The 224105-nt window shown below is 67.9% G+C and carries 214 protein-coding genes, 1 tRNA gene, 1 other RNA gene, 1 pseudogene and 1 riboswitch (2 of these 218 only partly in view); of the genes and pseudogenes, 106 read left to right on the top strand and 111 right to left on the bottom strand.

Translation table 11 applies throughout. The annotated features are described in order from the left end of the window. Both ACZ5PO_RS20250 and ACZ5PO_RS20245 read left to right on the top strand, forming a co-directional pair. Positions 1 to 769 carry the 3' portion of an FAD-dependent monooxygenase gene (locus ACZ5PO_RS20250; protein ID WP_464183453.1) on the top strand. It extends 425 nt beyond the left edge of the window, so only the last 769 of its 1194 coding nucleotides appear in the window; the start codon falls outside the window, past its left edge; its stop codon occupies positions 767 to 769. A gap of 34 nt (positions 770 to 803) precedes the next feature. Beyond that, positions 804 to 1679: a VOC family protein gene (locus ACZ5PO_RS20245; RefSeq protein WP_464183452.1), complete on the top strand. Its 876-nt coding sequence runs from the start codon at positions 804 to 806 to the stop codon at positions 1677 to 1679. A gap of 8 nt (positions 1680 to 1687) precedes the next feature. Here ACZ5PO_RS20245 and ACZ5PO_RS20240 read toward each other — a convergent pair whose 3' ends face one another. The 7 genes from ACZ5PO_RS20240 to ACZ5PO_RS20210 form a co-directional block, all read right to left on the bottom strand. Beyond that, the gene (locus ACZ5PO_RS20240; protein WP_464183451.1) at positions 1688 to 2320 is read right to left on the bottom strand and encodes a DsbA family protein; all 633 of its coding nucleotides are present in this window, start codon (positions 2318 to 2320) and stop codon (positions 1688 to 1690) included. Between the two features lie 125 nt (positions 2321 to 2445). After that, the gene (locus ACZ5PO_RS20235; protein WP_464183450.1) at positions 2446 to 2760 is read right to left on the bottom strand and encodes a BrnA antitoxin family protein; all 315 of its coding nucleotides are present in this window, start codon (positions 2758 to 2760) and stop codon (positions 2446 to 2448) included. Further along, entirely contained in the window at positions 2741 to 3049 is a 309-nt protein-coding gene (locus ACZ5PO_RS20230; protein WP_464183449.1) for a BrnT family toxin, read from the bottom strand. Before ACZ5PO_RS20230 ends, ACZ5PO_RS20235 begins: the two co-directional genes overlap by 20 nt. A gap of 157 nt (positions 3050 to 3206) precedes the next feature. Next, on the bottom strand, positions 3207 to 5414 hold the full coding sequence (locus ACZ5PO_RS20225) for a 3-hydroxyacyl-CoA dehydrogenase NAD-binding domain-containing protein (protein WP_464183448.1): 2208 nt from the start codon (positions 5412 to 5414) through the stop codon (positions 3207 to 3209). A gap of 68 nt (positions 5415 to 5482) precedes the next feature. Further along, a complete protein-coding gene (locus tag ACZ5PO_RS20220; RefSeq protein WP_464183447.1) occupies positions 5483 to 6691 on the bottom strand; it encodes an acetyl-CoA C-acetyltransferase in 1209 nt (402 codons plus the stop codon). A gap of 106 nt (positions 6692 to 6797) precedes the next feature. Next, entirely contained in the window at positions 6798 to 8591 is a 1794-nt protein-coding gene (locus ACZ5PO_RS20215; RefSeq protein ID WP_464183446.1) for an acyl-CoA dehydrogenase C-terminal domain-containing protein, read from the bottom strand. A gap of 408 nt (positions 8592 to 8999) precedes the next feature. Continuing rightward, positions 9000 to 9458 carry a MerR family transcriptional regulator gene (locus ACZ5PO_RS20210; RefSeq protein WP_464183443.1) on the bottom strand — a complete coding sequence of 153 codons (459 nt, stop codon included), beginning with the start codon at positions 9456 to 9458 and terminating at the stop codon, positions 9000 to 9002. A gap of 304 nt (positions 9459 to 9762) precedes the next feature. On the opposite strand from ACZ5PO_RS20210, the gene ACZ5PO_RS20205 reads away from it, so the two are divergent. From ACZ5PO_RS20205 to ACZ5PO_RS20195, 3 genes are all read left to right on the top strand, one after another. After that, positions 9763 to 12336, top strand: coding sequence for a hypothetical protein (locus ACZ5PO_RS20205; RefSeq protein WP_464183442.1), 2574 nt, complete (start codon positions 9763 to 9765; stop codon positions 12334 to 12336). Between the two features lie 128 nt (positions 12337 to 12464). After that, the gene (locus ACZ5PO_RS20200) at positions 12465 to 13391 is read left to right on the top strand and encodes a sulfite exporter TauE/SafE family protein (RefSeq protein WP_464183441.1); all 927 of its coding nucleotides are present in this window, start codon (positions 12465 to 12467) and stop codon (positions 13389 to 13391) included. 53 nt (positions 13392 to 13444) lie between these two features. Beyond that, complete coding sequence (locus ACZ5PO_RS20195) at positions 13445 to 14176, top strand: TIGR02186 family protein (protein ID WP_464183439.1); 732 nt, start codon at positions 13445 to 13447, stop codon at positions 14174 to 14176. Positions 14177 to 14251: 75 nt separating this feature from the next. On the opposite strand, the gene ACZ5PO_RS20190 is transcribed toward ACZ5PO_RS20195, so the two are convergent. From ACZ5PO_RS20190 to ACZ5PO_RS20175, 4 genes are all read right to left on the bottom strand, one after another. Then, positions 14252 to 14890 (bottom strand): phospholipase D-like domain-containing protein, encoded by a 639-nt coding sequence (locus ACZ5PO_RS20190; RefSeq protein WP_464183437.1) that lies wholly within the window; start codon positions 14888 to 14890, stop codon positions 14252 to 14254. A 5-nt stretch (positions 14891 to 14895) separates the two neighbouring features. Next, positions 14896 to 15615 (bottom strand): ligase-associated DNA damage response endonuclease PdeM, encoded by a 720-nt coding sequence (gene pdeM / locus ACZ5PO_RS20185; RefSeq protein WP_464183434.1) that lies wholly within the window; start codon positions 15613 to 15615, stop codon positions 14896 to 14898. After that, on the bottom strand, positions 15612 to 18158 hold the full coding sequence (locus ACZ5PO_RS20180) for a ligase-associated DNA damage response DEXH box helicase (RefSeq protein WP_464183433.1): 2547 nt from the start codon (positions 18156 to 18158) through the stop codon (positions 15612 to 15614). The genes pdeM and ACZ5PO_RS20180 overlap by 4 nt, the downstream gene beginning before the upstream one ends. Positions 18159 to 18337: 179 nt before the next feature. After that, positions 18338 to 19291: a class I SAM-dependent DNA methyltransferase gene (locus ACZ5PO_RS20175; RefSeq protein ID WP_464183431.1), complete on the bottom strand. Its 954-nt coding sequence runs from the start codon at positions 19289 to 19291 to the stop codon at positions 18338 to 18340. A 146-nt stretch (positions 19292 to 19437) separates the two neighbouring features. Here ACZ5PO_RS20175 and ACZ5PO_RS20170 point away from each other — a divergent pair, with 146 nt between their 5' ends. The 3 genes from ACZ5PO_RS20170 to ACZ5PO_RS20160 all read left to right on the top strand — a co-directional run bounded on the left by ACZ5PO_RS20170 (position 19438) and on the right by ACZ5PO_RS20160 (position 22723). Then, positions 19438 to 19800 (top strand): hypothetical protein, encoded by a 363-nt coding sequence (locus ACZ5PO_RS20170; RefSeq protein WP_464183429.1) that lies wholly within the window; start codon positions 19438 to 19440, stop codon positions 19798 to 19800. Between the two features lie 101 nt (positions 19801 to 19901). Further along, complete coding sequence (locus ACZ5PO_RS20165) at positions 19902 to 21041, top strand: ligase-associated DNA damage response exonuclease (protein ID WP_464183428.1); 1140 nt, start codon at positions 19902 to 19904, stop codon at positions 21039 to 21041. After that, complete coding sequence (locus ACZ5PO_RS20160; RefSeq protein ID WP_464183427.1) at positions 21038 to 22723, top strand: cisplatin damage response ATP-dependent DNA ligase; 1686 nt, start codon at positions 21038 to 21040, stop codon at positions 22721 to 22723. The genes ACZ5PO_RS20165 and ACZ5PO_RS20160 overlap by 4 nt, the downstream gene beginning before the upstream one ends. Positions 22724 to 22750: 27 nt before the next feature. On the opposite strand, the gene ACZ5PO_RS20155 is transcribed toward ACZ5PO_RS20160, so the two are convergent. Next, the gene (locus ACZ5PO_RS20155; RefSeq protein ID WP_464183426.1) at positions 22751 to 24271 is read right to left on the bottom strand and encodes a hypothetical protein; all 1521 of its coding nucleotides are present in this window, start codon (positions 24269 to 24271) and stop codon (positions 22751 to 22753) included. Positions 24272 to 24392: 121 nt separating this feature from the next. On the opposite strand from ACZ5PO_RS20155, the gene ACZ5PO_RS20150 reads away from it, so the two are divergent. The 3 genes from ACZ5PO_RS20150 (at position 24393) to ACZ5PO_RS20140 (ending at position 27002) form a co-directional block, all read left to right on the top strand. Continuing rightward, a complete protein-coding gene (locus ACZ5PO_RS20150) occupies positions 24393 to 25067 on the top strand; it encodes a response regulator (protein ID WP_464183425.1) in 675 nt (224 codons plus the stop codon). Positions 25068 to 25323: 256 nt separating this feature from the next. Beyond that, a complete protein-coding gene (locus ACZ5PO_RS20145; protein ID WP_464183424.1) occupies positions 25324 to 25581 on the top strand; it encodes a DUF6460 domain-containing protein in 258 nt (85 codons plus the stop codon). A 107-nt stretch (positions 25582 to 25688) separates the two neighbouring features. Next, a complete protein-coding gene (locus tag ACZ5PO_RS20140) occupies positions 25689 to 27002 on the top strand; it encodes an MATE family efflux transporter (protein ID WP_464196948.1) in 1314 nt (437 codons plus the stop codon). Between the two features lie 56 nt (positions 27003 to 27058). Here ACZ5PO_RS20140 and ACZ5PO_RS20135 read toward each other — a convergent pair whose 3' ends face one another. Together ACZ5PO_RS20135 and ACZ5PO_RS20130 are read right to left on the bottom strand one after the other, a co-directional pair. Further along, on the bottom strand, positions 27059 to 28165 hold the full coding sequence (locus ACZ5PO_RS20135) for a quinone-dependent dihydroorotate dehydrogenase (protein ID WP_464183422.1): 1107 nt from the start codon (positions 28163 to 28165) through the stop codon (positions 27059 to 27061). Then, complete coding sequence (locus tag ACZ5PO_RS20130) at positions 28162 to 28521, bottom strand: DUF952 domain-containing protein (protein WP_464183420.1); 360 nt, start codon at positions 28519 to 28521, stop codon at positions 28162 to 28164. The genes ACZ5PO_RS20135 and ACZ5PO_RS20130 overlap by 4 nt, the downstream gene beginning before the upstream one ends. Positions 28522 to 28637: 116 nt before the next feature. Here ACZ5PO_RS20130 and ACZ5PO_RS20125 point away from each other — a divergent pair, with 116 nt between their 5' ends. Continuing rightward, the gene (locus ACZ5PO_RS20125; protein ID WP_464183419.1) at positions 28638 to 29717 is read left to right on the top strand and encodes a 2'-deoxycytidine 5'-triphosphate deaminase; all 1080 of its coding nucleotides are present in this window, start codon (positions 28638 to 28640) and stop codon (positions 29715 to 29717) included. A 154-nt stretch (positions 29718 to 29871) separates the two neighbouring features. After that, the gene (locus tag ACZ5PO_RS20120) at positions 29872 to 30090 is read left to right on the top strand and encodes a membrane lipoprotein lipid attachment site-containing protein (RefSeq protein ID WP_464183418.1); all 219 of its coding nucleotides are present in this window, start codon (positions 29872 to 29874) and stop codon (positions 30088 to 30090) included. Positions 30091 to 30147: 57 nt separating this feature from the next. Here ACZ5PO_RS20120 and ACZ5PO_RS20115 read toward each other — a convergent pair whose 3' ends face one another. From ACZ5PO_RS20115 to ACZ5PO_RS20105, 3 genes are all read right to left on the bottom strand, one after another. Further along, positions 30148 to 30987 (bottom strand): SDR family NAD(P)-dependent oxidoreductase, encoded by an 840-nt coding sequence (locus ACZ5PO_RS20115; RefSeq protein WP_464183417.1) that lies wholly within the window; start codon positions 30985 to 30987, stop codon positions 30148 to 30150. A gap of 13 nt (positions 30988 to 31000) precedes the next feature. Beyond that, positions 31001 to 32143 carry an ABC transporter substrate-binding protein gene (locus ACZ5PO_RS20110; protein WP_464183416.1) on the bottom strand — a complete coding sequence of 381 codons (1143 nt, stop codon included), beginning with the start codon at positions 32141 to 32143 and terminating at the stop codon, positions 31001 to 31003. 162 nt (positions 32144 to 32305) lie between these two features. Further along, positions 32306 to 33154 carry an SDR family NAD(P)-dependent oxidoreductase gene (locus tag ACZ5PO_RS20105; RefSeq protein ID WP_464183415.1) on the bottom strand — a complete coding sequence of 283 codons (849 nt, stop codon included), beginning with the start codon at positions 33152 to 33154 and terminating at the stop codon, positions 32306 to 32308. A 277-nt stretch (positions 33155 to 33431) separates the two neighbouring features. Here ACZ5PO_RS20105 and ACZ5PO_RS20100 point away from each other — a divergent pair, with 277 nt between their 5' ends. Next, positions 33432 to 34595 (top strand): LLM class flavin-dependent oxidoreductase, encoded by a 1164-nt coding sequence (locus ACZ5PO_RS20100; protein ID WP_464183414.1) that lies wholly within the window; start codon positions 33432 to 33434, stop codon positions 34593 to 34595. 279 nt (positions 34596 to 34874) lie between these two features. Beyond that, entirely contained in the window at positions 34875 to 35660 is a 786-nt protein-coding gene (locus ACZ5PO_RS20095; protein ID WP_464183412.1) for a transporter substrate-binding domain-containing protein, read from the top strand. A gap of 75 nt (positions 35661 to 35735) precedes the next feature. On the opposite strand, the gene ACZ5PO_RS20090 is transcribed toward ACZ5PO_RS20095, so the two are convergent. Continuing rightward, on the bottom strand, positions 35736 to 36623 hold the full coding sequence (locus ACZ5PO_RS20090; protein WP_464183410.1) for an MBL fold metallo-hydrolase: 888 nt from the start codon (positions 36621 to 36623) through the stop codon (positions 35736 to 35738). A 12-nt stretch (positions 36624 to 36635) separates the two neighbouring features. Next, entirely contained in the window at positions 36636 to 37511 is an 876-nt protein-coding gene (locus ACZ5PO_RS20085; protein ID WP_464183409.1) for a succinate--CoA ligase subunit alpha, read from the bottom strand. 438 nt (positions 37512 to 37949) lie between these two features. Here ACZ5PO_RS20085 and ACZ5PO_RS20080 point away from each other — a divergent pair, with 438 nt between their 5' ends. The 5 genes from ACZ5PO_RS20080 (at position 37950) to ACZ5PO_RS20060 (ending at position 42311) form a co-directional block, all read left to right on the top strand. After that, complete coding sequence (locus tag ACZ5PO_RS20080; protein ID WP_464183408.1) at positions 37950 to 39209, top strand: acetyl-CoA hydrolase/transferase family protein; 1260 nt, start codon at positions 37950 to 37952, stop codon at positions 39207 to 39209. A 15-nt stretch (positions 39210 to 39224) separates the two neighbouring features. After that, entirely contained in the window at positions 39225 to 40079 is an 855-nt protein-coding gene (locus ACZ5PO_RS20075; protein ID WP_464183407.1) for an HpcH/HpaI aldolase/citrate lyase family protein, read from the top strand. Between the two features lie 22 nt (positions 40080 to 40101). Further along, the gene (locus tag ACZ5PO_RS20070; protein WP_464183406.1) at positions 40102 to 41319 is read left to right on the top strand and encodes a CaiB/BaiF CoA transferase family protein; all 1218 of its coding nucleotides are present in this window, start codon (positions 40102 to 40104) and stop codon (positions 41317 to 41319) included. A gap of 34 nt (positions 41320 to 41353) precedes the next feature. Then, on the top strand, positions 41354 to 41671 hold the full coding sequence (locus ACZ5PO_RS20065; protein WP_464183405.1) for a hypothetical protein: 318 nt from the start codon (positions 41354 to 41356) through the stop codon (positions 41669 to 41671). Positions 41672 to 41972: 301 nt separating this feature from the next. Then, a complete protein-coding gene (locus ACZ5PO_RS20060; RefSeq protein ID WP_464183403.1) occupies positions 41973 to 42311 on the top strand; it encodes a hypothetical protein in 339 nt (112 codons plus the stop codon). 280 nt (positions 42312 to 42591) lie between these two features. On the opposite strand, the gene ACZ5PO_RS20055 is transcribed toward ACZ5PO_RS20060, so the two are convergent. Further along, complete coding sequence (locus tag ACZ5PO_RS20055) at positions 42592 to 43593, bottom strand: helix-turn-helix domain-containing protein (protein WP_464183401.1); 1002 nt, start codon at positions 43591 to 43593, stop codon at positions 42592 to 42594. Between the two features lie 113 nt (positions 43594 to 43706). Continuing rightward, a complete protein-coding gene (locus tag ACZ5PO_RS20050) occupies positions 43707 to 44693 on the bottom strand; it encodes a helix-turn-helix domain-containing protein (protein ID WP_464183399.1) in 987 nt (328 codons plus the stop codon). Positions 44694 to 45062: 369 nt separating this feature from the next. Here ACZ5PO_RS20050 and ACZ5PO_RS20045 point away from each other — a divergent pair, with 369 nt between their 5' ends. Beyond that, positions 45063 to 45983, top strand: a complete 921-nt coding sequence (locus tag ACZ5PO_RS20045; protein ID WP_464196946.1) for a formylglycine-generating enzyme family protein — start codon at positions 45063 to 45065, stop codon at positions 45981 to 45983. Between the two features lie 14 nt (positions 45984 to 45997). On the opposite strand, the gene ACZ5PO_RS20040 is transcribed toward ACZ5PO_RS20045, so the two are convergent. From ACZ5PO_RS20040 to ACZ5PO_RS20030, 3 genes are all read right to left on the bottom strand, one after another. Further along, entirely contained in the window at positions 45998 to 47152 is a 1155-nt protein-coding gene (locus ACZ5PO_RS20040) for an ATP-grasp domain-containing protein (RefSeq protein WP_464183398.1), read from the bottom strand. Positions 47153 to 47163: 11 nt separating this feature from the next. Further along, a complete protein-coding gene (locus ACZ5PO_RS20035; protein ID WP_464183396.1) occupies positions 47164 to 47931 on the bottom strand; it encodes an SDR family NAD(P)-dependent oxidoreductase in 768 nt (255 codons plus the stop codon). A gap of 132 nt (positions 47932 to 48063) precedes the next feature. Continuing rightward, positions 48064 to 49281: a CaiB/BaiF CoA transferase family protein gene (locus ACZ5PO_RS20030; RefSeq protein WP_464183394.1), complete on the bottom strand. Its 1218-nt coding sequence runs from the start codon at positions 49279 to 49281 to the stop codon at positions 48064 to 48066. A gap of 310 nt (positions 49282 to 49591) precedes the next feature. Between ACZ5PO_RS20030 and ACZ5PO_RS20025 the strand changes: the two genes are divergently transcribed. The 9 genes from ACZ5PO_RS20025 to ACZ5PO_RS19985 all read left to right on the top strand — a co-directional run bounded on the left by ACZ5PO_RS20025 (position 49592) and on the right by ACZ5PO_RS19985 (position 58371). Beyond that, entirely contained in the window at positions 49592 to 50782 is a 1191-nt protein-coding gene (locus ACZ5PO_RS20025) for an acyl-CoA dehydrogenase family protein (RefSeq protein ID WP_464183392.1), read from the top strand. A gap of 47 nt (positions 50783 to 50829) precedes the next feature. Continuing rightward, positions 50830 to 51972 carry an ABC transporter substrate-binding protein gene (locus ACZ5PO_RS20020; RefSeq protein WP_464183391.1) on the top strand — a complete coding sequence of 381 codons (1143 nt, stop codon included), beginning with the start codon at positions 50830 to 50832 and terminating at the stop codon, positions 51970 to 51972. A gap of 276 nt (positions 51973 to 52248) precedes the next feature. Continuing rightward, complete coding sequence (locus ACZ5PO_RS20015) at positions 52249 to 53124, top strand: branched-chain amino acid ABC transporter permease (RefSeq protein WP_464183390.1); 876 nt, start codon at positions 52249 to 52251, stop codon at positions 53122 to 53124. Then, on the top strand, positions 53121 to 54104 hold the full coding sequence (locus ACZ5PO_RS20010) for a branched-chain amino acid ABC transporter permease (RefSeq protein WP_464183388.1): 984 nt from the start codon (positions 53121 to 53123) through the stop codon (positions 54102 to 54104). The genes ACZ5PO_RS20015 and ACZ5PO_RS20010 overlap by 4 nt, the downstream gene beginning before the upstream one ends. Further along, on the top strand, positions 54101 to 54889 hold the full coding sequence (locus ACZ5PO_RS20005; RefSeq protein ID WP_464183386.1) for an ABC transporter ATP-binding protein: 789 nt from the start codon (positions 54101 to 54103) through the stop codon (positions 54887 to 54889). The genes ACZ5PO_RS20010 and ACZ5PO_RS20005 overlap by 4 nt, the downstream gene beginning before the upstream one ends. Continuing rightward, the gene (locus tag ACZ5PO_RS20000) at positions 54873 to 55613 is read left to right on the top strand and encodes an ABC transporter ATP-binding protein (protein ID WP_464183385.1); all 741 of its coding nucleotides are present in this window, start codon (positions 54873 to 54875) and stop codon (positions 55611 to 55613) included. The genes ACZ5PO_RS20005 and ACZ5PO_RS20000 overlap by 17 nt, the downstream gene beginning before the upstream one ends. Before the next feature lie 111 nt (positions 55614 to 55724). Next, positions 55725 to 56477 (top strand): GntR family transcriptional regulator, encoded by a 753-nt coding sequence (locus tag ACZ5PO_RS19995; RefSeq protein ID WP_464183384.1) that lies wholly within the window; start codon positions 55725 to 55727, stop codon positions 56475 to 56477. Between the two features lie 134 nt (positions 56478 to 56611). Next, on the top strand, positions 56612 to 57394 hold the full coding sequence (locus ACZ5PO_RS19990; protein ID WP_464183383.1) for an enoyl-CoA hydratase/isomerase family protein: 783 nt from the start codon (positions 56612 to 56614) through the stop codon (positions 57392 to 57394). A 20-nt stretch (positions 57395 to 57414) separates the two neighbouring features. Continuing rightward, the gene (locus ACZ5PO_RS19985) at positions 57415 to 58371 is read left to right on the top strand and encodes a hydroxymethylglutaryl-CoA lyase (protein WP_464183382.1); all 957 of its coding nucleotides are present in this window, start codon (positions 57415 to 57417) and stop codon (positions 58369 to 58371) included. 31 nt (positions 58372 to 58402) lie between these two features. Here the strand turns inward: ACZ5PO_RS19985 and ACZ5PO_RS19980 are convergent, their stop codons facing one another. Continuing rightward, the gene (locus tag ACZ5PO_RS19980; protein WP_464183381.1) at positions 58403 to 59578 is read right to left on the bottom strand and encodes an iron-containing alcohol dehydrogenase family protein; all 1176 of its coding nucleotides are present in this window, start codon (positions 59576 to 59578) and stop codon (positions 58403 to 58405) included. 292 nt (positions 59579 to 59870) lie between these two features. Between ACZ5PO_RS19980 and ACZ5PO_RS19975 the strand changes: the two genes are divergently transcribed. Genes ACZ5PO_RS19975 through ACZ5PO_RS19960 form a run of 4 tightly spaced genes read left to right on the top strand, consistent with a single transcriptional unit; the run spans position 59871 to position 63938 of the window. After that, complete coding sequence (locus ACZ5PO_RS19975; RefSeq protein WP_464196944.1) at positions 59871 to 61016, top strand: 8-amino-7-oxononanoate synthase; 1146 nt, start codon at positions 59871 to 59873, stop codon at positions 61014 to 61016. Further along, positions 61013 to 61666: a dethiobiotin synthase gene (gene bioD / locus ACZ5PO_RS19970; RefSeq protein WP_464183379.1), complete on the top strand. Its 654-nt coding sequence runs from the start codon at positions 61013 to 61015 to the stop codon at positions 61664 to 61666. Before ACZ5PO_RS19975 ends, bioD begins: the two co-directional genes overlap by 4 nt. After that, positions 61666 to 62943: an adenosylmethionine--8-amino-7-oxononanoate transaminase gene (locus tag ACZ5PO_RS19965; protein WP_464183378.1), complete on the top strand. Its 1278-nt coding sequence runs from the start codon at positions 61666 to 61668 to the stop codon at positions 62941 to 62943. Before bioD ends, ACZ5PO_RS19965 begins: the two co-directional genes overlap by 1 nt. Further along, on the top strand, positions 62940 to 63938 hold the full coding sequence (locus ACZ5PO_RS19960) for a beta-ketoacyl-ACP synthase III (protein WP_464183377.1): 999 nt from the start codon (positions 62940 to 62942) through the stop codon (positions 63936 to 63938). Before ACZ5PO_RS19965 ends, ACZ5PO_RS19960 begins: the two co-directional genes overlap by 4 nt. Here ACZ5PO_RS19960 and ACZ5PO_RS19955 read toward each other — a convergent pair whose 3' ends face one another. From ACZ5PO_RS19955 to ACZ5PO_RS19940, 4 genes are all read right to left on the bottom strand, one after another. After that, entirely contained in the window at positions 63939 to 65438 is a 1500-nt protein-coding gene (locus ACZ5PO_RS19955; RefSeq protein WP_464183376.1) for an acyl-CoA carboxylase subunit beta, read from the bottom strand. 83 nt (positions 65439 to 65521) lie between these two features. Continuing rightward, entirely contained in the window at positions 65522 to 67144 is a 1623-nt protein-coding gene (locus ACZ5PO_RS19950) for an AMP-binding protein (protein ID WP_464183375.1), read from the bottom strand. A gap of 37 nt (positions 67145 to 67181) precedes the next feature. Beyond that, a complete protein-coding gene (locus tag ACZ5PO_RS19945) occupies positions 67182 to 67403 on the bottom strand; it encodes an acyl-CoA carboxylase biotin carboxyl carrier protein subunit (RefSeq protein WP_464183374.1) in 222 nt (73 codons plus the stop codon). Then, complete coding sequence (locus ACZ5PO_RS19940; protein WP_464183372.1) at positions 67400 to 68101, bottom strand: TetR/AcrR family transcriptional regulator; 702 nt, start codon at positions 68099 to 68101, stop codon at positions 67400 to 67402. The genes ACZ5PO_RS19945 and ACZ5PO_RS19940 overlap by 4 nt, the downstream gene beginning before the upstream one ends. 110 nt (positions 68102 to 68211) lie before the next feature. Between ACZ5PO_RS19940 and ACZ5PO_RS19935 the strand changes: the two genes are divergently transcribed. The 7 genes from ACZ5PO_RS19935 (at position 68212) to ACZ5PO_RS19905 (ending at position 74050) form a co-directional block, all read left to right on the top strand. Then, the gene (locus ACZ5PO_RS19935; protein WP_464183370.1) at positions 68212 to 69468 is read left to right on the top strand and encodes an ABC transporter substrate-binding protein; all 1257 of its coding nucleotides are present in this window, start codon (positions 68212 to 68214) and stop codon (positions 69466 to 69468) included. A gap of 25 nt (positions 69469 to 69493) precedes the next feature. Beyond that, positions 69494 to 70372 carry a branched-chain amino acid ABC transporter permease gene (locus ACZ5PO_RS19930; RefSeq protein WP_464183368.1) on the top strand — a complete coding sequence of 293 codons (879 nt, stop codon included), beginning with the start codon at positions 69494 to 69496 and terminating at the stop codon, positions 70370 to 70372. Between the two features lies 1 nt (position 70373). Beyond that, the gene (locus ACZ5PO_RS19925) at positions 70374 to 72197 is read left to right on the top strand and encodes a branched-chain amino acid ABC transporter ATP-binding protein/permease (RefSeq protein ID WP_464183367.1); all 1824 of its coding nucleotides are present in this window, start codon (positions 70374 to 70376) and stop codon (positions 72195 to 72197) included. Then, on the top strand, positions 72194 to 72943 hold the full coding sequence (locus ACZ5PO_RS19920) for an ABC transporter ATP-binding protein (RefSeq protein ID WP_464183366.1): 750 nt from the start codon (positions 72194 to 72196) through the stop codon (positions 72941 to 72943). Before ACZ5PO_RS19925 ends, ACZ5PO_RS19920 begins: the two co-directional genes overlap by 4 nt. Before the next feature lie 237 nt (positions 72944 to 73180). Beyond that, entirely contained in the window at positions 73181 to 73417 is a 237-nt protein-coding gene (locus ACZ5PO_RS19915) for a CopG family ribbon-helix-helix protein (protein ID WP_464183365.1), read from the top strand. Continuing rightward, the gene (locus ACZ5PO_RS19910) at positions 73417 to 73704 is read left to right on the top strand and encodes a type II toxin-antitoxin system RelE/ParE family toxin (protein ID WP_464183363.1); all 288 of its coding nucleotides are present in this window, start codon (positions 73417 to 73419) and stop codon (positions 73702 to 73704) included. Before ACZ5PO_RS19915 ends, ACZ5PO_RS19910 begins: the two co-directional genes overlap by 1 nt. Positions 73705 to 73774: 70 nt before the next feature. Beyond that, complete coding sequence (locus ACZ5PO_RS19905; protein WP_464183362.1) at positions 73775 to 74050, top strand: ATP-binding cassette domain-containing protein; 276 nt, start codon at positions 73775 to 73777, stop codon at positions 74048 to 74050. A 204-nt stretch (positions 74051 to 74254) separates the two neighbouring features. Here ACZ5PO_RS19905 and ACZ5PO_RS19900 read toward each other — a convergent pair whose 3' ends face one another. The 5 genes from ACZ5PO_RS19900 to ACZ5PO_RS19880 all read right to left on the bottom strand — a co-directional run bounded on the left by ACZ5PO_RS19900 (position 74255) and on the right by ACZ5PO_RS19880 (position 78070). Beyond that, positions 74255 to 75151 carry an AraC family transcriptional regulator gene (locus ACZ5PO_RS19900; protein WP_464183360.1) on the bottom strand — a complete coding sequence of 299 codons (897 nt, stop codon included), beginning with the start codon at positions 75149 to 75151 and terminating at the stop codon, positions 74255 to 74257. A 105-nt stretch (positions 75152 to 75256) separates the two neighbouring features. Then, on the bottom strand, positions 75257 to 75658 hold the full coding sequence (locus tag ACZ5PO_RS19895; protein WP_464196594.1) for a hypothetical protein: 402 nt from the start codon (positions 75656 to 75658) through the stop codon (positions 75257 to 75259). A gap of 426 nt (positions 75659 to 76084) precedes the next feature. Next, positions 76085 to 77083, bottom strand: a complete 999-nt coding sequence (locus ACZ5PO_RS19890; protein WP_464196592.1) for a pyridoxamine 5'-phosphate oxidase family protein — start codon at positions 77081 to 77083, stop codon at positions 76085 to 76087. Between the two features lie 183 nt (positions 77084 to 77266). Then, positions 77267 to 77818 (bottom strand): acyl-CoA thioesterase, encoded by a 552-nt coding sequence (locus ACZ5PO_RS19885; protein ID WP_464196590.1) that lies wholly within the window; start codon positions 77816 to 77818, stop codon positions 77267 to 77269. A gap of 72 nt (positions 77819 to 77890) precedes the next feature. Beyond that, positions 77891 to 78070, bottom strand: coding sequence for a hypothetical protein (locus tag ACZ5PO_RS19880; protein ID WP_464196588.1), 180 nt, complete (start codon positions 78068 to 78070; stop codon positions 77891 to 77893). A 308-nt stretch (positions 78071 to 78378) separates the two neighbouring features. On the opposite strand from ACZ5PO_RS19880, the gene ACZ5PO_RS19875 reads away from it, so the two are divergent. From ACZ5PO_RS19875 to ACZ5PO_RS19855, 5 genes are all read left to right on the top strand, one after another. Beyond that, positions 78379 to 79227 (top strand): AraC family transcriptional regulator, encoded by an 849-nt coding sequence (locus tag ACZ5PO_RS19875; protein WP_464196586.1) that lies wholly within the window; start codon positions 78379 to 78381, stop codon positions 79225 to 79227. A gap of 826 nt (positions 79228 to 80053) precedes the next feature. Further along, on the top strand, positions 80054 to 82150 hold the full coding sequence (locus tag ACZ5PO_RS19870; protein WP_464196584.1) for a TonB-dependent receptor: 2097 nt from the start codon (positions 80054 to 80056) through the stop codon (positions 82148 to 82150). 77 nt (positions 82151 to 82227) lie between these two features. Continuing rightward, entirely contained in the window at positions 82228 to 82812 is a 585-nt protein-coding gene (locus ACZ5PO_RS19865; RefSeq protein ID WP_464196582.1) for an ECF transporter S component, read from the top strand. Then, on the top strand, positions 82799 to 84544 hold the full coding sequence (locus ACZ5PO_RS19860) for an ABC transporter ATP-binding protein (protein WP_464196580.1): 1746 nt from the start codon (positions 82799 to 82801) through the stop codon (positions 84542 to 84544). The genes ACZ5PO_RS19865 and ACZ5PO_RS19860 overlap by 14 nt, the downstream gene beginning before the upstream one ends. Next, entirely contained in the window at positions 84541 to 85365 is an 825-nt protein-coding gene (locus ACZ5PO_RS19855) for an energy-coupling factor transporter transmembrane component T family protein (RefSeq protein WP_464196578.1), read from the top strand. The genes ACZ5PO_RS19860 and ACZ5PO_RS19855 overlap by 4 nt, the downstream gene beginning before the upstream one ends. A 152-nt stretch (positions 85366 to 85517) precedes the next feature. Here the strand turns inward: ACZ5PO_RS19855 and ACZ5PO_RS19850 are convergent, their stop codons facing one another. From ACZ5PO_RS19850 to ACZ5PO_RS19825, 6 genes are all read right to left on the bottom strand, one after another. Further along, positions 85518 to 86537, bottom strand: coding sequence for a branched-chain amino acid ABC transporter permease (locus tag ACZ5PO_RS19850; RefSeq protein WP_464196576.1), 1020 nt, complete (start codon positions 86535 to 86537; stop codon positions 85518 to 85520). Beyond that, entirely contained in the window at positions 86534 to 87397 is an 864-nt protein-coding gene (locus tag ACZ5PO_RS19845) for a branched-chain amino acid ABC transporter permease (RefSeq protein ID WP_464196574.1), read from the bottom strand. Before ACZ5PO_RS19845 ends, ACZ5PO_RS19850 begins: the two co-directional genes overlap by 4 nt. Before the next feature lie 231 nt (positions 87398 to 87628). After that, complete coding sequence (locus ACZ5PO_RS19840) at positions 87629 to 88333, bottom strand: ABC transporter ATP-binding protein (protein ID WP_464196942.1); 705 nt, start codon at positions 88331 to 88333, stop codon at positions 87629 to 87631. A gap of 46 nt (positions 88334 to 88379) precedes the next feature. After that, entirely contained in the window at positions 88380 to 89117 is a 738-nt protein-coding gene (locus tag ACZ5PO_RS19835) for an ABC transporter ATP-binding protein (protein WP_464196572.1), read from the bottom strand. Between the two features lie 13 nt (positions 89118 to 89130). Further along, positions 89131 to 90360 carry an ABC transporter substrate-binding protein gene (locus ACZ5PO_RS19830; protein ID WP_464196570.1) on the bottom strand — a complete coding sequence of 410 codons (1230 nt, stop codon included), beginning with the start codon at positions 90358 to 90360 and terminating at the stop codon, positions 89131 to 89133. Between the two features lie 167 nt (positions 90361 to 90527). Then, the gene (locus ACZ5PO_RS19825; protein ID WP_464196568.1) at positions 90528 to 91754 is read right to left on the bottom strand and encodes a cytochrome P450; all 1227 of its coding nucleotides are present in this window, start codon (positions 91752 to 91754) and stop codon (positions 90528 to 90530) included. A gap of 271 nt (positions 91755 to 92025) precedes the next feature. On the opposite strand from ACZ5PO_RS19825, the gene ACZ5PO_RS19820 reads away from it, so the two are divergent. The 6 genes from ACZ5PO_RS19820 to ACZ5PO_RS19795 all read left to right on the top strand — a co-directional run bounded on the left by ACZ5PO_RS19820 (position 92026) and on the right by ACZ5PO_RS19795 (position 96743). After that, positions 92026 to 92703, top strand: a complete 678-nt coding sequence (locus ACZ5PO_RS19820) for a TetR/AcrR family transcriptional regulator (protein ID WP_464196566.1) — start codon at positions 92026 to 92028, stop codon at positions 92701 to 92703. Positions 92704 to 92851: 148 nt separating this feature from the next. Then, positions 92852 to 94984 (top strand): FUSC family protein, encoded by a 2133-nt coding sequence (locus ACZ5PO_RS19815; protein WP_464196564.1) that lies wholly within the window; start codon positions 92852 to 92854, stop codon positions 94982 to 94984. 2 nt (positions 94985 to 94986) lie between these two features. Beyond that, positions 94987 to 95217, top strand: a complete 231-nt coding sequence (locus ACZ5PO_RS19810) for a DUF1656 domain-containing protein (protein ID WP_464196562.1) — start codon at positions 94987 to 94989, stop codon at positions 95215 to 95217. Next, positions 95214 to 96008, top strand: a complete 795-nt coding sequence (locus ACZ5PO_RS19805; RefSeq protein WP_464196560.1) for an efflux RND transporter periplasmic adaptor subunit — start codon at positions 95214 to 95216, stop codon at positions 96006 to 96008. Before ACZ5PO_RS19810 ends, ACZ5PO_RS19805 begins: the two co-directional genes overlap by 4 nt. Then, a complete protein-coding gene (locus tag ACZ5PO_RS19800) occupies positions 95936 to 96097 on the top strand; it encodes a hypothetical protein (RefSeq protein ID WP_464196940.1) in 162 nt (53 codons plus the stop codon). Before ACZ5PO_RS19805 ends, ACZ5PO_RS19800 begins: the two co-directional genes overlap by 73 nt. A 7-nt stretch (positions 96098 to 96104) precedes the next feature. Further along, a complete protein-coding gene (locus ACZ5PO_RS19795; RefSeq protein ID WP_464196558.1) occupies positions 96105 to 96743 on the top strand; it encodes a VOC family protein in 639 nt (212 codons plus the stop codon). Between the two features lie 133 nt (positions 96744 to 96876). Here the strand turns inward: ACZ5PO_RS19795 and ACZ5PO_RS19790 are convergent, their stop codons facing one another. From ACZ5PO_RS19790 to ACZ5PO_RS19780, 3 genes are all read right to left on the bottom strand, one after another. Further along, a complete protein-coding gene (locus tag ACZ5PO_RS19790; RefSeq protein WP_464196556.1) occupies positions 96877 to 98097 on the bottom strand; it encodes a substrate-binding protein in 1221 nt (406 codons plus the stop codon). A gap of 287 nt (positions 98098 to 98384) precedes the next feature. Next, positions 98385 to 99923, bottom strand: coding sequence for an amidase (locus tag ACZ5PO_RS19785; RefSeq protein WP_464196554.1), 1539 nt, complete (start codon positions 99921 to 99923; stop codon positions 98385 to 98387). Positions 99924 to 100097: 174 nt separating this feature from the next. Further along, positions 100098 to 101249 (bottom strand): substrate-binding domain-containing protein, encoded by a 1152-nt coding sequence (locus tag ACZ5PO_RS19780; protein ID WP_464196552.1) that lies wholly within the window; start codon positions 101247 to 101249, stop codon positions 100098 to 100100. 317 nt (positions 101250 to 101566) lie between these two features. Between ACZ5PO_RS19780 and ACZ5PO_RS19775 the strand changes: the two genes are divergently transcribed. Beyond that, the gene (locus tag ACZ5PO_RS19775; RefSeq protein WP_464196550.1) at positions 101567 to 102043 is read left to right on the top strand and encodes a MarR family winged helix-turn-helix transcriptional regulator; all 477 of its coding nucleotides are present in this window, start codon (positions 101567 to 101569) and stop codon (positions 102041 to 102043) included. Positions 102044 to 102125: 82 nt separating this feature from the next. Here ACZ5PO_RS19775 and ACZ5PO_RS19770 read toward each other — a convergent pair whose 3' ends face one another. From ACZ5PO_RS19770 to ACZ5PO_RS19740, 7 genes are all read right to left on the bottom strand, one after another. Beyond that, the gene (locus ACZ5PO_RS19770; RefSeq protein WP_464196548.1) at positions 102126 to 102836 is read right to left on the bottom strand and encodes a branched-chain amino acid ABC transporter ATP-binding protein; all 711 of its coding nucleotides are present in this window, start codon (positions 102834 to 102836) and stop codon (positions 102126 to 102128) included. Continuing rightward, the gene (locus ACZ5PO_RS19765) at positions 102829 to 103617 is read right to left on the bottom strand and encodes an ABC transporter ATP-binding protein (protein WP_464196546.1); all 789 of its coding nucleotides are present in this window, start codon (positions 103615 to 103617) and stop codon (positions 102829 to 102831) included. Before ACZ5PO_RS19765 ends, ACZ5PO_RS19770 begins: the two co-directional genes overlap by 8 nt. Positions 103618 to 103628: 11 nt before the next feature. Next, the gene (locus ACZ5PO_RS19760) at positions 103629 to 104666 is read right to left on the bottom strand and encodes a branched-chain amino acid ABC transporter permease (RefSeq protein WP_464196544.1); all 1038 of its coding nucleotides are present in this window, start codon (positions 104664 to 104666) and stop codon (positions 103629 to 103631) included. Between the two features lie 184 nt (positions 104667 to 104850). Next, positions 104851 to 106071, bottom strand: coding sequence for a substrate-binding protein (locus ACZ5PO_RS19755; protein ID WP_464196542.1), 1221 nt, complete (start codon positions 106069 to 106071; stop codon positions 104851 to 104853). Between the two features lie 4 nt (positions 106072 to 106075). Continuing rightward, positions 106076 to 106933 (bottom strand): branched-chain amino acid ABC transporter permease, encoded by an 858-nt coding sequence (locus tag ACZ5PO_RS19750; protein WP_464196540.1) that lies wholly within the window; start codon positions 106931 to 106933, stop codon positions 106076 to 106078. A gap of 434 nt (positions 106934 to 107367) precedes the next feature. Beyond that, positions 107368 to 108882 carry an amidase gene (locus tag ACZ5PO_RS19745; protein ID WP_464196938.1) on the bottom strand — a complete coding sequence of 505 codons (1515 nt, stop codon included), beginning with the start codon at positions 108880 to 108882 and terminating at the stop codon, positions 107368 to 107370. Between the two features lie 623 nt (positions 108883 to 109505). Beyond that, entirely contained in the window at positions 109506 to 110657 is a 1152-nt protein-coding gene (locus ACZ5PO_RS19740; protein ID WP_464196538.1) for a substrate-binding domain-containing protein, read from the bottom strand. Positions 110658 to 110929: 272 nt separating this feature from the next. Between ACZ5PO_RS19740 and ACZ5PO_RS19735 the strand changes: the two genes are divergently transcribed. Then, positions 110930 to 111343, top strand: coding sequence for a MarR family winged helix-turn-helix transcriptional regulator (locus tag ACZ5PO_RS19735; protein WP_464196936.1), 414 nt, complete (start codon positions 110930 to 110932; stop codon positions 111341 to 111343). A 199-nt stretch (positions 111344 to 111542) separates the two neighbouring features. Here ACZ5PO_RS19735 and ACZ5PO_RS19730 read toward each other — a convergent pair whose 3' ends face one another. Further along, the gene (locus ACZ5PO_RS19730) at positions 111543 to 112634 is read right to left on the bottom strand and encodes a potassium channel family protein (RefSeq protein ID WP_464196536.1); all 1092 of its coding nucleotides are present in this window, start codon (positions 112632 to 112634) and stop codon (positions 111543 to 111545) included. Between the two features lie 196 nt (positions 112635 to 112830). Further along, the gene (locus ACZ5PO_RS19725; RefSeq protein ID WP_464196934.1) at positions 112831 to 113505 is read right to left on the bottom strand and encodes a TetR/AcrR family transcriptional regulator; all 675 of its coding nucleotides are present in this window, start codon (positions 113503 to 113505) and stop codon (positions 112831 to 112833) included. Positions 113506 to 113585: 80 nt separating this feature from the next. Here ACZ5PO_RS19725 and ACZ5PO_RS19720 point away from each other — a divergent pair, with 80 nt between their 5' ends. The 3 genes from ACZ5PO_RS19720 (at position 113586) to ACZ5PO_RS19710 (ending at position 117260) form a co-directional block, all read left to right on the top strand. Beyond that, a complete protein-coding gene (locus ACZ5PO_RS19720) occupies positions 113586 to 114731 on the top strand; it encodes an FAD-dependent oxidoreductase (protein ID WP_464196534.1) in 1146 nt (381 codons plus the stop codon). An 89-nt stretch (positions 114732 to 114820) separates the two neighbouring features. Further along, positions 114821 to 116368, top strand: coding sequence for an FAD-dependent monooxygenase (locus tag ACZ5PO_RS19715; RefSeq protein ID WP_464196532.1), 1548 nt, complete (start codon positions 114821 to 114823; stop codon positions 116366 to 116368). 196 nt (positions 116369 to 116564) lie between these two features. Next, entirely contained in the window at positions 116565 to 117260 is a 696-nt protein-coding gene (locus ACZ5PO_RS19710) for a transglutaminase-like cysteine peptidase (RefSeq protein ID WP_464196530.1), read from the top strand. Here the strand turns inward: ACZ5PO_RS19710 and ACZ5PO_RS19705 are convergent. Then, positions 117247 to 117567 carry a hypothetical protein gene (locus tag ACZ5PO_RS19705; RefSeq protein WP_464196528.1) on the bottom strand — a complete coding sequence of 107 codons (321 nt, stop codon included), beginning with the start codon at positions 117565 to 117567 and terminating at the stop codon, positions 117247 to 117249. The two genes, ACZ5PO_RS19710 and ACZ5PO_RS19705, sit on opposite strands and share 14 nt — an antisense overlap. 239 nt (positions 117568 to 117806) lie before the next feature. Here ACZ5PO_RS19705 and ACZ5PO_RS19700 point away from each other — a divergent pair. Continuing rightward, positions 117807 to 117881, top strand: a tRNA-Gly gene (locus ACZ5PO_RS19700). A gap of 141 nt (positions 117882 to 118022) precedes the next feature. Here the strand turns inward: ACZ5PO_RS19700 and ACZ5PO_RS19695 are convergent. Together ACZ5PO_RS19695 and ACZ5PO_RS19690 are read right to left on the bottom strand one after the other, a co-directional pair. Continuing rightward, positions 118023 to 118268 carry a hypothetical protein gene (locus ACZ5PO_RS19695; RefSeq protein WP_464196526.1) on the bottom strand — a complete coding sequence of 82 codons (246 nt, stop codon included), beginning with the start codon at positions 118266 to 118268 and terminating at the stop codon, positions 118023 to 118025. Next, complete coding sequence (locus ACZ5PO_RS19690) at positions 118265 to 118567, bottom strand: hypothetical protein (RefSeq protein WP_464196524.1); 303 nt, start codon at positions 118565 to 118567, stop codon at positions 118265 to 118267. Before ACZ5PO_RS19690 ends, ACZ5PO_RS19695 begins: the two co-directional genes overlap by 4 nt. 11 nt (positions 118568 to 118578) lie before the next feature. On the opposite strand from ACZ5PO_RS19690, the gene ACZ5PO_RS19685 reads away from it, so the two are divergent. The 6 genes from ACZ5PO_RS19685 (at position 118579) to ACZ5PO_RS19660 (ending at position 123051) form a co-directional block, all read left to right on the top strand. Then, complete coding sequence (locus ACZ5PO_RS19685; RefSeq protein ID WP_464196522.1) at positions 118579 to 118929, top strand: hypothetical protein; 351 nt, start codon at positions 118579 to 118581, stop codon at positions 118927 to 118929. Then, complete coding sequence (locus tag ACZ5PO_RS19680; protein WP_464196520.1) at positions 118926 to 120008, top strand: hypothetical protein; 1083 nt, start codon at positions 118926 to 118928, stop codon at positions 120006 to 120008. Before ACZ5PO_RS19685 ends, ACZ5PO_RS19680 begins: the two co-directional genes overlap by 4 nt. A 10-nt stretch (positions 120009 to 120018) precedes the next feature. Continuing rightward, positions 120019 to 120261, top strand: a complete 243-nt coding sequence (locus tag ACZ5PO_RS19675; RefSeq protein ID WP_464196519.1) for a hypothetical protein — start codon at positions 120019 to 120021, stop codon at positions 120259 to 120261. A 4-nt stretch (positions 120262 to 120265) separates the two neighbouring features. After that, positions 120266 to 120559 carry a hypothetical protein gene (locus ACZ5PO_RS19670; RefSeq protein WP_464196517.1) on the top strand — a complete coding sequence of 98 codons (294 nt, stop codon included), beginning with the start codon at positions 120266 to 120268 and terminating at the stop codon, positions 120557 to 120559. Beyond that, complete coding sequence (locus ACZ5PO_RS19665) at positions 120556 to 121665, top strand: hypothetical protein (protein ID WP_464196515.1); 1110 nt, start codon at positions 120556 to 120558, stop codon at positions 121663 to 121665. Before ACZ5PO_RS19670 ends, ACZ5PO_RS19665 begins: the two co-directional genes overlap by 4 nt. 225 nt (positions 121666 to 121890) lie before the next feature. Continuing rightward, positions 121891 to 123051 carry a tyrosine-type recombinase/integrase gene (locus ACZ5PO_RS19660; RefSeq protein WP_464196513.1) on the top strand — a complete coding sequence of 387 codons (1161 nt, stop codon included), beginning with the start codon at positions 121891 to 121893 and terminating at the stop codon, positions 123049 to 123051. Between the two features lie 320 nt (positions 123052 to 123371). Here ACZ5PO_RS19660 and ACZ5PO_RS19655 read toward each other — a convergent pair whose 3' ends face one another. Then, the gene (locus tag ACZ5PO_RS19655; protein ID WP_464196511.1) at positions 123372 to 124709 is read right to left on the bottom strand and encodes an acyl-CoA dehydrogenase family protein; all 1338 of its coding nucleotides are present in this window, start codon (positions 124707 to 124709) and stop codon (positions 123372 to 123374) included. Between ACZ5PO_RS19655 and ACZ5PO_RS19650 the strand changes: the two genes are divergently transcribed. Then, the gene (locus ACZ5PO_RS19650; protein WP_464196509.1) at positions 124703 to 125287 is read left to right on the top strand and encodes a type 2 periplasmic-binding domain-containing protein; all 585 of its coding nucleotides are present in this window, start codon (positions 124703 to 124705) and stop codon (positions 125285 to 125287) included. The genes ACZ5PO_RS19655 and ACZ5PO_RS19650 overlap by 7 nt on opposite strands. Here ACZ5PO_RS19650 and ACZ5PO_RS19645 read toward each other — a convergent pair. Beyond that, positions 125232 to 125429: a hypothetical protein gene (locus tag ACZ5PO_RS19645; protein WP_464196507.1), complete on the bottom strand. Its 198-nt coding sequence runs from the start codon at positions 125427 to 125429 to the stop codon at positions 125232 to 125234. The genes ACZ5PO_RS19650 and ACZ5PO_RS19645 overlap by 56 nt on opposite strands. A gap of 631 nt (positions 125430 to 126060) precedes the next feature. Between ACZ5PO_RS19645 and ACZ5PO_RS19640 the strand changes: the two genes are divergently transcribed. From ACZ5PO_RS19640 to ACZ5PO_RS19625, 4 genes are all read left to right on the top strand, one after another. Then, positions 126061 to 126786, top strand: coding sequence for a hypothetical protein (locus ACZ5PO_RS19640; RefSeq protein WP_464196505.1), 726 nt, complete (start codon positions 126061 to 126063; stop codon positions 126784 to 126786). A gap of 150 nt (positions 126787 to 126936) precedes the next feature. Then, positions 126937 to 127293, top strand: a complete 357-nt coding sequence (locus ACZ5PO_RS19635; RefSeq protein ID WP_464196503.1) for a hypothetical protein — start codon at positions 126937 to 126939, stop codon at positions 127291 to 127293. Positions 127294 to 127360: 67 nt separating this feature from the next. Further along, positions 127361 to 127648: a hypothetical protein gene (locus tag ACZ5PO_RS19630; RefSeq protein WP_464196501.1), complete on the top strand. Its 288-nt coding sequence runs from the start codon at positions 127361 to 127363 to the stop codon at positions 127646 to 127648. A 172-nt stretch (positions 127649 to 127820) separates the two neighbouring features. Continuing rightward, positions 127821 to 129542, top strand: a complete 1722-nt coding sequence (locus ACZ5PO_RS19625) for an AMP-binding protein (protein ID WP_464196499.1) — start codon at positions 127821 to 127823, stop codon at positions 129540 to 129542. An 18-nt stretch (positions 129543 to 129560) separates the two neighbouring features. On the opposite strand, the gene ACZ5PO_RS19620 is transcribed toward ACZ5PO_RS19625, so the two are convergent. The 5 genes from ACZ5PO_RS19620 to ACZ5PO_RS19600 all read right to left on the bottom strand — a co-directional run bounded on the left by ACZ5PO_RS19620 (position 129561) and on the right by ACZ5PO_RS19600 (position 135696). Next, positions 129561 to 131108, bottom strand: coding sequence for a SpoVR family protein (locus tag ACZ5PO_RS19620; RefSeq protein WP_464196497.1), 1548 nt, complete (start codon positions 131106 to 131108; stop codon positions 129561 to 129563). A 23-nt stretch (positions 131109 to 131131) separates the two neighbouring features. Beyond that, positions 131132 to 132385, bottom strand: coding sequence for a YeaH/YhbH family protein (locus ACZ5PO_RS19615; protein WP_464196495.1), 1254 nt, complete (start codon positions 132383 to 132385; stop codon positions 131132 to 131134). 16 nt (positions 132386 to 132401) lie between these two features. Further along, the gene (locus ACZ5PO_RS19610; RefSeq protein WP_464196493.1) at positions 132402 to 134345 is read right to left on the bottom strand and encodes a PrkA family serine protein kinase; all 1944 of its coding nucleotides are present in this window, start codon (positions 134343 to 134345) and stop codon (positions 132402 to 132404) included. A 574-nt stretch (positions 134346 to 134919) separates the two neighbouring features. After that, positions 134920 to 135429 carry a heme utilization cystosolic carrier protein HutX gene (gene hutX, locus ACZ5PO_RS19605; protein ID WP_464196491.1) on the bottom strand — a complete coding sequence of 170 codons (510 nt, stop codon included), beginning with the start codon at positions 135427 to 135429 and terminating at the stop codon, positions 134920 to 134922. Between the two features lie 96 nt (positions 135430 to 135525). Further along, positions 135526 to 135696 (bottom strand): hypothetical protein, encoded by a 171-nt coding sequence (locus ACZ5PO_RS19600; RefSeq protein WP_464196489.1) that lies wholly within the window; start codon positions 135694 to 135696, stop codon positions 135526 to 135528. A 270-nt stretch (positions 135697 to 135966) separates the two neighbouring features. On the opposite strand from ACZ5PO_RS19600, the gene ACZ5PO_RS19595 reads away from it, so the two are divergent. The 4 genes from ACZ5PO_RS19595 to ACZ5PO_RS19580 all read left to right on the top strand — a co-directional run bounded on the left by ACZ5PO_RS19595 (position 135967) and on the right by ACZ5PO_RS19580 (position 139906). Beyond that, a complete protein-coding gene (locus tag ACZ5PO_RS19595; protein ID WP_464196487.1) occupies positions 135967 to 136560 on the top strand; it encodes an SCO family protein in 594 nt (197 codons plus the stop codon). Between the two features lie 94 nt (positions 136561 to 136654). After that, positions 136655 to 137503, top strand: a complete 849-nt coding sequence (locus ACZ5PO_RS19590; protein WP_464196485.1) for a transporter substrate-binding domain-containing protein — start codon at positions 136655 to 136657, stop codon at positions 137501 to 137503. 127 nt (positions 137504 to 137630) lie between these two features. Next, complete coding sequence (locus ACZ5PO_RS19585; protein ID WP_464196483.1) at positions 137631 to 139487, top strand: lysine--tRNA ligase; 1857 nt, start codon at positions 137631 to 137633, stop codon at positions 139485 to 139487. Beyond that, positions 139484 to 139906 (top strand): FKBP-type peptidyl-prolyl cis-trans isomerase, encoded by a 423-nt coding sequence (locus ACZ5PO_RS19580; RefSeq protein WP_464196481.1) that lies wholly within the window; start codon positions 139484 to 139486, stop codon positions 139904 to 139906. Before ACZ5PO_RS19585 ends, ACZ5PO_RS19580 begins: the two co-directional genes overlap by 4 nt. 60 nt (positions 139907 to 139966) lie before the next feature. Here ACZ5PO_RS19580 and ACZ5PO_RS19575 read toward each other — a convergent pair whose 3' ends face one another. Then, on the bottom strand, positions 139967 to 140656 hold the full coding sequence (locus tag ACZ5PO_RS19575) for a S24 family peptidase (protein WP_464196932.1): 690 nt from the start codon (positions 140654 to 140656) through the stop codon (positions 139967 to 139969). A 207-nt stretch (positions 140657 to 140863) separates the two neighbouring features. Between ACZ5PO_RS19575 and apaG the strand changes: the two genes are divergently transcribed. Together apaG and argE are read left to right on the top strand one after the other, a co-directional pair. Next, a complete protein-coding gene (apaG, locus tag ACZ5PO_RS19570) occupies positions 140864 to 141256 on the top strand; it encodes a Co2+/Mg2+ efflux protein ApaG (protein WP_464196479.1) in 393 nt (130 codons plus the stop codon). 7 nt (positions 141257 to 141263) lie between these two features. After that, on the top strand, positions 141264 to 142430 hold the full coding sequence (argE, locus tag ACZ5PO_RS19565) for an acetylornithine deacetylase (RefSeq protein ID WP_464196477.1): 1167 nt from the start codon (positions 141264 to 141266) through the stop codon (positions 142428 to 142430). Between the two features lie 41 nt (positions 142431 to 142471). Here the strand turns inward: argE and ACZ5PO_RS19560 are convergent, their stop codons facing one another. Genes ACZ5PO_RS19560 through ACZ5PO_RS19550 form a run of 3 tightly spaced genes read right to left on the bottom strand, consistent with a single transcriptional unit; the run spans position 142472 to position 145694 of the window. After that, positions 142472 to 143524 carry an Hsp33 family molecular chaperone gene (locus tag ACZ5PO_RS19560; protein WP_464196475.1) on the bottom strand — a complete coding sequence of 351 codons (1053 nt, stop codon included), beginning with the start codon at positions 143522 to 143524 and terminating at the stop codon, positions 142472 to 142474. Continuing rightward, positions 143521 to 144468 carry an ornithine carbamoyltransferase gene (gene argF, locus ACZ5PO_RS19555; protein ID WP_464196930.1) on the bottom strand — a complete coding sequence of 316 codons (948 nt, stop codon included), beginning with the start codon at positions 144466 to 144468 and terminating at the stop codon, positions 143521 to 143523. The genes ACZ5PO_RS19560 and argF overlap by 4 nt, the downstream gene beginning before the upstream one ends. Before the next feature lie 23 nt (positions 144469 to 144491). Continuing rightward, complete coding sequence (locus ACZ5PO_RS19550; protein ID WP_464196473.1) at positions 144492 to 145694, bottom strand: acetylornithine transaminase; 1203 nt, start codon at positions 145692 to 145694, stop codon at positions 144492 to 144494. 653 nt (positions 145695 to 146347) lie between these two features. Between ACZ5PO_RS19550 and ACZ5PO_RS19545 the strand changes: the two genes are divergently transcribed. Beyond that, positions 146348 to 146875 carry a GcrA family cell cycle regulator gene (locus ACZ5PO_RS19545; RefSeq protein ID WP_464196471.1) on the top strand — a complete coding sequence of 176 codons (528 nt, stop codon included), beginning with the start codon at positions 146348 to 146350 and terminating at the stop codon, positions 146873 to 146875. Positions 146876 to 147107: 232 nt separating this feature from the next. Here ACZ5PO_RS19545 and phoB read toward each other — a convergent pair whose 3' ends face one another. From phoB to ACZ5PO_RS19505, 8 genes are all read right to left on the bottom strand, one after another. Further along, on the bottom strand, positions 147108 to 147806 hold the full coding sequence (gene phoB, locus ACZ5PO_RS19540; protein WP_464196469.1) for a phosphate regulon transcriptional regulator PhoB: 699 nt from the start codon (positions 147804 to 147806) through the stop codon (positions 147108 to 147110). A 15-nt stretch (positions 147807 to 147821) separates the two neighbouring features. Continuing rightward, positions 147822 to 148538, bottom strand: coding sequence for a phosphate signaling complex protein PhoU (gene phoU / locus ACZ5PO_RS19535; protein WP_464196467.1), 717 nt, complete (start codon positions 148536 to 148538; stop codon positions 147822 to 147824). Positions 148539 to 148776: 238 nt separating this feature from the next. After that, on the bottom strand, positions 148777 to 149598 hold the full coding sequence (gene pstB / locus ACZ5PO_RS19530) for a phosphate ABC transporter ATP-binding protein PstB (RefSeq protein ID WP_464196465.1): 822 nt from the start codon (positions 149596 to 149598) through the stop codon (positions 148777 to 148779). Then, a complete protein-coding gene (gene pstA / locus ACZ5PO_RS19525) occupies positions 149595 to 150440 on the bottom strand; it encodes a phosphate ABC transporter permease PstA (RefSeq protein WP_464196463.1) in 846 nt (281 codons plus the stop codon). Before pstA ends, pstB begins: the two co-directional genes overlap by 4 nt. A gap of 4 nt (positions 150441 to 150444) precedes the next feature. After that, complete coding sequence (pstC, locus tag ACZ5PO_RS19520; RefSeq protein WP_464196461.1) at positions 150445 to 151443, bottom strand: phosphate ABC transporter permease subunit PstC; 999 nt, start codon at positions 151441 to 151443, stop codon at positions 150445 to 150447. Between the two features lie 138 nt (positions 151444 to 151581). Continuing rightward, complete coding sequence (pstS, locus tag ACZ5PO_RS19515) at positions 151582 to 152631, bottom strand: phosphate ABC transporter substrate-binding protein PstS (RefSeq protein ID WP_464196459.1); 1050 nt, start codon at positions 152629 to 152631, stop codon at positions 151582 to 151584. A gap of 162 nt (positions 152632 to 152793) precedes the next feature. Next, complete coding sequence (locus ACZ5PO_RS19510; RefSeq protein ID WP_464196457.1) at positions 152794 to 154113, bottom strand: ATP-binding protein; 1320 nt, start codon at positions 154111 to 154113, stop codon at positions 152794 to 152796. 66 nt (positions 154114 to 154179) lie between these two features. After that, the gene (locus ACZ5PO_RS19505; RefSeq protein WP_464196455.1) at positions 154180 to 155250 is read right to left on the bottom strand and encodes a lysylphosphatidylglycerol synthase domain-containing protein; all 1071 of its coding nucleotides are present in this window, start codon (positions 155248 to 155250) and stop codon (positions 154180 to 154182) included. 179 nt (positions 155251 to 155429) lie between these two features. Here ACZ5PO_RS19505 and ACZ5PO_RS19500 point away from each other — a divergent pair, with 179 nt between their 5' ends. The 3 genes from ACZ5PO_RS19500 to ACZ5PO_RS19490 all read left to right on the top strand — a co-directional run bounded on the left by ACZ5PO_RS19500 (position 155430) and on the right by ACZ5PO_RS19490 (position 157232). Continuing rightward, a complete protein-coding gene (locus ACZ5PO_RS19500) occupies positions 155430 to 156422 on the top strand; it encodes an NAD-dependent epimerase/dehydratase family protein (RefSeq protein WP_464196453.1) in 993 nt (330 codons plus the stop codon). An 84-nt stretch (positions 156423 to 156506) separates the two neighbouring features. Next, complete coding sequence (locus ACZ5PO_RS19495) at positions 156507 to 156935, top strand: Hsp20 family protein (RefSeq protein WP_464196451.1); 429 nt, start codon at positions 156507 to 156509, stop codon at positions 156933 to 156935. Positions 156936 to 156983: 48 nt separating this feature from the next. Further along, a complete protein-coding gene (locus ACZ5PO_RS19490; RefSeq protein WP_464196449.1) occupies positions 156984 to 157232 on the top strand; it encodes a BQ00720 family protein in 249 nt (82 codons plus the stop codon). 116 nt (positions 157233 to 157348) lie between these two features. Here the strand turns inward: ACZ5PO_RS19490 and ACZ5PO_RS19485 are convergent, their stop codons facing one another. Further along, complete coding sequence (locus ACZ5PO_RS19485) at positions 157349 to 158128, bottom strand: alpha/beta hydrolase (protein WP_464196447.1); 780 nt, start codon at positions 158126 to 158128, stop codon at positions 157349 to 157351. A 130-nt stretch (positions 158129 to 158258) separates the two neighbouring features. On the opposite strand from ACZ5PO_RS19485, the gene ACZ5PO_RS19480 reads away from it, so the two are divergent. The 3 genes from ACZ5PO_RS19480 (at position 158259) to ACZ5PO_RS19470 (ending at position 160365) form a co-directional block, all read left to right on the top strand. Beyond that, a complete protein-coding gene (locus ACZ5PO_RS19480) occupies positions 158259 to 159455 on the top strand; it encodes a glycosyltransferase family 4 protein (RefSeq protein WP_464196928.1) in 1197 nt (398 codons plus the stop codon). A 170-nt stretch (positions 159456 to 159625) separates the two neighbouring features. Then, entirely contained in the window at positions 159626 to 160147 is a 522-nt protein-coding gene (infC, locus tag ACZ5PO_RS19475) for a translation initiation factor IF-3 (RefSeq protein WP_464196445.1), read from the top strand. Between the two features lie 80 nt (positions 160148 to 160227). Beyond that, positions 160228 to 160365: a hypothetical protein gene (locus ACZ5PO_RS19470; protein WP_464196443.1), complete on the top strand. Its 138-nt coding sequence runs from the start codon at positions 160228 to 160230 to the stop codon at positions 160363 to 160365. A 46-nt stretch (positions 160366 to 160411) separates the two neighbouring features. Here the strand turns inward: ACZ5PO_RS19470 and ACZ5PO_RS19465 are convergent, their stop codons facing one another. After that, positions 160412 to 161746, bottom strand: coding sequence for a TAXI family TRAP transporter solute-binding subunit (locus tag ACZ5PO_RS19465; protein WP_464196441.1), 1335 nt, complete (start codon positions 161744 to 161746; stop codon positions 160412 to 160414). Positions 161747 to 161975: 229 nt separating this feature from the next. Here ACZ5PO_RS19465 and rpmI point away from each other — a divergent pair, with 229 nt between their 5' ends. From rpmI to ACZ5PO_RS19440, 5 genes and pseudogenes are all read left to right on the top strand, one after another. Then, positions 161976 to 162176 carry a 50S ribosomal protein L35 gene (gene rpmI, locus ACZ5PO_RS19460; protein WP_464196439.1) on the top strand — a complete coding sequence of 67 codons (201 nt, stop codon included), beginning with the start codon at positions 161976 to 161978 and terminating at the stop codon, positions 162174 to 162176. Positions 162177 to 162211: 35 nt separating this feature from the next. Beyond that, positions 162212 to 162580 carry a 50S ribosomal protein L20 gene (rplT, locus tag ACZ5PO_RS19455; protein ID WP_464196437.1) on the top strand — a complete coding sequence of 123 codons (369 nt, stop codon included), beginning with the start codon at positions 162212 to 162214 and terminating at the stop codon, positions 162578 to 162580. Between the two features lie 297 nt (positions 162581 to 162877). After that, a complete protein-coding gene (gene pheS / locus ACZ5PO_RS19450) occupies positions 162878 to 163960 on the top strand; it encodes a phenylalanine--tRNA ligase subunit alpha (protein ID WP_464196435.1) in 1083 nt (360 codons plus the stop codon). 16 nt (positions 163961 to 163976) lie between these two features. Further along, positions 163977 to 166396: pseudogene (gene pheT, locus ACZ5PO_RS19445) on the top strand (phenylalanine--tRNA ligase subunit beta). Between the two features lie 86 nt (positions 166397 to 166482). Further along, positions 166483 to 166866 carry a hypothetical protein gene (locus tag ACZ5PO_RS19440; protein WP_464196433.1) on the top strand — a complete coding sequence of 128 codons (384 nt, stop codon included), beginning with the start codon at positions 166483 to 166485 and terminating at the stop codon, positions 166864 to 166866. Between the two features lie 59 nt (positions 166867 to 166925). Here ACZ5PO_RS19440 and ACZ5PO_RS19435 read toward each other — a convergent pair whose 3' ends face one another. Then, a complete protein-coding gene (locus ACZ5PO_RS19435; RefSeq protein WP_464196431.1) occupies positions 166926 to 167714 on the bottom strand; it encodes a HesA/MoeB/ThiF family protein in 789 nt (262 codons plus the stop codon). A gap of 139 nt (positions 167715 to 167853) precedes the next feature. On the opposite strand from ACZ5PO_RS19435, the gene ACZ5PO_RS19430 reads away from it, so the two are divergent. Then, the gene (locus ACZ5PO_RS19430) at positions 167854 to 168912 is read left to right on the top strand and encodes a BMP family lipoprotein (RefSeq protein WP_464196429.1); all 1059 of its coding nucleotides are present in this window, start codon (positions 167854 to 167856) and stop codon (positions 168910 to 168912) included. Between the two features lie 78 nt (positions 168913 to 168990). Here ACZ5PO_RS19430 and ACZ5PO_RS19425 read toward each other — a convergent pair whose 3' ends face one another. From ACZ5PO_RS19425 to ACZ5PO_RS19375, 11 genes are all read right to left on the bottom strand, one after another. Continuing rightward, entirely contained in the window at positions 168991 to 169851 is an 861-nt protein-coding gene (locus tag ACZ5PO_RS19425) for a C40 family peptidase (RefSeq protein WP_464196427.1), read from the bottom strand. Continuing rightward, complete coding sequence (locus ACZ5PO_RS19420) at positions 169848 to 170195, bottom strand: MarR family transcriptional regulator (RefSeq protein ID WP_464196425.1); 348 nt, start codon at positions 170193 to 170195, stop codon at positions 169848 to 169850. Before ACZ5PO_RS19420 ends, ACZ5PO_RS19425 begins: the two co-directional genes overlap by 4 nt. Before the next feature lie 287 nt (positions 170196 to 170482). Continuing rightward, positions 170483 to 171868, bottom strand: coding sequence for a leucyl aminopeptidase family protein (locus ACZ5PO_RS19415; RefSeq protein ID WP_464196423.1), 1386 nt, complete (start codon positions 171866 to 171868; stop codon positions 170483 to 170485). 168 nt (positions 171869 to 172036) lie between these two features. Next, complete coding sequence (locus ACZ5PO_RS19410; protein ID WP_464196421.1) at positions 172037 to 172228, bottom strand: Flp family type IVb pilin; 192 nt, start codon at positions 172226 to 172228, stop codon at positions 172037 to 172039. Between the two features lie 158 nt (positions 172229 to 172386). Then, positions 172387 to 173886: a phosphomannomutase/phosphoglucomutase gene (locus ACZ5PO_RS19405; protein WP_464196419.1), complete on the bottom strand. Its 1500-nt coding sequence runs from the start codon at positions 173884 to 173886 to the stop codon at positions 172387 to 172389. A gap of 6 nt (positions 173887 to 173892) precedes the next feature. Beyond that, a complete protein-coding gene (locus tag ACZ5PO_RS19400) occupies positions 173893 to 175524 on the bottom strand; it encodes an ABC transporter ATP-binding protein (protein ID WP_464196417.1) in 1632 nt (543 codons plus the stop codon). A gap of 32 nt (positions 175525 to 175556) precedes the next feature. Next, positions 175557 to 176726, bottom strand: a complete 1170-nt coding sequence (locus ACZ5PO_RS19395) for an ABC transporter permease (RefSeq protein WP_464196415.1) — start codon at positions 176724 to 176726, stop codon at positions 175557 to 175559. Position 176727: 1 nt separating this feature from the next. Further along, entirely contained in the window at positions 176728 to 177834 is a 1107-nt protein-coding gene (locus ACZ5PO_RS19390; protein ID WP_464196413.1) for a microcin C ABC transporter permease YejB, read from the bottom strand. A 16-nt stretch (positions 177835 to 177850) separates the two neighbouring features. Further along, positions 177851 to 179761 carry an extracellular solute-binding protein gene (locus ACZ5PO_RS19385; protein ID WP_464196411.1) on the bottom strand — a complete coding sequence of 637 codons (1911 nt, stop codon included), beginning with the start codon at positions 179759 to 179761 and terminating at the stop codon, positions 177851 to 177853. After that, positions 179758 to 181557, bottom strand: a complete 1800-nt coding sequence (locus tag ACZ5PO_RS19380) for an extracellular solute-binding protein (protein ID WP_464196926.1) — start codon at positions 181555 to 181557, stop codon at positions 179758 to 179760. Before ACZ5PO_RS19380 ends, ACZ5PO_RS19385 begins: the two co-directional genes overlap by 4 nt. A gap of 293 nt (positions 181558 to 181850) precedes the next feature. Next, on the bottom strand, positions 181851 to 182471 hold the full coding sequence (locus tag ACZ5PO_RS19375; protein WP_464196409.1) for a c-type cytochrome: 621 nt from the start codon (positions 182469 to 182471) through the stop codon (positions 181851 to 181853). A gap of 151 nt (positions 182472 to 182622) precedes the next feature. Here ACZ5PO_RS19375 and ACZ5PO_RS19370 point away from each other — a divergent pair, with 151 nt between their 5' ends. The 3 genes from ACZ5PO_RS19370 to ACZ5PO_RS19360 all read left to right on the top strand — a co-directional run bounded on the left by ACZ5PO_RS19370 (position 182623) and on the right by ACZ5PO_RS19360 (position 185106). Next, the gene (locus ACZ5PO_RS19370; RefSeq protein ID WP_464196407.1) at positions 182623 to 183390 is read left to right on the top strand and encodes a 3-deoxy-manno-octulosonate cytidylyltransferase; all 768 of its coding nucleotides are present in this window, start codon (positions 182623 to 182625) and stop codon (positions 183388 to 183390) included. Beyond that, entirely contained in the window at positions 183387 to 184280 is an 894-nt protein-coding gene (locus ACZ5PO_RS19365; protein WP_464196405.1) for a prephenate dehydratase, read from the top strand. Before ACZ5PO_RS19370 ends, ACZ5PO_RS19365 begins: the two co-directional genes overlap by 4 nt. A 187-nt stretch (positions 184281 to 184467) precedes the next feature. Continuing rightward, on the top strand, positions 184468 to 185106 hold the full coding sequence (locus ACZ5PO_RS19360) for an N-acetyltransferase family protein (RefSeq protein ID WP_464196403.1): 639 nt from the start codon (positions 184468 to 184470) through the stop codon (positions 185104 to 185106). Here the strand turns inward: ACZ5PO_RS19360 and nudC are convergent. Beyond that, entirely contained in the window at positions 185006 to 185956 is a 951-nt protein-coding gene (gene nudC, locus ACZ5PO_RS19355) for an NAD(+) diphosphatase (RefSeq protein WP_464196401.1), read from the bottom strand. The two genes, ACZ5PO_RS19360 and nudC, sit on opposite strands and share 101 nt — an antisense overlap. A gap of 160 nt (positions 185957 to 186116) precedes the next feature. After that, complete coding sequence (locus ACZ5PO_RS19350; protein ID WP_464196399.1) at positions 186117 to 186539, bottom strand: HIT domain-containing protein; 423 nt, start codon at positions 186537 to 186539, stop codon at positions 186117 to 186119. Between the two features lie 136 nt (positions 186540 to 186675). Between ACZ5PO_RS19350 and ffs the strand changes: the two genes are divergently transcribed. The 6 genes from ffs (at position 186676) to ACZ5PO_RS19320 (ending at position 190778) form a co-directional block, all read left to right on the top strand. Further along, positions 186676 to 186772: signal recognition particle sRNA small type (gene ffs / locus ACZ5PO_RS19345), an RNA gene on the top strand. Positions 186773 to 187101: 329 nt separating this feature from the next. Further along, positions 187102 to 188961 carry a DNA polymerase III subunit gamma/tau gene (locus tag ACZ5PO_RS19340; RefSeq protein WP_464196924.1) on the top strand — a complete coding sequence of 620 codons (1860 nt, stop codon included), beginning with the start codon at positions 187102 to 187104 and terminating at the stop codon, positions 188959 to 188961. 4 nt (positions 188962 to 188965) lie between these two features. Further along, positions 188966 to 189286 (top strand): YbaB/EbfC family nucleoid-associated protein, encoded by a 321-nt coding sequence (locus ACZ5PO_RS19335; RefSeq protein WP_464196397.1) that lies wholly within the window; start codon positions 188966 to 188968, stop codon positions 189284 to 189286. 13 nt (positions 189287 to 189299) lie between these two features. Further along, positions 189300 to 189866, top strand: a complete 567-nt coding sequence (locus tag ACZ5PO_RS19330) for a hypothetical protein (RefSeq protein WP_464196395.1) — start codon at positions 189300 to 189302, stop codon at positions 189864 to 189866. A 3-nt stretch (positions 189867 to 189869) separates the two neighbouring features. Then, positions 189870 to 190472: a recombination mediator RecR gene (gene recR / locus ACZ5PO_RS19325; RefSeq protein WP_464196393.1), complete on the top strand. Its 603-nt coding sequence runs from the start codon at positions 189870 to 189872 to the stop codon at positions 190470 to 190472. Positions 190473 to 190580: 108 nt separating this feature from the next. Next, positions 190581 to 190778, top strand: coding sequence for a hypothetical protein (locus ACZ5PO_RS19320; protein ID WP_464196391.1), 198 nt, complete (start codon positions 190581 to 190583; stop codon positions 190776 to 190778). A 129-nt stretch (positions 190779 to 190907) separates the two neighbouring features. Here the strand turns inward: ACZ5PO_RS19320 and ACZ5PO_RS19315 are convergent, their stop codons facing one another. Beyond that, a complete protein-coding gene (locus ACZ5PO_RS19315) occupies positions 190908 to 192071 on the bottom strand; it encodes a DNA recombination protein RmuC (protein WP_464196389.1) in 1164 nt (387 codons plus the stop codon). A gap of 85 nt (positions 192072 to 192156) precedes the next feature. Here ACZ5PO_RS19315 and def point away from each other — a divergent pair, with 85 nt between their 5' ends. The 3 genes from def (at position 192157) to truA (ending at position 194522) form a co-directional block, all read left to right on the top strand. Next, positions 192157 to 192681 (top strand): peptide deformylase, encoded by a 525-nt coding sequence (gene def / locus ACZ5PO_RS19310; RefSeq protein ID WP_464196387.1) that lies wholly within the window; start codon positions 192157 to 192159, stop codon positions 192679 to 192681. 4 nt (positions 192682 to 192685) lie between these two features. Continuing rightward, entirely contained in the window at positions 192686 to 193615 is a 930-nt protein-coding gene (gene fmt, locus ACZ5PO_RS19305; protein WP_464196385.1) for a methionyl-tRNA formyltransferase, read from the top strand. A 133-nt stretch (positions 193616 to 193748) separates the two neighbouring features. After that, positions 193749 to 194522, top strand: a complete 774-nt coding sequence (gene truA, locus ACZ5PO_RS19300) for a tRNA pseudouridine(38-40) synthase TruA (RefSeq protein ID WP_464196383.1) — start codon at positions 193749 to 193751, stop codon at positions 194520 to 194522. On the opposite strand, the gene dapE is transcribed toward truA, so the two are convergent. The 7 genes from dapE to ACZ5PO_RS19265 all read right to left on the bottom strand — a co-directional run bounded on the left by dapE (position 194486) and on the right by ACZ5PO_RS19265 (position 199910). Further along, positions 194486 to 195664 carry a succinyl-diaminopimelate desuccinylase gene (gene dapE / locus ACZ5PO_RS19295; protein ID WP_464196381.1) on the bottom strand — a complete coding sequence of 393 codons (1179 nt, stop codon included), beginning with the start codon at positions 195662 to 195664 and terminating at the stop codon, positions 194486 to 194488. The two genes, truA and dapE, sit on opposite strands and share 37 nt — an antisense overlap. After that, a complete protein-coding gene (locus tag ACZ5PO_RS19290) occupies positions 195642 to 196121 on the bottom strand; it encodes a DUF805 domain-containing protein (RefSeq protein WP_464196379.1) in 480 nt (159 codons plus the stop codon). The genes dapE and ACZ5PO_RS19290 overlap by 23 nt, the downstream gene beginning before the upstream one ends. Before the next feature lie 70 nt (positions 196122 to 196191). Beyond that, positions 196192 to 196617, bottom strand: coding sequence for a DUF805 domain-containing protein (locus tag ACZ5PO_RS19285; RefSeq protein ID WP_464196377.1), 426 nt, complete (start codon positions 196615 to 196617; stop codon positions 196192 to 196194). Between the two features lie 47 nt (positions 196618 to 196664). Beyond that, a complete protein-coding gene (dapD, locus tag ACZ5PO_RS19280; protein ID WP_464196375.1) occupies positions 196665 to 197510 on the bottom strand; it encodes a 2,3,4,5-tetrahydropyridine-2,6-dicarboxylate N-succinyltransferase in 846 nt (281 codons plus the stop codon). Between the two features lie 142 nt (positions 197511 to 197652). After that, positions 197653 to 198108: a VOC family protein gene (locus tag ACZ5PO_RS19275; RefSeq protein WP_464196373.1), complete on the bottom strand. Its 456-nt coding sequence runs from the start codon at positions 198106 to 198108 to the stop codon at positions 197653 to 197655. Between the two features lie 120 nt (positions 198109 to 198228). Then, positions 198229 to 199503 carry an RNA polymerase sigma factor gene (locus tag ACZ5PO_RS19270; protein ID WP_464196371.1) on the bottom strand — a complete coding sequence of 425 codons (1275 nt, stop codon included), beginning with the start codon at positions 199501 to 199503 and terminating at the stop codon, positions 198229 to 198231. A 35-nt stretch (positions 199504 to 199538) separates the two neighbouring features. Continuing rightward, the gene (locus ACZ5PO_RS19265; RefSeq protein WP_464196369.1) at positions 199539 to 199910 is read right to left on the bottom strand and encodes a YciI family protein; all 372 of its coding nucleotides are present in this window, start codon (positions 199908 to 199910) and stop codon (positions 199539 to 199541) included. A 299-nt stretch (positions 199911 to 200209) separates the two neighbouring features. Here ACZ5PO_RS19265 and ACZ5PO_RS19260 point away from each other — a divergent pair, with 299 nt between their 5' ends. Continuing rightward, positions 200210 to 200575 (top strand): MliC family protein, encoded by a 366-nt coding sequence (locus tag ACZ5PO_RS19260; RefSeq protein WP_464196367.1) that lies wholly within the window; start codon positions 200210 to 200212, stop codon positions 200573 to 200575. Between the two features lie 162 nt (positions 200576 to 200737). Further along, the gene (locus ACZ5PO_RS19255; RefSeq protein ID WP_464196365.1) at positions 200738 to 201640 is read left to right on the top strand and encodes an alpha/beta fold hydrolase; all 903 of its coding nucleotides are present in this window, start codon (positions 200738 to 200740) and stop codon (positions 201638 to 201640) included. A gap of 49 nt (positions 201641 to 201689) precedes the next feature. Here the strand turns inward: ACZ5PO_RS19255 and ACZ5PO_RS19250 are convergent, their stop codons facing one another. Genes ACZ5PO_RS19250 through thiC form a run of 3 tightly spaced genes read right to left on the bottom strand, consistent with a single transcriptional unit; the run spans position 201690 to position 204503 of the window. Further along, a complete protein-coding gene (locus tag ACZ5PO_RS19250; RefSeq protein ID WP_464196363.1) occupies positions 201690 to 202376 on the bottom strand; it encodes a YoaK family protein in 687 nt (228 codons plus the stop codon). Positions 202377 to 202417: 41 nt separating this feature from the next. After that, on the bottom strand, positions 202418 to 202585 hold the full coding sequence (locus ACZ5PO_RS19245) for a hypothetical protein (RefSeq protein WP_464196361.1): 168 nt from the start codon (positions 202583 to 202585) through the stop codon (positions 202418 to 202420). A 52-nt stretch (positions 202586 to 202637) separates the two neighbouring features. Further along, positions 202638 to 204503 carry a phosphomethylpyrimidine synthase ThiC gene (thiC, locus tag ACZ5PO_RS19240; RefSeq protein WP_464196359.1) on the bottom strand — a complete coding sequence of 622 codons (1866 nt, stop codon included), beginning with the start codon at positions 204501 to 204503 and terminating at the stop codon, positions 202638 to 202640. 187 nt (positions 204504 to 204690) lie between these two features. Then, positions 204691 to 204824, bottom strand: a riboswitch (TPP riboswitch). Positions 204825 to 204890: 66 nt separating this feature from the next. Between thiC and ACZ5PO_RS19235 the strand changes: the two genes are divergently transcribed. Further along, positions 204891 to 205655, top strand: a complete 765-nt coding sequence (locus ACZ5PO_RS19235) for an SDR family oxidoreductase (protein ID WP_464196357.1) — start codon at positions 204891 to 204893, stop codon at positions 205653 to 205655. Between the two features lie 133 nt (positions 205656 to 205788). On the opposite strand, the gene ACZ5PO_RS19230 is transcribed toward ACZ5PO_RS19235, so the two are convergent. After that, complete coding sequence (locus tag ACZ5PO_RS19230; protein WP_464196922.1) at positions 205789 to 206940, bottom strand: AAA family ATPase; 1152 nt, start codon at positions 206938 to 206940, stop codon at positions 205789 to 205791. A 208-nt stretch (positions 206941 to 207148) separates the two neighbouring features. Here ACZ5PO_RS19230 and ACZ5PO_RS19225 point away from each other — a divergent pair, with 208 nt between their 5' ends. After that, complete coding sequence (locus tag ACZ5PO_RS19225) at positions 207149 to 208633, top strand: MFS transporter (RefSeq protein WP_464196355.1); 1485 nt, start codon at positions 207149 to 207151, stop codon at positions 208631 to 208633. 80 nt (positions 208634 to 208713) lie between these two features. On the opposite strand, the gene ACZ5PO_RS19220 is transcribed toward ACZ5PO_RS19225, so the two are convergent. Continuing rightward, a complete protein-coding gene (locus ACZ5PO_RS19220) occupies positions 208714 to 209586 on the bottom strand; it encodes a class I SAM-dependent methyltransferase (RefSeq protein ID WP_464196353.1) in 873 nt (290 codons plus the stop codon). Positions 209587 to 209642: 56 nt separating this feature from the next. Continuing rightward, a complete protein-coding gene (locus ACZ5PO_RS19215) occupies positions 209643 to 210374 on the bottom strand; it encodes a pyrimidine 5'-nucleotidase (RefSeq protein WP_464196351.1) in 732 nt (243 codons plus the stop codon). 438 nt (positions 210375 to 210812) lie between these two features. On the opposite strand from ACZ5PO_RS19215, the gene ACZ5PO_RS19210 reads away from it, so the two are divergent. Then, positions 210813 to 211820, top strand: coding sequence for a methyltransferase domain-containing protein (locus tag ACZ5PO_RS19210; RefSeq protein ID WP_464196349.1), 1008 nt, complete (start codon positions 210813 to 210815; stop codon positions 211818 to 211820). 321 nt (positions 211821 to 212141) lie between these two features. On the opposite strand, the gene ACZ5PO_RS19205 is transcribed toward ACZ5PO_RS19210, so the two are convergent. After that, positions 212142 to 213038 carry a crotonase/enoyl-CoA hydratase family protein gene (locus ACZ5PO_RS19205; RefSeq protein ID WP_464196347.1) on the bottom strand — a complete coding sequence of 299 codons (897 nt, stop codon included), beginning with the start codon at positions 213036 to 213038 and terminating at the stop codon, positions 212142 to 212144. Positions 213039 to 213190: 152 nt separating this feature from the next. Here ACZ5PO_RS19205 and ACZ5PO_RS19200 point away from each other — a divergent pair, with 152 nt between their 5' ends. Further along, positions 213191 to 213976 carry an SDR family NAD(P)-dependent oxidoreductase gene (locus tag ACZ5PO_RS19200; protein WP_464196345.1) on the top strand — a complete coding sequence of 262 codons (786 nt, stop codon included), beginning with the start codon at positions 213191 to 213193 and terminating at the stop codon, positions 213974 to 213976. A gap of 78 nt (positions 213977 to 214054) precedes the next feature. On the opposite strand, the gene ACZ5PO_RS19195 is transcribed toward ACZ5PO_RS19200, so the two are convergent. The 6 genes from ACZ5PO_RS19195 to ACZ5PO_RS19170 form a co-directional block, all read right to left on the bottom strand. Further along, complete coding sequence (locus tag ACZ5PO_RS19195) at positions 214055 to 214273, bottom strand: hypothetical protein (RefSeq protein WP_464196343.1); 219 nt, start codon at positions 214271 to 214273, stop codon at positions 214055 to 214057. An 880-nt stretch (positions 214274 to 215153) separates the two neighbouring features. Beyond that, the gene (locus ACZ5PO_RS19190) at positions 215154 to 216326 is read right to left on the bottom strand and encodes an efflux RND transporter periplasmic adaptor subunit (RefSeq protein ID WP_464196341.1); all 1173 of its coding nucleotides are present in this window, start codon (positions 216324 to 216326) and stop codon (positions 215154 to 215156) included. A gap of 217 nt (positions 216327 to 216543) precedes the next feature. Continuing rightward, a complete protein-coding gene (locus tag ACZ5PO_RS19185; protein ID WP_464196339.1) occupies positions 216544 to 219732 on the bottom strand; it encodes an efflux RND transporter permease subunit in 3189 nt (1062 codons plus the stop codon). Between the two features lie 230 nt (positions 219733 to 219962). Beyond that, positions 219963 to 220853 carry an acetylglutamate kinase gene (argB, locus tag ACZ5PO_RS19180; protein ID WP_464196337.1) on the bottom strand — a complete coding sequence of 297 codons (891 nt, stop codon included), beginning with the start codon at positions 220851 to 220853 and terminating at the stop codon, positions 219963 to 219965. A gap of 72 nt (positions 220854 to 220925) precedes the next feature. Continuing rightward, the gene (locus tag ACZ5PO_RS19175; RefSeq protein ID WP_464196335.1) at positions 220926 to 221750 is read right to left on the bottom strand and encodes an alpha/beta hydrolase; all 825 of its coding nucleotides are present in this window, start codon (positions 221748 to 221750) and stop codon (positions 220926 to 220928) included. A gap of 196 nt (positions 221751 to 221946) precedes the next feature. Next, positions 221947 to 224105, bottom strand: partial view of a type I polyketide synthase gene (locus ACZ5PO_RS19170; RefSeq protein WP_464196333.1) — the final stretch only. Its footprint extends 4036 nt past the window's final position; 2159 of the gene's 6195 nt are visible here — the last part of the coding sequence; its start codon lies off the right edge, out of view; it ends in the stop codon at positions 221947 to 221949.

Here is a 224105-nt window from a genome sequence, read left to right as displayed (position 1 = left end):
GTTCGAGGACGGATCGCGGGCCGACGGCGATCTGCTCATCGGTGCCGACGGCATCCATTCGCAGGTGCGCCACATGCTGTTCGGGCCCGAGCGGCCACGCTTCTCCGGCCACGTCGCCTACCGCGGCCTGGTGCCGGCCGAGCGGCTTGCGCACCTCGCGCTCGAACGCGCGGTCACCAACTGGATGGGGCCGCACGGCCATTTCGTGCACTACTTCGTGGCGGGCGGCCGCTACCTGAACTTCGTGGCCGTGACCGAGCAGAGCGAATGGACTCGCGAGCACTGGTCGGACCGCGCCGAGCCGGATGAGGCGTCCCGCCACTACGCGGGCTGGCATCCGCAGGTGCACGCCATCCTGAACGCGGTCGACGCCAGCTTCAAATGGGCCCTGTTCGACCGCGAGCCCCTGCCCCGCTGGGCGCGTGGGCGCGTGGCGCTGCTCGGCGACGCCTGCCACCCGATGCTGCCCTACATGGCGCAAGGCGCCGCCCAGGCGATCGAGGACGGCGCCACCCTCGCCGCCTGCCTGTTCGGCCGCGGCAGCGACGGCATTGCCGACGCGCTCGCGGCTTATGAGGCCCTCAGGCAGCCTCGCGCCAGCGCCGTGCAAGCCGGCTCGCGCGCCAACGCCACCACCTATCATCTGCCGGACGGGCCGGAGCAGCAGGCCCGGGATGCGGCGCTGGCGACGAAGGGAGCCCGGGCCGGCCGGGCCGCCGAGCTCTACGGCCACGACGCCGAGACCGTCGGCCCCCGGCCGGCAGCGTGAACGAACGGGCGCGGCAGCGCCGAGGAGGATCCCCATGACGCGGGCCTTCCAGCTCGGCTACATCGAGCTCGTCACGGCCAAGATGGACGAGACGCTGGCCTACTACGACACGATCGTCGGAGCGACGACGGTCGAGCGCAGCAACGGCGGCGCCTACGTCAGCCTTGGTCTCGATCACCACAACATCGCCCTGCGGCCCGGGCCGCAATCAGCCCTCGGCGCGCTGGGGCTCCAGGTCACGGGCGATCTGGGCGAGCTGGCGAAGCGGCTCAAGGAGAACGGCCTGACGGCGGCGGAGAAAAGCGATGCGCGCCCGGGCCTCGCGCGCCTCCTCGAGGTCGAGGCGCCGGGAGGCCATGTGCTGCACCTCTACACGGAGATGGCCATGACCGCCCCCGGCTTCCGTCGCGAGGGCGTGGTGCCTAACCGGCTCGGCCACGCGGCGGTGATGTCGACGGAGAGCGAGCGGCTGGTGAAGCTGTTCACCGACGTGCTGGGCTTCAGGACGACCGACTGGTTCGAAGGCGTCGCCACCTTCCTGACCTGCAACCGCGACCACCACGTGCTCAACGTCGTCGCAGCACCTGTCTCCAAGCTCCACCACATCGCCTTCGAGCTCCGGGGGCGGACGCACCACTACGACGCCGCCGATCTGCTCGGCAGCGCCGGCATTCCGATCGTCTGGGGCCCGGCCCGGCACACCGCCGGCCACAACCTCGCCTCCTACCACTTCGACCCGAGCCGCTTCCTGATCGAGTTCTATGCCGACATGGACGTCTACATCCCGGAGCTCGACATGTTCGAGCCGCGGCCGTGGCACGACGTGCTGCCGCTGCGGCCCCGGGTCTGGGCGCCGGGCGATCTCACGACGTGGGGGACGAAGTTCGATTTCGACTTCAGGGCGGTGTGAGCCGCGGCTCACCGCCCCTTCGGTTCGGGCAGAAAGGCCTGCCGGCCGCTCGCCAGCATATGGTCGAGCAGCTCGAGGCGGTCCTGCCCCCAGAAGACCTCGCCATCGACGACGTAGGAGGGAGCGCCGAAGACGTCCTTGTCGACGGCGTTCTCGAGGTTGAGCAGGTAGATCACCTCGGTCGCATCGCCCTTGGCTGCGGCCAGGATCGGCTCCGGCTCGACGCCCACCTCATGGAGCAGTTGCGCCAGCACCGCCTCGTCCGCAAGATTGTGCTGCTTCTCCCAGATCGCCGGATGGGCGAGCGCCAGGAAGGGCGTCGGATCGCGCTTGGCGTGCAGCAGCGCGATGACGGTGCGGTCGGCCAAGGTCGGATCGAACGGCCAGTGCTTCGGCCATAGATGGAAGTCGAGGCCGCGAAGCTGGCGCCAGCGCTGCAGCTCCACCATGCGGTAGCGTTGGCGGGCGGGATGGCGCTGGGCCAGCGGCAAGCCGCCGGTCCTGTCGAACACGAAGCCCAGGCCCACCGGCTTGTAGCTCACCTCGAGCCCGTGCCGCTCGACGATGGCGCGGAACGGCTTGAAGCCGATGTAGGCCCAGGGCGAGGCCAGCGAGAAGAAGTACTCGACGGTGCGGGACATGCAGACGTTCCGTGCACGAGAGCGGCGTCGACGGTCGGCATGACCATCGGCACCCGACGGCCACACTTGTAGAGCATGTTCCGCAAAAGTGGAGGCCGGCTTTGCAGCCAACCGCGGGCGTCGTTTCAGCCCGATCCTCGCTTCAAGGATTCCAGCATCTCACGACGAAGGATCGCATTCAGGCGGGCTTGGTAGCCCTTTCCCTGTGATTTGAGCCACGCCAGCACGTCAGCATCGACACGTGCCGTGATCTGCTGCTTGACAGGCCGGTAGAAACGCCCCCGAACAGCGTTTCTCAGCTGCGCCTCAGTCAGCTCTGGAATGTCGCTTGTGTCGACCGTGTCGTCAGCCGCGTCCCGCGGCCGGGCGAGATCAGCCAGTTGCTCGTCGCTCAAGGGAGGGAGCGTAGCCAAAGTGTAGCTAACGGCTTTCTTCTTCATATCGCTGCCTCTCACGGCGCGTGGCGTGTCGCGCCGAGATGATGCGGATGACCTCAACGGGGCCGCTCTCGGCGGCTTCCTCATCCACCGTATGAGCGACAATCAGAACTGCGACGCCGCCGACAAGGCCCACTGTTTGCCATCGCAATTCGCCGTCCTCGATACGATCCTGCACCGAGAGATGCAAAGGGTCGCGAAAAACCTGAGCGGCCTGCTCGAAGCTCACCCCGTGCTTGCGTCGGTTGGTTCGGTTCTTCCTCTCGTCCCACTCTAACCGAACGACCGTCATGACAACTTTGTAATTATGATTTCGTAGTTATATGGGCGCGCGGCAGAGCTCGGTCAAGCAACATGGCTGCCTCCAGCATTCGGTGCGGCGTTGCCGCGCGCGCTGCTCCAACGGACGGCCGGGCTGGCGGCGCGGCCGTCCGTTGTATTCCACAAAGCTAAGCCGCCTCGCGCACCGGCGCCTCGGCGCCGTAATAGCTGCCGCCGTCCTTCGCCATCTTGATGAGCTGGCGGTTGGGCTTGAAGCGCTTGCCGTAGGCCTTCTCCAGCTTCTTGCTGAGCTCAACGAAGGCCTTCGCGCCCATGCCGTCGATATAGGACAGCGTGCCGCCGGTGAACGGCGCGAAGCCGAAGCCGATGATCGAGCCGACGTCCGCCTCGCGCGGGTCGGTCACGATACCCTCCTCGTAGCTGCGCGCCGCCTCCAGCGCCTGAGCGACGAGAAAGCGCTGCTTCAGCGTCTCGACGTCGATCTCGTCCGGATCGAGCGCCTTGCGCTGGAGCTCCGCCAGGCCCGGCCACAGCCGCTTGGGGCCGTTCTCCGGGTAGTCGTAGAAGCCCTTGCCGTTCTTGCGCCCGAGCCGTCCGTGCGTCTCGACCATGGCGACCAGGAGCTTTTCCTGCTCGGGATCGACCGCATCCTCGCCCAGCTCGGCCTTCGTCGCGCGGGCGATCCTGAGGCCGAGATCGATGGCCACCTCGTCGTTCAGCGACAGCGGACCGACCGGCATGCCCGCCATCTTGGCGACGGTCTCGATCATGGCGGGGGGCACGCCCTCCATCAGCATCAGGTGCCCCTCGCGGATGTAGGCGCCGACGCAGCGGTTGGCGTAGAAACCGCGCGCGTCGTTCACCACGATCGGTGTCTTCTTGATGGCGCGCACATAGTCGAGCGCCGTGGCCAGCGCCTTGTCGCCGGTCTGCTTGCCCTTGATGATCTCCACCAGCAGCATCTTCTCGACCGGCGAGAAGAAGTGGATGCCGACGAACTGGCCGGGCCGGCCCGAGGCGCGGGCGAGCCCGGTGATCGGCAGGGTCGAGGTGTTGGAGGCGAAGACCACCTCCGGCGCGATGACCGCCTCGGTCTTGGCGATCACGTCGCCCTTGACCTTGGGGTCCTCGAACACCGCTTCGATGATCAGGTCGCAAGCCTTCAGATCGGCGTAGTCGGCCGTCGTCCTGATGCGCGCCAGCAGTGCCTCCTTGGCCTCCGGCTTGGCCCGCCCCTTCTTGATCCGCCCCGTCATGAGATCGTCGGAATAGGCCTTGCCCTTCTCCGCCGCCTCCAGGTCACGGTCGAGCAGCACCACGTCCATGCCGGCCTGGGCGGTGACGTAGGCGATGCCCGCGCCCATGAAGCCGGCGCCGACGATGCCGATGGTCTTGAGCTCCGAGGCGGGCACGCCGGCCGGGCGCCGGGCGCCCTTGTTGAGCTCGCCCATGGAGACGAACAGGCTGCGGATCATCGCCGCCGCTTCCTTCGAGCGGAGGATCTTGGCGAAGTAGCGGCTCTCGACCTTGAGCGCGAGGTCCATCGGCAGCTGCAGGCCTTCGTAGACCGAGGCCAGGATCGCCTTGGCGGCGGGGTAGTTGTCGTAGGTCTCGCGCCGGTAGATGGCGTTGGCGGGCGGGAAGATCTGCATGCCGACCGGCGAGAACACCTTGCCGGAGGGCGCCTTGAAGCCCTTCACGTCCCACGGCGCCACGGCCTTGCCGCCGCCCTTGATCCAGTCCTTGGCCGCCTGCACGGCCTCCTCGCCGGGCACGACCGCGTGCACCAGCCCCATGGTCTTGGCCATGGCCGGCTTGATCTGCTCGCCCCTGAACAGGAACTGCAGCGCATCAGGCGTGGCGAGCAGGCGGGCGACGCGCTGGGTGCCGCCGCCGCCGGGGAACAGGCCGACCTTGATTTCCGGCAACCCGACCCGGGTCGACGCCTCGTTCGACAGCACGCGGTAGTGGCTGGCGAGCGCCAGCTCGAAGCCGCCGCCCAGGCAGAGGCCGCGGATGGCAGCGGCGACCGGCTTGCCGCAGGTTTCGAGCTTCCGGTAGAGCAGCGAGAGCTTGCGCGTCTCATCGAAGAAGAACGCCAGCGCGGCGTCCTGGCCCTCGGCGGTCGCGCGGCGCTGATACTCCGTCCGCACGCCCTGGAGCATGGTGAGATCGGCCCCGGCGGAGAAATCGCTCTTGCCCGAGGTGATGACGATGCCCTTGACGGCCGCATCCGCGACCACCGTGTCGATCACCGTGGCCAGGTCCGCCATCATGTCGGGCGTGATCACGTTCATCGAGCGCTCGGGCTGGTCCCAGGTGACCAGGGCGATGCCGTCGGCGTCCGTCTCGACGGTGAAGTTGGCAAGCTTCATGGGCGTGTCTCCAACGCGGCCCAAGACGTCTGATCTCGACGCCAGGCTGCTGCAACCGGAAAGGGCCTTCAGACCCGCTCGATGATGGTGGCCGTCCCCATGCCGGCGCCGATGCACAGCGTGACGAGGGCCGTCTCCTTGTCCGTCCGCTCCAGCTCGTCGAGCGCGGTGCCGAGGATCATGGCGCCGGTGGCGCCGAGCGGATGGCCCATGGCGATGGCGCCGCCGTTCACGTTCATGATCGCCGGGTCGATCTCGAACGCCTGGAGGTAGCGCAGCACCACCGAGGCGAAGGCCTCGTTGAGCTCGAACAGATCGATGTCCGAGATCTTCATGCCGGCGCGCTTGAGCAGCTTGTGGGTCACGTCGACCGGGCCGGTGAGCATCATGGCCGGCTCGGAGCCGATGTTGGCGAAGGCGCGGATGCGGCCACGCGGCTTGATACCGGCCGCCTTGCCGGCCTTCTTGCTGCCGATCAGCACCGCGGCGGCGCCGTCGACGATGCCGGAGGAATTGCCGGCGTGGTGCACGTGATTGACCCGCTCGACCTCCGGGTGGGCCTGGATCGCCACGGCGTCGAAACCGCCCATCTCACCCATCTCGGTGAACGACGCCCTGAGCTGGCCGAGCGACTGCATGTCGGTCTGCGGCCGCATGTGCTCGTCGTGGTCGAGGATGGTCAGGCCGTTGATGTCCTTGACCGGCACGACCGAGCGCTTGAAGCGGCCGTCGGCCCACGCGCGGGCGGCGCGCTTCTGGCTCTCCACCGCGTAGGCGTCCACGTCGTCGCGGTTGAAGCCGTACTTGGTGGCAATGAGGTCGGCCGAGATGCCCTGCGGCATGAAGTAGGACTTGATGGCGATCGCCGGGTCCATGGGCCAGGCGCCGCCGGCCGCGCCCATGCCGACGCGGCTCATGGATTCGACGCCGCCGCCGATGGTCATCTCGTGCTGGCCGGCCATCACCTGGGCTGCGGCGAAGTTCACCGCATCCAGGCCGGACGCGCAGAACCGGTTGATCTGGATGCCGGGCACGTGGTCGCCATAGTCGGCCGTCAGTGCCGCCGCGCGCGCGATGTCGCTGCCGGCCTCGCCGACCGGGTCGACGCAGCCGAGCACCACGTCGTCGACCAGCTTGGTGTCGAGGTCGTTGCGGTCCCGGATCTGCTCGAGCACGCTGGATGCGAGCTTCAAGGTCGAGCATTCGTGCAGCGAGCCGTCCGACTTGCCGCGGCCGCGCGGCGTGCGCACGTGGTCGTAGATATAGGCCTCAGCCATGTGAGCCTCCGCTTCGCCCGCCGACGCGGCAGGCGCGTTCGACGCGATTGATCAACGTAGATCTGGGGATGCAACGCCTCGACGACACCGGATTGCCGACGAACGCTCAGAACGCCTCCGCCGGCATCGCCATCATGGTGTCGGCGCCCGAGCTGATCCGGGCGAGGTGCGCGCCGGTCTCCGGCAGCATGCGCTCCATGAAGAACTTTCCGGTGAGCAGCTTGGCGTCCATCTGCGCCGCGGCGCCGTCACCCTGCGCCTTCTTCTCCAGCGCCACCTTGGCCATCTGCGCCCACATGTAGCCCAGCGCCACGAGCCCCAGCAGATGCATGTAGTCGTAGCTGCCGGCCCCGGCGTTGTCGGGCTTGGCCAGGCCGTTCTGCATGAACCACATGGTCGCCTGCTGCAGGTGGCCAAGCGCCGCCTGCAAGGGCTTCAGGTAGGGCGCCAGGGCGGCGTTGGCCTCGTTCTCCTTGGCGAACGCCTGCACCTCGCCGAAGAAGGCCATGATCGCACGTCCGCCGTCGCGCGGCAGCTTGCGGCCGACGAGGTCGAGGGCCTGGATGCCGTTGGCGCCCTCGTAGATCATGGCGATGCGCGCATCGCGCACGAACTGCTCCATGCCCCACTCGGCGATGTAGCCGTGACCGCCGAACACCTGCTGCGCCTTGACGGCATTGTCGAAGCCGCCGTCGGTGAGCACGCCCTTGAGCACCGGCGTCATCAGGCCGAGCAGGTCGTCGGCCGCCTGCATCGCCGCCTTGTCCTCGGTGCGATGAGCCACGTCGCTCTTGAGCGCGGTCCACAGCACGAACGCCCGGGCGCCCTCGTTGAACGCGCGGATCGACAGGAGATTGCGCCGCACGTCCGGGTGCACCAGGATCGAGTCCGCCGGCTTGTCGGGCGACTTGACGCCCGAGATCGAACGGCCCTGCAGCCGGTCCTTGGCGTAGGCGACGGCGTTCTGGTAGGCGACCTCCGACTGGGCCAGGCCCTGGATCGCCACGCCGAGCCGCGCCTCGTTCATCATCACGAACATGGCGTTGAGGCCGCGGTTGGCCGCGCCCACGAGCCAGCCGGTCGCGCCGTCATAGTTGAGCACGCAGGTGGAATTGCCGTGGATGCCCATCTTGTGCTCGATCGAGCCGCACGACACGCCGTTGCGCGCCCCGAGCGAGCCGTCGGCGTTGACCAGGACCTTGGGCACGACGAAGAGCGAGATGCCCTTCACTCCCTCCGGCGCGCCCTCGATGCGGGCCAGCACCAGATGGATGATGTTGTCGGCCATGTCGTGCTCGCCGGCCGAGATGAAGATCTTGGTCCCCGAGATCCTGTAGGAGCCGTCAGCCTGCTTGGCCGCCTTGGTCTTGATCAGGCCGAGGTCGGTGCCGCAGTGCGGCTCGGTGAGGTTCATGGTGCCGGTCCACGTGCCGGCGATCATCTGCGGCAGATAGGTCTTCTTCTGCTCGTCGCTGCCGTGCACCGCCAGCGCCGCCGCGGCGCCCATGGTCAGGCCGGGATACATGGAGAAGGCCATGTTGGCTGCCGACGAGAACTCGTTGATGGCGGCCGCCAAGGTGTAGGGCAGCCCCTGCCCGCCATGCTCCGGGCTCGCCGCCAGGCCCATCCAGCCGCCGGCCGCGAAGGCCTGGTAGGCTTCCTTGAAGCCCTTGGGGGTCGTGACCGAACCGTCCTCATGGCGCTTGCAGCCGTCGAGGTCGCCGACCCGGTTCAGCGGCTGGAGCACCTCCTCGCAGACCTTGGCGCCCTCGCCCAGGATCGCCTCGATCACGTCGGGCGACGCGTCCGAAAAGCCCGGCAGATTGCTGTAGCGCTCGATGTTGAAGACGTCCCTCAGCAGGAACAGCACGTCGTCAACGGGTGCCTTGTAGGTGGGCATCGGACCTCCCCTTGCCGGCCTTCGCCGCAATATGAGCCGTGGAAGCGACGACGAACCCCGCCGTCGCGACCTCGGCCGACCGGCCGAACCCGCGACGCACGAAACCATCGGCCGCCCGCTATAGTTCACATATAAACCATCTCGGGGCATCGCGGAAGAGGCGCACGGCAATATGGCAGCCCCCGGCTGGGGTGGCGCTCCGGCCCGCCGCATATCCGCACGTCTTGCTGGACGGCCGCTTCGCCTGGAGCGCGTCGTGATCGGGGCGGCATCGCCCCATCGCGAGAGAAGCGCTCCGAGCTCAGGCAGGTGAAGCTCGAACCCCGGAGCGGAGGCTGGCCTCGGGGAAAATCCGATGCTAAGACAAGGAGCTAGAGCGCCAGCGCCATTTCCACGGGAGCCTTGTCGCTACTCGCGATGCCCCCCCGAAGCGTCCAGCCGGCCCACCAGCCGGATCCTGGTCTGTATCAGCTCGTCGATGGCGGCTTCGATGTCGGCCTTCTGGCGCTGCAGATGACTGATCTGATCCTCGACCTGCGCCACCGACAGCTTGAGATCGGCCGCCTGCCCGGTGGTGCCGCTCTCCAGCATGACGGCGATCTCGCCCAGGGTGAAGCCGAGCTGCTTGCCCTTGAGGATCACCTGAAGGCGCTCGCGGTCGCGGGCCGTATAGACGCGCGCGACGCCTCGCCGCTGCGGCTTCATGAGCCCGCGGTCCTCGTAGAAGCGCAACGTCCGCAACGTCACGCCAAACTCCTTGGCCAGGTCTCCGATCAGGAACGTCCGCTCGTCCGCCCTAGCGCCCGAGCCGGACGCCGCAGGCCCGTCATTGCTCGCGCCAACCGCATCCTTGAGCTGACTGGTCATGGTCCCTGCACCTGACATGGGCGGCACGAGTCCCTTTGCGCACTTGCGGCTTCGCCTCTTACAGTCAAGCTCTGGATGGGCAAAGGCAAGGCCTAAGACGAACGTCCTTAACTTAGTTTTTACCCTATTGTCGAAATGTGACGGTGGGACGTTCGCTGAGGGCCGGAGAGAGACCGGACGGCCTTCTCTATTTGCCATGCCTGCGTCCGCCATCATGGCTCCTTCGGCTAAGGCCCAGCCCCGCATGCGGACATTCGACACCCCGATCTCAGCCGCACCGGACGGGCCTCCTGAACAAGGCAATTTGCGGGCCGCAAGCACCGGCCGGCCCGGCTCCGAACGGGAAGCTGCCCAGATCCCGCTGGACCGCATCGCCGCACGGCTGCTGGCGTATTCGGACAGCAGCGGCTCGGCCACCTTGCGGCGCACGTCGCCCTCTCGTCCGAAGGCACGCCAAGGCGGTGGCGGACGGCCCGACATTTTCGAGCCGCGTGCGACGGCCGCCGACGGCCAGGGAACCAGCAAGCCCAGCTCGCATCGGCCGGAGCCTGCGGCGGCGGAGCCCGTGGCCGGCAGCCCGGCGGAACCGGTCGGCCGGGACGATCTCGTGACCAAGCAGGACCTGCGCGCGCTGCACGATGCCGTCGACCGCGCGGGCCAGGCGATGGCCCGGCAAACGCGACGCGAGGCCGAGGAGGCGATGGCTGCTCCGGTTCGCGCCCTGCGCGACGAGGTGCGCGGCCTCGCCAAGACCATGGGGCGGTCGCCGGGAACCCGGGCCCTCCAGTCGCTCGACCGGCGCCTGGACGAGATCAGGACGTGCATCGACGCGCTGGTGCGCGACGGCGATGCACAGACCGCCGAGGCGCTCCGCATCGATGGACGCCTCGACCAGATCGACGCGCGCCTGAGCGGCCTGACGCATGCCGTGGACGGGCTCTCTCCCGCCGCCGGCGCCGATACGTTGGCGGCGCTGCGGGCGGAAATCGTCCGCCTGACCACGCGGCTGGAAGCCCATGAGGTCAAGGGCACCGATCTCTCGCCGGTCCTGAGCGCGGTGGAAAAGGACCTCGGCGAGATGCGCGCGCACATGGACATGGTGCGCGATCTTGCGGCCAGAGGGGGCGCAGGCACGTCGCCTGCCGGCCCTACCCCGCCGCCGGAACAGGCCGGCGACATCCGCCGCAGCCTCGCCGAGATCAGGGCCGCGCAGAGCCACGGCAGCCGCCAGAGCGAGCAGGGCTTCGAGGCCATGCGCCGGTCGCTGGCCGAGCTCACGCAGCGGCTGCGGACGATGGAGCAGCCCGGCGCCCGGCCCGGCCCGGGGAGCGAGCCGCGCGGCCCTCGCGCCGATGCCCGCGTGCTCGTCGGCGCCGGTGCCGCGCCGTCGGTGTCACCTACCCCGCGCGTCGCCCCGCCGCGCCCAGCGGCGGCCCGCAGCTCTTCGATCACGGCTCCCGCCGTACCGGTCACGCCGGCTCCTGCGGCGGCGCCCCAGCCGCTCCCGACGGTCGATGGCGCCGTGATCGAGCCGCCGGCAGCGAGCGACCCGCTCGACCGGCCGCTTCGCCCGGACGAAACGCCGCCGGCTCGCGTGCCGGCCGGGCCGGCGATGGCGGGCGGCCTCGTCGCCGCACCGGCCACGATCAAGGCCAGCTTCATCAACGCCGCCCGACGGGCGCGCGGCCTCATCGGCGAACCGGCTCCGGCCGGCGGGGTCGAGCCGGCGGCTCCCGCGGCCGCCCCGGTCGCCGCGCCGGAGCCGTCGGCCGAGCCCGAGGGACCGGCGCCCGCCGACGCGTGGCGCGTGAGTGAGGTGACGCTGGTCGAGACGGCGCCCAGCCAGGCGCCGGCGGTCGAGCCGCATCCATCGCCGTCCGCGGTTCGTCCGCCCAGCCCGGCCGATGCCGCCCTGGCCCGCAGCGCCAAGCCCGGCGTGAAACCCCGCTCGCCGATCAAGCGGGGCAAGCGCCCGTGGCTCGGCAGGCGCGGCCTGTTCTGGGCAAGCGGCCTCGCCATCGCCGCAGTCAGCGCGCCCGCGGCGGTGTCCATCGTGCAGCAGCTGCCGACGGGCCAGCCGAAGGCGCCTTCCCCCGGCCAGCCGGCCGCGCAGGCATCGAAGGCGCCGGCGCCGCTCGCGCCGGCGCCCGTGGGCGACGCATCACCGTCCAAGGCGCCCGCAGCGCCGGCGCAGGTGACGGCATCGCCCAGCGCCACGCTTTCCGAAAGCCCGAACGCGATCTACGACGTGGGCGACCGGCTGGTCGAAGGCGGCGGTGGCGCCAAGGACCTGAAGCTGGCCGCCACGATCCTGGAAAAGGCTGCCGAGCGGGGCCTGGCACCGGCGCAATACCGGCTCGGCCGCCTCTACGAAAAGGGGCTCGGCTTGGCCCGCGACCCGGCGCGCGCCCGTTTCTGGTACCAGCGCGCCGCCGTGCAGGGCAACGTCAAGGCCATGCACAACCTGGCCGTCCTGTGCGCCGACGGCGCCGAGGGCAAGCCCGACTACGCCGTCGCCGCGATGTGGTTCCGGCGGGCGGCAGAGCTGGGCCTGAGCGACAGCCAGTTCAACCTGGCCGTCCTGCTGACGCGCGGCCTCGGCGTCAGGGCCGACGCCACCGAAGCCTATACATGGTTCGCCATAGCCGCCCGCCGCGGCGACGCCGAGGCGGCCAGGCGGCGGGACGAGGTCGGCGCCGTCCTCAGCGCACTCGCGCTGGGGAACGCCCAGGCAGCCGCCGACCGCTGGCAGCCGCGACCGCTGGATCGCGCCGCCAACGAAGCGGCCCCCGGCACCGATACGCCCACCCCCGCGCCGACCCCCCCGGCGCCGCCGAGCGCCAGCAGCCCGGCGCCCGCCCGCAGCGACCGGGCGTAAGACGGCGTTGCTCTCTGCCGACTTACCCGGTCACTTGAAATCGCCGGCATTTGTGAGCTTGGTTTAGCCCAAGGCCATCTTGCAGGGCGGGCGCCGCCGGTGGCGCACGGAGCGACGGATACAGCGGGTTGGAGATCTACCTCCCCATAGCGGACATGCCGGTCAACGTCTTCCTGCTGTTGGCGATGGGCGCGGCGGTGGGCTTCATCTCGGCGATGTTCGGCATCAGCGGCGGCTTCCTGATGACGCCGCTGCTGATCTTCCTCGGCATTCCCGCAGCCATCGCCGTCGCCTCGCAGACCAGCCAGATCGCCGCTTCCTCCATGACGGGCGTGCTCGGCTATGCCCGCCGCGGCGCGCTCGACCCGAAGCTTGGGGCGGTGCTGACGCTCGGCGGCGCGGCCGGCACCGTCGCCGGCGTCGCCTTCTTCAACGCCATGCGCCGCCTGGGACAGCTGGAGCTGGTGATCGTCGTCTCCTACGTCGTTCTGTTCGGCTTCATCGGCGCGCTGATGCTCATCGAGAGCCTGCGCGCCCTGTGGTCGGCGCGGCGCGGCGTGGTCCGCCGGCGCCGGCACGGCGGCGAGCACCCCTGGTACGTCGGGCTGCCGCTGCGCATGCGCTTCTACCGATCGAAGCTCTATGCCAGCGTCATCCCGTTCCTGGCCGTGTCCTTCCTGATCGGCTTCGCGGGTGCCGTGCTCGGCGTCGGCGGCGGTTTCATCATGGTGCCGACCCTGCTCTACCTGTTCCGCATCCCGGCGACGGTGGTCGTCGGCACCTCCCTGTTCCAGATCCTCTGCACCATGCTGGGCGCGACCGTGCTCCACGCCGTCACCAACCAGTTGGTCGACGTGGTGCTGGCGTTGATCCTGGTGGTGGGCGGCGTCTTCGGGGCCCAGTTCGGCGCGCGCGCCGGCCAGCGGCTGGGCGGCGAGACGTTCCGCCTGCTGCTGGCCCTGCTCGTGCTCGCGGTCGGCGTGCGGTTCGCGGTCGAGCTCGTCATGCAGCCGCAGGAGCCGTTCTCGATCATGCGGCTGGGGCTGGAGCGATGACGGAACGCCCAAGGTCTCACAGGCGATGGACCGCGCTCCCGTGTGCGTTGTTGATGGCGGCAGCCGCCGCGCCGGCACACGGCGAGACCCTGATCACCTCGCTGTCGACGACGCAGATCGCCATCACCTCCACCTATTCCGGCGTCGACATCGCGCTCTTCGGCGTCATCGAGAAGGACCTCGGCGCGCCGGCGCGCAGCGCGCCCTATGACGTCGTCGTCACCGTGCGCGGCCCGCGCGCGACGACGCTCGTCCGCGAGAAGCGGCGCGTGGGCTTCGTCTACGTGAACACCCGGCAGCGGCGCTTCATCGACCTGCCGGTCTACCTGGCGGTCGTCTCCACGAGGCCCGTGGACGAGATCGCGTCCCGCCGCGTGCGGCTCGCCTACGGCATCGGCCTGGAGGCCGAGCTCACGCCCCGGGGCGTCGATGCGGCCCAGGACGACCCCAATGCACGCTTCCGCGAGGCGCTGCGACGGCTGAACGGCGAGACGGGCCTCTTCGTCGAGAAGAGCACGGCACGCTTCGTTTCGGCCAACGTCTTCCGCGTCACCTTCTCGCTGCCGGCCACCGCCCCCGTGGGGCGCTATGAGGTGGAGGCCACGGTGCTGTCCGGAGGGGCGTTCGTGGCACGCTCCTCGACGCGCTTCCACGTGGTCAAGACCGGCTTCGAGCAGGCGGTCGTCGACCTCGCCCACAACCAGCCCCTGGCCTACGGCCTCGCCGCGGCGGCGCTCTCGGTGCTGTTCGGCTGGGCCGCGACGGTGGTGTTCAGGCGCGACTGAGCCAGAGCGCTTCGCGATTAGGCGCGCGCGCCCAATCGCAAGAGAAGCGCTTCAATTTCAAAGAGCTGGGGCATGTCAGAAGCGCGGCGGCCGCGATTGGGCCGCGAGCTCTCGCCACGATTGGGCGAAGTCGCGGTTCCCCGGCTTGGCCCACATGGCGTCGAACGCCTTGGTCCAGCGCGCCGCCGCGGTCGGCGAGCGGATGATGACCAGATCGTTGTCCTGGTATCTGAGCCCCGCCACCGACAGGTTGGCCGAGCCGGTGCGCACCAGCGCCCCGTCCACCGCGTAGCCCTTCATGTGCATGAGATCGCCGTCCGGATCCTTCACGCGCATCTGGACGCCGCTGACCGTCGAGAGGCGCACCAGCGGGTGGGTCTCGCTGAGCCGGATGCGGCCGAGCTGCTCGGGATCGAGATAGATGCGGATCTTGACGCCGCGCAGGGCGGCCCGGTCGAGGGCCGCGATGATCGCGGGGTCGCTGAGCACGAAGGCCGCCAGATCGACGGATCCGCCCCGGCGCGCCTGCCCGATCAGCTCGACGTCGATCGTCTCCAGATTGGCCGCCGGCGCGTAATAGGTCTCCACGTCGCCGCCTTTGGCAACGAGGCCGGCCGGCTGATCCGGCTTGATCCAGGTGACGGCGCCGCCCGCGCCGACCGCGGCGCCGACGATGAAAGCGGCGGCACTCCTGCGGGCAGGAGACGAGCGCATGCGGGTCAATCCGGCAGCAGCATCGTGTCGGCGATGGTGAAGATCCGCTGAGTACCCAGGACACGGGCGACCATGCCGGCCGGGAACAGCGGCCGGAACGCCGGGTCGCGGACGTTGAGGCCGCCGGCGTAGGCGCCGAAGGCCGGCAGGATGCAGCGGCCGGGCCCGACGGCGAAGCAGCGGCGGCGCACGGACCGGCCGCGCATACGCACTTTCGCCACCGGATGCAGGTGGCCCGCCATCTCGCTCGCCTCGCCACCGCCGGGCTCGTGCCGGAAGACGATGCCGCGGTGCACCACCGACGCGACCACCGTGCCGCCGAGCGCCTGCGGGATCTTCGGATCGTGGTTGCCGGTGACCCAGATCCAGTCGCGCTGCGCCTGCAGGCTGGCGAGCAAGGCCCGGTCGGCGCCGTTCAGTCGGGCGCCGGCATGCACGTCATGAAAGCTGTCGCCGAGCGCCAGGACCGCGCGGGGGGCGTAGCGGGCCATCAGGCCGCCGAGCGCGCTCAAGGTGGCGCGCGTGTCGTAGGGCGGCAGCAGCACGCCGCGCTCGGCGTAGGAGGAGCCCTTCTCCAGGTGCAGATCGGCAACGACGAGAAGCCGCTCGCCCGGCTCGAACAGCGCACCGACCGGATCGGCGAGGAACGCCGCATCGCCCAGCTCGACCACCGCCTCGCCGGCGGGTGCGAGCGACTGAAAGGTCCGCGCGACATCCACGTTCATGCGGACGCTTCCTCCATCAGCATCGCCTCGGCCTCGGCCAGGATGGTCTCCGAAGCCTCCCCGAACACCGACTCGCGACCGATCTCCAGGATAATCGAGATCGACAGCGGCGATAGCCGCTCGAGCGCCTTGTGCACGATTCGCCCCCGGATGCGCGAGAGCAGGCCGGCAAGCCGGCGCAAATCGAGCAGGCCGGTGGCCGCGTCGGCGCGCGCCGCCCTGAGCAGCACGTGCGTCGGCTCGTGGCGCCGCAACACGTCGTAGACCAGATCGGTCGACATGGTGACCTGGCGCCCCGTCTTCTCCCGGCCCGGATGACGCCGCTCGATGAGGCCGGCGATGATGGCGCACTGGCGGAAGGTGCGCTTCATCAGGGCCGATTCGTCGAGCCATGCCTCCAGGTCGTCGCCGAGCATGTCCTCGCCGAACAGCTCGGCCAGATCGAGACGGCCCTGGACGACCGCCGTCGACAGGTCGCCGAGGCCGTACACGCCAAGCCCGTAGTCGTTGGCGGTGAAGCCCAGGGGCTGGAGCCGCGCCCGCTCCAGGCGGCGCGTCAGCAGCATGCCGAGCGTCTGGTGTGCCAGCCGGCCCTCGAACGGATAGGCCACGAGGTAGTGACGCCCGGCCCGGGCAAAGGTCTCGACCAGCAGGTCGCGGTGCCCGGGCAGCACCGATTTGAGCCGTTGGAACGACAGCCAGCCGGCCACCTCCGGCGGCAGACGGCTCCAGCTGGCGGGATCGGCGAGCATGCCGCGCACGCGGTCGGCCAGAAACGTGGAGAGCGGAAACTTGCCGCCCGCATAGGACGGCACCTTGGGGTCGGTGCCCGCCGCCCGCGTCACCAGCGCCTCGTTGGCGGCGAGCGCCTCGAAGCGCAGCACCTCGCCGGCAAAGGCAAAGGTGTCGCCCGGGCTCAGCGTCTCGATGAAGTCCTCCTCGACCTCGCCCAGGATGCGACCACCGCCCGTCGGCCGCCCCGGAGCGCCGGTGGCGCCGCGACGGAGGCGGCCCAGGCGCACCTTCACCATGGCCGCCTCGACGATGGTGCCGACGTTCAGCCGGTACTGCTGCGCCACCTGCGCGTCGCTGACGCGCCAGAGCCCGTCCCGACCGAGCTTGATCTTGGCGAAACGATCGTAGCTCTTGAGGGCGTAGCCGCCGGTGGCGACGAAGCCGACGACCTGGTCGAAGTCGTCACGTGACAGCGCCGCGTAGGGAGCGGCGGCGCGGACCTCGGCGTAGAGGTCGCCGTCCGCGAACGGCTCGGCGCAGGCCATGCCGAGCACATGCTGGGCCAGCACGTCGAGCGCGCCGACGCGCGCGCCGGCCGTATCCTGCGCCGCCTCCTCCACCAGCTCCAGCGCCGCCCGGCACTCCAGCATCTCGAAACGGTTCGACGGCACGAGATAGGCCTTCGACGGCTCGTCGAGCCGATGGTTGGCGCGGCCGATGCGCTGCATCAGCCGGCTCGCGCCCTTGGGCGCGCCCAGATTGACGACGAGGTCGACGTCGCCCCAGTCGATGCCGAGGTCGAGCGTGGACGTGCAGACGACGGCGCGGAGGCGGCCCGCGCCCATGGCGGCCTCGACCCGGCGGCGCTGGGCCACGTCGAGCGAGCCGTGGTGCAGCGCGATCGGCAGGGAATCGTCGTTGCGCTTCCACAGCTCCTGGAAGGCGAACTCGGCCTGGAGACGGGTGTTGACGAAGACCAGGGTCATCCGGTGTGCCTGGATCGCCGCGTAGACATCGGCCATGGCGTGCGCCGTCGTGTGTCCGGCGATCGGCAGCGGCAGGTGCGTGTCGAGCACCTCGATGCGCGGCTGGGCGCCCCCGGCGACCACCACGAGGTCGGCGACGCGCGCCGCTGGCGCGGCATCGGCACCGACGAGATAGCGGCACAGCGCGTCGGGCTCGCGCACCGTCGCCGACAGGCCCACCGCCGTGTGGGCCGGGGCGAGCCGGCGCAGCCGCGCCAGCCCCAGTGCCAGCAGGTCGCCGCGCTTGGAGGTGACGAGCGCATGCAGTTCGTCGAGCACGACGCGCTGCAGGCTTCCGAACAGGGTGCGCGCCTCCCGGTGCGCCAGCAGCAGGGCGAGCTGCTCGGGGGTGGTCAGCATGATGTCCGGCGGCCGCTCGACCTGCCGCGCCCGCTTGTGAGCAGGCGTATCACCGGTGCGGGTCTCGATGCGCACCGGCAGGTCCATGTCGCGCACCGGGGCCTCGAGGTTGCGGGCGATGTCGACCGCAAGCGCCTTGAGCGGCGAGATGTAGAGGGTATGCAGGCCGCTGCGCGGCGGCGCCGGCCCGCGTGCCGACAGCGCCACGAGGGTGGGCAGGAAGCCCGCCAGGGTCTTGCCGGCGCCGGTCGGCGCGACGAGCAGCACGGAGCAGCCGGCCGCAGCCTTCGCCAGCAGCTCCAGCTGGTGCGGTCGCGGCGCCCAGCCGCGCGCGGCGAACCAGGCCCGGAACGAGGCCGGCAGGAGCGCCTCGGGGGCGGCCGACGGCGCCGCGGGCCGGGCCGGCGTCAGCTCCGCCGGCATGGCCCCGCCCGCCCGGTCCGCGACACGTGGCGGGAGCCGCGGCGCACCAGGATGAACCCCGTCAGATGAACCTCCCTCGCGCAGCTCGCCGACGCAATCGCCGCCAGACAGAGACTATGATCGGGCGGGCCCGTTGCAACACCCGTCACGCCACGGCGAGGCCGCGGGACACCCTGCCGTCACCGCCGTCGCGCCACGACGGCGAGGCCCGGCGACGGCTCGCCTCGGTCGAGCCGCACGCTCGCGTCGTCGATCAGGCAGACTTCGAGCCCGGCGGCGCCCAGGAGCCGGCGCACGTAAGGCTCGCCATGGGCGTAGCGCAGGTCGGCGCCCAGCACCGGCCCGTCGGCCCCGAGCGCCGGATCGGCGGACGACGGACGCTGCACGGTGAAGGCGAACAGGCCGCCGGGCCGCACGGCACGGGCCGCAGCGCCGAACAACGGCTCGAGGTCGCCCATATAGACCAGCACGTCCGCGGCCAGCAGCAGGTCGCAGGATCGCGCCTCGCACGCCCGCAGGTGATCGACGACGTCGGCCACCGCCAGCCGGTCGTAGACGGCCTTGCCCTCCGCCTGCTTGACCATCGCGGGCGAAAGATCGCAGCCGACGAGCTCCGCCGCGTGCGGGCGGATGGCCGCCCCCATCAAGCCGGTGCCACAGCCCAGATCGACGACGCGGCCGAAGCGCATCGGTTCACCACGGTCGGCGGTGCGCGCCAGCGCGGCGAGCATGAGCTGCGGCCCGCGATAGGCCAGGGCATCGGTGAGATGGGCCTCGAAGCGCGCAGCATAAGTATCGAACAGTCCGCGCACGTAGCCAGGGCTCATGGCCCCCGCCGCCCCCTCCCCGCGCGGCCGATCCAGCAGGGTGAGGTGAAGCGCGGCACCGAGCTCGTCGGCGGGGTCGGCGCGCAGGGACTCGGCGAAGGCCCGCCGCGCTGCGGCCATATCGCCGGCGTCCTGCCGCACGCGGCCCAGCAGCAGCCAGGCCGGCGCATAGGCGGGCGCCAGCTCCAGCGCCTGCTCGGCGAGCTCCGCCGCCGCCGCGAGGTCCGCCTCCGCCAAGGCCGCCTCGGCCCATGCGAAGCGGCGGTCGGCGAGCAGGTTTCCCGATGACCGGACGATCTTTGCCACGCCGTCGCAAAAAGCCGTTTCACGGCCCCTGTCAAGCCTGTGCGGGCGAGCACACCCGGCCGCGCCCGACGCTGGCAAAGTCAAAGCATCGGAGGGGGCAAGAACAGTCTCCGGCTTCGATAGGCTTCAATCCAGAGGAGGTTCTCATGATCCGTTTCGCTGAAGGCTTCACCAAGAAGATCATGGTCGCGGCCCTGGCCGCCGCAACCGTCGGCGGCGCCGTGGTCGCCAGCGCGACGCCGGCCGCGGCCGGCCATAGCACCGGTTCCTGGAAGTACGGCTATGGGAAGTACGGCTATGGGAAGTATGGCTATGGGAAGTATGGCTACGGGTACGGCTATGGCTATCGCCCCGGCTGGGGCAACGGCGCCGCCGCCGGTGCGATCGCCCTGGGCGTGATGGCCGGTGCCGCCGCCGCCGCGTACGCCCCGACCTGCTACTACACCAGCCAGCCCGTGTACGACTCCTGGGGCAACGTCTTCTATCGCCGGGTCCGCGTCTGCGACTGACGATGGCGGCAGTCAGAGGCCACGCCCCGACGGGCCGTCCACACGATGTCGAACCGAGCCGATCTCCCGGGGAGTCCGCGGGGCATCGGCTCGGCGTTTGAATGCCCTTTGCTCACGGCGCGGACGGCTTATCTATCAAGGCCATGCGCCCGAGCGACGTCCTCAAGCTCACCCCCGCCGGCCTATGCTGCCCGCTGGGCGGCTTCCACATCGATCCGGTGCGTCCGGTCGAGCGGGCGATCATTACCCACGGCCATTCCGACCACGCCCGCGCCGGCCACGGAGCGGTGCTCGCCACGGACGAGACGCTCGCCATCATGGCGGCGCGCTACGGCGACGACTTCGCCGCGACGACGCAGCCCCTGGCCTATGGCGAAACCCTGGATCTCGGCGATGTGCGCGTCGCGCTGGCGCCGGCCGGGCACGTGCTGGGCTCGGCCCAGATCGTCATCGAAACCAAGCCGACGGCAGGCGCCGTCCTGCGCATCGTCGCGTCGGGCGACTACAAGCGTGAGGCGGATCCCACGTGTGAGCCGTTCCGGCCAGTGAGCTGCGACGTGTTCATCACCGAGGCGACGTTCGGCCTGCCGGTGTTCCGGCATCCCCCGGCCGCCGGCGAGATCGACAAGCTGCTCAAGTCGGTGGCGCTGTTTCCCGAGCGCACGCACATCGTCGGCGCCTATCCGCTCGGCAAGGCCCAGCGCCTGATGGCGCTGATCAGGGCGGCCGGCTGCGATGCCCCGATCTATCTGCACGGCGCCATGGAGCGGCTGACCGATCTTTATCAGGAGCACGGCATCGCGCTGGGCGATCTGCGGCGCGTGCCGGCCGGCGGCCGGCGCGACGCCGCCTCGCGCCTCCCCGGCGCCATCGTGCTGTGCCCGCCGAGCGCGACCCAGGACCTGTGGGCGCGCCGTTTTGCCGACCCGGTGACCTGCTTCGCCTCCGGCTGGATGCGCGTGCGGGCCCGCGCCCGGCAGAAGGGCGTGGAGCTGCCGCTGGTCGTTTCGGACCATGCCGACTGGGACGACCTCTGCCGCACCATCGCCGACACCGGCGCGGCCGAGATCTGGGTCACCCACGGCCAGGAGGATGCCCTGGTGCACTGGTGCATGCAGCAGGGCCTGAAGGCGCGCGCCCTGCACCTGCTGGGCTACGGCGACGACGGCGAGGCGGAGCCCGAGGATCGCCCGGACGCCGGAGCGGACGTCGCCGACGTCGCCACCGGACACGCCCCGTGAACCGCTTCGCCGCGTTCCTCGACCGCCTGTCCTATGAGGCCGGGCGCAACGCCAAGATCCGCCTGATGGTGGATTATTTCCGCTCCGTGCCGGATCCGGAACGCGGCTATGCGCTGGCCGCGATGACCGGAGCCTTGGGCTTCGACCACGCCAAGCCGGGCCTGATCCGCCAGCTCATCGCCGAGCGCACCGACCCCGTGCTGTTCGGGCTCTCCTACGACTATGTCGGCGATCTCTCGGAGACGGTGGCGTTGATGTGGCCGGCGCCGTCCGACCGGCCCGAAGCCGGCCCCGGCCACAACCGGCCGCCCCCCACCCTGGCCGAGGTGGTGGAGGCCCTGTCGGCGACGCTGAAGCCGGACCTGCCGCACCTGCTGGCCGGCTGGCTGGACGGCCTTGACGAGACGGGACGCTGGGCCCTGCTCAAGCTCGTCACCGGCAATCTGCGCATCGGCGTCTCGGCGCGCCTCGCCAAGACGGCCGTGGCCGGGCTCGGCAGCGTGGACGCCGATGCCGTCGAGGAGGTCTGGCACGGTCTTTCGCCGCCCTACGCCGAGCTGTTTGCCTGGGTCGAAGGCGCCGGCGGCCGCCCCGAGGCCGGAGATCCGGCGCCGTTCCGGCCGCCGATGCTGTCGCACCCCCTCGAAGAACGCGATTTCGACGTGCTCGACCCGCAGGACTTCAGCGCCGAGTGGAAGTGGGACGGGATCCGCGTCCAGGCCTGCGCCGGCAACAGGGCGGACGGACGGCCCGTGGTGCGGCTGTATTCGCGCACCGGCGAGGACGTGTCGCGCTCGTTCCCGGACCTGGCCGAGGCGATCGCCGACAATCCCCGTTTCCGCGGCGCCTTGGACGGCGAGCTGCTGGTGGTCCGCGACGGCCGGGTGCAGAGCTTCAACGTGCTGCAGCAGCGGCTCAACCGCAAGACGGTCACCCCCAGGCTGCTGCTGGAATTCCCTGCCCACATCAGGGCCTACGACCTGCTGAGCGACGGCGAGGAGGATCTGCGGCCCCTGCCGTTCGCCGTGCGGCGGGAGCGGCTGCAGGCTTTCGTCGCCCGGGTTGCCGACGCACGCATCGACCTGTCGCCGCTGGTACCGTTCGGCTCCTGGCACGAGCTGGCCGCGGCGCGCGCCGACCCGGCCACGGCCGGTGCCGGCGTGGATGCGGACGCCATCGAAGGCTGCATGTTGAAGCGGCGCGACAGCCCCTACGTGCCCGGGCGGCCGAAGGGCCTATGGTACAAATGGAAGCGCGATCCGTACCTGGTGGACGCAGTGCTCATGTACGCCCAGCGCGGGCACGGCAAGCGCTCGTCCTATTATTCCGACTACACCTTCGGGGTCTGGCGGAGCACAGACGGCGCGGCCGCCGCCCGCGAGCTCGTGCCGGTCGGCAAGGCCTATTTCGGCTTCACCGATCAGGAGCTGCTGGAGCTCGACCGCTTCGTCCGCCGCAATACGATCAACCGGTTCGGGCCGGTGCGCGAGGTGGCCCACGCGCCCGACAGCGGCCTGGTGCTGGAGGTCGCCTTCGAGGGGCTGCAGGCTTCGACGCGGCACAAATCGGGGATTGCCATGCGCTTTCCCCGGATCAGCCGCGTGCGCTGGGACAAGCCGCCGGGCGAGGCAGACGACATCTCGCTGCTGGAGCGCCTCCTGGCGGGGCAGATCAGCCCCTGAGCCGATCCGGACTGCGTCGGGCGCATCTCACGGCGCGGTCGACGTGACGGCCTTCTTCTCCGGCGCCAGGCCCGCGGCGGCGGGCGCCCGCGGCGCCATCGCGGTGCGATGCATGGCACTGATGATGGACCAGCCGGCGACCACGATGATGCCGATCAAGGCGCCCAGGGGCCCGGCTGCGGCAGCGGGATAGCGCACCAGTGGCAACGGCACGCCGCTCAGATGCAGGCTGGCGAAGGCGAGCCCGGCCGCCATCCCGGCCGCCGTCGCGCCGGGAGGCACCGGCAGGCGCACCCCGCGGAACAGCACCGCAGGAAGCCCGCCGGCGGCCGCGATCGCCCACGCCCAGAGCAAGGCCTGGGCGGCGAACAGGCCCGGGCGCTCCTGCGCGGCGGCAAAGCCGAGCCACGGCGTCGCCGCAGCCACGACAACCATGAGCAGCAGCAGCAGACGGGTGCCCACCAGCCGCCGCGAGGCAGGAGCCTCGCCGCCGCGGCGCGAGCCTGCTTCCAGCCCCGAGCGCAGGCCGATGAGCAGCCGCGCCACGGTAAAGACCAGCAGCGCCGCCACCGTCAGCGCCACCCCGGCCGCCGCGCCGGTGTAGAGCGCGCTCAAGCTGAAGAAGCCGGCGGTGGCCTGGCTCGCGGGCGGCACCAGCAGCGGCGAGAAGCTGAGCACGAGCACCAGCGCCCCGGCGCCGATGCCGCCGCGCCGGGCCTCGGACACCGTTCGCGCCGACGCGAAACGGGAGAACAGCGCCGGAAACATGATCGTGCCGCAGCAGGCGGCCAGCCACAGCCACACCTGATCGCCCCGCGGCGCCGCGGCGTCCGATGGAGCCGGCGGCGTTCCCGCCGCCCACAGGGCAGTCCCGGCGAGCGCTGCCACGGCCGCGCAGCCGGCCGCCGCGAGCTGCGCCGTGCTGACGCTGCTCAAGCCGCCCAGGACCGTGGCCGCCGCCATGACGACGGCCGAGACCCCGGCCGCAGATCGCGCCGACACGCCCAGCGCCTGGGCAACCCAGCCGTTGGCCTCGGCGCACAAGGCCATGGCCGCAGCCGCAGCCGATGCGCACAGGGTCAACGTCAACAGCGAGATCGTGAGCGCAGCGTCGGCATCACGCCCCTGCGCCCACATCATCCCGGCGATCGAGGCAGCGCCGCTGCGGCGCCATGCCGGCGCGAAGACGACGGCAGCCACGACGAGCCCGGCGGCGACGGCTGAGCCGACGAGACCGGGCTCGGGCGAGCTCCACAGCAGTGCCATCGCCACCGTCGTCAGGGCCAGGACGTTGGCGGGGATCGGCACGGCCTGGCGGGCGAGATCGAAGGCGAACACCGTCATGCTGCGGCCGGCGAAGGCGGCGACCACGACCGTGCCCAGCACCAGCGTCATCGCCGCCAGCGCAATGACCGCGGTCGGAAAGCCCAAGCGTTCCAGCAACGTACAGACCGCGATGCAGGCGGCAAGGATGGTCAGGCCCCCGGTGAGGCCGATGGCGAGGCGTTGCGTCTCCGCCGCATCCGTCGATGGAGTTCGATCCAGCATGATCCCCGGTGGTCGTTGGCGCGCCAGACGTTTATCGTGATACACGAGGGCGGGGGCGTGTGCACGCATGCAGGGGCGTCCGCCCCACGGCGTGTCCGCGACGACGGGCGGGGAGAACCGCGTGAGCGATCAGAATCCGACACGTATCGTTATTGCGGACGACCATCCCCTGTTTCGCGGCGCCATGCGCCAGGCCATCACGCAGCTGCTGCCCGGCGCCGATATCGCCGAGGCCGGCGACTTCAGTGCGACGACCGCCGCCATCGCCCAGGGGGGCGAGCCGGACCTCGTGCTCCTCGACCTGACGATGCCGGGCGCACAAGGCTTTTCGGGCCTGCTGTTCCTGCGGGCGCAGCACCCGAGCCTTCCCGTCGTCGTCGTCTCGGGGACGGACGAGCCCGCGGTCATCCGCAAATGCATGGAGTTCGGAGCGGCCGGCTTCCTGCCCAAGTCGCTGTCGGTCGAGAGCATGGGGACGGCGCTCATGACGGTGCTCGACGGGGGCACCTGGACGCCGCCGGATGTCGACCTGGCCGTTCCCGCCGACCGCGACACGGCCGAGCTGGTGCGCCGCCTGGCCAGCCTGACGCCGCAGCAGGTGCGCGTGCTGATGATGCTGTCGGAGGGCCTGCTCAACAAGCAGATCGCCTACGAGCTATCGGTCTCCGAGGCGACGATCAAGGCGCACGTCTCGGCCATTCTGCAGAAGCTGGGCGTCGAGAGCCGGACCCAGGCCGTCATCGCCGCCTCCAAGATCGCCGCCGGCCAGTGGGGGCCCAACATGGCCGCGGACTGACCGCCGCGCCTGCCCCTAGAGCGCTTGGCGATGGGGTGGACTCACCCCATCGCGAGAGAAGCGCCCCAGATTCAAAAGGTTATGAGCATGTCCCGGCCATTGGATGGTCCCATCCAATGGCGAAATGCTCTAGCCGCTCTCGAACCAACAGGAGACTTGTCATGGCAGACGGCCAGACCCCTCACTCGTCCGCGCTGCAAGCGCAAGCCCAGGCGCCACAAGGCCCGGCACCGCTCCCCCGAGCGCGGGATCGCCGTTGTCCCGCTTCATCGGCGGGTCCCCCGGCTCCGTGCTGGTCCGGCTGATCTTCCTGTCGGTCCTGGTCGGGGCCGCCATGGCGTTCCTCGATATCACCCCTCTGGCGCTCTACGACGGCATCCGCGGCTTCGTGCAGCGTCTGATCGCCAGCGGTTTCGCCATGGTGGGGGACGTGGGGCGCTGGTTCGTCTACGGCGCCATCATCGTGCTGCCGATCTGGCTGGTCCTGCGCGTGCTCGACAGCGCCCGGCGGTAAGCCGCGCGGTGTCCACAGCAGCGGAAACGGCCAGCGAGCCTGCGCGGCCCGGCGCCGCGCGCACGATCGAGGCGACGCACCGCCGGTTCGTGACCCTGGCGGTGCCGATGATGCTGTCGCACGTGACGACGCCCCTGCTCGGGCTTGTCGACGCGACGGTCATCGGCCGCCTCGGCGACGCGGCCCTGCTCGGCGGCGTCGCCCTCGGAGCGGTGGTCTTCGACTTCCTGTTCTGGGCCTTCGGCGCCTTGCGCATGGGCACCGCCGGCCTGACGGCGCAGGCCTACGGCGCCGGCGACGACCCTGAAATCGATGCCACGCTGGCGCGGGCGCTGGCGGTCGCGGCGCTGATCGGGCTGGCGCTCGTCGTCTTGCAGGGGCCGCTCGCCGCCCTGTCCCTCACCCTCATGGGCGGCAGCGAGGCCGTCGCCACGGCCGCGCACACCTACATCACCATCCGCATCTTCGCAGCGCCGTTCACGCTCGCCAACTTCGCCATCCTGGGCTCGGTGATCGGGCGGGCTCGCACCGACCTCGGCCTGCTGCTCCAGGTCGGCATCAACTGCCTCAACATCCTGCTCGCCCTCCTCTTCGTCGGCTGGCTCCACTGGGGCGTGGGCGGCGTGGCAGCGGCGACCGTGCTGGCCGAGGCGGCGGGTGCCGGGCTCGGCCTCGTGGTCCTGCGCCACCTGGGCGCACGCCCCTGGGCGGTGTCCCGCGCCACCTTGCTCGCCGCCGCTCCGCTGCGTCGCATGCTGGCGGTCAACGTCGACATCATGGTGCGCACGGTGGCGCTCGTCGGCGCCTTCGCCGTCTTCACCGCCCAGGGCGCCCGCAGCAGCGATACGCTGCTGGCGGCCAACGCCGTGCTCTACAACCTGTTTCTCATCGGCAGCTATTTTCTCGACGGCTTCGCCACCGCAGCAGAGCAATTGGGCGGCCAGGCGTTCGGCGGCCGCGATCGGACCGGCTTCCGCAAGGTGGTGAGGCTTGCCCTGATCTGGAGCGTGGGCGTGGGCTGCCTGGTCTCGCTCGCAGCCCTTGCCGGCGGCGGCGCCTTCATCGACCTGGTCTCGACCAACGAGGCGGTGCGCGCGGCCGCCCGCCACGACCTCGTCTTCGCGGCGCTGACACCGGCGCTCGGCGCCGCCGCGTTCGCCTTCGACGGCATCTATATCGGCGCCACCTGGACACGGGCCATGCGCAATCTCATGCTGGCCGCGTTCGCGCTGTTCGTCGTCGCGGTGCTGCTGCTCAAGCCGCTCGGCAACGATGGCCTGTGGCTGGCGATGCTGCTGTTCCTGGCCGGTCGCGGCGGCGGCCAGGCCGCCCTCTACCCGTCGCTGCTGCGGCGATCCTTCGCTGGAGCGGGTTCGGACCGGGCAGCCTCAGCCGATCCGAAAGCGCTCCAGGTCCAATGAGATGGAGCATGTCCAGCGCAACTGCGCCGATCTGATCGGGAGATGCCCGCCCCGGATCAGGCGAGGTCGTGCGCGATGGCCTGGGCGCTGCGGCCGACGATCGCCCGGAGCGGCTGACCGCCGCGAACGAGCCGCTCGATGAGGCCGCGCTTGACGGCGCGCACCAGCAGCGGCCCCTCGTAGACCATGGCCGAATAGAACTGCACCAGGCTGGCACCGGCCTCGATCTTGGTCCAGGCGGCGTCGGCGCCGTCGATGCCGCCGACACCGATGAGGGGGAAGGCGCCCTCGACGCGCAAGTAGACCTCCGCCAGCATGCGGGTCGACAGGCGGAACAGCGGGGCGCCCGACAGGCCGCCGGGCTCGGTCGCGCCGATCCGGTCGGCGAGGCTCTCCGGCCGGCTCACCGTCGTGTTGGAGACGATCAGCCCGTCGACGCACCGCCGCCGACACACCGCCACGATGCCGTCCAGCTCGTCGAGCCACAGGTCCGGCGCGATCTTCAGCAGCACCGGCCGCCGCGGGAAGCCCTGCGCCACCACGTCGTCCCGCGCGGCGATGACCCGGGCCAGCAGATCGTCGAGCACGGCCTGGCGCTGCAAGTCGCGCAGCCCCGGCGTGTTGGGCGAGGAAACGTTGACGGTGAAATAGCTGGCGCAGCCGCCGAACGCGTAGATCCCGGCCACGTAGTCGGCGACGCGGTCGGCGGCATCCTTGTTGGCACCGATGTTGACGCCGACGACGCCGGGCCGCCCGGCGCGCTGCTCCAGCTTGAGCAGAGCCGCCCCATGGCCCTCGTTGTTGAAGCCCAGCCGGTTGATGACGCCGCGGTCGGCGGCGAGCCGGAACAGCCGCGGCCGCGGATTGCCCGACTGCGGCTGCGGCGTGACGGTGCCCACCTCGACGAAGCCGAAGCCGAGGCCGAGCATGACATCGGGCACGTCGGCGTTCTTGTCGAAGCCGGCGGCGAGCCCCACCGGGTTGGGGAACGACAGGCCGAAGGCCTCGACCGCGAGCATGGGGTCGTCCGCGCCGAGCGCGAACCGCGGCACCCGCGCCAAGCCCTTCAAACCCTTGATGGTGAGGCGATGCGCGTCCTCGGGGTCGAGCGCCACCAGCGCCCGACGCGCCAGGTCGGCGACGAGTGCCGCGGGCCCGCTCATGGCTCGAGCTCCGGGATCACGGGCGCGCCGTCGGCGCCGAGCGACAGCGGCCGGACCCAGCGCGCAGCCTCGACGGGCAGCGGCCCGTAGAGGTGCGGGAACAGCGCCCCGCCGCGCGACGGCTCGTAGCGCAGGGCGTCGCCCAGCCCGGTGGCGTCGACCGCCACGAGGACGAGGTCGGCCTGGCCGCGGAAGTGCTTGGCCGCCGTCTCCTGCACCTGGCCGGCGGTGGAGAAATGGATGAAGCCATCGGCGAGATCGACCGGCGAGCCGAGGAAGAAGCGCGCGCGCTCCGCCTCGCGCCACGCCGCGGCGGGACAGATCTTGTAAATGACAGAAGGCTGACTACTGGACATGGCCGGGCTGTAGCGCTGCCGAGCCCACCGTGCAACGGCAGGGTCGGTTTACTGTTCCCCTTGGCGCCGTTACCAAGCCGAGACGGCCTACGGTGTTGACGATTGGAACAGAGGCGATGGGCATCCTTCCCGCTCAGGCGATCGGCGAGCTAGCGGCGACGGCGGCGTTGACCGCCGATCGGCCCCTGGCGCCCGATCAGATCCAGCCGGCGAGCCTCGACCTGCGTCTCGGCTCCAGCGTGGCGCGGGTGCGGGCGAGCTTTCTGCCGGGCGCCCGGCCCGTCGCCCGGCGGCTGGACGAGCTGGCGCTGCACCGCTTCAACCTGGAGAGCGGCGCCGTGCTGGAGACGGGCTGCGTCTACATCGCCGAGATCCAGGAGCGGCTGGCCCTGCCCGCGTCCCTGTCGGCCGCCGCCAACCCCAAGAGCTCCACCGGCCGGCTCGACGTCTTCACCCGCGTGATCACCGACCGCGGCGACGAGTTCGACACCATCGATGCCGGCTACCACGGGCCGCTCTACGCGGAGATCTCGCCGCGCACCTTCCCGATCCTGGTGCGCACGGGCTCGCGGTTGAGCCAGATCCGCTTCCGCGACGGCGAGTCCCGGCTGAGCGACGTCGAGCTGGCGGCGCTGCAGAAGGAGCTGACGCTGGTCGACGCAGCCACGGCGTCGATCCAGGGCGGCGTCGCCGTCAGCGTCGACCTGGCGGGCTTCGGCGCGCAGCGGCTGGTCGGTTACCGCGCCAAGCGCTTTACCGGGCTGGTCGACGTCGACCGGGTCGGCGCCTATGCCATCGGCGATTTCTGGGAGCCGCTCTACGCCGACGGCTCCGGCGCGCTGGTGCTCGATCCCGGCCAGTTCTACATCCTGGCCTCCAAGGAGGCGGTGAACGTGCCGCCCGACTATGCGGCCGAAATGGTGCCGTTCGATCCGCTGGTCGGCGAGTTCCGCGTTCACTATGCGGGCTTCTTCGATCCCGGCTTCGGCCACGGGGCGGGCGGCACCGGCGCGCGCGCGGTGCTCGAGGTGCGCTCCCGCGACGTCCCGTTCATCATCGAGGACGGCCAGATCGTCGGCCGCCTCGTCTACGAGCGCATGGCCGAACGTCCGGCGAGCCTCTACGGCGACGCCGGCTCGAACTACCAGGGCCAGGCGCTGAAGCTCTCCAAGCACTTCCGGGCGGAGCGCGCTTAACCACGCGACCAATTTGCGCCGCCGGGTGTGCTCGGCCGCCCCTTGCACGCGCGTCGAGGTCGTGGGAGGAGCTTCGACCGCCCGCGGTCGCTGCGTCCGCTGGGCGCGAGAGAATGTGCTGGGACGTGTCGTCGCGCCGATCCGGGGGGCAGCCGTGAAACGCATTGCTTTGGTCATTGTTGCGCTGACGCTGGTCGCGGGCTGTCAGACGCAGCAACAGAAGGCCGACCAGTTGGCGGCGATCTGCTCCGATCCGGCCAACCGCGAGCCCGATCCGGACTCGATCTATTATGCGGAATGCCTGGACGTGGTGCCGCGCGGCAACAACCAGCTGGAGCAGGACTGGTTCCAGACCGCCCCCGAGGGCAATTGAGCCAACGGCGCAGCACCAACGGAGCCCTTTGCACCGGCTCCGCCCCCCTCCCCCGACTCAGGATCGCACGTGATCCTCGCGGTCGAAGCCGGGCCGGGGGATGAGGCCGAGCCATGAGCGGCCGACCGCGCCGTCGACGAGCAGCTCCTGGCCGCTGACGTAGCCGGCCCGGTCGCTCGCCAGGAACAGCGCCGCCTGGGCGATGTCGGCCGGAGCGCCGATGCGTCGCAACGGCACCATGGCGGTGCGGCGGGCCAGAAGGTCGGCGTCCTTGTAAAAGGGCTCGCTCAGCGGCGTGCGGATCATCGCCGGGCTGACGACGTTGCTGCGCACGCCATACTCGCCGAGCTCGACCGCGAGCTGCTGCGACAGCATCATGACGCCGGCCTTGCTGACGCTGTAGGCGCCGCTGAAGGACTGCGGCAGATGCCCGGCGATCGACGCCACGTGCACCATCGCGCCGCGCCCCCGCTCCGTCATGTGACGTCCGAACTGCTGGGCGCAGAGCAGATAGCCGGTCAGGTTCACCGCCAGCAACGCGTTCCAATCGGCGAAGGAGACGCTGGCGATCGGCCCGGCGCGCAGGATCGCTGCGTTGTTGACGAGGACCTCGCAGGCGCCCGCCTGGTCCAGGCAAGCCTGCGCCGCCCGCTCGACGCTGGCCGGATCGGCAACGTCGCAGGCCAGGGCGACGGCGCCCGCCCCGGCGGGTAGGGACGCCACCGTCTCACGGCACGCGTCCACGTCGCGGTCGAGCACCACGACCCGGGCGCCGGCGGCGGCGAAGTGCGCGGCGAGGAGGCGGCCGATGCCGCCCCCCGCCCCGGTGATCACGCAGACGCGTCCGGTGAGGCCGAGCCACGCCGGATCGGCTTGAAGGTCGTCCGCCATCGTCATGTCCCGCTCCCCGCTACCGGACCTGCTGGAAGCGGCCGTCCCTGACCTGCATCAGGACGAGGGCGCTCTTGTCGAGGCCGCGGTGGTCCTGCGGCGTGATCTGCCGGCAGCCGTCGGCGCCGCACATCTTCACATTCTCGATCGCCGCCCGCAGGTTCTCGCGCGTGACCGGGCCGTCGATGGCCTTCAGCGCCTGCTCGAGGACGATCCTGGTGTCGAGCGCATGGCCGGAGGTCTGATCGGGGGGAACGCCCCAGCGCTCACGATAGGCCTTGTCGAAGGCGGCCAGCGGCGCCTTGCGCGGATCGCTGTCGGGCAGAACGTCCGGCGCCACGATCGGCAGCGCCGAGACGTACACGCCCTCAGCGGCCGCGCCGGTCTGCGCGATGAAGGAGAGCGACGCGTTGGCGTAGCTCACATAGAACGGCAGCTTCAGCCCGATGTCCTGCGCGTTGCGCAGCACGATGGTCGGTGCCGGATTGGCCGACCAGATGATCACCGCGTCCGGCTTCTTCTCGCGCAGGCGCAGGAGCTGCGGCGTCATGTTGGTGTCCTGCGGGCTGAACGTCTCGACGGCGACGAGATCGATGCCGAAGGCCGAGGCGCGCTCCTGCACGATACCGCCGCCGGACTGGCCGAAGCCGTCGGTCGAGTAGATCACCGCGGCCGTCTTCGCGCCGCCGTTGCGCAAGTGGTCGAGGATGTTCTCGACCACCAGGCGGTCCGTGGGCGACAGCGCGAAGACATTGGGCGTGACCGGCTTGGTGATCGGCTCGGCGCCGCCGTAGGTGACGTTCGGCACCTTGAGCTGGTTGGCAACCGGCACGACCGCAAGCGACTCGCCGCTCGTCGAGGGGCCGACGACGACGTGGACCTCGTCGTTGTCGACGAGGCGCCGATAGAGCTGGACCGCCTTCGTCGAGTTGCCCTCGGTGTCGTAGACCGTGAGCTTGACCTTCCGGCCGGCGAGGCCCTCCTTGGCCAGGCTGTCGAAGATCAGCTTCAGGCCCTTGTCCGCCGGACCGCCGTAGCTCGAGGCCGGCCCGCTGATGGCAAGGATGGCGCCGACGCGCAGGGTATCCTCGGCGGCCGCCGCGGTGGCGGACAGCGAGGCGGCGGCCGCGGCACAGAGCAGCAGCCGACGGGACAACGTCATGAAGATCCTCCTGGGTGTGTTCACATTTTTTTCTGCGGCGGAGCCTGCCCGCGCCGGTCGGGATCGATGGCCGCCCGAGGCCTCGCCGCATCGGACGGAAGCGCTCCGGAGAATTGAAGCGTTTCCATCCGATCAGGTGAGCGCGTCAGACCGGACGACGCTTCAGGTGCCGGGCGGGGTCGCCGGCTTCTGGTAGACGCCGCGCTCGAGCAGTGCCCTGGAGCCCAGATCGGCGCCGTTCCAATTGGTGAAGAAGCCGGCGGTGAGGCCGCCGTCGACGGGCAGGACGACGCCTGTGACATAGGCCGCCGCCTCCGACAGCAGGAACAGCCCGGGGCCCGCCTGATCCTCGGCGCGCGAGAGCCGGCCGAGCGGCACACGGCCGAACACCACGTTCTCGATATGGTCGGCCGGCATGCTGGCCCGCAGCAGGGGCGTATCGACGACGCCCGGAGCCAACGCGTTGACCCGCACGTTATGCCGACCCCACTCGATGGCCAGCGACTTCGTCAGGCCTGCGACACCGTGCTTGGAGGCGCTGTAGTGCGAGCGCGCGGCATGGCCGCCGAGTGCGTCGATGGACGCGATCAGCACCACGGCGCCGCGGCCGCGCGCCACCATGCGCCGGCCGATGGGTCTGACGGATTTGTACAGGCCGGTCAGATTGATGTCGATGACGAGGGACCATTCGTCGTCGGTCATGTCGGTCGACAGCGCCGGGCGGGAGGCGCCCGCCGAAGCGACGACGCCGTCGATGGGGCCGAGCCGGTCCTCGATGCGCGCCGTGGCGGCCTCGGCGGCGGCGCCGTCACGGACGTCGAACACCTCGGCGACGGCGCGGCCGCCGAGGCGCTCGATCTCGCCCACCACCTGGTGCGCGGCCTCGCTCGATGCGTCGATCACGGCCACTCGCGCCCCGGCCTCGGCGGCCGCCAGGCAGTGGGCGCGCCCGATGCCGGACGCCCCGCCCGTGACGACGATCACGCGGTCACGCAGTCCAAAATCGATCATGCGGCATGCCTCCGAGCTGCCTCGCCCAACCGGCCGCTCTGGCGACGGCCCGGTCATGACCGTAGTGCTATATTTAGTTTTTCACAAGCGGCCAAGATGGGCTATTTTGGCCCAATCCGGCATTCGCCGTGCCAAGTTGTATCATTGACAGAACCTTAGGTGTTCAGCTCTATGCGCGGCGACGCTGTCGGCTCGCCAGCCGACGATCGCCGGGCAGTGCGCAGGCTCGACCGTGAAGCCTGCGGAGCGACACCAGCGTTGGAGCAAGGAGGAACGTATGTCGACCATCCCGCTGAAGCATGGAGTTTTCCTGGCGCCGTACCATCCGATCGAGGAAGGCCCGACCACCTGGATGAGACGCGACCTCGAGCTGTGCCAGGTTCTGGATGATCTCGGCTTCGACGAAGTCTGGATCGGCGAGCATCATTCGGGCGGCTACGAGATGATCTCGTCGCCGGAGCTGTTCATCGCCGCCGCGGCCGAGTTGACCAGGCGCATCCATTTCGGCACGGGGGTGATCACCCTCCCCTACCACAACCCGCTGATGACGGCGAACCGGATCGCGCAGCTCGACCATCAGACGCGCGGTCGCGTGTCCTTCGGCGTCGGGCCCGGGCTGCTGATGATGGACGCGTTGATGCTCGGCCTCGATCCGAACAAGACCCGCGACATGATGCTGGAAGCCCTGGAGCTGGTGCTGCGGCTGCTGCGCGGCGAGGAGGTCACCGCCAAAGGCTCGTGGTACGAGCTGGTCAAGGCGCGCGCTCACCTGCTGCCCTACAGCCAGCCGCTGCCCGAGTTCGCCGTCGCCAGCGCCGGCACGCCCTCGGGCGGCCGGGCCGCCGGCAAGCTCGGGCTGTCGATGCTCTGCGTCGCCGCCTCGCAGATCGGCGCCTTCGACGTGCTCGACACCAATTGGAAGATCGCCTGCGAAACGGCGGAGCAGCACGGCCACGCCATGGATGCGGCGAAGCTGCGGCTGGTGGCGCCGCTCCACATCGCCGAAACCCGCGAGAAGGCGCGCGAGAATGTGCGCCATGGCCTGGAGCGCTGGGCCAAATACTACGAGATGGTGGCGCCGAACCCGTTCCCGAGCGACGGCCGCGATCTCGTCGACGTCCTGATCGATTCGGGCCGCGCGGTGATCGGCTCGCCGGACGATGCGATCGCCATGATCGAGCGCCTGCGCAAGAAGCAGGGACGCTTCGGTGTCTTCCTGGCGCAGCACGTCGACTGGGCCGACTGGGACCAGACGCGCAAGTGCTACGAGCTCTATGCGCGTTATGTCATGCCTCACTTCTCGACAGCCAACGCCAACCGTGTGGCGACCTACAACGCCATGCGCGAACGCAACACCGAGCTGCTCAAGCTGCGCGCCGACGCCTCCGAGCAGGCCTTCGTCAAGCACGAGAAGGAGCTCGGCCGCTCCGTGCGGAGCTGAGCCGGCAGGGGGCATCGTTCGCGCTCGTCACGGCCGGGCTCGATCCGGCCGTTCGTCGCTTCGAAACAACGGCGGCCCGACAGACCGGGCCGACATCTGCGTTCTGATGCATCGCCGCCGGGCGACGAAGCGCTCGAGATTCAAGAACATGGAGTATTCCCGGCACTTGGGCGATCTCACCCGAGTACCCGGAACCGCTTGAACAGCCTTTCGGAATCGCGCGATCCTCGGCCGAGCTGCCCCTTTCGGGGCGGCCCTGGTAGCTCGACGGAACGGCCCATGCTGCGCGCGCTCGTCATCTGTCTGGTTCTGCTGTTTGGGCCTCTGCCGCAGCCAGCAGCTCGCGAGGCGATGCCCGCATCCCGTCTCGATGCGATCGCGGCGTCCGGAGTGCTCAGGGTGGGCTCGACCGGCGACTACAAGCCCTTCACCTATCGGGATGCCGCGACAGGCGAATTCTCCGGGTTCGATATCGACCAGGCGAAAAACCTGGCTGCGGCCCTTGGCGTCAGGCTGGAGATCGTTCCCACATCCTGGCCCAAGCTCATGGAGGATTTCGAAGCTGGCGCCTTCGATGTCGCCATGGGCGGCATCTCCATCACCTTCGACCGGCAGAAGAAGGGCTTGTTCTCGATTCCCTACATGAAGGACGGCAAGACGCCGATCGGCCGCTGCGCGGACAAGGACAGGTTCACCTCGCTGGCCGACATCGACAGGCCGGACGTTGTCGTCATCGTCAACCCGGGCGGCACCAATGAACGATTTGCCCGCGCGAATCTAAAGCAGGCCAGGGTCGTCGTTTGGGAGAACAATCCGAGTATTTTTGACGAGCTGGCCGCCGGCAGAGCCGACGTCATGATCACGGATGCCTCGGAAGCGCGCTACCAAGAGAAGCTGCACCCGCAAATCCTGTGCGCGGCGCATCCCGAAACGCCGTTCAACTTCGTCGAGAAGGCATACTGGATCCAACGCGACCCCTATCTGGCTGCCTTCGTGGATCAATGGCTGCACCAATCGATGCAGAACGGGACCTACGGCGCCATTTACGATCGATGGTTCAGATAGAGGGGACTCGGCGCTTCTTCGAATGGGATGAAGGCGCGAGCGGGCCGCGGTCGCTTCTTGTCGAAGGCAAGTCGGTCAGCGCGCCCAGACGAGCCGCGCCGCGTCACCGTCGCGGACGAGATGGCACGCCGTAGGCGGGGGCGAATGGCCGGTGAGGATGATCGTATCGGTATCGGCGTAGGCGGCGATCAGCCGGCGCGCCGTCGCTTCGCCGAGGGTCGGGTCGGTGTCCGGCCGCGACCGCCAGGCGGTATGAGCGAACTGGATGGCGTGGTGCACCGCGTCCGCGGTGAAGAAGGCGTGGCGCCCGCCGGAGCGGATGTGCACGCCCACCTGATGGAGCGTATGCCCCGGCAGCTCCTCGAGCCGGATGTCGAGGTCGGGGCCGTGCTCGAGCACGTGATCGGGCGGCACGAGCTGCGCGCGCCCCGCCTGTACCAGCGGCTCGACGCATTCGAGGAACGATGCCTTGGCCTGCGGCGTGCCGGCATCGCGGGCGTGCACGTCGCGCCACCAACGGTATTCCGGCTCGCTGAACAGGTAGGTGGCGTTCGGGAAGGTCGGCACGAAGCCCGCTCCGTCCTGCCGCACGTTCCAGCCGACATGGTCGACGTGGAGGTGGCTGCACACGACCAGGTCGACGGCCTCCGGCGCCACCGCCGCGCACAGGCGATCGAAGTACGGCGTCTCGAGCATGTGGAAGAACGGCACGGATGGGCGCTGCCGCAGATTGCCGGTGCAGGTGTCGATCAGGATCGTCCGTGTCGGCGTGCGCACCAGATAGGACTGCACGACGAGCTTCAGCTGGCCCGTCGCCCGATCGACGAGGCTCGGTCCGAGCGCGTCGTAGTCAGCCAGGACATCCGCCGCCGCCGCGTCGTGGAGCAGCCATTCCGGCTCGAAGGCGACCTCCATCTCGATCACGTTGTCGATGCGTGCCTCGCCGATGACGAGCGTGTCCATGGGTCGTGCTCCTCAGGCCGCGCTGGGCTCAAGCTCGCGCAGCCGCTCCAGGATCGCGTAGGGCGATGTGGCGATGAGCGCACCGGCCTCGGCGAGCGCCGCCGCCTTGGCCGCCGCGGTCTCGCGCTCGGCGCCGACCAGCGCCCCCGCATGCCCCATGCGTTTGCCGGCGGGGGCGTTACGCCCGACGATCAAGGCGATGATCGGCTTGCGGCTGGCCGCCACGAGGTCGAGCATCGCGTATTCCTTGGTGCCGCCGATCTCGCCGCAATAGACGAGGATGTCGGTGTCCGGGTCGTCCAGGTAGAGCTTCGCCCATTCGTGCGGATTGCGGCCGACGAGCATGTCGCCGCCGATATGCGTCACCGTGCTCTGCCCGAACCCGTGCTCGCTCATGATGCGCGCCACCGTCATCGTCAGCGTTCCGCTGCGGCCGATGAGCCCGATGCGGCCGGGCGCCGTGAAGCCCTGAGGGATCGAGCCCAAGATCGCCTGACCCGGCGTCGCCATGCCGGCGGTGTTGGGCCCCACGACCCACGTCCCCTTCTCGCGCGCATAGGCCAGGGCGCGGAGGGAATCGTGCAGCGGCACGAATTCCGCGGCGGCCAGCGCGAGCTTGATGCCGGCATCCGCGCATTCGACGATGGCGGCGCCGCAGCCTGCCGCCGGCACGTAGATCACCGCGGTGTCGGCCGCCGTCGCGACCACGGCTTCGGCGACGGTGTCGAACAGCGGGATGCCCTCGAAGGTTCCGCCGCCGCGGCCGACCGAAACCCCTGCCACGATCTGGGTGCCGCCCTCCTGCATCGAGCCCAGTTGCGCCCGCCCGTACGGCCCGGTCGCCGCCAGCGCCACCACTCTCGCCGAAGCCCGAAGCAACACAGCCATGACATCTCCCGTCAGCCCGGCGCGCCGCCCGGACGGGCCGGCGCGGGATCGTGCGAGGCCGTATGCGGCGACCGACGATCCACGCGGCCGAACCACCCACCTGATGGGCTAGCATGCGCCGAATATGACAACAAGCCTGTAAGATCGTTATTAGGTTAAGCTATTGCAGAGCGCAGCGCACGCGGGGCGACCGGCGGCGTCATGCTGCCGCCGGCGGCGGCGTCCGAAGATCGCCAAATTATCATGGTTTTCTAGGGCTCCGGGACGAAACCTTGCGACGCGCCGGATCGACCGGCTATCCCCTCGCCTTGACCGGTCATGAAGTTCTATATATGGGAAAATAATTTATTATAAAGCCGTTCGATCGGCGCGGGCGCTTGGCGCGGGCGGGTCGGCATAGCTTCGTGACTTCGGGCGACAATGCGGAGGGCGCCGCGCATGAGCAGGACCGGGGGCAGCAAATGGCGGTCCGCCGCCGATGCCGTGGATGCCGTCACATCCGGCATGACGGTCGGCCTCGGCCATGTCGGGGCCGAGCCGACCTCGCTCACGGCGGCGTTATGGCAGCGCGGCAACGACCTGCGCGACGTGACGCTGCTGTCGGGGATGATGCTCACCGGCTATCCGTTCCTCAAGCCGGGGGCCGGCAACGGTTTCAAGCTCAAGACCTGGTTCATGCCGGGCACCCTGCTCAGCGCGGACGCGCGCGACGTTCAGGCCGAGTACCTGCCGCTGAACTGGACCCAGACGGCCCGCTTCCTGCTGTCGGCCGCGATCGACGTGTCGCTCGTCCAGGTGAGCGAGGCGGACGCCAAGGGCTATCACAGCCTCGGCATCTCGACCGGCCAGCACCGTCCGATGATCCGTGGCACGAAGCTGGTCATCGCCGAGGTCAACCCGGCCATGCCCCGCACGCACGGAGATTCGCTGATCCACGAATCGGAGCTCGACATCCTGGTGCGGGCGGACCATCCGCTGATCGCCTTTCCGCACCGCGAGGGTGACGCGATCGACAGGGCCATCGGCCTCCGGGCCGCGGAACTGATCGGCGACGGTACGACGATCCAGTTCGGCATCGGCACCATTCCCGGCGCCATGCTCGACGGCCTCGTCGCGCTCGGCCGCAAGAACCTGAGGATCCTGTCGCAGATCAGCGATCCGGCCTGGAAGCTGATCGAGGCCGGCGCCTGCGTCGCCGAAGGCCCCAAGGCGGTCGTCGGCGAAGTTCTGGGCACCCAGGCGCTGTACGACTGGGCGCGCGACAACGCCGACCTCGTCATGACCGACGCGCTGTCGACGCACACGCTCGCGAGCCTCGCCACGCGCGAGCGTTTCGTCTCGGTCAACTCGGCGCTCGAGATCGACCTCTACGGCCAGGTCAATTCGGAAACGCTCGACGGCCGCCAGGTGGGCGCCATCGGCGGCAGCATCGACTTCGCAATGGGCGCCCAGCTCGAGGGCAACCTGTCGATCATCGCCCTGCGCTCCGCCACCAAGCGCGGCGAGGCGCGCATCGTGCCAGCGCTGAAACCCGGACCGGTGACGGTGCCGCGCAGCCTCGTGCAGATCGTGGTGACGGAGCACGGCGTCGCCGACCTGCGCAACAAGACCATGAAGGAGCGCGCCCAGGCGCTCGCCGCCATCGCCCATCCCGACCATCGCGAGGACCTGGCGCGCCGCGCGGCCGAGATCCGCTGAAGCATGGAGCCACACATGGACCAGGACGACGACCTCGGCCCGGCGCTGCTGTTCTGCCCCGGCGACCGGCCCGAGCGCTTCGCCAAGGCCGCGGCTGCCGCCGATCAGGCGGTGCTCGACCTGGAGGACAGCATCCTGCCCGACGGCAAGGACGCGGCGCGGGCCGCCGTCGTCGCCTATCTCGCGCAATCTCCAGCCCCGGCAATCGTGCGCATCAATCATCCGACGACGCCGCGCGGGCGCGCCGATGCCGCCGCCGTGGTCGCCGCCGGCGGCCGGACGCTGCTGCTGCCGAAGACGCAGTCCCGGGCGGAGGTCGACGACATCCTCGCCCTCCATGCCGGGGCCGACGCCCTGCGCCTGGTGATCACCGTCGAGACAGCGCGCGGCGTGCTTGCCCTGCCGGACATCCTGGCCAAGCCCGGCGTCGCCGCGGTCAGCTGGGGCCCCTATGATCTGGCTGCAGACATGGGGCTCCGCAACGCGCGCGACACGGCCGGGCAGTTGCTGCCGCCGCTCGTTCACGCCCGCGACCAGATCCTGCTCTGCGCTGCGGCGGCACGAACGACGGTGCTCGACACCGTGACCGCCGAATTGCGCGATCCGGCCTTTCTGGCCCGCGACGTGGAGGCCGCGGCGGTCCTCGGCATGCGCGGCAAGTTCGCGATCCATCCGGCCCAGGTCGAGGTGATCCGCCGCGCCTTTCTGCCGAGCGCCGACGAGGTCGAGCGTTGCCGCCGCCTGCTCGCCGCCGTCCCGGCCCATGGTGCTTTTCTGTTCGAGGGCGATATGGTCGACGAGCCGATGCTGCGCCGCGCCAGACGCACCATCGCGCTCGCGGAGCAAGCCGGCATACCCGGCCGCGCCTGAACGAAACCTTGGAGGCTGGCCGATGAGCAGCACGCCGATGAACGGCCCCCTCGAGAGCGGCGGCATCGCCTGCCGGGGACTTCGGGTCATCGACACGTCGCGCGTTCTCGCCGGCCCCTATTGCGGCACCATCCTCGCCGACCTGGGCGCGGACGTCATCCGCGTCGAGCATCCCGTGCAGATGGACGAGGTGCGCAGCTGGTCGCCCGTCGTCGACGGCGTCGCCGCGGCGTTCATCGCTGTCAACCACAGCAAGCGCGGCATCGCCATCGACCTGGCGCGGGAGGACGGCCAGGAGATCTTCCGCCGCCTGCTCGCGACGGCCGACGTGCTGATCGACAACTACCGGCCGGGGACGCTGGAGCGCTTCGGCTTCGGCCGCGACGTCATCGAGGCGCTCAACCCGAGGCTGATCCACTGCGCCATCCGCGCCTTCCCCACGGGCACCAGCGCCGAGGCGCTGCCGGGCTACGAGGCGTCGATCCAGGCCTATAGCGGCATCATGGCCATGACCGGCGAGCCTGACGGCGAGCCGGTGCGCTGCGGCCCGAGCGTCGTCGACATGGGCACCGGCCTGGTCGCGACGATCGCCATCCTGGCGGCGCTGCGCGAGCGCGACGTCACCGGGCGAGGCGGCCGCGTCGAGCCGGCGCTGCTGCGCACCGCGACGAACCTGATGGGGTTCCAGCTCGCCTCGTACGCGCACGGCGGCGTCGCACCACAGCGCCAGGGCAGCGGCCATGCCTCGCTCGTTCCCTACGGCAGCTTCCACACGGCCGACGGCCCCGTCCTCCTGGCAGCCAGCAACGACCGGCTCTGGGCCCGGCTATGGAGCGTGCTCGCCCCTGAAGCCAAGGACGAGCTTCCTTTTCCCATGCTCGCCGACCGGGCGGCGGCACGCGGCGCGGTCAACGATCTCGTCGCGGCCAAGGTGGCCGGCTGGTCGCGCGAGGCCCTGCTCGCGGCGCTGATCGAGGCCGGCGTCCCCGCCGCCCCGGTGCAGACACTGCCCGAGTACATGGCCGACCCCACCCTGGAGAGCGCCGGGGTGCTGGAGCGCATCGCATTGTCGCCGGCCCGCGACATCCAACTCGCCGGCCGCCTGTTCGGCACCGATACGCCGCCGCGGCCGCGGCAGCCGCCGCCGGCGCTGGGCGAGCACACGATGCAGATCCTGGCCGATCTCGGCTATGCCGACGCGGAGCGCGAGCGCCTGCAGCGCGGCGGCGCGGTGCGGTGACCGCCCGTATGATCATCGACGGAGGGACGAAGCGATGATCCTCGAAGTCACCGATGCGCAGCTGGCGCTTCTGGAGCACGACAATCTGCGGGCCTTCAAGGTCTGCGCGAAGGGGCCGCGGCGGGGGCTCGACGGCATGCGGCAGGCGCTCGCGGGCCGCATCAGCTTTCCCGACGACGCAACAGCGTGGGTTGCCGAGCAGACCCTGCGGCAGTGGCCGACGCTGAAGGACAGCGCCGCATGGCAGCAGGCCCTGACGACCATGATCGAGAAAGCCCGGCCGCACGGCTGGATCGATCCCGCCACCGGCGCGATCAAAGCGCACGTCGAGTGGGCCGACGACGGGGCTTGAGCCCGCCAGGCACGGCGTGACGACCGGGGGCCGCGCCGAGTTGCGCCCCTGCGCCCGGCGGAGCATTCCGGGACAGCGGCAACCGGAATCGGATTGAGCATCGCCACACATTTGCTTGGCCGAAAGCGCATAGACGGTCTTAGTCGTGGTGAGCAAGTTGCAAGAGCGGTGCTGCGTCGGCCGACGACCGACGCCGGAATAACGTCCGGATGCAACGCCGAATATTGGCCGGATCACCGCTTCCCAGCAAACGATTGTCTCACGACGACCGAATCGTGACCAACGCGAATTGGAGGCCATCATGAAAACGGCTTACGCAATTCTCTCCGTCACCGCTGTCGCGCTTGCCCTGTCGGGCCAGACATTCGCGAATTCGCAAGATAGCACCGCCTCGTCGCGCCAGGCGACAGGCGCGCTCATGCTTGCGCAAAGCACGGGCGGTAATCAGGGCACCGACAGGCCGGGCCCCGGCGGCGGCCCGATCAGCACCGGCCGCGATGCTCAGGGCAACTACGGCTCGCAGAGCACGGGCGGCAATCAGGGCACCGACAGGCCGGGCCCCGGCGGCGGCCCGATCAGCACCGGCCGCGATGCTCAAGGCAACACCGGCTGCCAGAGCACCGGCGGCAACGCCTGCTGAGCGGGCAAGTCACCGTGCTTCGCCATGAGCGGCGCGCGAGCGACTGTCTCTGGCATCGCACCGCGTGCCACACCAGAGCATTTCGCCATGGGATGGGACCATCCACATGGCAGATGATCATGCTCTAACGCGCCCGGATCGCGGCGTCATTCGCCGCGATCGCGGGCCGTTTGCCGTGCCCGCGCCACACGATCACCCCCCGCGTGATGCGCCTCGCTCTAAGTCTTTGTCTCGAGCGTGATCTCGTCCAAAACCGTTGTCTACTTTTTGGGATCATGCTCTATCTGCCGCGGACGTCGCCGGCGACAGCCGGCGCCCGCGCATACTTGAGCGCGGAACGGAGCGTCGTCTCGGGGCTCTCGCCGAAGGCACGACGGTAGTCGTCGGCAAACCGGCCCAGCCGCTTGAAGCCGAGCGAGCGGACGATCGGGCCCACCGTGGTAGTGGCAGGGTCGGTTTCGCGCAGAAGCGCCCGCGCGGCCCGCAAGCGGATCGCCAAGTGATAGGCGCTCGGCGTCAGGCCGGCGAAGCGGCCGCAGATCGAGTGGAGCGTTCGGGCGGGCACGGCGATGTCCTGCGCCAGCTCGCCGATCGGCCGTGGCTGCTGCAACTGGAGCGCCAGGCAGTCGTCGAAGCGCGCCAGGATCGCCCCGTGTCGCACCCGGGTCGCGACGCGGCGCTTCGGCTCGTAGGAGGCGGGTGCAGTTGCCAGGCAGCCGACGAGCGCCGCGATGAGCTCCTGCTCCAACGCCCGCGCCACCTCCGGGTTGGCCAATCGCTCGGGTGCCGAGGCCGCAAGCTCGGCGATGTCGTCACGAAGCCCGGCGAGGGCGGCAAATGTGCTGCGCCGCGGCCGCACCACACCCTCCGCCTTCGGCATGGCAAGGCGCTCGCCGGTCAGGTCCGCGTAGCAGTCGAGCAGCAGCCGCGCCGGCAACATCACCCACGCCCAGCTCCCCGCGCCACGCATCAGATGGTATAGTCGTGTGCCCGGAGCTACCAGCATGAGCTCGCCCGGCCGCAGCGCCGTGCCCTGCCATGCCTGGCTCGTCGCCTGGCGGGTCGGAAAGACGATGACCGCGCTGTCGTCGTCCACGTGGGCGATGCCGAGCCGGGCACCTGACTCGTCGACCGCGAGCAGACGGAGCTGGCCGATGGCGACGCGGAGTACGCGGGCCGGAAACGGGCTGGCCGCGCTCACCACGTGGTCGAAGCGCAGGTCAACGATCGCCGCCTGAAAGCTCTCGGAATCGGGGCAGATCGTGACCGGACTGCACTGCATAGGGGGATCCCGGCCGGGACGAGCGGCGGCGCACTGGACCATGTCTGGCATGACTCCAGGCCCGCGCAGCATGTCCGGTCAGGATGCCCGAGCCGGCGAAGCTGTCTATGCAATCACGGCCAGACGCGATGGACGTGGCGAGCCGTGTACTCGGCCGGCGGGCGGCCGAGCGTGGCGCGCGGCAGTTCGCCGAAGGCACCGTGGTAGGCGCCTGAAAAGCGCCCCAGTTCCCAGAAGCCGAGCCCGGTGGCGATCTCCGTGACCGACGTCGCGCGGGGATCGCCCTCGAGCAGGCGCTGACGGGCGAGATGCAGGCGGCGCAGGAGCAGATATTGGTTGGGCGCCATGCCGAGCTGCTCCTGGCAGCAGCGGCGCAGGGTCCGCTCGGAGGCGCCGACGGCCTTGCACACCTCGGACAGGTAGAGCGAACGGTCCGCGTTCCGGTAGATCATGTCCTCCAGACGCTTCATCACGGCGGCGTGCTGACGGTAGGAATAGGCCGGCTCGATACTGACGGCCTCGGTCAGGCAGTCCACCATGGCGTGGGTGAGCGCACTTTCGAGCGCGCGCGCCACCTCGTGATGGGCGAGCCGCTCGGGCGCTTCCCTCGCCAGGCGCCGCGCATCGGCGTGCAACGCCGTCAGCCGCGCCATGGCCGCGTCGCTCGGCCGGAGCACAGCCGTCTCGCGCGGCACGACGATGTCGTGCCCCGCGATGGCTCGGGCCGCCGCCTGGAGGTCGTCGGGCGTGAGCGACATGGTCGCCCACTGGACCGCCGACTCCGTCCGCTGGAAATGCGCCGAGCCAGGGCCCCAAACGACGACCATCCCAAGCTTCAGGTCGACGCCGCCCGTCTGCAGCGTTGGCGCCTCGGGGCCAGGCAGGAAGAAGATCGGCACCCGGTCCGGTGCAAGCTGGATGTGGGCCGACCGCGGCAGGCTCTCGGAGCCGGCCTGCATCCACAACCTGTCCAGGTCGACCTGCAGAAGTTCGGCCGCAAAGTCTCCCTTTTCGGCCACGATGCCGCGCACATTTGCGGCGCGCAGCGTCTCTTCATAGTGATATGGATCAGTGAACTGATGGTTTGCGATTCTGACCATGAGTAGACCGATCAGTTGGCAATCGCTTCCGCGCAATCCACAGCATCTAACTGCGGAATGTCGCTTGACGTTCTGGCTACGACCTGACGTCACCTCAGCTATACAAGACTGTCGCGCTCCCGACAATCAAACCGGTGCGCCAGTTGTCTGCTTGGCCGAAAATACATAGCTTGCTGCCGGGCCGTTCGGATCCTAAGGACCAGGGCGCGCCGCGATGGCGCCAGAGTGCTTCGCGATCGGGCGAGCTCACCGGATCGTGAAAGAAGCGCGCCGGGTCGCGTGTCGACCCCCGTGGGGAGAAGCGTCGTGAACCGATCCAGCAACGCCCGCCATCGTCCCGGTTCCGCACCCGCGCCCGCCGAGACCGGCATGGTCTGGATCGAGGGCGGACAATTCCGCATGGGCTCCGACAAGCACTATGCCGAGGAGCGCCCCGCCCATCCGGCCGAGGTCAGCGGCTTCTTCATCGACGCGACGCCCGTCACCAACGCCCGGTTTCGGGCCTTCGTCGAGGCCACCGGCCACGTCACCATGGCCGAGACGCCGCCGGACCCGAAGGATTATCCCGGCGCATTGCCGCATATGCTCAAGGCCGGCTCGCTCGTGTTCTCCCCGCCCGACCATCCGGTGAACCTGCGCGACTGGAGCCAGTGGTGGAGCTTCCGCTTTCGCGCCAACTGGCGGCGGCCCACCGGGCCGGGCTCGTCGATCAAGGGCCTGGACGACCACCCGGTCGTGCACGTCGCGTATCGGGACGCCGAGGCCTATGCCGCCTGGGCCGGCAAGGCGCTGCCGACGGAAGCGGAATGGGAGTTCGCAGCGCGGGGCGGCTTGGCGGAGGCGGAGTTTGCCTGGGGCGACGAGCTGACCCCGGGCGGCCGCCACCTGGCCAACACCTGGCAGGGCGAGTTCCCGTTCCAGAACCTCGCCAGCGACGGCTTCGAGCGGACCTCGCCGGTGCGGGCCTTCCCGCCCAACGGCTATGGCCTCTACGACATGATCGGCAACGTCTGGGAATGGACCACGGACTTCTGGTCCACCCGCCATGCCGAGCCGGCGCCCAAGGCGTGCTGCGTGCCGCTCAATCCGCGCGGCGGTCCGGAGGCGGACAGCTACGACCCCGGCCAGCCGGCCGTCCTCATCCCGCGCAAGGTGCTCAAGGGGGGGTCGCACCTGTGCGCGCCGAACTATTGCCGGCGCTACCGCCCCGCCGCCCGCCATGCCGAGCCGGTGGACACGTCCACCAGCCACGTCGGCTTTCGCTGCGTGCTGCGCCCGACGGCCGACTGAGGCGCCCGGCAGGTTCAGGCGCCGCCGGCAATCCGCAGCCGTAGCGCCGCCACCAGCTCCGACGGCTCGGACACGCAGTCGTAGCCGAGCTCGGCGAAGGCCGCCTTCGCCTGCGCCACGCTCATCTCGCGCAGGGCCGGTCCCGTCGCGGCAAAGCCGACGACGACCGGCTTCGACGGCTGGCGCCGGCGGATCGTCTCGATCAGACTCACGACGGCCGGTTGCAGGGATGTGGCCGACAGCGTGAAAAAGGCGCCGATCGCCTTCACCTCCGGGTGCTCGGCGCGATCGAACACCAGCTCGGCCATGCGCGTGAAAGCCGCCATGCCGCTGCCGCCGATCGTGTCGCAGAAGTTGGCGGCAGCCAGTCCGCTCTCGGCGAGGAGGTCGACCAGAGCCATGCCGAGCCCCGCTCCGCCCGACATCAGCGCCACGTTGCCGGGCAGCTCGACGAAGGTCACGCCGGCGTCGTCGGCCTGTGTCTCCAGCACCGTCAGGCCAGCGTGGCGCAAGCGGTAGGAGGGCAGCGCCCGCCAGGAGGGGTGGCGGGCCGCCGCCGCGTTGTCGACCGACATCTTGCAGTCGAGCGCCACCACATCGCCGGCCGCCGTCACCACCAGCGGGTTGATCTCCAGCAGGTCGGCGTCCTCGGCCCGGAACACCCGATAACTGTCGGCGGCGAAGCGCGCGACGGCGCCGAGGGTCCGGCCCCCGACGCCGGCATCCCGCAGGAAGGCGATGAAGTCGTGGGGGAAGGCGTCCCGCAAGGGGCTCACCCGCAGCTGGCACAGGCTGCCGGCGTGGCTCTCGATCTCGATGCCGCCGTTGACGGAGAACATCAGCACCGGCTGCTGCGCCACGTCGTCGATGCGCCAGCCGAGGTAGTATTCGTGCGCAATGGCGACCCTGTCCTCCAGGAGGACGAGCGGCTCCTCGCCGCGCTCCCGCAGCGCTCGGCGGATGGCATCGACGCGGTCCGCCGCATCGTCCACCTCGATCAGTTGCACGAGGCCGGCCTTGCCGCGCCCGCCGGCCAGGATCTGCGCCTTCGCCACCGCGGGCGCCTGCACCACCACCTCGTCGTCCGGGCCGAGCAGCCGGGCGTTGGCGGGAACTGGAAGCCCGGCGCGGCGGAGCAGGTCCTTGCCGTCAGCCTCGATCATGCGCATGCCCGCCTCCCTCACTCGGCCGTATAGCCGCCGTCGACCGTGTAGGCGGCGCCCGTCACATAGGCGGCCCGGTCGGAGCAGAGCCAGACCACGAGCTCGGCGATCTCCTCGGGCGTACCGAGGCGACCGAGCGGCGTGCGCTGCTCCAGCTTGCTGCGCCGCTGATCCAGGTTCGTCTGGATCAGCGGCGTCTCGATGTAGCCCGGGCAGACGACATTGACGCGGATCGAGGCTGCGCCGTACTCGATGGCCGCCGCCTTGGTGAGTCCGACGACGCCGTGCTTGCTCGCGGTGTAGGCCGCCGCCGTCCGCAGGCCCACGAGGCCGCCGACGGAGGCCGTGTTGACGATGGCGCCGCCGGCCGCCTGCATGGCCGCGATCTCGTGCTTCATGCACAGCCAGACCCCGGTCAGGTTGACGGCGATGATCCTGTCCCAAGCGTCGCGCGGGATCTCGGCCGTGCGTTTGCCGGAGCTTCCCGTCTCGGTGCCGCCGATGCCGGCGTTGTTGAAGGCGCCGTCCAGGCGGCCGAAATGCCGGATCGCGCTCTCGACCATGGCCGCGATGTCCTCTTCGCGCGACACGTCGGCCACGGCGTGTTGCGCGTCGCCGCCGGCCGCGCGCACCGCCTGCGCGACGGCCTCGGCGCCGGCCTGGCTGCGGTCGGCCGCGAGCACGCGGGCGCCCTCCCGCGCCAGCGCGAACGCCGCGGCACGGCCGATGCCGGACGCCGCCCCGGTGACCAGCACCACCTTGTCGCGGCAGATGCCCTCGCCCATGGCCCTCGCTCCTCCAGCTCTGGAGCGCTTTGCGATTGGATGGAACCACCCAATTGCAGAAAAGCGCTCCAGATTCAAAAAGTTATGAGCATTCCTCTGCAATTGGATGAGATCATCCAATTGCGAAATGCTTTAGCTTCTGGCCGCCGCGGCGTCTTCGCCCGCCGCCTGGACCGCGCCTGAGGCGCGCAGGGCGGCGATGGCATCGGCCCCGTATCCGAGGGCCGTCAGAATCGCCGCCGTGTGCTCGCCGAGGAGCGGCGGCGGCGATCCGAAGTCGCGTGGCTGGCCGTCGAACAGGATGGGCATGCCGACCGTCTGAATGGGACCGACGACGGGGTGCTCGACAGCGCCGATGATGCCGCGTGCGATCGTATGCTCGTGCCGCAGCACGTCCTCCAGGCTGTTGACCGGAGCGCAGGGCACGCCGATGGCATCGAGCTTCGCCAGCAGGTCGTCGGCGCGCCAGGCGCGAACGATGTCCTGCACGATCCCGACGGTCTCCTCGCGATGGGCGACGCGGCTCGCGTTGGTGGCGAACCGCGGATCCTCGGCAAGGCGCTCCAGCCCGAAGGCGCGGCAGAAATTCTGCCACAGCTTGTCGTTGGCGACGCCGATAAGCACCGGCTTGTCGCTGCAGTCGAAGGCCTGATAGGGCACGATCCCGGCGTGGCGCGAGCCGATGCGGGTCGGCAGTGAGCCGTTGGCCCAATAGGCCTGCAGCAGATAGCCGACGAAGGCGACGGCGGTCTCGAAGAGGGACACCTCGATATAGGCCCCCTCGCCCGTCTGGCCGCGCCGCATCAGCGCCGCCAGGATGCCGACGACGGCATGATGGCCGGTCGTCTGATCGATCGGCGAGAAGGGGACACGGACGGGGCCGGCCCCCTCCTCCCCGGTGAGGCCCATGATGCCGCTGAAGGCCTGCAGGATCATGTCGTAGCCGCGCGCCTCGCGCAGCGGCCCGGTGCGGCCGAACCCCGAAATGGTGCAGTAGACCAACCGGGGATTGCGCGCCTTGAGCGATTCGTAGTCGATGCCGAGCCGCTCGGCGACCCCCGTCGCGCTGCTCTCGATGACCACGTCGGCGTCGTCGACTAGGCGCCGGGCGATCTCCAGGCCCTCCGGCCGCTTCAGATCGATGGCGATGCTGCGCTTGCTGCGGTTGGCGCAGAGAAACGCGGTGCTGGTGCCGTTCTGGAAGGGAGGCCAGGTCCGACTGTCATCACCGGCGCCGCACGACTCGACCTTGACGACATCGGCGCCGAGGTCCGCAAGGGTCTGTGCGCAGAGCGGACCGGCGAGAACCCGGCTGAAATCCAGTACGCGCATCCCAGCCAGGGGCTTCATGGCGCCGATCATATCTCATCCTCGTTCAAGAAACGGCGGAGCCTCCGCCGGAGCACGCCGCGGAGGGCGGCCCTTTCTGCGCTTACCAGCCCCGGCGCTCGCGCTCAAGAGTTTACTTCTATTCCTGATTTTAGGCCTAATTTCGGTCAACATCGGTGATGCTGCAGATAAATCAACGCGCCGCATGGTGACAACGGATCTGTAATTCCGTTATTAATCATAGCCGCGGGCAGCCGCCGAACCTGCATATGGAGCGGCCGCTGCGTCGGACGCAAGGCGCGCCGCGATTACCGCGCCCGGAGAGAAGCACGTGAACGATTTCAGCTGGTTGCCGTCAGGCGTGGACCTCACCCCCGAGCGTCGGCAGATCTGCGAGGCCGTCAAGGCCCTGTGCGATCGCTTCGACGACGGCTATTGGCTCGATCTGGACAACAAGCACCAGTTCCCGCACGAGTTCCATGCGGCCATGGCGCGCGACGGCTGGCTCGGCATCACCATGCCGGAGGCGTACGGCGGCGCCGGCCTCGGCGTGACCGAAGCCGCCCTGCTGATGCAGACCGTCGCCAACTCGGCAGGCGCCATCGCGGCGTGCTCGACCTTCCACATCAACCTGTTCGGGCCGCACCCGGTGCTGCTGTACGGCACGGAAGAGCAGAAGAAGCGCATCATTCCGCCGCTGGTGCGCGGCGAGGACAAGGTGGCGTTCGGCGTGACCGAGCCCGACGCCGGCCTCGACACGACCAGCATCACCACGCGCGCCGTGAAGGACGGCAACCGCTACATCGTCAATGGCCAGAAGGTGTGGACCACGACGGCGCAGCAGGCGAACAAGATCCTGCTGCTGACCCGGACCACGCCGCGCGAGAAGTGCGCCAAGCGCACCGATGGCCTGACGCTATTCTACACCGACCTCGACCGGCGCTACATCGAGGTGCGCGAGATCGACAAGCTCGGACGCGCCGCCGTCAACTCGAACGCCACCTTCTACGAGAACCTGCCGGTGCCGGAGGAGGACCGGATCGGCGCGGAAGGCGACGGCTTCCGCCTGCTGCTGGACAGCCTCAACCCCGAGCGCATCCTGGTCGCGGCCGAATGCGTCGGCGTCGGGCGCCGCGCCCTCGCCAAAGCCGCCGCCTATGCCAGCGAGCGCGTCGTCTTCGGCCGGCCGATCGGCCAGAACCAGAGCATCCAGCATCCTTTGGCGCAAAGCTGGATGGCCCTCGAAGCGGCCGATCTGATGGTCTGGAAGGCAGCCTCTCTCTACGATTCCGGGCAGCCGTGCGGGGCCCAGGCCAATGCCGCGAAATTCCTGGCGGCGGACGCTGCCTTCGACGCCTGCGACCGGGCGGTGCGCACCCATGGCGGCTTCGGCTACGCCAAGGAATACCACGTCGAGCGCTACCTTCGCGAGATCATGCTGCCGCGCATCGCCCCGGTCAGCCGCGAGATGATCATGTGCTTCATCGCCGAGCGCGTGCTCGGCCTGCCCAAGTCCTACTGAATCAATCGGAATCCGGCCCTACCGGATCACTCAGGGAGGGGATTGTCATGCAAGTCACTCGGCGTCTGAGCCTCGTCGCCGCGGCGGCGCTGCTCCTCGCGCCCTCGGCACGGGCCGAGGAGCCGATCAAGATCGGCGCCGTCCTGGCGCTGACCGGTCCGGCCGGCGTCTACGGCGCGCCGGCGGCGCAGGGCCTGCGGGTCGCGCTCGACGATCTGCCGGGCAAGCTCGTGGCCGGGCGGCCCTACAAGCTGACGATCTACGACAGCGAGGGCAACTCGACCAAGGCCGTGCAGCTGTTCCGCCGCCTCGTCGACAGCGACGGGGCCGACGTGATCGTTGGCCCGTCGACGAGCGGCGAATCCCTCGCGGTCGTCCCCGTCGCCAATCAGCTCAAGGTACCGATGCTCTCGGGCGGCGGCTCCGAGAAGATCACCAACCCGGTCACCCCCTACGCCTTCGCGCTGGCCCCCACCGACCGGCTGATGGTGGAGTTTCTCCTCGGCGTGCTCAAGCAACGGGGGCTGACCCGCGTCGCCCTGGTCTACTCGATGGACGGCTTCGGGCAGTCCGGCGGCACCATCGTGCAGGAACTCGCCGCCCAGTCGGGGATCGAGCTGGTCTCCGTCGAGACCTTCAGCCCCCAGGACACCAGCATGACGCCGCAGCTCATCCGCATCCGCGAGAAGAGCCCGGATGCCGTCATCGCCTGGGCGCCCAACCCGGGGCCGACCATCCTGCTCAAGAACGCGGTCGAGATCGGCTACAAGGTGCCGGTCTTCCTCAGCACCGCCAACGCGCTGTCGTCGTTCACCAAGCAGACGGGCCCGGCCGCCGAAGGCGTCTACGCCTCGGCCTTGCCGATCATCAATCCCGCCAGCCTGCCCGACAGCGATCCCCGCAAGGCGCCGTCGGTGAAGTTCGCCGAGGCCTACCAGGCGCGCTACGGCGTGCCGCCGGACCAGACATCGGGCCTCACCCTCGATGCCGTCCTGATCATCGAGGCCGCGGCCAAGAGCATCACGGGCCCAATCACGCCCGACAGCTTGCGCGCCGCGATCGAGACCGTGCGCATCTGCGGCGCCGACGGCTGCCGCGTCGGCACGCCGACCGATCATCGCGGCCTGACGAAGGATTCGCTGGTGCTGATGCAGGTGCAGAACGGCCAATGGGTGACGGTGCAGCCGTAAAGGTGGGCGGCGCCCCAACCAAGGCACCGCGTCATGGTGAGCATCAAAGGTTGTAGTCCGCTTTATAGATCTAACTGTCGCACATGATCGTCAGCAGAGGCCCACGTAGATGGCTATGACCGCCGCCGCAGGGCCTCCGCGTTGATTGACTTATGACTATTGATAGAACTACCTTACCGGCGCCATGACGGGCGGCTGGGATCGGAGGAGTGGAACGATGTCCCGAGATGCCGACAGAGCCGCAACGGCGCGCGGCCAGGCCGCGGAGCGGCGACCGTGACGCAGCTGTTGCAGACCCTGCTCGCCGGGCTGACCACCGGCGCCATCTATGGCCTGATCGCGCTGGGCTTCACCATCGTGTTCAACGCGACCAAGGTCACCAATTTCGCCAACGGCGATTTCGTGATGATGGGCGGCGTCGTGTGCGCCGGCCTGATCACGCTCGGCCACTGGCCGCTGCTGCTCGCCGTGCCGGCGACCATCGTGAGCGTCACGGCGCTCGGCGCGGCTCTCGACATCTTCGGCATCCAGCGCGCCCGGCGCAAGACCGTGCTCAGCCTGGCGATGATCACCATCGGCTTCAGCGTGCTCTATCGCGGGCTGATGCAGGTGGTGGTAGGCCGTGACGTGATGTTCGCGCCGGCCTTCGGCGTCATCCCCGATATCCGCACGGCGTCGCTCTACGTCGGCTCGCAGAGCCTGTGGATCCTGCTGGCGCTGGGCGTGATCAGCGGCGGGCTGTCGTATCTCTTCCTCGAAACGCGCCTGGGCAAGGCGATGCGGGCGGCGAGCCAGAGCCCGCGGGCTGCGGCCCTGTGCGGCATCGACCCGCGGCTGATGTCGATCGCGGCCTTCGCCATGGCCGCCGCGGTCGGTGCCGTCGCCGGGGCGCTGATCGCGCCGATCGGCGCGGCCTTCTACGATTACGGGCTGGTCTTCGGCCTCAAGGGCTTCGCCGCGGCCGTGCTCGGCGGCTTCGGCAGCCCGGTCGGCGCCGTCGTCGGCGGGCTCCTGCTCGGACTGATGGAAAGCATCGCCGCCGGCTATCTGGCCTCGGCCTACAAGGACGCGGTGGCGCTGGCGGTCCTGCTCGGGCTGCTGCTGGTGTGGCCGAGCGGCCTGTTCGGCCGCGTCGAGGCGAGGCGCGTATGATGGCCCGTTCTTTCCTCGCCCGGCGTTACCGGAACGACCTGATCGGCATCGCCATCCTGGCGGTGGCCATCGTCATCGGCGGCACGACGATCGCCAAGTCGTACTACCTCACGATCCTGATCTACTCCGGCATCTACGCCATCGCCGCGCTCGGCATGTTCGTGCTGTTCGGCATCGCCGGCCAGATCTCCATCGGCCAGGCGGCGTTCTTCGGCGTCGGCGCCTACACCAGCGCCCTCGTCGCGACGCGCTCGGGCCTGCCGCCGATCGTGGCGGTCGCCGGCTCGACCGCCGTCGCCGCGGTGTTCGGCTGGCTGGTGTCACGGCCGTTGCTGCGGCTGACCACCAACTACCTGGCCATGGCGACGCTCGCCTTCGGGGTGATCTGCTTCATCCTGTTCGCGCAGCTCCGCTCGCTCACCGGCGGCATCGACCCGGGCATCGTCTCGATGCCCGGCTTCACGGTGGCCGGGTTCGATCTGTCGAGCGCGCGCGCGATGTACTTCGTCGTCGGCGCCGCCCTGTGCGGCACCATCCTGCTCGTCCTCAACCTGGTGCACAGCCGCGTCGGCCGGGCGCTCCGGGCGCTCCGGGGATCGGAGGTCGCCACCGCCGGCCTCGGCGTCGACGTCGTCCGCTACAAGGTGGCGGCCTTCACCGTGGCGGCAGGGCTCGCCGGGCTCGCGGGCGCGCTCTTTGCCTATTTTCAGAGCGCCTTCAACGCCTCGGTCTTCAATGTCGGGCTGTCGATCGAGCTGCTGCTGATGGTCATCGTCGGCTCGGTGTCGAGCCCCTGGGGCGCCTTGTTCGGCGCCCTGTTCGTCACCATCCTGCCCACCTTCCTGGAAGACTTCGAACAGTATAAGCTCTTGATCTATGGAGTGATCTTGACGATCGTCATGATCTACATGCCGGATGGCTTCGGCAGCACGGTCATCCAGTTCGGCCAGCGGCTGACGCGACGGGCGGCGACGTCATGACGTTCGTCATCCAGGGTTTCGAAAAGCGCTACGGCGGCCTCGTCGCGGTCGACGGCGTCAGCCTTACGCTGGCGCCGGCGCAGGTCACCGCCATCATCGGCCCCAACGGCGCCGGCAAGACGACGCTGATCAACCTGATGAGCGGCGTGATCCTGCCGGATGCGGGCACGATGCACCTCTTCGGCGAGGACGTCACGCGGGCGACCCCGCATGTGCTGGCCGAGCACGGCCTCACCCGGACCTATCAGAGCCCGCAGCTGTTCGCCGACATGAGCGTGCTCGAAACCGTCATGGTCGGCGCCCATCTCGCCGGACGCGCCGGTTTCCTGTCGTCCATGCTGCGCCTGCGCTCGATCCGGCGCGAGGAGGAGGAACTGGAGGCACGGGCGCGCGCGGCACTGAGCCGGGTCGGCCTGCCGGACACGCTGCTCGATCGCGATACGATGGACCTCGCCTACGGGCACCAGCGACGGGTGGAGATCGCGCGGGCGCTGGCGACCGGGCCGAAGGTCATCCTTCTCGACGAGCCGGCCGCCGGCCTCAACCCGAACGAGACGCACGAGATCGCCGATCTGATCAGCGACCTGGCCCGCGAAGGCTACGCCGTGGGCCTCGTCGAGCACGACATGGACATGGTGATGGGCATCTCCAACCGAATCGTGGTGATGAACTTCGGCCGCAAGATCGCGGACGGCACGGTCGACGAGATCCAGTCGGACCCGGCCGTGATCGAGGCCTATCTCGGCGCGGCCGAGGGGGAGGCGACCCATGCTTGCGTTGCGTGACGTCACCGCCCGCTATGGCGCGATCCGCGCGCTCGAGGGCGTGTCGCTCGACGTCGCCCAGGGCGAGATCATCTGCCTGATCGGCGCCAACGGCGCCGGCAAGTCGACGACCCTGAACGTCATCTCCAACGTCGTGGCCGCGCAGAGCGGCGAGGTGACGTTCGAAGGCGAGCCGCTGCTCGGCCGCTCGGCGAGCGCCACCGTCCGCCGGGGCGTCATCCAGGTGCCCGAGGGACGCCTCGTCTTCCCCGACCTGACGGTGCTCGAGAATCTCGAGATGGGGGCCTACACGCAGGCGCAGGCCCGCTTCGGGCCGACGCTCGACGCGGTGTTCCAGCTGTTCCCACGCCTGGCCGAACGGCGCACGCAGCTCGCCGGGCTGATGTCCGGCGGCGAGCAGCAGATGCTCGCCATCGGGCGCGCCCTGATGGCGCATCCCAAGCTGCTGCTGCTCGACGAGCCTTCCATGGGGCTTGCCCCGCTCGTCATCGCCGACATCTTCCGGGCATTGCGGCGCCTGCGCAGCGAGCTGGGCTGCACCATCCTGCTGGTCGAGCAGAACGCTCGCGCGGCGCTGGCGCTTGCCGACAGGGGTTATGTTCTGGCAAACGGCCGAATCACCAAATCGGGCCCGGCGGCCGAGCTCATGCGCGACAGCGCCATCCAGGAGGCATTCTTGGGGAAACGTCGGGCCAGGCGTCCGGAACTTGCAGCCCATGGGTAGCGTCGGCGGGCTTAGTGGCGGCACGCCGCAAGAACGACGTAAACTGCACGACACGGTGCCGCGAGTCTCGCAACGGTTGCGGGCTTGGCGCCATCCCCAGAGGTTCCGGCCATGAATTATACGATGCTGCAGCCTGGTCCCGTGACGCTCTACGCGCAGGTTGCCAGCATACTGCGCGACCGCATCATCAGTGGCAGCTGGAAGAACCGTGAGGACATTCCGACCCTGGACGAACTCGCCAAGCAGTTGTCCGTTGCCCGCGTAACGGTTCGGCAGGCGGTCCAGATGCTGTCGTCGGAGGGGCTCCTCTCCAGCCAGCGCGGGCGGCGGACCTACGTGACCTACGACCTGGGCGAGGCCACCGACCAGAGCCCGTTGTTCTCGTCGGTCGGCTCGGTCGACAGCGAGGGCGTCAACTACGGCGTCGAGATCCTGTCGCGGGAGAAGGTGGCGACGCTGCCGCCCCGGCAAGTCTCGCTCGGCGTGCCCATGGGCGACTACGTCCGCATCCGCAAGATCGACAGCCAGTCCGGCGTTCCCTACGCGATATCCGAGAACTACATCGCCGCCTCGGTGGTGCGACGGTTTCCCAAGGGGGCCGAGAAGAAGGTCAAGCTGAGCCGGCTGACCCGCGACTATGCCAATCCGCCGATCGAGAAAGCCATGGAGGTCATCACTGTCGGAACGATCGGCTACGAGGAGGCGACCCGCTTGCAGGCGCCACTGTCGAGCGCCGTCGCCAAGGTGACCCGCCTGTTCTTCGGGCCCGAGCAGACGATCATCTACTACGGCACCCTAACCTACCGCGCCGAGCGCTTCCGCATCGAGCGGGACATCTCCGACCTCGTGGTCCAGCGGCCGTAACGCCGGCCGCGGCGGCCGCGAGCCGCATTGCATTCCGGCAACTAAGCCTGTAGTCCTACAAATAGAATTTATGGCCGCGACGCTCGCGGCCAGCGTGCGGATCTCGACCCGCACCGATCAGGGAGAGGACCACCATGGCTCAGGCAAACCCCGTCAGCGTCACGACCCGTGACGGCGTCGCCCGTCTCACCATCGACCGGGCCGACGCACGCAACGCGCTGAACGACTCGGTTATGGCGGCGCTCACGGCGGCGATCCGCGACGCTCAGGCCGACACGACGACGCGCGCCATCGTGGTGACCGGAGCCGGCGATCGCGCCTTCTGCGCCGGGGCTGACCTCAAGCCCGATTCCAAGACCTTCGGCTTCGACTACGCGCGGCCCAACACCGTCTATGCCGACCTGCTGCGGACGGCCAGCAATTGCACGCTGCCGCTCGTCGCCCGCGTCAACGGCGCCTGCATGGCCGGCGGCATGGGCATCTTGAGCATGTGCGACATGGCGGTGGCGAGCGAGGAGGCGCGCTTCGGCCTACCCGAGGTCAAGATCGGGCTGTTTCCGATGCAGGTGGCGGCGCTGCTGCAAATGGTGCTGCCGCGTACCAAGTTCGCCGAGATGTGCATCACCGGCGAGCCGATCACCGCGGCCGAGGCCCTGCAATACGACCTCGTCAACTACGTCGTGCCCGCCGTCGAGCTCGACGCCAAGGTCGACTGGCTGCTGGCGCGCATCGTCGACAAGTCGCCGACCGCCATCCGGCGCGGCAAGTATGCGCTGCGCGCCATGCAGGACATGACCTTCGAACAGGCGCTCGGCTACGCCGAGGTGCAGATCGGCAGCATCGTCCATACGGAGGACGCCACCGAGGGCCTCAAGGCCTTCAACGAACGGCGGCCGCCGGCCTGGACCGGCCGCTGACGGCGCGAGGACGGCCACCCATGGGCACCGATCTGCCGAGCCGCATCCGGATCTTCGAGGAAGGCCCGCGCGAGGGCTTTCAGAGCGAGCCGCCGGGAATCCCGACGGTCGCGAAGGTCCGGCTGATCGAGGCGCTCGCCGCGACCGGCCTCACGGACATCGCCTGCTGCTCCTTCGTCGACCCCAGGCGCCTGCCGCAGATGGCGGATGCGGAGGCGATCGCGGCGTCGATGCAGCGCCGGCCGGGCGTCGCCTATCGCGGCCTGTGGTTGAACGGCGCCGGCTTCGATCGCGCCCGGGCGACCTCGCTCGACCTGCGCCCGATCGTCTTCGCCAGCGCCTCGACGACCTTCGGCGAGCGCAACAACGGGCGCTCGCCGGCCGGCATGCTGGAGGAGCAGAGGCGGCTGATCGCCCGCTACCAGGCCGCGGGCCTGAAGGTCGAGGCGGCCTACGTGTTCACCGCCTTCGGCTGCAACTACGAAGGCGATATCGCCACCACCACTGTCGTCGAGCGCCTGGCCGAGCTGATGGCGGTCTGCGCCGAGGCCGACGAGCGGCCGGGCCTTGCGGTCCTATGCGACACGGTCGGTGCGGCCAATCCGCTGCTCGTCGAACGCGTCGTTGGCGCGGTGCGCGAACGTTGGCCCGACCTCGCCATCGGCCTGCACCTGCACGACACGCGCGGCCTGGGTCTCGCCAACGCCATGGCCGGCCTGCGCCTCGGCGTGGCGCATTTCGACAGCTCCTGCGCCGGCCTCGGCGGCTGCCCGTTCGCCGGCAATCGGGCCGCGGCCGGCAACATCGCGACCGAGGACCTGGCCTTCCTGTGCGGCGAGATGGGCATCGCCACCGGCCTCGATCTGGAGGCGCTGATCGAGGCGGCGAACCTGGCGGAGGAGATCGTCGGCCATCCGCTGCCGGGGCGCACCATGAAGGGCGGCTCGCTGGCGCGCTTCAGGTCGCGGCCCGTCTGAGCGACACCGGCGACGACGCGCGGCCGGCGGGTCACCAGGCGGCGCGCAGGATGTCGACGAGCTCATCGGCGGAGCCGACCGGGCGGGCGTTCTGGTGCAGGAACCAATCGTGCCCGGCGTCGGCGGCCACCTGCGGCAGGCCGGCCTCATCGACGCCGAGGTCGCGCAGACGGCGCGGGATCGGCAGCTCGGCGAGGATCGCCTCGACCGCCGCCGCGACGGGCTCGATGTCGTCGTGGGCGGCAGCGACGCCCAGGAGGTCGGCGAGGTCGGCTAACCGGCCCTGAGTTGCCGGCGCGTTGAAGCGCATCGTGTGGGGCAGCAGAACGGCGTTCGCGAGCCCGTTGTCCAGGTGAAACCGCGCCCCGAGCGCATGGCCGAGCACCGAGGCGAGCGCACCCGTCGTATAGTCGGTGCCCTGGCCGCACAGCAGGGCTGCGAGCATCAGCTCGCCCCGCGCATCGAAATCGTCCTCGCCGGTGCCGAGCTGCCGCATGCGCCGGCTGAGCAGGCGCAGCGCATGGATCAGCAGCGCGTCCGCCAGCGGCTCGCGCGTCGTCGATTCCAGGCCCTGGACGGCCATGACGAAGGCGTTCAGCGCAGCGCCGCGCACCAGATCGGCCGGCGCCCCCATAGCCAGCGCCGGATGGATGAACAGCGCCTGCGCCCGCGTCTTCGGGTCGAACAGGGTGAGGCGCAGGTTGCTGGCCGGATCGAGGACGGCGGTGCCGGCCTTGCCGTAGGCCGTCGTCGGCGTCGTCGCCACGACCAGCTGCGGCAGCTTGGGCTGCGCCAGCTTGGGGCTGACCGGCGGGCGGCCCGGACGGATCTGCGTGCACAGCTCGTGGATGTCGCGCCCTTCCGCGAGCAGGATCGCTGCGGCCCTGGCGGTGACGACGGCGGAGCCGCCTCCCAGCGCCACCACCGCATCCGCCTCCGCGCCGCGCAGCGCCTCGGCCGCGGCCTGCACCGCCGGCAGCGGACTGTGGGCGCGCACACCGTCGAAGACCCCGGCGAGCCGGTTGCCGAGCCCGGAACGCGCGAGGATGGCGACGCCGTCGCCGCGCGCGACCGAGGCCCCGCACACGACGACGGCCCGCCTACAACCGAGCCGGTCGAGCTCGGGACCGAGCTGGCCCAGGCTGTCGGCACCGTAGTGAACGCGGAAAGCCGGCGTGACGTGGCGGAACGAATGCAGCTGAGGCACGGGTGATGTCCTGCGTCTTGCCGCGAGGCGGCCGCGCCGCCGCGGGTCGCGGGCGGCCATCGATAAGTAGTACCAAAACTAGAACTTTTTGACCTCTGCGGCAAGGGATGCGGCCGTGCCGGTGGCTCGCGATGGCGCGGCATGTGGGGTCGACGTGGGCTTTGACGTCGATTCAGTTATTAATAGATTATCTATTATAAAAATAGATGACTTGACTTTTCTGTCGCCATATCTGACGAAAACGGCAGCTCGACGTGAGTTATTATCTATAAATATGATGCCATGGGGCGGGATGATGCTGGAACGGTCGGCGCGGTACGCGCGGGGGCTGGAGCACCTGCAGCGCAAAGGGCGGCGGCGCTTCCTGGTGCGGCAGAGCGGCATCGACTTCACGTCGAACGACTATCTGGCCCTGGCCGAATCGCCGCGCCTCAGGGCCAGCGTCCTCTCCGCCCTGGACCGCGGCGTGCCCGTCGGTGCCGGCGGCTCGCGCCTCCTGCGCGGCAATCACCCCGAGCACGAGGCGTTGGAAGCCGATGCCGCCGCCTTCTTCCGGTCCGAGCGCGTGCTCTATTTCGGTAGCGGTTATGCGGCCAACCTCGCGATCCTGTCGGCCCTGCCCCAGCGCGGCGACCTCGTGGTCCACGACGAGCTGGTTCACGCCAGCGTGCACGCGGGCATGGCGGCGGGACGGGCCACGGCCGTCGCCGTGCCGCACAATGACCTGGACGCCTTCGACGACGCCATCCGCGCCTGGCGTGCTGCCGGCGGTGCCGGGCATCCCTGGATCGCCGTCGAGAGCATCTACTCCATGGACGGCGATCGGGCGCCGCTGCGCCAGCTGGCGGCCCTGGCCGACCGGCACGACGGCTTCCTGGTCGTCGACGAGGCCCACGCCACCGGGGTGCACGGCGCCGACGGCCGCGGGCTGGCGGCCGAGCTGGAGGGGCGCGACAACCTCGTCGTCCTGCATACCTGCGGCAAGGCGCTCGGCGTATCCGGCGCCCTCGTCGGCGCGAGCCGCGTGCTCTGTGATCACTTGATCAATCAGGCCCGCCCGTTCATCTACGCCACGGCGCCCTCCCCGCTCGCGGCCGCGAGCGTGCGCGAAGCGCTGAAGGTCCTGGCCGACGAGCCGGAGCGCCGCGAGCGGCTGCACGACCTCATCGGTTTGGCCAATGCGCAGTTCCGCAGCTGCCTCGGCATCGCCGGCAGCGGCTCGCAGATCCTTCCGGTCGTCGTCGGCGGCAGCGCGCGCGCCGTGCGCATCGCGTCGCGGCTGCAGGACGCCGGCTTCGACGTCCGGGCAATCCGGCCGCCCACCGTCCCCGCCAACACGGCCCGCCTGCGCATCGCCATCACGCTCCACGTCGATGCCGCCACCGTGGCCCGCATGTTCGAGAAGCTGGCGCAGGTCATGGCGGAGGAGGCCCCGTGAGCTCCGGACCAGAGAGCCTGCGCGTTGTCGTGACCGGCACCGACACCGGCATCGGCAAGACGGTCTTCGCGGCTGCCCTCGCCGACGCGCTCGGCGCCAGCTACTGGAAGCCCATCCAGTCCGGCCTCGACGACGAGACCGACAGCGAGACGGTGCGACGGCTCGGCCGGCTGCCGCCGCACCGCATCCTGCCCGAGGCCTGGCGCCTCAGGACGCCGGCCTCGCCGCATCTGGCGGCGGCGATGGACGAGGTGACGCTCGCCCCCGAGGCGCTCGCGCCGCCCGAAACGGACGGGCCGCTGGTGATCGAAGGGGCCGGTGGGCTGCTCGTGCCCCTGACCCGCAGCGCCACATTCGCCGATGTCTTCGCCCGCTGGCAGTTGCCGACGATTCTGTGCGCCCGCACCGGTCTCGGCACCATCAACCACACGCTGCTGTCGCTCGAGGCCATGCGGCGCCGCCGCATTCCGGTTCTCGGCGTCGCCTTCATCGGCGACGCCCACCCGGATACGCAGGGGATCATCGCCGAGATGGGCGCCGTGCGCTGCCTCGGCCGGCTGCCGCGGCTCGAGCCGCTGACGCCCGATGCCCTGCGCCGAAGCTTCCACGAGAACTTCGGTGCTTCAATCCTCGAAGAGGTGACCACGTGATGCGCCCAGTGCCGAGATCGCCCGTCTGGCATCCCTTCACCCAGCACGGCCTGACGTCGGCGATGAAGCGGATCGTCCGCACCGACGGCGCCCATCTCGTTGACGAGGATGGCCGCGCCGTGCTCGACGCGATCTCGTCCTGGTGGGTGATCACCCATCGCCACCGGCATCCGCACATCATGGAGGCGATTCGGACCGCCTGCGACACCTTCGACCAGATCATCTTCGCCGAGTACACGCACGAGCCGGCAGAAGCCTTGGCGGAGGGGCTCATTCGGCTCGCCCCGCCCGGCCTCGCCCATGTCTTCTATTCCGACAGCGGCTCGACCGCGGTCGAGGTGGCGCTGAAGATGGCGCTGAGCACCTTCCACAACCGGGGTGCGCCGCGGTCGCGCATCGTGGTGATGGAGGGCAGCTACCACGGCGACACCATCGGCACGATGTCGGCCGGCGAGCGCGGCGTCTTCAACGCCGCCTACGGCGCCTTGCTCTTCGACGTCGCGACCATTCCCTTTCCCGAGTCCGGCCGTGAACAGGAGACACTCGACGCCTTCGAGCATCTCTGCCGCGGCGGGGACATCGCGGCGCTGCTGGTCGAGCCTCTGGTGCTGGGGGCCGGCGGCATGCGGATGTATCCACCGCACGTGCTGGCCGAGCTGCAGCGGATCGCCGCGCGGCACGGGACGCTGCTGATCGTCGATGAGGTGATGACCGGCTGGGGGCGGACGGGCACTCTCTTCGCCTGCGAGCAGGCCAGCGTCACGCCGGACATCCTGTGCGTGTCCAAGGGCATCACCGGCGGCGCCCTGCCGCTGGCAGCAACGCTGTGCACGGCCGAGATCTTCGACGCGCACCTGTCGCGCGAGCTGAGCCGCGCCTTCTTCCATTCCAGCTCCTATACCGCCAATCCGATCGCCTGCGCTGCCGCCCTCGCCAACCTCGAGGTCTGGCGGAGCGAGCCGGTCGCCCAGCGCCTCGCGGCACTTGAGCGGATGCACCGGGAGAGGCTCGAGCCGTTCCGCTCCGACCGGCGCTTCGCCAACGTGCGCCAGACCGGCACCATCGCAGCGCTCGATCTCGCCGTCTCGGCCCCAGGATATCTGGCGGATGTCGGGCCGCGGCTGCGTGCCTTCTTCCGGGAGCGGGACCTGCTCATCCGCCCGCTCGGCAACGTCGTCTATCTGATGCCGCCCTATTGCGTGACGCAGACCGATCTCGACCGCGCCTATGCGGCGATCGACGAGGCGGCGGACGTGATCGCGGAGAGCGCGCCATGACCGGTTGGCCGGCGAGCCGCGCCGTGGGCTTCGGCCACTATGCCCCTGAGCGGCGCGTGGAGAACGCTGAGATCGAGGCGAGGCTCGGCCTCGCGCCCGGATGGATCGAGCGGCGGACCGGCATCCGGGCGCGGCGGTGGGCCGCCCCCGGCGAGACGCTCACCGACATGGCGGTCAAGGCCGGCGCCGCCGCCCTCGACGCCTCCGGCCTGGCCCGCAGCGACGTCGCCCTGGTGCTGCTCGCCACCTCGACGCCGGACCACCTGCTGCCGCCCTCGGCACCGATGGTCGCCCATCGCCTCAGCCTCGCCGGGGCCGGCGCCGTCGATCTGGCGGGCGCCTGCTCGGGCTTCCTCTACGCGCTGACCCTGGCCGACGGCTTCGTGCGGGCGCAGGGCCGTGCCGCCCTTATCGTCGCCGGCAACATTCTCAGTCGGCGCATCAATTCGAGCGAGCGGGCCAGCGCCATCATCTTCGCCGACGCCGCCGGCGCCGTCGTGCTGGCGCCGTCACGCGAGCCGAGCGCGGGCATCCTCGGCGCGGATCTGGCGGCGGACGGCGACCACTACGACCTGATCAAGGTGCCTGCCGGCGGCAGCGCCCGGCCCTTCGCGCCGGGCATGGACCATCAAGAGCTGCTGATGACCATGAGCGACGGCAAGGCCGTCTTCTCCCAGGCCGTGCGCCTGATGACGCGCTGCGCGCTGCGCGCCCTGACGCAGGCCGGGGTGGCGGCGAGCCAGATCGACCGCTTCGTGCCCCACCAAGCCAACGTCCGCATCTTCGAGGCGGTCTCGGCGAACCTCGGGCTGGCGCCTGAGCGCACTGTCTCGACCATCGCGGAGTTCGGCAATTCCTCGGCGGCGACCATACCCCTGTCGCTGTCGATGGCCCACCGCGAGCGCGCGTTCCGGCCGGGCGAGTGCCTGCTGCTGACGGCGGCCGGCGCCGGCCTGACCGCCGGCGCCGTCGTTCTGGGCGTGGGCGAGCCCTGACTAAAACGGCTCGATGATGCGCTTGCGCTGCGGCCGCTGCGCCGGCACCGGCAGGGTGTCGAGCGTCTTGATCAGGATCGAGCGGGTCTCGGCCGGATCGATGACGTCGTCGTAGAGGAACTTGGCGGCGCTCTCGACGGCGGTGTTCGATTTCTTCAGCGCCGCCGTCAGCTCCGCATGCAGGGCCGCCCGCGCCTCCGGCGTCGGCGCCTCGTCCAGCTCGCGCTTGTTGATGATGTTGACCGCACCCTCGAGCCCCATGCCGCCGAACTCGGCGGTCGGCCACGCCAGCAGGATTGCAGGGTCGAGCGGGCGTGAGCCCATGATGTAATAGCCCAGGCCATAGGCCTTGCGGAGCACCACGGTCATCACCGGCACAGTGGCGTTGGCGAGGGCGGACAGCACGCGGGCGCTGTGGCGCATGAGGCCGGTCTTCTCCACGTCCGGCCCCACCATCAGGCCGGGCGTGTCGCAGAGCACCAGCAGCGGGATGTCGAAGGCATCGCAGAGCTGGATGAAGCGCGCCATCTTGATGCAGCAGGGCGTATCCATGGCCCCGGCGAGGAACATCGGCTGGTTGGCGACGACGCCGACGGTGCGCCCGCCGATGCGGGCCAGCGCCGTGACGCCGGCCTTGCCGTAGGCCGCCTTGAGCTCCATCACGCTGTCCTTGTCGGCCAGCAGCTCGATGACCTTGCGGACGTTGTAGGCGCGGCGCGGGCTGTCGGGCACGATGTCGCGCAGCGGCGTCTGGTCGTGCGCCTCGCCGGGCTCGCGCGCCAGGTCGAAATAGGCGAGATAGCGCTTGGCCGCGGCGATCGCCTGGGTGTCGTCGTCGACCAGCACGTCGATGACGCCGGAGGCCAGGTGCGCCGACGCCGGCCCGATCTCCTCGGGCGTGAAGCGGGTGCCGAGCGCCGCTTCGACCAGCGGCGGCCCCGCCATGCCCATGGCCGAATCGGGCGTCGCGATCAGGACGTCGCACAGCCCGGCGAGGTTGGCATGGCCGGCAAAGGCGCGGCCGGGGACGATGCCGACGGTCGGCACCCAGCCCGACAGGCGCGCGAAGACCACGAAGGTGGGCGTGGAAGGCCGCGCCGTCACATGCATGTCGTGCGGGCGGGCGCCACCGCCGTCGAGCCAGGAAATCACCGGCAGCCGGTGCTTCTCCGCATGCTCGTACATGCGGGTGATCTTGGCGTGGTTGAAGGCGCTCTGAGTGCCGGCGTAGACCGTGTAGTCATAGGCGACGAGATCGACCGGCCGCCCGCCCACCTTGGCGGTGCCCATCACCAGACCGTCGGCAGCCCCCTCCATGCCGGCCGTGGCCGGGCGCGTCAGCCCGCCGTACTCCACGAAGCTGTCACTGTCGGCGAGGCCGGCAATCGCCTCGCGCACCGTCAGGCGACCGCGCTTGCGCTGCTTGGCGACGGCCGCCGGCCGGGCCTCGTCGAGGCGCGCCTGCTGCGCCTCCAGGACAGTCTTCAAATCGTGACGCAAGTCCATGTCTCCGTCTGGGGACCAGTGCCGGCGCGGCCAAGCCCGCGCCGCCGGTTGCAAGGCGTGGTGAGGCGCGCGCCGCCTCAGGTGAGGGCGAGCTTGGTGTTGCCGAGCTTCTCGCGCTTGATGCGGATGCCGGCGGCCTCCCGGTCCCAGGTGCCGTCGGTCACGCCCTGCCCGCGCAACACATACTTCTCGACCTTCTGGGTCGGCGTCTTGGGCAGCTCGGGCAGCACCCGGATGTAGCGCGGCACCATGAAGTGGGCGAGCCGCGGCGTCAGATAGGTGATGAGGTCGGCCAGCTCAAGGTCGGCGCCGGGGACCAGCGCGATGACGGCCAGCACCTCGTCCTCGCCGAACTCCGAGGGCACGCCGAGCACCGCCGCCTCGCGCACCTGCGGATGGGACAACAGCTCCTGCTCGACCTCGAACGAGGAAATGTTCTCGCCGCGCCGGCGCAGCGCATCCTTCATCCGGTCGACGAAGAAGAAGTAGCCGTCCGCGTTGCGGCGGAACGCATCGCCCGTGTGGAACCAGCCGTTGCGCCAGGCGCGCGCCGTGGCCTCCGGATTGGCGTTGTAGCCGTGGTTGAGGGTCCACGGCGTATCGGCCCTGAGCATCAGCTCGCCCACCTGGCCGATCGGCACCTCGATGTCGTGCTCGTCGACGATGCGCACCTGAAAACCGTCGCGCACTCGCCCGCAGGTCTTCGGTACCGGCGGGTTCTTCTCCGAGACGATCGGGCAGGAGATCTCGGTCATGTTGAAGACGGTGTAGATGTCGACGCCGAAGCGGCGGGTGAACTCCGGCGCATCCTCGCTGTAGGGCACCATGGTCGCCTGCCTGAGCGTGTGGTCGCGGTCGCGCGGACCGGGCGGCTCCTTCAGCAGGAACGGCACCATGGCGCCGAGCAGCGTCATGGTCGTGGTACCGCTGCGCCGGATGGTGTCCCAGAATGTCGCGGTGTCAAAGGCTTCGACGACGGCGATGGAGCCGCCGAGCATCAGCATGCGGTACACCGCATTGGTGCCACCCACGTGGAACAAAGGCAGGTTGACCAGCGCCCGGTCGTCGGCGGTGACCACGTCGAGCGCCTCCGACATGGCGCCGGCATGACGATACGAGGACAGCACCCCCTTCGACGGCCCGGTCGTCCCCGACGTGTAGATGATGGTCTGGGTATCCCAGGGCGCGATCGGCCGAGCCGGCTCCGACGGGCTGCCGGTGGCGGCAGTGAGCACACTCTCCGGCAGCACGGCGAGGCCGGCGACGGCGGGCAGCGGCTCGCCGATCGAGACCAGGGTCTCGAGGGCGGCCTTGTCGACGTCGTTCAGGCGCTCGGCCAGGCGCTGGTCGGCGACCATCAGCCGGGCACCCGAATTGGCGATGACGTGGGCCAGCACGCCGCCGCGGTAGCTCACGTTCACCGGCACGTAGACGGCGCCGATGTAGTTCAGGGCGAACCACACCGTGACCGCATGCGGGCCGTTGGGCAGCCACGACAGGACGTGGTCGCCCTGGCGGACGCCGAGCGCCTCGAAGCCGGCGGCCACGCGCCGCACCATGTCGCGCAGTTGCGCGTACGACCAAGTGGTGTCGTCGGCGAAGAGGGCGAACGGGCGTTCGCCTCGCTCGCGCGCGTGCCTGTCGATCAGATTGCGGACTACATAGGCGTCGACGTCGTCAAGCTTGTCCTGCCTGCTCACCGGTTCCTCCCAGATGTATTATTGTTGTGCAGTTTCGTCAGAACTCGATGATGGCCAGCTTCTGCCCTTCCGATATCTGGTCGCCGGGGCCGACGAGGATCGTCGAGATCTTGCCGGCACGCGGAGCTCCCACCGGGATCTCCATCTTCATCGCCTCGATGACCAGGACGGTCTCGTCGGCCTCGACCGCATCGCCGACAGTCTTCTCGATCGACACGACGCTACCCGGCATTTCGGACAGAAGGTCACTGGTGCTCACGTTGATGGTCTCCGTTGTCGCGCGCGCCGATCGATCGTCCTCGCGGCGGGCGGCGCGCCGGCAAGGGCATGGGTGATGAACGACAGGACCTGCGGGCGGACCGATGCCAGGTCGGTGCGGTCGCGGTCGGTCAGCCACTGCATGAAGACGCCGCGCAGCAGGCTCACGATGAGTGCCGCGGCAAGGTCGCAATCGGTGGACGCCCGAATCTCGCCGGCGTCTCTAGCCTCGCGCAGGTGGACCGCGAAGCCCTCGCGGAAGCTGTCGTTGAGCGCCACCGCACGGCGCCTGAGCTCGGGAAACACCTGGATCGAATCGAGCGACAGCGAATAGAGCACCGCCGTCGCCACCGGGCTGCGCAGGGCACCCTCCACATGGGCGTCGGCCCGAGCCAGCACGGCGGCCAGGCCGCGGCTGTCGGCCACCGCCGTCGGCGCGTGGCGGGCGAACCAGGCCTCCATCGAATCGATGATCGCTTCCATCAGACCGAGCTTGGTGCCGAATCGTTCGGCCGGCAGCCCGCGGCTGTAGCCGGCGGCAATGCCGATCTCGGCGAGCGACGTGCCGGCCACCCCCTTTTCGGCGATCAGCTGCATGGCGGCCTTGATCATCCGGCGATCGGACGAGCGCCGCCGTTCGGCCTGAGTGCGGCCGCTCGCAGCGAGTTTGCCGGTCCGTTCGGTGCCATCGAGCGCCATTCCGCGTTTCTAGCACTTGCTGGTTGGCTAGCAAGTGTTAAGGTGCGCCGCAACGTGCTCCGAGCGCATCCAGAGGCGCCGCGAGAGAGAGCCAATTTGGGAGGACCCATATGCGTTTCACGGCCGGACTCGAACTGCGTGGCGATGGGAGCATCGACCGGCGTTCGCTGCTGCGCAGCGCGGCGCGGCTGGGGGCTGCCGCGGCCGGCGCGTCGCTTGCGGCGCCGCTGTTCGGCGGTGTGGCCCAGGCCGCCGGCGAGTCGGTCAAGATCGGTTGGGTGCGGCCGACCACCGGACGGCTGGTGACGTCGTTCGCGCCGCTCTATCTCGGCGGCAGCATCGCTGTGGACGAGATCAACCAGGCCGGCGGCATCCTCGGCAGGCCGATCTCCAAGGTCGAAGAGGATGACGAGGCGTCGCCTGCCAAGGAGCCGGCCATCGTGCGCAAGCTGCGCGAGGCGGAGGTGAGCTTCGCCGTCGGGCCGACCGGCAGCTCCCAGTCCCTGGCCTCGCTGGCGGCCACCACCCAGGCCAAGATCATCCAGTCCACCTACGCCGCGGCGGCCGAGGCGGCGGACGGCAAGCGCTACCCCTACCACTACCAGCTCATGTACAACACGGACCAGCAGGGGCAGGTCTGCGCCAACTACATGGTCAAGAACCTGGGGATCAAGAAGGTCGGCATCCTCCAGGAGAGCACCGCCTTCGGCGAGCAGGCGACCACCTCCACCAAAGCCGCGCTCAAGGCGCTGGGCATCGATCCGGTCAGCGTGCAGGTCTATCCGATCACCGCGCCGGACTTGAGCGCCTACGTGCGCAACCTGCAGAAGGACGGTGCGGAGGGCGTCATCGCCTGGATCGCCAACGTCCCCAACGCGGCGATGATCTTCAACACCATGAAGACGCTGAAGTGGTTCCCGCCGGTCACCGGGCACAGCGGCCTGTTCCTGCCGGCCCTGTTCGACCTCGTGCCCCCCGACGCGGTCAAGAACGTGTTCGCCACCTATTACCGCAACTTCACCTGGACCGATCAGCAGAAGCCCGGGGAGCGGCAGATCGCCTTGGCCAAGAAGCTGCTCGCAATCCCGGAGGCCAAGGGCTACGAGGTCAACGTCGCCTCCAGCCCCTATTACGACTTCGTCTATCTGCTGAAGGCCGGCGTCGAGCAGGCGAAGAGCTTCGACGCCGACAAGGTCAAGCAGGCGCTGGACGCAACCCGGAACTTCCCCGGCCTCATCGGCAACCTGTCGTTCACGCCCGACAACCACTGCGGCATCGACATCAAGGACGTGGTCCTCGCCTCGGTGGCCTCCGGCCAGGACCCGCAGGCCATGGGCAGCTTCCGCGAACGGGCCCCGGGCCAGTAAGTCAGCGCACCGAAAGCGCCTCGCCATGGATATCGACACGCTCGTTCGCGGCCTCGTCAACGGCAGCCTCTATGCGCTCGTCGCCGTGAGCTTCAACATCCTCTACCGGCCGACGAACGTCTTCAACTTCGCCCAAGGCGAGCTGGTGATGCTCGGCGCCATGGTCTTCGCCAGCGCCTCGACCTTGATGGGCCTGCCGTGGATCGGGGCGCTCGCCGTCGCCCTGGTCGCGGTCGGCCTCATCGGCCTCGTGGAGGAGCGCATCGCCGTGGCGCCGGTGCTGGCCAAGTCGCAGCACAACACGGGCTGGGTGATCACGACGCTCGCGGTGTCGCTGATCATCTCCAACCTGGTCGGCCGCGTCTGGGGCCCCGATCCGATCATGGTCGAGCCGCCGCCGCTGCTCTCCATGCAGACCCTCGACTGGACCGGCATCCAGATCAATTCCTACCAGATCGCGCTGGTGATCGTGACCTTCGTCATGGTGCTCGCCATCGAGCGAGTCTACCGCACCCGCCACGGCAAGGCCGTGCTGGCGACGGCGGAGGACCGGGAGGCGGCGCTGCTGCGCGGCATCGATCCGGCCAAGCTCAGCCGCTGGTCGTTCTTCCTCGGCGGCGCCTTCGCCGGGCTCACCGGCGTGCTGGCGGCGCCGATCCTCTACGCCTCCACGTCGCTCGGGCCGTCGCTGCTGCTCAAGGGCTTCGCCGCCGCGGCCGTCGGCTCGATCGGCAACAACCGCGGCGCGCTCATCGCCGGCTACCTCATCGGGCTGACGGAAGCCGTCGGCGCCTCCCTGCTGTCGCCGGGCTACCAGGAGGCGGTGATCTTCGTGCTGGTGCTGACGCTCCTGCTGCTCAAGCCGCACGGGCTGTTCGGGCGCCCCTTCACGCGGACGGTGTAAGATGGCAGCCACCGCCCCTTCCCCGGCCCGCACGCGCCTTCTGCCCGTCCTGGCCCAACTCGTCTTCGCCGCGGTGGCGCTGTCGGTGCCGCTATTCCTCAGCGGCGGCAGCTATCTGCTCTACGTCGCCACCCAGCTCGGCATCTATGTCATCGCCGCCATCGGCCTCAACCTGCTCGCCGGCTATGCCGGCCAGGTCTCCCTCGGCCATGCCGCCTTCCTCGCCATCGGCGCCTACGCCACGGCGCTGCTCACCGTCGACCACCACTGGTCGTTCTGGGCCGCGGCCGTCGTCGGCATCGTGCTCTCGGCCGGCCTGGGCGTGCTGATGGCGCTGCCGTCGTTCCGGCTGACGACGTGGTATTTCGCCTTCATCACGCTGGCCTTCGCGCTGGTGTTCGAGAAGATGATCGTGGAGTGGCGCGGCCTGACCAAGGGCTTCGCCGGCGTCATCGGCGTGCCGCCGCCGCAGCTCTTCGGCGTCGAGCTCGGCCAGAAGGCGCTCTACTGGCTGGTGGCCGGCACCGCCATCGTCTGCTTCCTCATCGTCCGCAACATGGTGAAGTCCCGCTTCGGCCGCGGCTTCGTCGCGGTGCGCGACACGCCGGCGGCGGCGCTGGCGGCAGGCGCCTCGCCGCAGCGGCTGAAGATGCTCGGCTTCATCGTGGCGGCGGCCTTCGCGGGCGTCGCCGGAGCGTTCTTCGCCGTGCAGAAGACGGTGGTCACACCCGACGACTTCACGGCCGACTTCTCCATCTTCTTCCTGCTCACGGTGGTGCTGGGCGGCCTCGGCACGCTCTGGGGCCCGGTGCTCGGCGCGCTGGTGTTCTTCCTCATCCCGGAGCTGCTGACCGGGCTGGAAAGCTGGCGCATGCTGGTCTACGGCTGCATCCTGCTGGTGCTCATGCTGTTTGCCCCCCAGGGTCTGGTCGGCGCGCTGAACGCCGGCGTGCGGCGGCTGGCGGCCCGCACGCGCGGCCAGCCGTCCGGCGCCGCCGCGCCGGCAGCAGCGGCCGCGCCGGTGACCCATCCGCCGATCGCCGGCGCCTCGCTGGCGGTGGAAGGGCTCAAGAAGCGCTTCGGCGGCGTCGCCGCCCTGGACGACGTGGCGCTGAAGGCCGAGCCCGGCACCTGCTGCGCCATCGTCGGCCCCAACGGCTCCGGCAAGACGACGCTGCTCAACGTGGTCGGCGGCTTCTACGAGCGCGACGAGGGCACCGTGCGCATCGACGGGCGCGAGACCCGCGGCATGAGCGCCCAGGCGGTCGCCGGGCTCGGGCTCGGCCGCACGTTCCAGACGCCGCGCCTGCTCAACGACCTCTCCATCGTCGACAACGTGCTGCTCGGCGCCTTCACGCGCGAGCGAGCCTGGCTGCCGGAGATCGTGCTGCGGCTGCCGCGCGCCCGGCGCGAGGCGGCGGCGCTGAGAGCCGAGGCGCTCGGCTACCTCGACTTCGTCGGCATCGCCGACCGGGCCGAGGACCTGGCGAGCGAGGTGCCGCACGGCCAGCAGCGGCTGGTGGAGATCGCCCGCGCCCTGATGGGCGGGGCGCGCCTGCTGATGCTCGACGAGCCCGCCGCCGGCCTCTCGATGGTGGAGCTCGACAAGCTCGAGCAGCTGATCAGCCGCATCCGCGATCTCGGCGCCACAGTGGTCATCGTGGAGCATCACCTCGACCTGGTGGCGAGCATCGCCAGTCACGTCATCGTGCTCGACCGCGGCCGCGTGCTGGCGTCCGGCGCTCCGAGCGAGGTGTTCGCCGATCCGGCGGTGCAGCGCGCCTACATGGGCGAGCGGGCCCTGCAGAGCACGTCCGCGTCATGAAGCCGATATCCAACCCGGGACAGTCCATGGCGGACAAGCTGCTGTCGGTCGAAGCGGTCGATGTGGGCTACGGCCACGTCGGCGTGATCGAGGACCTGAGCCTGGCGGTGCCGCGGGGCGCGGTCGTCGCCCTGGTCGGCCGCAACGGCGCCGGCAAGTCCACGCTGCTGCGCGCCATCTCCGGCCTGCTGACGCCGAGCAAGGGCCGCATCGTCTTCGACGGCCGCGACATCGGCCGCGCCAAGCCGCACGCCATCGTCGAGGCCGGCCTGCTGCACGTGGCCGAGGGCCGCCGCCTGTTCCGCAGCCAGACCGTGGACGACAACCTCGAGCTCGGCGCCTACGGCACCAGCCTCAGCAAGGCGGACTTCAAGGGCCGCGTGGAGCGGGTGCACGAGCTGTTCCCGATCCTCAAGGAGAAGCGGCAGGACCTCGCCGGCGCGCTGTCGGGAGGCCAGCAGCAGATGCTGGCCATCGCCCAGGCGATGATCCGCGACCCCAAGCTGCTGATGCTGGACGAGCCCTCGCTCGGCCTGTCGCCGCTGCTGGTGGACCAGGTGTTCGCCGCGATCCTCAGCCTGCGCGGCAGCGGCACCACGATCCTCCTGGTGGAGCAACTGGTGGAGCGGGCACTGGAGATCGCCGACGCCGCCTACGTCATGCAGAACGGCCGCGTCATCGCCAACGGCCCCGCCGCCGAGATCGCCAAGAGCGAGGCGCTCAGGACGGCGTACATGGCAGTGTAGGGCATGCTGCTCTGCTGAGCATTAGGCGCCAGCGTCCGACGCTCCGACACGCGAGGCGTCCCGGCGGGCGGACGGGACTGTCGCCCCCGCGCCGAACAGCCCGGAAGCTGCGACCGCCACCGCGCCGCCCTCAGACATGGGCGCGCTCGTGCAGCGGACCAGACTCGGCGCAGCCAGGCCTACGCCGGCGCGAGGCGAGGCCTTAAAAACTCCCGCGTTCTGTGCGACGTTTGTTCTATGGCCATCGAACTTGAAATCTCCCCCGAACTCCAAGCCCGCATCGACGCGATTGCGGCCCGTTCCAACCTGTCCGCGTCCGAGGTCGTCGCCGACGCGCTCGAAAACGGCCATTCGCTGGAATGGCAGGAGCGTTTCCTAGACAAGGTAGCGCGGGGTATCGCCGCCGCAGATCGCGGCGAATTTGCCAGCCGTGACGACGTCGAGCGGGTGCTGAACAAGTACCGCTCGTCCTGATGACCGTTTGGTGGACGCTGCCCGCGCTGAACGATCTCGAAGAGATCTCGGATTTCATCGCGCAGGACAGCCCCAAAGCCGCCTATCGGCTCGTCGGCGACATCATCAGCCGCACCGAAAAATTGCTGCCAGCAAATCCGATGATCGGGCGGCGCGGGCGCGCGCCAGGCACGCGCGAACTGGTCATGTCCAGGACACCCTCTATCGTCGTCTATCGGGTCAACACCCGCATCGAAATTCTCGCCGTCGTTCATGGCGGGCGCGAGTGGCCCGAGAGCTTTTCGTGAACCATTGTAGAGATATAGCTCTTGTAGCACAGCTTACCTGGCCGGCGCGCGCTCCGGCGGCCAGCAGCAGATGCTCGCCATCGCCCAGGCGATGATCCGCGATCCCAAGCTCCTGAACGAGCCCTCGCTCGGCCTGTCACCGCTGCTCGTGGACCAGGTTTTCGCGGCGATCCTCAGCCTGCGCGGCAGCGGCACCACGATCCTCCTGGTGGAGCAGCTGGTGGAACGGGCGCTGGAGATCGCCGACGCCGCCTACGTCATGCAGAACGGCCGCGTCATCGCCGACGGCCCCGCCGCCGAGATCGCCAAGAGCGAGGCGCTCAGGACGGCATATATGGCTGTGTAGGGGCTTTAAGCGCCGGTCGGGTTCTTGCCGCGGAGCTTCGCGAAGCCGTCCACGTCTTCATCGGTGAGTCCGGCCTCGCGGCCAATCGCCACCAGGAGTGAACCGAGCTTGACCCGGCCGTCCGGCTTCACACCGGCCCGCACAGTCAGCCCGGCGATCTCCGCCGCCTGCGTGAATTCTTCCGGGTTATCCGTGCTGAAGCGCCTACGATCTTCTTAGTGGGACAACATTCGGCGCTGTTTCGGCCGCTTCTGCGATGTCATGATCACTCTCGGCGCGGCCAAGTGTCTTTCGATCACCTCGCTCCGAGGCTCCAGCGGCTGCTTCATCGAAATAGCGCGCGGGGGTTGTTCCAAGCATTCGCCTGAACATGGAGATGAACGCGCTGACGCTCTCATAGCCAAGATCGGCGGCAATGTTCGTGACCAGTTCGCCTTGCGCGAGACGCCGCAGCGCCAAGCCGATATGCAGTTGCTGGCGCCAGCGAACGAAGGACATGCCCGTTTCGCGCTGGAACAGCCGGCTCAGCGTTCGGTTGCTTGCCCCCACGCGAGCGCCCCACTCATCGATAGTGAAGCGCAAGCCCGGATTTTCGATCATGGATTCGGTCAGCCGTCGCAGCCTGTTGTCGTTCGGCATTGGCAGATGGATCGGCTCGAGAGGCGCCGCGATCAGTTCGTCAAGCAGCACTGATATGAGCCGCGTCTCGCGCTCGCGATCCATGGTCGCCAGCGGTGATTCAGTATCGAACCGCAGAATGAGTTCGCGGAGAAAGGGCTGCACGAACAGAATGCCGCAATCCTGATCAAGCGGAGCGGCCAGAGCCGGATCAATGTACAGACTTCCGATCTTTATGTGACCAGCCACCCTGCCGGCGTGGGAAACGCCGCCAGGTATCCACAAGGCACAATGCGGCGGGACAGTCCAAATGCCACCTGCGGCCTGCATCGTCAGCACGCCGCTGATGACGTACATCAGTTGCGCCTTCTTGTGACGATGAGGCTCCGTCTCACCGACGAATGTCGCTTCGGTAATGAGAGTGAAGACGGGGCGTGGAATATTATCCACTTCGTCGAAGCCAAGTGTATTCGGAAACTCCATCACAGCATCCCGATGCAGTCCTTAGCCCAGGTCAGAAGAGTTTTGCCCTTTGTCGCAGGTATTTATCTTTAACTGTACTAAGATCATACCATTCGATATTGCGCCTTAAGCAGCGTGTTTTTCAAGCAAGACCGTGCCTTTGCCTACAGCTCCCTCCTCGTCGGCTGCAAACTGGACGGAAAAGCCAAGTGCCTTGCTTGCCGCCGCTGAGGCGATCCGTGCAGCGGCATTTGCTGGGGAGTGGCCTTCGATCACAACCAACCCGAGGCAATATTTTCTCATCCGGTCCTTGATCTTCTTGAAGAACAGTGCCTTCGCCTTGCGCTCCTCGGGCGTTTCATCATCGTGATCATGCGTAGAGTGATCGGCGATCAGGACGAACGGTGTCTCCTTGTCCAGGATCCTTTCAAGTTGCTTATTCCTTTCAAGTACCTCATGGACTGAGGAACTTTCTTCTTCGTGCGCACGCAGAAAGACGAGCGGAAAGCGGGAACCATCCAGGAGCATCGTCTATTACCTTTCGTTGACCGGGCGAGATGCCGAGAGCCGCTGAAGGCCGACATCGCTAATTCGTTCAACAGGGCGGCCCCACGGGCAGTAGCTGAAGCGCTCATTCTTATCATGGACAGCATTCCCGTCGCTCTTGCAGATCGGCCATCATATGCCGTGAACCTGCCAAAGCCGCTACGCTGCGTCGGCAGCCGACCGGACGCGATCCACCCGGCTCCCGGCACGCCTTTGGCGCTTTGCGACTCGTCAGCGCATACGTGGCAGGCGCCGCATGTCGTTGACCCACCGCATTCTCCCACGATATCGGCTACGTCGTTTTCGGTGGCCGCGCGCATGACGCTGCTGCCACTCTCCGCATGCATTCATGTCTCCATGCCGTCAAGCTGAATGAAAACAATTTCCGGCATCGGATATCCTTCAGTCTCAGTAGAGGTTGCTCTTATAGTCTTCTTGCATCTTCCGCTCGACGAGGCCGGGTGCTGCCATCGCGGCTGCGGCCTGCTGGGCTTCGACGCTCTTGTTCAGCTTTATGTGTCCGATCGCGATTTTCGCCGGCTCGATGTCCGGCGAAGCCGAGGCGGTGGCCCAGGTACCGGCGCGTACCAAAGCATTACTTTGGATGAGTTCGATCCTGAGACCGTCAATACCAGTCACCAGAGCGGGCATTTTGTCCTGCACGGCAAAACGCGCTCGGACCGCTGGATCGTCAGTTACGCGGGCCGTACCGAGGAGCCGAGCCACATGCGGCGAGCCCGGTATCATCACGATGGCTGCCACATGCGGCTGGACCACGATGTTCCGAAAGCTGTCGATCCGCTTGTTCCCGGGGCGGTCTGCGAACCAGAGCACGCCAGAGAGCAGTTGTACCATCGCGCCGGCCGGATCCCCTTTTGGGCTGATATCAGCGTGCCCGCTCCCATCGACCGTGCCCAGTGCAAGGAACCGAGCGCTGGCGAACAGCTCGTCGGGATTCGTCGGAGGCTGAGCAGTCGGGCTGCTTTGCCAGAACTCAGACCGCAACAGCGCCTTGCCGCAGTGTAAGTAGCACTCCTGCACGGCCACACAAATCACTTCGCCGTCGTTGCCGATCACCCGACCGTTCACGCGCAAAAGCTCGTTGATCGATGGGATCATGAAAAAAGAGCCGAAGCCGACGCCCGGCCGCGCGATACCTGGATCATCGATCATGGCGGTAGGAAGTTGAATCTCGCTGGAGCTGCCGGATGCCCAGCCGGGCGCACCGGATCCGAACGTTATGCCGATACACCCCGCGTCGCCGAAACTTGCCATCATCAACGGCGAAGCCGCCACCCAGCCCAGCGCCCCTTCGTCGAGATGATCGACGGTCTTGAGTTGGACCAACGCCGGCGGCTTTCCGATGTGGGCTTCGAGATCATCGATAGTTGAGAGGACGTGTTCCAAGGCAATTGATCTCCAGTGTCTTGCGAGGCGGCCCTGGACTACGGGGATCGAACTCCAATCTGTGGGACATTTCCCGCGCGGCGAGCAACCTCTGTTCTACTGGTGACGAATCTACGCGGTGGCTCTCGCCAAGCAGAGGGCATATCCGGCCACAATGTGTCATGAGCCCGCCAATCTGCTTCGCTAAGCGCGCGCCCCAATTTCATTGAAATCGGAACGCTCTTGTCCATGCTTCTCCATATCCCTCCCCGTTGCGGTAACCGACTCCAGCCGCTCCGCGAACTCGCGCCGCAGCGTGCGACGGAGTTCGGCCGCCTTGTAGCGGCGGATGTCGATGGCGTCGGCAGGCTGCAGATCCGGCACGCGCACCGGCCGGCCGGCATCGTCAATGGCAACCATGGTGAAGTAGCAGGAATTGGTGTGCCGGCGGAGGCCGGAGCGGATGTTCTCCGCTTCCACCCGGATTCCGACTTCCATAGAGGTACGCCCAATAAGGTTGATGGAGGCGCGGAAGGTGACGAGCTCGCCCACATGGATCGGCTCCTTGAACACCACTTGGTCGACTGACAGCGTCACCGTATATTGCTGCGAATAGCGCGACGCACACGAGAAGGCCACGCGATCGAGCAGATTGAGTAGCGCCCCTCCGTGGACCTTTCCCGAAAAATTGGCCATGTCAGGCGTCATCAGAACCGTCATTTCAAGGCGGCGCCGATCCTGCTCTATCGGAATCATACGGTCACACTCTCTTTTTGGCCACCATCGTCAGAACATCGTGCTGAGCGTCCGAGATAGCGAGCCTGTTGGTCAGGCGAGTTGCCGAGAGCCGCTGAAGGCCGAGACCTCCATTCGGTCCAACAGGTCGGCCATGGGCAATTGCTGGGCGTAGCTAGTTTTACGACGGATAACATCGCCGCCACTCTCCCAGATCTGCCAACAAATGCCGCGCACCCGCCACAGCATCATCTCTCTGATCGTGACTGCCATCCAAGCTGCTTCGCCGATATCGCCTCCAAAGGCTTCTGCCCCGCAGTCGACGCCTTCGCGACATGAATGGCCGATTCGAGAGATATCTTGGCGGGATCGGTCGATGCGGCATTCAACCGCTCAGCGTATCCGAGAGCGGTTCGCAGTTTAGGAGGCTACCGCCTGCGTGACGCAGTCGATGGGTGGGATGCGAGCGACAAGAAATGCTCTCTTCGTGACCATGGTCATCGCGACCATAAGCATCCGGCTCATCTCCGAGCCCGCCTCGGCGGCAATGCACCTTAGGTGGCCACTACGGAGCGGCCGGCATGGAAGGCTTCAGGACCGCGTTGCAATTTATTCAATGGGGCAACTCGGACATCGACGAGATTCCTCGGCCAATGGTGGCCGCGGGGCCCAACCAAGTGACCGGCCGCCTCGAGCGTCCGGAGCATCGGCACCGCAAATGCGAGTTGATCTACACGGTCAATGGTGTCCTCACCTGTGAAATCAGCGGCAGCCTGTGGACCGTTTCTCCGCAATGCGCAGTGTGGATTCCATCCGGCACGCCGCACAGGTGCCAAGCGTTCGGCAAGACCGAATACTATGTCCTTTTTCTTGATCCTGATGTCAGCCGGAACCTTCCGAGGACCTGCTGCACAATGTCCGTATCGCACCTGCTGCGCGAGGCGCTGATCCGCGCCGCGCAGTTTCCCGCATTGTATCCGCTGGACGGCCCGGAAGTCCGGTTGCTGCCCGTTATCCTCGACGAACTGAGCACTGCCAGGATTGAGGATCACCAACTTCGTCTGCCGTCCGATCCAAGCCTACGACGCCTCCTCGACATGATGATGTCCACTCCTGAAGACAAGTCTTCGGTAGCGCAGTGGGCGGCACGCTGCGCGTTGAGCGAGAGAACGCTAAGCCGGAAGATCCGCCAGGAGACGGGAATGAGCCTCTGGCGCTGGCGTCACCAGCTCCACGTCACGCTGGCGCTCCAGCGCATGGCGAGCGGCGACAGCGTTCAGGCGGTGGCGCTCGACCTTGGATACGAGACGGCCAGCAGCTTCATCACCATGTTCAAGAAGACGGTCGGCAAGCCACCGGGCCGCTATCTCTCAGAGCGCGGCAGTGGCGATGACACATGGGGACCGCGAAAAGATGCCTTCCCGCGATAACTCGGGCGAAACGAGAAGATCATCTATCGTTTAATGTCTGTTGGCAGCTCCGGGAGAACTTTTCAATGGAGCTCTTCAAACAATGATCGACTGTAAGCGGGCTCAGTCCGCCGCACACCTCTTTTATCTCCAACTGGCACCTACGGAGAGTGGCCCAGAAGATTCGGCACGTCGAAGAGAGCCTGAGGCGGTTTTCCTCAACGCAACTCGATATTGCATCGGGCGTAAGCCGCCACGGCCGTACGCAGATCGATAGGATCTCCGCTTTGCAAGCTTTCTTGACGGCAGGCGAAGGAGCGGCTGCAAGCGTGCTCTGCACTAAGGCAGCGGCAAGGCACAGTATGCACGCCGAACCGGAAAGCACGCGTGTGAACAAAGGCATCATCGCTCCTAGACTGAGGCTTTACTCTTAACATCGACGAGACCTGAACGCTATCGCAGGTATGCCAACAGATATCGCCATCCTGCCACCATCGCAAGCGCGGTCTTCATCATTGCCGTGGCGCAATTATTATTGAGCTATTCTAATGTGCTGCCCGCCATTTTGGCGGGATTGGAGATCCGATTGGCGCGATCCCGAAAGGCGAATGTTCCCATCCTCTTTATCAACGCTAGCTGCACACGCCTCGCGCAAAGCGAGGCGGCTTGTTGCGGTTGGGGACTGGGGATGTCGTCTTTCGGGTATAGAAATCTCGCGCTGAGCAGAGTCTCGATCATCGCACTCGTTTTGGCGATGGTTGGAGAGCCATTATCCGTTCGCGCGCAAACAGCGAGCCCGCCTAGCGGCTCAGACAGACCGTCGAACGTCAATCAGACTCTCCCACCGGTGACGGCGGCAACCGATCAGAGGAGCACGGCGGCACGCGCAAGCGTCAACACTCCCGCCGAGCCCGCCGTCAGTGAAACATACCGCAACCTCACTGTTCTCGATCCGATTATCGTCACTGCACGCAAGACCAACGAGCGGCTTCAGGATGTGCCGGAGAGCGTCACCGTCGTCACGCCGGAGAACCTCAGCACCAACCCCTTCGAGCCGGGCGCTGCGGTAGCCCGAAATTCTCCTAATGTTGAGTGGGTGAAGTCGAGCCCGGCCGCCCAGTTCTATTCCATCCGCGGTGTCAGCTCGCTCGGACTTCCGCAGAGCTTCTCCGACGGCACCGTCGGCTTCAACATCGACGGCGTTCCCAACAGCATGATGAGCGCATCGAACCCTCTTCTCGATGTTAATCGCGTCGAAGTGATGCGCGGGCCGCAAGGCACCCTTTGGGGCACTAACGCCCTCGGCGGCGCCATCAACGTCGTCACCAACCAGCCTGACGGCACCCGCGATATTCGATTCACGGGAGAGGTCGGATCGAATGGCTATCGCCTGGGCGAGGCCGTCATCGGCGGCAACATCATCCCCGGCACGCTGGACGGGCGCATGGCCGTCCGCTTCGCTCACCAAGACGGCACCGTCAATAGCCTGTTCACCGACGATCTCGGCAAGAGCGATATCGGGGCCTTCCGTGGCGGTCTGCGCTTCACCGGCCTCGACAGCACGACGGTCACGCTGACCGGGACCTATCTGAACGATCAGGGAAACGCTCCCTGGTATGTCATGCGCGACGCGCCGAGCTTCCCCATCAGCGGTGTGCTGTCCGAGCCCTATTCGAGAACGACGCAGGGCGGGGCTACGCTGAAGATCGAGCATGATTTCGACGCGTTCCGGTTTACGTCGATCAGCGCCTACCAGCGCAACGAATTGCGCATTCGCAATGACGCTACTGATAGGCTCGTCAATGACCGGGCCGGGTTGCCCGCGTTTCCTAACGTCGGCCGCACGCTCGACCAGGAGAACGTGTTCAGCCAGGAAGTTCGCCTGAACTCTCGCGATGGCGATCCGATCCGTTGGGTTGTAGGCGCCAGCGCCGTGCGAACGGAGGGAACCCGCACCTGCGAGGCCGTGCCGTGCGCGTTCCCACCAATCGTCACGAAGAACGTCATCAATAGCACGAATCTGGGCTTGTTTGGAGATGTCACGATCCCATTCGCCGATCGCTGGGAAATCTCGGCGGGCGGGCGTGTCAGCTACGACGATATTACGGACAGGTTTACAAACTCGCTGAATATACCGGCGCTGACGGCGAACAGCTCCACAAATCAGATCTACCCAACGGGACGGCTCGCGCTCACGTATAAGTGGACGGATGATGTCCGCACCTATGTTTCCGTCGCGCGCGGACACGCAAGCCGCGTCTATCCGCTATTGCCGAGGGTGACGAATGGCGTCCTGCCCGATCCATTCCCGGCCGCAACAGGATGGACTTACGAAGCAGGCATGAAAGCCAATCTCAATCGCCGTTTCGACCTCGAGGCCAGCGTTTTCTACAACGACATCAAGAATGGCATTCTTGCCTACATCGATCCGACGTCACCAATACCTTTGCTCAAGCAAACCTATCAGGACTACGAAACCAGCGGCTTCGAAGTTCAAACCCGCACCAAGATTACAGACTACCTGAGCTTCATCGGCGGCGTGGGTTACATTCATAGTTCGCTCGGCGCAAGCGGCGCGGTCGCAAACATGGTGAAGGGCAACCGAGTGCCGAACGTACCCGACTGGACCTTCACGACCGCGCTTCAATATGATGCGCCGGGAGCCATGCTTAGCGCGCCGGGCGCGTTCTCGTTCAACGTCCAGTATCAGTATTCGGGAAGTCGCGCAGTGGACGCAGAAGATACATTCGGTCTGAAGCCGTACCATATCGTCAACGCGCGGCTCGGTTGGAAGAATGACGGCGGGGATTTCGAGGTGTACGCCTTCGGGCGAAATCTCCTCGATCAGCGCTACGAAGCGTGGGGCGCTGCGCTTGGCGGCGTTCCAATCGTGAATGTTGGCCAAGCGCGCATCGTCGGTGTAGGCGCCACCAAGACTTTCTGAACGTGGTCTCAGGTCCCGTTGCCGAGCGAACGCCGACCGGGGCTCGCACGCCCGATCACCTTTGACGGGACCAGCCTGTGTCTATTTCCAACAACGAGCCTATTGCCGTTCGCCGTCGGCGTTACAGCACGCGCACGATACTCACCGCCGCGGCGCTTGGCGCAGCCGTTGGCATCGTTCTGGCCCCGGTCAATCTTGTCCTTGTCGGCATTGCGACCGCCTTTCCGCCTATCGCTTCTGCTTCGTTCGGCTTGTGGGGCATGGCAGCGTTGCTGCCTCTTGCCGTGCTGCGCCGCGCCGGCTCGGGCGTGATCGGCGCGACCGCTGCCGGAATCGTGCTGATCGTGTCTCCAGGCGCGTTGCTGATGGTCGTTCTCATGGCGATGTGGGGTGCTGTCATGGAGATGCCATTCTTCGTGACCCGATACCGTTGGTTCGGCTGGATAATGTTCACCGCCGCAGGCGTGATCCCTGGCCTCATCTCCTGCGTCATTAGCTTCCATACGTACGACCTGCCGACTCTGGACGGCGGTCTGGTCGCTCTGATCTGCGCTGTCGAGATCGTCTCCTTCGTCGCGGGAAGCCTGCTATCCCTCGTCGTCGCTCGTGCGCTCGCCCGAACTGGCATCACGGGAGGAGATCGTGGTGATGCCGCTCGATAAGACGGAATTCGTCATCTCGCTGAAGAACGTCGGCGTACGGTACGACACGAGCGAGAGATGGATCGGCGGACAGATCGATCTCGACATTCATCGCGGAGAGATGCTGTTGCTGCTCGGCCCTTCCGGGTGCGGCAAGTCCACAATCATGCTGGCCCTCGCGGGCCTCATTCCGGCGAGCTTGGAAGCGCACCTGCGCGGCCAAGTGCTATGCGATGGCATCGATACCAGGCATGTCGACGCCGGACAGCTCGCTGGAAAGGTTGGCGTTGTTTTTCAGGACCCTGATGCCCAGGTCGTCACCGGTAGCTTGTTGGATGAGGTGTGCTTCGGGTTGGAAAACCTGCTCGTTCCGGTGGACGAGATCGAGAGCCGTGCGCTCGCCGCTCTTCGCAGAGTAGGTTTAGCCAATAGCCGCGAGGATGCGCTCCGTGCTCCCACCGAGTTGTCTGGCGGTGGTCGGCAACGTCTCGCGATCGCCTGCGCGCTTGCCCTCGATCCGCCGGTGCTCGTGCTCGACGAACCGACCGCGAACCTCGACGCCGTCGCCTCGGCCGAGTTTTACGCCGCGCTCGCAACACTCAAGGACGCTTCCCATGCGATTGTCCTGGTCGAGCATGAACTCGATGACGCTCTCCCGCTGGCCGATCGTGTCGTCGTGTTCGACGCCAACGGGATTATAGTCCACGAAGGCTCCCCTGCCGAAGTGCTCGGCAAGCATGCGCGCTCTCTCTCTGAACGCGGCGTATGGCTCCCGACTGCAACTGCCGTCGCTCTCCGCCTTGGTCTCGACGCTGATCCCGAACGGGTGCTGCCGCTTGCGGTGGATGATCTAGCTCTGGTGCTTAATGAGATTGATGCGCCTGTGGTCACAGCCACGTCCGCAATCGAATCGAACAGATCGTTCGCTCCGAAGCCTTCGGGGGAGGAGGTCGCGGTCGAAGTCCACGCCGCCAGCGTCGAGCTCGCGGGCGCGACCGTGCTCCACAGCATCGACCTTCAGATAGGGTGCGGCGAGTTTTTTGCCATTGTCGGTGTCAACGGGGCTGGAAAGAGCACGCTGACTCGCGCGATCGCAGGTCTGGTTCCGCTTTCGTCCGGTTCGGTCATACTTGCTGGCACCTCAATCGTCGAGATGGATCCCCGGCAGGTCGGCGATCGGATCGGCTATGTGTTCCAGAATCCCGAGCATCAGTTCCTTGCCCTCACGGTCCACGATGAACTCGCCTACGGCCTGCGTATCCGGCGCAGCCCCAAACGCGAAATCGACGATCGTGTCGATCGCATGCTCCAACGCTTCGATCTGGCTCACTACGCCGACGTGAACCCTTTTCTTCTTTCCTATGGTGAGAAGCGGCGCCTTTCTGTCGCAACTGCCCTCATCACGGAGCCGAGCATTCTCATCCTGGACGAGCCGACCTTTGGGCAGGATCAGGCCCGCGCATACGAGATCGTAAGCATGATCTGCGAACTCAACGCTGCGGGCATCACCATCATCATGGTCACACACGATCTGCAGCTCATTGCCGATCACGCCCATCGCGTGGCGCTACTCTCACAGGGACATCTCCTCCAAGCGGGAGCTACCGGCGAAATCCTCTGCGATGCCTGGCTGATGGAATGTGCGGGCCTCCGACCGCCGCCCATCCGCCGTATCGCGCTCGCTCTCGCCCGAGAGAAACCTGAGTGGCAGACGGTCTACCGCAGCGGACAAATTCGAGAAATCACGCCATGAGCAACGGGCACGGTGTTCCAACCCGCAGGGGGTGGCTCGCGGCGATCAACCCGGTCGCCAAGCTCGTTGCTACGCTACCCCCGCTCGCCGTTCTCTTGTGCACACGCGACCTCGCAACGCCTGCTATCGTTGGAGGTGGTGCGCTCATCGCCATTCTCTCGGGCGTTCCGCTGCGGCTGCGCGCGATTATCGCCGGCGCCGCCGTGATATTGCTGGCGGGGGTCTGGACAACGCTCGTCTTCGCTTTGTTCACGCGACCCGATCTCGTCAGGAACTCTCCCGTAATCGTTGAGGGATGGATCACCCTGCGCGCGGCGGCCGTGCATACGGGCGCGGCGACCGCCGTCCGACTGACGGCGGTGATGATGATGGCGCTGCTCGGCTCCCTCGGCACCACGACCGACCAGCTCGCAAGCGCCCTAGTCCGCCAATGCCGCATTCCCTATCGCTTCGCGTATGGCGCAATCGCGGCGATGCGATTTGTCCCCCGTTACCTTCAGGACCTTCGCACAATGCGCGCGGCGCAGCGAGCACGCGGCATCATCGATTCGGCTGGCCCGGTCGGCTATCTGTGCCTCATCGCTCGATCGATCATTCCAATGCTCGCCGCCGGCGCCCGCTATGCCACGCGCCTCTCCCTCGCCATGGATGCCCGCGGCTTCGGTGCCTTCAGCTCCCGTACCGACCGTCAGCCATCTACGGTCCGCGCCAGCGACGTGATATTTGTCTTGGGGGTCTGGGCGGGAGTGGCGGCTGTCTTCGTCACAACTGGAATGCTTGGACTTCTCGCGATCAGCAGTGATTTGCGCGCCGTAGGTTGAGGCGTGATCTGCGCGACGCGCATCACCTCAACATTGGCGGCCTCGGCTTTCGCGCGACCTTCCGACGTCAGGCGCGCGAGCTGGCGGCGACCCTAGAGCTATGGAGGCGCGGCCCAACTGCCGGTTCGCCCCGGGGCGGTGTACGACGCAACTCACTGTCCTGACGCCCCACTCCCGCCCGCCTGGCGCAGCATAGGACCAGCGCCGCGCCGCCCCACAAGCCGCGCCAACGCCGGGCCGACGCCCTGCGGCAGGGCCAGCACCACGGCGACGACGCAGGCGCCGTAGATGAAGTAGTGCAGGCCCGGCAGCGTGCCGCCGAAGTGGCCGCGTAGGAATTCCCCCAGCGGCACCAGGAGCAGCGCCCCGACCAGCGGCCCAAAGGCGGTGCCGAGACCGCCGACGGTGGCGATCAGCACGATCTCGATGGTGAGCACGGGCGAGGCCAGCATATAGGGGTCGGCGAAGGTGGCGCTGCGCGCGTAGGCCGTGCCGATCAGCGAGGTGAGCGCCGCCGAGATCGCCATGGCGATGGCCTTGTTGCGGAGCAGCGGCACGCCCAGCGCCTGGGCCGCGTCCTCGTTGTCGCGGATGGCGCGCAGGCGATAGCCGAGCGGCGCGTTGACGATGGCGAGGTTGACGAGGATGCAGCCGGTGGCGAGCGCCAGCATCAGCCAAAAATAGCCCTTGAGGCCGCCGAACTGAAAGGCCGCCAGATTGCCGGTGTCGCGCGGCAAATAGAGGCCCGACGCGCCGCCCAGAAAATCCCAGCCGACGACCACCAGCTCGGCCATCTCGGCGAAGGCGAGCGTGATCAGGGCAAACGACAGGTGCCCCAGGCGGAAGCGGTAGTCGATGAAGGCGATGGCTGCGCCCATGGCGGCGGCGAGGGCCGCGGCGATGAGCGCGCCGAGCCACATGTTGACGCCGCAGTGGACGAGCAGCGCGCTCGCCAGCATGGCGCCGGTGCCGACGAACAGGCTGTGGGCGAGCGAGATCTGCCCGGTGAGGCCGCCGACCAGGTTCCACGCCGTGGCGAGCGCCGCATAGACCAGGGTGAGGGTGGCGATGTGCAGGTAGTAGCCGGGCAGCACCAGCGGCAGCAGGGCGGCGAGCGCCAGCAGGCCGAGGGCGGCGGGCGAGCGGACGATGCGCCAGAAGTCCGGCCTCATGCGGCCCTCCCCAGCAGCCCGGCCGGGCGGAACAGCAGGATGACGACGAACACCAGATACGGCAGGATCATGCCGAGGATGCCGGTGACGTAGATGGTGCCGATCGCTTCGGCGAGGCCGATGACCACGCCTCCCGCCAGGATGCCGGCGAAGTTGCTCATGCCGCCGAGCACCAGCACCAGCAGCGTGATCACCGTGTAGCGCAGCCCCAGGCCCGGCGACAGCGGCGTCCCCGGCACGATGAGAGCGCCGGCGATCGCCAGCAGGCCGACGCCGAGCGCGAACACCTGCGTGCGCACCTTGGACACGTCGATGCCCATGAGGGCGGCGGCCTTGGCATTCTGGTGGACGGCGCGGATGCTGCGGCCGAAATCGGTGCGCGCCAGCATGACGAAGAGCAGCGCGGCGAGTACGAGCGACACCAGGAAAGCGATGATCAGTGGCCAGCGCATGACGGTGGTGCCGACGATGAGGAGCTTGGTCTCCATGATCGACGGCACGCGCAGCGGCTGGCCGCCGTAGATCATCAGGAGCCCGTTCTGCAGCATCAGGCTGAGGCCCAGCGTGAGCTGGATCACCATCAGCATGTGGCCGCCGATGACCGGCCGGATCAGCAGGCGGTAGAGCAGCGCCCCGGCGAGCAACAGCACCGGCAGGGTGATGAAGACGGAGACATAAGGGTCGAGCGCGAAGGCGGCGAACAGGGACGAGCTCAGGAACAGCGCGACGGCGAGGAAGTCGCCGTGAGCGAAGTTGACGACGCCCGAGACGCTGAAGATCAGCCCCAGCCCGAGCGCCACGATGCCGTAGGTGCTGCCGACGAGCAGGCCCTGGACGAGGGCCTGCAGCAGGATGTCCATCCGCGCCTCCTTACCCCATGAGGGTGCACGCACCCCAGCGCGTCATGGCCGGGCTTGACCCGGCCATCCATCGAACCAAGTCAAAAGACCGTATTTCCAAGTTCTTGCCGAGACGAGTGAGCGACATCGGGGAAAGCAATTCTGTGAGGAAGAGGCCCCCATTTTGCCTGAGTGGATGGATGGCCGGGTCAAGCCCGGCCATGACGGTGGAGAGCCGAAGTACGGGCATCGTCATAAGCCGAGGTACGCCTTGCGGGTGGCGGGATCGTGCTTGACCGTCGCGCTGTCGCCGGAGACCACGACGCGACCGCGCTCGAGCACGTAGCAGCGCGCGGCGTGGCGAAAGGTGAGCCCCGAGTTCTGCTCCACCAGCAGGATAGTAAGGCCGTCCGCCGCGAGCTGGCGGATGATCTCGAAGATGTATTGGACGAACAGCGGCGACAGCCCGAGCGAGGGCTCGTCCAGCATCAGCAGCCGGCCGTCGGCCATCAGGCCGCGGCCGATGGCCAGCATCTGCTGCTCGCCGCCCGACAGCGTGCCGGCATCCTGGCCGAGCCGCTCCTTGAGCCGCGGAAACAGCGTCAGCACCCGTTCGAGCCGCTCGGGCCGCGCCGGCCGGGCGCGGCCGTTGATGCCGCCGAGCAGCAGGTTGTCGCGCACGCTCATCTGCGGGAATACCAGCCGGCCCTCGGGCACCTGGACGATGCCGCGGGCGACACGCTGGGCCGGCGCAAGCCGGGTGACGTCCTCGCCGGCGAAGACGATACGCCCGGCGCCCGGCACGACCAGTCCCGACAGGCACTGGATCAGCGTGCTCTTGCCGGCGTTGTTGGCGCCGAGCAGCCCGACCAGCTCGCCCTGGCGGACCTCGAGCGACACGTCGCTCAACACCGGGACAGTGCCGTAGCCGGCGGTGATGCCGTGCACCTCGAGCAGCGGCGCGCCGGTCGCCGGGGACGCCCCGGTCTGGACGGCAGCGACCTCACTCATGTGGCTCGTCCCCGAAATAGGCGTCCTTGACGCGCGGATCGGCGACGATCTCCTCGGGCGAGCCCTCGGCCACCTTCTCCCCGAAGTTCAGCACCACCATGCGGTCGGCGCAGGCCATGATGACAGGCATGACGTGCTCGACCATGACGAAGGTGAGCCCCTGCCCGCGCAGCTCGCGGATGATGGCGAGCGGCACCTGGGCCTCGCCCAGGGTGAGGCCCGCCATCACCTCGTCGAGCAGGATCAGCTCGGGCTCGGTCGCCAGGCACTTGGCCAGCTCCAGCAGCTTCTTGTCCTGCAGCGACAGCGTGTCGGGCGTCGCCGCCGCCTTGCCGGCGAGCCCGACGCGCGCCAGCACCGCCTCGGCCCTGGCCACGGCGGTGTGCATGGGATGGCGCAGCAGCGCCCCAGTGGTGACCACGTCGAGCACGCTCATGCCGGCGAAAACCTGGACGATCTGGAACGAGCGCGCCAGCCCCATGGCCACCACACGGTCAGGCCTGAGGCCGACGATCGAGCGGCCCTTGAAGCGGATGTCCCCGCTCGACGGCGCCAGGAACCCCGACATCAGGTTGAACAGCGTCGTCTTGCCGGCGCCGTTGGGCCCGATGATGCCGAGGATCTCGCCGTGGGCGACCGAGAAGCTGACGCCGTCGACCGCCTTCAGGCCGCCGAAGCGGCGGCCGACGTTGTCGACGGCGAGGATCGGCGCCGTGGAGGCCGAGGCCATGCGGTCGCCGCGCTCAGCTCTTGGGCCGTGGCTTGACCTGGGCGAACTCGGCCGGGAAGACCACCTCCTGGGCCTTCTCCGGCGTCCACTGGATCATCAGCGCCGAACTGTCGACCAGCATCCGGTCCTCACCGAAGCGCAGCCCCTTGGAGCGGGCGAGGTAGAGCGCGGGATCGCCGAACGGGATCTCGAAGGCCTTGAAGCCCTTGAGCAGTGCCTCCGGGTCGGTGGATCCTGCCTTCTCCAGGATCACCTGGATCACCCGCACGGCCTGGGCGGCCTGGATCGCCGCCTGGCCGATCGGCACCTTGAGGTTCGCCGCCTCCAGCTCCTTCACGATCGCCTGCATGGAGGGAAGCTTGGCGCCGGCAGAGAAGCCGGTCATGCCGAACAGGTTGCGGGTCAGCACCTTGGTGCCGATGTCGGGCCCCAGCTCCTTCCACAGCGAGCTGTCGGAATAGCCGCCGGTGCCGCCGACGAAGACGCTGTCGTTGTAGGCGAGGTTGAAGCGGGCCTGGTGCAGCAGGATGCCGTCGCGCGGCGTCACCAAGCCGGTGACGGCATCGGGCTTCAGGGAACGGATCAGCACCATGGCGGCGGTCTGATCCTGGGCCTTGGTGTCGAGCGGCACGTCGCCCACCACCCTGATGCCGGCGGCCGCGAGCTTCTCCTTGAGGAACTTGTTCACCTGCTGGCCGGCCTCGTAGTTCGAGTACGCCATCGCCGCAGTGTCGACCTTGAAGCCGAAGTCGGTCTTCATGGCGATGATGAACGAGGCGAGCGACTGGGCATAGCCCTGGTCGTAGGGGAACCCTAGCGAATACATGTACGGCGACTTCACGCCGCCGGCCCAGATCGACAGGGTCGGAATCTTGAGCTCGTCGACGACCGGCGTCAGCGCCAGCATCTGCGCCGACAGGATCGAGCCCGTCAGCATCACCACATTGTCCTCGGTGGCGAGGCGCCGCGCCTCGGCGGCGGTGCGGGCCGGCTGGCTGGTGTCGTCGGCCAGCACGGCTTCGATCTTGGCGCCGCCCAGGCTCTTGATGCCGCCGGCCTCGTTCACCTGGCGGATCATGTACTCGAACACCGGTTGGCCTTCGGTGGCGTAGGCGGCGAGCCCCCCGCTCATGGGCTGGATGACGCCGATGCGGACCGGCTTGGCCTGCGCCCGAACGATCGCCGGCATCGCGACCGCCACCGCTCCGAGCGCCGCGCCCGTCAAGAAATCGCGCCGATCCATGCCGCTTCTCTCCCGTACGCTGATTTTATCTTGTGCTTTGTCTCTACCGCGCCGAGCAGGGCGGAGCAACGCATTGCCGGCGATGCGCAGCCCGCGCCCGCAGCGCTTCACGATTAGATGGGGCGCGCTCCAGTTTCCATGAATTACGGCGGACGGCTACGGGCCGCCTACCAGCGGGCCGGCAGGGTCCTCAGGCCGCGCAGGACGAAGGTCGGGCGCCAGTCGGGATTGTCGAGGCCCTCGAGCTCGAGGTCGGGCACCCGCCGCAACACCGTTTCCAACGCGACCTCCGCTTCGATCCGCGCCAGCTGCGCGCCGAGGCAGAAATGGATGCCGCCGCCGAACGACAGAGGGCGCACGTTGGTGCGGGTGACATCGAGCCGGTCGGGCTCGTCGTAGGCGTCGGGATCGCGGTTGGCGGAGCCGAGCAGGCACAGGACGTTTTCGCCGGCCTTCACCTCGGTTCCGCCGACCGTCACGTCCTCCAGCGCGACCCGGCCGGTCACCTGCACCGAGGAATCGTAGCGCAGCAATTCCTCGACGGCGCCGGGGATCAGGGACGGCACGGCCTTGAGCCTGCGGAGCTGGTCGGGATTGCGATGCAGGGCCAGCAGCCCGTTGCCGATGAGGTTCACCGTCGTCTCGTGGCCGGCCCCGAACAGCAGGATGACGTTGGCGGTCAACTCCTCGCTGGAGAGCTTGCTGCCCTCCTCCTCGGCATGGACGAGGTGGGTCGTCAGGTCCTCGCCCGGATGGCGGCGGCGAAACTCGAACAACTTCTCGAAGTATTCGGCCATGATCATCATGCCGCCGTTGGCGGTGTCGAGCTCTTCGCGATTGAGCGGGACCGGATCGAGCAGCCGGCCGCTGGCGCGGGCGCCCGCGTAGAACAAGGACCGCTCATCCTCGGGAATGCCGAGCATCTCGCAGATGACGGTGATCGGCAGGCGGAAGGCAAAATCCTCGATCACGTCCATGCCGCCTTGGGGGATGACGCGGTCGAGCACGTCGTCGACGATCTGCTGGATGCGCGGGCGCATGTCCTCGACGGCGCGCGCCGTGAACGCCTTGGTCACCAGCCCGCGCAGCCGCGTGTGCACGGGCGGATCCTGCTGGAGCATCCAGTGCCCCATGATGCGGTAGGCCGGTTCGTCGAGCAGCGCATCGCCGAAGCGGCGGGAGATGCGCCCGGCGTAGTCCTTGCCGAAGCGCTTGTCGCGCAGCACGGCGGTGACGTCCGCATGGCGGCTCGACACGTAGAAGCCGAGCGGCGAGCGGTGCACCGGGTCGAGCTCGCGCAGGCGCCGATAATAAGGGTAAGGGTCGCGAATGACGTCGGGCGACAGCGGGTTGAACAGCGGCTCAGCCGCGGTCGATGGAGAATGCTCGTTCATCGCAGGCCTCGCAGAGCGGTTGGGCCGCGGTCACATCCTCGCCGGCTGGGCGTCGTCCGATGAGATCGGCCTCAGCCGATCAACGGACATGTGCCCCTGTTTGCATTTCGATAAGCCGGGCAAGCTTAGTCGACCGGGCGTCGTTCCTCCTTCGCCACCCGCATCCGCCGATGCCCGGGTCGAGATCGACGCTTGCATGCAATCGATCAGACCCTCTAAATCGAGGCGCAGGTGATTTTTGGATTTATATCCAAACTTGGAACTGGAACCAATGTCAAGAAGCGGTTTGCGGGCACGCGGCAAGGAGCGACGGCGCGCCGAGATCGTTGCCGCGGCAGCGGCGCTCTGGCGGCGGCATGGCATCGAAGCAGTGTCGCTCCAGCAAGTGGCAGAGGCCGCACAGGTGGCCCCGCAGACGATCTATAATTTGATCGGCGGAGTCGACGCGGTGGTCTTCGCCGTGATCGAGACGCTGCTGGACAAGATCAGCGAAGGGCTCGCCTCGGACAGCACCATGAGCGGGGTCGAGCGCGTGCTTTACTGTGTGCGCACCTCTGCCGACATGTTCGTCGGCGATGGGCGTCTCTACCGCCAGCTCATCGTGCGCATTCCGCAGGCGGTGTTCAGCGGCGTCCACCTCGGCCGCGACATCACCGGAGCCTATGCCGCCTCCGTGGCCGCGGCGCAGGTGGAGGGCGCCATCGACCGCGCCCTCGGCGCCGATGTGCTCGGGCGCCAGATCCACATCGCCTATCTGGGCGCCCTCTTCGCCTGGGCCAGTGGCGGGCTCGACGACGGCGGCTTCCGCCGCTCGGCCGAGACCTCGGCCCTGGCGCTCCTGGCAGCGGCCGCCACGGGCGTCGCGCGCGACCGCCTTGCCGGCGAGCTGCGGGCGTTGCTCGTGTCGTCCGCGGAAGCTCCGGCCAAAGCGCAGCCCGACCAGATGTGATCAGCCCGGCCGGTACTCGCCGCCTGGATCGGGCTCCGGGGAGCGCTCCGTTCCGTCAGCGCTGGCGGACGCCATATGGATGCGCCGCTCGCACATCGGCACGGTCTGTATCATAAGTGTCGATGGTGACTTGCGGCGATACGGGAACATGAGCGTCGAAGAGGCGGCACACAGTCCTCGTCCAAGTCTCTTTTCCGTCGATATCAGCTGGCGGAATATCATTTTCTCCGTACGGACGGCCGCAGCGGCAATCGTGGCGCTGGCGCTGTCCTACGCGCTCGAGCTGAGCGATCCGCAATGGGCGACACTGACCGTCTATCTTCTGGCGCAGCCGACGGTCGGCGGAGCCATCGGGAAGAGCGCGTGGCGGACCGTCGGCACCCTGGCCGGAGGGCTGCTCGGGCTGGGGCTCGTGGCGCTGTTCTCGCAGACGGCCGCATTGCTGGTGGCGGCCACGGCGCTCACGGTCGCCGCGTGCTTCTACGCCGGCGCCCGGCTCACCAACTATGCCGCCTATGGCGCGCTTCTCGGCGGCTACACGACGTTGCTGGTGGCCTTTGAGGGCTCGACCGATCCCATCAACGCCTGGTCGATCGCCGCCGACCGTACCACCGAGATTCTGATCGGCATCGCCTGCGTCACCGTCGCCAGCACGACGATCCTGCCGCGCTACGCCAGCGACGCTCTGCGCGAGGCGCTCGCGCATACCTTCAGCGGCTTGGCTCGCTATGTCGCGACGGCGTTGCGCCAGACGGCGCCGCCTGCCCTCTTCGCGCAGTTACGCCGCGCCATGGTGGCCGACGTGGTGTCGATCGACGCGTTGCGCTCGTATGCGGATTTCGAGTCCGCCGACAGGCGCGCCGATCAGGAGCGGCTCCAGCGCACCGTCCGCGAATTTCTCGTCGTGCTGTCCAGTGCGCGCGCCCTGTTCGTCCGCATCGGCGAATTCGACCGGGTAGAGAGCCAAGGGGTGCAGGATCGGCTGCGTCCGACGCTGGAGTCGATTGCGGCCCGCCTCGAGCGTCTCGCTCCCGACCCGGCGGCAGCGTGGAGCGATCCACACCGGCTGCGCCGCGAGCTCCTGGCCGCGCGGGTCACGCTGAGGAGCGCCGTAGCGGACCTCGAAGCAATGGCGGGTGCGGCCCCCTTCGACGCGCTCGCCGACGCGCTGTTGATCCTGAACCGGGTCGGCACCCTTCTGCATCGCCTGGCGATGGTGGTCGTCACGGAGGCGGCGAGCCTGCGCGGCAGCCGCGGGCGCCCGGCGCGCCGCCGCATGCAACGCGATCCTCAAGGTCGTCGAGAGGCGCTGCTGCTCGCGCTTCGTGCGGGCCTCGCCATTCTGCTTCTCAGCGGAGCGTGGATGGCCACTGGATGGAGCCAGGGCTTCACGGTCATCTCGGGCGGGGCGATCATGCTGTTCTTCGCGGTCAAGCAGGACAATCCGCTGGTCGCGGCACGCAACTACCTCATCTGGAGCTGTGTGGGCATCGCGGTTGCTTATCTGGCGATGGTCTTCGTGGTCCCGCACCTGCAAGGGTTCGGCGAGCTCGCCGTCGTGCTGCTGCTGTTGCTCCTGCCATGCGGATTGATGGCCGGGACTCCGAGCCGCGCCTGGGCCGGCATTGCCATGGGCGGGTTCATCATCGCGGAGATCGGCACCAACAACGTCTTCGCCCCGGACGAGGCCGCCTTCGTCAGTGGCGCGACCGCGCTGGTGCTGGGCATGGTCGGATGCCTCGCCGTCATCGCGGCCGTGCCCGTCACGTCGCTTGCGCGGCGAGGGCAGAGCTGGCAGCGCGCGATCGGATCGATCCTTCCCGGGGTGGCGCGCGGGGCGATTCTTCCCCGGCGGGGCGCCGACGACATCGTCGGCACATTGGCCGACCTGCTGCCGCGCCTTGCCCTCGACCGGCAGGCCGAGGAAGACTTCTTCCGCGGCACGCTCGGCGCGGCGTCCGCGGCGATCGAGCTCGGCCGGTTGGTCGACCTCACGTCGGACCCGGCCATGCCCCCCGGTGCAGCCCAAGCCGTCGCACGGTTCCTCGAGCGCTTCGCCGCGGCGCTGGAGACCATTGCAGCGGCCAAGTCTGCACATCAGCCAAATCTCGCCGAGGCCGAGGCCCTCGTTGCCGAGCTGCACGCCGATCTCTCGGGACGGACGCTGGAGCCTGGCGCCGCCGCGCGATCCGTCCTGCGGGCCGGCGCCTCATTGCGCTTCATCGCGGACCGCTTCTATATCGACCGCGCCTATCTCGAACGCAGCTTCACCGAGGATTGAATATGGGGCCGACGAACCTCGCTGTGTTCAAGACGGTGGAGTTCTTCGGCTTCTACCTGCCACCGCTGATGCTTTGGGCTCTGGCGGCGCTTATCCCTTATGCGATTCTTCACTGGGCGCTCGGACGGTGCGGTCTCTACCGGTTCGTCTGGCATCCTGCTCTGCTCAACATCGCGCTTTACGTCCTGCTCGTGGGTGGCGTGGCGTTCCTCGGCACGCGGGGCTGGCTGTGACGGCTGTTCTGCGCGTCCTCGTCACCGCGGCCGCCGTGGCCGCAGCCGTGCTCGTCGGATGGTGGCTGTGGACCTTCTACACGCTGTCGCCGTGGACGCGGGATGCGCGCGTGCAGGCCAACATCGTCGAACTGGCGCCGGACGTTTCCGGGCTCATCACGGCGATCAACGTCGTCGACAACCAGAAGGTCGCAAAGGGGGACGTGCTCTTCGTGATCGACCACGAGCGCTTCCTCCTGGCGGTCGAGGAGGCGCGGGCGAGTGTCGCCCAGAGCCAGTGGACGCTGAAGCTCGCGCAGGACGACGCGCGCCGGGACACGCAGCTCCTGGACCGCGATCCCGGCGCGATCGCGGCCGAGAGCGTGGAGACGTCGCGCACCAAGGCCGGGGAAGCCGCAGCGGCGTTTCAGCTCGCCCAGTCCAGGCTCGCCATTGCTCAGCTCAATCTGGAGCGCAGCACGGTGCGCTCGCCGGCGAACGGGTTCGTCACCAATCTCACGGCCGCGGTCGGCAACTACGCGACCAGCGGCACGGGCGTGCTTGCCATCGTCGACAGTGATTCCTTCTACGTCTACGCCTACTTCATGGAAACCAAGCTTCCGGCGATCAGGATCGGCAGCGAAGCGGAGGTGCGGCTGATGGCCGGCGGCGCTGTCCTGCGGGGCACGGTGCAGGGATTGAGCCGCGCCATCGCCAACCCGACGGCGGCCGGCGGGGGCTGCTCGCCTCGGTCGACCCGAACTTCGAGTGGATCCGCCTCGCACAGCGCATTCCCATCCGCATCGCCTTGAACGACGTGCCGGCAGGCGTCGAGCTGGCCGCGGGCATGTCGGCGACGGTGGTGATCCGTCCGGAAGCGGACGCTCAAGCCTCGAGATAACGCTCAAATGCCAAAGCTTGATCATTTGACCATCATCGCGCCGGCGCTGGAGCTAGGCGTTGATCACGTCCGCCAGCAGCTCGGGATCGAAATGCCCGCCGGGGGAAAGCACCCCGAAATGGGCACGCACAACCGCCTGCTCCGCCTGGGCGATGATGTGTTCCTCGAAGTGATCGCCATCGACCCGGACGCGGAACCGCTGTCGCGCCGGCGCTGGTTCGGTCTGGATTGCGCAGACGAGGTCGAGCGCGCCTGGACGCGCGGCGATCGCCTCAACGGTTGGGTGGTCCGAACGCGCGATCTGGCGGGGCTGCTGGAGCGTCACGGGCGCCTGCTCGGGCGCACCACCGGTGTCTCGCGCGGCGACCGCGCATGGCAGATCGCCGTACCGGACGACGGTTCGCTGCCCGGCGGGGGCAGTGCGCCAAGCGTCATCGACTGGGGCGACCGCGGCTCTCCCGCACCGGGGATGCCGGATCTGGGATGTCGGCTGGAGAGCTTTGCCATCGAGCATCCCCATCCCGAGGTCCTGCGCCAGCTCTACGCCGATTTGGGCATCATCGATCCGCCAGCCATCCGCGAGGCGGCTCGGCAGCGGTATCGCGCGGTGATCGCCACACCGGCGGGCCTGCGCGAGCTCTGGTAGGCCTCGGGGCGCCGCGGCGGCAGGCGACGTCGGGGGCCTCTGGGTCTCCGCCTTTCGCCAGGAGGGGACCGTCCATACATGGCGAGCCGGCGGGCGGGGTCCCACCGCGCCGCCGCCGGCGCAAGCGGCCCCATCAGCACTCCTTGGGATCGACGAGGCCGGCGCTGCGGGCGACGATCTCATAGGCGCCGCCCTTGGCCACGGCGGTGTACATGTTCATTTTGCAGTGACGCTTGCCGGGCACCATCTCCGCCGGTCCGCCCGGGCCTTCGGCGATCTTGGCATGGTCGAGCGCCGCGGCCACGCCGTCACGGTCGACCTTGCCCGCCTCCTTCACCGCCGCCTCCCACAGCTTCAGGGCGCGGTAGGCGCCGGTCGCCGCGCCACCGGCAGACAACTGGAAGGTGCCCGGGAACATCTTGTCGTACTCGGCGTGGATCTTGGCGCTCACCGGATCGCTCTTGTCCAGCGCCTTGAAGTAATCGAGGCAGCTCGCCAGTCCCTCGATCTCGTTGGGCTGGTTGATGCTCAACGCGTTCTCGTCGTAGTAGACGCAGGCCAGCCGCCCGCCGTTCTTGAGGAAGCCCGCCTCGTAGAGCTGCTTGAAGAACGGGCCGACACCGGGCGGAATGATGGTGTTGAACACCACGTCGACCTTGTTGGAGATGACGCGGCTCACCGTGGCGCTGAAGTCGATCTGGTCGAGCGGGTAATACTCCTCGAACACCACCTCGCCGCCGTTGGCTTCGATCACCTTGCGCGCATACTCGTTGAGCACGTGCGGCCAGACGAAGTTGGCGCTCGGCAGCGCGAACTTCTTGCCACCGTTCTTGATCAGCCAGGGGATCAGCTCGTCGCACTGCTGCGCCGGGGTCGGCCCGGTGCAGAACAGGTTGGCGGTGCACTCCCTGCCCTCGTAGAGCTGGGGGTAGATATAGAGGGTCTTGCCGCGGGCGACGATGACGTCCTTGATGGCGTTGCGCATCGAGCTGGTGATGCCGCCGACGACGAGGTCGACCTTGTCGCGCTGGATCAGCTTGCGGACGTTGCCGACGGCGACGGCTTCGTTCGACGCCGTGTCCTCGATGAAGAGCTGCAGCGGCCGCCCGAGGATGCCGCCGGCGTCGTTGATCTGCTTCGCCAGCATCCTGGCGACGTTGGCATTGGCATTCCCGGCGATGCCGATCGGGCCGGTGAGGTCGGTGGCGATGCCGACCTTGATCGGGCCCTCGGCGGCGTTGGCCCAGTCGGCCTTGATCACCCAACTGCCGAGCCCGGTGGCGACCGCCCCGGAGGCGAAGGCGAAGTTGCCGAGGAAGCGGCGGCGGTTCATGCGATAGTCGTGGTATGTCATAGGCTTATCCCTGTCGGTGATGCTGAGCCCCCTGCGCGATGACGATCATCGCGCCAAAGCTCAAGGCTCGAAGAACGCCGAGCGTATTCGTTTCGCGATGGCTGTGTTTCCATGCAGCGGCGCCGGCTGGCGCATCTCGATGACTAGAGCGGGATGATTTATCTTCGAATCATCATCCCGCTCTAAGGAATAGCCGCCCCGGAATTCTTCCCGCGATTCGCCAACCCAAAGACGACGCGCGCTGAAGCGCAACACCCGCAGGAGCTTATCTCGGCGGGCAGGCCCTGCTAGGAGGCCTTTACGGTCGCGGGGCGAAGATCCAACGCGAGATGCGCCTCCAGTGCGCGCGCCACGCGGTAGATTTTCGCTTCGTCGAAGTAGCGCCCGGTGATCATGAAGCCGACGGGAAGACCGTCGCTCACGCCGCACGGCAGGCTGAGGCTCGGATGCCCGGTCACATCGAACACTCCCGTATTGATCAGCGGCTCGTAGGCGCGCTGCACGACGAGGGCCGCGGGCGCGTCGGGGCCCGGGATCGGCGTCGCTTTCATCGGGGTCGTGGGCATGACCAGCACGTCATACCGCGAGAGGGTGTCGTCGTATGCCGTCACGACGCGGCGAAGTAGATTCTGTGCCTTTACGTAGAAACGGCCGTCGTAGCGAGTGTGCATGTGCTCCGCCAGCAGGAGCATCAGCTTCAAATTGATCGGCATCTCTTCGAACACCCGGCTCCGTTGCGCGACGGCCTCGAGCAGGTCGACCGGATAGAAACCTTTCGCGCCGGAGGGGCGGCCGTTCCCGCCATGGCAGAGCGTGCGTAAGGCGCCTTCGATCGTGATGGGGAGCCAAATGGCACGGCCGATGTCGTGCATGGGAATCGACACGTCCTCCACAACCGCGCCCAGGGAGGCAAGCTCGCGCGCCCCTCCTCTCACGATCGCGTCGACATCCGGCTCCGAGGAGGGCAGCCCGAATCCCTCCCGCACGACGCCGATACGCATGCCCGCCACGCCGGCATCGAGCTGAGCGAGATAGTCGCCGACGGCGGGAGCGTACTGGCGCGGGTCCAGCCCGTCGGCGCCGGCGATGACACTCAGCATGAGAGCGTTGTCGGCCACGTTTGCCGTCATCGGGCCGGCGTGGTCGAGCATGGGATCGACGGTCGCGATACCGGTATAGGGAACGAGGCCGTGCGTCGGCTTCATGCCGACGGCGCCGGAGAAGCTTGCAGGCACACGGATTGATCCGCCCTGGTCGCCCCCGATTGCAAAATCGGCCTCACCGTTTGCAACGAGGACCGCGCAGCCTGACGAAGACCCGCCAGCCATATGGCTCGGCCTATGGGGATTGCGCACTGGCCCCCACGCACTGGTATGGCTGCCGCCCGACCCGCAGAGATATTCGCAATGCGCCTTGCCGACGATGACCGCTCCGGCATCGAGAATGCGGGTAACGATCGTCGCGTCACTCTGCGGGCGAAACCCTTCCAGTGCGCGCGTGCCGTTGAGCATCTGTACACCGGCAAGGCAGATATTGTCCTTCAGCACGACGGTGCGCCCGGCGAGCGGTCCGGCAGGGGCGCCACGTATCTCCACCTTCACAGCCCATGCGTTCAGCGGATTGTCCTCGATTGCGGGTGTGTAACCCGCATCTCGCGGATAACGCGGAGCCAGCACTTCGTCCGGCATGGCATCGACTGACCGATAGACGTCAAGATTCGGCTCCAGGAGCCCCAGGCAATCAGCCAGCTCAGCATCGCTCATCTTCAGGCTGAGCGACGCCCCATACTCCCGAAGGTCGTCAAAAGTCGGCGCTCTGACGGTCATAAGAAGCCCTTCTGTGCAATTCATCTTCGCGGACGATGATCAGCGGCTGCCACGGATGGCCGCCACGGCCCTTCCGCGGCGCAGCGTCAGTCCGCTCATTTATTTGATACGGAAATATTTTCCTTTTCAAGTATTTTCTGACGGCACGACCCTGCCGCGTCGCCTTGGGAATCGTCAAAGCAGCTTGAAAGGCCGGAAATCGTGTCCGTCGGCTTCCGCGAGGTACATCGGCATCTCCGCCTCGTGCCCACGCATGTTGACCGGGCCGCGGCCTGCGGAATACGTCATCCTCTCCGCCGCAGACACCAGGGGCCATAGCTCGAGCGTTTCGGCGCGTTCGACCAGCGCCGTCAGAAAATGCAGTCCTTCGTAGCTCGACTGGGCCGGCGCTCCCGGCACAGGCGCGTGCAGGCCGAAGGCTCCGTAGTAGCGCTCGCGGAAAGCGTCGTTGGCGCCGGACCGGACACCGACAAAGTAGCCCGACGCGGCGAAGATATTCTCGGTGTTCTCGGCGCCGATACCGAGCAGGACGGTCTCGTCCATGGCATCGCCAAGCCGCAGCATGCGCCTGGCCAGCCCGCGCTCGGCGAAGGCGCGGTTGAAGACGATGCTCTCGTTGCCGATCATCGAGATCAGGACGACGTCGGGCGACGCTGCCTCGATGCGATCCAGGTAGCCGTCGTGCTCGTCTTCGCCGAGCGGAACAAAATCCTCGCCGACGACGTGCCCCCCGGCATCGGAGATGTATTGCTTGACGGCTCGGTGCGAGAGCCAGGGCCACAGGTAGTCGCTGCCGGTCAGGTACCATCGGCGCGCGCGCTTCTCCTCCACGAGCCAATTGATCGCAGGTCGCAACTGCCGTAGCGGGGTCTCGCCGATAGCCAGAACGCCCGGCGTACGTTCGCCCCCCTCGTAGATGGATGTGAAGATGTAGGGCACCTGACCGGCGATGGCATTGCGCACGGCAACGCGCACCGGGCTGAGGTGGCCGCCGATTATGGCGTCGATTCCATCGAGATCGACCGCGTCGGCCGCCAGCGCGGCCACCTCGTCGGGCGCACCGCCGGCATCGAAGACCGCCAATTCGACTTCGCGGCCGAGGATTCCGCCGCGGGCGTTGATCTCGCGCACGGCCAAGTCGGCGGTCTTGAGCGCGGCCGGGCCCCAGATGCCCGCCGGCCCGGACAGCGGCACGAAATACCCGATCCGGAGCTTGTGGTGGCGGCCGCGCCCCGGCCCGGCACCGGCAAGTGCCCCAGCGCCCCCGCGGCGGCGCGCCGGGAGCGGCCCGCGCCCGGCGCAATGACGGACGTTCAGGCTGATCATGCAGGATGCGCTCTCATCACCAGGGGCACCGCCTCCCGGCAATCGCCGGGCGCTCTAGTGTGGCGAATCCGAAATTCGCACCACCTCGGGGCATCGCTCGGAGCGAATTTCGGATTCCTAAGCCACACTAGCAACCCTATGATTCTAGTGTGGTTTAATGGATCTGAAGTTCCTGAACATTGATGCCATGTGGGGAGCAGGAACTTCAGATCCACCACACTAGAACCGAAACATTGAAGGCTCGGCAATTCGCGCCCATAAAGGCGCCACCCGGAGAAGCCGATGCCGTCCAGCCCATCAGTCCCACTGTGACCGAGATGCCCGATCCGCAGCCGTCCGAAGCACCCGGCCCGGCCGCGAGCGCGCCATCCGGCCCACCGCTCGTCGAGCATCTCACCTATCTGCTCGCTCAAGCCAACCGCGAGATCAACCGGCAGCTCGATGCGCGGCTGAAAAGCGAGGGCGTGCAAGCCGAGCAATGGCGCATCCTCAAGGTTCTATCGGACGGGGACGGCCACTCGATGGGAGACCTCGCCGAGGCCGTGCTGCTCAATCATCCGACCCTCACCAAGACCATCGACCGCATGATGGCCAACAGCCTCGTGTACCGCGTCCCGGCCCCCCACGACCGGCGCAAGATGCTGATCTTCTGCTCGGATCGCGGCCTGGCACTCGCCCGCAGGCTCAATTCACTGGCCCTCAGCCAGGAAGATCATATCGCCCGTAGCTGGGGTGACAAGGCCACCAGTGACCTGAAGCGCCTGCTGGAGAGCTTGATCGAACACGCCGGTTGACTGACGCCCGCCGACGGGCGCCCGCGCTTGGAAAGCAGACGATCGCGGGAGGCCCATGGCTTCGCGTCGGACTGAGGCGCGCTCAGGGCGCGAGGTAGCGCACCAGGGCCGGGTCGTCACGTACCGCCTCGGCCGGCCCGGACAGGGCGACGCGGCCGCGGTCGAGCACGTAGGCGATGTTCGCCACCCTCAGCGCCAGGTCGAGGTGCTGTTCGACGACGACGACGGCGATGTCCTTGGCGAGCAGGATCAGCCGCTCGGTGATCTCCTCGATGACGCCGATCCAGACGCCCTCGGTCGGCTCGTCGAGCAGCAGCAGCTTGGGCTCGGACAGCATCGCCCGCGCAATGGCCAGCATCTTGCGCTCGCCGCCGGACATCGTTCCGGCGGGCTGGTCGAGCCGCGCGCCGAGCTTGGGGAAGATCTCCAGCACCCGATCGACGGCGCGCTTGTCCTGGTTGGTCAGCGCGCCGACGGCCAGGTTGTCGCGCACCGACAGGCGGCCGAACACCGAGTGCTCCTGCGGCACGTAGCCGATGCCGCCGCGGATGCGCTGCTCGGTCGCCAGCTTGGTGATGTCGCGGCGGTCGAGGCCGACGCTGCCGCTCCAGGCGGAGAGCTCGCCCACGAGCGCCTTCATCAGCGTGGTCTTGCCCGCGCCGTTGCGGCCGAGGATGGCGACGCCCCCCCGCCAGGGCGCGCTCAGCGTGACGTCGAACAGCACCTGGCTGCGGCCGTAGCCGGTATTGAGATTGCGCACGTCGAGGAAGAGGTCGTCGGTATCGTCAGGCACGGCGAAGATAGACCTCCTGCACCTGCGGGCTCGCCTGGATGTGCTGCACCGTGCCGCTGTCGAGCACGCTGCCCTGGTCGAGGACCGTCAGGCGGTCGCAGATGTCTCTGATGAAGTCGAGATCGTGCTCGACGATGACGAGGGAGCAGTGGGCGCGGATCGGCTGCAGCAGCTCGCCGGTGACGCGGCGCTCCTCCAGGCTCATGCCGCCGGTGGGCTCGTCCAGCAGCAGGAGCTTGGGCTCGGGCGCCAGCGCCATGGCGATCTCCAGCCACTGCTGCTGGCCGTGGGAGAGCGCCGAGGCCGGCTCGCCGGCCCGGTCGGCCAGGCGGAACTGCTCCAGCATGCCCATGACGCGGTCGTGCAGGATGCCGCGAGTGCGCGAGAAGACGAGGCCGGCGAGCGACGTCCGCGCCTGCAAGGCGAGCAGGATGTTGTCGTAGAGGGTCAACGCCGGCAGCACGCTGGTGATCTGGAACTTGAGGCTCAGCCCCGCCCGCGCCCGCTCCGCCGGCGGCGCCGAGGTGATGTCGCGGCCGTCGAAGCGGACGCAGCCGGTGGTCGGCGTCTCGGCCCCCGCGATGCACTTCATCAGCGTGCTCTTGCCCGAGCCGTTGGGCCCGATCAGCCCATGGAACTCATTGGGGGCGACGCTCAGATACGCGCCGTTGAGCGCCGTCAGCTTGCCGAACACCTTGACGATGTCGGTCGCCGCGAGGAGTGGCTCGACCGCCGCGGCGGTCCGGCCGCCGCCGGCCGGACCGGACTCTGCCACTGCCATGCCGGTCACCATCACTTTCCCCTGCGGCCGGGCTGGCCGAAGCTGCCCACGCGCTCGCGCTCGCTGACGATCAGGCTGATCAGCCCTGCCGGACGGAAGACGATGACCAAGAGCAGCAGGACGCCCAGGATGATCGGCCAGATGTCCTGGAAGGTATTGGAGAGCCAGAAGCTCGCGGCCTCGATGACGATGGCGCCGATGACCGCTCCGATCAACGTGCCCGAGCCGCCGAACAGGACGTAGAGCACCACCTGGGTGGAGAACACGACGCCGAGGATGTTCGGCCACACGAAGCCTTCGTGGAAGGCGTAGAGCCCACCGGAGAGGCCCGCGATGGCGCCGCCGAGCGCGAAGATGATGGCTTTCAGGTGCTGCACCTTGTAGCCGAAGAAGGTGATGCGCGCCTCGTTCTCGCGCAGGCCGGTGAGCGCCAGGCCGAACTGCGAGCGCACCAGGAAGCGGCAGAGCAGGTAGACGACGATCAGGATGCCCAGGGCGAGGTAATAGAACTCCAGGCCTTCGCCGATGTCGTGCTGGCCGATCGACATCTGCGGGATCGACGGAATGCCGTTCTGGCCGCCGAGATAGTACCAGCCCCGCGCCAGCCGGTCGGCGGCGTAGGAGCCGGTGAGCGTGCCGAGGGATACGAAGATCACGCTGGCGGGGTTGCGCCCGAGCAGCAGGAAGCCGCCGAGCAGCAGGGCGGCGGTGAGACCGATGAGGGTCGCCGCCGGCAGCACCAGGAAGATCGACGTGATGTCGAGATCGCGCCCCAGCAGCGCCACCCCGTAGCCGGCACAGCCGAAGAACAGCGCCTGGCCGAAGCTCATGATGCCGCCGTAGCCCCACACCAGATCGAAGCTCAGGGCGAACAGCGCCAGGATCAGCACGCGGGTGGCGAAGATCGTCAGATAATCTTCGAGGAGGAACGGCACCACCAGGGCGATCGCCAGCACGGCGATCTCCATGATCGGCAGCACGCGCCGCGCCTGGGCCGGCGCGGCGGCCGCATGAGGCAGCGCCGCGGACGAGACTGTTTCGTTGGCCATTTCGCTCACCTGAGGCTGAGGCGGTCGCCCGTGGCGGCAAGACCGGGCTTGCCCCGGCCTTCCATCCGCTCTGCAACCCCACCCACGGCACGCCCGGAGGGGCCGACCTCTCCGGTTCGAGGGATGGCCGGAGCGAGCCCGGCCAAAGTGAGCCCGGCGACGACGAAGTGGGGCAGCATGCCGATCAGCACTCCTTGGGATCGACGAGGCCGGCGCTGCGGGCGACGATCTCGTAGGCGCCGCCCTTGGCCACGGCGGTATACATATTCATCTTGCAGTGGCGCTTGCCCGGCACCATCTCGGCCGGTCCGCCCGGGCCTTCGGCGATCTTGGCATGGTCGAGCGCCGCGGCCACCCCGTCACGGTCGACCTTGCCCGCCTCCTTCACCGCCGCCTCCCACAGCTTCAGGGCGCGGTAGGTGCCGGTCGCCGCGCTGCCGGCCGTGAACTGGAACGTTCCCGGGAACATCTTGTCGTACTCGGCCTGGATCTTGGCGCTCACCGGATCGCTCTTGTCCAGCGCCTTGAAGTAATCGAGGCAGCTCGCCAGTCCCTCGATCTCGTTGGCCTGATTGATGCTCAGCGCGTTCTCATCATAGTAGACACAGGAGAGCCGCCCGCCGTTCTTGAGGAAGCCCGCCTCGTAGAGCTGCTTGAAGAACGGGCCGACGCCGGGCGGAATGACGGTGTTGAAGACCACGTCGACCTTGTTGGAGATGACGCGGTTCACCGTGGCGCTGAAGTCGATCTGGTCGAGCGGGTAATACTCCTCGAACACCACCTCGCCGCCGTTGGCCTCGATCACCTTGCGCGCATACTCGTTGAGCACGTGCGGCCAGACGTAGTTGGCGCTCGGCAAGGCGAACTTCTTGCCGCCGTTCTTGATCAGCCAGGGGATCAGTTCATCGCACTGCTGCGCCGGGGTCGGCCCGGTGCAGAACAGGTTGGCCGTGCACTCCTTGCCCTCGTAGAGCTGGGGGTAGATGTAGAGGGTCTTGCCGCGGGCGACGATGACGTCCTTGATGGCGTTGCGCATCGAGCTGGTGATGCCGCCGACGACGAGGTCGACCTTGTCGCGCTGGATCAGCTTGCGGACATTGCCGACGGCGACGGATTCGTTCGACGCCGTGTCCTCGATGAAGAGCTGCAGCGGCCGCCCGAGGATGCCGCCGGCGTCGTTGATCTGCTTCACCAGCATCCTGGCGACGTTGGCGTCGGAGTTGCCGGAGTAGGCGATGGGCCCGGTCAGGTCGGTGGCGATGCCGACCTTGATCGGCCCTTCGGCGGCGTTGGCCCAGTCCGCGTTGATCACCCAGCTGCCCGTGCCGGTGGCGATGGCGCCTGCCGTGAACGCGAAATTGCCGAGGAAGCGGCGGCGGCTCATGCGATAGTCGTGGTGGGTCATGGGCTTAGATCCCCTTGCCGGCAATGAGGCCCTGCGGCCGGAATTTGACGAAGACGATGGCGAGGACGAACACCAGGATGTCGGCGGCGACCGGCGCGATCACCCACGGCAGGGCCGCGCTGAGCACGCCGATGAGACCCGCACCTGCCACGGGCCCGGCGAAGGAGCCGACGCCGCCCACCATGACGGCGACGAAGCCCTGGATGAGGAAGCGGATGCCAAGGTCGGCGAAGAGCGAGAACACCGGTACCACGAGCGCGCCGGCAAGCCCGGCGAGCGCCGCGCCGAAGGCGAAGGTGGCTCCGTAGATGGCCGGCGTCGAGATGCCGGAGGCGCGTGCCAGACCGGGGTTCTCCAGCGACGCGCGGATCTTCAGGCCGAACTTGGTCTTTGCCAGCAGCAGATAGCTGCCCACCATGACCAGCGCGGTGATGATGATGATCATGAAGCGCCAAGTGGAGAGGTGCATGCTGCCGATGGTGATGGAGCCGCCGATCGGCTCCGGCACCGAGATGTAGAGGCCGCCGATCAGGCCGCGCACGATCTCGCGAATGATCAGGCCGAGGGCATAAGTGCCGAGCATGGCGACGATCGGCGCCGCGTAGAAGCGGCGCACGATGGTTCGTTCGAGCACGAAGCCGAGGGCGCCGACGGCGAACGGCGCCGCCACCATGCCGAGCCAGACCGGCAGCCCGGCCGCGTGCACCACATAGGTGACGTAGGCGCCGAGCAGCACGAACTCGCCCTGGGCGAAGTTGAAGATGCCCATCATGCTGGCGATGATGCCGAGCCCCAGCACGACGAGGACGACGATCGCACCGAAGCTGAGAATTTCGAAGAGGGCCGAAAGTATTTGTTCCATATCGCCTGCGATAGTGGTCTGAGGCTAGAGCATTTCGCAATTGGATGAAATCATCAAATTGCGAAACCCTCCAACTCTTTGAACCTGGAGCGTTTCTCTTGCGATCGGATGAGGCCACCCAATCGTGATGCGCTCTGGAGTGGAGAGGCTGATCTTGTGGCGACCGTCCCGCTCCGTTCCGAGCGTGAACGTCACGCAAAACCAGTGCCAACATCTACAAGCCGGGCATCGGCTCCGGCAGATCTCATGCTGCCGATCAGACAAGGCATCCGCTCGATTAGAAATGCTCCAAACTACTTGAATCTGGGGCGCTTGCTTTTGCGATCGGGTGAGCTGCCCCGATTGCGGAGCGCTCCGGAGCGCCGCGGCTGCTTGCTTCGTCGCCAGCCGCGGCGCCTTGCGTTTGCAGCGTGGTCTTCACGCCGCTACGGCGGTCAGAACGTCTTCCAGTCGCCCGACTGCTCGAAGGCGTGGGCGGCCCGGTAGATCGTCGGCTCGTCGAAATGCTTGCCCACCAGCATCAGCCCGACCGGCAAGCCGTCCACCATGCCGCACGGCAGCGACATCGCCGGGTGGTGGGTGATGTCGAAAGGCGCCGTGTTGGTGATCATTTCGAAGGCGCGAGCCACGTAGTCCTCACGGCTGGCGTCGGGCTCGGGCAGCTTGGTAGCCTTCATCGGCGTGGTCGGCATGAGGAGCAGATCGTACTCGGCGAGCGCCTTGTCATAGGCCGCAGCCACGCGTCGGGACAGGTTGACGGCCTTGCCGTAATAGCGCGGCCCGAAGTTGTTGTGAATATAGGTGCCGAACAGCAGCATCAACTTCGTCGTTTCGGACAGCGAATCCGCCTGCCCGCGCCAGCCGCGATGGTATTGCATGAGCGACGTCGAATAGAGGTCCGAGCGGCTCAGGCCGTAGCCATCGCCATACATCATTGTCTGCGTCATGCCTTCGGTGCCGATCGGCATCCACACCGCGCCGGCGACGAAGTGCATGGGGATCGAGATCTCCTCGACCGTGGCGCCGAGCGAAGCGAACCGTTTCGCCGCTTCCTTGACGCTCTCGTTGACGGCGGCCTCGGCACCAGCCTGCTCGAAGCCCTCCTTCACGATGGCGATCTTCATCCCGGCGACGCCGCCGCCCAGCGCCTTGGTGTACTCGTGCACCTTGGGGGCCTTGATGCGTGGATCATAGCCGTCGTCGCCGGCGATGACCTCGAGCAGCAGGGCGTTGTCGGCCACGTTCGCGGTCATCGGGCCGGTGTGGTCCACGAAGATCTCGATGGGCATGATGCCCGTGTAGGGCACCAGGCCCCAGGTGGGCTTCAGGCCATAGATGCCGCAGAACGACGAGGGCATGCGGATCGAGCCGCCCTGGTCGCCGCCGATGGCCATGTCGACCTCACCCCGCGCCACGACGACGCCGCTGCCGGACGACGAGCCGCCGGCCGAGTAGCCCATCTTGTGCGGGTTGTGGACGGGGCCCGTCGAATTGGTGTGGCTGCCGCCGGACATGCAGAACGCTTCGCAGTGCACCTTGCCCGCGATCTCGGCGCCCGCGTCGAGCATGCGCGTCACGACCGTCGCGTCGAAATCGGGCACGAAGCCGTCGAGCGTCGAGGAGCCGTTCATCATCGGCACCCCGGCCAGCATGATGTTGTCCTTGAGCGCGACCGTCTTGCCCTTCAGCTTGCCGCGCGAGGCGCCCTTGACCAGCGACTTGCGGTACCAGGCGTTGTGCTGGTTTTCCTCACCGGACGGCTGATAGCCCGGCGTGCGCGGATAGCGCACCGGCGGCAGCTCGTCCGGCATGGCGGCAACCGCGTTGTAGGCGCTTACCGAGTCCTGCATCAGGCCGCGGAACGAGGCGACGTCCTCATCGGTCAGCGACAAGCCACATTGATCAGCCGCATCACGCAGTTGATCGGGCGTCGGAAGATGCACTGCCAAGGCCAAGATCGTTCTCCTACTCTACGGGTGTCTTGCGTCTGGCGGGTCGACGGCGAAATAGCCTTGGCTCCGCCTGGGAGAGCGGCGCGAGCCACGCGAAGAGGGGCCGGATCGGGCACAGCGGCCCGATCCGCGCAAAGCCGAAGACGGCCCGCGCACTTAATTCACATCGAAATATTTTTCGTTTCAAGTATCATTTCGCAGCATGTACCCACGCCATCTGCCTAAGGCGTGATCAAAAATGCTTGAGCGGCCGAACATCGCGTCCCGCCGCCGCGACGAGGTAAATCGGCATTTCGGCGCGGCGTGAACCCATGCCAACCGGGCTGCGCTCACCGAAAAGGCCAGCTTCTCCACCGCGACGGGATCGAGCGTCGCGGCCTGCTGGGCCGATGCCTGCAAAAAGTGCAGCTTTTCGAGCCGTCGCGCGGCGGAGCCTTAGCCGCCGTAGCGAGCGCCGAGCCGATCCCTCCGGCGCAATGACGACTGGAGCGCTTCCTGAGCGGATGGAACCATGCTCTGATCACGACGAGGCGCCGAGCGGCGGGAAACGTGTCGCCTGCTCCCGAGTCGAGACGTGGGAGCAAGTCTATCCGTTCGGGTGATTTGGCCTGAAATGCTCGTCAGAACCGGCGCATCGCGCGAAAATCGTGCCCGTCGGCTTCCGCAAGGTAGATCGGCATCTCGGCGCAGCTGGCGTGCATGCCGACCGGCCCGCGGCCGGCGGAATAGACGAGCCTCTCCGCCGCAGCGACGAGCGGCCACAGATCGATCGTACCGGCCCGCTCCGCCAAGGCCTTCAGAAAGTGCAGGCCTTCGTAGTTGGACTGGGCGGTGGCCCCGGGTACCGGCGCGTGCAGACCGAAGGCGCCGTAGTAGCGTTCGCGAAACGCGTCGTTGGCGGCCGAGCGCGTGCTGGCGAAATAACCGGACGCAGCGAACATGTTCTCGGTGTTGTCGGCGCCGATGCCGAGCAGCACGGTCTCGTCCATGGCGCCGCCGAGCCGCAGCATGCGCGCGGCCAAGCCCCGCTCGGCGAAGGCGCGGTTGAAGATCACGCTGTCGTTGCCAATGATCGAGATCAGCACCACGTCGGGCCGCGCCGCCTCGATGCGGCGCAGATAGACGTCGTGGTCATGCTCGCCGAGCGGCACGAAATCTTCGCCGACGAGGCGCCCGCCCGCATCGGCGATGTATTGCTTGACGGCGCGGTGCGACAGCCACGGCCACACGTAGTCGCTGCCGATCAGATACCAGCGCTGCGCCCGCTTCTGCTCGGCGAGCCACGCGATCGCCGGCCGCGACTGCCGCGGTGGGGTCTCGCCGATGGCGAGCACGCCGGGGGTGCGCTCACCGCCCTCGTAGATCGGCGTGTAGACATAGGGCACCTGGCCGGCGATCGCGTTGCGCAGGGCGACGCGAACCGCGCTGATATGGCCGCCGACGATGATGTCGACCTCGTCGAAGCCGACCGCATCGATCGCCAGATCGGCCACCTCGTCGGGCGCGCCGCCCGCATCGAAGGTGATGAGCTCGATCTCGCGGCCGAGGATGCCGCCGCAGGCGTTGATCTCGCGTGCGGCCAGCGCCGCGTTGTTGAGGGACGCCGGACCCCAGATACCCGCTGGCCCCGACAGCGGCACGAAATGCCCGATCCTCAGTCTGTCGCGCCGCCCGCGGCCGAGCCCGTCATGGAAGGACCGCCCACCGCCGCCGCGGCGCCGCACCGGGGGCGGAACGCGCAAGGCGTGGTAGGAGGCGTCCAGACGGATCATGCGGAGCGCGCTCTCGGGATCAAGGGCTGCCCTTGCTGATGTCGGCGTCGCGCCGATTGCGATGCTGCTCCTGCCATTCCTTTTGAATGGACGGGGCATGCGGCGGAGTCTAGAGAGGAAATATTGAATGTTCAACAATTCGAGCACATAAAGCCGCCAACCGCGCGCAGCTTGTGCTGCCCCAGTCGATCAGGCCCGCAGTGTCCGACACCTCCGATCCGCAGCCGCTCGAAGCCCTCTCCGCCGGCCCGAGCCCGTCATCGAGCCCGCCCATCACCGAGCACCTGACCTACCTGCTCGCCCAGGCGAACCGGGAGATCAACCGGCAGCTCGATGCGCGCCTGAAGAGCGAAGGCGTTCAGGTCGAGCAATGGCGCATCCTCAAGGTGCTGTCGGACGGCAACGGGCGCTCGATGGGGGACCTGGCCGAAGCCGTGCTGCTCAACCACCCAACGCTCACCAAGACCATCGACCGCATGGTGGCGAACAGTCTCGTCTATCGCATCCCCGACCCGCAGGACCGGCGCAAGGTGCTGATCTTCTGCTCCGACCGCGGCATGGCGCTCAGCCGCAAGCTCAACTCCCTGGCGCTCAGCCAGGAGGCCCACATCGTCGACAGCTGGGGCGACAAGGCGACCAACGACCTGAAGCGTCTGTTGGAAAGCCTGATCGAAAGCGCCGGCTGAGAGCCAGCGGCCGTCCATCGCCGAGGCCCATGACCGATACCGGTCCGTTATTGATCTGCGGAGGGATGGCGCCCGCGCTATTCCTCATTCCGGGGCCTGCCGCACTGTCGACGCCGGCGCGCTCCTTTGCCGAAAGGTGGCGGGTCCCTATCGCCAGCAGCCTCCGCCTCGCCTTTCAGGAGCGGCAGCGAGCAGGCCGTCACCGCCGATAGCGGCCGGCGCGCAGGCCATGAACTCCCTTCCTGGCCAGAAGGGCGATGGCGGCGGCGCCGTTGCCGCGAGCCACGAACACGACGTCATCGCCGGCCTCGATGCGCACGCTCGGCCCGGGCCTCGTCACGACGAGACCGTTGCGGCGATGGATCTCCACGATGAAGAAGCTGCCGGCGCCGCGCCGCTCCGCGTCGCCGACCAGGACGTTGGCGAGCGCGCCGTTGTCCGGCACCTTGGCGACCTCCAGGTCGAGCCCCATTGCCCTGAGCTGCCGCTGCATGTCCTGCATCTCGGTGTCGCCGCGGATGAGGACGTCGGTCTCCGGATAGAGGATCATCTCGGCGATTCGCTCCGCTCCGATATGCGTCGGCAGCACCACCTTGTTGGCGCCGGCGTGGCGCAGCTTGCCCTCCGTCGACGGCACCTCGCCGCGGGCAATGATCTCGATGGCATGATTGAGGCTGCGCGCGCTCAAGGTGATGAAGACATTGGCGGCATCGTCGGGCAGCACCGTCGCGAGAATACCGGCGCGTTCGACGCCGGCGCTGACGAGGGCGGCCTCATCCGTGGCGTCGCCGTCGACGCACAGATGTCCCGCCGTCTCGGCATAGCCGAGCTTGCTGCGGTCCCGCTCGATCACGACCAGGTCGCGGCCGGCCACCTTGAGATCATGGGCGAGCATCATGCCCATACGGCCGAAGCCGCAGATGACCACATGCCCCGACAGCATGTTGATGCGGCTCTGCATGCGGTTGGCTCCAAACATGGCGTGCAGTTGCTGGGCGGTGAAGATCTGCACGAGCGCGCCGGTCAGGACGATCATGCCGGTGCAGCCGAAGACCATCGTCGCCATGGTCACGCCGTGCAGGTAGGGCGTGTCGATCGGACGGACCTCGCCGTAGCCGACCGTGTAGACGGTGAGCGCCACCATGTAGCTGGCGTCGGCCAAGCTCCAGCCCGCCCGCATGTAGGCGAATGTCGCGACGACGACGACGACGGCCATGAAGGCGAGAATGATGGCCAGGTTGCGGATGGGCGAGGCCAGCAGCGCCCCGGTCGTGTTCGCCAGCCGCTTCATCGGGACCATTGTTCGGCGCGCCGATAGCCCGGGTGGGGCGCGCGGAGCCATATAAGGGGACGCTGGCCGGCCGCGCAACGCCCTTGCCGCCCCCGCTTGGGGCGTTGAGGGCAGGCGGTGGGAGCCGGACCGGGCGGACGTGCGCAGCGTTCATGGCGCGGCCCGTCGGCACCTGAATCTGATTGATCCCCAGCGCCTACCGGAGGTTCTCGATGCCGACCAGGATAAGGTCGATGCCCGCAAGAAACTGCTCGCGGTCGTCATGGTCGGGAAGCTGCGCCGCCACCTGCCGCACGAACGGATGCGCCGCGGGATCGAGCTGCGCCCACCTGGCGGCAACGGTCTCGAGAAAGGCCGATCGATCCGTCGGACGCGGGAAGAGGCGGGCACCCGCGGCGTACTGTCCGGCGAGACCGAGGATATAGCTCATGAGTGCGGTGGCGGCGTTGAACTGGGCGCTCTCGGGAACGTCGCACGCCTGAAGTTGCCGGCCGACGCCTTCCAATATCCGCAGCACGGCGTACTGCCACGGCTCGCGGGAGAGTTGGGCCCCCACCCAGGGGTGCGCGTCGATCGCATCAAACAGCCCGAGGGCGAGGCTGCGGATCGCGTCCCGCGGCCCCAAGTCCTTCTTCACCACCTCGGACATGGCGCGGGCGACGACATGGTCCGTGGCCGCCGCGAGCAGATCGCCCTTGTCGGCGACGTGCCAGTAGATCGCCCCGCTCCCGGTCGTCAGCCGCGCCGCGAGCGCGCGGAATGTAAGGGCGCCCTCCCCGTCGTTATCGAGGATCTCGATCGCCGCTTCGACGATCCGGTCCTTCGACAGCGCGTCTGCGCGCCGATCGCTCCGCTGAGTCCTGGTCGTCATGCGCACCTTCTTGACATGGCTGGAACGACGTTCCAATAGGCACTCATGGAACGTCGTTCCAATGAATGTCCGAGAGAACCATGATGACGGCGGCATCGGTTACGATCGTCGGCGCGGGCCTGGGCGGCCTCGTCCTCGCCCGTGTCCTTCACATTCATGGAATCTCCGCAACGATCTACGAGGCCGAACCTTCGGCAGGGGCCCGCACGCAGGGCGGCCAGCTCGACATCCATGAGCAGGATGGGCAGGTCGCGCTCGCGGCTGCCGGCCTCACCGACGCGTTCCGCGCGATCATCCACGCGGGCGGCGAGGCCACGCGCGTGCTCGACCGGCACGGCGCGGTGGTGTTCGAGCAGCCCGACGACGGCACGGGCGGGCGGCCCGAGGTGCTGCGGGGCGACCTGCGCGCCATCCTCCTCGACTCCTTGCCCGCAGGGACGATCCAGTGGGGGAGGAAGCTCACCGGGATCACGGCGCTTGGCGAGGGCCGTCATCAGCTGGCGTTCGCGGACGGGTCGAGCGTGAGCACCCAGATTCTCGTCGGCGCCGACGGCGCCTGGTCCAAGGTCCGGCCCTTGCTCTCGGACGCGAAGCCCGAATACGTCGGCACGTCGTTCGTCGAGACATATCTGCACGACGCCGAGGCGCGCCATCCCGCGGCGGCCGACGCGGTCGGCAGCGGCGCGCTGTTAGCCCTCACGCCGGGACAGGGGATTTTCGCGCACCGTGAGGCGGGAAGTGTTCTTCACGCCTATGTCGCGCTCAACCGCCCCGCCGCGTGGTTCGCCGGCATCGACTTCAGCGACGCCGGAGCGGCCAAGGCGCGGGTCGCGACCGAATTCGACGGGTGGGCGCCGGCGCTCACCGCCCTCATCACCGACGGCGAAGCCGCGCCGGTCCTGCGGATGCTCCATTCCCTTCCGATCGCACACCGATGGGACCGCAAAGCGGGGGTGACGCTCCTCGGCGACGCCGCGCACGTGGCGCCACCCGCCGGCGAGGGCGCCAACTTGGCGATGCTCGACGGCGCCGAGCTCGGCAAGGCGATCGCGGCGCATCCCGACGACATCGAAGCGGCGCTCGCCGCCTACGAAGAGACGATGTTCCCACGCAGCGAAGCGGCCGCCGCGGACGCGCACCAGACCCTGGCGCTCTGCCTCGACGACCGCGCACCGTTCGGACTCGTCGACTTTTTCAGCGGCGTCCGCGAGGGGACGTATGAGTGACCCGCACAGCCCATTGGATGGGTCCATCCGATGGTGAAATGCTCCAGGCGCCACTCTGTTAGCCCCCTAGGGGGTTGAGGAGTTTGTCCATGACTTATGATGTCGTGATCGCCGGCGGCGGGCCGGTCGGCTTGTTTCTCGCGTGTGAGCTACGTCTCGCAAGCCTCGCCGTGTTGGTGCTGGAGCATGCCGAGGACCCGCGCTCGCCCCTGAAGCGGCTTCCGTTCGGGATGCGCGGCCTCTCGGCGCCCACCCTCGAAGCCTTCTACCGGCGCGGATTGCTGAACGACATCGCGGTGCCGCAAGGCGCGAAAGACGGCTCGGGGAGCAGCCGCGCTCCGGCGGCCGCGCACTGGATGCGAGAGTCGCGCCGCCCGGGCGGGCATTTCGCCGGCATTCAATTCTACCAAGACAACATCGACACCTCGACGTGGCCGTTTCGCCTGCCAAGTCCGGCCGGCACCAGCATGGCGGTCGATATGGAGTCCCTCGAATCCGCCTTGGCCGCTCGCGCAAGCACGATGGGGGTCGAGATCAGGCGTGGCCTCGGCGTCGAAGACTTCGACCAGTCGGATGACGACGTGACCATTCGCGCTGGTGGCGAGACATTCCGCGGACGCTGGCTCGTCGGTTGCGATGGCGGCCGTAGCACGGTGCGCAAGATTGGCGGCTTCGAATTCGTTGGCACCGATCCCGAGTTCACCGGCTATTCCGTTGAAGTCGATGTGGCCGATCCGGATAAGCTCCGCCTGGGCCGCCATTATACTCCGACGGGCATGTATACTTATTCACGGCCCGGAACCATCGCGATGGTCGAATTCGACGGGGGCGCTGTCCACCGAACCCGGCCGATTACGCTCGAGCATGTGCAGGCGGTCTTGCGCCGTGTGTCCGGCGCGGACGTCACTTTGACGGCCCTCCGGCTCGCCACCACCTGGACAGATCGCGCCTACCAGGCGACGGCTTACCGCAGAGGGCGGGTGCTGCTCGCAGGCGACGCCGCGCACATCCATTCTCCCTTGGGCGGCCAGGGGCTCAACCTCGGACTCGGCGACGCGATGAATCTGGGTTGGAAGCTGGTCTCCACGATCCGTGGCGACGCGCCGGCCGGCCTGCTCGACACCTATTCGAACGAACGCCATCCGGTGGGAGCGGACGTTCTCGACTGGTCGCGCGCTCAGGTCGCGCTCATGCGGCCGAGCCGGAGTTCACGCGCGCTCGGAGCCATCATCCGTGATCTCATCGACACGCGCGACGGCGCGACATACTTCGCCGCGCGCGTGTGGGGCGTTGCTCTTCGCTACGACCTTGGCGGCGGCCATCCGCTCGTGGGCCGCAGCGTTCCCGACTTCGAGCTGGTCGACGGGACGAGGATCGGCGAGTTCCTCAAGAGCGGCACGGGCTTGCTCCTGGACTTTGACGCTCGCTCGCCGCTTCAAGCGCTTGCAAGCCGTTGGCGTGACCAGATCATGTATGTCGCCAGCGACGCGAAGTACCGGTTGGGCTTGAACGCTGTTCTCGTGCGTCCCGATGGCGTCGTCGCCTGGGCCGGTGAAGGCGCGTTCAACGGTGAGGGCGCTGCTCAGGCTGCATCGCGATGGTTCGGCGAGCCCGACAAGGTCCGTGGGTCTGCCTGAACCGGGCAACGCCACCGGCGATCCATGTCCGGCGAGGTCGGCTTCCCACCCCGAACCGAGGGCGGGAAGCTCCGGCGCCGCGCCGAACGGCGCGGCGCCGGAGTGACGTTAACCAGTTGTTTACCTGATGCTTGCCTTGCCTCACCCTCCGCGGCCAGAGTGTTAAAACTTCGTTAGCTTTCTCGGATGGCTGGGAATGAAGCGCTCGGTGTTGCGGAACCTGCGGGCGGTCGCGTGGCAGTTGGCCATTTTCGCGGGGCTGACGCTCTCGGCTCACGCGAGCAACCGGGCCGCTTCTCCACTTCCCGCGCCGGAGGCGGCATCCTTCGCTCCGGTCGGGGCGGTGTCGAGGCCCATGCAGGGCTGGGTGACCTTCTGCAAGGCCCAGCCGGCGGAATGCGCGGAAGGCCCGCTGACGCCAGCCACGGTCCACCTGTCGGCCCAGTCCTGGTCGGAGCTGACCCGCGTCAACGGGCTCGCCAACCGGGTGATCGAACCCATTACCGACGACGAGCATTACGGCATCTACCGGATGGGGATCCGCAACTGGTGGACCTATCCGGACGACGGCAAGGGCAATTGCAACGACTATGTCCTGCTGAAGCGCCGGCTCCTGGTCGAAGCGGGCTGGCCGCCCTCGGCGCTGCTGATGACGGTCGTGATCACACCGGCCGGCGAGGGCCATCTCGTGCTCATGGTCCGAACCGATCGCGGCGACCTCATCCTCGACAGCGCCCGCGATACCGTGCTCGCCTGGGACGAAACCGGCTATACGTTCGTCAAGCGTCAGGCTGAGACCGATCGGAACGTCTGGGTCTCGATCCAGTCCGTGACGTCGTCGCCGCTGACCGCCGCGTTGCGGGGCGTGACCGGCGTGATCAGCAACCGTTGAGCTTCCAGTACTTCCCGACGAGGGCCTTGTCGTCACGATCCAGCACGGCGAAGGAGCCTGGAACGACGACGAAGAAGCGTTCGTAAACTCCGCCCGGAGGCGCGACCTGTCCGCAGACAGCGTAGCCCGGCAGGTTTCGGCTCGGCTTGACCGCGAGAGCCTGGAAGCGGAGCTCCGACTCGGGATCGAACCGACGCGCCACCGCCGCCCGCGCCACGTCCGGCACTTGCTCCGCGCGGACCAGCGCTTCTCCCGGCGCCGCAGCGAGGAGAACGGGCAGCGGCGCGAAGAGCCATGGAGCGATCATGGCAGCGAGGGGTATTGCATCGCCACCGTGCCAGGCAAGAGCAACGCAGCCGCCGCGGCGGACAGCCGAGATGGAATCACCTGATCGGGCCATGCTCCGGCGAAAGAAGCTCGCCGGGGCTGCGACGGGCTTGATCGAGGTGGGGGAAAGCTAGTACATCTGCATCCGGCTTTTCCGGCGAACGCCGGTTCAGCTCGATATTTCGGCCGAAAACGCCAATGTTTTCAACGCCGAATTGCGCGGGCGTAGTTCAGTGGTAGAACGACAGCTTCCCAAGCTGTATGTCGTGAGTTCGATTCTCATCGCCCGCTCCAAAATTTCCCAAGGAATTCAAAGAGTTTAGGCGATCCGACCCCGACCAGCGTTTCAGAACGTAGCGGGTACGAACGGATCGCTTCGGGGCAGTTCGGGGCAAAAAGTCCCGAAAAAGTCCCGAAGCGGATCATGGTTTGTTCTCAGGCGGCGACCGCCGGCCGGTGCACCGAATCAAACGACCGCTCCCACACCTCGGTCAACAGTTTCAGGTCGTCCATGATGTGGCTGACTACCGCCGCCAGCGCGTCGGCGCCATTTTGGTCCAGGCCACCCCTTTGGTAAGCCACGAGCGCGAAGGCGGCGTGGGCGAGGTTCGCGGCGTCCCGCAGCGGCGACTCCATATCGGAGATGAGGGCGTCGAGGCTGGCGTTGGGCAGGTCGCTCATGCTGCATCGCCTCCATCGTCTTCGTTGCCGGTGTACTCGCTCTCGTCCCACAGGAAGCCGATGAGCTCTTTTCCGGCCGTGAACGTGGTGCCGCGCGCGAACGTGACGCCGCCGTCGGCCGGATCGTAGCGGTTGCTGGTGAGCAGCCCGGCCCGGACCAGCATGGTCATCGCCATGTGGATCTCAAGACATGCGTCTTCCTCCCGAACGTCGAGCGCGGACAGCGTGGCATAGAAGTGAGCACTGGCGGTGAAGGGGCCCGGGACGAGGGCCGCCTGCTTGACGGCCTCCGCGAGCACGGCCGCACGGAATGCGCCTCCGGGAGATTTTCGAGACGATCGGCACGCCGCAGGAGGAAACGGTCTATGGGCGCGAGGCGCAGGCCTGGGAGGCGACCTGGAAGGCCATCGAAGCGCTGCCGCCCAGCCCGGAGAAGGCCGCCGCCGCCATCCTCGTTGAAGCGGTCTGCCGCAGCCTGGAGCTCGACGCCAAGCTCTCCGACCGTGAATACCACACTGCCGAGATAGCGCTCCAAGGGCTTCGACCGATCATCCGCGGCGCCGTGGCGGACAGCGTCGACGAGGTGCTGAGCGACCGCAACCGGTCGTTCCTCCATTCGAAGCTGTCGCAGCAGCCGCCGAGCCTGGAGGCGCGCGCGTGACCACCGGCAAGCGCCAGATCGCCGCGATATCGATCGCCGGCCTGGCACCGGGCGCGCCGCCGACGGAGCCGCCCGTCAGCATGATGGTCAAGCCGACCGTGCTCCTGGTCGACGATGCCTACCAGCGGAACCTGTCCGAGCGCTCGCTCCGGCTGATCCGACGCATTGTCGAAGGCTGGGACTGGCGCCGCTTCAAGCCGCCGGTCACCAGCTGGACCGACGACGGCCTCGTCGTGCTCGACGGCCAGCACACGGCCATCGCCGCCGCCAGCCATCCGGCCATTGCGGAGATCCCGGTCATGGTCGTCGAGACGGCCGACCAGCAGGCGCAGGCCTCCGCCTTCATCGGCCACAACCGCGACCGTCTCGCCGTGACGCAGGTGCAGCTGCATATCGCCTCGGTCGCCGCCGGCGATGAGGAGGCCGTGACCATCGCTCGGGCCTGCGCCGCCGCCGGCGTGGAGATCATTCCGGCGACGCCGAAAGAGCCGAAGGCCGGGCAGACGATGGCCGTCAACGCCATCAGGGCCATCGTCCGCCGCGACGGCGAGGAATATGCCGAGGTCGTGCTCGCCGCCGCCGTCGAAGCCGGGATCGCGCCGCTGACGGCCGTTCACATCAAGGCCGTCGACCACCTGCTCGGCACCGAGGAGTTCTCCGGCCAGATCGACGCCGAGCGTCTGGTCGCCGCCATCCAGGCCACGGCCGCGACCGCTGACGCTGAGGCGCGCGTCTTCGCCGCCACGCACTGCGTGCCGCTCTGGAAGGCGCTCGCGACGGTCTGGTTCAAGGCCCGCAAGAAGCGGATGGTAGGTCGGCCCGCAGCATCGGATCCGCCAGCCAACGAGCCTAACCCGGCTGCCGCCGACGTGGCGATCGGCGCGTACACGCCGGGCCCGTTCATGCGCCGATGCACGTCCTGCGACGAGACCTTCAAGGGTGCGAAGAGCTGCTCAATTTGCGCGGACTGCGCGCAAAAGCCGATGACCGGCGCCCCAGCACATCACCACGAAACCCATGCAGCGCCTGCGGTTGGAGGTGGTGACCTCGCCGGCAGCGCAGCACCCATTTCTGCATGAGGGCCGAACCATGAACGACAACGTTGTGAGCCTCTTCGACGCAGCTGAGGCAGGCCTTCTTGAGATGGTGCGCGGCCGTTGCGCCGAGAACTTCACGGTCATCGTCACCTGCCGCAATGGAGGGTGGCAGGTCACCACGATCGATTTCGACGCGCCGCAGATGCCGCCCCGCCCGGACATGGCGATTGGCGCCGGAAACAGTTTCGCCGAGGCTTGGCATGGGCAAAGGCCCACCTTGGCGCCGGAGGCCTGAGCCGATGCCGCAGGACCCCGACACCCCACACGGCTCCGTATTCCCGCCGCGAACCTACTTGGACGTCTTCTTCTACGGCAACGAGGAGATGATGCGCGGCTTCTTGGACCAGATCGGGGGCGCGCCCGATCCAGGTGACAACAGGTCGCCATCGTATCGCTGGGGATGGGCCAACGCCAAGCGCGATACGCAGCACGAAGACGACGGGTTCGATCACATCCGGCACGAGTACATCCGCGAGAGCGGGGAGTTCAAGAAGCTGCCGCATGCCCTGATCCGGCTGGGGCCGAACACGTGACCCTCGACCTCGACAAGTTCCGCAAGGTCGTGGCGCTCATGAACGGCGCCACGGTGGAGGGGGAGCGCAAGGCGGCTCGGTCGCGGGCGACGGCCATGGCGCGCGCTGCCGGTATGTCGCTCGACAGGGCTCTCGCCAAGATGAGCGAGAAGTCGACCGCGCGGACCGCCAACCCATTCGCTGGCAACCCCTTCGCCGACTTCCAAGACTACATGGAGGAGAAGGAACCGGGCTGGAAGGCGCAGCGGGCACGCGAAGCTGCCGATCGGGCCGCTCGCAATGCGAAGCGCAAGGCCGAGCTGCTCCGCGAGCACGGCTCGGCCGTGGCCTTCTTCGCACTCACGCCGATCGAGCGCGCTCTCTACGATGCGGCGACGCCGTTCGCGGAACGGAAGCTCAAACTAGATTGGATCGAGGGCGAATTCGCCTTCACCGATAGCCTGGACGGCCTCCCGGAGTGGGCTTTCCTGAGCAAGGCGGCACCGGAGGCCGTCAACGCCATCCGGGCCGCATGGCCCATGCCAGACACGTTCGCCGGCCTCGTCGCCGAGTCGAAGATGTGGGATAAGCTCCGGCGCGACCGGCAGGTGTTCTTGGAGCCCCACGGCGAGTACCTCATGCACATGGAGGTCTGCGCCCGCGAACAGATCATCGAGCACGAGCTCGACACGCGCCCCGTCGCCAACTGGGACGACCTCGCCGCCCGCTTCGAATGGGAGCACCACAAGCAGGTCCGCCAGTGGATCGATCCGGCCGATGGGAAAGACGAGCCTATCGTCGCCCGGCTGCGTGATGACTTCGAGATCCTGCGGGGCCTGTATGAGCGAAGTGCTCAATCTGATCTGGAGCATTCTAGCGACGGACAATTTGTCCGTTGCACAGAAAATATGCAGGCGAAAAATTGTCGTTTGCATCTGTGTGGCCAATCAGGCCAGACGGTCGAGCCCACCACCGCCTCACAGCGCCGCCAACGCCTGGTCGACTTCCTCAACAGCCCCGAGAGCGAAGGCCTGTCCGATCGGGACATCGGCCGGCGCCTCGGCGTGTCAGCCCAGACCGTCAGCAGCTGGCGCTGGAGGCTGGCTCACGGAGAAACCAATGGCTGAGGCAGCTGCCATCCCCCCGGCCCTCGCCGAGGCCTTCCGAGAGCGTGTCACCGTACCCATGCGAGACGCCGCTCGCCTCCTCGGCATGGACGAGCGCACCTTGCGGCTGCACGTCCAGGCCGGCAACATCCGATACGTCGCGCTCGGCTTCGGGCTCGCCCGCCCGCGGCGCGAGTTCACGCTGGCCGACATCACCGACTTTTTGGAGAAGATGAGGCGGCAGGAATGTCCATCTACAAGCCCAAAGGGACGCCGTTCTACCACTACGATTTCCAGTACCGTGGTGACCGGTTTCATGGCTCGACGGAGACAGCAGATCGACGAAAAGCCGAAGCGATCGAGAAGGCCGAAAGGACCAAGGTAAAGGAGCAACACGTCCGCAACAGCCGCAGGGCCGCGCAGACGACGATCGACGAGGCCGTCGGCCGCTACTGGGATGAGGTCGGTCAGCACAGCAGCGAGACCGACCTCGAGGCGAACCTCGCCAGGCTGGTGACGCTACTGGGCGAGACGACCACCTTGGCGGAGCTCGACGACAATCGCCTCGCCAAGGCGGTGGCCGAGCGCCGCAAGGACACGCGCGCGGTCAAGGGCGGTAAGCGCAAGCCGATCACACCCGCACGCGTCAATCGCACCGTGCCCGAGCTGCTGCGCCGGATCATGACGCGCGCGAGCGAGATCTGGAAGATCCCGCTGCCGGACGAACCAAACTGGTCTGCCCATATGCTCAAGGAGCCGACAGAGCGCGTGCGTGAGATGTCGTTCGACGAAGAGGCCCAAATCGAGAGCGCGGAGCGCGATGACTACCGCCCTGCCCGGCTCTTTGCTCAGGCGACAGGCCTGCGCCGGCGCGAGGTCGTCAGCCTGACATGGCCGCAGGTCGACTGGGGCGCCGGCGTCATCCGCGTCGTGCAGAAGGGTGACCAGCCCCACACGATCCCGATCACGCCAGAGATCACCGGGATTCTATGGCCGCTGCGCGGGCACCACGAGACGGCCGTCTTCACCTTCGTCGCGCAGCGCACCAAGCGCGAAGTGAGGTCGGGGCGCAGCTACGTGAAGGGCCAGCGCTACCCCATCACTTACAACGGGTGGGGCACACAGTTCGGGCGCACTTTGGGGAAGGCCAAGGTCGCGGACTTCCGGATCCACGATCTGCGCCACACGGGCGCCACCAGGACGCTGCGGGCGAGCAAGAACATCCGGGCTGTGCAGCACATGCTCGGCCACAAGGATGTGAAAACGACAATGCGCTATGCCCATGCCATGCAGGACGACGTCGCCGAAGCGATGGAGGCGCGCGTCACGGACGAGGCTCGCCGCCGAGCGGATTATGAGTCCCGAAAAAGTCCCGAAGTAGCAGCCACGATCAAGATTTCTTCTTAAATATCAATTCGTTAGTTCGATACGCTGAAAGCTTCCCAAGCTGTATGTCGTGAGTTCGATTCTCATCGCCCGCTCCAAAATTCCTCCAAAAGACCAACGCCACAGCGCGATCGAGGCGGGCGGGTATTTCGGGACGAAGCGGGCAAGTCGGGGCAAGAGGTCCTGACGGGAGCCTGCTTCGCCTTCGCCGGCGAATCGCCTGGTAACCGGCGAGCTCCGGCATGGCCAGCCGCCCCGAAAGCCCCACACCCGGCCGTGCGCCACGCCCGCGGTCGCGACGCCGGCAGCCGCGCGGTCGCGTCCGGCAAGGCCCGCGCGGATCAGAAGCGGGTAGCACCAAGCTCCCGGTCGAGACTGCGACGGCCCGCGACGGTATAGCTGTTGGGGCTCATGGCGATGTGCTTGACCGCAGCATGCACGTCGCGCGTGCACCGCTCGAGTCCGCAGCTTTCGAAAATCGCTGCCGTGCCGGCCGCCGCAGCCACCGCATCGACCACCCACACGGCGCTCTCGGCAGCGAAGGCGCAAGCGGCCCGCAGACCGATGCGGGCATCCACGAGCCGCTCCGGCCGCGTATCGGCGGCAACCATGAGCTCCGTCATGGCGTGCCGCAACAGCGCGCGGGCAGCGCTATGCCGCGTCTCGGCGCGGCCGACGACGCCCTGCACCGACTCCTGGTCCGCCAGCGCCAGGCCCGCGCGCGTCTTGCTGTCGGCCAGCACGCGGAACTGGGAGAGCGCGCTCCGCGCCATGCCGAGCGGCGCGACGGACACCGACCAGGCGAACATCGACACGTTCGGGATGCGGAAGAGCAATCCTGGCTGCGTCGGATCGTGCTCGGGAAAGGTATGCGCCCACTCGACGGGCACGAACTGGTCGAGCACCTCGAAATCGCAGCTGCCCGAGGCCTTCAGGCCGGACACATGCCACGTGTCGATAACCGACGCGGCAGCCGCCGGGAAGTAGCAGGCGATCACCTTCGGCGCAGCGCTTGCATGATCCTGTACCGCACAGAGGGCCATGAGGTGGCTAGCGTGGTGGATACCGCTGGCGAATGGCCAGCGCCCAGTCACGCGATAGCCACCGTCGACACGCACCGCCCTGCCCGTCGCCCCCGTCGAGCTGACGATGAAGGTGCGCGGTTGCGAGAACAGCTCACGGGCCGTCCGTTCGGGAAGGTATCCGGCGGTTCGGCTCATGCCCGCGCCGTTGCCGACGATCCACCCCAGGGAGCCGTCGAGAGCGGCAGCGGCCTCGACGACATCCATGAAGTCCAGCGGCGACAGCTGCGGCCCGCCCAGGCCTGCTGGCAGCCAGAGCTTCAGAAGCCCGGCATCGGCCACTGCGTCGAATAGTGGGCCCGGCAAGCGCCGGTCACGGTCAAAGTCGCTCCGATACCGCTCGACCACCGCCTCGAGCTCGGCGATCCTATGGCGGAACGCCGCCGCCTGTCCCGTGTCGCGGGTCATCATGTCAATGCCTTGCCTCCTTGGCACAGGCGCATCCTTCGGCGCGCAGACCGCGCAGACAAGATCGAACATTTCAGCTGCAGCTGAACTGATTTCATCTGCATTGATTCCATGCAGCAGTTGCCTCCATTGACCGAGCCGGCCACGGACAGCGCAGCGCCACCTGGCAACGTTGGGAGGCCGTGGCACGCAGCCAGCATGGCACGGTACCCTCGTTTGGCGATCACGTGAGTCTCAGCTTTCGCGAAGAGCTTCACGCGATCGAAGCGGTCATCGCTGGCCATGGCATCGGCATTCTAAGCGACGTACTGGTCGAGCGAGAACTGAGCGCTGGCGTATTACGCCGCGTCTCCGACATCGAGCTGTCTGGATACGGATTTTATATTGTCTATAGGGATGACAACCGGAAAAAAGCCCTTGATCAACGCCTTTTCCCTATGGTGCGGCTCGGTCGCCGTGCAAAGCGGACAAGTCGCAAGCAGATCCTGAACTGGCCGCGGAGGACGCTTGTTTGCTTTGTTGACCATCTTCGAGCGCTTCGTGACTGGGTGGCATCACCCCATCACGAAAATAGCGCTCCAGATCAAAGACTTGCAGCATACGAAGCGCTCAAGGACCACGGCGGCGATCGAACGATGCATAGGATCGGCCTATTTCGCCCCGGCCCCCAAGAAGCCCCGCACGCGGGCGCGGACGGGGCCAGCCCGACGATCAGTGACGGAGTAGCATGGCACGTACGAGTTCGATCGCCGCGTCGAGCAGTTTGAATTCACTCACCTGGTCGGCGCGTTCGAGCAGACCGGCGGCCTGATCGCGAACATCCGGCCCCGCGCCCTTGATGACATCGAGCAGCGCTTTCGCAATCGCAGCGGTGGCCGGAGGCCGCCCTGTTCCGTCTAGCGTCTCCATTCACTTCGATCTTTCCTCTAACCGTCGACGACCGTGGAATGGTGTCGACGGATCCAGCTGCGGAGGAATGTACGAAATATACATGCGCCTTTCCTGAGGCAGCTGTCAGAATCCTGCCATGAAGTGGCCGTTGAGCCCCAAACGCTACGTCCAACGCCGCGAGTAGCCCTGTACCTCTTCAACGCTGCGCTTCTAGAAGGCTGACCAGTTGGGGCCTCCTTGCCTCACTGCGTGCGGGCCCGATGCACAGCCTTCCACTTTGCATTCCGACAGGCACGCACGCGGAGGCCGCTGCGGTCCGAGCCGCGCGTTGCACACAACCGCGCGGCATTCTGTCGGACACGTACCCATTTCGGACGAATTGCGACCGACGCGATGCCCCCGGACGATCTCTCGCTACGTGGCGCGCCGAGGTCAGATGATGGCCGACCGAGTGGTGTGGATCGTGATCGTCGCCGTGGCTGCGTTTCTGTCAGCCGGACTCTGCCTTGCCCTGCTGAGCGCCTGGCTGGCGGGCTAGGCCGGGCGGTGGGTAACTCGCCTGACGGGGTGTGACTCAAGGGAACGGAAAAATGCGGCTATAGACGTGTGGGTTGGGCTCGTTGCGCCTGAGAACCGAAGGAACCAACAGTTGCTGAACTCTGTCGACCGCAGCTTCGGCGTTTCGCTTGCCCTCGCGTCCGAGAATGTCGTTCTCGACAGCGTGAAGCGGAGGGTGGGCGCCGCTGAAGGGGCCGTTACGCTGCCGTCGCTCGACCTTCCGCTCGACCACGAGCAGATCGGTGACGCGTTGGCATGCATCGGTCACAGGGAATTGCTCAGCCTCGAGCGCGTCGACGGAGGGGCGCTCCATCGCTGCTATCACAACGTGACCGACGCGATCGCCGCCCATGGCGGCGAGCTCGTGCCGGGGTGGATGCTGGAATATGTTCCGAACGTCTACATCCGCGCCAGCCGCCATGCGGTGTGGCAGGATCCGGAAGGCGACTTGTTCGACGTGACCCCGGCCGAGCGGCCAACCAGCCAGGGACGATCAACGTTCGCTCCGGACGAAGACATCCTTCTCGACTACATTGCCGCCCTGCCGGTCGAAGACCGATATGTCGTCCTCGCCAAGGATTCCGACGTTCGCTCCACCGTCGCGCAATACAAGCGAAACATCGAGGCGCAACGCAAGCTGCTGACAAAGATAGTTGTCGACTTCAGATACGAGATCATCCCGGGCGGGGGCGTACAGGGCCCACCCGTGGCCGAAATCTACCCCGAGCTCAGCCACGAGGTGGACGACAGCTATTTCAAGATGCACCGTTACAGACGCCGGGTCCTCAAACGTTACTTCCCGGAGCAGGCGGCCTGACCCGCCCAGCCCATGCCTTCGCAGCATCCATGAGCCGTGGCGCCGTCCACGAATATGGCCATGGGGCAGCGACGACGCACTGACATGTTCCCGCGCTACGCTGGCGGCGAGAGCATTAGGCACCCAAACCCGTCCTCGCACAGGTCAGCAATGCCCGGCGGATACAAATCGAAGCTCGTCCTCAGCCACAAGGGCGTCAAGGTCTACCACAGCTGGAAGGGCGCTCGCGCGCTCACCTACTGGTACGCACTGGGACCCAACCACCAGGCCGAAGGAGGTGGCCAGGATTTTGACGTTCGCGCATTACCATCCAAGTATACACAAGATCTCCTGGTCGAGAACAAGAACGACGCGCCGGACGCTGAGACCGTCAAGAAGACATATGACGCTCTGCGCGAGGCGCACAAGATCGCCATGCGGCGCGCGATCGACGATGGCTACGACCTTCTGAGCCCGCAGCGGCGCACCGGTCTCTGGCAGCGGTTGAGACAGCTGTTCCCGTCGTAGCGTCCCATCCGCGCAAGACTGCTTCTGCGTCCCGCATAGTCCGTTCCGGCCAGTCAGGAGGATCCCGATGAGACATGGTGTTGTCGCCTGCGCGCTATGCGCGCTGACCCTGTCGCCCGCGGCGGCCCAGGCCGCCCCCCGCCCCGCCGAGCTGATCGCGACGTGGTCCAGGCTCAACAGCCAGTGCCGCGGCGGCAGCGGTGACGACCCCAGGACCATGCGCGCCTGCGACCAGCGGGACGCCGTCGGACGCCAGATCGACCGGGCCGGCTGGTGCTACGGCAAACGGAGACAGTCCGGCTACCAGTACCAGTGGCATGCCTGTGCCGCGGACTCGCTGCATCCATCATCGTGAGCGCTGTCGCGCGCCGATGGTGCAGCGCCAAGTCCGTGACGGCCGGCCCATCATCGGCGGCCGCCTCTTTCTCCCGACGCAAGGCGCCCATTCCCCGCGCGCAGCTGGCGCGACGGCGACAACATGTCATGCTCGTGACGCTCCCGCCCGTGTCACGCTGACGAGTTCCCCCATGGCCGCGCCACAGCCTATCGACGAGACCACCTACCTCGACGAGCTCCAAGCCCTCTACGCCAAGGCCTGGCCCAAGGGACTCCGCAGGGACATCACCTACACGCATGGGGAAAGGCCCCTGACGGACTATCTGGGGATATGGGCCCGCACGCGTCCCGACAAGCCGGCGGTCATCTTCTACGGCGCGGTAATGACCTATCGCGAGCTCGACGAGCTCAGCGACCGCTTTGCCGCCCTGCTCGCCCAGCGCGGCGTCAGAAAGGGCGATCGCGTCTCGGTGTACCTGCCGAACTGCCCGCAGTTCCACGTCGCCTTCTTCGGCATCCTCAAGCTCGGCGCCGTGCACTGCCCGGTGAGCCCGCTGTCGAAGGCGTTCGAGCTCGCCTACCAGGTCCAGGATTGCGGCTCGCAGGTCATCCTGGCGCAGGATCAGCTGATGCCGATCGTGCGCCAGGTGCTCGCCGAAACCGGGATCCGCGAGATCTTCGTGACCAGCTTCGCCGACGTCGTCCCGGCCGAGCCGTCGATCCCGGCGCCGGCCGCGGTGCGCGCTCCCAGGGTCGAGTGCCCCGATGCCATCGACCTGATGCCGGCGCTCGCGACCATCGACAACCCGTCCTATGCCGCCGGCGCCACGCTCGACGATATCGCCGCGCTCAACTACACCGGCGGCACCACCGGGCTGCCCAAGGGCTGCGTCCACACCCAGCGCGACATGATCTACACGGTCGCCGCCAACACCTCGCTGGCGGCTCCGCCCGAAGGCACCATCTCGCTGAGTTTCTTTCCGGAATTCTGGATGGCCGGCGAGAATAGCTGCCTCGTCTTTCCGGTGTACAGCGGCGCCACGCTGGTGCTGCTGGCGCGATGGGACCCGATCACGGTGATGTCCGCCATCCAGCGCTATCGGGTGACGGCGACGGCGATGCCGGTGGATGGCGCCCTGGAGATCATGGACCATCCCCGCTTCCAGGATTTCGACCTGAGCTCGCTGGTCAATGTCAGGGTCGTCTCGTTCGTCAAGAAGCTGACCATCGACGACCGCCGCCGCTGGCAGCGGATGGTCGGCACGACGCTGGCCGAGTCCGCCTGGGGCATGACGGAGACGCAGACCTCCGACACCTTCACGACGGGCATGCAGGACGACGACTTCGACCTCAAATCACGGCCGACCTTCGTCGGGCTGCCGGTCCCCGGCACCCAGTTCAAGATCTGCGACTTCGACACCGGCGCCCTCGTCCCGCTCGGCACCGAAGGCGAGATATGCTGCCGCTCGCCCTCCCTGCTCAAGGGGTACTGGAACAAGCCCGAGGCGACGCGGGACGCCTTGCGCGATGGCTGGCTGCATACGGGCGACATCGGGCTGATCGACGCCCAGGGCTACCTGTTCTTCCTGGGCCGCCGCAAGGAGATGATCAAGGTCAAGGGCATGAGCGTGTTTCCCGGCGAGATCGAGGCCATCCTCGGCCAGCACCCGGCGGTGGCCGCGAGCGGCGTCGTGCCGCGGCCGGATGCGGAGCGCGGCCAGGTGCCAGTCGCCTTCGTTCTGCTCAAGCCGGAGCTGGCCGCCGGCGCCGACGCCCACGCCATGGAGAGCTGGTGCCGCGAGCGCATGGCGAGCTTCAAGACGCCCGAGGTGCGCTTCGTCGGCGCCTTGCCGATGACCGCGACCGGCAAGGTCAAGAAGAACGAGCTGGGCGAGCTGCTGAAGCCGTCGTGAGCGGGATGCAGCCGCCGGTCAGGCGGCCAGCGCCGCCCGGCGCGGGCTGACGAGATGCTCCTTGAGCACCGTGTCGGACCCGTCCACCTCGCGCAGCAGCACGTCGTAACTCCAGAGATCGGCGAGGTGCTGGAGCACGCGCTTCAAGTCGATCTCGGCGAGCAGGCCGCCGTTCACCACGGTGTGGCGCAGGATGAGCCGCCGGTCGCCCGCCAGATCGACGTCCACGATCTCGATATGCGCGTCGATCCAGCCGACGTCGTACTGGCGCGACAGCTGGCGGCGGATGCGCCGATAGCCGCGTTCGTCGTGGATCGACTTGATCTTCATGCCCGACGTGTCGGCCGGATCGTCGTTGAGATGGAACATGCGCATGCGCCGCATCAGATGCGGGCTGAGAAACTGGCCGACGAAACTTTCGTCCCGGTAGTTCGCCCACAGGTCGCGCAGCACCGCCATCGCGTCGCCGGTGCCGGCGATGTCGGGGAACCACTCCCGGTCCTCGTCTTCCGGCTGCGTCACGATCCGCTCGATATCCTGCATCATCGCAAAGCCGAGGGCGTACGGGTTCAGGCCGGAATAGCGCGGATCGTCGTAGCCCGGCTGGAAGACGACGTTGGTGTGCGCCTTCAGGAACTCGAGAAAATCGCCGTCGCCGATGGCGCCCAGGTCGTGCAGGCGGTTCATGACGCGATAATGGACGTAGGTCGCCGTCCCTTCGTTCATGACCTTGGTCTGCCCCTGCGGATAGAAGTACTGCGCGACATGCCTGACGATGCGCAGCAGCTCCCGCTGCCAGGGGGCCAGCCGCGGCGCCGCTTTCTCCAGGAAGTAGAGGATGTTCTCCTGAGGCAGGCCGGACAGGGCGCGGCGACGCTCCAGCTCGGGGTCGGCCGTCGCCCTCGCCGTGCTGGACGGGACGGTGCGCCAGAGATCGTTGAAGATCCGCTCGTTGTGGGCCTGCCGGTCGCGCTCACGCCGCTCTTCCTGGCGCAGATCCAGCTTCTTCTTGCCGGCATAACGGTGAACGCCATGGGACATCAGCGCGTGCGCCGCGTCGAGCGTCCGCTCCACCGCGGCCGGTCCGTAACGCTCCTCGCAGCGTGCGACGTAGTTCTTGGCGAAATCCAGATAGTCGAGGATGCCTTCGGCATCGGTCCACAGCTTGAACAGGTAGTTGTTCTTGAAGAAGTGGTTATGCCCGAACGCGGCATGCGCGATGACCAGCGTGTGCATCGTCGCCGTGTTCTCCTCCATGAGGTAGGAGATGCAGGGCGAGCTGTTGATGACGATCTCGTAGGCGAGCCCCATCAGGCCCTTGCGGTAGAAGGCGTGCTGATGCGCGAAATGCTTGCCGAACGACCAATGCTTGTAGAACAGCGGCATGCCGATCGAGGAATAGGCGTCGAGCATCTGCTCCGCCGTGATCACCTCGATCTGATTGGGGTAGGTGTCGAGACCGAGCTCGGAGACGGCCACCGTGTGGCAGGCATCGTAGATGCGCTGCAGCGTGGCAAAATCCCAGTCGGCCCCCTGAAAAAGCCGGTCCATGCTCGTGATGGCCATATGGCAGCCCCCTCGGAACCCGTTTATGCCGCGCGGCGCTGAAATAGGTCGTGGAACACCGGATAGATCTCGGTCCGGCTGCAGACCCGACGCAGCGACAGCAGCGGCCAGCGCGCATTGATGCGTTCGTAGAGCGTCCACAACGCCGAACCGGACACCGGCGAGCTGCCCATCTCGTCGACCTCCAGGTAGGCGAAGTACTGGCAGACCGGCAGGATCACATCGTTCATCAACTGCTCGGTCGCCGCCCCGTCCGAGTACGAGTTGTCGCCATCCGAGGCCTGCGCGGCGTAGATGTTCCAGTCGGCCGGCGGATAGCGCTCGGCCACGACCTGCTGCATCGCCCGTAGGGCGCTGGAGACCTGCGTGCCGCCGGTCGCCGGGCTGTGGAAGAAGGTGTCCTCGTCCACCTCCTCGGCCCGGTCGGTATGGCGGATGAAGACGATCTCGACCTGGCGGTACTGCCGGACGAGAAAGATATAGAGCAGCATGTAGAAGCGCTTGGCGAGATCCTTCATGTGCTCCGACATGGAGCTGGACACGTCCATGAGGCAGAACATGACCGCCTGTGCCACCGGCTTCGGCTCGTTCTCGAAGTAGCGGTAGCGGATGTCGATCGGATCGATGTAGGGAATGCGCCGCACCTTCGCCTGCAGCGCCTTGATCTCGGCCTCCAGCGTCGAACGGCGCTCGTCGTCGTCGCAATCGGCGATCTCGGCGCTGAGCCGCGCCAGGGTGTCCTGCTTGGGGCGATGCAGCGCCACCCGCCGCATCATGGCGAGCCGCATGGTGCGGTTCACGGCGATATTGGCGGGGGAGCCGACGACGGCATAGCCGGCACGCACAGGCTTGACCTGGTCGGCGTTGGCCAGCCGCCGCTTCGCCAGATCGGGCAGCTCCAGATCGTCGAGAAACAGGTCCAGGAACTCGTCCCGGCTCAGGATGAAGCGAAAGGCGTCCTCCCCCTCCCCGCTGCCGCCCTCCCGCGGGTCCCCGCCTCCCCCGTCGGGACGGGGAATGGTGTCGCCCTCGATGAAGTGCTTGTTACCGGGCAGGATGTGCTCGCGAACCCCTTTGGCGCCGCGGTGAAACCGCGGCTCCTCCAATCCGTCCAGGGGGATGCTGATCTCGCCGCCCTCCAGGATGTCCTGGATATTGCGGCCCTGGGCGGACTTGGCGACAGCACGCTGCACCAGCGCCTTGGCCCGCCGCAGGAACTTCTGACGATTCTCCAGGCTTTTACCGCCTGGATTCAAACGCCGGTCGACAATGTGCATTCCCGCTCTCTATTGCTCAGCCGGCCTGCTTCACCCGCATGTACCATTCGACGAGGCGCCGGACCTGCCGCTCGGTGTAGCCGCGCGACGTCATGCGCTCGACGAACTCGCCATGCTTCTTTTCCGTTTCACCATCCTTCTTGGACCCGAAGGAGATCACGGGCAGCAGATCCTCGACCTGCGAGAACATACGCTTTTCAATGACCTCCCGGATCTTTTCGTAGCTGGTCCAACTCGGATTGCGGCCGGAATTGTTGGCTCGGGCGCGCAGGCAGAATTTGACGATCTCGTTTCGGAAATCCTTGGGGTTGGCGATCCCGGCCGGCTTTTCGACCTTCGTCAACTCCTGATTGAGCAGCTCCCGGTCGAGCAGCTGCCCCGTATCCGGATCCTTGAAGTCGACGTCCTCGATCCAGGCGTCGGCGTAGTCGACGTAGCGATCGAACAGGTTCTGACCGTAGTCGGAATAGGATTCCAGATAAGCCTTCTGAATCTCGTGCCCGATGAACTCCGCGTAGCGCGGCGCAAGCTCGCTCTTGATGAATTCGATGTATTGCTTCTCGGTCTCGTCGCGGAGCTGTTCGCGGCGGATGGCCTGCTCGAGCACGTACATCAGGTGCACGGGATCGGCGCCGACCTCGGTCGTGTCGTGATTGAACGTCGCCGCCAGCACCTTGAAGGCGAACCGGGTCGAGACCCCGTCCATGCCCTCGTCCACGCCCGCCGCGTCGCGATACTCCTGCACGCTGCGCGCCTTCGGATCCGTCTCCTTCAGGCTCTCGCCGTCGTAGACGCGCATCTTGGCGAACGGTGTCGAGTTCTCGTGCTTGGCGAGCCGCGACAGCACCGAGAAGCGCGCCAGGATCTCCAACGTCGCCGGCGCGCAGGGCGCCTCGCTGAGCTCCGAGCCGGTGATCAGCTTCTCGTAGATCTTCTGCTCCTCGGTGACCCGCAGGCAGTAGGGCACCTTGACGACGCAGATGCGGTCGAGGAACGCCTCGTTGTTCTTGTTGCCCTTGAAGCTCTTCCATTCGGCTTCGTTGGAGTGCGCCAGGATGATGCCCGAGAAGGGGATGGCGCCGATGTTCTCGGTGCCGATGTAATTGCCCTCCTGCGTCGCCGTCAGCAGCGGGTGCAGCATCTTGATCGGCGCCTTGAACATCTCGACGAACTCGAGGATGCCCTGGTTGGCGCGATTGAGGCCGCCCGAGTAGCTGTAGGCGTCGGGGTCGTTCTGGGCCAGGCTCTCCAGCTTGCGGATGTCCACCTTGCCGACGAGCGAGGAGATGTCCTGATTGTTCTCGTCGCCGGGCTCGGTCTTGGCAATGGCGACCTGGCGCAGGCGCGAGGGCTGGATCTTGGCCACGCGGAAGCGCGAGATGTCCCCGTCGAAGGCCTCGATGCGCTTGAGGCACCAGGGGCTCATCAGCCCGGTCAGGCGCCGCGCCGGGATGCCGAAGCGCTCCTCGATCATCGGCCCCATGCTCACCGGATCGAACAGGCTCAGCGGGCTCTCGAACACCGGGCTGAGCTCGTCGCCCGCTTTCAGCACGTAGATCGGGTGCACTTCCATGAGCGACTTCAGCCGCTCGGCCAGCGAGGATTTACCGCCGCCGACAGGCCCGAGCAGGTAGAGGATCTGCTTGCGCTCCTCCAGGCCCTGCGCCGCGTGCCGGAAGAACGAGACGATCCGCTCGATCGTCTCCTCCATGCCGTAGAAGCCCGTGAAGGCCGGGTAGACACGGATGGTCCGGTTCAGGAAAATGCGACCAAGGCGCGCATCCCTGGCCGTGTCGATCAGCTCCGGCTCCCCCATGGCGGCCAGCAGACGCTCCGCGGCATTGGCGTAAAGCAGCGGGTCATCACGGCACGCCTCCAGGTACTCCGAAAGCGTCATTTCCGTCGCGCGCCGCGCCTCGAAGGCGCGAGCGTACGAGTTGAACAGCGATTCTTCGAACATGGCGCCTCTGCGTATCACTCTTGCAATATACGTCGGCATCAGATACGGGGACGCAAGCCCTTGTGCGTCACTCTGCGACTTTAGCCCTCAGCGGCCATTGCACTCGCAGTTGGGCGGCGCAGCAACGCATTTAAACGTGCGATCCCGCGTTTTTGTTCATGCATATGCACAAAAAATGTGCAAATTTGGTTTTTCCGGGGCAAAGTGTCTGTACGGACACGGCCATATCGTCGTAGTCACGACGCCCAATTCAGAAAAATGCGGGTGTCAAGGCCTATCTGAGCCTGGTTTGAGGCCCGGGCGCCGGTCGACTCGCGCGGACTGCACGAGGCGCCGGCGAGCCGCTTGGGCGCGGAGCGCTCCGCGCCCGGATAGACGCGCCCCTTCGCAAGAGAAGCACCCCGGATTCAAAGGGTTGGAGCGTGTCTATGCGATCGGACGATTCCGTCCGATCGGAGCAGGCTGGACGCGTCGGACCCGAAAGTGGACGCCGGCCTTGGTAGAAATCCGGTATTTAAGACTAAAGAGCTAGAGCGGCCGCTCCGGTTTCATCGGAGCGTCCATCGCTCCAGCGTCAGCCGAGTCGCAGCCGCAGCGCTTCGAAGCGTTCAACCTGGACAGGATCGAGCTCTCGTTCGGCGTTGCGGCCGACGAACACCTTGAACATGGCCTCGCCCTCGCCGTTGACGAAGACGACGGAGCAGGAGCGACGGCCGAAGAACGGACGGTCGACGAAATAGATCGCCGCACACCGGTCGGCCCGCAGGTGCCCGCCGATGGGGCTGTCACCGTGGATATTGAAGTAGCCGCGGCCGAAGCTGCCCGGCGGAATGGTGCCACGGGTCTCGAACACCCCGTCTTTGGTGTGAACGATGAACGTGATGGTGCCCCACTCCACCAGATCGGCCCACACGGGCTCGAAGTGCGCGCCTTGGACGGCCACCGCCTGCCCGGACGGCAGACAATCGAACACGGTCTGCAGCGGCACCCCATGGGTATCGGCCAGGGCTTCCAGCACGCCGTCGGGCTTCTCGGCGATCGCCGCCCTGATCGCCTGGGTTGTGTCCGCTGCGGGCATCTGCATGGGCTCGGCCTCCGTTCGCGCGGGAGAGACCACGAACCGCCACGCCCGTCAAACGCCGCAGGCGAATACTCGCAAGGGCACGCCGGAGCCGCCGCCTCAGAGCAAGGCGACCAGGAGATCGGCGACGCCTTGGCTGAGAACCGCGGCAACGTTGGCTGTGAGGCTCGCGACCGCCGCGGCGCAGGCGGCCGCGATCAGCATGGCGATCGCGCCGCCCCATGCGGTAGCCGGGATGTGAGGCGCTGGGACGATGGAATGGCGCGACATGGTCGTCTGCCTTCGCGGCGTTAACCACGAGGTAATCTTAAGCGGGAATGGTTCACGTGCGCTGGCGCACCTGAGCACCTATCTGATCGGATGGAACCATCCGCTCCGGCGGATCGGGCGCTCGGCGATGCGACGATACGGCACCGCAGGCCGGACCCGCGATGCTCCAATTTGGCCCAACTGCCGGCTAGTGTGCGGCGCTTCATCGGCCTATGCCAGGGCTGGCCTGCATTCGCACCGGAGCCCGCCCGTCGGAGGATCGTTCGCCCCATGTCGACCCTGACCCAGCGGCGCATCGCCCTTCCGCTCGCCATTTTCGTGCTCGGCCTGATGATGCTGGGCGGCCTTCTCTTTTACGTGATGGCGCAGAACCCCTCGTCGGCCGGCGGCGGCGTCGGCGGCCCCTTCACCCTCACCGACCAGGACGGCAAGACCGTGAGCGACGCCAGCCTGCGCGGCGAGCCGTTCCTCGTCTTCTTCGGCTTCACCCATTGCCCGGACGTCTGCCCGACGACGCTGTACGACGCCTCCGAGATGCTGCGGGCCCTGGGGCCGTCGGCCAAGGCCAAGGTCCTGTTCGTCACCGTCGATCCGGAGCGCGACACACCGGAGGTGATGAAGAGCTACCTGGGCAGCTTCGATCCGCGTATCGTCGGGCTGAGCGGCTCGCAGGAGGCGATCGACGCCGTGGCCAAGGCCTACCGGGTCTATGCCCGCAAGGTTCCCTTGAAGGATGGCGACTACACCATGGACCACACCGCGCTGGTCTATCTCATGGATCGCTCCGGCCGCTTCGTCGGCGGCTTCAACCTCAAGCGCCCGCCCGCGGAAGCAGCCGCCGAGTACCAGCGCTATCTCTCTTGATGCAATGGACGGCCGGACCGGGCGCTGCCATCCGTCCTCCAACGACTGCCGCGGGCAGGTGTCCCGATCGGAGCCGCGATTGCGCAGGCACAGGATGAACAGGTTTCGATGGCTGCGGCGGCCGGCTTTCGCGCTGGCGGCCGCGCTCCTGGCCACGGGAACCGGCTTCGCGGCCGAGGCCGTCGCCATTCCCAACTTCTGGGATCCGAAGTCGCGGATCGACAAGCCCGATCTGACCGGCATCAGAACGATCCGCTTCCTGACCGACGACGATTTCCCGCCCCTCCACTTCGCCAATCCCGACGGCCGGCCTGTGGGCTTCTCCGTCGACCTCGCCCGCGCCGCCTGCGACAAGCTCAAGATCGCCTGCACCATCCAGGCGCGGCGCTTCGATACGCTGCTCGCGGCTCTGGATGAGAAGCGCGGCGATGCGATCGCCGCCGCGATCCCGATCACGCCGGCGCTGCTGGACCGCTTTTCCGTCACCCGGCCTTACCACCGCACACCGGCACGCTTCGCCGTGCGCGACAAGTCCGGATTGCCCGAGCCCAGCATGAAAAGTCTGGCCGCGCACGCGGTCGGCGTGGTGCAGGGCTCGGCCCATGAAGCCTATCTCAAGGCCTTCTTCGACGGTGCCAGGATCACGCCGTTCCCGGATGTCGCGGCTGCCGAAGCGGCGCTGAAGGCGGGCCACGTGGACTATCTGTTCGGCGACGGCATGACGCTCGCCATCTGGCTTGGCGGGCGCAGCGCCGAGGGATGCTGCGGCTTCAGCGGCGGCCCCTACCTTTCGCAGCGCTTCTTCGGCGAGGGCGTCGGCTTCGTCGTCCGCGGCGACGACCTGCAGCTCCAGCGGGCGCTGGACTACGCCTTGCAGTCCTTGTGGGATGACGGCACCTACGCCGATCTCTATCTGCGTTATTTCCCGATCAGCTTCTATTGAGCCGGTTGACGCACCGGCGCCCAAGCCACATTGAGGACGCAACCGTGCGCCACAGCGCTCCCGTGCATCCTCGATCGTGCGCCCGCTCACCGCAAGCGGGCTGCCGAACGATCCAAGCCCTGGACTCATGACGCTTTCTGAGATCGACCCGCAGCTCGTCGAAGCTGCCCAGACATCGTCGGCATGGCCGTTCGAAGAGGCGCGCAAGCTGGTGGCGCGGCTGGAGCGCTTTGCGATTGGGAGGACCGACCCAATCGCAGGAGAAGCGCTCCCGACTCAAAAGGTTGTGAGCATTTCGCCATTGGATGACCCTATCCAATGGCGAAATGCTCTAGCCGCGAGCGGCAAGGACCACGTCCTGTTCGAGACCGGCTATGGCCCGTCCGGCCTGCCGCACATCGGCACCTTCGGCGAGGTGGCGCGCACCTCGATGGTCAGACAGGCCTTCCGCCTGCTCACCGGCGATGCCATCCCGACGCGGCTGATCGCCTTTTCCGACGACATGGACGGCCTGCGCAAGGTGCCGGACAACGTGCCCAATCGCGAGTTGCTCGCCGCCCATCTGCACAAGCCGCTCACCGGCGTGCCCGACCCGTTCGGGACTCACCCGAGCTTTGGCGAGCACAACAACGCGCGGCTGCGCGCCTTCCTCGACGCCTTCGGCTTCGACTACACCTTCATGTCGGCGACCGAGTGCTACACGTCGGGCCTGTTCGACCCCACGCTGAGGCTGATGCTCGACCGCTACGACGAGGTGATGGCCATCATGCTGCCGTCGCTGCGCCAGGAGCGGGCCCAATCCTACTCGCCGTTCCTGCCCATCCATCCGGTCACCGGGCACGTCATGCAGGTGCCGATCGACGAGGTGAAGCGCGACGCAGGCACGCTCGTCTGGCGCGATCCGGAGAGCGGCGAGCGCTACGAGACGCCGGTGACCGGCGGCCACGCCAAGCTACAATGGAAGCCCGACTGGGCCATGCGCTGGGTGGCGCTCGGCGTCGACTACGAGATGGCCGGCAAGGATCTGATCGACTCGGTCAAGCTGTCGGGCCAGATCGCGCGCGCCCTGGGCGCCCAGCCGCCCGAGGGCTTCAACTACGAGCTCTTCCTCGATGAGCAGGGCCAGAAGATCTCCAAGTCGAAGGGCAACGGCCTCACCATCGAGGAGTGGCTGGCTTACGGCACGCCCGAGAGCCTGGCCCTGTTCATGTACGCCAAGCCGCGCGAGGCCAAGCGGCTCCACTTCGACGTGATCCCGCGCACCGTCGACGAGTACGGCAGCTTCCTCGACGCCTACACGCGCCAGGATGCCAAGCAGCGGTTGTCGAACCCGGTGTGGCACATCCACGCCGGCAACCCGCCCGCCCCCGAGGTGCTGACCCATCCCGATGCGGCCGGGCGCGGCGCCAAGCCGGCACAGATCTCGTTCTCGCTGCTGCTCAATCTGGCCACGGTCGCCAACGCGGAAAGCAAGGAGGGGCTCTGGGCCTTCCTGAGGCGCTACGCACCGGATGCCACCCCCCAGACCCACCCGCGGCTCGACACGCTGGTGGGCTACGCGGTCCGCTACTTCCAGGACTTCGTGAAGCCGGCCAAAGCCTACCGGCCGGCAGACGACCAGGAGCGGCGCGCGCTCGAACAGCTCGCGGACAAGCTCGCCGGGCTGCCGGCCGACGCCAGCGCCGAGGCGATCCAGGATGTCGTCTACGACGTCGGCCGCACGGTGCCGCGTTACCAGGACTTCAAGGCCAAGGGCGCGACGCAGGAGCGGCCGGGCGTGTCGAACGCCTGGTTCAACGCCCTCTATCAGATCCTGCTCGGCGAGGAGCGCGGGCCGCGTTTCGGCTCCTTCGCCGCCATTCTCGGGCTCGCCGAAACCCGTGCGCTCATCGCCCAGGGCCTGTCCGGCGGACTGATCGCCGCGCACGGCGCCTTTCTGGCCGGCCGCGCCGGCTCCCCTGCCCAGAAGGAAACACGGCAATGAAACGCCACCTGTTCACCCTCGTCGCAACCGCTTTCATGGCAATGACAATGACCGCATCGGCGCAGACCTACGTCACCACCCCCACGGGCCTCAAGTACAAGGACGACGTCGTCGGCACCGGCGCCGAGGCCAAGGCGGGCCAGACCGTCTCCGTGCATTATACCGGCTGGCTCGACGCCGGCGGCAAGCCGGGCGCCAAGTTCGACAGCTCGCGCGACCGCGGCCAACCGTTCTCCTTCTCGCTCGGCAACGGCCAGGTCATCGCCGGCTGGGACAACGGCGTCGCCGGCATGAAGGTGGGCGGCCGGCGCACGCTGGTCATTCCGCCGGACCAGGGCTACGGGGCCCGCGGCGCCGGCGGCGTCATTCCGCCCAATGCCACGCTGATCTTCGACGTGGAGCTTCTCGGCGTCCGCTGAAGCGGAGCCGCCGAGAGCATCGGACCCAAAAAGTGCAAGGCCGGCTTTGGGTCCGATGCTTTAATGCCGCGCCCAGATGATGCGCGCCATCCAGTCGATGTCGTTCAGCGGCAGGATGCGCGCGGGCTGCGCCGGATCGAGCGAGCGGAGCTCCACGGCGAGCGCCGTACGCCTGGCCAGTTCGCTGGCCGCCACTGCGCCGGCCCGCATCCGCACCACCACACGATCGCCCTTGCGCAGGCGCGCGTCCGGCGCGACCACGATGATGTCGCCGTCACGATAGAGCGGCAGCAGCGACGGACCTGACACCTTGAGCCCAAACAGGCGTCCGGACAGCTGGCCTGGGAAGCTGACCTCGTCAAGGCCGGCATCGCGCGGGTAGCCGCCGTCGAAAGCATCGCCAGACGCCATATGGGCCAAGCCCACGAGGGGCACGGCGGGCTGCGGACGCGGCGACGGCACGCGCTGCTTAGATCCGCGCGCCGACCGGGCGCCGTCGGCGGCCGCGTCGTCCGGCGCCCGTCCTGCGACGAGCGCCACGAATTCGTCGAGGCTGGCGCCGGTCGCCTCGAGCACCTTGGCGATCGACTCCGTCGACGGCCAGCGCAGACGCCCGCCCGCCGCCGAGCGCTTCGAGCGATTGAAGGTGGTCGGATCCAGACCCGAGCGCCGCGCGAGCCCCGATGGCGACAGGCCGTAGCGCTCCGCCAGCGCATCGACCGCCCGCCAGATCTGGTCGTGCGACAGCATGATGGACCCACTCCCGGGTTCACGAGCCAAGCGCCTAGGATTTATTACCTTCATCCCGATCTGACAAGCGCGCGGCATGGACCTTGCTCGGCCGCACGCGCACCGATCACGTCATCTTTCGATCGAGCCACCTTCTGCGTTGACGCGGTGCCGCATAACACCCTACGAATCGCTGGCGACGCGTCACCCATGCGATGGAGCCTCGCCATGTACAGGGCAGTGACCCGCGGCATCCAGGTAACCGTCACCCCGCAATTCCTGGAAGAGCAATCGTCGCCCGACCAGGCCCGGTTCTTCTGGGCCTACACGGTCGAGATCGCCAACCTCGGCATCGAAGTGGTGCAGCTGCGAACGCGGCAATGGAAGATCATCGACGGTCGCGGCTCGATGCAGGAGGTGAACGGCCCGGGGGTCGTCGGCGAAGAGCCTCTGATCCTGCCCGGCCACAGCTTCACCTATACAAGCGGCTGCCCGCTCTCGACGCCGGACGGCACCATGAGCGGCCACTATTTCATGGAGAATCGCGAAGGTGAGACCTTCCCCGTCGACATTCCACTGTTTCCGCTCGACAGCCCCTATGTGACCCGTGTCGTTCACTGACACGCCCATGGCCGGCCCGCGCTACACTCCGCTGGCGATGCTCGAGCGGCTGGTCGCGTTCCCCACGGAAAGCGCCACGTCCAACCTGGCCCTGATCGATTTCGTCGAGGATTATCTACGGACGTGGGGCGTCAACGCGATCCGCATCCCCAACGCGACCGGCGACAAGGCGGCGCTCTTCGCCACGATCGGACCGACCGCGGACGGCGGCGTCGTGTTGTCCGGCCACACCGACGTGGTGCCCGTCGCGGGCCAGGTCTGGACGAGCGACCCTTACACGCTCCGGGTCGCCGACGGCAGAGCCTACGGCCGCGGGGCCGTCGACATGAAGGGGTTCGTCGCCACCGCGCTCGCCCTCGTCCCGGATTTTCTGGCGACGCCGCTCACCATCCCGATCCACCTCTTCCTGTCCTATGACGAGGAGATCACCTGCCTCGGCGTGGTCGACGGCATCGCCCGCATGGGCCGGGATCTGCCGACGCCGGGCATGGCGATCGTGGGAGAACCGACCAGCCTGCACGTGACCGACGCGCACAAATCGGTGGTTTCGCTAAGGACCACGGTGGTCGGCCAGGCTGGCCACTCCTCCCGTCCTGCCCTCGGTGCCAGTGCAGTCATGGCCGCCGGCGAGCTTATCGCGGCGCTGGTGCACATCCAGGAACGGCTGATGGAAGAGGGCGATCCGAGCGGCCGCTTCGATCCGCCCTACAGCACTGTTCACGTGGGCGTGGTGTCCGGCGGCGTGGCGCGCAACATCCTCGCTCCCCAATGCCAGTTCCTGTGGGAGTTTCGCGGCTTGCCCGGACGCACGCACGAGGCGGTGGTGACCGAGCTCGACCGCTTCGCAACCGATGTCGTCCTGAAGCGGATGCGACGCGGCGCGCCCGACGCAACGATCGAAACGATCTGCGAAGTGGCCGTCCCGCACCTTGCGCCTCGGCCGGGCTCGCCGGCGGAGGCACTGGCGTTGCGGCTTGCCGGCAGCAACCGCACCATCACGGTGTCCTACGCGACCGAGGCGGGACACTTCCAGAATGCAGGCATCCCCACGGTCGTCTGCGGACCGGGATCGATCGACCAGGCCCACCAGGCGGACGAGTTCATCACGCTGGCGGATCTGAACGCGGGGGAGCTGTTCCTGCGCCGGCTGGCCGACGAGATCAGCCGGCAGTGACGCTGGGCCGGAAGAACCGGCCCAGCCGTCAAAGGTCCGTCTCAGCGCGAGGCAGCGCTGACCTCGCGCTCGACCTCGACCGGATCGAGATCGTAGTGGCGTGAGCAAAATTCGCAGGTCACGCCGATGCGGCCGTCGTCACCCACCATGTCGCGCCGCTCCTGCTGGCTGAAGCGCGTGAGCATGCCCATGATGCGCTCGCGCGAGCATTGGCACGCCTCATGGACGTTCTGGGCCGTGAACACGCGGACCCCGCGCTCGTGGAACAGGCGGAACAGCAGGCCCTCGCTCGACACCGTCGGATCGATCAGCTCGTGATCCTCGGTCGTCTCGACCAAGAGCCGCGCCTCGGTCCAGGCATCGTCCTCCTCGTCCAGCATCGCGTCTTCGCCGCCCGCACCGGGCGGCGCATCGCCCGGCGGCAGGTCGGCGCGGCGCAGCTGGTCCTCCGCCTTGGGCATGAACTGCACCATCAGGCCGCCGGCACGGAAATGGCCGCCATCTTCGCCGGGCACCATTTCTTCACCGACCGCCAGGCGAATGCGGGTCGGGATCTGCTCCGACTGGCTGAAGTAGTGGTGGGCCGCGTCCTCGAGGTTCTGGCCCTCCAGGGCGACGATGCCCTGATAGCGGCTGGCCTCGCTGCCCTGATCGATGGTCATGGCCAGGTGGCCGTTGCCGAGCAGCGCCCCCGTATCGAGCGCATGATCCGCCGTCGCCTGCTCCAACCGCCCGGCGTCGAAGCGGGCGCAGGCCCGCACGCGGTCCGGTGCATCGAAATCGACGACGATCATGTCGATCGGACCGTCGGACCGGGTTTGCAGCTGGAAGCGGCCCTCGAGCTTGAGCGAGGCGCCGAGCAGGACGGTGAGTGCCGTGGCCTCGCCCAGCACGCGCGAGACCGGCGGAGGGTACTTGTGACGGCCGAGGATCCGGTCAACGGCCATACCGAGCTTCACGACGCGCCCGCGCACGTCGAGCCCTTCGATGGCGAACGGCAGGACACGGTCGTCGCCGGCATGGGCCTCGTCGTTCCCGAGCCTCGCCGGCGCGTCCGATCCCTCCGACACGGACGGGCGGTTGCCGCCGCTCATCCCTCGACGGCCCCCAGGCACCAGGCCAGGATGCCCTTCTGGGCGTGCAGCCGGTTCTCGGCCTCGTCGAAGACCACCGACTGGCTGCCGTCCATCACCTCGTCGGTCACCTCCTCGCCGCGATGGGCGGGCAGGCAGTGCATGAAGATGGCGCCCTCGGCCGCCGAGGCCATGAGCTTGGCATTGACCTGGTAGGGCCTGAGCAAATTGTGCCGGCGGCCTTCGTCTTCGTCGCCCATCGACACCCAGCAGTCGGTGACGACGGCCTCGGCGCCCTTTACGGCCTCGAACGGATCGGTCGTCAGCGAGACGCGCCCATCGGCCAGGGCCAGCAGCTCGTCGCTCGGCCTGAGCTCGGGCGGCGTGGCGATGGCGAGCTCGAAATCGAACCGTGCGGCGGCCTGAATCCACGAGGCCAACACATTGTTGGCATCACCCGACCAGGCCACCTTGCGGCCTTCGATCCGCCCCCGGTGCTCCTCGAACGTCAGCACGTCGGCCATGATCTGGCAGGGATGCGAGCACTTGGTGAGCCCGTTGATCACCGGCACGGTGGCGTGCCGGGCCAGCTCCAGCATGGCATCGTGGTCGAGGATGCGGATCATCATGGCGTCCACGTAGCGTGACATGACCCGCGCGGTATCGGCGATCGATTCCCCCCGCCCGAGCTGCATCTCCGCCCCTGTCAGCATGATGGCGTCGCCGCCGAGCTCGCGCATGGCGAGATCGAACGACACACGCGTGCGGGTCGACGGCTTGTCGAAGATCATGGCCAGCGTCTTGCCCACCAGCGGCCGGCTCAGCGGCGGCTCGCCTTTGCGACGGCTGGCCTTGAGGCGCGCGCTGGCGTCGAGCACGACCCGCAGTTCCGCGCCGGTGAAATCGGCGAGGTCCAGGAAGTGACGAGCCTGCTCGCCGGCGTACCGGGCGCCGCCCCCGTTCATGACGGCCTTCTTGCTGGGGCTCATCAGGCTGCTCCCCGCCTCTCGCCCCGCAGGTCCGTCTCGAGCTGCCGCGCCGCGGCCGCGATCCGCTCGATCCCATCGGCGACCTCGGCCTCGCCGATGATGAGCGGCGGCAGCAGACGGACGGTGTTCTCGCCCGCGCCGATCAGCAGCAGATGCTGCTTCTGCGCCGCCGCGATGAAATCCGTGTTGGGAACGTTCATCTTCAGTCCGAGCATGAGGCCCTCGCCGCGCACCTCGACGATGAGCGACGAGAAGCGGTCCTTGATCTCCGCGAGCCGCTGCTTCAGCAGCAGGCCCATGGCGCGCACGTGCTCCAGAAAGCCCGGCGCCAGGATCACGTCGAGCACCGCGTTGCCGACCGCCATGGCCAGGGGATTGCCGCCGAAGGTGGTGCCGTGCACGCCAGCGGTCATCCCCTTGCCCGCCTCTTCGGTCGACAGGCAGGCACCGAGCGGGAAGCCGCCGCCGATGCCCTTGGCGATGCCCATGATGTCCGGCGCGACGCCGGACCATTCGTAGGCGAAGAGCTTGCCCGTCCGGCCCACGCCGGTCTGCACCTCGTCGAAGATCAGCAGCAGCCCATGCTGGTCGCACAGGGCGCGCAGCGCCTTCAGCTTGGCCGGATCGACCACGCGGACGCCGCCCTCGCCCTGGATCGGCTCGATCAGGATGGCCGCCGTCTCCGGCCCGATCGCGGCCTTGAGCGCGTCGTCATCGGTCAGCGGCACCTGATCGAAGCCGTCGACCTTGGGGCCGAAACCCTCCAGGTATTTGGCCTGACCGCCGGCCGCTATGGTGGCCAGCGTGCGGCCGTGGAACGCCCCCTCGAAGGTGATGATGCGGTAGCGCCCGGGCTCGCCGTTGGCCGCATGATACTTGCGCGCCATCTTGATGGCGCATTCCAGCGCCTCGGCGCCCGAATTGGTGAAGAACACGCGGTCGGCGAAGGTGGCGTCCACCAGCCGCTGCGCCAGGCGCTCGCCCTCGGGGATCCGATACAAGTTCGACGTATGCCAGACCTTGGTGGCCTGGGTGGTCAGCGCCTCGACCAGGTGAGGATGGGCATGACCAAGCGAGTTCACCGCAACGCCGGCGCCGAAGTCGAGATATCGTTCGCCGTCACGCGTGACGAGCCACAAGCCCTCTCCCCGGTCGAATTGCAGATCGGCGCGCGCAAAGGTCGGCAGAAGCGGCGAGGTCACGGGTCGGATCTCCTCATGCGGGATCACTTCGGTTCAATCGGCTGATGTTCGCAAGAGCCGATCCGCATGTCGAAGCCGCCGTCCGCGGCTGGGTGGCGGCTCCCGCCCGGATGGCGTCATCCGGGCGCATGGACGCTCCAGCACATCGAATCTGGAGTGCTTCGTCCCGGCCGCGTGGCCCCACGCAAACGGCAAGCGCTCCGCAGCGGCGTGAATTCGGACGGCCTTGCGGCCAGCGAAATCCCCAAAAATCAAAGTGCCGCCCAGCGGGGGGCGGCACTACCTCTATTCTAGGGACCCGGCTCCGGCTGTCAATTTCAAAGCGTACATTGGTACGGCGAGCGGCTTTTGCAACGCGCCTCGATTTTATGCACAGGTTCGGACGGCGGCGATTTCGATTGTTGCTGCAATAGCGACATTGGCGGCGCAAAACGGGCGCATTCGGACTCGGTTTCGTCACCTTCCTGGGGAAAACATCCACCGCACCGGGGCCGGTCTTGGCGCAGACTTGCGTCATCTTGTATGGTCCTGCGTGTGAACCACGACATGTCGTGGGTAAACCGGTCATTGGTGATGGTCCCGCTGCGCTGCGACGAGGAGCGTGCGCAATCGCGGAGGGATTCCCAATGGCGGCGCTGAGCACGGAGGGGCGGATGAACGATCCTGGAAACATCTGGAGCGATGACCGCGTCGAGCTGCTGAAGCGGCTATGGGCCGAGGGGTTGAGCGCCAGCCAGATCGCAACGGCCATGGGTGGCATCACGCGCAACGCGGTGATCGGCAAGGTCCATCGCCTGGGCCTCTCGGGACGGGCGAAGGCGCCGGCGTCCGGCACGCCCAAGCCCCGCAAGAGCGTGGGGACGCCCCCCCGCCCCGCCGTAGCGACAGCGCGGCCGACCCATGGCCCGGCCGTCCAGGGCAATACCGTGCTCGCCGTCAGCATGCGTATCGAGCCCGACGAGTACGCGCCGCCGGCCGCCCGGACGCTGCCCGATGTCGTGGTGCCGATGTCCGAGCGCGTGACGATCACGGAGCTGCGCGAGAACATGTGCCGCTGGCCGCTGGGAGATCCGACGTCGGCCGAGTTCCGCTTCTGCGGCAATCGCACGACCCCCGGGCAGCCCTACTGCAGCCACCACGCCCGCATCGCCTATCAGCCGCCCGAGCGGCGCAGGCGCTAGAGCTAGAGCATTTCGCCATTGGATGAGATCATCCAATGGCAGAGAAATGCTCATAACGTTTTGAATCTGGAGCATGTCTACCCGATCAGATGAGCCCATCTGATCGGGTAGACGCACGTCAACTTGTCGAATCTGAAGTGCGCTTCCCCGCTGTCATGAGGGGGGCTCGCCCGTGGTCATGACGGCGACAGACGGGCAGAGACGGGGCGCGACATCGGCGCCCCGCACAACCTCAATCCCGCGCAAAGGTCTCGTCGAAGGCGTAGCCGGCGCCGCGTACGGTGCGGATCGGATCGGGCTTGCGGGGCCGGTTGATCGCCTTGCGCAGGCGGCCGACATGCACGTCCACGGTCCGCTCGTCGATGTAGACGTCGTGGCCCCACACGCCGTCGAGCAGCTGTTCGCGGGAGAACACCCGTCCGGGGCTCTGCATCAGAAATTCGAGCAGGCGAAACTCCGTCGGCCCGAGGTGCAGCTCGCGGCTCGAACGCCGCACCCGCCTCGTCTCGCGATCGAGCTCGATGTCGCCGGCCGTCAGCAGGTTGGCGACGTGGGACGGCTTGGCACGCCGCAGCAACGCCCGCACGCGCGCCAGCAATTCCGGCACCGAAAACGGCTTGACGACGTAGTCGTCGGCCCCGGTCGCCAGGCCGCGGACACGCTCGGCTTCCTCGCCACGCGCGGTCAGCATGATGACCGGCAGCCGCTCCGTTTCCTGTCGGGAGCGTATGCGCCGGCACAGCTCGATGCCGGACAAGCCCGGCAACATCCAATCGAGCAGCACGAGATCGGGCACCAGCTCCCGCAGCCTGATCTCGGCATCGTCGCCCCGGGACACCGTGTCGACGTCATAGCCTTCCGCCTCGAGATTGTACCTCAGCAGCAGGCTCAACGGCTCCTCGTCCTCGACGATCAGAATGCGTGTCCCCATCCCCCCACCATTCCGTTAGCTCTTCGTCGCGTCGATCGTCGTGAAGCTCGACTTGTCGGCCTTGGGGCGTTCCGGGCCCAGAGGCTCGCCGGTAACGAGGTAGTTGATGGTTTCAGCGATATTGGTCGTATGATCGCCAATGCGCTCGATGTTCTTGGCGCAGAACAACAGATGCGCGCAGAAGCCGATGTTGCGCGGGTCTTCCATCATGTAAGTCAACAGCTCGCGGAACAGCGAGGTGTAGAGCGCATCGATGTCGCCGTCCCGGTTCCAGACCTCGAGGGCGACGTTGGCGTCGTGCTGGGTGTAGCCGTCGAGCACGTCCTTGAGCTGCTCCTGCACCAGATCGCTCATGTGCTGCACGCCCACGACGATCTTCGGCGGCTGGAACTGGCTGCCGATGGCCACCGCGCGCTTGGCGATGTTCTTGGCGAGATCGCCAATCCGCTCGATGTCGCCGGCGACACGGATGGCGGAGATGATCTCGCGCAGGTCGACGGCCATCGGCTGGCGCCGCGCAATGGTCAGGACCGCACGTTCCTCCACCTCGCGCTGGAGATTGTCCAGACGGATGTCGGCCGCGATGATCGACTGCGCCAACTCGGTGTCCCGGCGTACGAGCGCCCGCGTCGCGTCGTCCAACATCTTTTCGGCAAAGCCGCCCATCTCCACCACGGTGCTCCGCAGCGAAGACAGCTCGGTGTCGAAGGCGGAGACGGTATGCTCGGTCATCGCACTCTGCTCCTGGTTCGTTCAAGCATGGTGCTGATTGGTCAAAGGCGGCTCGCCAAGACCCACATGCTCTCGGTCTCGATATTCAAATGCCTCCGCCGCGACCGGAACCGGAGGCGCCGTCCCTGGAGCATTTCGCAATTGGATGAGGTCATCCAATTGCAGAAAAATGCTCCAACTCTTTTCACCTGGAGCGCTTCCTTTGCGATTGGGTGGGTCCACCCAACCGCGAAGCGCTCTAGCCGAAGCGCCCGGTGATGTAGTCCTGCGTGCGCGAGTCGGTCGGCGACGTGAAGATCTTCGACGTCGGACCGAACTCGACCAGCTCTCCCAGATACATGAAGGCCGTGTTCTCGGACACGCGCGCCGCCTGCTGCATGTTGTGCGTGACGATGGCGATCGTGTAGTCGCTCTTGAGCTCGTCGATCAGCTCCTCGATCTTGGCCGTCGAGATCGGATCCAGCGCGGAGCACGGCTCGTCGAGCAGGATGACCTCGGGACGGATCGCCACGGTACGGGCGATGCACAGGCGCTGCTGCTGACCGCCCGAGAGGCTCAAGCCGCTCGCGTTGAGCTTGTTCTTCACCTCGTCCCAGATCGCCGCGCGGCGCAGCGAGGATTCGATGCGGTCGTCGAGCTCGCTCTTCGGCACCTTCTCGTACAGGCGGATGCCGAAGGCGATGTTGTCGTAGATGCTCATCGGGAACGGCGTCGGCTTCTGGAACACCATGCCGACCCGCGAGCGCAGGATGTTCAGGTCCTGCTTCGGCGCCAGGATGTTGTCGCCGTCGAGCAACACTTCGCCCTCCGCGCGCTGCCCCGGGTAGAGATCATACATCCGGTTCAGGATGCGCAGCAGGGTGGACTTGCCGCAGCCGGAAGGCCCGATGAAGGCGGTGACCTTGCGGTCATAGAGCGGGAGGTTGATCCCCTTCAGCGCCAGCGAGTCACCGTAGTAGAAGCGCAGGTCGCGGACCGAGATCTTCTCCTTGAGGCCCTGATTGGAGGCCGCCGGCTTAGAGGCCGCGATTTCGATGGCGGAGACGCTGGATTCGCTCATTTCTGGGTCCTCGCAGAAAGCACGCGCGCCGCAATGGAGAGGGTCAGCACGGCTAGAGTGATGATGAGCGCTCCAGTCCAGGCCAGCTTCTGCCAGTCCGCGTAGGGCGACAGAGCGAACTGGAAGATGACGACCGGAAGGCTCGCCATCGGCCCGTTCAGGTTCGTGCTGCCGAACTGGTTGTTGAGCGCGGTGAACAGCAGCGGCGCGGTCTCGCCGGAGACACGGGCGATGGCGAGCAGCACGCCGGTGATCATGCCGGCGCGAGCCGCCCGATAGGCGATCCGCCGGATGACGAAGTGGCGCGGCATGCCAAGGGCCGAGGCCGCCTCGCGCAACGGGTTGGGAACCAGCAGCAGCATGTCCTCGGTGGTGCGCACGACCACGGGGATCACGATGACCGCCAACGCCGCCGCACCGGCGATTGCCGAGAAGTGGCCCATCTGCACCACCAGGACCTCATAGATGAAGAGGCCGACGACGATGGAGGGGGCGCTGAGCAGGATGTCGTTGATGAAGCGGACGATGGTCGTCAGCCTGGTGTGCCGGCCATATTCCGCCATGTAGGTGCCGGCCAGCATGCCGATGGGCGTGCCGATCAGGACGCCGATGACCGTCATGATCAGGCTGCCGACGATGGCATTCTGGAGACCGCCGGCCGACCCCGGCGGCGGCGTGTTCTGGGTGAACACTGCGGCGCTGAGGCCGCTGAAGCCCTCCCACAGCAGGGTCGCCAGGATGATCACCAGCCAGGTCAAGCCGAAGGCTGCGGCGGCCCAGCAAAGACCCATCATGACGCCGTTGGAGCGCTTGCGCCCCGCGAATGATACGCGCGCGGTCATGCTCTCACTTCCCCTGCTGCTTTTCGAGACGCAGCAGCATGAGCCGCGCGAATGCGAGAACGATGAAGGTGATGACGAAGAGGAGCAGGCCGAGCGCGATCAGCGACGAGGTGTAGAGATCGCCCACGGCCTCGGTGAACTCATTGGCAATTGTGGCCGAGATCGTCGTGCCCGGCTGCAGGATCGACGCCGAGATCTTGTGGGCGTTGCCGATGACGAAGGTGACCGCCATGGTCTCGCCCAGGGCCCGGCCGAGGCCCAGCATGACGCCGCCGATCACGCCGACGCGGGTGTAGGGGATGACGACGTTGCGGATCACTTCCCACGTGGTGCAGCCTACGCCGTAGGCGGCCTCCTTGAGCACCGGGGGCACGGTCTCGAACACGTCGCGGGAGATCGAGGTGATGAACGGCAGCACCATGATCGCCAGGATGAGACCGGCGGTGAGGATACCGATGCCGTAAGGCGGGCCGGCGAAGATCGACGACAGGACGGGAACGTTACCGAACACCGAGATCAGGAACGGCTGCAAGGTCCCCTGCAGGAAGGGCGCGAAGACGAAGAGGCCCCAGATGCCGTAGATGATCGACGGGATGCCGGCCAGGAGCTCCACGGCGATGCCGATCGGCCGGCGCAGAAACGGCGGGCACAGCTCGGTGAGGAAGATGGCGATGCCGAGGCCCACGGGAACGGCGATCAGCATGGCGATGAGCGAGGTCACCAGCGTGCCGTAGATCGGCGCCAGGGCGCCGAACTTCTCGGTCACCGGGTTCCAAGACTGCGATGTGATGAAGCCGAAACCGAACTCCCGCAGCGCGGGCAGCGCGCCGGCGATCAGGGCAATGATGACGCCGCCAAGGAGCACCAGCACAAGAAAGGCGGCGCCGCGCGTCAGGTTGAAGAAGGCGAGGTCCCCCATTCGGAAGCCCCGCAGCACCGACGCGCGGTCGACGGTTTTCGCCGCCGGCTCGGCCGTACTGGAGTTCAGCGCTACATCAGCCATCGGTGATCGTTCCCGGACGTCGGACATGCCCTACCCGCGTTCACTCAAGAGACCCAACGGGGCGAAGGCGGGACGCATGATCGAAGTGAAATGACGCGGCAAGGCGTTACCGCCTTGCCGCATTCGACAGATCGACTATCAGTTGGAGGCCGCCGGCATCACCGGCTTGCCGCTGGCGTCGACCACCTGAGCCCATTCCTTCTTGACCAGGCCGACGACCTTGTCGGGCATGGGGATGTAGTCGAGCTCCTCGGCGAGGCCGGCGCCCTTGGCATAGGCCCAGCCGAAGAACTTGAGCGCTTCGCCAGCCGCCGCCGCGTCCTGCGGCTTCTTGTGCATCAGGATGAAGGTGGCAGCCGTGATCGGCCAGGAGTCGGCGCCCGGCTCGTCGGTCAGGATGACGCCGAAGCCCGGGACCGAGCTCCAGTCGGCATTGGCGGCGGCCGCCTGGAACGACTTGGTCTCGGGACCGACGACCTTGCCGTCCTTGTTCTTCATCTTGGCGAAAAGCAGCTTGTTCTGCTTGGCGTAGGCATACTCGACGTAGCCGATCGAGCCCTTGGTCTGCGCGACGTTGGCGGCCACGCCCTCATTGCCCTTGGCGCCGAGGCCGACCGGCCACTCGACCGCAGTCGCGGAGCCGACCTTCGACTTCCAGTCCGCGCTCACCTTGCTCAGGTAGTCGGTGAAGTTGAAGGTGGTGCCGGAGCCGTCCGAACGACGAACCACCGCGATCGCCGTCGACGGCAGGTTCACGCCGGCGTTGAGCGCCTTGATGGCGGCGTCATCCCACGTCTTGATCTCGCCCAGGAAGATCTTGGCGAGCGTGGGACCGTCCAGGACGAGCTGGCCCGGCTGCACGCCCTCGAGGTTCACGACCGGCACGATGCCGCCCATCACCATCGGGAACTGGATCAGGCCGTCCTTCTCAAGCTGCTCGCCCTTCAGCGGGGCATCGGTGGCGCCGAACGTGACCGTCCGAGCCTGGATCTGCTTGATGCCGCCGCCCGAGCCGATCGACTGATAGTTCAGGCTGGCGCCCGAATCCTTCTTGTAGGCCTCGGCCCACTTTGCATACACGGGATAGGGGAAGCTCGCGCCGGCGCCGGAGATTTCGGCGGCGAAGGACAGCGTCGCAAAGCCGACGGCGGCAATACCGGCCGCAGCGATGAACGATTGAAACTTCACGGGGTCTCTCCTTAAGGGGTTGCAATAGGCCTCAGGCATTGCCGACGGTCGGCCGCGCCAGTTGCTCGCGTACAGTGAAGCCCCTTTGCGCGGCCTACGTATGACCTCTCGATGACAGTCGAATGACACGGCAGATCCTTTGCCCGCCAACGACTGCCGCGCTCAGCCCTGCATGCGGCCGGCAGCCTTCTGGTCGCCGAAGAGGGGCAAGATGACGCGGAACAGGGCACCGTGGCCGAGCTCGCTTTCGATTTGCAGGCGCCCGCGATGGTGGTTGACGATATGCTTGACGATAGCGAGCCCGAGGCCCGTGCCGCCCTTCTCCCGGCTGGCGGCGACATCGACGCGGTAGAAGCGCTCGGTCAGCCTCGGCACGTGCTCCGGCCCGATGCCCGGGCCGAAATCGCGCACCGAGATCGAGATCTCATTATCGTTCGCCGCCCCCCCTTCCGGGGGCGCCGCCACGGTGATGACGACCCGCTTGCCCGACTGGCCGTACTTGACGGCGTTCTCGATCAGGTTCTCGAACACCCGGAGCAATTCGTCGCGGTCGCCGGGGACGATCACCGGCGTGGACGGCGCCACCAGCTCGAGCGCCACGCCCCGATCGCCGGCCAGCGGGCTCAGCGTGTCCATGATGTGCTTGACCAGGCCCAGCACGTCCACGGGCGTCGCCGGCTGCACGTGGGCGCGCATTTCGATGCGCGACAGCGACAGCAGGTCGTCGATCAGGCGCGACATGCGCTGGGCCTGGTCGCGCATGATGCCGAGGAAGCGCTCGCGCGCCACCACGTCGTTGCGCGCCGGGCCCTGCAACGTTTCGATGAACCCCATCAACGACGCGAGCGGCGTGCGCAGCTCATGGCTGGCGTTGGCGACGAAATCGACGCGCATGTGCTCCAGGCGCCGGGCAGCCGTCTGATCGCGAAAGAACAGCAGCGCGCCCTTGTCGCCGCCGGCCACGACGAACGGGGTGATGGCGACCGCGTACACGCGCTCGGCCGCGCCTCGATGGGAGAACTCGACGATCTGCGCTTCGCCCGACTTGAGCACGTCATCGAGCCCCTCCAGCACCGCCGGGGCCCGCAACGTGAAGGACAGCGGCTGAGCGATCCGCAACGTCGGGAACGACCCCCGAGCCTCCGGTGTGGCGTCGATCACCACGCTGCGGCGGTCGACGAGCAGCGCCGGATCGGGAATGGCGGCCATCAGCGCGGCGATGCCAGCAGCATCCGCCTTGTCGCTCGACCGTCCGGCGGCCGGCACGCCGATCGGCATGCGGTCCCTGAACAGCAACAGGGTCACCAGGACGGCTGTGCCCGACGCGGCCAGCATCCAGAGATTGAGGCCATGCTCCGCCATGGCGATCAGCACGAAGACGGCGCACGTCGTCGCCGTCGCACGCAAGGCAACGTAGCGGCCGCGCAGAGCCCGCACCTGGAAGGATGTCTCGGAAGACGTGCGTTGCTCAGGCGGTGCCAAGGTCACGACCTCCCAGCCGGCGGCGAGCATCCCCTTGCGGCGTTCTAACCAAGAGATACTACCGATTTACGGAGGTGCCGTCCGAATCTGCGCGCGCAAACGCTTTCTGATCTCGTGGCCCCCCAGCAGGACCAGAGCCAGGACGAACGGAACCAGATAGTAATAGAGGCGAAAGAGCAGCAACGCCCCCAGCACCCGCTCTCCAGGCAAAGCCGACAAGGCGACGAGGATCGTGGCCTCGAAGACGCCCAGCCCCCCGGGCGCGTGGCTGGCGATGCCGAGCATGCAGGCGCAGACGTAGATCGCCAGAAAGGTCTCGTAGCTCAGGCCGTGGCCGAGCGGCAGCAGCGCGTAGAGCACGCCGGCGCCGGCGCAGACATCGCCCGCCCCCAGGATCATCTGGCCGAGCGTCAGACGGAAGCCGGGCAGCTCCAGCCGCCAGCCCTGGATCGTCGCGGCCCTGTGCTTGATCGACACCCACACGAGGTAGCCGGCCACCAGGGCGAAGACGACGACGCCGACGATCTGGTTCAGGAAGATGCGCGTATGGGCGAGAACCGCGATGGCGCCCGCCTCCCGCACCAGGCTCCAGGCCAGGACCACGCCCATGCCGAGCCAGAAGGTGAGACCGGCGATCACGGTCAAGGTCGCCACCTGCGAGGCACGCAGGCCTTTGGCCGAATAGATCCAGTAGCGGACGGTGCCCGCCGTCACCAACGGGAAGCCGAGGGTGAAGCTGACGGCATAGCTGGTGAACGAAGCGAGCGCCGTCGTGCGATAGGGAACGCGCACGCGCATCTGCCGGAGCGCCAGGAAGTCGTAGCCAGTGAGCAGCACGTAGCTCGTGAAGGTGAGCAGCACGGCGATGCCGGTCTGCCGGGCAGTGACGCTCGAGAAAGCGGCTTTCACATCGGCTGCGTTGAGCTGGCTGACGGTGCGCCAGAGGACGTACAGCGCCGCGATGAACAACGCGGTGCTGGCGATGCCGCCCAGGATCGACAACCGCCGGCGGCGCGCCTGGTGGGCCGGATCGTCCGCGCCTCGCCTGCCCGGCGCAGCCGCATCCGCGCCCGCGTCTCCGGCAACCGTGACCTGCGCCGCGCCCGATGCATCCGGCTCTTTGACCTCGCTTCGCATCGAACGCCTTCAGCACGCCTTCATCATCGCGGCGGCGATTGCATCGCCGCCCGTCTTGCCCGATGCGCCGGTTGCGTGCATCGAGGCGGAACCCGGCTCGCATAGCCCGTCCGCCGCGACGACTCAAATCGCATCCGCGACCGGCAGCCGAGCAACGAGACATGGCCGAGCAACGAGACATGGCCGAACCACACCGAGGCACCATCACGATCACCGGCGGCACGGGTTTCGTCGGCACATATGCGACGGCGTATCTCGCCGCCAGGGGCTATGCGCCGCGGCTCGTCGTACGGCAGGCCGCCGCCGGGCTCGGCGCGGACATCGTCCCCGTCGGCGATCTCGCTGCGCCAGGCGTCGCTCTGGCCCCGGCGCTCGCCGGGGCGTCGGCGGTCGTGCACCTGGCAGCGCGGGCCCATCGTGCCGTCGGCGAAGGCGCCGACGCCCTGGCGCTCTATCGTGCGGTCAACAGGGATCCGACCATTGCGCTGGCGCGGGCGGCGGCGGCGGCCGGTGTGCGGCATTTCATCTTCGCCAGCACCGCCTACGTGCATGGGCAGGGCGGCGACGGGCTCATCCACCCCGACATGCCGCTCGCGCCGAGCGGCGCCTATGCGGTGAGCAAGGCCGAATCCGAAGCGGCGCTGGCGGCCGTGGCACGGGAGACCGGGCTGGCGGTGACGATCATCCGGCCGACCATCGTCTACGGCCCGGCCGCCAAGGCCAATATCCGCGCCCTGTCGCGGGCCGTCGCCCGAGCGCTGCCGCTGCCCTTCGCCTCCATCAGGAACCGCAGGTCCTTCCTCGGCATCGAGAACCTCGCGTCCTTCATCGATCATCGGTTGGCGCATCCGCCGGCCGGCGGCGATTGTGAGGCCTTTCTGCTCGCCGACGCGGAGATCGTGTCGACGCCGCAGTTCATCCGCCTGCTCGCCGCCGCGCACGGCCGCCGGGCACAGTTGCTGCCGATGCCGCCGGCCATTCTTGCCGGCGCGCTCACCCTCCTCGGCCGCGCCGGCATGGCACAAAGCCTGATCGGCTCGTTTGCGGCCGACATCGGGCCGGCCAAAGCGCTCGGCTGGACGCCGCCCGTGTCGCTTGCCCAGGGGCTCGCCGACATGGTGCGGGCGGATCGCGCCGGCGCCGGCGGAGCCGGCCGGTCCGACGGCGCTTGAAATACAGCCGGCAATGCCTAGATCTGTCGCGGCGCCGCAACAGCGGGTCAAAACCTACGAAGTGCCTTCGAAAGGGCTTCGCCGATGAGCAGAGCTTCGCCGTTCTCACACCCGTTCTTGCTCGGGTTCGACGAAATCGAGCAAGCGCTCGATAGGGCCGCGAAAGCGGCGTCGGACGGCTATCCGCCCTACAATATCGAGCGCATCCCTCGCGAAGGGAACGAGCCCGAACGGCTGCGCATTATCCTTGCTCTGGCCGGTTTCACGCGGGACCAGCTCGAGATCACCCTGGAGGAGAACCAACTGGTGATCCGCGGCCGACAAGTCGAGGACAAGGCGCGCCAGTTCCTGCACAGGGGCATCGCCGCGCGGCAGTTTCAGCGGTCGTTCCTCCTTGCCGACGGCATGGAGGTGCTCGGCGCCGACCTGTCGAATGGGCTGCTGTCCGTGGACCTGGTGAGGCCCGATGCCGAGCGCATCGTGCGTAAGATCGAGATTTCGGCGCGCACTTGAGGCGGCCGGACAAGCGCACCGCTCATCAGAGGGTGCGAGGAGGACGAGATGAACGACAACATGAATAGCGACAACGAACTCACCCTGGCGGACACTGAAGAGAAGCTCGCCTACGTCCGCGCCATCCGCTCGGAAGACGTGCAGCAGCTGTTCCCCCAGGCGCCAGCGCTGCAGCCCGGCGTCGAGCTTTTCGCCCTGCTCGCCGCCGACGGCACGCCCATCCTGCTGACCGATTCGCGCGCTTCGGCCCTGGCGAATGCCTGGGCGCAGGACCTGACGACCGTCAGCGTCCACTGACGCCGGCGCAGGACTCATGGTTTCGGAAGGCCGAGCGGACTGGCATCCGCCCGGCCTTTTTTATCGCCCGGGGCAGACGTTAGGAGCGGCAGCTCCGACCGAACCCGATGCTCCCGTCAGCGATCCGCAACCATCGCTTCCACCGCGGCGATCAACCGATCGATGTCCTGGGGGCGCGACAGCCGGTGGTCCCCGTCCTTGATCAGGGTCAGGCTCACGGAATCCCCCGGCAGGTGCTCGACCACCTCCATCGCGTGCGCCCACGGCACGTCGGGATCCTGCATGCCCTGGAGGATGTGGACGGGGCAGCCGGTCGAGATCGGACGGTCCAGCATGAGGTGCATGCGGCCATCGTCGATGAGCCTGCGCGTGATCGGATAAGGCTCGTCGGAATAGGCCGAGGGACGGTACCAGACACTGTTCTCGGCAATCGCCCGCTTGCCTTCGTCCGGCATGGAAGCCCACATCCGCTCGGTGAAATCGACCGCTGGCGCGATCAGCACGAGCCCGCCGGGAGCCTGGGGCCGTCGCTCGCGCATCAGCGTCGCCGTCGCGAGCAGCGCGATCCAGCCGCCCATGGATGAGCCGACGAGGACCGGCTGCTCGCCGGCGAAGGCGCCGATGACGGCGAGCGCGTCCTCCAGCCACGTGGACACGGTGCAATCCTCGAAGCGCCCGGGTGATTCTCCGTGCGCCGTGTAATCCATGCGCAGGAACGGCCGGCCGGAGCGCTCCGCCCAGCGATCGAGCTCGGTCGCCTTGGTCGCCCGCATGTCGGACCGGAAGCCGCCCAGCCACACGACGGTGGGGCCGCGGCCCGGCCTGCGCAGCAGCGCGATCCGGCGCGCGGCGGAGCCCGTGCCCACCTCCAGATAGTCGGGATTGGTGTCGTTCACGCCCACATAACCCTCTGCGTCAGGTGCCGATGCCGTTACGCATTTGAAGTTCCTAAACGCGGATGCCATGAGAAGGAAGACAACCTCGTCTGCAACCACTCGACTCGGGACCTTGATCCAGCGACTCACGATGGCGCACTTTCCGACGACAACCCACGCGCTTACGGGCCGCACCATCTTGCAGATCGTGCCGGAGCTGGATGCCGGCGGCGCGGAGCGGACGGCCGTCGACATCGCGGCCGGGCTGGCCGCGGTGGGAGCACGGGCGCTGATCGCGACCGAAGGCGGGCGGCTGGTCGGCGAGCTGCAAGCCGAGGGCGGCATCTGGGTGCCGTTCCCGGCGCGGACCAAGAACCCGCTCGCCATGGCGCTCAACGTGCGCAAGCTGGCGCGAATCTGCCTCGACGAGGGTGTCAGCCTCGTCCATGCCCGCTCGCGTGCCCCGGCCTGGGTTGCGCTGGCGGCGACACGGGCGCTCAACCTGCCCTTCGTGACCACCTACCACGGCGCATATGCCGGCCGCTCGCCGATCAAGCTGCGCTATAATTCGGTGATGGCGCGAGGCGACGTGGTGATCGCCAATTCGCACTACACGGCCGGGCTGATCGGCGCGCTCTACCCGCAGGCACGCTCGCGGCTCAGGGTGATCCACCGCGGGACCGACCTGCGCGCCTTTTCGGCCCAGGCCGTCCCGCCGGAGCGGGTGGAGCTGCTGCGGCGGCACTGGGGGCTGGCGCCGCATCAGCGGATCGTGCTCCTGGCCGCGCGGCTGACGGCCTGGAAGGGCCAGCGCGTGCTGATCGAAGCGGCGAAAAAGCTTGTGGACGGTGGCCTGCGCGACGTCACGTTCATCCTGGCCGGCGACCCGCAGGGGCGTGATTCCTATGTGAAGGAACTCGATGCCGCGATCGCCGGATACGGGCTGACCGGCGTCGTGCGGCGCGTCGGCCACTGCACCGACATGCCTGCAGCCCTGCTGGCCGCCGCCGTCGTCACCGTGCCGTCGACAGAGCCGGAGGCGTTCGGGCGCGTGGCGGTCGAGGCGCAGGCGCTGGGGACACCGGTGATCGTCAGCGACCTCGGCGCCGTGCCGGAGACCGTGCAGTTTCCGCCGCGCGTGACGCCCAGCGAGCGCACCGGCTGGTGCGTGCCGCCCGGCGACGCGGGGGCGCTGGCTGCCGCCATCGGTGGCGTGCTGGCCATGGGCGCCAGCGCCCAGGAGGCCATGACCCGCCACGCCCGCGCCCATGTAGAGCGCCACTTCTCGCTGGAGAAAATGGTCGCCGATACATTGGATACCTATATTGCCATCACCGGGCGTCGATGAGCGCCGCCGAATCCGTCGAGGCAGCCCGCTGCTCGGTTGACTTGACGGGACTTTCTGCGAATGTCCCGAGTTCAAGGTCATGTGTGCGGAACCGCTCCGAGCGGGAGCAGCGCTATGAAGCGTCCGCGCCGAAACAGGAGATATGAGCCATTCGTCGACCGATGCGATCCATGCAGGCCCCGCAGAAGGACGGGCCCCGCGCGAACAGGGACATTCGTGGTGTCCGCGAAGTCCAGCTGATTGACGAGAGCGGACAGAATCGAGGCGTCGTACCCTTCTTCGACGCGCTGAGCGCGGCCGAGGAGGCTGGCCTCGACCTCGTCGAGATCGCCCCCAACTCGGTCCCTCCGGTCTGCAAGATTCTCGACCACGGCCGCTTCAAGTTCTTGGAACAGAAGAAGGCCGCGGAAGCACGCAAGAAGCAGAAGACCGTCGAGGTCAAAGAGATCAAGCTTCGCCCGGGCATCGACGATCACGACTACGAGACGAAGATGAAAGCGGTGCTCCGCTTCTTCGAGGAAGGCGACAAGGTCAAGATCACCTTGCGTTTTCGCGGCCGCGAGATGGCGCACCAGGACTTGGGCTACCGGCTGCTCGACAAGGTCAAGGGCGAGACCGCCGAGGTCGCCAAGGTGGAGAGCGAGCCGCAGCTGGAAGGCCGCCAGATGATCATGATCCTGGCACCCCGCTAGAGCATTTCACTCGTTGGATGAGATCATCCAATTGCAGGGCAATGCTAGGAGCCCTTTGAATCTGGAGCGCTTCTTCGCGATTGGGTGAATTCATCCATCGCGAAGCGCTCCAGAAATGTTCAGATCAAGTACAGTTTCTCGGCGCGTTGCAGACCTTTGATACGGTCGCCAAGCTGACGGGAAAGACGGCAGCGACGCTGAAGTTGTTTGACCATTAGCTGGCCGGATGAACTGCAGCCATGGCGCCGAAGGGGCCAGCGATCGTCATGGCTCCGCAGGCGGCGACGACGCTGCGGCCTGCTCCTTGGCCCGCTCCACCAGCGATGCACGCTTCGTCGCCAACGACGTGCGCAGATCGGTCAGGGCGAGACCGAAGGCGGCGATGTCCTCGCCCCTGAGCTCGCCGTCGGCGGCCTTCTTGAAGGCAAGCCGGGCGCGCTCGCTGGCCTCCTCGTCGATCGCCCTCAGGTCGGCCAGCGAGGTCGCCTGCGGCACCTTGGCCGCGACGTCCTGAATGTCGAAGAGCGCGGCGAGCGTGCGTCGGCGCCGGCGGCTGGCCAGGCTGCCCATGCTCAGCGCGATGGCGGACGCGATGCCGCTGGCGAGCGATGCGCCAAGATAGAGGTAATCGCTGTAGCGCTCGACGAAGCTGGTGTCGTCGCCGTCGAGATAGGCCTTGACGCCGGCATGGAGCACCAGGCTGTTGTCGGCATCCGGATCCGGCGGCGCGATGTTCGCCGCCGTCGAATGGCTTGCCGCCAGGCTCGACTTCATGGCCAGCAACTGGCGAACGAAGGCCGCGACGGTGCCCTCGTCGAGCGCGTCGGTGGCAAACATTCTGACGGCGTAGCTGATCGTGCTGACGTCGGCGGGCGGTTGCAACGGCTTGCCGCTGAAGGCGCCCTCCGCCACCTTGGTCGAGCTGAGGCCGTCCTGCAGCGCGGCAACCGCGTCGGCATCGGCGACGCCGACGAAAACGACCCGGTCGTGCAGAAGCGCGTCGATGGCGTGAACCGTCCTGGTCACGGCGCGCGCCCCTGGCACGCCCATGAGGATCACGGCCTCGATGCGGCCGTCCTTGAAGGCGCCCGGCACCTCGGTCAGCGTCAGGTCGACGCGCGTGACCTGCCGGTCCGAGAGCCCGTAGTAGGACAGCAGGGTGTTGAACACGTCGCCGGTGCCGGGGACATCCGAGGACACCCCGACGCGGTGGCCGGCGAAATCGGGGATCTTGGCGATGCCGGACGCCTTCGAGGCGACGATCACCGCCGCATCGTTGCGCAGGATCAGCACCACGCGGGCGCTCGCCGGCACGGCCACGTCGGAGCGGGCGATGGCGAGGTCGACCTTGCCGCCGTCGAGCGCGGCGAGCGGCTGGCCCGGGTTGTCCTGGAGCGCGAGCTTGAGGCGGAACGGCGCCCGGCGGGCCTCGAGCTGGGCGGCGGCAGCCTCGAACACCGCGCGGTCGATCGCATCGCCGGCGAGCAGGCCCAGGGTGAGCATGGTCGGTCGGCGCAGCACATAGGCCGTCCCGGCAAGGATGGCCACGACCGCAAGGCCCACGCCGACTGCCGCGACCGCTATCCTCCAGTGCCTCATCGCGCGTCTCCGAGCCCGATCGGACTACCTAGCCCCATGGCGCCGCCGGATAAAGCGGCCTCTCTGGTCCGCCCTCCAAGGGCTTGTCGCCCAAGGCCGTTTCTGCCATAAGCGCGGCTTCGTTCGAACCGCCCGGCTCAAAGGGCTGCCGTGGCCGTTCGTCTCGCTCATGAAAATCATGGGTTCGGGAGCGGTTTTGCCGCTCCCTCTCGTATTTGAGGAGAGCCAAATGCCCAAACTCAAGACCAAGTCGGGCGCCAAAAAGCGCTTCAAGATCACCGGAACCGGGAAGGTGCTGTCGGCCCAGGCCGGCAAGCGCCACGGCATGATCAAGCGGACCAACAAGCAGATCCGCAACCAGCGCGGCACGACCGTGCTGTTCGATGGCGACGCGAAGAACATCAAGAAGTTCTTCCTGCCCAACGGTTGATCGTCCCCCTTCCCCGACATTCCAGGAGATAGACTATGGCCCGCGTCAAGCGCGGCGTGACCAGCCACGCCAAGCACAAGAAGGTCCTGAAAGCCGCCAAGGGCTTCTACGGCCGCCGTAAGAACACGATCCGCACGGCCAAGGCCGCCGTCGATCGCTCGATGCAATACGCCTATCGCGACCGCAAGAACCGCAAGCGCACCTTCCGTGCGCTGTGGATCCAGCGTCTCAACGCTGCGGTGCGCGAGCACGGGCTGACCTACAGCCGATTTATCGACGGGCTCGCCAAGGCGGGCATCGAGATCGACCGCAAGGTGCTCTCGGACATCGCCATTCGCGAGCCGGCGGCCTTCAAGGCCATCGTCGACCAGGCTAAGTCCGCCCTGCCCGCCCAGGCAGCCTGAAGCGCCTCAGCGCGTCCCGATCGGGTGATATCGCCCGATCGGGGACGGGCGCCCTAAATCCAAAGCGCCTTTCGGTCCGATCGGGCGAGCACGCCCGATCGGATCGCTCCCGGCCTTCGCCGGGTATCGACTGGAGCCGGCGTGGCGCGCGACCGGCCGCCGCGGCGTCTCGGCCGCGCACGACGGCGCGACGCCGTTGCCCGCCGGCGCCGACGCGCGTATCCGCACCGGCGGAGCCTTCCGGCCGCGCCGCCGGCTGGTGCTCCCGCGATGTCAACCGGAGCCTTCGAGGCACTCATGACCGATATGTCCGTCCTTGAAAGCGGTCTCCTCGCCGAGATCGAGGGCGCAGCAGACGAGGCCGCGCTCGAGAGCGTCCGCGTGGCGGCCCTCGGCAAGAAAGGCAGCGTCTCCGAGCTGCTGAAGACGCTCGGGGCCATGACGCCGGACGAGCGTAAGGCTCGGGGACCGCTGATCAACGGCCTGCGTGACCGGGTCCAGACCGCGCTCGGCGCACGCAAGGACGCTCTGGCCGCGGCGGCGCTCGCCGCACGGCTCGCCTCCGAGCGCCTCGACGTGACGCTGCCCGTGCAGGAAGCGCCGCAGACGCGCGGGCGCGTCCACCCGATCAGCCAGGTGGTCGACGAGCTCACCACCATCTTCGCCGACATGGGCTTCTCGGTCGCCGAAGGGCCGGACATCGAAACCGACTTCTACAACTTCACGGCGCTCAACTTCCCGATCGGCCATCCGGCCCGGGAAATGCACGACACCTTCTTCCTGCCCGCCGACGCAGCCGGCGAGCGCAAGGTGCTGCGCACCCACACGTCGCCGGTGCAGATCCGCACCATGCTGAGCGCGCCGCCGCCGATCCGCATCATCTGCCCGGGACGGACCTACCGCACCGATTCCGACCAGACCCACACGCCGATGTTCCACCAGGTCGAGGGCCTGGTCATCGACAAGTCCTCCCATCTCGGCCACCTGAAGTGGGTGCTGGAAGAATTCTGCAAGGCCTTCTTCGAGGTCGACAGCGTCAAGATGCGGTTCCGCCCGTCCTTCTTCCCGTTCACGGAGCCGTCGGCGGAAGTCGACATCCAGTGCTCGCGCAAGGGCGGCGAGATCCGCTTCGGGGAAGGCGACGACTGGCTCGAGATCCTGGGCTGCGGCATGGTGCACCCGAACGTGCTGCGCAATTGCGGGATCGATCCCGACGAGTATCAGGGCTTCGCCTGGGGCATGGGCATCGACCGCATCGCCATGCTCAAGTACGGCATGCCGGACCTGCGCCCGTTCTTCGACGCGGACGTACGCTGGCTGGAGCACTACGGCTTCCGCCCCCTCGACCTGCCGACGCTCGCCGGCGGACTGACGTCGTGATCAAGGCTGGAACACGATGAAATTCACCCTTTCCTGGCTCAAGGACCACCTCGACACGACGGCGTCGGTCGAGACCATCGCCGAGACGCTGACGCGCATCGGCCTCGAGGTCGAGGGCATCCGCGATCCGGCGGCCGAGCTCGCCGCCTATCGCATCGCTCGCGTCATCTCGGCCGAGCAGCACCCCAACGCCGACCGGCTGCGTGTCTGCATGGTCGACGACGGCTCCGGCACGCCGATCCAGGTGGTGTGCGGCGCCCCCAACGCGCGCACCGGGATGACGTCCGTCTTCGCGCCCCCCGGGACCTACATTCCGGCCAAGGACCTGACCCTCGCGGTCGGCACCATCCGCGGCGTGGAGAGCCGCGGCATGCTGTGCTCGGCCTTCGAGCTCGGCCTGTCGGACGACCATGACGGCATCATCGACCTGCCCGATGACGCGCCCGTCGGCCAGCCCTACGCCGGCTGGGCGGGGCTCGACGATCCGATGATCGAGATCGCCGTGACGCCCAACCGCGCCGACGCGCTGGGCGTCGCCGGCCTCGCCCGCGACCTCGCCGCAGCCGGCCTCGGCACGGTGAAGACGGCAGCGATCGCGCCCGTGCCGGGCCAGGGGCCCTGCCCCGTCGGCGTGACGATTCCCGCGGGAGACGACCGCCACCTGTGCCCGGCCTTCGCGCTCCGCCTCGTGCGCGGTGTGCGCAACGGGCCCTCTCCCGAGTGGCTGCAGCGCCGTCTGTCGGACATCGGCCTCAGGCCGATCAACGCCCTGGTCGACATCACCAACTACCTGACCTTCGATCGGGACCGGCCGCTGCATGTGTTCGACGCCGCCAAGGTGGCGGGCAACCTCACCATCCGCCGCGCGCGGGACGGCGAGGAACTGCTGGCCCTGGACGGCCGCACCTACCGGCTCGACCCGGGGGCCGTCGTGATCGCCGACGACAACGGCGTGGAATCGCTCGCCGGCGTGATGGGCGGGGAGCATTCGGGCGTATCCGACGCCACGACGGACGTGCTCATCGAAGCGGCGCTCTGGGACCCGCTCAACATTGCCCAGACCGGGCGGCGGCTAGGGATTTCGACCGACGCGCGCTACCGCTTCGAGCGCGGTGTCGACCCGGCGATGACGCTGCCGGGGCTCGAGCTCGCCACCCGCCTCGTCCTCGATCTCTGCGGCGGCACGGCGAGTGACACCGTGCTCGCCGGCGACGTGACGCAGCCGGAGCGCGAGATCGTCTTCCCCTGGAGCGAGGTGGAGCGGCTCACCGGCCTGTCGGTGCCCAGGGACGACATGGAGAGGATTCTCGTCTCCCTCGGCTTCGCCGTACGCGGCGAGGGGACAAGCGCCGTCGTGGTGCCGCCCACCTGGCGGGCCGACGTGGAAGGCAAGGCCGATCTCGTGGAGGAGATCGTCCGTATCGCCGGCATCGACCGGGTGCCGTCGACGCCACTGCCGCGGCTGAGCGCCGGCGTGCCCAAGCCCGTGCTGACGCTGCTGCAGCGGCGCACGCGTGCCGCCAAGCGGGTACTGGCCGCACGTGGCCTGGTGGAGGCCGTCACCTACTCCTTCATCCCGCAGGAGGATGCCGAGCAGTTCGGCGGCGGGGCCCCCGCCCTGAGGCTCGTCAACCCGATTGCCGCCGACATGTCCGACATGCGCCCGAGCCTTCTGCCCGGGCTGCTGAAGGCTGCCCAGCGCAATGCGGACCGCGGCTTCGCCGATACGGCGCTCTTCGAGGTCGGCCAGGTCTTCGCGTCCGATCAGCCGGACGGACAGAGCATCAGCGCGACGGCGGTTCGGCGTGGCACCGCACGCCCGGCCGGAACGGGGCGTCACTGGGACGGCGGCGGCGAGCCGGTCTCGATCTTCGACGCCAAGGCGGACGCCTTCGCCGTGCTCACCGCGCTCGGCGTGTCCACCACGGGGTGCAGATCGTGCCCGGCGGCCCGGCATGGTATCACCCGGGTCGCTCCGCCACACTGCAGTTCGGCCCCAAGACCGTCATCGGCGCCTTCGGCGAGCTGCACCCCACGACGCTCAGGACGCTCGGCGTCAAGGGCCCGGTCGTCGCCTGCGAGGTCGTGCTCGACCTGCTGCCGGCGCCCAAGGCCAGACCGACCAAGGTCAAGCCCAGGCTTGTTCTCTCCGACCTCCAGCCGGTCACCCGCGACTTCGCCTTCGTCGTCGACAGCAAGGTGGCAGCCGGCGACATCCTGCGGGCGGTCTCCGGCGCCGACCGCAGCCTGGTGGCGGAGACGGCCGTCTTCGACGTCTACGAGGGGCCTCATGTCGGCGACGGCAAGACGTCGATCGCCGTCAGCGTCCGGCTGCAGCCGACCGAGCGGACGCTGACCGACGCCGATATCGAGGCCGTTTCGGCCAAGATCGTCGAAGCCGTGGCGAAAAGGACCGGCGCCACGTTGCGGACATAAGGTTGGAGCTTGTGTCTGCGGCAGCATGCCGACGGCCCGACGCGCGCCCGATCCGCGGGCGGCGTTCGCGCAGGAGACCACACACCGTGAAAGCCGCGCTCGTCGTTGTCCTCCTGGTCGCACCTGCCACCGCTTGGGCGCAGGCGCCGCTGAGGACGATCGACGATTGCGAGCGCTTCGCGGAGCCTCTCGCCTACAATGCCTGCCTCGCCAAGTTCGGCCCCGAACGGGGAGCCGGCCCGCAAACCACGACCGAAACATCGGACGACAGGGACGAGGGCCGCGGCAAGGATCGCAAGGGTTACTCCGGTGGCGGCGGAGGCGCGAGCCAGGAAGCCAAGGCCAGGCCCGGGCGGGTCACGCGCACCCGCGGCGGCCGGGTGTCCGCGTCCTTCGACGTCTCATCCTACTTTTCGGGCGGCTCGAGCCACCGGCACTACAGCAAGCGCTCCTATCGCCGCCGTCACTAGAGCATGTCTGTGCCGTCGGACGACCTCGTCCCACGGCGAAGTGCTTCAGGCCGGCGTCCTCATCCCACCGCAACGGACGCGGCCGCCCCGGACAGCGGATTGTCCGGATCCCAGGCATAGCGCAGCGTCTCGAAGCGCATGGACCGGGCGTCGACCATCAGCAGGCGCCCGACCAGCCCCTCGCCGAAGCCCACGATCTCGCGCACCACCTCGATCGCCATCAACGATCCCATCACTCCCGCAAGCGCGCCGAGCACGCCGGCCTCGGCGCAGGTGGGGATAGACCCGGCCGGCGGCGGAGCCGGGAACAGGCAGCGATAGGTCGGGTTGGGCTCACCCTCGGTGGTGCGCTCGTGGGCGCGGATCGTGGTGACGGTGCCGTCGAACACGCCGAGCGCCGCGGTGACCAGCGGCCTGGCCTCGTAGAAGCAGGCATCCGATACGGCGTAGCGCGTCGCAAAATTGTCGGAGCCGTCGGCGACGACGTCGAAGCCGCGGACCAGGCCGCGGGCATTGTCCGCGTCGAGCCGCGCATGGATGGCCTCCACGTGCACATGGGGGTTGAGGCGACGCAGCGCCTCGACGGTCACGTCGACCTTCAACCGGCCCACGTCCTCGGTGGCGAACAGCACCTGCCGCTGCAGGTTCGACAGCGATACATGGTCGTCGTCGATCAGGCCGATATGCCCGACGCCGGCGGCGGCCAGATACTGCGCGAGCGGCGCTCCCAGACCGCCGGCCCCGACGACGAGCACACGCGCGTTCTTCAGGCGCGTCTGGCCCGGGCCGCCGATGTCGTGCAGCACGAGGTGGCGCGCGTAGCGTTCGACCTCTTCTTCATCGAGCATGGGATCCGCCTTTCTCTCGCCCAGGGCGCTTGCGCCCACGCGGCGACCGTCGTCCGCTGGCGATTCCGTCCCAAGTCGGGGTATGCAACTTTGCCAGTCGCTCCGCCAACATCCGAGAGCCTCCAGATAAGGTCCATGGATGCATCACGCCAAGACGTCATCGGTCCGTAACCCAGCCCCGCGCAGACGCCGGCCGGGAGCCGTCCGCCTGCTGCAAGCCAGTTGCGCGCTTTGGATCGGGGCGGTTCTGCCCGGCTCCGTCCTTGCCCAACAGCTCAACCCGGCACTGGTGCTGGACGAGAGCGACCCGATCGCGGCCGGGCTTGCTGCGTCGGCCCGCGCCGGTGCCACGCGCTTCCAGACGGATGGGGGCGCCGCCGTCGATATCCAGACCGCGACGGCCGCCCAATCGGAGCAGGCGCTCCGCCGCGCGGCCGATCAAGGCCGGTTCCCCATCATCGCGGTCGGCCGCGGCCAGGCCGGAGCGGTCGACAAGGTGGCCAAGGCCTACCCCAACCTGCGCTTCACCATCGTCGACGGCGTCGTCGGCCTGGCCAATGTACGCTCCGTCGTCTTCCGGCGCGAGGAGAGCGCCTATCTCGCGGGCTTCCTCAGCGCCCGGGTGTCCACCGCCGGCCGGCTCGGCTTCATCGGCGGCATCGACGACGGGGAGACCAGACAGGTGCTGTGCGGCTTCGCCCAGGGCGCGCGCGCGGCCAAGCCGCACGTCGAGCTGCTGCAGAACATGATCGGCGCGACGAGCGATGCCGCGGCGAACCCGGCCGTCGGTGCCGACCTGGCGCGCGGCCAGCTGAATCGGGGCGCCGACGTGGTGATGGAGGCAGCGCGGCTGAGCGGCATCGGCGTCCTGCGGGCGGTCGCGGATGGCGGGCGCCTCGCCGTCGCCTCGGAGATCGACCAGAACGCCCTCTATCCCGGGACCATGCTGGCGTCGGCGGTCAAGCGCGTCGACACCGCCGTGGTGATGACGCTGACGGCCGGCCGCGACGGGACGTGGCAGCCCGGTGTGGTCACGCTGGGCCTCAAGGAAGGCGGCGTCGGCCTCGTGCTCAATCCGGCGCTGCTGCCGCCGCTCGCAGCCGACGTCACGCAGGCGCTCGATCAGCGGCGCGCCGCGATCGCCGACGGCAGCCTCGTGGTGCACGATTTCGCCGCCGACCAGAAATGCGACATGTGAGGCGCGGCGATCGTGCGCGACCGCGGCCACGGCGCGCGCCGACGCGGGCTGCGGCCTGCGCCGTTGCGGCCGCTCCCGTCAGGCCATCGCCTTCAGGTGCGTGATACCGCCGCCGCCCGACGCCTCGATGCGGCGAGCCGCGTCCCGGAGCGGTTCGCTCTCGACCATCATGTGGAAGGCGTTGGCGTGGATCAGCCGCTCTGCGTCGAGCATCATGCCGACGTGTCCCTTCCAGAACACCAGGTCGCCCCGTGCCAGGCCGGCGAGGTCGCCGGTGACCTCCAGAGGGCGGCCCAGCGACGCGGCCTGCAGGTCGCTGTCGCGCGGGCAGGTGCGGCCGGCGCTGCTCAGGCAAAGCTGCACGAGGGCAGAACAATCCAGGCCCGATGAGGTGCGGCCGCCCCACAGATAAGGCACGCCGCGCAAATGCTCGGCCAGGTGCGCATAATCGGCCACGACGGCGTCGAGCGGCCGCAGATGAGCGGCAAAGACAAAGCCGCCCTCCGCGCGCACATAGCCGCCGGAGGGCGCTGGATCGGCAGCATGAATCCGTGCGCCGAGCGGCAACGCCCCGAGGGGCGGCTTCTTCATGTCCGGCTCGGGATAGATGAAGGTGCGGGGCGCCCCGACCGCGTGCGTCGGTGCGGCGCCGCGGGCCGTCAGATCGTCGGCCGGAATGTAGCCCACGTAGCCGTCGGACAGGAGCTGGCCCCAGGCCCAGCCCTCGTCGTCGATGTCGAACACGTCGACGTCCTCGCCGCGGAGCGCCTCGGTATCCAACGCCGCGTCGCGGCGCGGTGCGCGGCGGATCGGGGCGCTGTAGGAGGCGACCCGCATGGGGCGCGCCTCGACAAAGCGCTCGGCCTCGACGAGGCCGCGCAGCCGCGCAGCCGCCAGGTCTGGCCGGGCCGGCAACAGCCGGCGATCGATGGTGCTCATCGGGTCTCTTTCGCCTTGGCCACCACCAGGTCGGCCAGGTGCTCGACGGCCAGCGCGCCCTTGACCGTTCGCTGGACGATGACGTTGCGGCGGTCGACCTCGTCACGGCGGCGGGACAGCAATTGCAGCTTGCCCATGGTGTCGAGGGCTCGCGTCACCACCGGCTTGGTGACGCCCAGCTTGCTCGCCAGCCCCCTCACCGTGTGCGGGGGCGTATCGAGATAGATGGTGAGCAGGATCGTCATCTGCCGGGCAGATAGATCATACTCTCCACCCCTGACGAGGCTGAGCATAACGTCATGCCAAAGGGTCAGCGCCTCGCGAGGCCTGAGTTCGATGCTCATACGACAACCGACGGGGACATTCGGATATCGCCCTGGACAACCGACAGTGGCATGCGGCCATTGTCAACTTGCAGGCATGCGCCCGCAAGTGCAGGCGCGCAGCACCTCACGATTTTGTTCAGACGGCGGATGAATCGATCCTAGAGCGCTTCCCGATCGGGGGGACTCGCCCAATCGCAAGAGAAGCACTCCAGATTCAAAAGGCTATGAGCATTTCTCCGCCATTGGATGATCGCCATCCAATGGCGAAATGCTGCCCCACTAGACTTTCTGTGCGTACCCCTACCCTACCGGGCATAGCGCTCGCGCAGCAACGCGTAGATAAGCCGGGCGCCCTGCGCCTCGCCGCCTTCCGGGCGACCGGGCCTGGAGGACGGTGACCACCCGTAGATATCCAGGTGCGCGTAGGACTTGGCGTTGTCCACGAAGCGGCCGAGGAACAGCGCCGCGGTCACCGAGCCGGCGAATGGGCCGCTGGAGACGTGGTTCACGTCGGCGATCTTGCTGTCGAGCATTTTCTCGTAAGGCGGCCACAGCGGCATGCGCCAGACCGGATCGTTGACCCGCTCCCCAAGCCGCACGAGGTCCGCCGCCAGGGCGTCGTCGCGGCTGTAGAGCGGCGGCAGATCGGGCCCAAGCGCCGTCCGCGCCGCGCCGGTCAGGGTGGCGAAATCCACCAGAAGCTCGGGCGCCTCCTCGTCGGCCAGGGCCAGCGCGTCGGCCAGGATCAGCCGTCCCTCGGCATCCGTGTTGCCGATCTCGACGGTCAGGCCCTTGCGGCTGGGCAGCACGTCGCCCGGCCGGAAGGCCGATCCGGAGATGGCGTTCTCGACCGCCGGGATGAGCACGCGCAGCCTCACGCGCAGCGCCGCGCTCATGATCATGTCGGCGGCGGCGAGAGCGGCGGCCGCGCCGCCCATGTCCTTCTTCATCAGGAGCATGGCCGCGCTCGGCTTGATGTCGAGGCCGCCGGTGTCGAAGCTCACGCCCTTGCCCACGAGCGTGACCTTGGGCGCATGCACGGGGCCCCAGGCCATGTCGATCAGCCGCGGCGCGGTCGCCGACGCCCGGCCCACCGCGTGGATCATCGGAAAGTTCGCCTCGAGCAGCCCTTCGCCGACGATGCACCCGAAGCTCGCGCCGTGGCGCTCGGCCAGGAGGCGAACGGTGCGCTCGAGGGCGTCGGGACCGAGGTCATTAGCCGGCGTATTGATCAGATCGCGAGCCATGACGACGGCGTCCACCTGGCGCCCGATCTCGGCGATATCGACACCCGGTGGCGCGATGAGATTGACTGCGCTGCCCTTGGGCTTGCGATAGCGGTCGAAGCTGTAGCCGCCGAGGACGAAGGCGAGCACGGCCAGCTCGACGGGCTCCGGGGCGTTGGCGAAGGTGTAGGTCCCAGCCGGCAGCAGTCCCGGGAGCGCCCCGGCGAGGAACGGGTCGGCGCGCCCGGCGTCGGGCTTGTCCAGGCCGAAGAGGACAGCGCCGAGGCCGCCGTCGGCCGCGGGCAGCACCAGAGCCTTGCCGGGCTGCGGCTTGAAGCCCTGCGCCGCCGCGAAGGCGCGCGCCAGCGCGGGGAGCCCGGCGGCGACGTCCGGCCAGTTCGCCTCGCTGACGAAGTGAATGGGAATGGCGGGTTGGCCGCTGTGGGCCAGGAGGGACGGGAGCACGAGTCGCGATCCTCACACGCAGGGGAAGGTCGTTGCCCGATACCACGCCGACAAAGTGACCGCGATGCGACCTGGCAGCCGGGAGTACGGCGCGCCTTCAGGCCGCCGTCCGGGTCGAACCGGCTGGGGCCAGCGCGTGGGTCGGGAAGCGGAGCGCGCGGGTATCGATCAGCCGCGGCGAGCAGCCGCGTATTCGGGGGTGCCGGGCTCGTTCAGCACGCCGGTCAGGCCGCTTCTCAGCGTGCCGAGGGCCGTCACGATGGCCACGGCGATCAAAGCGGCGATGAGCATCTGCTCGATCGCCGAGGCGCTGAAGCGCTGGCCGTTGGACGGGGAGCGTCCTCCACGCAGCATCGCCATGTCGCTCGCCTCTCCTCTCGGCTTGTCGCCGCCGTCGATGGAGCGACCCTAGGGCTGGCGCCGTTGCCCGCGCCTTAAGGAGTGAGCTTAACGAATGCTGTGCGTGGGCTCCGTGGCCGACATGGTTAACGAAGCGAGAATGTGAGGCGCCGGCCGGATCAGAGCGTCTGGTTGTAGGGCCCGACCTCGGGGTTCTCGCGGAGGATGGCGTCGACGGCGTGGAACATCTGGTGCAGGCGCGCCTCGGACACCGGGCTTTCCACCACCACCACCAGCTCGGGCTTGTTGGACGAGGCCCGCACCAGCCCCCAGGTGCCGTCGTCGGTCACCACCCGCACCCCGTTCACCGTCACCAGGTCGCGGATGGCGTGGCCGCCCACCGGCGTGCCCGCCGCCTTCAGCGCCGCAAAGCGCGCGATCACCCGCTCCACCACCGCGTACTTCTCCTCGTCGGCGCAATGCGGCGACATGGTCGGCGAGCCCCAGGTCCGCGGCAGCGCCGCATAGAGCTCCGCCAGCGACCGGCCCGGGTTGCGGTCGAGCATGTCGCAGATGGCCAGCGCCGTGACGAAGCCGTCATCGTAGCCGCGCCCCACCGGCGCATTGAAGAAGAAGTGCCCCGACTTCTCGAACCCCGCCAGCGCCCCGAGCTCCGCCACCCGCCGCTTGATGTAGCTGTGCCCGGTCTTCCAGTAGTCCGTCTCGACACCGTTCGCCTTCAACACCGGGTCGGTGGCGAACAGCCCGGTCGACTTGACGTCGACGACGAAGCGGGCGCCCGGGTGGCGGGCGCTGAGGTCGCGCGCCAGCATCACCCCGATCTTGTCGGCGAAGATCTCGTGGCCGTCGTTGTCGACCACGCCGCAGCGGTCGCCGTCGCCGTCGAAGCCCAGCGCCACGTCGGCCCCGCTCTCCCGCACCTTGGCCGCCATGGCATGGAGCATCTCCATGTCCTCGGGGTTGGGGTTGTAGCGGGGGAAGGTGAAATCGAGCTCGGTGTCGAGCGGGATCACCTCGCAGCCGATGCGCTCCAGGATCTGCTGGGCAAAGGCGCCGGCGGTGCCGTTGCCGCAGGCGGCGACCACCCGCAGCTTGCGGGTGAGCCGCGGCCGGTCGGTCAGCTCGGCGATGTAGCGGGCGGGAAAGTCGGCGATGAACGCGTAGGCGCCGCCCGGCGCGGTCCGGCCCGCGCCGGAGAGCACGATCTCCTTGAGCCGGCCCATCTCCTCGGGCCCGAAGGTGACCGGGCGGTGAGCCCCCATCTTGACCCCGGTCCAGCCGTTGTCGTTGTGGGAGGCGGTGACCATGGCCACCGCCGCGGTGTCGAGGGCGAACTGGCCGAAATAGGCCATCGGCGTGGTCGCCAGGCCGATGTCGCGCACGGTCACGCCGGCGGCCATCAGGCCGGTGACCAGGGCATACTTGATCGCCGCCGAATAGCTGCGGAAATCGTGGCCGACGACGATCTCGGGCTTGACCCCGAGCTCGGCCAGCAGCGTGCCCAGGCCCAGCCCCAGCGCCTGCACGCCCATCAGGTTGATCTCGCGCTCGAACAGCCAGCGCGCGTCGTACTCGCGGAACCCCGTCGGCTTCACCAGCGGCCGCGTCTCATACGCATAGCTGTTGCGCGACAGCGCGGGCTCGGGCTGGGGAAGCATGGTTTGCTACTCTCGCACCGCCGCAGCGGCTTGGGTGGTATCCAGATTGAAGGCGGCGGCGAAGAGCGCCCGCGTGTAGTCCGTCTTCGGCCGGGCGAAGATCTCGTCGGCCGGCCCCGCTTCGACCACCTCGCCGTTCTGCATGACGATGATGGAGTTCGCCAACGCCCGCACGACCTTGAGATCGTGGCTGATGAACATGTAGGTGAGCTGCTTGCGCGCCTGCAGGTCGCGCAGCAGGTCGACGATCTGCGCCTGCACGGACATGTCGAGGGCCGAGGTCGGCTCGTCCAGCACGACGAAAGCCGGATCGAGCGCCATGGCCCTGGCGATGGCGATGCGCTGGCGTTGGCCGCCGGAAAACTCGTGCGGGTAGCGGTCCATGGCCGCCGGGTCGAGGCCGACGTCGACCAGGGCCTGGGCGACGATCTCACGCCGCTCGCCGTAGGTGAGGCTCCTCGCCTGCACGATGAGCCCCTCCTCGACGATGTCGGCGACCGACAGCCGCGGCGACAGCGAGCCGTACGGGTCCTGAAACACTACCTGCATGTTGCGCCGCAACGGTCGCACCTCGGCGGAGCTCAGGCCGTCGAGGCGGCGCCCGAGCACCACGATCCGGCCTTCCGACTTGATCAGCCGCAGCAGCGCCAGCCCGAGCGTCGTCTTGCCCGAACCGGATTCGCCGACCACGCCGAGGGTCTCCCCCTGGCGCAGGCTGAGGCTGATGCCGTCCACCGCCTTGACGACGGCCACGGTGCGGCGCAGCAGCCCGCGCTTGATCGGGAACCAGACCTTGATCGGGCCGGCCTCGACGACGACGGGCGCGTCGGCCGGCACCGGCCGCGGCCGGCCCTTGGGCTCGGCCGCGAGCAGCTTCTGCGTATAGGGGTGCTGCGGCGCGCGGAACACGTCCGCGACGGCGCCCCGCTCGACGATCTTGCCGTTGGTCATCACGCAGACCGTGTCGGCGATCTTGCGGACGATGCCGAGGTCGTGGGTGATGAACAGCATCGCCATGCCGAGCCGGCTCTTCAGCTCCGCCAGCAGCTTGAGGATCTGCGCCTGGACCGTGACGTCCAGGGCGGTGGTGGGCTCGTCGGCGATGAACAGGTCCGGCTCGTTGGCCAGCGCCATGGCGATCATCACGCGCTGGCGCTGGCCGCCGGAGAGCTGGTGCGGCAGGGCGCCGAGGCGATCGCTGGCGTTGCGAATGCCGACCATGTCGAGCAGCTCGAGAATCCGGGCGCGCACGGCGCTGCCGCGCAGGCCCTTGTGCAGCTCCAGGATCTCGCCGATCTGCCGCTCGACCGTATGCAGGGGATTGAGCGAGGTCATCGGCTCCTGGAACACCATGGTGATGTCGTTGCCGCGGATGCCACGCAGCTCCTCCTCGGAGGCCGCGAGCAGATCCCTGTCCTTGAACAGGATGCGGCCGCTGGGATGGCTCGCCGCCGGATAGGGCAGGAGCTTCAGCACCGAGAGCGCCGAGACCGATTTGCCGGAGCCGGACTCGCCGACCAGCGCCAGGGTCTCGCCCTTGGCGACGTCGAAGGAGACGCGGTCGACGGCGAGCACGTCCTTGCCGTCCTGGCGGAAGGCCACCGAGAGATCCTGGACGGAGAGGAAGGGTCGGGTCATCCCGGCGTCGTGTTCCATGAGCCCGGCCCGCCTCACGCGAACGTCTTGCGCGGATCGAAGGCGTCGCGGACGGCTTCTCCCACGAAGATCAGCAGCGACAGCATCAGGGCGATGACGAAGAAGCCGGCGAGCCCGAGCCACGGCGCCTGCAAATTGGCCTTGCCCTGCGCCAGCATCTCGCCGAGCGACGGCGAGCCCGGCGGCAGGCCGAAGCCGAGGAAGTCGAGCGAGGTCAGGGTGGTGATCGAGCCGTTGAGGATGAACGGCATGAAGGTGATGGTGGCGACCATGGCGTTGGGCAGCAGGTGCTTGAACATGATGGTCAGATTGCCCAGGCCGAGCGCCCGCGCAGCGCGCACGTACTCGAAGTTGCGGGCGCGCAGGAACTCCGCCCGCACGACGCCGACGAGTGCCACCCACGAGAACAGCAGCAGGATGCCGAGCAGGACGAAGAAGCCCGGCGTGATCACCGCCGAGATGATGATCAGCAGATAGAGCGACGGCACCGACGTCCAGATCTCGATGAAGCGCTGGAACAGGAGGTCGACCCAGCCGCCGAAATAGCCCTGCAGGGCGCCGGCGGCGATGCCGACGATGGATGAGACCGCCGCCAGGGTGAGGCCGAACAGCACCGACAGGCGGAACCCATAGATCAGCCTGGCCAGCACGTCGCGGCCCTGGTCGTCGGTGCCGAGCCAGTTCCATTCGAGATCGCGGCAGGAGGTGGCGCCGATGCGCTCCGCCGCCGTCTTGCATTGCTCCGGGGTCAGCATCCACGTCGGCGGCGACGGGGCCGGCACCGGCAGGTCCAGGTTATGGGTGTTGTAGGAGAAGCGGATCGGCGGCCAGAGCGCCCAGCCGTTGGCCGCAAGCTCTTTGCGGATCACCGGATCGCGATAGTCCGTCATGGCCAGGAAGCCGCCGAACTTCTCCTCCGGGTAGTCGACGAAGGCCGGGAACAGCAGCTCGCCCTTGTAGACGGCGACGATCGGCTTGTCGTTGGCGATGAACTCCGCCCCGAGCGTCACGATGAACAGCGCCATGAAGATCCAGAACGACCAGTAGCCTCGGCTGTTGGCGCGGAAATTCCTGAGCCGGCGCTGGTTGAGCGGCGACAGCCGGATCAGGCCGCCGCGTGGCAGCGGCGGCGCGAGTGCCGTCTTGGGCGCCTCGATGGCGCGGACGGGAGCGGGGGCGTCCATCTCAGACCTCCCGCGTCTCGAAATCGATGCGTGGATCGACCCACGTATAGGTCAGGTCCGAGATCAGGTTCACGACGAGCCCGAGCAGCGAGAAGATGTACAGCGTCGCGAACACGACCGGATAGTCGCGGTTGACGATGGATTCGAACGACAGCAGGCCGAGGCCGTCGAGGGAGAAGATCGTCTCGATGAGCAGCGATCCGGCGAAGAAGGCATGGATGAACGCCCCCGGAAAGCCTGCGATGACGATCAGCATGGCGTTGCGGAAGACGTGGCCGTAGAGCACGCGGCGCTCGCTCAGGCCCTTCATCCGCGCCGTCAGCACGTACTGCTTGCGGATCTCATCCATGAACGAGTTCTTGGTCAGCAGCGTGGATGTGGCGAACGCCCCCAGCGCCATGGCGGTGATCGGCAGCACCAGGTGCCAGAGGTAGTCGGCGAGCTTGCCGAAGAGCGACAGCTGCGCCCAGTTCTCCGACGTCAGCCCGCGCAACGGAAAGATCTGCCAAAACGAGCCGCCGGCAAACAGCACGATCAGCAGGATGGCGAACAGGAAGCTCGGGATGGCATAGCCGACGATGACGACGGCGGACGTCCACATGTCGAAGCGCGAGCCGTCGCGCGTCGCCTTGGCGATGCCGAGCGGGATCGAGATGGCGTAGGACAGCACCAGCATCCACAGGCCGAGCGAGATCGACACCGGCATCTTCTCGCGGATCAGCTGCAGCACCGAGACATCGCGGAAGTAGCTCTTGCCGAAATTGAACGTGGCGTAGTCGCCGATCATCTTGAGGAAGCGTTCCGGCGCCGGCTTGTCGAAGCCGTACTGGACCTCGAGCTGCTTGATGAAGGCCGGGTCGAGCCCCTGGGCGCCGCGATAGGTGGACGAGTTGCCTTCGCCGACGTGCCCCTTGGGGCCGCCGCTGAAGTCCCCGCCCCCGCCGCCGCCGATCCGGGCCGTGGCGCCGACGTCCGTGCCCTGCAGCTGCGCGATGACCCGCTCGACCGGCCCGCCCGGGGCGAACTGCACGATGACGAAGGAGACGAGCATGATCCCGAGGATGGTCGGCACCATCAGGAGCAGGCGACGCAGGATATAGGCGCTCATGCCGTCGTGGCTCCGCTCATCGGCCGTCCTTCGTCGCCCGTGCGACGGCCTCCTTCGACCACCAGGTGTCCGGTACGCCGCGATCGTACTTCGGCACCGCCGGCGGATGGGAGTAGGTGTCCCAATAGGCCAGCCAATAGCTCGGCTTGTGCCACATGGGCACCCAGTAGCGGCCGGCACGCAGGACGCGGTCCAGCGCCCGGCAGGCCACGACGAGCTCCGTCCGGCTCCCGGCCCCGAGCGCGGCGGCGATCATGGCATCCGCCGCCGGGCTCGCCACGCCTGATATATTGTAGGATCCCAGGGTGCGGGCGGCCTGCGAGCCGAACAGCACCTTGAGCATTTCGCCCGGCGTCGGCGACACCGAGAACCGGCGCGAGATGACGTCGTACTCGAAGGCCTCCGAACGGCGCTGAAACTGGGCAGCATCCACGATGCGGAACGAGGCGGCGATGCCGAGCAGGCCAAGGTTGCGGATGAACGGCTGGGTGTGCGGCTGGAGCGCCGGCTGGGAATCGAGGAATTCGATGACGAGCGGCTGGCCGCTGGGCAGCAGCAGACGGCTGCCGTCGCGGCGGCAGCCTGCCGCACGCAGCAGTTCGTCGGCCCGGCGCAGCAGCTTGCGGTCCTGGCCGGAGCCGTCGCTGCGCGGCGGCAGATAGGGTTCGCCGAACACCTCGTCCGGCACCTGGCCACGAAACGGGGCCAGCAGCGCCACCTCATCGGGGCTCGGCACCCCGGCGGCGGCGAGCTCGGAGCCCACGAAATAGGAGGTCGTACGGTCGTAGAGCCCATACATGATGTTGGCGTTGGTCCACTCGAAATCGAAGGCCAGGCCGACAGCCTCCCGCACCCGCGGGTCGGCCAAGATCTCGCGCCGGGTGTTGAGCCACCAGCCCTGCATGCCCGAGGGCGTTTCGTCCGGCTGCGTCTCCCGTTTCACCCGCCCGTCGACCAGGGCGGGGAAGGTGTAGCCTGTCGCCCACGTGCGCGAGACGAACTCCTCCCTGAACGTGAAGGTGCGCGCCTTGAAGCCCTCGAAGGCGACGTCGCGATCGCGGAAATACTCGTAGCGGATCTCATCGAAGTTGTTGCGGCCACGATTGACCGGCAGATCCTGCGCCCAATAGTCCCGGACCCGATCGAACACGACGAAGCGGCCCTGCTCGAACTGGCGCAGGCGGTAGGGGCCGGATGCCAGCGGCGCCTCGAGCGTGGACGCATCGAACGGCTTCCTCCCGTAGTAGGCGGCCGAGAAGATCGGCAGCGTGGCGACCACCAGCGGCAGGTCGCGGCTGTAGCCCTGGGCCAGCCGGACCACGACATCGGCGCCGTCGACGACGGCCGCCTCGACCCCCCGAATGGTCTGGGCGATGGTGGGATGGCCCTGCGCCTTCATCGTCGTGATCGAGAAGGCGACGTCCTCCGCCGTCAGGGGCGAGCCATCGTGGAAGCGCGCCTCGGGCCGCAGCGCGAAGCGATAGCTGACCCCGTCCGCCTCCCGCACGACCGAGCGGGCCACGAGCCCGTAGACCGCGTCCGGCTCGTCGAAGGCCCGCACCATCAGCGAATCGAAGGTGAGGTTCATGCCGGCGGCGCCGTCGCCGCGCAGCACGTAGATGTTCAACGTGTTGAAGGTGTCGAAGTTCTGGTTGCCGAGGGTGTTGTCGAGCTGGGCCGAGAACGCGCCCCCCTTGGGAGCCGCGGGATCGACATAGGAGAAATGAACGAAGTTCGGGGGATAGCCGAGCTCGCCGAAGCTCGACAGGCCGTGGCGCGGCGTCCCGAGATCGGCCGCGGCCGGCGGCGGCGGGCCAGCTTCGGCACGGCCGGGGCGCGCGCCGACAAGCGCCACCGCCCCGGTACCGGCGAGCAGGTCGCGGCGGCTGAGGGACGGGGCGCCGCTTTCCGGCTGCCGCCGGCTCAACGGGGCGAACCCGCCGGATCGGACCACCAGATCGTGGGGAACGCCGACGCTGCGTATTCCGGCATCGTCTGAGGACGGCCGAACCGATTCCAGCGCGCCGTCCGCTCGAAGCGGTAACTCCATTGCGGCACGACGTAGTTGTGAGCGAGCAGGGTGCGATCGAGCGCGCGCGTGGCAGCGACGAGCTCCTCCCGCGTCTTGGCATAGATCAGCCGGTCGATGAGGGCGTCGACGCCGGGGTCGGCAATGCCGACGAGGTTGCGCGAACCCGGACGATTGGCGGACGCAGAGCCCCAGTAGTCGCGCTGCTCGTTGCCGGGCGATAGCGACTGGCCCCACACCGTCGTGGTCACATCGAAATCGAAAGCGCGCAGGCGGTTCTGGTACTGGGTCGAATCGACCAGCCGCACCGTGACAGCAATGCCGAGGCGCTCAAGCGCGGCCTTGTAGGGCAGCAGGAAGCGCTCACTCGACGGATCGAAGCCGAGGAACTCCACGGTAAACGGCTCGCCGGCGGCATTAGCCAGCTTACCGCCCTTGAGATCGTAGCCGGCTGCGCGGAAGAGCGTGAGCGCCTCGCGCAGGCTGGTTCGCACCGCCTCCGGCGAGCCGTTGACCGGATTGGTGTAGGGGGTGGTGAAAACGGCCGGCGGCACCTTGTCCTTGACCGCCTCGAGAATCTCCCGCTCCAAGCCTTCGGGCAGCCCCTTGCTGGCGAGGTCGGTGCCGAAGAAATACGAGTCGATGCGCTGGTACTGGCCGTAGAACAGGCTCTTGTTCACCTCCTCGAAATCGAAGGCATAGTTGAATGCCCGCCGCACCCGCTCGTCCTTGAACTTGTCACGCCGGGTGTTGAAGGCGAACGCCTGCATCACCCCCGAGTTGCGGACGGGGAACTCCTCGAGCACCACCCGCTTGTCCCGCACTGCCGGAAAATCGTAGGCCGTCGCCCAGTTCTTGGCGACATTCTCGGTGCGGAAGTCGAGACGATCGGCCTTGAACGCCTCCAGCAGCACGGTGCTGTCGCGGTAGTACTCGGTACGGATTTCCTGGAAGTTGCCGGTGCCGATGTTGACCGGCAGATCCTTGCCCCAATAGTCGCCGACGCGCTCGTAGCTCGCCCAGCGGCCGCCCTCGAACGCCTTCAGCCGATAGCGCCCCGAGCCCAGCGGCGGCTCCAGCGTGGTCTGGGTGATGTCGCGCTTGCGCCCGGCGGCATCGGTGCCTTCCCACCAGTGCTTCGGCAGCACCGGCAACTGGCCGACGATCTGCGGCAGCTCGCGATTGCCGGCTTGGTCGAAGGTGAAGCTGATCTCACGCTCGCCGGTTCGCTCGGCCTTGATCACGTTGCGCCAGTAGAACGCATACATGGGGCTGTTGGCCTTCAGCGTCTCGAACGAGAAGATGACGTCGTCGGGCGTGACCGGGCGCCCATCGTGCCAGCGCGCCTGGGGCCGCAGGCGATAGCTCACCGCGGAGAAGTCGGCCGGGAAGCTCACGGCCTCGGCCAGCAGCCCGTACTCGGTACTGATCTCGTCGGAGGCCGACGTCATCAACGTGTCGTAAATGAGGGGCAGCCGGTCCTCCAGCTCACCCTTCACGCCGGCGACCGCAAAGTTGAAGTTGTCGAAGCCGCCCAGCCCCCCGAGACGCACGGTGCCGCCGGCGGGCGCGGCGGGATTGACGTAGTCGAAATGCGCGAATCCGGGCGGGTACTTCGGCGCCCCCATCAGCGACAAGGCGTGCCGCCAGGCCGTGGCCGCCGCCGGCTTGGATGCGTCGGCCGCCTGCGCCATCGCCCGCGACGAGCCCGACAGCAGGCCGAGGGGCGATGCTCCGGACGCAAGCCCGAGCAGCGGCAGAGAGGCAAAAAAGCGACGCGAGATCAAAAGCGGTCTCCACTTGAACGGTCGGTTGCAGTCGCCGAACGGATCTGTGGCGTCCGATTATGTCGGCTTTTCGGATCGGAGCCAGCGCGCGGTTGGGCAAAAGCGCACGCCAGGGCCGTATCGCGGCCCCCTGCGCGCACAAAAAAGGCCGGGCGCAGCGGCGCCCGGCCTTCTTCGACGGGTTGGAAGAGGACGGCGGCTCAGTGCTTGCCGGCCGGCGCCGGTGCGGCCGGCGCCGGAGCGGCGCCCGCGGCCGGAGCGGCGGCGGCATCGGCCTTGGGCAGCGGCAGCGGGCTGTCCGACAGGGTGTTGAGGTAGGCCAGGATGTCGGCGCGCTCCTCCGGCTTGCTCACGCCGGCGAAGTTCATGAGCGTGCCGGGCACGTCCTTCTTGGGGTTGGTGATGAACAGGTTGACCTTCTCGAAGTCCCAGTTGCCGCCAGCGCCGAAGGTCTTGAGCGCCTGGGAATAGTTGAAGCCCTCGTGGCCCGCGATGTGGCGGCCGAGCACGCCGTACAGATCGGGGCCGATCTTATTGGGGCCGCCCTTCTCGAAGCTGTGGCAGGCCTTGCATTTGGCCACGGCCTTCTCGCCCTTGGCGGCATCGGCGCTGGCGAGCAGCACCGGCAGCGGCACGGCCGGCGCCTGCGGCGTTTCACCGGCGCCGGCGGCGCCCCCTTCGGCGGCCTGCGGCAGGTCATAGCCCGGGACCGCCGGCGGATGCGCCGTGAACAGCATGCCGGCCAGGATGTTCAGCCCGACGGCAAACATGAGCGTACCCAGAACCGCACCGGCGATCTTGTTGAGCTCGAAGGAATCCATTCGGGGCAACTCCGGGAGGCGTGAACCTGGGCGAGCGGCGGCGTCCGGCCCGCGGGGACGGCGGGCGATGATTACCCGCTTTGACGGCGGGTTTGCAACTCGTATAGGTGACACCCCGTTTGCTACCTTTTGCCGCCTGCTCCGAGCCCCCATGGCGCGTCCGATCGTTCTCATTCCCGCCCGCCTGGCCTCGACGCGGCTGCCCAACAAACCGCTTGCCGATATTGCCGGCGCGCCGATGATCGTGCGCGTCCTGCGCCAGGCGGAGGCAGCGGGCATCGGCCCCGTCGTGGTCGCAACCGACTCCGAGGAGGTCGCCGCGGCCGTCACGGCCGCCGGCGGCTGCGCGGTCATGACGCGCACCGATCACCCCTCGGGCTCGGACCGCATCTTCGAAGCGCTGGAGGCGATCGATCCGGCCAGGACCTATGATGTCGTCGTCAATGTCCAGGGCGATCTGCCGACCATCGACCCCGCCGTCATCGCCGCCGCCGTGGCGCCGCTCGGCGACGCCGCCGTCGACATCGCCACCTTGGCCGCGGTCATCACCCGCGAGGCGGAGCGGCACGAGCCGAGCGTCGTCAAGGCGGTCGGCACGCAGATTGCGCCCGGCCATCTCAGGGCGCTCTATTTCACGCGGGCGCAGGCGCCCTGGGGCGAGGGGCCGCTGTTGCACCACATCGGCCTCTACGCCTATCGGCGCGCGGCGCTGGCCCGCTTCGTGGCGCTGCCGCCCTCGCCGCTCGAGGAGCGCGAGCGCCTGGAGCAGTTGCGTGCGCTCGAGGCCGGCATGCGCATCGACATCGTGGTGGTCGACGACGTGCCGCTCGGCGTCGACACGCCCGGCGATCTGGAGCGGGCGCGGCACGTGTGGGCAGATCGCATCACCAAGGCCAGTACGGCATCGGAGTTGTCATGAGTTCGACGTCACCCGGCGCGGAGCGGCAGGCTCCCTCCCGCTCCGTTTCCTTCCAGGGCGAGCCGGGCGCCAATTCGCATATCGCCTGCCAGGAGGTCTTGCCCGATCGCCCCACCCTGCCCTGCCAGACCTTCGAGGATGCCTTCGCGGCCGTGACCGAAGGCCAGGCGGAGCTGGCGATGATCCCGATCGAGAACTCGATCGCCGGGCGCGTCGCCGATATCCACCATCTGCTGCCGACGTCGGGCCTGCACATCGTGGGCGAGCACTTCCTGCCGATCCGCTTCCAGCTGATGTCGGTCGACGGCGCCGATCTCGGCACGCTGAAGAGCGTGCACAGCCACATCCACGCGCTGGGGCAGTGCCGGCGCATCATCCGCACACTCGGCCTCAAGCCGGTCGTCGCCGGCGATACCGCGGGAGCCGCGCGCGAGGTGGCGCAATGGGGCGACCCTGCGCACGCCGCGCTCGCGCCCCGGCTCGCCGCGGATGTCTATGGCCTCAAGATCCTGGCCGAGAATGTCGAGGACGAGGAGCACAACACCACCCGCTTCGTCATCCTGGCACGCGAGCCGCGCTGGGCGCCGGCCGGCAACGGCCCGACCGTCACCAGCTTCGTGTTCCGCGTGCGCAATCTGCCGGCGGCGCTCTACAAGGCGCTCGGTGGCTTTGCCACCAACGGCATCAACATGACCAAGCTGGAGAGCTACCAGCTCGGCGGCGAGTTCGCGGCCACCCAGTTCTACGCCGAGGTCGACGGACATCCCGAGGACCGGCCGCTCAAGCTCGCCCTGGAGGAGCTCGCCTTCTTCTCACGCGAGCTGCGCATTCTCGGCGTCTTCGCGGGCCACAGCTATCGCGAAACCCTGAGCGCGCGCGCCGCCGAATAGAGCCCTTCCGCCCGGCCACGAAGGGTCCTCGCGTGCGCTGGCGCACATGGCCACGCCGGCGGATTTGGCGGAATCCCTCGAATTCCCAGCGCGATCTCGGCTTTGCCGCATTTCCTGGCGGAGACCGCCCTTTTATCGCCGCCCTGGAGCGCCATGTTCCCAGTGCGACAGAGAAAAGGAAGCCGCCATGCAGGTGACCATCAGACGGGCCCTAGAAGCGGACGTGCAGGCGATCGCCGAGGTGCATGTGGCAGCCTGGCGTGAGACCTATCGCGGCATCCTGCCCGACGAAACCATCGACCGTCTGACCGTGCCGGCACGCGCCCAGTACTGGACCACGGCCGTCGCCGACCCTGCCATCGCGGTTTTCGTGGCGGAGGCCGACGGCCAGGTGGTCGGCTTCGGATCGTGCGGCGCCGCGCGCCAGCAGCTGCTCACCGCGGCCGGCGAAGTCTACGCCATCTACGTGCTGAAGCGTTTCCAGTATCGCGGCATCGGCAGCCGGATCATGGCCGCCATGGCCCGCGCGCTCAGCGAAGCCGGCCATGCCACGATCGGGCTTTGGGTCGCCCGCGACAATCTGGCGGCCATCGCGTTCTATCGCACGCTCGGCGCCTGCGCCGGGACGGCCCGCAGCCATGCGCACGGCCGCGGCAGCGCACCGCTGATCGAGCTCGCCATGCTGTGGGACGACGCCGCGGCGCTGACGTTCTGGGAGGAGCCGGCTAATCAGCCTCTCCTCGGACGAATGCTGCCAGGACGTGGTGAGCGATCGCCATGGGGGGCGGTGCATACAGTCGCCCGGGGTGCCTGCCGGCCAGCATGAGCCGGGCTTCCTCGCGGCTGAACCAGCGGGCGTCGTCGAGTTCGGTCTTGTCGATCACGATGTCGCCCGACAGCGCGTCGCCGATGCAGCCGATCATCAGCGAGGCAGGGAACGGCCAGGGCTGAGATGCGAGGTAGCGGACCGTGCCCAGCGGCACCCCCGCCTCCTCCATGATTTCGCGCCGCACCGCGTCCTCCAGCGTCTCGCCGGGCTCCACGAAGCCGGCGAGGCAGGAGTACATGCCGCGCGGAAACTGCGGCTGGCGGCCGAGCAGGCATTCATCGCCGCGCACCGCGAGCATGATCACCACCGGGTCGGTGCGCGGGAAGTGCTGGGCCTTGCAGGCGTCGCAATCGCGCCGCCAGCCGCCGGCGACCGGCCGGCTCGGGGCCCCGCAGTTGGAGCAGAAGCGATGGCGCTGGTGCCAGTAGCCGAGCGCCTTGGCTTCGCCCAGCGGGCCCAGCTCGTCCGGCGGCAAGGCGCCCTGCATCGCAAGCGTCCTGAGATCGGCGACGACGAGATCGTCATAATCCTTGACCGTCTCCGCCAGCGCCGGGTCGAAATTCGCCAGGAACAGCGGCCGGCCATCGATGGTGCCGAGGAACGGCAGCTCACGGGGCTCGCCCAGGCGCTCGACCTCAGCCAGGGTGAAACGCGAGTCGAGGCCGTCGCGCGCCTTCTTCAGCAAGGGCTTGTCGCCCAGCATGATAACGGCACGCGCCGCCTCGTCGGCCTTGAAGCGGCTCATCTCCTCATCGTCGTGCCGCCGCTCCGAGTGGCGGAGCAGCGGATTGACGGCGAAGCCGACGCTGGCGGAAAGCTCCGCGCGGGAAGTCGATTCTGAGGGCATCGAGGCTCCGTTCAGGCGGATCGGCGGGGACGTCTTTCGGGCGTGATTCGGCGAAGCCCCGGGTTCCGTTTCGGGATCTTGCTTAGAACAGGTCGAGGCATGGTGGCTATCGGTTTGCGATCGCAACAGGCCCCCGCCCCGAGCATGTGACGGCCACCCATCAGCCAATCGCGATCTGCGGCAGAGCCTGCCGCAGATCGGCGATGAAGGCGGTGCGCACGGCGGCCTCGTACGGTTCGGCCGTGCCCACGCCCCAGACCGGACGCGGCCATGCGGCGTCGTCGCGCGAGCGGGCGATGACATGCACATGCAGCTGGCGCACGGCATTGCCGAGGGCGGCCACGTTGAGCTTGTGGGGGGCGAGCAGATCGCGCAAGGCGGTGGCTGCGGCCCGGATTTCCGCCATCAGCACGCCGTAGTCGGCCTCGTCGAGGTCGATCAGCTCGACGCAGCCGGGGCGGCGCGGCACCAGGATCAGCCAGGGGAAGCGGCTGTCGTTCATGAGCAGCACCCGCGACAGCGGCAGGTCGCCGACCAAGGCCGTGTCCTGCGCCAGCTGCGGGTCGATGGTAAAATCCGTCATCGATCCCAGCTTGAACCGGACGAGGCAGCCTGTGAAGCGGGGATTTGCTCGTCGCCGGCGATGACCCGTGACGAAGCCCGTGCACCGGCGCCGCGCCGCCCTTGCGCTCGCGGCCGGCTTCGCCGATATACGGCGCGGGAGGTTGGCGTTGGACGTTCCACTCGCCAACCGGGTCAGGTCCGGAAGGAAGCAGCCCTAACGAGACCGGGCGGGTCTTCGTTCAGCCTCCCACCCTCGCCCCCGATGGGCTGGAGGCTTCTCGATCGGATGCGATCATCTGGTCGAAAGGCGCTCCGGGGTCGGACCGCTCCCTGTCTCGATCTCGATCGCATGCGATGAAATCGGGACGGCGCGACGCCCGCCCGGCGCGCGTCGCGGCATCTGCCGAGAAGGCGAACAGCCGGCGCCGCGTGGGCCGGCCCCGCCTGAACATGCGCGGGATCCCCACGCAAATCATGCTACGTTTCGCCCAACCCAGATTCGAGCGCCCTGCAGCGAAGCGATGAACGAAACCGCGACCGGACCTTCGGCAGCTGTTGAGAGCAGCGGCCCGGCGGAGGCGATGCACGCCGAGCCGCGCGTCGACGAGCCGGGCCTGCCAGGCTTTGCGTCATCGCCGGCGCCGCAGCCGGCGCAGGCTGCTTCGGGCTACCGCGTGCTGGCGCGCAAGTATCGGCCGCGCACCTTCGACGATCTGATCGGACAGGACGCGATGGTGCGCACCCTGTCCAACGCCTTCTCGACCGGGCGCATCCCGCAGGCGTGGATGCTGACCGGCGTGCGCGGCGTCGGCAAGACCACCACCGCCCGCATCCTGGCACGCGGCCTGAACTACGAGCTTCCCGGGGACCGGAGTGCCGGTCCGACCATCCGCATGCCCGAGCTGGGCGTCCATTGCCGGGAGATCATCGACGGCAGTCACATCGACGTGCTGGAGATCGACGCCGCCTCCAACAACGGCGTCGACAATATCCGCCAGATCAACGATGCGGTGCGCTACGCCCCGGTATCGGCGCGCTACAAGGTCTATATCGTCGACGAAGTCCACATGCTGACGACGGGCGCCTTCAACGCGTTCCTGAAGACGCTGGAAGAGCCGCCCCCCCACGCCAAGTTCATCTTCGCCACGACCGAGATCCGCAAGGTGCCGGTCACCATCCTGTCGCGGTGCCAGCGCTTCGACCTGCGCCGCGTCGGCGCCGACGTCCTGGTCGCGCACCTGGCCGCGATCTGCGGGCAGGAACAGGTGACGACCGAAGACGAGGCGCTGGCGCTGATCGCCCGCGCCGCCGAGGGCTCGGTCCGCGATTCATTGTCGCTGCTCGATCAGGCGATCGCCCATGGCGCAGGCCACGTCTCGGCCGAGACGGTGCGGGCGATGCTCGGGCTTGCCGACCGCGGCCGGATCATCGATCTCTTCGAGGCGGTCATGCGCGGCGATCTGCCGGCCGCCCTGGCGGAGCTGGCTGATCAGTATGAGGCGGGCGCCGATCCGTCCGTGGTGCTGGCGGAGCTGGCGAGCTTCACCCACCTGGTCACCCGCCTCAAGCTGGTGCCCGGCGCGGCCAAGGACGGCTCGCTGACCGACGCGGAGCGCAACCGCGGCACCTCGCTCGGCGAGAAGCTGTCGCTGCTGGTTCTCTCGCGGACCTGGCAGATGCTGCTCAAGGGCGTGCCGGAAGTGCAGGAGGCGCCGCGGCCGATGGCGGCGGCGGAAATGGTGCTGGTGCGCCTCGCCTACGCTGCCGACCTGCCGACGCCGGACGAAGCCGTGCGCCTGCTGCGCACGGGGAGCGCGCCCGGCGGCGGCGGCCCGTCCGCCGGCGTGCCGCAGAGCGCCCCCGCCCCGGCTCCGGTCGCCAGCCGTGAGCCGCCGCGGCCCGGCTTGGCCGCCGTGGGCGGCGGCGGTGCCGTCCGCGCCGTCGCCGGGGCCCGCCTGGATCAGGTCCAGGCCGCAGCGCCGCAGGCGGCGCCAGCCCAGCCGGTGATCCGCCTCGCCCGGTTCGAGGATCTGGTGGCGCTCGCCGGCGAAAGGCGCGAGATCGGTTTCAAGCTCGCGCTCGAGCGCGACGTGCGCCTGGTCCGGTTCGAGGACGGGCAGATCGAATTCGCCCTGGCCGACGGCGCGAGCCGCTCCCTCGCCGCCGACATCTCCCGCTACTTGCAGGACTGGACCGGCCGCCGCTGGATGGTGGCCGTGTCGTCGGGGCCCGGCGAGCCGACGCTGGCCGAGCGCGCCAAGGCAGCGGAACGGGAGCGCCGCAGCGACGCCGCCGCCCACCCGCTCGTGCGCGCGGTGCTGGAACGCTTTCCCGGCGCCCAGATTGTCAACGTGAAAGAGGCGCCTGCCGCGCCCGACGCCGTGGACGAGATGATCGCCGACACGGTCGACGAACCGGATGCGGCGTCTGAAGGAGACTGAGCACATGCGCGACCTGATGGGACTGATGAAGCAGGCCCAGGCCATGCAGAGCAAGATGGCCGAGGCCCAGGCTGAATTCGAATCGCTGGAGGTCCAGGGCACCGCCGGCGGCGGCGCGGTCGACGTGCGCATGACCGCCAAGGGCAACATGCTCGGGGTCAGCATCGATCCGTCCCTGCTCAATCCCGACGAGAAGGAGATCGTCGAGGATCTGATCGTGGCGGCGGTGAACGACGCCCGCGGCAAGGCCGAACGCCTGGTGCAGGACAAGATGCAGGACATCACCAAGGGCCTGCCGATCCCGCCGGGGCTGAAGCTGTTCTGATTGCAGCGGGACGATGTCGCTGATCTCGGCCCCCGCGAAGACGCAGATCCGCAGGATCAGCGGGCGGCGGCGCGCGCTTCTCGACGCCCTGCGCCGTTCGTCCCAACGGCTACTGCGGCGGCCGTTCGGCGGGCCATCACAGGCGCCGGCCGCCGAGCAGCAGGCCGATCCGGCCTATGTCCTCTTCGATGCGCCGGCCGGGCAGGCGATCGGCCACGCCGACAGCCTGCTGGCGGAGTTCGAGACGACGCGCGAGGTGAGCCTGCCGATCGTCTACAGGCTCGAAACCGCCTACGCGACCCTCGACCGCAACGTCGCGGCGAGCAGCATCGACGTCTATGGGCAGGGCCGCGCCAAGCTGCGCGATGCCCTGCTGCAGGTCGTCCACCTGGCGCAGGTGGCACGCGAGTGGCAGCAAGACATCTACAACCTGCGACAGGGCCTCTACTACGACGAGCCGCGGCCCGAGAACGAGGCGGCCCTGGAGGCTGGCATCGCGCGCCTCGGCCAATTCATCCAGCAGAACATGGCTGACCTGACCCGATGGCTGCGCGCAGCCGAACGCCTGCGCGGCGAGTGAGCCGTGGCCTCCCCGATCGGACCCGAGCTCGAGCGCCTGATCCAACTGCTGGCGCGCCTTCCCGGCCTTGGGCCGCGCTCGGCCCGCCGCGCCGCCCTGCACCTCATCAAGAAGCGCGAGGCGCTGCTCGAGCCGCTGGCGGACGCCGTGCGCCTGGTCACCGACCGGGTGGTCGTGTGTTCCAACTGCGGCAGCGTCGACACCCGTGACCCCTGCACGATCTGCCGCGATCCGCAGCGCGACCCCAGCATCCTGATCGTCGTCGAGGACGTCTCCGACCTGTGGGCCCTGGAGCGCGCCGGCGTGCTCAACGCCGGCTACCACGTGCTCGGCGGTGTGCTCTCGCCGCTCGACGGCATAGGCCCGGACGACCTCAACCTCGGCCGGCTCGTCGAACGGGCGGCAGCGCCCGGCGTGAGTGAGATCATCATCGCGCTCAACGCCACCGTCGACGGGCAGACGACCGCCCACTACATCACCGACCTGCTGCAGCAGCTGCCGGTGAAGATCACCCGGCTGGCCCACGGCGTGCCAGTCGGCGGCGAGCTCGACTACCTGGACGAAGGAACGCTCGTCGCCGCCGTGCGCCAGCGGACTGCGCTGTAGGGCAACGGGACCTCGCAGCGGGCCTGCGCGCCCACCGCCGGCATGGACGGCCCGCCGCATCGACCCCATATGAGCGGCATGCCCGCCGTGTCCGCTGGAGGCCCCCACATGCCCGGCCCGAAAAAGCCTGCGACCGAGCAGCCCGCCGCCGACCTCGTGCGCCACGAGGAGGAGTTGCTGGACGAAGCCCTGGAGGAGAGCTTTCCGGCCAGCGATCCGCCAGCCATCCCGTCGCTGCATGATCTGGAGCGGCGGCGCAAGTCCGACGCCGCCCACACGCCTCCGCCGCGTCGCGACCGGACTTGATCCGGCCATCCCTTCGCATCCCAGCGCCTAGAGCATTTCCGCGTTTCTCCGAATCGCGGAAATGCTCTATCTGTTTGTTTTATCGCATTTTCTTCACGCGAAGCGGCGTCCACTTCGCTCGAAAATGCTCTAGCCGGCGGCAGTCAGCTTGGCGTCCGCCCGTCCGGGGGACGCGTCATCGAACTCCAGCGCCTCGATGCGGTCGGCGCGCTTGACGATCTTCTCGGTCGACGTGGTGACCGCGGCGATATCCTCCTGAGCCTGGCGGAAATGCGTGTCCAGCTTGCCGACGCGGCCGCGCAGCCGCTCCACGTCGTCGAGCAGCAGCCGCACCTCGGCCTGGATCTTGCGGGCCTCCTCGCGCATGCGCGCGTCACGGACCAGGGCGCGGGTGATCTGGATGGACAGCGCCAGGAGCGACGGCGAGACGATGACGACGCGGGCGCGATGGGCGCGCTGCACCACATCGTCGAAGTGCTCGTGCAGATCGGCATAGAGCGCCTCCGACGGCACGAACAGCAGCGCCATGTCCTGGGTTTCGCCGGGAACGAGGTACTTTTCGGCGATATCCTTGACGTGGACGCCGATATCGGCGCGCACCCGCTGTGCGGCGGCACGCCTGGCGTCGTCTGTTCCGGCGCCGCGAAAGGCGACGAAGCCCTCCAGCGGGAACTTGGCATCGATGACCAGCGGGTGGTCGCCGGGAAGATGGATGAGGCAGTCGGGCCGCCGGTTGTTGGCGAGCGTCGGCTGGAAGCTGTAGGCGCCGGCCGGGAGGCCGTCGCGGACAATCGCCTCCATCCGGCCCTGGCCGTAGGCGCCGCGCGCCTGCTTGTTGGCGAGGATGTCCTTGAGGCCGACGACCTGGCCGGTCAGCTCCGAGAGATTGCGCTGGGCGGTGTCGATGACGGCCAGCCGCTCGTTCAGCTGCGCCAGGTTCTCGGTGGTCTTCTCGACCGAATCGGCCAGGCCGCGGCCGACCCGATGCTGCAGCACCTCGATGCGCTCCGCCACGAATCGCTGCATGTCCGACTGGCGGACGCCGAGCCCGTGGAGGCTGGCCTGCACGCCGCCCTTCAGCTCGGCCTGCATGCGCTGCAGCTCGGCCACCCGCTCGTCGAGCTCGCGCGCGTGCTCCTCCAGCAGCTCGGCCACGGCACCGCGGTGGCGCGCGCCGCGCACCACGCTGACTGCGATGACCAGGAGCGCCACGAACGCGACGACGGCCAGGACGGCGGCCGCATCGCCGTAGGTGACGGCCCGCTCGCCCACGAACAGCAGAATCTGATCCATCAGCGCAGACGATCACGAATCGACATGAGAACAAAACTAGCACATCATTGACCAGCCATCGCCGACATCCTATTTCGCGACGGCCATGACCATTCGCCCGATCGTCCTCATCCCCGACCCCATCCTCAGGAAGCCGTCCGAACCTGCCGGCCCGGTGACGCCCGCCGTGCGGGAGCTGGCACAGGACATGCTGGAGACCATGTACGACGCGCCGGGCATCGGGCTCGCCGCGATCCAGGTCGGCGTGCCCACGCGCGTCGTGGTGATCGACCTCGTCAAGGGCGAGGACGAGCCCAAGAATCCGATGGTGCTGCTCGACCCCGAGATCGTCTGGTCGTCCGAGGAGACCAACGTGCACCAGGAGGGCTGCCTCTCGATCCCCGAGTATTTCGAGGAGGTGGAGCGGCCCAAACGCGTGCGCGTGCGCTACCGGACACTGGACGACGAGGTGAAGGAGATCGACGCCGACGAGTTGCTGGCCACCTGCCTGCAGCACGAGATCGACCACACCAACGGCGTGTTGTTCATCGACCACCTGTCGAAGCTGAAGCGGGACCGCGTGACCCGCAAGTTCGCCAAGGCGGCCAAGCGCGAAGCCAGCGGAGCATAGACCTTTGCGCATCGTCTTCATGGGCACGCCTGACTTCGCGGTGCCGACGCTGGCCGAGCTCGTCGGCCACGGTCATGAGCTCTGCGCCGTCTACACCCGCGCCCCCAAGCCGGCCGGCCGCGGCATGGGCGAGCGCAAGACGCCGGTGCATGCGCTCGCCGAGCGCTTCGGGCTGCCGGTGCTGACGCCCAGGACCCTGCGCACGCCCGAGGCGGCGGCCGCGTTCCGCGCCCATGGCGCCGATCTCGCCGTCGTCGTCGCCTACGGGCTCATCCTGCCGCCCGATATCCTGGCGGTGCCGGCGCGCGGCTGCCTCAACCTGCATGCCTCGCTGCTGCCGCGCTGGCGCGGTGCTGCGCCGATCCAGCGCGCCGTCATGGCTGGCGACACCGAGAGCGGCGTGTGCGTGATGCGCATGGAGGAGGGCCTCGACACCGGTCCCGTGGGCATGATCGAGCGCGTGCCGATCGGACCGGACATGACCGCCGGCGAGTTGCACGACCGGCTCGCGCCGCTGGGCGCCGATCTGATGGCCCGGGCCGTCGCGGCGCTCTCGCGCGACGCGCTGGGCTTCACGCCGCAGCCCGAGGAGGGCGTGACCTACGCCCACAAGATCGGCAACGACGACGCGCGCCTCGACTGGAGCCGCCCCGCGGCCGCCGTGCACAATCAGGTCCGCGGCCTCAGCCCGTTTCCCGGCAGCTTCTTCGAGGCCGACCTCGGCCGCGGCCAGCCGGAGCGCGTGAAGGTGCTGCGCACGGCGCTGGCCGACGGAGCCGGGGCCGCCGGCATGCTGCTGGGTCCGGATTTCGTCGTCGCTTGCGGCAGCGGGGCGGTGCGGCTGCTACAGGTGCAGCGCGCCGGAAAGGGCGTCGTTTCCGGCGACGAGTTTCTGCGCGGGGCTCGGCTCGCTCCGGGCACGGCGCTATCCTGACGCGATCATAGCTCTCGGACATCGACCTAGAGCGGGATGATTTTTCCTCGAATCATCATCTCGCTCTAAGTCTTTGTTTTGAGCATGATCTTGTCCAAAAACCGGCGTCCACTTTTTGGGATCATGCTCTAGCGTGCCTCGCTACAAGCTCACCGTCGAGTATGACGGCTCCGCCTACGTCGGCTGGCAGTGGCAGGACAACGGCCGTGCCGTGCAGCAGGCCATGGAAGAGGCGGTGGAGCGCTTCGCCGGTGAGCGCGTGCGCCTGCAATGCGCCGGGCGGACCGACACGGGCGTGCATGCCCTGGGGCAGGTGGCGCACCTGGACCTCGCCCGCGCCTGGCGGACCGATACGGTGCGCGACGCCGTCAACGCCCACCTGAAGCTCGCCGGTGACCGGGTCGCCGTGGTGGCGGCGGAACAGGTCGGTGCCGACTTCGACGCCCGCCACAGCGCACTGAAGCGCCACTACCTCTACCGCATCCTCAACCGGCGAGCGCCGCCGGCGCTCGGCCACGGCCGGCTCTGGCACGTGCCGCGCGGCCTCGACGCGAGCGCCATGCAGGCCGCCGCCCAGAGCGTGCTCGGCCAGCACGACTTCACCACCTTCCGGGCGGCCGAATGCCAGGCCAACAGCCCGGTGCGCACCCTCGACGTGCTCGACGTGACGCGCGACGGCGACGAGATCACGGTGCGCGCCGCGGCCCGCTCGTTCCTGCACCATCAGGTGCGGTCGCTGGTGGGATCGCTCGAGCAGGTCGGCTGCGGGCGCTGGCCGCCCGCGGGCATGCGCGCCGCGCTCGACGCCCGCGACCGGCGCCGCTGCGGCCCGCTGGCGCCGGCGCACGGGCTCTACTTCGTCGGTGTCGATTATCCGCCGGCCACAGGCGAGCCGGGCGCGAAATAGCGCTCCAGCACCCGGCGGTAGATGGCCGTCAGGCGCTCGATATCGGCCACCGGCACGCGCTCGTCGACCTGGTGCATGGTCTGCCCCACCAGGCCGAACTCGATCACCGGGCAATAGTCCTTGATGAAGCGCGCATCGGAGGTGCCGCCGGTGGTCGACAGCGCCGGCCGGCGGCCGGTCTCGGCCGCGACCGCTTCGGCCACCAGATCCACGAACGGCCCGGGCTCGGTGACGAAAGCGGCCGCATTGGTGGGCAGGAACTCCAGGTCGTAGCGGGCGCTCGCGGCCGCCAAGGCCACCCGTCGCGCGATCTCGGCCCTGAGGGTCCCCGGCGTCCACACGTCATTGAAACGCACGTTGAACGCGGCATGCGCGGTGGCCGGGATGACGTTGGTGGCGCGATTGCCGACGTCGACGGTGAGCACCTCCAGGTTCGACGGGTCGAAGCGCGGGGTGCCGCGATCGAGCGGCGTCCCGAGCAGCGCATCCAGCAGGCGCAGCAGATGCGGGATCGGGTTGTCGGCCAGGTGGGGGTAGGCGACGTGGCCCTGGGTGCCGTGCACGGTGAGCTTGCCGGTGAGCGAGCCGCGGCGGCCGATCTTGATCATGTCGCCCAGCGCGTCCGGGTTGGTCGGCTCGCCGAGCAGGCAATGGTCGAAGCGCTCGCCCTTGGCCTTGGCCCACTCCAGCAGCTTGACGGTGCCGTTGACCGCCGGCCCCTCCTCGTCGCCGGTGATCAGGAAGGCGATGGAGCCGGTGAAGCGTGGCTGGTCCCGCGTGAAGGCCAGGGCGGCTGCGGCCAGGGCCGCCACGGCGCCCTTCATGTCGACGGCGCCGCGACCGTAGAGCACGCCGTCGACGACGTCGCCGCCGAAGGGGTCATGGCTCCAGTCCCCGGGCTCACCCGGCGGCACCACGTCCGTGTGCCCGGCCAGCACCAGGCACGGGCTCGCCGTGCCGTAGCGGGCGTAGAGGTTGGTGACGTCGGGCGTGCCGGGCGCGCTGAAGGTGACGGGCTCCACGGCAAAGCCGCCGGCCGTGAGCGCATCGCCCAAGACGCGAAGCGCCCCGCCCTCCTCGGGCGTCACCGACGGGCAGCGCAGCAGCGCCCGCGCAAGCTCAAGCGGGTTCGGTGCGGGCATCGTCAGGCAGCACGGTCGAAGCGAGGGGATCCGGGCCGTAGGCATTCGGCCCGTCGGTGCCCTTGAGGCAGCCGAGCTCGACCATGGCCCAAACCGAGAGAACGAAGGTCGGCAACGCCAAGATGAGCAGAGCGTCGTTGAGCTCCGTCATGCCACTCAGAAGGACGGGTGCAACGAAAAAGAGCAGAAGCCATATCGCGCCCTTGCCCCTGTCGTGCAGCCGCTTGGTGCTGATGGCGAGATGCGCCCAAATGCCTGCGACGGCCGCCGCCAGGATCATTGCCCCGTAGACGAACGTGCTCGCGCGGGAGCCGACGGCCATCTCGACCAGGCTGGCGATGATCATGCCCACCACCGCAACGCCAAGGTAGATGAGGCAAATGAACAGCAGGCCGAGCCACCACTTGGCCCGGTTGATCCGGCCCTTGAAGCTGAACAGCAGCGTCTTCCAATCCATGTTCGCCCCCCAGTTGCTTCAATCGCGCCATTCAATCTCCAGCAATTCGGGACGAGATTCAATGCCTCGCTCAAGCCGTCGGCAAGAGGGGATCCGGCCCGTAGGCATTTGGCCCCACCGTGCCGTCGAGGCAACCAAGCTCCACGACGCCCCAGATCCAAATGGCAAACGCGGTCAGCTTGAAATCGGAGAGGATGAAGCCCGAATCCCCGGCGCCATGACCGATGGCTGTCGGGAGCAGGGGTGCCAGATAGAATGGCAGGAGCCACCAGGCACGTCTGTCTCGGTCGTGCAGCCGCTTGGCTCCGACCGCCGCGCCGATCCACACGGCCACAAAGGCCAGCACGAGGATGGCAACGGTCAGAACCTCGACCGATGCCAAGGCCCAGGCGAGGAAGCTGGCGAGGAGCTGCAAACCCAAGGCGATGAACGCGCCGAGCCAGAACTTGGCCCGATTGATGCACCCCTGGAAGCCGAAGAGCGTCTCCCAGCCCACGGCCCGCTCCCAGCCCCGCGCGCCAATCGCCTCAGCAGAATCTCTGATCAGTCTCGCAGCAGCTCGTTGATCGACGTCTTCGACCGCGTCTGCGCGTCCACCTGCTTGACGATGACGGCGCAGTAGAGCGACGGCACGGGCTGGCCGCTCGGGTGCGGCTTGCCCGGCAGGCTGCCGGCGACCACCACCGAATAGGGCGGCACGCGGCCGATGTGCACCTCGCCGGTGGCCCGGTCGATGATCTTGGTGGAGGCGCCGAGGTAGACGCCCATGGACAGCACCGACCCCTCGCCGACGATCACCCCTTCGGCCACCTCAGAGCGGGCGCCGATGAAGCAGTTGTCCTCGATGATCACCGGGTTGGCTTGCAGCGGCTCCAGCACGCCGCCGATGCCGACGCCGCCGGAGAGATGGCAGTTCTTGCCGATCTGGGCGCAGGAGCCGACGGTCGTCCAGGTGTCGACCATGGTGCCCTCGTCCACGTAGGCGCCGAGGTTGACGAAGGACGGCATCAGCACCACGCCGGGCGCGATGTAGGCGCCGTGACGTACGGTGGCGCTCGGCACGGCGCGGAAGCCTGCCTCGCGGAAGGTGCCGGCGTGCCAGTCGGCGAACTTGGAGGGCACCTTGTCCCACCAGGAGCCGCCGCCCGGGCCGCCGGAGATCACGCCCATGTCGTTCAGGCGGAAGGACAGCAGCACGGCCTTCTTGAGCCACTGGTTGACGATCCATTCGTCGCCGACCTTCTCGGCGACGCGGGCGGTGCCTCGATCGAGCAGCAGCAGCGCCTCCTCGACCGCTTCGCGCACCTCTCCCGTGGTCGAAAAGCCGATCGCGTCGCGCTTGTCCCAGGCGGCGTCGATGATCGAGGCGAGATAGTCGTGACGATGCATGGCGGCCCCTCTGTGTCTGGGCGCTTGTCGTCACGAAGGCGGCGGCGAGTCAAGCGGAGAACCATGCCCGTCGCCGCCCCCGGGGCCGTCGGCCCTGGAGCGCTTCGCGATTGGGTGGAATCACCCAATCGCAAGAGAAGCGCTAGCGCACGTGCGCGCCCATGGCCCAGTGCACGCCGAAGGGATCGCGCACCTGGCCGTAGCGGTCGCCCCAGAACATCAGCTGGACCGGCAGCACGACCTCGGCGCCCGCCGCCACGGCGCGCGCAAACCAGGCGTCGATATCGTCGACCTGCAGGTGCAGGGTGTAGCCCTGGTGCTCCTTCAGCGGATGCCCGTGGTCCGGATAGGGGTCGGACAGCATGAGCGAGCCGCCATTGATGTAGAGATGGATGTGCATGGTCCGCCCCTGCTCGTCGAGCGGCTGGCGGAACACCTCCTCGGCGCCGAAGGCTCTTTTGTAGAAGTCGGCGGCCTTGTCGGCGCCGCCGACGCACAGGTACGGCGCGACGCCGCCGCGCACCTCGGCCGCCACCGGCGCCCCCTCGGGCATGGCGTCGGCGGGACAGCTGGCGGTCTGGGCAGCATTGGTCGTCATGGTCGTCATCTCCGGTCGTAGGGTGATGATGCCGGCGGCTTCGGCCGGTCGTGAACGATGAGGATCACGGCCCAAGGACGGCCGGAGGCCGCCAGAGCCGACAGACCCGAGCCACTTTTTTCAGGGTGCGGCCGGTTCGGCGGCGACGGCGTTGTCTTGCCGCATGAGCCGGTCGAGGTGCATGCGGATGTGGGCGGCTTCGGCCGCCGTGTTGGCGAGCGCGATCGCCCGGCCGAACGCCTCCCTCGCCTCCCCCGTGCGGCCGAGCTGGCTGAGCAGCGCGCCGCGCACGCCGTGAAAATGAAAATAGCCGGCGAGACGGTCCGCCAGCGGCTCGACCATGTCGAGGCCCGCCTGCGGCCCCTTGAGCTTCATCACCGCCACGGCCCGGTTGAGGGTCACCACCGGGGAGGGCTGCAGCCGCTCCAGCAGGCTGTAGAGCAGGTCGATCTCGGCCCAGTCGGTGTCTTCCGGCCGCTTGGCGCGCGCATGCAGCGCGGCGATGGCCCCCTGCACCTGGTAGGGTCCGGGCTGGCGGTGGCGCACCGCCTTGTCGATCAGCGCCAGGCCTTCGGCGATCATCTTGCCGTCCCACAGGCGCCGATCCTGGTCGTCGAGCAGGACGACGGCGCCGTCGGCGTCGAACCGCGCCGCAGCGCGGGCGTGCTGCAGCAGCATCAGGGCGGTCAGCCCCATGATCTCGGGCTCTGCCGGAAACAGGCGGAGCAGCAGCCGGGCCAACCGGATGGCCTCGTCGCAGAGCGGCGCCCGCACCTCGGCTTCGGACGCCGGGGCGGAATAGCCTTCGTTGAAGACCAGGTAGAGCATGGCGGCGACGGCGCCGAGCCGCTCCGCCCGCTCGACCGCGCCCGGCGCCTCGAACGGCACGCCGGCCTTGCCGACGCGGTTCTTGGCGCGCGTGATGCGCTGCTCCATGGCGCTGTCGCCGACCAGGAAGGCCCGTGCGATCTGCCTGACGGAAAGGCCCGACACGATCCTGAGCGCCAGCGCGATCTGCTGCGTCGCCGGTAGCTCGGGATGGCAGCAGATGAACAGCAGCCGCAGGATGTCGTCGCGGTAGTCGGCGGCGTCGAGCCCCTCGGCCATGGCGCCCTCCGCGTCGCCGAGGTCGGAAACAGCCGCCTCGTCGGGAAGCTCCGTGTGCCGGGCGCGCTTGCGCACGCCGTCGATGGCGACGTTGCGGCCGACGAAGATCAGCCAGGCGGCCGGATCGCGCGGCGGCCCGTTCTGCGGCCAGTTCTTCAGGGCCTTGAGACAGGCCTCCTGGAAGGCCTCCTCGGCCACGTCCAGATCCCGGAAATAGCGCAGCAGGGCGCCGACCGCCTGGGGGCGCGCCGCGGTCAGCGCCGCTTCGATCCAGGCCAAGTCACTCATCGAAGTCACTCATCGACGTCACTCATCGAAGGCGCTCATCCGACGGGCCCTCCGGGGCGAAACACGGACACGGGGCGGATCTCGTAGGCGCCGCCGGGGTTGGCCCGGCCCAGGTCGCGCGCGGTGTCGAGCGCTTCGTCGAGGGTGGCGCACTCGACCATGTAGAAACCGAGCAATTGCTCCTTGGTTTCGGCAAACGGCCCGTCGATGACCAGCGGCGGCTCGCGGTCCTTGCGCAGCGTCGTCGCCGCCGTCGTCGGCAGGAGACGCGCCACGGGGCCGAGGCGGCCCTGCTTGGCGAGCTTGTCCTCCACGACGCGCACCCGGGCCATGACCGCGTCATCCTGCTCCTTGCTCCAGGAGCAGACGACGTCTTCACTGTGGTAGCAGAGAATGGCGTAGAGCATGGCCGTTCACCGTCCCTTCGTTCGGGCGCATGGCATGGGCATCGGGCTGGTGCTCGCCATCGGCATGCGCCCCCGTTGCATAGCCGAGAGCGCGTTCTGACCGCAAAGCTGGTTCATACTGTTTCCGAACGTGGTCTGGCTCGAGACGTCCGGCGCGCCGCAACGGCTCGCCTTGTCCAGAAGGACGAGCGGCGACCGTGGCCGCCGACAGCGCTCCAGCAAGAAGTTCACGCCAACGCAACGCCTTGCCCGAACGGCCGCGGCGCCGCGTGGCTCCCTGCGTGCCCTGAGGAATGAGAATGGTATTCGAGATGAGATGGCGCCGCCCGCTCAGCCACGCCATCGCGGTGATCGCCTGCGCCGGCGTGCTGACAGCCGGCGGCGCGCCGGCGAGTGCGCAATCATCCCAGCCGAGCGGTCCTCCGCCCCCACCCCCGCCGGCCGTCGTCTTCATGTGCGACGACGGCACGACGATCGTCGCGCGTTTTCCGGATACGGCGACGGCGCTGCTGCAGGTGGGCGACGACCGCTACGAGCTGACGACGACGACGGCGGCCTCCGGCGTGCGCTATGCGGGCGCCGGCATCGTGTTCTGGACGCATCAGGGCGATGCGCGCTTCGAGCGCGGCGCCACCAGCACCTCGTGCAAGGGACCGGGGCACTGAGCGGCCCTGGCATCCGTGCCGCTGCCGCCGATGCGCGCGCCGCATCGCTGCCCGCCCGCTTCCGGCGGTCGCTTATCCCACTGAAATTCGTTAGGTGCGCCTGGATGGCCGAACGGCCGCCAGCCGCAACATCTGGCCGTTGCGGCGGAGGAAAGCAGACTGATGAAGCGTGAAACGATCGGCTTGAGCGACGGCACCGTGTCGCTGCTGCGGTGGGATCAGGCGGGGCCGGATGCGCCGCTGTTGCACATCGCCCATGCGACGGGCCTGAATGCCCAGAGCTATCGCCAGCTCGGCGACCGGCTGAGCGATCGTTTCCGCGTCGTCGCCGCCGATGCGCGTGGCCACGGCATGACGGAACTGCCGGCCGACCCCGCCCAGCTCACCTCGTGGATGCGTTACGTCGACGATCTCGCCGCGGTCCTGGAGACGTTCGGCGAGCCGGCCTTCCTGGTCGGCCATTCCATGGGTGCATCGGTCACGCTGATGCTGGCCGCCACCCGGCCGGACCTCGCCCGCGGCGCCGTGCTGCTCGATCCGGCGCTGGTGCCTTATGCACAGCGGGAGCAGCGGGAGCGCGACGCTCGCCTCGGCGTGCGCTTCGACGCCGAGATCGCGCGGACCGCCAGCCGGCGCCGGGCCGACTGGCCGAGCCGCGATGCCATCCGCAAGGCCTATGACGGGCGCGGCATGTTCGCCTGGTGGCGACCGGGGACGCTCGACGACTATCTGGACGGCGGCCTGCGTGTGCGTCCCGACGGCAGCGTCACTCTTGCCTGCGCGCCGGCCTGGGAGGCCGCGACCTTCAACACGGTGACGACGGAGATCTGGCGGCTCGCACCGCAGTGCCAGGTGCCCGTCGCGCTGATGCGGGCCGACATCGGCAGCACCTTCGCGGCCGCCGAGGCCGCCGCGTTGCAGCGGCTGATCCCGGACACGGTCATCGTCCACGCCAAGGGCCTGACCCACTTCCTGCCCCAGGAGGATCTGGATCTGGTCGTCGGCTTCGTCGTCGATCAATGCGTCCGCATGGAGCAAATGGAGCTGGCCGAGAGCGCTTCCTGATTGGGCGGAACCACCCGATCAGAGAGAAACGCTCCCAATTCAAGAGCGCTCACCGAGAATCTCGGCCCGCGGCAAGCGCGAGCCGCAGTTCATGGCAGGCCATCAGCCCGGTGACGATGGCGGGCCCGACGAGCGCCTGGGCAAGGCCCGCCGCCAGGAACACGGCCGCGCCCAGCGCGGCGCCGAGCGCCAGGGCGAGCCAGGCCACCGCATGCGGCAGCCAGGCGCCGAGGCCGGCGCGACCGATGAGATGCCGGGCCACGCCTTCCCCCATCGATACCAGCGTGCCGGTGACGAAGGTGGCGCCGATCTGCACGCCCGCCAGCGTGCGCCGCAGATTGTTCTGCAGCCCCATGGCGAAGGCGAGCGGCAGCAGGCGCGGCACCGAGACGCCGTGCGCGGCGACCGCGATCGCCGCCCCCGCGAGCAGCAGCGCCTCCAGGCCGAGGATCGCCGGATGGAACAAGCGCGGGCTGGCCTCGACGATCACGGCGCCGGCGGCCGCGCCGAGCGCGAACAGGCCGATCAGCGCACCGGCCGCCGCCACCCCGGCCCAATCACCGCTGGCCAGCGACACCGCGAACTGCGTGCTGTTGCCGCTCATGAACGAGACGAACAAGCCGCTCAGGGCGAGGTAGCCGAGGGCGTCGACGAAGCCCGCCACGGCGATCATCAGCAGGGGCGCCACGAAGGGCCCGGCCAGGGTGCGCTGCTGGGACGAGGAAGGGCTCGGCATGCGCCGGTGTCGCCCGCCGCGGCAGCCGGCGCAAGCGGTGGTCAGCCGAACTGCTTGATCAGGATGCGCACCGCGCCGATGCCCACCAGGACGAACACCACGACATAGCCGATCAGCCACAGCCGCCGCTCGCGCCGGCTGGTGAAGCCGTCGTCATGCTGCGGCCGGACCGGCCGCAGCTCGGAACCTCCATCACCCGTCGCGCCCATCACGGCCTTCCCGGCGACAGCGGTTGCAGCGCTTCGATCGGACGGACGCCGATCACTCCGCCGCGTCGACGTAGAGCTTGCCGCCGCCGGCGGAGAACTCCTCGCTCTTGGCCCTCATCCCCTCGATCGCCGCCCGCTCGTTGTCGCCCATGGCGGCGACCTCGGCGCGCAGGTCCTGGGTGATCTTCATGGAGCAGAATTTCGGGCCGCACATGGAGCAGAAGTGCGCCACCTTGTGCGCATCCTTGGGCAAGGTCTCGTCATGGAAGGCGCGGGCCGTGTCCGGATCGAGCGCCAGGTTGAACTGATCCTCCCAGCGGAAATCGAAGCGGGCACGAGAGAGCGCATCGTCACGCAGCTTGGCGGCGGGATGCCCCTTGGCCAGATCGGCGGCATGGGCGGCGATCTTGTAGGTGATGACGCCGGTCTTCACGTCGTCCCGGTTGGGCAGCCCCAGGTGCTCCTTGGGTGTGACATAGCAGAGCATGGCGGTGCCGTACCAGCCGATCATGGCGGCGCCGATCGCCGAGGTGATGTGGTCGTAGCCCGGCGCGATGTCGGTGGTCAGCGGCCCGAGCGTATAGAACGGCGCCTCGCCGCAGCAGGCGAGCTGCTTCTCCATGTTGACCTTGATCTTGTGCATGGGCACGTGGCCCGGCCCCTCGATCATCACCTGGCAGCCGCGGTCCCAGGCGATCTTGGTGAGCTCGCCCAGGGTCTCCAGCTCGGCGAACTGGGCGGCGTCGTTGGCATCGGCGATGGAGCCGGGACGCAGGCCGTCGCCCAGCGAGAAGGAGACGTCGTAGCGCCGCATGATCTCGCAGATCTCGTCGAAGCGCTCGTAGAGGAAGCTCTCCCTATGGTGCGACAGGCACCAGCGCGCCATGATCGAGCCGCCGCGCGAGACGATGCCGGTCACCCGGCGCGCCGTCAGCGGCACATGCGCAAGGCGCACGCCGGCGTGGATGGTGAAATAGTCGACGCCCTGCTCAGCCTGCTCGATCAGCGTGTCCTTGAACACCTCGAAGTCGAGCTTGGCCGGATCGCCGTCGACCTTCTCGAGCGCCTGGTAGATCGGCACGGTGCCGATCGGCACCGGCGAATTGCGCATGATCCAGCCGCGGATGTTGTGGATGTTGCGGCCGGTCGACAGGTCCATGACCGTGTCGGCGCCCCAGCGCGTCGCCCACACCAGCTTCTCGACCTCTTCCGCCGCCGAGGAGGTGACGGCGGAGTTGCCGATGTTGGCGTTGATCTTCACCAGGAAGTTGCGGCCGATGATGGTCGGCTCGAGCTCCGGGTGATTGATGTTCGCCGGGATGATGGCGCGGCCGCGGGCGATCTCGTCGCGCACGAACTCGGGCGTGATGAAGACCGGGATCTCGGCGCCGAAATCCTCGCCGTCGGCCCGCCGCTCCGCTGCTCCTTCCGCCATCAGCTGGCGGCCGGCGTTCTCGCGGTGGGCGACGTAGATCATCTCCTCGGTGACGATGCCGGCGCGGGCAAACTCGTACTGGGTGACGAGCTGGCCCGGCGTACCCTGGAGCACGCTCCGCTCGGCCGGGCAGCCCGGCACCAGCTTGGCGTCGGAGACGCCGCCGTTGTCCTCCGGCTTGACGGCGCGCGCAGCGACCGCGGTGAAGCCACGCTGCTCCAGCCAGGGGGCGCGGACCTGCGGCAGCCCGCGCTCCAGATCGATCGCCGCGTCAGGGTCCGTATAGATCCCCGACGTATCCGGCACGCGCACCGGCTCTTCCCCGGCCACCGGCGCCAGGGCGATCTCCCGGAACGGGACGCGGATGTCGGGCCGATCGAGCGGACTGGAATAGACCTTCTGTGAACCGGTGATCGGCCCCGTGGTCACGGCCGCCGGCCGCGCACTGGTCTGGCCTTGCGGCAGCTTGGCGTGAATCGTCATGGCACTCTCCTGCGAGAGCATTTCGGCGCGATCAGAGGTGCTCATCCGATCGCGCAGAAATGCTCCAAGTTGTTGAATCTGGAACGCTTCTCTTGCGATCGGGCGATTCCAGCCGATCGCGAAGCGCTCTCGTGGCCGGACGACGGGACAATCGACGGGGGGTGATACGAATGTGCGCGAGGATGCGGCGCCGTCACGTTCCTGTCCCTCCGCCGGTATGACCCGGATCAGGTTCGTAAGGGTCACCGCGGTGCCGGCGCTTTCAATCGTGCCAGCGAGGCGGAATCTCAGCCCCCTCTCGGGGCCCCCCTCGGAATCGATCTAGTGTGGGACCGTGGCGGGCACCTGTCAAATCGATCTTGAGCCGGTTCGTGCTATGCCTGCCCCATGTCGAATGCCTTCAGCCTGGAGGGCCGCGTGGCCCTGGTGACCGGTGCCGCCCGCGGCCTCGGCCGCGAGATCGCCCATGGGCTCGCCGAGAGCGGCGCCACCGTCGTGCTCAACGGCCGCGACGCGGCCGCCCTCGAGGCGGCGGCGGCGGCCATGCGCGCGGACGGCCGTGCCGTCGAGGCGCTCGCCTTCGACATCGCCGACCGCAGCGCTTCGGCGCGGGCCCTCGCCACGATCGTGAGCCGGTTCGACCGGCTGGACATTCTCGTCAACAACGCCGCCGTCCGCGACCGGCGGCCGCTCGACGACGTCGAGGCCGGCGCCCTCGGCCGGATGCTTCACGTCAATCTGGTGGCACCGTTCGAGCTCAGCCGCGAAGCGGCGCAGCTGATGCGGCCGCGCCGGTGGGGACGCATCGTCAACATCACATCGATCGCCGGCACGATCGCGCGGCCAGGCGATGCGCTCTACGCCACGGCGAAGGGCGGGCTCGACGCGATGACGCGGGCGCTTGCCGCCGAACTCGGCGCGCACGGCATCACCGTCAACGCGGTGGCTCCGGGCTATTTCGCCACGGAGGTCAATGAGCCCATGGTCGCCGATACGGCGACCGGCGAGTGGCTCGCCCGGCGCACGTCGCTCGGGCGCTGGGGGGCGCCGGCCGAGATCGCCGGCGCGGTCGTCTTCCTGGCGTCGCCTGCCGCCTCCTATGTGACGGGCCAGAGCCTGGCCGTCGATGGCGGCTATCTCGCCCACTTCTGACGCCGTCTGCTTGCCGGCCGGGCCGTCCGAGCGGTTTCGCCGGCGTCGTCACGGGCCCACACAATCGGCCCGAGATCTCGTTGAACGGCCGGATGGCCGGATCAAGCCCGACCATGTCGCTGATGATAAGGGATTAGCGGGCCGGCCAGGCCCAGGAGATGCGATCCAGATCGGGAATCGTCGTTTCACCGACGTCCTTCGTGAGCTCATAGACGCAAGCATCGTCGCCCCTGAGCCCGTCCACCAAGGGCTGGGCGTGCGTGACCACAATGATCTGGCAGCCCGCGGACGCCGTCTTGATCAAGTGTGCGAGCGGTTTCAGCAGCTCCGGGTGCAGGCTCGTCTCCGGCTCGTTGAGCACCACCAGAGCAGGGGGCCGCGGCGTCAGCAGCGCCGCCAGCAGAAGAAGGTATCGCAACGTGCCGTCCGATAGCTCGGCGGCGCCCAGGGTCCTGAGCAGCCCTTGCTGGTGCATGAGCAACTCGAAGTGACCGTTGCTTTCCGAAACATCGATCTGCGCGCCGGGGAAGGCGTCATCGATCGCGCTCTCCAATCCCTCAAGGTCGCCGATCTCCCTTATGGTCTGAAGCGCGGCGGCCAGGTCCGAGCCGTCCCCGCTCAGTGCCGGCGTCCGCGTCCCGACGCGGGACATCCTGGCAGGGGCCTGGGGATCCGTGCGGAAATGATCGTAGAAACGCCATCCCCGCATCCTGTCGCGCAGGATGATGATCTCCCTGAGGTCCTTGGGGTCGGACGCGTAGGTCATCATGCTTTCGTCGGGTGGAAGGTCCGTGATGACGGGCACCCTGCTGCCGCTCTGATCGAGCGTCTTGACCAGTGGACCAGCTCGCTCGGAAAAGACATTGCGACGGCTTAGGACCTCGCCGGCCCAGACGGCCTCGGCCTTGATGATGGGGTCGCGGTTGAACATGGAGCCGGCGTGCGGCGTGGGGAGACCCAGGTCGATGGCGTAGCCGTAGTCATCGGACGCCATGCCCAGCCTGAGACTGACAGGCCCCTTTCGGACCGTGCCCTGAATCTGTGCGCCGCGCTTCATCTGGCGCGAGATGCGCTCGGGTCCGGCCCACAATGTCGACGGAAGGCCGCCCTCGGCGGCGAGGGAGGAAATGACCCGCCCTTGCGCGACATCCGCCAGGAGCCGCAACGCTCGATAGAAGCTCGACTTGCCGGTTCCGTTCTGACCGGTGACGACCGTCAGGCGCCCCAGCGGAAGGACAAGATCCCGGATGGAGCGATAGCCCGATACGGCAAGCGTCCTGATCACTCTCGTGCCTCCATGGGCTTGAGCCCGCTGGAACGGCGGACGCGCCGGCACGAACGTAAGCAACCTGCCTGGATGCGCGCCAACCGTGATGGAACCGTCACGCAATTCGATCAAAGATCCGACCGGGCGCTTTCGGCTCAGGCGGAGGACTTTCGATGTCTGGCCCGGGTCGTCTTACCGCAACCATGCCTCCTCCGGACATCCTGCCATGAACATCAACGCGCCCGTGCCGGCCGAAGAGCACGCGAGACACAGGACGGTCCAGGATTACATCGACGAAAAGCCGATGTGGGCGGATGGCACGGAGGTGGTGGCGACGCCGATGACGCCGATGCAATGGCGCATCTGGAGCCTCGCCGCAGCCGGCAAGTTCTTCGAGGGCCTGGTCGTGTTCATGACCGGCGTGGCCCTGCCGCTGATCGCGCAGGAGTTCTCGATCACGCCCGCCCAGCATGGCCTGGTCGGCGCCGCGAGCCTGTTCGGCATCCTGATCGGCGCGCTGGCGCTGGGCGGCCTTTCCGACGTCTTCGGCCGCAAGTTCATGTTCATCGCCGAGATGCTGATCTTCATGGTCTTCCTCGTGTTGCTCTCGGTCAGCCCGAGCTTCCCATGGCTCATCGTCTTCCTATTCGGTGTCGGCTTCGCGCTGGGCTGCGACTACCCGACCGCGCATCTGATCATTTCCGAAAGCATTCCGAGCAACAGCCGCGGGCGCCTGGTGCTCGCCGCTTTCGGCTTCCAGGCCGTGGGCGCGCTCGCCGGCACGGTCATCGGCTACCTGATCCTGAAGAACATTACCGACGTCACCTCCTGGCGCTGGATGTACGCCACCGCGATCATCCCTGCCGCCATCGTCACGATCGGCCGCTTCTTCATCACCGAAAGCGCGCCGTGGCTGTTCGCCAAGGGCTTCGTCGACCGGGCCGAGCGTGAAATGAAGCGGCTGCTGGAGCGCGAGCCGCAGTATCCCAAGACCGTCGAGCTGTCGCGCCACCATCACCATGCGGCGCAGGCGCACGAGCCCGCGCACTACGGCGTGCTGTTCAATGCCAAGAACCGCCGCGCCACCATCCTCGCCTCGGTTCCCTGGTTCCTGCAGGATCTCGGCACCTACGGCATCGGCATCTTCACGCCGACCATCCTTGCGGCCTCGCTCGGCCACTCGGCGGCCCACGTGCGCAACCTCGCCGACCTCCTGAACAACGACATCCTGGCCGCCAAGGGCGCCGCGCTCATCGACCTGCTGCTGATCCTCGGCATTCTGTTCGCCGTCGTGCTGGCCGACCGGGTGGGCCGCATTCCGCTCCAGGTGATGGGCTTCGTCGGCTGCGCGGCGGGCCTGCTGCTGGCCTCCTTCTCGGTGGACTATACAGGGACGACCTCGACGCTGCTGATCTTCGCCGGCTTCATGCTGTTCAACTTCATGACCAACATCGGCCCCAACGCGCAGACCTACCTGCTCGCCGGCGAAGTCTTCCCGACGCGGGTGCGCGGCAAGGGCGCCGGCGCCGCCGCCGCCTTTGCCAAGTGCGGCGCGGTGCTCACGGCGTTTCTGTTCCCGATCCTGCTCGCCGACATCGGCACCAAGAACCTGCTCTACATCCTGGTCGGAACGTCGCTGCTCGGGGCCCTCGTCACCTGGCTGTGCCGCATCGAGACGACGGGGGTCAATCTGGACCAGATCGGGCGTTAGAACACTTCCTGATCGGGTGGTTCCACCCGATCGAAGAGAAATGCTCCAGGGCGAAAGGCGGCAGCTTCAGCCGCCCTGCCTCAGGCCCGCGCGGTCACCACCCAGGTGCCGGAGTCCAGGTAGACGCCGTCGGGCCCGGTGTGGGCGGCGAGCACCGCCCGCACCGCCTCGGTCACTTGCGGCGCCACCGACGGCTGCTCGCGCACGAGGCGGGCCAGCGGCCCGATATGCAGGGCCAGATGCAGTGCGCGATCGGGCGTGTGGCCACCGATCGGCTGGTCGTGCGGGACGAGCGCGACGTCGGTGAAGCCGGCGCCGACCAAGATGCCTTCGACGCGCTCCGCGTCGGCGAAGGCGAACGGGCCCGGCGCCAGCGGGTCGGTCTTCTCCGGCGGCACCGGAAACAGATCGACGGCAGCCCTGTACGGCGCCATCAGGCAGGGGTTGTCGGAGGGCTTGCGCCAGCACAGGAAGGCCAGCCGGCCGCCGGGCCGCAAGGCCGCCCGCAGATTGGCGAACGCCGCCACCGGGTCGGCGAAGAACATGACGCCGAAGCGGGAGAAGACGGCATCGAACGCGCCCTTGTCGAAGGCATGGGTCTGCGCATCGGCTTCGACGAAGTCGACGCCCGTCACCCCCGCGGCCGCTGCCCGGCGCCGCGCCACCGCGAGCATCGGCGCCGAGATGTCGAGGCCGACGACGGTGCCGCCGGGCGCGACCCGGCGGGCCAGCTGCAGCGTAGTGGCGCCGCAGCCGCAGCCCACGTCGAGGATGCGCTCCCCGGCTTGCGGCGCCAGCGCGCCGATGGCAGCGGCGCTCAGGGGAGCCAACTGCTGGTCGATGTCCTCATGCAGCGACGTCCACGACTCGGCCGCCGGCGAGGCGTTCCAGTACTCGCTCTGCTCCGCGTTCGGATTGCCGTCCGCGCCTTGGTCCGCAAGCGTATCAACCATGCTGCCCTCCCCCGTGGGGGCGCCTCCGTGCTGCGGCTCAGCGCCCCCCAGCGATGTTAGGCCTGCTTGTCGATCGCGCCCACGAGGAAATTGGCCAGGTCGTTGGTGATGTGATCGACGTGCGGCGCCACCACCGGCTCCTGCTCGAAGGCCTCGCGGAACGGATCGACCGTCTTGGGCACCACCAGCGTCGTGGTCATGCCGATCGCATGCGGCACCATCAGGTTGACGGCGATGTCCTCGAACAGCGCGGCGTGGGCCGGATCGATGCAATGCCTTTCGAGAAACAGATCGTAGGCCCGCTGCTCCGGCTTCGGCACGAAGCCGGAGGCAGCGATATCGAACACGTCCTCGAAATGGTCGCGGATGCCGAGCTTGCGGCAGACGTTTTCGGCATGCTGGCGCGAGCCGTTGGTGAGGATCAGCTTGCGGCCCTGCAATGCGGCGATGGCCTCGCCGAGCTCGGCGTTCGCCTCGAGCAGGCTGAGGTCGACCTCATGGGCGAAGGCCAGGAAGTCCTCGGGGTCGATGCCGTGCTCCGCCATCAGGCCGCGCAACGTCGTGCCGTAGCGGTGGTAGTAGTACTTCTGCAATGCCTGCGCAGAGAGGCCGTCGAGCCCGAACAGCTCGGCGACATAGAGCGTAATGCGTTGCCCGACCTGCGGCCAGACCCGCGCTTCATGCGAATAGAGCGTGTTGTCGAGGTCGAATATCCAGGTATCGACATGCGCAAATCCGCGCGGCGCGATCCCGGCCGGGTCTTGTGTCGGCTTAATCAGCTCGTTCATGCCATGCCGCCCAAAAGCGGAGGGGCGGAGATAATCCCTCCGGCGCGATCCTGCAAGGGTCGCGCTGGCGGCAGATCGAATCCCCTCGTCACGGCCACGCTTGCCGCTGCCCTGACGTCCGGCGCCGCGCGCTTGACCCGGGCGCCCCCGACACCGGCGGCTCGCCTTGCAGCCGCTGTCGACGCGGTGGGCGTCCATGGGGATGCTCGGCACCCGGCATCCGCCACACCAGCGCTATCGATAGAGGCGCCATCCTCTGCGTGCATCCGCGGGATGGCATCGGCGAGGTCGATCTGGATCGTGGCGTAGGCCATGAAGCAATCTCGGTCGTTACGCTCTGCCTCGCGTTGGACGTAGGGACGTCACAATTCGCCTTGCCAGCCATCTGATCTATCATGCTGACGTAAGGTCAACTGGGCAGTTTCAGGAGAGATACCAGTGACTCGGCTCGAACGTACGATCGGATCGATTGGGCTCACGGAAGTCGGTCTGGAGATCGGCCCGCGTGATGCGCCGCTTCTTCACAAGGGGATTCATAACGTCCGCTATGTCGACTATGCTCCCACCGAGGTGATCAAGGCCAGCCAGTTCGATCCATCGGTCAAAATCGAGAACATTGTTGACGTCGACGTTGTCTGGGGAGGTGCCCGTCTCCTGTCCGTCGTCGGCGAGCCCGTCGATTACGTTGTGGCGAGCCATGTCGTCGAGCACGTTCCCGACCTGATCGGATGGCTGATCGAAATCGCGGAGGTCCTTCGTCCCGGCGGACGGCTCGGCCTTATCATCCCCGACAAGCGCTTTACCTTCGACGCCTTGCGGCAGGTGAGCACCCTGTCGCAGGCGGTCGAAGCCCATCTGCTGCAATCGAAACGACCATCGCTCCGCCAGGTGTTCGATACGGCCTCCCTCGGGGTCGCAGTCGACCTCTCGGAGGCGTGGGCGGGACGGATCGACCCAAGCACCCGCCGGGGCGAAGTGCTCAGCCGATTGCAGCCTGCCCTTCAACTCGTCACACGGCTTCACGCAGAGCCGCGCTACAACGACGCCCACTGTTGGGTCTTCACGCCCGCGAGCTTCCTCGATCTCGCCGAGGAGTGCGCCACGGTTGGTCTCTTCCCCTTCGTAGTCGCGGACTTTGAGCCGACACGCCGCGGCACCCTGGAATTCCTGGTGCGGCTCGAACGGCCGGACAACGCATCGGACGAGGCTATCTTCAGGTCCATCGAGGCGGCCCGTGCACGGCTTGTCACGGCCCCCGGACCGGATGCGCCAAGGACAGATGCCGAAAGAGCCCATGCCGAACAAGAGAAGCGACAGGTGACCGAGCTCGCCCAGGCGGAGATCGAGCACCTCAGGAGGCATATCGCTGCGCTGGAAGCATCGACCTCCTGGAAGGTGACGGCGCCACTCCGGACGGTGGGACGCTTGCTGAACCGCAGGGGCTAGAGCGAGATGATTTTTCCTCGAACCATCATCTCGCCTAAGTCATTCTTTAAGCATGATCTTTTCCAAAATCCGGCGTCCAATTTTTGGGATCACGCTCTAGATGTGAGCGCTTTGCGATTGGGTGGACTCACCCAATCGCGAGAAAGCGCTTCAGCTTCAAAAGGCTATGAGCATTTCGCCATTGGACGGCGATCATCCAAGGGCAGAGAAATGCCCGTAACTTTTTGAATCCGGAGCACTTCTTCCGAGCGACGCGAGGCCACGCGTGCACCCGACGCGTCGGGTGCACGCTGCAAGACGACGGCGCGTCGGGGCACCACGTCAGCGATATTTGGGCTCGTCGTACCAGGGGAAGTAAGGCGGCATGTCGCTCGACACCTTGTCGGTGAAGTTCGGCGGCCGCTTCTCGAGGAACGACGTCACGCCCTCCTTCACGTCGTTGCTCTTGCCCCGGTAGAAGATGCCGCGGCTGTCGACGCGGTGCGCCTCCATCGGATGGTCGGCACCCAGCATGCGCCACATCATCTGGCGCATCAGGGCGATCGAGACCGGTGCCGTCTTCTGCGTGTACTCCAGGGCGAGCGCACGCGCGGTAGGGAGCAGGTCGTCCTTGGGCACGACGCGCTTGACGAGCCCGCCCTCGAGCGCCTCCTGGGCGGAGAAGACGCGGCCGGAATAGGCCCAGTCCGCCGCCTGCTGGATGCCCACCAGGCGCGGCAGGAACCAGCTCGAGCAGGCCTCCATGACGATGCCGCGCTGGGAGAAGACGAAGCCGAAGCGGGCCTCCTCCGAGGCGATGCGGATATCCATGGGCAGCTGCATAGTGGCGCCGATGCCGACCGCCGGGCCGTTCACGGCGGCGATGACCGGCTTCAGGCTGTTGAAGATGCGCAAGGTCACGCGGCCGCCGCCGTCGCGAGCCGCCTCGTGCGAGACGTCGGGCTGGCCGTCCGCCCCGAGCGGGATCGGCTCCCGGTCCTCGCGCGAATTGCGGTCGAAGGTGGCGCCGCCCGCCGCCAGATCGGCGCCGGCACAGAAGCCGCGACCAGCGCCGGTGATGATGACCGCCTTGACGGCGTCATCTGCGTCCGACTTGTCGAAGGCGTCGATCATTTCGTGCATCATCTCGCCCGTGAAGGCGTTGAGCCGGTCCGGCCGGTTCAGCGTCAGCGTCAGGATGCCGTCCGACAGGTCGGTCTGGATCGTGGAGTAGGCCATGCTCTTCCCTGCGTTTTCCCCCGCCGCACCAGGCGGCTTCCCGGCTGTTTTTGGCAGATCAAGCGTTAGATAGGAAGGCTTCCGTGGCCTTGCCGGTCGTGGTAGCTGCGCGGCAAGCTCATGACTGAAGACCGGCAATCGGGGAGGACCACATGAACAGCGATTTCGATCTGAGCGGCCGCGTGGCCGTGATCACGGGCGGCAACGGCGGCATCGGCCTGGGTATGGCCGACGCGCTGGTGCGCGCCGGCTGCACCGTCTCGATCTGGGGCCGCAACGCGGAGAAGAACCAGGCGGCCCTGGCGCAGCTCGTGGCGCACAAGGCCGGCAAGGCCGAGGCGCGCGTCTGCGACGTGACCAGCCGTGCCGCCATCGAGGACGCCATGAAGGCGACGCTGGACGCGCACGGTCGCGTCGACGGCTGCTTCGCCAACGCCGGCATCGGCGGCGGTGGCCGCCGCCCCTTCATCGAGCGCACCGAGGAGGAGTGGCGCACGATGTTCCAGACCAACCTGGACGGCGTCTTCCATGTCTTCCAGGTGGCGGCCAGGCACATGGTCGAGCGCGCCAAGGCCGGCGACCCGTTCGGCCGGCTGGTGCCGACATCGAGCCTCGCCACCGTCTTCGGCACCGCCCAGAACGAGCACTACGCGGCGACCAAGAGCGCCCTCCTCGCCGTGACGCGGGCGCTGGCCGTCGAGCTGGCGCGGTACGGCATCACGGCCAACTCGATCCTGCCCGGCTGGGTGAAGAGCGAGATGACGGCCGGCCCGATCGGCAACGACAAGTTCGTGAGCGCCGTGCTGCCGCGCATTCCCATGCGCCGCTTCGGCGAGCCGTCCGACATCGGCGGCATCGCCGTCTACCTGATGAGCAAGGCCTCGTCCTACCACACCGCCGATACCTTCCTGATCGACGGCGGCTACGCGGCGTTCTAGATCCCTTCGTGGCGCTGGCCTACGACAGGGCAAAGCGCGAACAGCCCCCCGCCACCACGAGGTGGCGGGTCTCCCGTCTCAAGGCGATTCGGTCGCTTCGATCGACTGTCTCAGCGCGACCAACGCGATCTCGCCCGCGGCTCTCGCTCCTCTCTCGGTCTCGAACTGCGGGCCCACGGTCAACGGCAGCGCAAAAGACCGCCGGCGAAGCTCGTAGTGAAAGCCGTAGAGATCCCTAAGCACGAGCAGGACAATATCTTCCGAGCTGAATGGGAGCTTTTTCATACGGGTTAACATGGGGAACACCTGTTGAAATGATAGGGGGTCCGCAGCCGCGGAGCCCCGTGCCGGCCCCCTTCACAAGCCGCATCGCCTCATCTCGCCCCCTGCGCCATCACGAATTCGGCGCTCTCGGTGTCGAAGCACCTCAAGCCCGGTGTCCACACCAGATCGACGGGCGCAGACCGACTGAGCGGCTCGTTCTCTACAGCCAAGGATTGATGGACATTGCGTGGGCGCCCGAACGTGAGCCGACATTACACATTTTTACACGATATGATCGGCAATTTAGTATAACTCTAAAAAGAAAACCCGCCCCGCCGTCACGTTCCCGCTAGCAGGACCTTCTCATCGGCGAAATAATTTTCGCCGGCGTTGCCTGAATTCATGTTAGGGTGACGGTGCCATGATAGAAAAAGCCCGCAAACGCTATGCCTTAGGATTATGCTTGTTAGCCGCTTCAACCATGCTTGGCTCGGTTTGCCTTGCGAAAGCGCAGCGCAATGCTCCCTCGCCTTCGCAGCCTATGGACCAGGAGCCTGGCCGCGCCGACATGGATGCCCTCCTGAAGCGCAACCGTGCCAGACAAGCGGAAGAAGAGCGCATCTTTGAGAAACGAGCTGCTGAATTGAAGCGGGCCACAAGTGGGGTTTGCTCAAATTGCTAGGTCACATGACCTAGACTAAGACGAACGTGACCGTCCGTCCGCGTGCCCATGGCTGCAATGCAGATGGGGAACGCCGGCCGATGGCCTGTTCGAATGTTGCCCAACAGGACGTCTTCGTCCCCTCAAGCTGAAACGCTTCTCTTGTGATTGGATGAGTCCAACCAATCACGAAGCGATTTAGCCGGCCAAGCCCGCGACGGCGGAAACGGGCAGATGACGGCCCGCAGCGCTTCAGCTCTTCTTGCTGGCGGCGGCCGTAGGCTCGGGCGCAGTCTTGGTGGCAACGCGCACCTTGTCGCCCGTCGCCATCGTCTCCAGCGGCCCGTTGACGATGCGATCGGTCGCGGAGATGCCCGAGAGAATCTCCACGTCAGCGCCGATGTCCTGCCCGATCTGCACCGGCTTCAGCACGATCTTGTCATTGACGTCGACCGTCGCCACGCGGATGCCGCGCTCGCCGAAGATCAGCGCCGTCGCCGGCACGCGCAGCGCGTTGGGATCCGGACTGATGTGGAAGTGGACCTCGGCGTAGGTGCCAGGCCACAGCTTGCCGTCGGGATTGTCCGCCTCGAGCTGCACCAGCGCCGTACGCGACTCCTGCGTGATCGCGTTGGACGTCCGCACCAGCGTCGCCTCGAAGTGCTGGCCCGGGTACTGGATGAGGTCGAGCGTCGCCTTGGTGCCCGGCTTCAGCCCGGCCACATAAGCCTGCGGCACGCGCACGTAGGCACGCACCTTGCGGATGTCGGCGACCTGGAACAGGGCGGAGCCCGTCGTGCCTCCCGCGTTCACCAGCGCGCCGATGTCGAGCGACCGCACGGTGACGACGCCGTCGAAGGGGGCGACGAGGGACTTGAAGGCGACCAGCGCCTCGATGCGGGCGAGATTGGCCCGGGCGGAGTCCAGCGTCGCCTTCTTGGCGCGGGCGTCGCCCATCTTCTCGTCGTCGGTCTGCTGCGAGACGATCTGGCGGCCGACGAGGGCGTGGTAGCGCTTCGCCGTGGCGTCGGCCAGGACATAGTTGGCTTCCGAGGTGGCGACGTCGAACTTGGCCTGGGCATATTGCTGGTCGAGCTCCGGCGTATCGATCGTGGCCAGCACGTCGCCCTTCTTCACCCGGTCGCCGATGTCCTTGTAGAAGGCCTTCACGTAGCCACTGGCCCGGGCGTAGATCGGTGCCGAGGAGAACGCCTGGATATCGCCGGGCAGGATGAGCTCCTGGGCACCGCTGCCACGCTGCGGCGCCACCAGCTCGACCGAGGGCACGGCCTGCTCCCGGGTCCAGCCGGCGAGCTCCTGCTCCGTCTTGGCGCGCCCGCGGATGCCGCTGACGGCCACCACCGCCGCACCGGCAATCACCGCAACGCCGACCAGCAACAGGCGCCGCGGCCTCGGCTCGCGCACTTTGGGCTCGTGGTTTCCGGATTCCTGGTTCCCGGACTCGTGGGCCACGGACTCTTGAGTCTCCGGCGCTCGGGCCTCGGACTCGCGACGTTCAGGCGCGCGGGTTTCGTCCAGCTTCATTTCGTCCGAAGACATTGAAGGCTCCATGGCGGCAGCGACGCAGGCGGGGCGGCCGCCGTGCCGTTCGATCCGGTGCCCGTGCCGATGCGTCGACGCGTCATGCCGGCGCCGCGCCATCGGCGAGGCTGGGCTGCGCCGCGGTTGTCTTGGCGTGATCACGAGCGTGGACGAGACTGAACAGGGCCGGCACGAAAAACAAGGTGGCGAAGGTCGCGAAGACGAGGCCGCCGATGACGGCGCGCCCAAGGGGCGCATTCTGGCCCGGCTCGATGGCCATCGGCGCCATGCCGATGATCATCGCCAGGGCCGTCATCAGCACCGGACGAAACCGGGTCGAGCCCGCGGCGAGCGCCGCCTGGAAGGATGTCATTCCGGCCGCCAGCTGCTCGCGCGCGAAGCTGATCACCAGGATCGAGTTGGCGGTGGCCACGCCCATGCACATGATGGCCCCGGTCAACGCCGGCACGGACAGCGTCGTACCCGTTCCGAACAGTATCCAGACGATGCCGGCGAGCGCCGTCGGCAGCGCCAGGACGATGACGAAGGGATCGAGCCAGGACTGGAAGTTGACGACGATCAGCAGGTAGATCAGCACGATGGCGAAACCGATGCCGATGAACAGCTGCTGATAGGCCGACAGCATTGTCGCCACCTGGCCGCGCAGCACCATGCGCGAGCCGCGCGGCAGCTGCGGCGTCATCTCGTCCATGATCTTGCGGACGTCGGAGGCGATGGCGCCGAGGTCGCGCACTGTCGGCGTGCCGTAGATGTCGATGACGGGCTGGATGTTGTAGTGGCTGATCACCGCGTTCGACGAGGTCGGCTCGAAACGGGCCAGGCCGCCGAGCAGCTGTGAGTTGCCGTTGGCCGCGAGCGGCAGGTTGCGCAGGCCCTCGAGCCTGTCCATGGCGTATTGCGGCGTCTGGATCGACACCGGGTAGGAGACCTGGTTGTCGGGATTGAGCCAGTAGATCGGGTTGGTCTGGCTGCTCCCCGCCAGCGTCTGCAGCATGCTGGTGGCGGCGTTCTGCTCGGTGAGACCGACCAGGCCGGCGAGCGTGCGGTTGAAGCCGACGTAGAGAGTCGGCTGCTGGAAGGCCTGCTGCACCCGCACGTCGGCGAGTCCCGTCACCATGCGCATGCGCGCCGCAAGGGTGTTGGCGAAGGCGCGGTTGGCCTCCAGATTGGGGCCGGAGATCTGCAGGTCGATCGGCGCCGGAGAGCCGAAGTTGAGGATCTGCGAGACGATGTCGGCCGGCAGGAACGAGAACACCGTGCCTGGGAACTGCCGCGGCAGCAGCTCGCGCAGGGCGCGCACATAGTCGGCCGTGGGGCCGTGGTCCTCGTTCATGCTGATGAGGATATCGGCATCGCCGACCCCGATCGTGCCGGAGTTGCCGTAGGCGACATTGATGCCGCTGATCGGCAGCCCGATGTTGGAGACGATGCTGCGCAGCTCGGCCGGCGGGATGACCGAGCGGATCGCCTCCTCGATACGGGTGCTGAGCGCCGTCGTCGCTTCGAGCCGCGTGCCCGTCTGGGCCCGGATGTGCAGCTTGATCTCGCCGGAATCGATATCGGGAAAGAAGTTCGACCCGAGGAAGGGCACCAGGCCGAAGGAACCGCCCGCGACGATGAGGAAGCCGGCGATCAGCCAGACGCGCTTGCGCAAGCCCAGGTGCAGCAGCCCGACATAGCTGCTGCGGATCGCCTCGAAGCCCCGCTCGAAGCCGCGCTGGAAGGCGACGAGCGGGTTGCGGCTGGGCTTCGCCGACCCCTCGCCGCCATGGGCCCCGTGGTGGACCTGATTCCTGAGCAGGAAGTTCGCCATGGTCGGCACCAGCGTGCGCGACAGGATGTAGGAGGCGATCATGGCGAAGACGACGGCCTCGGCTAGCGGCCGGAACAGGTAGCCCGCCACGCCGCCGAGGCCGAACATCGGCACGAAGGCGATGCAGATGCAGAGCAGGGACACGGTCGCCGGCACGACGATCTGCTGGGCGCCGTCGAGGATGGCCGTCTCGATCGGCTTACCCTGCTCCAGGTGCCAGTTGATGTTCTCGATGGTCACCGTCGCATCGTCGACCAGGATGCCGACCGCGAGCGCCAAGCCGCCGAGCGTCATCACGTTGATGGTCTCGCCCAGCATCGACAGCACGGTGACCGAGGCCAGGATGGCGAGCGGGATCGACACCGTGATGATCAAGGTGGAGCGCCAGCTGCCCAGGAAGATCAGGATCATCAGCCCGGTCAGCGCCGCGGCGATGACGCCTTCACGGATGACGCCGGACACCGCCTCCTGGACGAACGCCGACTGGTCGCCGACCAGCCTGAGGTCGAGCCCCGGCGGCAGGATCTCCTTGACCGCCGGCAGCGCCGCCTTGATGCCGGAGATGATGTCGAGCGTCGACGCCGATCCCGTCTTCAGGATCGACATGAGCACGCCCTTCTGGCCGTCGAGCTGCACCACGTTCATCTGCGGCGGAGCGGCGTCGTGGACGTTGGCCACATCGCGCATGTAGACGACGGTGCCGTTGACCACCTTGATCGGCAGATCCCTGAACTCGACCAGCCGCTTGGGCGCGTCGTTGAGGCTGATGGTGTACTCGAACTTGCCGATCTTCTGGGTGCCGACGGGCGTGATCAGGTTCTGCACCGTCAGCGCCTGCACCACGTCCTGGGCGGCGAGGCCGTAGGAGCGCAGGGCGCGCTGGTCCAGGTCGATCTGCATCTGCCGGCTCTTGCCGCCGTACGGATACGGGATCGCGGCGCCGGGAACGGTGACGAGCGGCGGCCGGATGACGTTGAGCGCCGTGTCGGCCAGGCGCTGCTCCGACAGCGTCTTGCTCGACAGCGCCACCTGCAGGATCGGCACGCTCGAGGCGCTGAAGTTGAGGATGATCGGCGGCGTGATGCCGGCCGGCATCTGCTTCAGCACCGTCTGCGAGATCGCCGTGACCTGAGCGTTCGCCGTGTTGATGTTGACGTTGGGCTGGAAGAAGATCTTGACGATGCCGTAACCGGCGAGCGATTGCGACTCGATATGCTCGATGTCGTTGACGGTGGTCGTCAGCGACCGTTCATAGACCGAGATGATGCGGCCGGACATCTCGTCCGGCGGCAGGCCGGTGTAGCTCCACACCGCCGCGATGACCGGGATCTTGATATCGGGAAAGATGTCGGTCGGCGTGCGCAGCGCCGCCATGACGCCGAAGATCATGATCAGCATGGCCATCACGACGAACGTGTAGGGCCGTGCAAGGGCTAGCCGGACGATTCCGATCATCGGCGCTCGGGCCTCCGCGCACAGGAGAGCGGGCCTGGCCGCCGCAGAGGATGCATCGGCGGCCCGCGCTCGCTGTCCGACGACAGCCGAGGACCGACCACCGTCGGCCCTCTATGGCGCCCACAACTGCGGCGTTGCAACGGCGAAGCTGCCCGCATTCGGCAGGCGAGCCTATCCCTCAGCGCATGGCTCACGCTGCCGGCGGGTCGCGGACCCGCGGCTGGCGCCCGTTACTTGCGGATCAGCGTGCCGGCACCGTGGTCGGTGAGGAGCTCGAGCAGGCAGGCGTGCGGCACCTTTCCGTCGAGGATGACGACGGCTTCCACGCCCTGCTCCAGCGCGTAGATGCAGGTCTCGACCTTGGGGATCATGCCGGCGGTGATGGTGCCGTCGGCGATCAGCTCGCGGCACTGCTCGACCGTGAGCTCCGGCAGCAGCTTCTTGTTCTTGTCGAGCACGCCCGGCACGTCGGTGAGCAGCAGGAGGCGCTTGGCACGCATGGCCCCGGCGATGGCGCCGGCGAAGGTGTCCGCGTTGATGTTGTAGGTCGCGCCATCCTCGCCGACCGCGACCGGCGCCAGCACCGGCGTCAGCTCCGCTGCCAGCACCGCATCGAGGACGGCGCGGTTGACCCGCTCCGGCTCGCCGACGAAGCCCAGGTCCACGTGTCGCTCGATGTTCGAATCCGGATCGACCGTGGTGCGCGTCACCTTGCGCGCGATCACCATGCTGCCGTCCTTGCCGCACAGGCCGATCGCCTTGCCGCCCTCGGCGGAGATGGTGCCGACGATCTGCTTGTTGATGGAGCCGGCGAGCACCATCTCGACCACCTCGACCGTCGCCTTGTCGGTGACGCGCAGGCCGTCGGCGAACTCCGACTTGATGCCGAGCTTGTCCAGCATGGCGCCGATCTGCGGGCCGCCGCCATGCACCACGATCGGCTTCACGCCCGCCTGCTCCAGCAGCACGATGTCCTCGGCGAAATCCTCGGCCGCCGCCGGATCGCCCATGGCGTGCCCGCCGTACTTGACCACCACGATCTCCTGGTCGTAGCGCTGCATGTGCGGCAGCGCCTGCACGAGGATCTCGGCGCGGGTGAAGATGTCGGGAAGGTCGGTCATGGCGCCTGCCGGAATTGGCCTTTCGGTCGGGCGGTTCTAGAACGGCAAAGGCGCGGGGGGAAGCCGCTTTCGCTACCCCTCCGATCTGACGGACGAGGCGGGCCGACTCGGTAAAGTTCTCAGGAATTCGGACAGCCGCTCACGGTAGCCGCCTGAGTCAACCGTATGGCTGTCGCAGTGGCCGCCACCGTCGACGAGCCATGTCTGCGCCGCGCTCCCGGCACGTGCCGCAAGGTCGACCGCATGGTGGATGGGAACGATCGAATCGTCCTTACCGTGGATAATGAGGATCGGATGTTCGGTCGAGATCTTTGCAATGGGATCTTCCAGCCGGGAAAGGCCGAGCCTCATCTTTGTGATCCACATCACAAAGCGAGCGAAGCTATCGGCAACGGCAGGGCTGGCCAATCCCAGTTCCGTGAGACGGCGCAGCGTCCCATCCCTTACGAAGGTACCGACGCTCGCAAGCGCGCTGTCGGACACCACGCCGGCGACGATCGGGTTCCCCGCAGACGCGAGGATGGCGGCCGATGCACCAAGCGAACAGCCCATGAGAACAATGCGTTCATAGCCCAGGCTGTGCAGGACGTCCGTCGCCGTTCGTGCGTCCTCCGCCTCCCGCATGGCGAGCCCCGTTCCGGCGCCACTGCCGTCGCTGAGCCCGTTCTCGCGCAGATCGTACGAGGCGACTGCCGCCCCGGCTTGGTGGAGCATTGGGAGCAGAGGCAGCACGGAGCGGCGGTCGCCTCCACGCCCGTGAAGATAGATGACGGCGATGCGCTTGGAGCGATCAGGCGCCGGAACGAGCCAACCGCGTATCCACGTGCCATCCTTCGCCTCTACCTGGCTTTCTTCGAAAGCCAGTCCGGCGACCGTGAGCGGCGTCTCCTTATACACAAAGCCGGGTGGAAATGGATGGCTATACTCTGGAGGATTCGTCAGCCGCCATGACGTCCTCACGGCTGCTCCCGTTACGAGCGCTGCGGCGGTCGCGCCTGCGACAATCAGGATAGTGAGCAATCTAAGCCCCGTCACGCCGCCTCTTGGGTCTCGAATCGAGATGGCTCGACATCCGTTGCCTCCAGCTCGCGATTCAGTGTGACCATGAGGGCATCGATCGCGGGGGCGACAGCACGGTGGCGTGGTCCGCGTCTACGCTAACCGTGCGAATAGGGCCACTGACGAACTTGCTCCATCCAAGCTCGTTTCCGCTGCATGCGTAAATGAAACTCCTTCGGCTGGCCCGAAACAGCAGCAAGTCGCCCGCATAAGGCTTCGGCCTATATTCATCCTGAGCACGAAAGTAAGCGTCCGTCATCAACACTTCTGCGATCTGAAACGACGTAGCGTGTTTCGGAATCCTGCCGGCCCTGACATTGCCGGCGAACCGTTCTCTTATGATATGCTCCAATCTTCCGCGAGGCCAGCTCAGAAGCGACCGAGCGCCGATCCTGGTGATTTGCTTTAGCTTGTCCAGTCTACCATGGATAAAATTCTCCGTCGGCTCAAGTGTATCGATCATGATGAGGCGGCCGACTTCTGCGCCGCTTGATATCAATTGCTGAGCCATTTCGTAAGCGATGACGCCGCCACCGGAATACCCGGCAAGATGATAAGGACCAAGTGGATCCACCTGGCGAATGGCCTCCAGGTAGCACGAAGCCATTTCGGCAATGTCTTCATGAGGTGGAAGCTTGCCATCGGTGCCGCGCGCCTGCAGCCCATACATGCCACGCCCGCCGGTCAGACGATCGGCTATTGCCTTGAACATGACGACATTGCCGCCGGAGCCATGGACGCAGTACAGCGGGCGCCTCGAACCAGAGCCCGCTTTGATGCGGACGAGCGGAGACCAGGGCTGGATCGCAGGGCGCGGCTCCGTACCGCCGACGGCTCCGGCTGCGGCCGGCAGAACTCGCTCCTGAGGCTTCGGCGCCGTCAAGCTACGCACGTGCGCTGCGAGCTCTCGAATTGTCGGTGCCTGGAACAGAGCGCTCAACGTGAGCTCCGCGCCAAGCTCCTTCTTGATCCGAACGAAGAGGCGCACGCCCATGAGCGAGCCTCCGCCATAGGAGAGGATGTCGGTATCCGGATCGACCGCATCGAGGCCCAGGATGTCGGCGCACATTAGAGAGATCTTCGCCTCGATATCGTCACCACCTGAGAACCCGTCGGTCGCCGCGGCCTTGGCGGGGCTCTTCCGTCGGAGAGCAGGCTTCGGCTGGAAGGCCGCGCGAAGCGTGCTGAGAGGCGTCGGAGTGACGATCACCTTTCGGCCGGGACTCGCGAACGCGGCGGTGAAGAGGCGGGGGGCTTCCTCGCGGCGGATGCCCGCTGCGACCAGTCGGTCGAGTATGGGCGGCTGGGTTTCCCTCGGCTTGTCCTCGTGCCCCACGAGGAAATCAGGGCCTTGGACGTTCCACATGGCGAGATCGCGGATGTCGACGAGGAGCTGACCATCGGGCGCGGTGAGCTCGACATCGAACAGTGCGTGGCCTGCGCCGGGAGATGCCTTGAGTTTCGCAGATGCCCGGTAGGTCCGAGGCAGCGGTGCATACAGCCTGAAAGATCCGATGGACAGGGGAACGAAGAGCTTCCCTCCCTCGTCGTGGTCCGGCAGGGCGAACAGGCCAACGGTCGCCGCGACGTCGAGAGTCGCCGGATGCGCGCTGAATTGTTGCAGATCGTCTGCAAATTCGCTCTTCAGGCTGATGGACGCCACGACCTCGGTCGCCGAACGCTCAACCGAATCCAGGCACATCCAGCGCCGACCGAGCTCAAGGCCGCGCGTCGCCATGGTGTGGAGATCTGCCGGCACAGGGTCACGGCGTGACGACAGCTCGAGAGCGGGCTCCGGTCGCGCGCCAGCCTCCGAGAGGCGTGCCGAAACATGCCGCAGCCAATCAGCCTGGTCCCCGGTGCGGCTTTCAATCGTCGCTTCGTAGCATCCTCCGCTGCCGCGATCGAGACGCGTCCTCAGCTCGCGCTCACCATCAGCATCGGCTGGGAGGGGAGCAATGAAGCTTGCATTGTCGATCTGTATTCTGCTGAACCCCGCGCGCCTCGCCGCGGCGACGAGCATCTCGAGGTATGCCATGCCCGGAAGAACTGGTCGTCCCCGGACTTTATGCTCGGACATCACCCAGTGATCGGATGACTTGAGCACCGATGTGAACGAGATGCCCTGTTCATCGACCGTCTCGGCGCCGAGGAGAGGATGCTCGTCAGGATGTGCCGTTCGAGAGCGCCGGT

Source organism: Chelatococcus sp. KU-N122, assembly GCF_055391085.1.
This window is presented reverse-complemented; position numbering and strand designations above follow the sequence as displayed.

Excerpts from the sequence above, each read along its gene's own strand:
- ACZ5PO_RS20245 (WP_464183452.1), top strand. The coding sequence starts at position 804 with ATGACGCGGGCCTTCCAGCTCGGCTACATCGAGCTCGTCACGGCCAAG.
- ACZ5PO_RS20240 (WP_464183451.1), bottom strand. The coding sequence starts at position 2,320 with ATGTCCCGCACCGTCGAGTACTTCTTCTCGCTGGCCTCGCCCTGGGCC.
- ACZ5PO_RS20235 (WP_464183450.1), bottom strand. The coding sequence starts at position 2,760 with ATGAAGAAGAAAGCCGTTAGCTACACTTTGGCTACGCTCCCTCCCTTG.
- ACZ5PO_RS20230 (WP_464183449.1), bottom strand. The coding sequence starts at position 3,049 with ATGACGGTCGTTCGGTTAGAGTGGGACGAGAGGAAGAACCGAACCAAC.
- ACZ5PO_RS20225 (WP_464183448.1), bottom strand. The coding sequence starts at position 5,414 with ATGAAGCTTGCCAACTTCACCGTCGAGACGGACGCCGACGGCATCGCC.
- ACZ5PO_RS20220 (WP_464183447.1), bottom strand. The coding sequence starts at position 6,691 with ATGGCTGAGGCCTATATCTACGACCACGTGCGCACGCCGCGCGGCCGC.
- ACZ5PO_RS20215 (WP_464183446.1), bottom strand. The coding sequence starts at position 8,591 with ATGCCCACCTACAAGGCACCCGTTGACGACGTGCTGTTCCTGCTGAGG.
- ACZ5PO_RS20210 (WP_464183443.1), bottom strand. The coding sequence starts at position 9,458 with ATGACCAGTCAGCTCAAGGATGCGGTTGGCGCGAGCAATGACGGGCCT.
- ACZ5PO_RS20195 (WP_464183439.1), top strand. The coding sequence starts at position 13,445 with ATGGCGGCAGCCGCCGCGCCGGCACACGGCGAGACCCTGATCACCTCG.
- ACZ5PO_RS20190 (WP_464183437.1), bottom strand. The coding sequence starts at position 14,890 with ATGCGCTCGTCTCCTGCCCGCAGGAGTGCCGCCGCTTTCATCGTCGGC.
- pdeM (WP_464183434.1), bottom strand. The coding sequence starts at position 15,615 with ATGAACGTGGATGTCGCGCGGACCTTTCAGTCGCTCGCACCCGCCGGC.
- ACZ5PO_RS20180 (WP_464183433.1), bottom strand. The coding sequence starts at position 18,158 with ATGCCGGCGGAGCTGACGCCGGCCCGGCCCGCGGCGCCGTCGGCCGCC.
- ACZ5PO_RS20170 (WP_464183429.1), top strand. The coding sequence starts at position 19,438 with ATGATCCGTTTCGCTGAAGGCTTCACCAAGAAGATCATGGTCGCGGCC.
- ACZ5PO_RS20165 (WP_464183428.1), top strand. The coding sequence starts at position 19,902 with ATGCCCTTTGCTCACGGCGCGGACGGCTTATCTATCAAGGCCATGCGC.
- ACZ5PO_RS20155 (WP_464183426.1), bottom strand. The coding sequence starts at position 24,271 with ATGCTGGATCGAACTCCATCGACGGATGCGGCGGAGACGCAACGCCTC.
- ACZ5PO_RS20140 (WP_464196948.1), top strand. The coding sequence starts at position 25,689 with ATGATGCTGTCGCACGTGACGACGCCCCTGCTCGGGCTTGTCGACGCG.
- ACZ5PO_RS20135 (WP_464183422.1), bottom strand. The coding sequence starts at position 28,165 with ATGAGCGGGCCCGCGGCACTCGTCGCCGACCTGGCGCGTCGGGCGCTG.
- ACZ5PO_RS20130 (WP_464183420.1), bottom strand. The coding sequence starts at position 28,521 with ATGTCCAGTAGTCAGCCTTCTGTCATTTACAAGATCTGTCCCGCCGCG.
- ACZ5PO_RS20125 (WP_464183419.1), top strand. The coding sequence starts at position 28,638 with ATGGGCATCCTTCCCGCTCAGGCGATCGGCGAGCTAGCGGCGACGGCG.
- ACZ5PO_RS20115 (WP_464183417.1), bottom strand. The coding sequence starts at position 30,987 with ATGACGATGGCGGACGACCTTCAAGCCGATCCGGCGTGGCTCGGCCTC.
- ACZ5PO_RS20110 (WP_464183416.1), bottom strand. The coding sequence starts at position 32,143 with ATGACGTTGTCCCGTCGGCTGCTGCTCTGTGCCGCGGCCGCCGCCTCG.
- ACZ5PO_RS20105 (WP_464183415.1), bottom strand. The coding sequence starts at position 33,154 with ATGATCGATTTTGGACTGCGTGACCGCGTGATCGTCGTCACGGGCGGG.
- ACZ5PO_RS20100 (WP_464183414.1), top strand. The coding sequence starts at position 33,432 with ATGTCGACCATCCCGCTGAAGCATGGAGTTTTCCTGGCGCCGTACCAT.
- ACZ5PO_RS20095 (WP_464183412.1), top strand. The coding sequence starts at position 34,875 with ATGCTGCGCGCGCTCGTCATCTGTCTGGTTCTGCTGTTTGGGCCTCTG.
- ACZ5PO_RS20090 (WP_464183410.1), bottom strand. The coding sequence starts at position 36,623 with ATGGACACGCTCGTCATCGGCGAGGCACGCATCGACAACGTGATCGAG.
- ACZ5PO_RS20085 (WP_464183409.1), bottom strand. The coding sequence starts at position 37,511 with ATGGCTGTGTTGCTTCGGGCTTCGGCGAGAGTGGTGGCGCTGGCGGCG.
- ACZ5PO_RS20080 (WP_464183408.1), top strand. The coding sequence starts at position 37,950 with ATGAGCAGGACCGGGGGCAGCAAATGGCGGTCCGCCGCCGATGCCGTG.
- ACZ5PO_RS20075 (WP_464183407.1), top strand. The coding sequence starts at position 39,225 with ATGGACCAGGACGACGACCTCGGCCCGGCGCTGCTGTTCTGCCCCGGC.
- ACZ5PO_RS20070 (WP_464183406.1), top strand. The coding sequence starts at position 40,102 with ATGAGCAGCACGCCGATGAACGGCCCCCTCGAGAGCGGCGGCATCGCC.
- ACZ5PO_RS20065 (WP_464183405.1), top strand. The coding sequence starts at position 41,354 with ATGATCCTCGAAGTCACCGATGCGCAGCTGGCGCTTCTGGAGCACGAC.
- ACZ5PO_RS20060 (WP_464183403.1), top strand. The coding sequence starts at position 41,973 with ATGAAAACGGCTTACGCAATTCTCTCCGTCACCGCTGTCGCGCTTGCC.
- ACZ5PO_RS20055 (WP_464183401.1), bottom strand. The coding sequence starts at position 43,593 with ATGCAGTGCAGTCCGGTCACGATCTGCCCCGATTCCGAGAGCTTTCAG.
- ACZ5PO_RS20050 (WP_464183399.1), bottom strand. The coding sequence starts at position 44,693 with ATGGTCAGAATCGCAAACCATCAGTTCACTGATCCATATCACTATGAA.
- ACZ5PO_RS20045 (WP_464196946.1), top strand. The coding sequence starts at position 45,063 with ATGGTCTGGATCGAGGGCGGACAATTCCGCATGGGCTCCGACAAGCAC.
- ACZ5PO_RS20040 (WP_464183398.1), bottom strand. The coding sequence starts at position 47,152 with ATGCGCATGATCGAGGCTGACGGCAAGGACCTGCTCCGCCGCGCCGGG.
- ACZ5PO_RS20035 (WP_464183396.1), bottom strand. The coding sequence starts at position 47,931 with ATGGGCGAGGGCATCTGCCGCGACAAGGTGGTGCTGGTCACCGGGGCG.
- ACZ5PO_RS20030 (WP_464183394.1), bottom strand. The coding sequence starts at position 49,281 with ATGAAGCCCCTGGCTGGGATGCGCGTACTGGATTTCAGCCGGGTTCTC.
- ACZ5PO_RS20020 (WP_464183391.1), top strand. The coding sequence starts at position 50,830 with ATGCAAGTCACTCGGCGTCTGAGCCTCGTCGCCGCGGCGGCGCTGCTC.
- ACZ5PO_RS20010 (WP_464183388.1), top strand. The coding sequence starts at position 53,121 with ATGATGGCCCGTTCTTTCCTCGCCCGGCGTTACCGGAACGACCTGATC.
- ACZ5PO_RS20005 (WP_464183386.1), top strand. The coding sequence starts at position 54,101 with ATGACGTTCGTCATCCAGGGTTTCGAAAAGCGCTACGGCGGCCTCGTC.
- ACZ5PO_RS20000 (WP_464183385.1), top strand. The coding sequence starts at position 54,873 with ATGCTTGCGTTGCGTGACGTCACCGCCCGCTATGGCGCGATCCGCGCG.
- ACZ5PO_RS19995 (WP_464183384.1), top strand. The coding sequence starts at position 55,725 with ATGAATTATACGATGCTGCAGCCTGGTCCCGTGACGCTCTACGCGCAG.
- ACZ5PO_RS19990 (WP_464183383.1), top strand. The coding sequence starts at position 56,612 with ATGGCTCAGGCAAACCCCGTCAGCGTCACGACCCGTGACGGCGTCGCC.
- ACZ5PO_RS19985 (WP_464183382.1), top strand. The coding sequence starts at position 57,415 with ATGGGCACCGATCTGCCGAGCCGCATCCGGATCTTCGAGGAAGGCCCG.
- ACZ5PO_RS19975 (WP_464196944.1), top strand. The coding sequence starts at position 59,871 with ATGATGCTGGAACGGTCGGCGCGGTACGCGCGGGGGCTGGAGCACCTG.
- ACZ5PO_RS19965 (WP_464183378.1), top strand. The coding sequence starts at position 61,666 with ATGCGCCCAGTGCCGAGATCGCCCGTCTGGCATCCCTTCACCCAGCAC.
- ACZ5PO_RS19960 (WP_464183377.1), top strand. The coding sequence starts at position 62,940 with ATGACCGGTTGGCCGGCGAGCCGCGCCGTGGGCTTCGGCCACTATGCC.
- ACZ5PO_RS19940 (WP_464183372.1), bottom strand. The coding sequence starts at position 68,101 with ATGGCGCTCGATGGCACCGAACGGACCGGCAAACTCGCTGCGAGCGGC.
- ACZ5PO_RS19935 (WP_464183370.1), top strand. The coding sequence starts at position 68,212 with ATGCGTTTCACGGCCGGACTCGAACTGCGTGGCGATGGGAGCATCGAC.
- ACZ5PO_RS19930 (WP_464183368.1), top strand. The coding sequence starts at position 69,494 with ATGGATATCGACACGCTCGTTCGCGGCCTCGTCAACGGCAGCCTCTAT.
- ACZ5PO_RS19925 (WP_464183367.1), top strand. The coding sequence starts at position 70,374 with ATGGCAGCCACCGCCCCTTCCCCGGCCCGCACGCGCCTTCTGCCCGTC.
- ACZ5PO_RS19920 (WP_464183366.1), top strand. The coding sequence starts at position 72,194 with ATGAAGCCGATATCCAACCCGGGACAGTCCATGGCGGACAAGCTGCTG.
- ACZ5PO_RS19915 (WP_464183365.1), top strand. The coding sequence starts at position 73,181 with ATGGCCATCGAACTTGAAATCTCCCCCGAACTCCAAGCCCGCATCGAC.
- ACZ5PO_RS19910 (WP_464183363.1), top strand. The coding sequence starts at position 73,417 with ATGACCGTTTGGTGGACGCTGCCCGCGCTGAACGATCTCGAAGAGATC.
- ACZ5PO_RS19905 (WP_464183362.1), top strand. The coding sequence starts at position 73,775 with ATGCTCGCCATCGCCCAGGCGATGATCCGCGATCCCAAGCTCCTGAAC.
- ACZ5PO_RS19900 (WP_464183360.1), bottom strand. The coding sequence starts at position 75,151 with ATGGAGTTTCCGAATACACTTGGCTTCGACGAAGTGGATAATATTCCA.
- ACZ5PO_RS19895 (WP_464196594.1), bottom strand. The coding sequence starts at position 75,658 with ATGCTCCTGGATGGTTCCCGCTTTCCGCTCGTCTTTCTGCGTGCGCAC.
- ACZ5PO_RS19885 (WP_464196590.1), bottom strand. The coding sequence starts at position 77,818 with ATGATTCCGATAGAGCAGGATCGGCGCCGCCTTGAAATGACGGTTCTG.
- ACZ5PO_RS19880 (WP_464196588.1), bottom strand. The coding sequence starts at position 78,070 with ATGGCAGTCACGATCAGAGAGATGATGCTGTGGCGGGTGCGCGGCATT.
- ACZ5PO_RS19875 (WP_464196586.1), top strand. The coding sequence starts at position 78,379 with ATGGAAGGCTTCAGGACCGCGTTGCAATTTATTCAATGGGGCAACTCG.
- ACZ5PO_RS19860 (WP_464196580.1), top strand. The coding sequence starts at position 82,799 with ATGCCGCTCGATAAGACGGAATTCGTCATCTCGCTGAAGAACGTCGGC.
- ACZ5PO_RS19855 (WP_464196578.1), top strand. The coding sequence starts at position 84,541 with ATGAGCAACGGGCACGGTGTTCCAACCCGCAGGGGGTGGCTCGCGGCG.
- ACZ5PO_RS19850 (WP_464196576.1), bottom strand. The coding sequence starts at position 86,537 with ATGAGGCCGGACTTCTGGCGCATCGTCCGCTCGCCCGCCGCCCTCGGC.
- ACZ5PO_RS19845 (WP_464196574.1), bottom strand. The coding sequence starts at position 87,397 with ATGGACATCCTGCTGCAGGCCCTCGTCCAGGGCCTGCTCGTCGGCAGC.
- ACZ5PO_RS19835 (WP_464196572.1), bottom strand. The coding sequence starts at position 89,117 with ATGGCCTCGGCCTCCACGGCGCCGATCCTCGCCGTCGACAACGTCGGC.
- ACZ5PO_RS19830 (WP_464196570.1), bottom strand. The coding sequence starts at position 90,360 with ATGGATCGGCGCGATTTCTTGACGGGCGCGGCGCTCGGAGCGGTGGCG.
- ACZ5PO_RS19825 (WP_464196568.1), bottom strand. The coding sequence starts at position 91,754 with ATGAACGAGCATTCTCCATCGACCGCGGCTGAGCCGCTGTTCAACCCG.
- ACZ5PO_RS19820 (WP_464196566.1), top strand. The coding sequence starts at position 92,026 with ATGTCAAGAAGCGGTTTGCGGGCACGCGGCAAGGAGCGACGGCGCGCC.
- ACZ5PO_RS19815 (WP_464196564.1), top strand. The coding sequence starts at position 92,852 with ATGAGCGTCGAAGAGGCGGCACACAGTCCTCGTCCAAGTCTCTTTTCC.
- ACZ5PO_RS19810 (WP_464196562.1), top strand. The coding sequence starts at position 94,987 with ATGGGGCCGACGAACCTCGCTGTGTTCAAGACGGTGGAGTTCTTCGGC.
- ACZ5PO_RS19795 (WP_464196558.1), top strand. The coding sequence starts at position 96,105 with ATGCCAAAGCTTGATCATTTGACCATCATCGCGCCGGCGCTGGAGCTA.
- ACZ5PO_RS19790 (WP_464196556.1), bottom strand. The coding sequence starts at position 98,097 with ATGACATACCACGACTATCGCATGAACCGCCGCCGCTTCCTCGGCAAC.
- ACZ5PO_RS19785 (WP_464196554.1), bottom strand. The coding sequence starts at position 99,923 with ATGACCGTCAGAGCGCCGACTTTTGACGACCTTCGGGAGTATGGGGCG.
- ACZ5PO_RS19780 (WP_464196552.1), bottom strand. The coding sequence starts at position 101,249 with ATGATCAGCCTGAACGTCCGTCATTGCGCCGGGCGCGGGCCGCTCCCG.
- ACZ5PO_RS19775 (WP_464196550.1), top strand. The coding sequence starts at position 101,567 with ATGCCCGATCCGCAGCCGTCCGAAGCACCCGGCCCGGCCGCGAGCGCG.
- ACZ5PO_RS19765 (WP_464196546.1), bottom strand. The coding sequence starts at position 103,617 with ATGGCAGTGGCAGAGTCCGGTCCGGCCGGCGGCGGCCGGACCGCCGCG.
- ACZ5PO_RS19760 (WP_464196544.1), bottom strand. The coding sequence starts at position 104,666 with ATGGCCAACGAAACAGTCTCGTCCGCGGCGCTGCCTCATGCGGCCGCC.
- ACZ5PO_RS19755 (WP_464196542.1), bottom strand. The coding sequence starts at position 106,071 with ATGACCCACCACGACTATCGCATGAGCCGCCGCCGCTTCCTCGGCAAT.
- ACZ5PO_RS19750 (WP_464196540.1), bottom strand. The coding sequence starts at position 106,933 with ATGGAACAAATACTTTCGGCCCTCTTCGAAATTCTCAGCTTCGGTGCG.
- ACZ5PO_RS19740 (WP_464196538.1), bottom strand. The coding sequence starts at position 110,657 with ATGATCCGTCTGGACGCCTCCTACCACGCCTTGCGCGTTCCGCCCCCG.
- ACZ5PO_RS19730 (WP_464196536.1), bottom strand. The coding sequence starts at position 112,634 with ATGAAGCGGCTGGCGAACACGACCGGGGCGCTGCTGGCCTCGCCCATC.
- ACZ5PO_RS19725 (WP_464196934.1), bottom strand. The coding sequence starts at position 113,505 with ATGACGACCAGGACTCAGCGGAGCGATCGGCGCGCAGACGCGCTGTCG.
- ACZ5PO_RS19720 (WP_464196534.1), top strand. The coding sequence starts at position 113,586 with ATGATGACGGCGGCATCGGTTACGATCGTCGGCGCGGGCCTGGGCGGC.
- ACZ5PO_RS19715 (WP_464196532.1), top strand. The coding sequence starts at position 114,821 with ATGACTTATGATGTCGTGATCGCCGGCGGCGGGCCGGTCGGCTTGTTT.
- ACZ5PO_RS19710 (WP_464196530.1), top strand. The coding sequence starts at position 116,565 with ATGAAGCGCTCGGTGTTGCGGAACCTGCGGGCGGTCGCGTGGCAGTTG.
- ACZ5PO_RS19705 (WP_464196528.1), bottom strand. The coding sequence starts at position 117,567 with ATGATCGCTCCATGGCTCTTCGCGCCGCTGCCCGTTCTCCTCGCTGCG.
- ACZ5PO_RS19695 (WP_464196526.1), bottom strand. The coding sequence starts at position 118,268 with ATGAGCGACCTGCCCAACGCCAGCCTCGACGCCCTCATCTCCGATATG.
- ACZ5PO_RS19685 (WP_464196522.1), top strand. The coding sequence starts at position 118,579 with ATGCGCCTCCGGGAGATTTTCGAGACGATCGGCACGCCGCAGGAGGAA.
- ACZ5PO_RS19675 (WP_464196519.1), top strand. The coding sequence starts at position 120,019 with ATGAACGACAACGTTGTGAGCCTCTTCGACGCAGCTGAGGCAGGCCTT.
- ACZ5PO_RS19670 (WP_464196517.1), top strand. The coding sequence starts at position 120,266 with ATGCCGCAGGACCCCGACACCCCACACGGCTCCGTATTCCCGCCGCGA.
- ACZ5PO_RS19660 (WP_464196513.1), top strand. The coding sequence starts at position 121,891 with ATGTCCATCTACAAGCCCAAAGGGACGCCGTTCTACCACTACGATTTC.
- ACZ5PO_RS19645 (WP_464196507.1), bottom strand. The coding sequence starts at position 125,429 with ATGGAGACGCTAGACGGAACAGGGCGGCCTCCGGCCACCGCTGCGATT.
- ACZ5PO_RS19635 (WP_464196503.1), top strand. The coding sequence starts at position 126,937 with ATGCCCGGCGGATACAAATCGAAGCTCGTCCTCAGCCACAAGGGCGTC.
- ACZ5PO_RS19630 (WP_464196501.1), top strand. The coding sequence starts at position 127,361 with ATGAGACATGGTGTTGTCGCCTGCGCGCTATGCGCGCTGACCCTGTCG.
- ACZ5PO_RS19625 (WP_464196499.1), top strand. The coding sequence starts at position 127,821 with ATGGCCGCGCCACAGCCTATCGACGAGACCACCTACCTCGACGAGCTC.
- ACZ5PO_RS19620 (WP_464196497.1), bottom strand. The coding sequence starts at position 131,108 with ATGGCCATCACGAGCATGGACCGGCTTTTTCAGGGGGCCGACTGGGAT.
- ACZ5PO_RS19615 (WP_464196495.1), bottom strand. The coding sequence starts at position 132,385 with ATGCACATTGTCGACCGGCGTTTGAATCCAGGCGGTAAAAGCCTGGAG.
- ACZ5PO_RS19610 (WP_464196493.1), bottom strand. The coding sequence starts at position 134,345 with ATGTTCGAAGAATCGCTGTTCAACTCGTACGCTCGCGCCTTCGAGGCG.
- hutX (WP_464196491.1), bottom strand. The coding sequence starts at position 135,429 with ATGCAGATGCCCGCAGCGGACACAACCCAGGCGATCAGGGCGGCGATC.
- ACZ5PO_RS19600 (WP_464196489.1), bottom strand. The coding sequence starts at position 135,696 with ATGTCGCGCCATTCCATCGTCCCAGCGCCTCACATCCCGGCTACCGCA.
- ACZ5PO_RS19595 (WP_464196487.1), top strand. The coding sequence starts at position 135,967 with ATGTCGACCCTGACCCAGCGGCGCATCGCCCTTCCGCTCGCCATTTTC.
- ACZ5PO_RS19590 (WP_464196485.1), top strand. The coding sequence starts at position 136,655 with ATGAACAGGTTTCGATGGCTGCGGCGGCCGGCTTTCGCGCTGGCGGCC.
- ACZ5PO_RS19585 (WP_464196483.1), top strand. The coding sequence starts at position 137,631 with ATGACGCTTTCTGAGATCGACCCGCAGCTCGTCGAAGCTGCCCAGACA.
- ACZ5PO_RS19580 (WP_464196481.1), top strand. The coding sequence starts at position 139,484 with ATGAAACGCCACCTGTTCACCCTCGTCGCAACCGCTTTCATGGCAATG.
- ACZ5PO_RS19575 (WP_464196932.1), bottom strand. The coding sequence starts at position 140,656 with ATGCTGTCGCACGACCAGATCTGGCGGGCGGTCGATGCGCTGGCGGAG.
- apaG (WP_464196479.1), top strand. The coding sequence starts at position 140,864 with ATGTACAGGGCAGTGACCCGCGGCATCCAGGTAACCGTCACCCCGCAA.
- argE (WP_464196477.1), top strand. The coding sequence starts at position 141,264 with ATGGCCGGCCCGCGCTACACTCCGCTGGCGATGCTCGAGCGGCTGGTC.
- ACZ5PO_RS19560 (WP_464196475.1), bottom strand. The coding sequence starts at position 143,524 with ATGAGCGGCGGCAACCGCCCGTCCGTGTCGGAGGGATCGGACGCGCCG.
- argF (WP_464196930.1), bottom strand. The coding sequence starts at position 144,468 with ATGAACGGGGGCGGCGCCCGGTACGCCGGCGAGCAGGCTCGTCACTTC.
- ACZ5PO_RS19545 (WP_464196471.1), top strand. The coding sequence starts at position 146,348 with ATGAACGATCCTGGAAACATCTGGAGCGATGACCGCGTCGAGCTGCTG.
- phoB (WP_464196469.1), bottom strand. The coding sequence starts at position 147,806 with ATGGGGACACGCATTCTGATCGTCGAGGACGAGGAGCCGTTGAGCCTG.
- phoU (WP_464196467.1), bottom strand. The coding sequence starts at position 148,538 with ATGACCGAGCATACCGTCTCCGCCTTCGACACCGAGCTGTCTTCGCTG.
- pstB (WP_464196465.1), bottom strand. The coding sequence starts at position 149,598 with ATGAGCGAATCCAGCGTCTCCGCCATCGAAATCGCGGCCTCTAAGCCG.
- pstA (WP_464196463.1), bottom strand. The coding sequence starts at position 150,440 with ATGACCGCGCGCGTATCATTCGCGGGGCGCAAGCGCTCCAACGGCGTC.
- pstC (WP_464196461.1), bottom strand. The coding sequence starts at position 151,443 with ATGGCTGATGTAGCGCTGAACTCCAGTACGGCCGAGCCGGCGGCGAAA.
- ACZ5PO_RS19505 (WP_464196455.1), bottom strand. The coding sequence starts at position 155,250 with ATGCGAAGCGAGGTCAAAGAGCCGGATGCATCGGGCGCGGCGCAGGTC.
- ACZ5PO_RS19500 (WP_464196453.1), top strand. The coding sequence starts at position 155,430 with ATGGCCGAACCACACCGAGGCACCATCACGATCACCGGCGGCACGGGT.
- ACZ5PO_RS19495 (WP_464196451.1), top strand. The coding sequence starts at position 156,507 with ATGAGCAGAGCTTCGCCGTTCTCACACCCGTTCTTGCTCGGGTTCGAC.
- ACZ5PO_RS19490 (WP_464196449.1), top strand. The coding sequence starts at position 156,984 with ATGAACGACAACATGAATAGCGACAACGAACTCACCCTGGCGGACACT.
- ACZ5PO_RS19480 (WP_464196928.1), top strand. The coding sequence starts at position 158,259 with ATGGCGCACTTTCCGACGACAACCCACGCGCTTACGGGCCGCACCATC.
- infC (WP_464196445.1), top strand. The coding sequence starts at position 159,626 with ATGCAGGCCCCGCAGAAGGACGGGCCCCGCGCGAACAGGGACATTCGT.
- ACZ5PO_RS19465 (WP_464196441.1), bottom strand. The coding sequence starts at position 161,746 with ATGAGGCACTGGAGGATAGCGGTCGCGGCAGTCGGCGTGGGCCTTGCG.
- rpmI (WP_464196439.1), top strand. The coding sequence starts at position 161,976 with ATGCCCAAACTCAAGACCAAGTCGGGCGCCAAAAAGCGCTTCAAGATC.
- rplT (WP_464196437.1), top strand. The coding sequence starts at position 162,212 with ATGGCCCGCGTCAAGCGCGGCGTGACCAGCCACGCCAAGCACAAGAAG.
- pheS (WP_464196435.1), top strand. The coding sequence starts at position 162,878 with ATGACCGATATGTCCGTCCTTGAAAGCGGTCTCCTCGCCGAGATCGAG.
- ACZ5PO_RS19435 (WP_464196431.1), bottom strand. The coding sequence starts at position 167,714 with ATGCTCGATGAAGAAGAGGTCGAACGCTACGCGCGCCACCTCGTGCTG.
- ACZ5PO_RS19430 (WP_464196429.1), top strand. The coding sequence starts at position 167,854 with ATGCATCACGCCAAGACGTCATCGGTCCGTAACCCAGCCCCGCGCAGA.
- ACZ5PO_RS19425 (WP_464196427.1), bottom strand. The coding sequence starts at position 169,851 with ATGAGCACCATCGATCGCCGGCTGTTGCCGGCCCGGCCAGACCTGGCG.
- ACZ5PO_RS19420 (WP_464196425.1), bottom strand. The coding sequence starts at position 170,195 with ATGAGCATCGAACTCAGGCCTCGCGAGGCGCTGACCCTTTGGCATGAC.
- ACZ5PO_RS19410 (WP_464196421.1), bottom strand. The coding sequence starts at position 172,228 with ATGGCGATGCTGCGTGGAGGACGCTCCCCGTCCAACGGCCAGCGCTTC.
- ACZ5PO_RS19405 (WP_464196419.1), bottom strand. The coding sequence starts at position 173,886 with ATGCTTCCCCAGCCCGAGCCCGCGCTGTCGCGCAACAGCTATGCGTAT.
- ACZ5PO_RS19400 (WP_464196417.1), bottom strand. The coding sequence starts at position 175,524 with ATGACCCGACCCTTCCTCTCCGTCCAGGATCTCTCGGTGGCCTTCCGC.
- ACZ5PO_RS19395 (WP_464196415.1), bottom strand. The coding sequence starts at position 176,726 with ATGGACGCCCCCGCTCCCGTCCGCGCCATCGAGGCGCCCAAGACGGCA.
- ACZ5PO_RS19390 (WP_464196413.1), bottom strand. The coding sequence starts at position 177,834 with ATGAGCGCCTATATCCTGCGTCGCCTGCTCCTGATGGTGCCGACCATC.
- ACZ5PO_RS19380 (WP_464196926.1), bottom strand. The coding sequence starts at position 181,557 with ATGGCGCAGGCGGCCGACGCATCCAAGCCGGCGGCGGCCACGGCCTGG.
- ACZ5PO_RS19375 (WP_464196409.1), bottom strand. The coding sequence starts at position 182,471 with ATGGATTCCTTCGAGCTCAACAAGATCGCCGGTGCGGTTCTGGGTACG.
- ACZ5PO_RS19370 (WP_464196407.1), top strand. The coding sequence starts at position 182,623 with ATGGCGCGTCCGATCGTTCTCATTCCCGCCCGCCTGGCCTCGACGCGG.
- ACZ5PO_RS19365 (WP_464196405.1), top strand. The coding sequence starts at position 183,387 with ATGAGTTCGACGTCACCCGGCGCGGAGCGGCAGGCTCCCTCCCGCTCC.
- ACZ5PO_RS19360 (WP_464196403.1), top strand. The coding sequence starts at position 184,468 with ATGCAGGTGACCATCAGACGGGCCCTAGAAGCGGACGTGCAGGCGATC.
- nudC (WP_464196401.1), bottom strand. The coding sequence starts at position 185,956 with ATGCCCTCAGAATCGACTTCCCGCGCGGAGCTTTCCGCCAGCGTCGGC.
- ACZ5PO_RS19350 (WP_464196399.1), bottom strand. The coding sequence starts at position 186,539 with ATGACGGATTTTACCATCGACCCGCAGCTGGCGCAGGACACGGCCTTG.
- ACZ5PO_RS19340 (WP_464196924.1), top strand. The coding sequence starts at position 187,102 with ATGCACGCCGAGCCGCGCGTCGACGAGCCGGGCCTGCCAGGCTTTGCG.
- ACZ5PO_RS19335 (WP_464196397.1), top strand. The coding sequence starts at position 188,966 with ATGCGCGACCTGATGGGACTGATGAAGCAGGCCCAGGCCATGCAGAGC.
- ACZ5PO_RS19330 (WP_464196395.1), top strand. The coding sequence starts at position 189,300 with ATGTCGCTGATCTCGGCCCCCGCGAAGACGCAGATCCGCAGGATCAGC.
- ACZ5PO_RS19320 (WP_464196391.1), top strand. The coding sequence starts at position 190,581 with ATGCCCGGCCCGAAAAAGCCTGCGACCGAGCAGCCCGCCGCCGACCTC.
- ACZ5PO_RS19315 (WP_464196389.1), bottom strand. The coding sequence starts at position 192,071 with ATGGATCAGATTCTGCTGTTCGTGGGCGAGCGGGCCGTCACCTACGGC.
- def (WP_464196387.1), top strand. The coding sequence starts at position 192,157 with ATGACCATTCGCCCGATCGTCCTCATCCCCGACCCCATCCTCAGGAAG.
- dapE (WP_464196381.1), bottom strand. The coding sequence starts at position 195,664 with ATGCCCGCACCGAACCCGCTTGAGCTTGCGCGGGCGCTGCTGCGCTGC.
- ACZ5PO_RS19290 (WP_464196379.1), bottom strand. The coding sequence starts at position 196,121 with ATGGATTGGAAGACGCTGCTGTTCAGCTTCAAGGGCCGGATCAACCGG.
- dapD (WP_464196375.1), bottom strand. The coding sequence starts at position 197,510 with ATGCATCGTCACGACTATCTCGCCTCGATCATCGACGCCGCCTGGGAC.
- ACZ5PO_RS19275 (WP_464196373.1), bottom strand. The coding sequence starts at position 198,108 with ATGACGACCAATGCTGCCCAGACCGCCAGCTGTCCCGCCGACGCCATG.
- ACZ5PO_RS19270 (WP_464196371.1), bottom strand. The coding sequence starts at position 199,503 with ATGAGTGACTTGGCCTGGATCGAAGCGGCGCTGACCGCGGCGCGCCCC.
- ACZ5PO_RS19265 (WP_464196369.1), bottom strand. The coding sequence starts at position 199,910 with ATGCTCTACGCCATTCTCTGCTACCACAGTGAAGACGTCGTCTGCTCC.
- ACZ5PO_RS19260 (WP_464196367.1), top strand. The coding sequence starts at position 200,210 with ATGGTATTCGAGATGAGATGGCGCCGCCCGCTCAGCCACGCCATCGCG.
- ACZ5PO_RS19255 (WP_464196365.1), top strand. The coding sequence starts at position 200,738 with ATGAAGCGTGAAACGATCGGCTTGAGCGACGGCACCGTGTCGCTGCTG.
- ACZ5PO_RS19250 (WP_464196363.1), bottom strand. The coding sequence starts at position 202,376 with ATGCCGAGCCCTTCCTCGTCCCAGCAGCGCACCCTGGCCGGGCCCTTC.
- ACZ5PO_RS19245 (WP_464196361.1), bottom strand. The coding sequence starts at position 202,585 with ATGGGCGCGACGGGTGATGGAGGTTCCGAGCTGCGGCCGGTCCGGCCG.
- thiC (WP_464196359.1), bottom strand. The coding sequence starts at position 204,503 with ATGACGATTCACGCCAAGCTGCCGCAAGGCCAGACCAGTGCGCGGCCG.
- ACZ5PO_RS19235 (WP_464196357.1), top strand. The coding sequence starts at position 204,891 with ATGTCGAATGCCTTCAGCCTGGAGGGCCGCGTGGCCCTGGTGACCGGT.
- ACZ5PO_RS19225 (WP_464196355.1), top strand. The coding sequence starts at position 207,149 with ATGAACATCAACGCGCCCGTGCCGGCCGAAGAGCACGCGAGACACAGG.
- ACZ5PO_RS19220 (WP_464196353.1), bottom strand. The coding sequence starts at position 209,586 with ATGGTTGATACGCTTGCGGACCAAGGCGCGGACGGCAATCCGAACGCG.
- ACZ5PO_RS19215 (WP_464196351.1), bottom strand. The coding sequence starts at position 210,374 with ATGAACGAGCTGATTAAGCCGACACAAGACCCGGCCGGGATCGCGCCG.
- ACZ5PO_RS19205 (WP_464196347.1), bottom strand. The coding sequence starts at position 213,038 with ATGGCCTACTCCACGATCCAGACCGACCTGTCGGACGGCATCCTGACG.
- ACZ5PO_RS19200 (WP_464196345.1), top strand. The coding sequence starts at position 213,191 with ATGAACAGCGATTTCGATCTGAGCGGCCGCGTGGCCGTGATCACGGGC.
- ACZ5PO_RS19195 (WP_464196343.1), bottom strand. The coding sequence starts at position 214,273 with ATGTTAACCCGTATGAAAAAGCTCCCATTCAGCTCGGAAGATATTGTC.
- ACZ5PO_RS19185 (WP_464196339.1), bottom strand. The coding sequence starts at position 219,732 with ATGATCGGAATCGTCCGGCTAGCCCTTGCACGGCCCTACACGTTCGTC.
- argB (WP_464196337.1), bottom strand. The coding sequence starts at position 220,853 with ATGACCGACCTTCCCGACATCTTCACCCGCGCCGAGATCCTCGTGCAG.